The sequence below is a fragment of the Kitasatospora sp. cg17-2 genome, assembly GCF_054031055.1.
The window spans coordinates 8,812,315-9,041,510 of the sequence record NZ_CM132923.1; the positions used below are offsets into that span (position 1 = coordinate 8,812,315).

The 229,196-nt window shown below is 74.1% G+C and carries 190 protein-coding genes, 1 tRNA gene and 7 pseudogenes (2 of these 198 only partly in view); 118 read left to right on the plus strand and 80 right to left on the minus strand.

The features are described from left to right. Both ACW14Y_RS37020 and ACW14Y_RS37025 read right to left on the minus strand, forming a co-directional pair. Positions 1-1,679, minus strand: the 5' portion of a protein-coding gene (locus tag ACW14Y_RS37020) for a SpoIIE family protein phosphatase (protein WP_456984947.1). 124 nt of this gene lie to the left of the window's left edge; 1,679 of the gene's 1,803 nt are visible here — the first part of the coding sequence; it begins with the start codon at positions 1,677-1,679; its stop codon lies off the left edge, out of view. Between the two features lie 118 nt (positions 1,680-1,797). Then, positions 1,798-2,262, minus strand: a complete 465-nt coding sequence (locus ACW14Y_RS37025; protein ID WP_380443456.1) for a MarR family winged helix-turn-helix transcriptional regulator — start codon at positions 2,260-2,262, stop codon at positions 1,798-1,800. 96 nt (positions 2,263-2,358) lie between these two features. Here ACW14Y_RS37025 and ACW14Y_RS37030 point away from each other — a divergent pair, with 96 nt between their 5' ends. After that, complete coding sequence (locus ACW14Y_RS37030; protein ID WP_380304571.1) at positions 2,359-3,207, plus strand: SDR family NAD(P)-dependent oxidoreductase; 849 nt, start codon at positions 2,359-2,361, stop codon at positions 3,205-3,207. A 73-nt stretch (positions 3,208-3,280) separates the two neighbouring features. Here the strand turns inward: ACW14Y_RS37030 and helR are convergent, their stop codons facing one another. Beyond that, on the minus strand, positions 3,281-5,470 hold the full coding sequence (gene helR, locus ACW14Y_RS37035) for an RNA polymerase recycling motor ATPase HelR (RefSeq protein WP_456984948.1): 2,190 nt from the start codon (positions 5,468-5,470) through the stop codon (positions 3,281-3,283). Between the two features lie 353 nt (positions 5,471-5,823). Between helR and ACW14Y_RS37040 the strand changes: the two genes are divergently transcribed. From ACW14Y_RS37040 to ACW14Y_RS37060, 5 genes are all read left to right on the plus strand, one after another. Continuing rightward, positions 5,824-7,041: an ROK family transcriptional regulator gene (locus ACW14Y_RS37040; protein WP_380394729.1), complete on the plus strand. Its 1,218-nt coding sequence runs from the start codon at positions 5,824-5,826 to the stop codon at positions 7,039-7,041. 154 nt (positions 7,042-7,195) lie between these two features. Next, positions 7,196-8,263 carry a right-handed parallel beta-helix repeat-containing protein gene (locus ACW14Y_RS37045; RefSeq protein WP_456984949.1) on the plus strand — a complete coding sequence of 356 codons (1,068 nt, stop codon included), beginning with the start codon at positions 7,196-7,198 and terminating at the stop codon, positions 8,261-8,263. A gap of 166 nt (positions 8,264-8,429) precedes the next feature. Next, complete coding sequence (locus ACW14Y_RS37050) at positions 8,430-9,017, plus strand: hypothetical protein (protein WP_456984950.1); 588 nt, start codon at positions 8,430-8,432, stop codon at positions 9,015-9,017. 311 nt (positions 9,018-9,328) lie between these two features. After that, positions 9,329-9,532: a hypothetical protein gene (locus ACW14Y_RS37055; protein WP_380304581.1), complete on the plus strand. Its 204-nt coding sequence runs from the start codon at positions 9,329-9,331 to the stop codon at positions 9,530-9,532. Between the two features lie 157 nt (positions 9,533-9,689). Continuing rightward, positions 9,690-10,532, plus strand: a complete 843-nt coding sequence (locus ACW14Y_RS37060) for a protein kinase domain-containing protein (protein WP_456984951.1) — start codon at positions 9,690-9,692, stop codon at positions 10,530-10,532. Between the two features lie 31 nt (positions 10,533-10,563). Here the strand turns inward: ACW14Y_RS37060 and ACW14Y_RS37065 are convergent, their stop codons facing one another. Both ACW14Y_RS37065 and ACW14Y_RS37070 read right to left on the minus strand, forming a co-directional pair. Beyond that, positions 10,564-11,208: a transcriptional regulator gene (locus tag ACW14Y_RS37065; RefSeq protein ID WP_456984952.1), complete on the minus strand. Its 645-nt coding sequence runs from the start codon at positions 11,206-11,208 to the stop codon at positions 10,564-10,566. Positions 11,209-11,261: 53 nt separating this feature from the next. Further along, positions 11,262-12,065: an AraC family transcriptional regulator gene (locus ACW14Y_RS37070; RefSeq protein WP_456984953.1), complete on the minus strand. Its 804-nt coding sequence runs from the start codon at positions 12,063-12,065 to the stop codon at positions 11,262-11,264. A 73-nt stretch (positions 12,066-12,138) separates the two neighbouring features. Between ACW14Y_RS37070 and ACW14Y_RS37075 the strand changes: the two genes are divergently transcribed. After that, positions 12,139-13,521, plus strand: a complete 1,383-nt coding sequence (locus ACW14Y_RS37075) for an MFS transporter (RefSeq protein ID WP_456984954.1) — start codon at positions 12,139-12,141, stop codon at positions 13,519-13,521. Here the strand turns inward: ACW14Y_RS37075 and ACW14Y_RS37080 are convergent. Beyond that, entirely contained in the window at positions 13,421-14,227 is an 807-nt protein-coding gene (locus ACW14Y_RS37080; RefSeq protein WP_456984955.1) for a response regulator, read from the minus strand. The two genes, ACW14Y_RS37075 and ACW14Y_RS37080, sit on opposite strands and share 101 nt — an antisense overlap. After that, the gene (locus ACW14Y_RS37085; RefSeq protein WP_456984956.1) at positions 14,224-15,516 is read right to left on the minus strand and encodes a sensor histidine kinase; all 1,293 of its coding nucleotides are present in this window, start codon (positions 15,514-15,516) and stop codon (positions 14,224-14,226) included. The genes ACW14Y_RS37080 and ACW14Y_RS37085 overlap by 4 nt, the downstream gene beginning before the upstream one ends. A gap of 135 nt (positions 15,517-15,651) precedes the next feature. On the opposite strand from ACW14Y_RS37085, the gene ACW14Y_RS37090 reads away from it, so the two are divergent. Continuing rightward, positions 15,652-16,581, plus strand: coding sequence for an ABC transporter ATP-binding protein (locus tag ACW14Y_RS37090; RefSeq protein WP_456984957.1), 930 nt, complete (start codon positions 15,652-15,654; stop codon positions 16,579-16,581). Continuing rightward, entirely contained in the window at positions 16,578-17,447 is an 870-nt protein-coding gene (locus ACW14Y_RS37095) for an ABC transporter permease (RefSeq protein ID WP_456984958.1), read from the plus strand. Before ACW14Y_RS37090 ends, ACW14Y_RS37095 begins: the two co-directional genes overlap by 4 nt. 110 nt (positions 17,448-17,557) lie before the next feature. On the opposite strand, the gene ACW14Y_RS37100 is transcribed toward ACW14Y_RS37095, so the two are convergent. Continuing rightward, the gene (locus tag ACW14Y_RS37100; RefSeq protein ID WP_456984959.1) at positions 17,558-18,598 is read right to left on the minus strand and encodes a tellurite resistance/C4-dicarboxylate transporter family protein; all 1,041 of its coding nucleotides are present in this window, start codon (positions 18,596-18,598) and stop codon (positions 17,558-17,560) included. Between the two features lie 324 nt (positions 18,599-18,922). Here ACW14Y_RS37100 and ACW14Y_RS37105 point away from each other — a divergent pair, with 324 nt between their 5' ends. Genes ACW14Y_RS37105 through narI form a run of 4 tightly spaced genes read left to right on the plus strand, consistent with a single transcriptional unit; the run spans position 18,923 to position 25,624 of the window. Further along, complete coding sequence (locus ACW14Y_RS37105) at positions 18,923-22,579, plus strand: nitrate reductase subunit alpha (RefSeq protein WP_456988357.1); 3,657 nt, start codon at positions 18,923-18,925, stop codon at positions 22,577-22,579. Further along, complete coding sequence (gene narH, locus ACW14Y_RS37110) at positions 22,579-24,207, plus strand: nitrate reductase subunit beta (protein WP_380442412.1); 1,629 nt, start codon at positions 22,579-22,581, stop codon at positions 24,205-24,207. Before ACW14Y_RS37105 ends, narH begins: the two co-directional genes overlap by 1 nt. Beyond that, entirely contained in the window at positions 24,204-24,863 is a 660-nt protein-coding gene (gene narJ, locus ACW14Y_RS37115) for a nitrate reductase molybdenum cofactor assembly chaperone (RefSeq protein WP_456984960.1), read from the plus strand. Before narH ends, narJ begins: the two co-directional genes overlap by 4 nt. 35 nt (positions 24,864-24,898) lie before the next feature. Next, positions 24,899-25,624, plus strand: a complete 726-nt coding sequence (narI, locus tag ACW14Y_RS37120) for a respiratory nitrate reductase subunit gamma (protein ID WP_380304605.1) — start codon at positions 24,899-24,901, stop codon at positions 25,622-25,624. Positions 25,625-25,729: 105 nt separating this feature from the next. Here narI and ACW14Y_RS37125 read toward each other — a convergent pair whose 3' ends face one another. Further along, on the minus strand, positions 25,730-26,656 hold the full coding sequence (locus ACW14Y_RS37125) for a CAP domain-containing protein (protein ID WP_456984961.1): 927 nt from the start codon (positions 26,654-26,656) through the stop codon (positions 25,730-25,732). Between the two features lie 229 nt (positions 26,657-26,885). Here ACW14Y_RS37125 and ACW14Y_RS37130 point away from each other — a divergent pair, with 229 nt between their 5' ends. The 6 genes from ACW14Y_RS37130 to ACW14Y_RS37155 all read left to right on the plus strand — a co-directional run bounded on the left by ACW14Y_RS37130 (position 26,886) and on the right by ACW14Y_RS37155 (position 35,110). Beyond that, the gene (locus ACW14Y_RS37130; protein WP_380304609.1) at positions 26,886-27,974 is read left to right on the plus strand and encodes an RICIN domain-containing protein; all 1,089 of its coding nucleotides are present in this window, start codon (positions 26,886-26,888) and stop codon (positions 27,972-27,974) included. A gap of 135 nt (positions 27,975-28,109) precedes the next feature. After that, positions 28,110-29,291 carry an AAA family ATPase gene (locus tag ACW14Y_RS37135; RefSeq protein WP_456984962.1) on the plus strand — a complete coding sequence of 394 codons (1,182 nt, stop codon included), beginning with the start codon at positions 28,110-28,112 and terminating at the stop codon, positions 29,289-29,291. Next, positions 29,288-29,719: a bpX5 domain-containing protein gene (locus ACW14Y_RS37140; RefSeq protein WP_456984963.1), complete on the plus strand. Its 432-nt coding sequence runs from the start codon at positions 29,288-29,290 to the stop codon at positions 29,717-29,719. The genes ACW14Y_RS37135 and ACW14Y_RS37140 overlap by 4 nt, the downstream gene beginning before the upstream one ends. After that, positions 29,716-31,449, plus strand: coding sequence for a hypothetical protein (locus ACW14Y_RS37145; protein ID WP_456984964.1), 1,734 nt, complete (start codon positions 29,716-29,718; stop codon positions 31,447-31,449). Before ACW14Y_RS37140 ends, ACW14Y_RS37145 begins: the two co-directional genes overlap by 4 nt. Next, positions 31,446-34,475: a bpX6 domain-containing protein gene (locus ACW14Y_RS37150; RefSeq protein WP_456984965.1), complete on the plus strand. Its 3,030-nt coding sequence runs from the start codon at positions 31,446-31,448 to the stop codon at positions 34,473-34,475. The genes ACW14Y_RS37145 and ACW14Y_RS37150 overlap by 4 nt, the downstream gene beginning before the upstream one ends. A gap of 95 nt (positions 34,476-34,570) precedes the next feature. Then, entirely contained in the window at positions 34,571-35,110 is a 540-nt protein-coding gene (locus tag ACW14Y_RS37155) for a hypothetical protein (protein ID WP_380304619.1), read from the plus strand. Between the two features lie 147 nt (positions 35,111-35,257). Here the strand turns inward: ACW14Y_RS37155 and ACW14Y_RS37160 are convergent, their stop codons facing one another. Beyond that, complete coding sequence (locus ACW14Y_RS37160) at positions 35,258-36,004, minus strand: GntR family transcriptional regulator (RefSeq protein ID WP_456984966.1); 747 nt, start codon at positions 36,002-36,004, stop codon at positions 35,258-35,260. A gap of 227 nt (positions 36,005-36,231) precedes the next feature. On the opposite strand from ACW14Y_RS37160, the gene ACW14Y_RS37165 reads away from it, so the two are divergent. From ACW14Y_RS37165 to ACW14Y_RS37195, 7 genes are all read left to right on the plus strand, one after another. Continuing rightward, positions 36,232-36,636 (plus strand): hypothetical protein, encoded by a 405-nt coding sequence (locus ACW14Y_RS37165; protein ID WP_380304623.1) that lies wholly within the window; start codon positions 36,232-36,234, stop codon positions 36,634-36,636. Between the two features lie 190 nt (positions 36,637-36,826). Then, complete coding sequence (locus ACW14Y_RS37170; protein ID WP_456984967.1) at positions 36,827-37,708, plus strand: putative hydro-lyase; 882 nt, start codon at positions 36,827-36,829, stop codon at positions 37,706-37,708. Between the two features lie 9 nt (positions 37,709-37,717). After that, positions 37,718-38,359, plus strand: coding sequence for a 5-oxoprolinase subunit B family protein (locus ACW14Y_RS37175; RefSeq protein ID WP_456984968.1), 642 nt, complete (start codon positions 37,718-37,720; stop codon positions 38,357-38,359). Between the two features lie 97 nt (positions 38,360-38,456). Continuing rightward, entirely contained in the window at positions 38,457-39,335 is an 879-nt protein-coding gene (locus tag ACW14Y_RS37180; RefSeq protein ID WP_456984969.1) for a 5-oxoprolinase subunit C family protein, read from the plus strand. A 272-nt stretch (positions 39,336-39,607) separates the two neighbouring features. Next, positions 39,608-42,307: an MXAN_6230/SCO0854 family RING domain-containing protein gene (locus tag ACW14Y_RS37185; protein ID WP_456984970.1), complete on the plus strand. Its 2,700-nt coding sequence runs from the start codon at positions 39,608-39,610 to the stop codon at positions 42,305-42,307. 161 nt (positions 42,308-42,468) lie between these two features. After that, positions 42,469-42,666, plus strand: coding sequence for a DUF397 domain-containing protein (locus ACW14Y_RS37190; RefSeq protein WP_402722507.1), 198 nt, complete (start codon positions 42,469-42,471; stop codon positions 42,664-42,666). A 75-nt stretch (positions 42,667-42,741) separates the two neighbouring features. Next, a complete protein-coding gene (locus ACW14Y_RS37195) occupies positions 42,742-43,197 on the plus strand; it encodes a carboxymuconolactone decarboxylase family protein (RefSeq protein ID WP_402722506.1) in 456 nt (151 codons plus the stop codon). A gap of 89 nt (positions 43,198-43,286) precedes the next feature. Here ACW14Y_RS37195 and ACW14Y_RS37200 read toward each other — a convergent pair whose 3' ends face one another. The 3 genes from ACW14Y_RS37200 to ACW14Y_RS37210 form a co-directional block, all read right to left on the minus strand. Next, positions 43,287-43,943, minus strand: coding sequence for a peptidase S1 (locus ACW14Y_RS37200; protein ID WP_456984971.1), 657 nt, complete (start codon positions 43,941-43,943; stop codon positions 43,287-43,289). A 212-nt stretch (positions 43,944-44,155) separates the two neighbouring features. After that, the gene (locus ACW14Y_RS37205) at positions 44,156-44,491 is read right to left on the minus strand and encodes an ArsR/SmtB family transcription factor (RefSeq protein WP_380312232.1); all 336 of its coding nucleotides are present in this window, start codon (positions 44,489-44,491) and stop codon (positions 44,156-44,158) included. 89 nt (positions 44,492-44,580) lie between these two features. After that, complete coding sequence (locus ACW14Y_RS37210; RefSeq protein ID WP_380312234.1) at positions 44,581-44,733, minus strand: hypothetical protein; 153 nt, start codon at positions 44,731-44,733, stop codon at positions 44,581-44,583. 111 nt (positions 44,734-44,844) lie between these two features. Between ACW14Y_RS37210 and ACW14Y_RS37215 the strand changes: the two genes are divergently transcribed. Then, on the plus strand, positions 44,845-45,264 hold the full coding sequence (locus ACW14Y_RS37215; RefSeq protein ID WP_456984972.1) for a GNAT family N-acetyltransferase: 420 nt from the start codon (positions 44,845-44,847) through the stop codon (positions 45,262-45,264). Between the two features lie 81 nt (positions 45,265-45,345). Here ACW14Y_RS37215 and ACW14Y_RS37220 read toward each other — a convergent pair whose 3' ends face one another. Then, complete coding sequence (locus tag ACW14Y_RS37220; protein ID WP_456984973.1) at positions 45,346-46,911, minus strand: FAD-binding protein; 1,566 nt, start codon at positions 46,909-46,911, stop codon at positions 45,346-45,348. 351 nt (positions 46,912-47,262) lie between these two features. On the opposite strand from ACW14Y_RS37220, the gene ACW14Y_RS37225 reads away from it, so the two are divergent. The 3 genes from ACW14Y_RS37225 (at position 47,263) to pgm (ending at position 49,680) form a co-directional block, all read left to right on the plus strand. After that, positions 47,263-47,342 (plus strand) — tRNA-Tyr (locus ACW14Y_RS37225). Positions 47,343-47,499: 157 nt separating this feature from the next. After that, positions 47,500-47,799 (plus strand): YciI family protein, encoded by a 300-nt coding sequence (locus ACW14Y_RS37230; RefSeq protein WP_456984974.1) that lies wholly within the window; start codon positions 47,500-47,502, stop codon positions 47,797-47,799. A 228-nt stretch (positions 47,800-48,027) separates the two neighbouring features. Further along, entirely contained in the window at positions 48,028-49,680 is a 1,653-nt protein-coding gene (gene pgm / locus ACW14Y_RS37235; RefSeq protein WP_380516647.1) for a phosphoglucomutase (alpha-D-glucose-1,6-bisphosphate-dependent), read from the plus strand. A 98-nt stretch (positions 49,681-49,778) separates the two neighbouring features. Here the strand turns inward: pgm and ACW14Y_RS37240 are convergent, their stop codons facing one another. Then, complete coding sequence (locus tag ACW14Y_RS37240) at positions 49,779-51,461, minus strand: TlrC/CarA/OleB/SrmB family ABC-F type ribosomal protection protein (RefSeq protein WP_456984975.1); 1,683 nt, start codon at positions 51,459-51,461, stop codon at positions 49,779-49,781. Positions 51,462-51,733: 272 nt separating this feature from the next. After that, positions 51,734-53,185, minus strand: a complete 1,452-nt coding sequence (locus ACW14Y_RS37245) for a PASTA domain-containing protein (RefSeq protein WP_456984976.1) — start codon at positions 53,183-53,185, stop codon at positions 51,734-51,736. A 350-nt stretch (positions 53,186-53,535) separates the two neighbouring features. On the opposite strand from ACW14Y_RS37245, the pseudogene ACW14Y_RS37250 reads away from it, so the two are divergent. The 5 genes and pseudogenes from ACW14Y_RS37250 to ACW14Y_RS37270 all read left to right on the plus strand — a co-directional run. Further along, positions 53,536-54,348 (plus strand): annotated as a pseudogene (locus tag ACW14Y_RS37250) (Tat pathway signal sequence domain protein); the annotation flags it as partial. Continuing rightward, complete coding sequence (locus ACW14Y_RS37255) at positions 54,328-54,738, plus strand: carbohydrate-binding protein (protein ID WP_456988359.1); 411 nt, start codon at positions 54,328-54,330, stop codon at positions 54,736-54,738. The pseudogene ACW14Y_RS37250 and the gene ACW14Y_RS37255, both read left to right, overlap by 21 nt. Before the next feature lie 16 nt (positions 54,739-54,754). Next, complete coding sequence (locus ACW14Y_RS37260) at positions 54,755-56,818, plus strand: PQQ-dependent sugar dehydrogenase (protein WP_456984977.1); 2,064 nt, start codon at positions 54,755-54,757, stop codon at positions 56,816-56,818. Between the two features lie 160 nt (positions 56,819-56,978). Beyond that, positions 56,979-57,542, plus strand: coding sequence for a dihydrofolate reductase family protein (locus ACW14Y_RS37265; protein WP_327075086.1), 564 nt, complete (start codon positions 56,979-56,981; stop codon positions 57,540-57,542). A 159-nt stretch (positions 57,543-57,701) separates the two neighbouring features. Beyond that, positions 57,702-59,306: a hypothetical protein gene (locus tag ACW14Y_RS37270; protein WP_456984978.1), complete on the plus strand. Its 1,605-nt coding sequence runs from the start codon at positions 57,702-57,704 to the stop codon at positions 59,304-59,306. Between the two features lie 46 nt (positions 59,307-59,352). Here the strand turns inward: ACW14Y_RS37270 and ACW14Y_RS37275 are convergent, their stop codons facing one another. Then, positions 59,353-59,952 (minus strand): TetR/AcrR family transcriptional regulator, encoded by a 600-nt coding sequence (locus tag ACW14Y_RS37275; RefSeq protein WP_340632868.1) that lies wholly within the window; start codon positions 59,950-59,952, stop codon positions 59,353-59,355. Positions 59,953-60,068: 116 nt separating this feature from the next. Between ACW14Y_RS37275 and ACW14Y_RS37280 the strand changes: the two genes are divergently transcribed. Further along, positions 60,069-61,121: an alpha/beta hydrolase gene (locus ACW14Y_RS37280; protein ID WP_456984979.1), complete on the plus strand. Its 1,053-nt coding sequence runs from the start codon at positions 60,069-60,071 to the stop codon at positions 61,119-61,121. A 160-nt stretch (positions 61,122-61,281) separates the two neighbouring features. Here ACW14Y_RS37280 and ACW14Y_RS37285 read toward each other — a convergent pair whose 3' ends face one another. Next, positions 61,282-62,469 (minus strand): C40 family peptidase, encoded by a 1,188-nt coding sequence (locus ACW14Y_RS37285; RefSeq protein WP_380440316.1) that lies wholly within the window; start codon positions 62,467-62,469, stop codon positions 61,282-61,284. A gap of 304 nt (positions 62,470-62,773) precedes the next feature. On the opposite strand from ACW14Y_RS37285, the gene ACW14Y_RS37290 reads away from it, so the two are divergent. Then, positions 62,774-63,622, plus strand: coding sequence for an LPXTG cell wall anchor domain-containing protein (locus ACW14Y_RS37290; RefSeq protein ID WP_456984980.1), 849 nt, complete (start codon positions 62,774-62,776; stop codon positions 63,620-63,622). Positions 63,623-63,751: 129 nt separating this feature from the next. Here the strand turns inward: ACW14Y_RS37290 and ACW14Y_RS37295 are convergent, their stop codons facing one another. Continuing rightward, positions 63,752-64,603 (minus strand): hypothetical protein, encoded by an 852-nt coding sequence (locus tag ACW14Y_RS37295; protein WP_380301562.1) that lies wholly within the window; start codon positions 64,601-64,603, stop codon positions 63,752-63,754. A 197-nt stretch (positions 64,604-64,800) separates the two neighbouring features. Here ACW14Y_RS37295 and htpG point away from each other — a divergent pair, with 197 nt between their 5' ends. Continuing rightward, complete coding sequence (htpG, locus tag ACW14Y_RS37300) at positions 64,801-66,750, plus strand: molecular chaperone HtpG (RefSeq protein ID WP_456984981.1); 1,950 nt, start codon at positions 64,801-64,803, stop codon at positions 66,748-66,750. Positions 66,751-66,996: 246 nt separating this feature from the next. On the opposite strand, the gene fabV is transcribed toward htpG, so the two are convergent. Next, the gene (gene fabV / locus ACW14Y_RS37305) at positions 66,997-68,211 is read right to left on the minus strand and encodes an enoyl-[acyl-carrier-protein] reductase FabV (RefSeq protein ID WP_402723420.1); all 1,215 of its coding nucleotides are present in this window, start codon (positions 68,209-68,211) and stop codon (positions 66,997-66,999) included. 370 nt (positions 68,212-68,581) lie between these two features. On the opposite strand from fabV, the gene ACW14Y_RS37310 reads away from it, so the two are divergent. Beyond that, positions 68,582-70,234: a phospholipase D-like domain-containing protein gene (locus ACW14Y_RS37310; RefSeq protein WP_380440324.1), complete on the plus strand. Its 1,653-nt coding sequence runs from the start codon at positions 68,582-68,584 to the stop codon at positions 70,232-70,234. Positions 70,235-70,319: 85 nt separating this feature from the next. Here the strand turns inward: ACW14Y_RS37310 and ACW14Y_RS37315 are convergent, their stop codons facing one another. Both ACW14Y_RS37315 and ACW14Y_RS37320 read right to left on the minus strand, forming a co-directional pair. Continuing rightward, a complete protein-coding gene (locus ACW14Y_RS37315) occupies positions 70,320-70,592 on the minus strand; it encodes a hypothetical protein (RefSeq protein ID WP_456984982.1) in 273 nt (90 codons plus the stop codon). A 144-nt stretch (positions 70,593-70,736) separates the two neighbouring features. Then, positions 70,737-70,928: a hypothetical protein gene (locus ACW14Y_RS37320; protein WP_456984983.1), complete on the minus strand. Its 192-nt coding sequence runs from the start codon at positions 70,926-70,928 to the stop codon at positions 70,737-70,739. 774 nt (positions 70,929-71,702) lie between these two features. Here ACW14Y_RS37320 and ACW14Y_RS37325 point away from each other — a divergent pair. Further along, positions 71,703-73,196, plus strand: a complete 1,494-nt coding sequence (locus tag ACW14Y_RS37325; protein WP_402723416.1) for a matrixin family metalloprotease — start codon at positions 71,703-71,705, stop codon at positions 73,194-73,196. Between the two features lie 68 nt (positions 73,197-73,264). On the opposite strand, the gene ACW14Y_RS37330 is transcribed toward ACW14Y_RS37325, so the two are convergent. Then, positions 73,265-74,194, minus strand: coding sequence for an aminoglycoside phosphotransferase family protein (locus tag ACW14Y_RS37330; protein ID WP_380440331.1), 930 nt, complete (start codon positions 74,192-74,194; stop codon positions 73,265-73,267). 359 nt (positions 74,195-74,553) lie between these two features. On the opposite strand from ACW14Y_RS37330, the gene ACW14Y_RS37335 reads away from it, so the two are divergent. From ACW14Y_RS37335 to ACW14Y_RS37370, 8 genes are all read left to right on the plus strand, one after another. Continuing rightward, positions 74,554-75,828 carry an Hsp70 family protein gene (locus ACW14Y_RS37335; protein WP_456984984.1) on the plus strand — a complete coding sequence of 425 codons (1,275 nt, stop codon included), beginning with the start codon at positions 74,554-74,556 and terminating at the stop codon, positions 75,826-75,828. 206 nt (positions 75,829-76,034) lie between these two features. Beyond that, complete coding sequence (locus ACW14Y_RS37340) at positions 76,035-76,931, plus strand: TRAFAC clade GTPase domain-containing protein (protein WP_380301578.1); 897 nt, start codon at positions 76,035-76,037, stop codon at positions 76,929-76,931. 82 nt (positions 76,932-77,013) lie between these two features. Continuing rightward, positions 77,014-78,069, plus strand: a complete 1,056-nt coding sequence (locus ACW14Y_RS37345; RefSeq protein ID WP_456984985.1) for a hypothetical protein — start codon at positions 77,014-77,016, stop codon at positions 78,067-78,069. Between the two features lie 48 nt (positions 78,070-78,117). Further along, entirely contained in the window at positions 78,118-79,608 is a 1,491-nt protein-coding gene (locus ACW14Y_RS37350; protein WP_456984986.1) for a hypothetical protein, read from the plus strand. Beyond that, positions 79,605-81,659 (plus strand): dynamin family protein, encoded by a 2,055-nt coding sequence (locus tag ACW14Y_RS37355; RefSeq protein WP_456984987.1) that lies wholly within the window; start codon positions 79,605-79,607, stop codon positions 81,657-81,659. The genes ACW14Y_RS37350 and ACW14Y_RS37355 overlap by 4 nt, the downstream gene beginning before the upstream one ends. Before the next feature lie 4 nt (positions 81,660-81,663). Further along, a complete protein-coding gene (locus tag ACW14Y_RS37360) occupies positions 81,664-82,608 on the plus strand; it encodes a TRAFAC clade GTPase domain-containing protein (protein ID WP_456984988.1) in 945 nt (314 codons plus the stop codon). Next, positions 82,605-84,092 (plus strand): dynamin family protein, encoded by a 1,488-nt coding sequence (locus ACW14Y_RS37365; RefSeq protein WP_456984989.1) that lies wholly within the window; start codon positions 82,605-82,607, stop codon positions 84,090-84,092. The genes ACW14Y_RS37360 and ACW14Y_RS37365 overlap by 4 nt, the downstream gene beginning before the upstream one ends. Then, positions 84,089-84,259 (plus strand): hypothetical protein, encoded by a 171-nt coding sequence (locus ACW14Y_RS37370; protein ID WP_380301590.1) that lies wholly within the window; start codon positions 84,089-84,091, stop codon positions 84,257-84,259. The genes ACW14Y_RS37365 and ACW14Y_RS37370 overlap by 4 nt, the downstream gene beginning before the upstream one ends. A gap of 39 nt (positions 84,260-84,298) precedes the next feature. On the opposite strand, the gene ACW14Y_RS37375 is transcribed toward ACW14Y_RS37370, so the two are convergent. Continuing rightward, positions 84,299-85,474 (minus strand): hypothetical protein, encoded by a 1,176-nt coding sequence (locus ACW14Y_RS37375; protein ID WP_456984990.1) that lies wholly within the window; start codon positions 85,472-85,474, stop codon positions 84,299-84,301. Further along, on the minus strand, positions 85,471-86,235 hold the full coding sequence (locus ACW14Y_RS37380; RefSeq protein WP_456984991.1) for a Crp/Fnr family transcriptional regulator: 765 nt from the start codon (positions 86,233-86,235) through the stop codon (positions 85,471-85,473). Before ACW14Y_RS37380 ends, ACW14Y_RS37375 begins: the two co-directional genes overlap by 4 nt. A gap of 240 nt (positions 86,236-86,475) precedes the next feature. On the opposite strand from ACW14Y_RS37380, the gene ACW14Y_RS37385 reads away from it, so the two are divergent. Further along, positions 86,476-88,050, plus strand: coding sequence for a S8 family serine peptidase (locus ACW14Y_RS37385; protein ID WP_456984992.1), 1,575 nt, complete (start codon positions 86,476-86,478; stop codon positions 88,048-88,050). Between the two features lie 51 nt (positions 88,051-88,101). On the opposite strand, the gene ACW14Y_RS37390 is transcribed toward ACW14Y_RS37385, so the two are convergent. Continuing rightward, positions 88,102-89,016 (minus strand): LysR family transcriptional regulator, encoded by a 915-nt coding sequence (locus ACW14Y_RS37390; protein WP_380390691.1) that lies wholly within the window; start codon positions 89,014-89,016, stop codon positions 88,102-88,104. 114 nt (positions 89,017-89,130) lie between these two features. Between ACW14Y_RS37390 and ACW14Y_RS37395 the strand changes: the two genes are divergently transcribed. The 5 genes from ACW14Y_RS37395 to ACW14Y_RS37415 all read left to right on the plus strand — a co-directional run bounded on the left by ACW14Y_RS37395 (position 89,131) and on the right by ACW14Y_RS37415 (position 92,495). Continuing rightward, entirely contained in the window at positions 89,131-90,057 is a 927-nt protein-coding gene (locus ACW14Y_RS37395; protein ID WP_380390693.1) for a pseudouridine-5'-phosphate glycosidase, read from the plus strand. Between the two features lie 3 nt (positions 90,058-90,060). Continuing rightward, positions 90,061-90,966 carry a carbohydrate kinase family protein gene (locus ACW14Y_RS37400; RefSeq protein WP_380440349.1) on the plus strand — a complete coding sequence of 302 codons (906 nt, stop codon included), beginning with the start codon at positions 90,061-90,063 and terminating at the stop codon, positions 90,964-90,966. A 177-nt stretch (positions 90,967-91,143) separates the two neighbouring features. After that, positions 91,144-91,686 carry a DinB family protein gene (locus ACW14Y_RS37405; RefSeq protein ID WP_380390697.1) on the plus strand — a complete coding sequence of 181 codons (543 nt, stop codon included), beginning with the start codon at positions 91,144-91,146 and terminating at the stop codon, positions 91,684-91,686. 146 nt (positions 91,687-91,832) lie between these two features. Continuing rightward, positions 91,833-92,066, plus strand: a complete 234-nt coding sequence (locus tag ACW14Y_RS37410; protein WP_456984993.1) for a hypothetical protein — start codon at positions 91,833-91,835, stop codon at positions 92,064-92,066. A 144-nt stretch (positions 92,067-92,210) separates the two neighbouring features. Next, positions 92,211-92,495: a hypothetical protein gene (locus ACW14Y_RS37415; RefSeq protein ID WP_051742726.1), complete on the plus strand. Its 285-nt coding sequence runs from the start codon at positions 92,211-92,213 to the stop codon at positions 92,493-92,495. Positions 92,496-92,613: 118 nt separating this feature from the next. On the opposite strand, the gene ACW14Y_RS37420 is transcribed toward ACW14Y_RS37415, so the two are convergent. Continuing rightward, entirely contained in the window at positions 92,614-93,231 is a 618-nt protein-coding gene (locus ACW14Y_RS37420) for an HAD family hydrolase (RefSeq protein ID WP_380440351.1), read from the minus strand. A gap of 332 nt (positions 93,232-93,563) precedes the next feature. Here ACW14Y_RS37420 and ACW14Y_RS37425 point away from each other — a divergent pair, with 332 nt between their 5' ends. From ACW14Y_RS37425 to ACW14Y_RS37445, 5 genes and pseudogenes are all read left to right on the plus strand, one after another. Continuing rightward, positions 93,564-94,010: a peptidoglycan-binding domain-containing protein gene (locus ACW14Y_RS37425; RefSeq protein WP_456984994.1), complete on the plus strand. Its 447-nt coding sequence runs from the start codon at positions 93,564-93,566 to the stop codon at positions 94,008-94,010. A gap of 339 nt (positions 94,011-94,349) precedes the next feature. After that, on the plus strand, positions 94,350-95,165 hold the full coding sequence (locus ACW14Y_RS37430) for a putative protein N(5)-glutamine methyltransferase (protein ID WP_456984995.1): 816 nt from the start codon (positions 94,350-94,352) through the stop codon (positions 95,163-95,165). Positions 95,166-95,370: 205 nt separating this feature from the next. After that, positions 95,371-96,273, plus strand: coding sequence for an NmrA family transcriptional regulator (locus tag ACW14Y_RS37435; protein WP_456984996.1), 903 nt, complete (start codon positions 95,371-95,373; stop codon positions 96,271-96,273). A 110-nt stretch (positions 96,274-96,383) separates the two neighbouring features. Continuing rightward, a complete protein-coding gene (locus ACW14Y_RS37440) occupies positions 96,384-96,944 on the plus strand; it encodes an anthrone oxygenase family protein (RefSeq protein WP_380301614.1) in 561 nt (186 codons plus the stop codon). Between the two features lie 155 nt (positions 96,945-97,099). Continuing rightward, positions 97,100-98,032 (plus strand): annotated as a pseudogene (locus ACW14Y_RS37445) (AraC family transcriptional regulator); the annotation flags it as partial. Between the two features lie 293 nt (positions 98,033-98,325). Here ACW14Y_RS37445 and ACW14Y_RS37450 read toward each other — a convergent pair. The 3 genes from ACW14Y_RS37450 to ACW14Y_RS37460 all read right to left on the minus strand — a co-directional run bounded on the left by ACW14Y_RS37450 (position 98,326) and on the right by ACW14Y_RS37460 (position 101,537). Then, positions 98,326-98,889 carry an anthrone oxygenase family protein gene (locus ACW14Y_RS37450; protein ID WP_380301618.1) on the minus strand — a complete coding sequence of 188 codons (564 nt, stop codon included), beginning with the start codon at positions 98,887-98,889 and terminating at the stop codon, positions 98,326-98,328. 110 nt (positions 98,890-98,999) lie between these two features. Next, on the minus strand, positions 99,000-99,758 hold the full coding sequence (locus ACW14Y_RS37455) for a histone deacetylase (RefSeq protein WP_456984997.1): 759 nt from the start codon (positions 99,756-99,758) through the stop codon (positions 99,000-99,002). A 186-nt stretch (positions 99,759-99,944) separates the two neighbouring features. After that, the gene (locus ACW14Y_RS37460; RefSeq protein WP_456984998.1) at positions 99,945-101,537 is read right to left on the minus strand and encodes an MFS transporter; all 1,593 of its coding nucleotides are present in this window, start codon (positions 101,535-101,537) and stop codon (positions 99,945-99,947) included. A 95-nt stretch (positions 101,538-101,632) separates the two neighbouring features. Here ACW14Y_RS37460 and ACW14Y_RS37465 point away from each other — a divergent pair, with 95 nt between their 5' ends. Then, a complete protein-coding gene (locus tag ACW14Y_RS37465) occupies positions 101,633-102,307 on the plus strand; it encodes a TetR/AcrR family transcriptional regulator (protein WP_380390709.1) in 675 nt (224 codons plus the stop codon). Between the two features lie 171 nt (positions 102,308-102,478). Here the strand turns inward: ACW14Y_RS37465 and ACW14Y_RS37470 are convergent, their stop codons facing one another. Further along, the gene (locus ACW14Y_RS37470) at positions 102,479-102,616 is read right to left on the minus strand and encodes a hypothetical protein (protein ID WP_380301623.1); all 138 of its coding nucleotides are present in this window, start codon (positions 102,614-102,616) and stop codon (positions 102,479-102,481) included. 151 nt (positions 102,617-102,767) lie between these two features. Between ACW14Y_RS37470 and ACW14Y_RS37475 the strand changes: the two genes are divergently transcribed. Further along, on the plus strand, positions 102,768-103,991 hold the full coding sequence (locus tag ACW14Y_RS37475; protein WP_380395294.1) for an RNA-guided endonuclease InsQ/TnpB family protein: 1,224 nt from the start codon (positions 102,768-102,770) through the stop codon (positions 103,989-103,991). A 33-nt stretch (positions 103,992-104,024) separates the two neighbouring features. Here the strand turns inward: ACW14Y_RS37475 and ACW14Y_RS37480 are convergent, their stop codons facing one another. From ACW14Y_RS37480 to ACW14Y_RS37490, 3 genes are all read right to left on the minus strand, one after another. Next, complete coding sequence (locus tag ACW14Y_RS37480) at positions 104,025-104,210, minus strand: hypothetical protein (protein ID WP_456984999.1); 186 nt, start codon at positions 104,208-104,210, stop codon at positions 104,025-104,027. 243 nt (positions 104,211-104,453) lie between these two features. After that, a complete protein-coding gene (locus ACW14Y_RS37485; protein ID WP_456985000.1) occupies positions 104,454-105,410 on the minus strand; it encodes an NUDIX hydrolase in 957 nt (318 codons plus the stop codon). A 476-nt stretch (positions 105,411-105,886) separates the two neighbouring features. After that, complete coding sequence (locus tag ACW14Y_RS37490; protein ID WP_380392552.1) at positions 105,887-106,285, minus strand: SH3 domain-containing protein; 399 nt, start codon at positions 106,283-106,285, stop codon at positions 105,887-105,889. A gap of 262 nt (positions 106,286-106,547) precedes the next feature. On the opposite strand from ACW14Y_RS37490, the gene ACW14Y_RS37495 reads away from it, so the two are divergent. Continuing rightward, positions 106,548-108,407: a protein kinase domain-containing protein gene (locus tag ACW14Y_RS37495; protein WP_456985001.1), complete on the plus strand. Its 1,860-nt coding sequence runs from the start codon at positions 106,548-106,550 to the stop codon at positions 108,405-108,407. A gap of 232 nt (positions 108,408-108,639) precedes the next feature. Continuing rightward, the gene (locus ACW14Y_RS37500; RefSeq protein WP_380301633.1) at positions 108,640-109,131 is read left to right on the plus strand and encodes a histidine kinase; all 492 of its coding nucleotides are present in this window, start codon (positions 108,640-108,642) and stop codon (positions 109,129-109,131) included. Between the two features lie 60 nt (positions 109,132-109,191). Here ACW14Y_RS37500 and ACW14Y_RS37505 read toward each other — a convergent pair whose 3' ends face one another. Beyond that, positions 109,192-109,638: an anthrone oxygenase family protein gene (locus tag ACW14Y_RS37505; protein WP_380301634.1), complete on the minus strand. Its 447-nt coding sequence runs from the start codon at positions 109,636-109,638 to the stop codon at positions 109,192-109,194. A 91-nt stretch (positions 109,639-109,729) separates the two neighbouring features. Between ACW14Y_RS37505 and ACW14Y_RS37510 the strand changes: the two genes are divergently transcribed. Both ACW14Y_RS37510 and ACW14Y_RS37515 read left to right on the plus strand, forming a co-directional pair. Then, the gene (locus ACW14Y_RS37510) at positions 109,730-110,314 is read left to right on the plus strand and encodes a TetR/AcrR family transcriptional regulator (protein ID WP_380301635.1); all 585 of its coding nucleotides are present in this window, start codon (positions 109,730-109,732) and stop codon (positions 110,312-110,314) included. Between the two features lie 95 nt (positions 110,315-110,409). Further along, positions 110,410-112,038: a hypothetical protein gene (locus ACW14Y_RS37515; RefSeq protein WP_456985002.1), complete on the plus strand. Its 1,629-nt coding sequence runs from the start codon at positions 110,410-110,412 to the stop codon at positions 112,036-112,038. Here the strand turns inward: ACW14Y_RS37515 and ACW14Y_RS37520 are convergent. Both ACW14Y_RS37520 and ACW14Y_RS37525 read right to left on the minus strand, forming a co-directional pair. Continuing rightward, complete coding sequence (locus ACW14Y_RS37520) at positions 112,032-113,168, minus strand: ArsR/SmtB family transcription factor (RefSeq protein ID WP_456988361.1); 1,137 nt, start codon at positions 113,166-113,168, stop codon at positions 112,032-112,034. The genes ACW14Y_RS37515 and ACW14Y_RS37520 overlap by 7 nt on opposite strands. Before the next feature lie 103 nt (positions 113,169-113,271). Then, positions 113,272-113,763 (minus strand): hypothetical protein, encoded by a 492-nt coding sequence (locus tag ACW14Y_RS37525; protein ID WP_456985003.1) that lies wholly within the window; start codon positions 113,761-113,763, stop codon positions 113,272-113,274. Positions 113,764-113,968: 205 nt separating this feature from the next. Between ACW14Y_RS37525 and ACW14Y_RS37530 the strand changes: the two genes are divergently transcribed. The 5 genes from ACW14Y_RS37530 to ACW14Y_RS37550 all read left to right on the plus strand — a co-directional run bounded on the left by ACW14Y_RS37530 (position 113,969) and on the right by ACW14Y_RS37550 (position 117,882). Then, positions 113,969-115,210 carry an MFS transporter gene (locus ACW14Y_RS37530; RefSeq protein WP_456985004.1) on the plus strand — a complete coding sequence of 414 codons (1,242 nt, stop codon included), beginning with the start codon at positions 113,969-113,971 and terminating at the stop codon, positions 115,208-115,210. Positions 115,211-115,278: 68 nt separating this feature from the next. After that, positions 115,279-115,989, plus strand: a complete 711-nt coding sequence (locus ACW14Y_RS37535; protein WP_456985005.1) for a hypothetical protein — start codon at positions 115,279-115,281, stop codon at positions 115,987-115,989. A gap of 144 nt (positions 115,990-116,133) precedes the next feature. Beyond that, on the plus strand, positions 116,134-116,442 hold the full coding sequence (locus ACW14Y_RS37540; RefSeq protein ID WP_380440385.1) for a GNAT family N-acetyltransferase: 309 nt from the start codon (positions 116,134-116,136) through the stop codon (positions 116,440-116,442). Next, on the plus strand, positions 116,439-116,927 hold the full coding sequence (locus tag ACW14Y_RS37545; RefSeq protein ID WP_380306660.1) for an OsmC family protein: 489 nt from the start codon (positions 116,439-116,441) through the stop codon (positions 116,925-116,927). The genes ACW14Y_RS37540 and ACW14Y_RS37545 overlap by 4 nt, the downstream gene beginning before the upstream one ends. After that, entirely contained in the window at positions 116,920-117,882 is a 963-nt protein-coding gene (locus ACW14Y_RS37550; RefSeq protein ID WP_402723393.1) for a pirin family protein, read from the plus strand. The genes ACW14Y_RS37545 and ACW14Y_RS37550 overlap by 8 nt, the downstream gene beginning before the upstream one ends. A gap of 223 nt (positions 117,883-118,105) precedes the next feature. Here ACW14Y_RS37550 and ACW14Y_RS37555 read toward each other — a convergent pair whose 3' ends face one another. Then, complete coding sequence (locus ACW14Y_RS37555) at positions 118,106-118,405, minus strand: hypothetical protein (protein WP_456985006.1); 300 nt, start codon at positions 118,403-118,405, stop codon at positions 118,106-118,108. Positions 118,406-119,407: 1,002 nt separating this feature from the next. Between ACW14Y_RS37555 and ACW14Y_RS37560 the strand changes: the two genes are divergently transcribed. Genes ACW14Y_RS37560 through ACW14Y_RS37575 form a run of 4 tightly spaced genes read left to right on the plus strand, consistent with a single transcriptional unit; the run spans position 119,408 to position 122,256 of the window. Further along, positions 119,408-119,722 (plus strand): WXG100 family type VII secretion target, encoded by a 315-nt coding sequence (locus ACW14Y_RS37560; protein ID WP_456985007.1) that lies wholly within the window; start codon positions 119,408-119,410, stop codon positions 119,720-119,722. Further along, positions 119,722-120,936 (plus strand): putative T7SS-secreted protein, encoded by a 1,215-nt coding sequence (locus tag ACW14Y_RS37565; protein ID WP_456985008.1) that lies wholly within the window; start codon positions 119,722-119,724, stop codon positions 120,934-120,936. Before ACW14Y_RS37560 ends, ACW14Y_RS37565 begins: the two co-directional genes overlap by 1 nt. Before the next feature lie 10 nt (positions 120,937-120,946). Further along, on the plus strand, positions 120,947-121,591 hold the full coding sequence (locus ACW14Y_RS37570) for a hypothetical protein (RefSeq protein ID WP_456985009.1): 645 nt from the start codon (positions 120,947-120,949) through the stop codon (positions 121,589-121,591). After that, a complete protein-coding gene (locus ACW14Y_RS37575; protein WP_456985010.1) occupies positions 121,588-122,256 on the plus strand; it encodes a hypothetical protein in 669 nt (222 codons plus the stop codon). The genes ACW14Y_RS37570 and ACW14Y_RS37575 overlap by 4 nt, the downstream gene beginning before the upstream one ends. Before the next feature lie 19 nt (positions 122,257-122,275). Here ACW14Y_RS37575 and ACW14Y_RS37580 read toward each other — a convergent pair whose 3' ends face one another. Continuing rightward, the gene (locus ACW14Y_RS37580; RefSeq protein WP_456985011.1) at positions 122,276-122,671 is read right to left on the minus strand and encodes a hypothetical protein; all 396 of its coding nucleotides are present in this window, start codon (positions 122,669-122,671) and stop codon (positions 122,276-122,278) included. Positions 122,672-122,884: 213 nt separating this feature from the next. Here ACW14Y_RS37580 and ACW14Y_RS37585 point away from each other — a divergent pair. After that, a pseudogene (locus ACW14Y_RS37585) lies at positions 122,885-123,421 on the plus strand (transposase); the annotation flags it as partial. Between the two features lie 95 nt (positions 123,422-123,516). Here the strand turns inward: ACW14Y_RS37585 and ACW14Y_RS37590 are convergent. The 3 genes from ACW14Y_RS37590 to ACW14Y_RS37600 form a co-directional block, all read right to left on the minus strand. Further along, the gene (locus tag ACW14Y_RS37590; protein ID WP_380306677.1) at positions 123,517-124,089 is read right to left on the minus strand and encodes a snapalysin family zinc-dependent metalloprotease; all 573 of its coding nucleotides are present in this window, start codon (positions 124,087-124,089) and stop codon (positions 123,517-123,519) included. A gap of 238 nt (positions 124,090-124,327) precedes the next feature. Then, positions 124,328-125,239 (minus strand): LysR family transcriptional regulator, encoded by a 912-nt coding sequence (locus ACW14Y_RS37595; protein WP_380306679.1) that lies wholly within the window; start codon positions 125,237-125,239, stop codon positions 124,328-124,330. A 213-nt stretch (positions 125,240-125,452) separates the two neighbouring features. Continuing rightward, positions 125,453-126,232: a S1 family peptidase gene (locus ACW14Y_RS37600; protein ID WP_380306681.1), complete on the minus strand. Its 780-nt coding sequence runs from the start codon at positions 126,230-126,232 to the stop codon at positions 125,453-125,455. A gap of 852 nt (positions 126,233-127,084) precedes the next feature. Between ACW14Y_RS37600 and ACW14Y_RS37605 the strand changes: the two genes are divergently transcribed. Next, on the plus strand, positions 127,085-127,756 hold the full coding sequence (locus ACW14Y_RS37605) for a hypothetical protein (protein ID WP_380306683.1): 672 nt from the start codon (positions 127,085-127,087) through the stop codon (positions 127,754-127,756). A 29-nt stretch (positions 127,757-127,785) separates the two neighbouring features. On the opposite strand, the pseudogene ACW14Y_RS37610 reads toward ACW14Y_RS37605, so the two are convergent. Continuing rightward, a pseudogene (locus ACW14Y_RS37610) lies at positions 127,786-128,109 on the minus strand (ATP-binding protein); the annotation flags it as partial. Between the two features lie 1,178 nt (positions 128,110-129,287). On the opposite strand from ACW14Y_RS37610, the gene secD reads away from it, so the two are divergent. Beyond that, positions 129,288-131,714, plus strand: a complete 2,427-nt coding sequence (gene secD / locus ACW14Y_RS37615; RefSeq protein WP_456985012.1) for a protein translocase subunit SecD — start codon at positions 129,288-129,290, stop codon at positions 131,712-131,714. Between the two features lie 353 nt (positions 131,715-132,067). Here the strand turns inward: secD and ACW14Y_RS37620 are convergent, their stop codons facing one another. Further along, the gene (locus tag ACW14Y_RS37620) at positions 132,068-134,737 is read right to left on the minus strand and encodes an RICIN domain-containing protein (protein WP_456985013.1); all 2,670 of its coding nucleotides are present in this window, start codon (positions 134,735-134,737) and stop codon (positions 132,068-132,070) included. A gap of 393 nt (positions 134,738-135,130) precedes the next feature. Continuing rightward, a complete protein-coding gene (locus ACW14Y_RS37625; RefSeq protein WP_380388972.1) occupies positions 135,131-136,189 on the minus strand; it encodes a substrate-binding domain-containing protein in 1,059 nt (352 codons plus the stop codon). 355 nt (positions 136,190-136,544) lie between these two features. Here ACW14Y_RS37625 and ACW14Y_RS37630 point away from each other — a divergent pair, with 355 nt between their 5' ends. The 7 genes from ACW14Y_RS37630 (at position 136,545) to ACW14Y_RS37660 (ending at position 142,538) form a co-directional block, all read left to right on the plus strand. Next, positions 136,545-137,312, plus strand: coding sequence for an SDR family NAD(P)-dependent oxidoreductase (locus ACW14Y_RS37630; protein WP_380306697.1), 768 nt, complete (start codon positions 136,545-136,547; stop codon positions 137,310-137,312). Positions 137,313-137,365: 53 nt separating this feature from the next. Further along, the gene (locus ACW14Y_RS37635; protein WP_456985014.1) at positions 137,366-138,082 is read left to right on the plus strand and encodes a FadR/GntR family transcriptional regulator; all 717 of its coding nucleotides are present in this window, start codon (positions 137,366-137,368) and stop codon (positions 138,080-138,082) included. Continuing rightward, positions 138,079-139,224, plus strand: a complete 1,146-nt coding sequence (gene dgoD, locus ACW14Y_RS37640) for a galactonate dehydratase (protein ID WP_456985015.1) — start codon at positions 138,079-138,081, stop codon at positions 139,222-139,224. Before ACW14Y_RS37635 ends, dgoD begins: the two co-directional genes overlap by 4 nt. Further along, complete coding sequence (locus ACW14Y_RS37645; RefSeq protein ID WP_380306703.1) at positions 139,218-140,087, plus strand: hypothetical protein; 870 nt, start codon at positions 139,218-139,220, stop codon at positions 140,085-140,087. Before dgoD ends, ACW14Y_RS37645 begins: the two co-directional genes overlap by 7 nt. Further along, positions 140,084-140,707 (plus strand): bifunctional 4-hydroxy-2-oxoglutarate aldolase/2-dehydro-3-deoxy-phosphogluconate aldolase, encoded by a 624-nt coding sequence (locus ACW14Y_RS37650; RefSeq protein ID WP_380306705.1) that lies wholly within the window; start codon positions 140,084-140,086, stop codon positions 140,705-140,707. The genes ACW14Y_RS37645 and ACW14Y_RS37650 overlap by 4 nt, the downstream gene beginning before the upstream one ends. Next, positions 140,704-141,663 (plus strand): sugar kinase, encoded by a 960-nt coding sequence (locus ACW14Y_RS37655; RefSeq protein ID WP_456985017.1) that lies wholly within the window; start codon positions 140,704-140,706, stop codon positions 141,661-141,663. The genes ACW14Y_RS37650 and ACW14Y_RS37655 overlap by 4 nt, the downstream gene beginning before the upstream one ends. A 485-nt stretch (positions 141,664-142,148) precedes the next feature. Next, positions 142,149-142,538 carry a hypothetical protein gene (locus ACW14Y_RS37660; RefSeq protein ID WP_380306707.1) on the plus strand — a complete coding sequence of 130 codons (390 nt, stop codon included), beginning with the start codon at positions 142,149-142,151 and terminating at the stop codon, positions 142,536-142,538. Between the two features lie 244 nt (positions 142,539-142,782). Here ACW14Y_RS37660 and ACW14Y_RS37665 read toward each other — a convergent pair whose 3' ends face one another. Then, entirely contained in the window at positions 142,783-144,396 is a 1,614-nt protein-coding gene (locus tag ACW14Y_RS37665) for a peptide chain release factor 3 (protein WP_380441076.1), read from the minus strand. Between the two features lie 268 nt (positions 144,397-144,664). Between ACW14Y_RS37665 and ACW14Y_RS37670 the strand changes: the two genes are divergently transcribed. The 4 genes from ACW14Y_RS37670 to ACW14Y_RS37685 all read left to right on the plus strand — a co-directional run bounded on the left by ACW14Y_RS37670 (position 144,665) and on the right by ACW14Y_RS37685 (position 148,732). After that, a complete protein-coding gene (locus tag ACW14Y_RS37670; RefSeq protein ID WP_456985018.1) occupies positions 144,665-145,402 on the plus strand; it encodes a translation initiation factor IF-2 in 738 nt (245 codons plus the stop codon). 273 nt (positions 145,403-145,675) lie between these two features. Further along, positions 145,676-146,860, plus strand: coding sequence for a cytochrome P450 (locus ACW14Y_RS37675; RefSeq protein WP_456985019.1), 1,185 nt, complete (start codon positions 145,676-145,678; stop codon positions 146,858-146,860). A gap of 361 nt (positions 146,861-147,221) precedes the next feature. Next, positions 147,222-147,662 carry a hypothetical protein gene (locus ACW14Y_RS37680; protein ID WP_380388988.1) on the plus strand — a complete coding sequence of 147 codons (441 nt, stop codon included), beginning with the start codon at positions 147,222-147,224 and terminating at the stop codon, positions 147,660-147,662. Positions 147,663-147,685: 23 nt separating this feature from the next. Continuing rightward, complete coding sequence (locus tag ACW14Y_RS37685; RefSeq protein ID WP_456985020.1) at positions 147,686-148,732, plus strand: helix-turn-helix domain-containing protein; 1,047 nt, start codon at positions 147,686-147,688, stop codon at positions 148,730-148,732. A gap of 113 nt (positions 148,733-148,845) precedes the next feature. Here ACW14Y_RS37685 and ACW14Y_RS37690 read toward each other — a convergent pair whose 3' ends face one another. From ACW14Y_RS37690 to ACW14Y_RS37715, 6 genes and pseudogenes are all read right to left on the minus strand, one after another. After that, the gene (locus ACW14Y_RS37690) at positions 148,846-149,442 is read right to left on the minus strand and encodes an NADPH-dependent F420 reductase (RefSeq protein WP_456985021.1); all 597 of its coding nucleotides are present in this window, start codon (positions 149,440-149,442) and stop codon (positions 148,846-148,848) included. A 47-nt stretch (positions 149,443-149,489) separates the two neighbouring features. Continuing rightward, positions 149,490-150,305: an inositol monophosphatase family protein gene (locus tag ACW14Y_RS37695; protein ID WP_402723356.1), complete on the minus strand. Its 816-nt coding sequence runs from the start codon at positions 150,303-150,305 to the stop codon at positions 149,490-149,492. A gap of 608 nt (positions 150,306-150,913) precedes the next feature. Then, positions 150,914-151,108, minus strand: a pseudogene (locus tag ACW14Y_RS37700) (tyrosine-type recombinase/integrase); the annotation flags it as partial. A 1,067-nt stretch (positions 151,109-152,175) separates the two neighbouring features. Then, positions 152,176-152,568, minus strand: coding sequence for a hypothetical protein (locus tag ACW14Y_RS37705; RefSeq protein ID WP_456985022.1), 393 nt, complete (start codon positions 152,566-152,568; stop codon positions 152,176-152,178). An 831-nt stretch (positions 152,569-153,399) separates the two neighbouring features. Beyond that, complete coding sequence (locus tag ACW14Y_RS37710) at positions 153,400-154,257, minus strand: hypothetical protein (protein WP_456988433.1); 858 nt, start codon at positions 154,255-154,257, stop codon at positions 153,400-153,402. 106 nt (positions 154,258-154,363) lie between these two features. Continuing rightward, a pseudogene (locus ACW14Y_RS37715) lies at positions 154,364-154,573 on the minus strand (helix-turn-helix domain-containing protein); the annotation flags it as partial. Between the two features lie 128 nt (positions 154,574-154,701). On the opposite strand from ACW14Y_RS37715, the gene ACW14Y_RS37720 reads away from it, so the two are divergent. Further along, on the plus strand, positions 154,702-154,905 hold the full coding sequence (locus ACW14Y_RS37720; protein ID WP_456985023.1) for a hypothetical protein: 204 nt from the start codon (positions 154,702-154,704) through the stop codon (positions 154,903-154,905). Positions 154,906-155,064: 159 nt separating this feature from the next. Here ACW14Y_RS37720 and ACW14Y_RS37725 read toward each other — a convergent pair whose 3' ends face one another. From ACW14Y_RS37725 to ACW14Y_RS37765, 9 genes are all read right to left on the minus strand, one after another. After that, positions 155,065-159,012 (minus strand): tetratricopeptide repeat protein, encoded by a 3,948-nt coding sequence (locus ACW14Y_RS37725; protein WP_456985024.1) that lies wholly within the window; start codon positions 159,010-159,012, stop codon positions 155,065-155,067. Next, a complete protein-coding gene (locus ACW14Y_RS37730) occupies positions 159,009-160,400 on the minus strand; it encodes a hypothetical protein (RefSeq protein WP_456985025.1) in 1,392 nt (463 codons plus the stop codon). The genes ACW14Y_RS37725 and ACW14Y_RS37730 overlap by 4 nt, the downstream gene beginning before the upstream one ends. Then, positions 160,397-162,490: a hypothetical protein gene (locus ACW14Y_RS37735; RefSeq protein ID WP_456985026.1), complete on the minus strand. Its 2,094-nt coding sequence runs from the start codon at positions 162,488-162,490 to the stop codon at positions 160,397-160,399. The genes ACW14Y_RS37730 and ACW14Y_RS37735 overlap by 4 nt, the downstream gene beginning before the upstream one ends. Then, entirely contained in the window at positions 162,487-163,461 is a 975-nt protein-coding gene (locus ACW14Y_RS37740) for an AAA family ATPase (RefSeq protein ID WP_456985027.1), read from the minus strand. Before ACW14Y_RS37740 ends, ACW14Y_RS37735 begins: the two co-directional genes overlap by 4 nt. After that, positions 163,458-164,435, minus strand: coding sequence for a hypothetical protein (locus tag ACW14Y_RS37745; RefSeq protein WP_456985028.1), 978 nt, complete (start codon positions 164,433-164,435; stop codon positions 163,458-163,460). Before ACW14Y_RS37745 ends, ACW14Y_RS37740 begins: the two co-directional genes overlap by 4 nt. After that, entirely contained in the window at positions 164,432-164,866 is a 435-nt protein-coding gene (locus ACW14Y_RS37750) for a hypothetical protein (RefSeq protein ID WP_456985029.1), read from the minus strand. The genes ACW14Y_RS37745 and ACW14Y_RS37750 overlap by 4 nt, the downstream gene beginning before the upstream one ends. Positions 164,867-165,335: 469 nt before the next feature. Beyond that, positions 165,336-167,102, minus strand: a complete 1,767-nt coding sequence (locus tag ACW14Y_RS37755) for an ABC transporter ATP-binding protein (protein WP_456985030.1) — start codon at positions 167,100-167,102, stop codon at positions 165,336-165,338. Then, complete coding sequence (locus ACW14Y_RS37760) at positions 167,099-168,883, minus strand: ABC transporter transmembrane domain-containing protein (RefSeq protein WP_456985031.1); 1,785 nt, start codon at positions 168,881-168,883, stop codon at positions 167,099-167,101. Before ACW14Y_RS37760 ends, ACW14Y_RS37755 begins: the two co-directional genes overlap by 4 nt. 161 nt (positions 168,884-169,044) lie before the next feature. Continuing rightward, positions 169,045-170,265 (minus strand): alpha/beta hydrolase family protein, encoded by a 1,221-nt coding sequence (locus tag ACW14Y_RS37765; protein WP_456985032.1) that lies wholly within the window; start codon positions 170,263-170,265, stop codon positions 169,045-169,047. Between the two features lie 167 nt (positions 170,266-170,432). Here ACW14Y_RS37765 and ACW14Y_RS37770 point away from each other — a divergent pair, with 167 nt between their 5' ends. The 4 genes from ACW14Y_RS37770 (at position 170,433) to ACW14Y_RS37785 (ending at position 175,822) form a co-directional block, all read left to right on the plus strand. Beyond that, complete coding sequence (locus ACW14Y_RS37770) at positions 170,433-171,620, plus strand: sensor histidine kinase (protein WP_456985033.1); 1,188 nt, start codon at positions 170,433-170,435, stop codon at positions 171,618-171,620. Continuing rightward, positions 171,617-172,306 (plus strand): response regulator, encoded by a 690-nt coding sequence (locus ACW14Y_RS37775; protein ID WP_456985034.1) that lies wholly within the window; start codon positions 171,617-171,619, stop codon positions 172,304-172,306. Before ACW14Y_RS37770 ends, ACW14Y_RS37775 begins: the two co-directional genes overlap by 4 nt. A gap of 156 nt (positions 172,307-172,462) precedes the next feature. Beyond that, positions 172,463-173,998: a hypothetical protein gene (locus tag ACW14Y_RS37780; protein ID WP_456985035.1), complete on the plus strand. Its 1,536-nt coding sequence runs from the start codon at positions 172,463-172,465 to the stop codon at positions 173,996-173,998. Positions 173,999-174,151: 153 nt separating this feature from the next. Next, on the plus strand, positions 174,152-175,822 hold the full coding sequence (locus ACW14Y_RS37785) for a sigma-70 family RNA polymerase sigma factor (protein WP_456985036.1): 1,671 nt from the start codon (positions 174,152-174,154) through the stop codon (positions 175,820-175,822). Between the two features lie 81 nt (positions 175,823-175,903). On the opposite strand, the gene ACW14Y_RS37790 is transcribed toward ACW14Y_RS37785, so the two are convergent. Continuing rightward, on the minus strand, positions 175,904-176,197 hold the full coding sequence (locus ACW14Y_RS37790; protein ID WP_380441105.1) for a DUF1330 domain-containing protein: 294 nt from the start codon (positions 176,195-176,197) through the stop codon (positions 175,904-175,906). 210 nt (positions 176,198-176,407) lie between these two features. Between ACW14Y_RS37790 and ACW14Y_RS37795 the strand changes: the two genes are divergently transcribed. Beyond that, positions 176,408-177,310, plus strand: a complete 903-nt coding sequence (locus ACW14Y_RS37795) for a LysR family transcriptional regulator (protein WP_456985037.1) — start codon at positions 176,408-176,410, stop codon at positions 177,308-177,310. Positions 177,311-177,424: 114 nt separating this feature from the next. On the opposite strand, the gene ACW14Y_RS37800 is transcribed toward ACW14Y_RS37795, so the two are convergent. The 3 genes and pseudogenes from ACW14Y_RS37800 to ACW14Y_RS37810 form a co-directional block, all read right to left on the minus strand. Beyond that, positions 177,425-177,868, minus strand: a complete 444-nt coding sequence (locus ACW14Y_RS37800; RefSeq protein WP_380307900.1) for a hypothetical protein — start codon at positions 177,866-177,868, stop codon at positions 177,425-177,427. A gap of 9 nt (positions 177,869-177,877) precedes the next feature. After that, a pseudogene (locus ACW14Y_RS37805) lies at positions 177,878-178,354 on the minus strand (peptidoglycan-binding domain-containing protein); the annotation flags it as partial. A gap of 102 nt (positions 178,355-178,456) precedes the next feature. Continuing rightward, positions 178,457-178,819: a peptidoglycan-binding domain-containing protein gene (locus tag ACW14Y_RS37810; protein WP_380307892.1), complete on the minus strand. Its 363-nt coding sequence runs from the start codon at positions 178,817-178,819 to the stop codon at positions 178,457-178,459. A 534-nt stretch (positions 178,820-179,353) separates the two neighbouring features. On the opposite strand from ACW14Y_RS37810, the gene ACW14Y_RS37815 reads away from it, so the two are divergent. Beyond that, a complete protein-coding gene (locus ACW14Y_RS37815; protein WP_456985038.1) occupies positions 179,354-179,809 on the plus strand; it encodes a helix-turn-helix domain-containing protein in 456 nt (151 codons plus the stop codon). A gap of 60 nt (positions 179,810-179,869) precedes the next feature. Here ACW14Y_RS37815 and ACW14Y_RS37820 read toward each other — a convergent pair whose 3' ends face one another. The 4 genes from ACW14Y_RS37820 to ACW14Y_RS37835 all read right to left on the minus strand — a co-directional run bounded on the left by ACW14Y_RS37820 (position 179,870) and on the right by ACW14Y_RS37835 (position 183,160). Further along, entirely contained in the window at positions 179,870-180,589 is a 720-nt protein-coding gene (locus ACW14Y_RS37820; RefSeq protein ID WP_380307896.1) for a peptidoglycan-binding domain-containing protein, read from the minus strand. 285 nt (positions 180,590-180,874) lie between these two features. Beyond that, positions 180,875-181,954, minus strand: coding sequence for a peptidoglycan recognition protein family protein (locus ACW14Y_RS37825; protein WP_456985039.1), 1,080 nt, complete (start codon positions 181,952-181,954; stop codon positions 180,875-180,877). Positions 181,955-182,164: 210 nt separating this feature from the next. Next, positions 182,165-182,530, minus strand: a complete 366-nt coding sequence (locus tag ACW14Y_RS37830) for a peptidoglycan-binding domain-containing protein (RefSeq protein ID WP_456985040.1) — start codon at positions 182,528-182,530, stop codon at positions 182,165-182,167. A 381-nt stretch (positions 182,531-182,911) separates the two neighbouring features. Next, positions 182,912-183,160 (minus strand): hypothetical protein, encoded by a 249-nt coding sequence (locus ACW14Y_RS37835; protein ID WP_456985041.1) that lies wholly within the window; start codon positions 183,158-183,160, stop codon positions 182,912-182,914. 533 nt (positions 183,161-183,693) lie between these two features. Between ACW14Y_RS37835 and ACW14Y_RS37840 the strand changes: the two genes are divergently transcribed. From ACW14Y_RS37840 to ACW14Y_RS37910, 15 genes are all read left to right on the plus strand, one after another. Next, on the plus strand, positions 183,694-185,058 hold the full coding sequence (locus ACW14Y_RS37840; RefSeq protein WP_456985042.1) for a tetratricopeptide repeat protein: 1,365 nt from the start codon (positions 183,694-183,696) through the stop codon (positions 185,056-185,058). Positions 185,059-185,477: 419 nt separating this feature from the next. Beyond that, positions 185,478-186,449 (plus strand): mevalonate kinase, encoded by a 972-nt coding sequence (gene mvk, locus ACW14Y_RS37845; RefSeq protein ID WP_456985043.1) that lies wholly within the window; start codon positions 185,478-185,480, stop codon positions 186,447-186,449. Further along, a complete protein-coding gene (mvaD, locus tag ACW14Y_RS37850; RefSeq protein ID WP_456985044.1) occupies positions 186,439-187,482 on the plus strand; it encodes a diphosphomevalonate decarboxylase in 1,044 nt (347 codons plus the stop codon). Before mvk ends, mvaD begins: the two co-directional genes overlap by 11 nt. Then, entirely contained in the window at positions 187,479-188,600 is a 1,122-nt protein-coding gene (locus tag ACW14Y_RS37855) for a phosphomevalonate kinase (protein ID WP_456985045.1), read from the plus strand. The genes mvaD and ACW14Y_RS37855 overlap by 4 nt, the downstream gene beginning before the upstream one ends. A gap of 76 nt (positions 188,601-188,676) precedes the next feature. Next, positions 188,677-189,738 (plus strand): hydroxymethylglutaryl-CoA reductase, encoded by a 1,062-nt coding sequence (locus tag ACW14Y_RS37860; protein ID WP_456985046.1) that lies wholly within the window; start codon positions 188,677-188,679, stop codon positions 189,736-189,738. Between the two features lie 2 nt (positions 189,739-189,740). Further along, entirely contained in the window at positions 189,741-190,952 is a 1,212-nt protein-coding gene (locus tag ACW14Y_RS37865; protein WP_380392473.1) for a hydroxymethylglutaryl-CoA synthase, read from the plus strand. Positions 190,953-191,114: 162 nt separating this feature from the next. Continuing rightward, the gene (locus ACW14Y_RS37870) at positions 191,115-193,619 is read left to right on the plus strand and encodes a penicillin acylase family protein (RefSeq protein WP_456985047.1); all 2,505 of its coding nucleotides are present in this window, start codon (positions 191,115-191,117) and stop codon (positions 193,617-193,619) included. Between the two features lie 361 nt (positions 193,620-193,980). Beyond that, a complete protein-coding gene (locus ACW14Y_RS37875) occupies positions 193,981-199,302 on the plus strand; it encodes an amino acid adenylation domain-containing protein (protein WP_456985048.1) in 5,322 nt (1,773 codons plus the stop codon). Continuing rightward, entirely contained in the window at positions 199,299-204,989 is a 5,691-nt protein-coding gene (locus ACW14Y_RS37880) for a non-ribosomal peptide synthetase/MFS transporter (RefSeq protein ID WP_456985049.1), read from the plus strand. Before ACW14Y_RS37875 ends, ACW14Y_RS37880 begins: the two co-directional genes overlap by 4 nt. Before the next feature lie 146 nt (positions 204,990-205,135). Beyond that, positions 205,136-205,549 (plus strand): VOC family protein, encoded by a 414-nt coding sequence (locus ACW14Y_RS37885; protein WP_380305147.1) that lies wholly within the window; start codon positions 205,136-205,138, stop codon positions 205,547-205,549. A gap of 295 nt (positions 205,550-205,844) precedes the next feature. Further along, positions 205,845-206,498: a GAP family protein gene (locus ACW14Y_RS37890; protein WP_456985050.1), complete on the plus strand. Its 654-nt coding sequence runs from the start codon at positions 205,845-205,847 to the stop codon at positions 206,496-206,498. Between the two features lie 141 nt (positions 206,499-206,639). Next, complete coding sequence (locus ACW14Y_RS37895; protein ID WP_380392461.1) at positions 206,640-207,302, plus strand: hypothetical protein; 663 nt, start codon at positions 206,640-206,642, stop codon at positions 207,300-207,302. A 301-nt stretch (positions 207,303-207,603) separates the two neighbouring features. Beyond that, complete coding sequence (locus ACW14Y_RS37900; RefSeq protein ID WP_030918248.1) at positions 207,604-207,807, plus strand: cold-shock protein; 204 nt, start codon at positions 207,604-207,606, stop codon at positions 207,805-207,807. A gap of 368 nt (positions 207,808-208,175) precedes the next feature. Continuing rightward, entirely contained in the window at positions 208,176-209,744 is a 1,569-nt protein-coding gene (locus ACW14Y_RS37905; protein ID WP_380385012.1) for a DEAD/DEAH box helicase, read from the plus strand. Between the two features lie 100 nt (positions 209,745-209,844). Then, a complete protein-coding gene (locus ACW14Y_RS37910; protein ID WP_380305155.1) occupies positions 209,845-210,240 on the plus strand; it encodes a CBS domain-containing protein in 396 nt (131 codons plus the stop codon). 62 nt (positions 210,241-210,302) lie between these two features. On the opposite strand, the gene ACW14Y_RS37915 is transcribed toward ACW14Y_RS37910, so the two are convergent. Beyond that, positions 210,303-210,602, minus strand: coding sequence for a hypothetical protein (locus ACW14Y_RS37915; RefSeq protein WP_380305157.1), 300 nt, complete (start codon positions 210,600-210,602; stop codon positions 210,303-210,305). A gap of 201 nt (positions 210,603-210,803) precedes the next feature. Between ACW14Y_RS37915 and ACW14Y_RS37920 the strand changes: the two genes are divergently transcribed. Both ACW14Y_RS37920 and ACW14Y_RS37925 read left to right on the plus strand, forming a co-directional pair. Beyond that, positions 210,804-211,610 carry a ferritin-like domain-containing protein gene (locus tag ACW14Y_RS37920; protein ID WP_380441451.1) on the plus strand — a complete coding sequence of 269 codons (807 nt, stop codon included), beginning with the start codon at positions 210,804-210,806 and terminating at the stop codon, positions 211,608-211,610. Continuing rightward, positions 211,607-212,425 carry a ferritin-like domain-containing protein gene (locus tag ACW14Y_RS37925; protein WP_456985051.1) on the plus strand — a complete coding sequence of 273 codons (819 nt, stop codon included), beginning with the start codon at positions 211,607-211,609 and terminating at the stop codon, positions 212,423-212,425. Before ACW14Y_RS37920 ends, ACW14Y_RS37925 begins: the two co-directional genes overlap by 4 nt. 89 nt (positions 212,426-212,514) lie before the next feature. Here ACW14Y_RS37925 and ACW14Y_RS37930 read toward each other — a convergent pair whose 3' ends face one another. The 3 genes from ACW14Y_RS37930 to ACW14Y_RS37940 form a co-directional block, all read right to left on the minus strand. Beyond that, entirely contained in the window at positions 212,515-213,168 is a 654-nt protein-coding gene (locus ACW14Y_RS37930; protein ID WP_456985052.1) for a carbonic anhydrase, read from the minus strand. Between the two features lie 191 nt (positions 213,169-213,359). Then, positions 213,360-214,103 (minus strand): anti-sigma factor, encoded by a 744-nt coding sequence (locus ACW14Y_RS37935; protein WP_380305165.1) that lies wholly within the window; start codon positions 214,101-214,103, stop codon positions 213,360-213,362. After that, on the minus strand, positions 214,100-214,684 hold the full coding sequence (locus tag ACW14Y_RS37940; RefSeq protein WP_456985053.1) for a sigma-70 family RNA polymerase sigma factor: 585 nt from the start codon (positions 214,682-214,684) through the stop codon (positions 214,100-214,102). Before ACW14Y_RS37940 ends, ACW14Y_RS37935 begins: the two co-directional genes overlap by 4 nt. A 529-nt stretch (positions 214,685-215,213) precedes the next feature. Between ACW14Y_RS37940 and ACW14Y_RS37945 the strand changes: the two genes are divergently transcribed. Then, entirely contained in the window at positions 215,214-216,659 is a 1,446-nt protein-coding gene (locus ACW14Y_RS37945) for a hypothetical protein (protein ID WP_456985054.1), read from the plus strand. 132 nt (positions 216,660-216,791) lie between these two features. Here ACW14Y_RS37945 and ACW14Y_RS37950 read toward each other — a convergent pair whose 3' ends face one another. Further along, the gene (locus tag ACW14Y_RS37950; protein WP_456985055.1) at positions 216,792-217,490 is read right to left on the minus strand and encodes a DUF1062 domain-containing protein; all 699 of its coding nucleotides are present in this window, start codon (positions 217,488-217,490) and stop codon (positions 216,792-216,794) included. Between the two features lie 223 nt (positions 217,491-217,713). Between ACW14Y_RS37950 and ACW14Y_RS37955 the strand changes: the two genes are divergently transcribed. Together ACW14Y_RS37955 and ACW14Y_RS37960 are read left to right on the plus strand one after the other, a co-directional pair. Next, complete coding sequence (locus ACW14Y_RS37955) at positions 217,714-217,848, plus strand: hypothetical protein (protein ID WP_456985056.1); 135 nt, start codon at positions 217,714-217,716, stop codon at positions 217,846-217,848. A 145-nt stretch (positions 217,849-217,993) separates the two neighbouring features. Then, positions 217,994-218,536, plus strand: a complete 543-nt coding sequence (locus ACW14Y_RS37960) for an EF-hand domain-containing protein (RefSeq protein ID WP_456985057.1) — start codon at positions 217,994-217,996, stop codon at positions 218,534-218,536. A gap of 260 nt (positions 218,537-218,796) precedes the next feature. Here ACW14Y_RS37960 and ACW14Y_RS37965 read toward each other — a convergent pair whose 3' ends face one another. After that, positions 218,797-219,654 (minus strand): hypothetical protein, encoded by an 858-nt coding sequence (locus tag ACW14Y_RS37965; RefSeq protein ID WP_456985058.1) that lies wholly within the window; start codon positions 219,652-219,654, stop codon positions 218,797-218,799. Positions 219,655-219,859: 205 nt separating this feature from the next. On the opposite strand from ACW14Y_RS37965, the gene ACW14Y_RS37970 reads away from it, so the two are divergent. Further along, a complete protein-coding gene (locus tag ACW14Y_RS37970) occupies positions 219,860-220,513 on the plus strand; it encodes a TetR/AcrR family transcriptional regulator (protein ID WP_456985059.1) in 654 nt (217 codons plus the stop codon). A gap of 76 nt (positions 220,514-220,589) precedes the next feature. Here ACW14Y_RS37970 and ACW14Y_RS37975 read toward each other — a convergent pair whose 3' ends face one another. The 3 genes from ACW14Y_RS37975 to ACW14Y_RS37985 form a co-directional block, all read right to left on the minus strand. Further along, complete coding sequence (locus ACW14Y_RS37975; protein WP_456985060.1) at positions 220,590-221,621, minus strand: hemolysin family protein; 1,032 nt, start codon at positions 221,619-221,621, stop codon at positions 220,590-220,592. After that, positions 221,618-222,973, minus strand: coding sequence for a hemolysin family protein (locus tag ACW14Y_RS37980; protein WP_456985061.1), 1,356 nt, complete (start codon positions 222,971-222,973; stop codon positions 221,618-221,620). The genes ACW14Y_RS37975 and ACW14Y_RS37980 overlap by 4 nt, the downstream gene beginning before the upstream one ends. Before the next feature lie 281 nt (positions 222,974-223,254). Then, on the minus strand, positions 223,255-223,620 hold the full coding sequence (locus tag ACW14Y_RS37985) for a hypothetical protein (protein ID WP_456985062.1): 366 nt from the start codon (positions 223,618-223,620) through the stop codon (positions 223,255-223,257). A 265-nt stretch (positions 223,621-223,885) separates the two neighbouring features. Here ACW14Y_RS37985 and ACW14Y_RS37990 point away from each other — a divergent pair, with 265 nt between their 5' ends. Further along, a complete protein-coding gene (locus ACW14Y_RS37990) occupies positions 223,886-224,899 on the plus strand; it encodes a phospholipase (protein WP_456985063.1) in 1,014 nt (337 codons plus the stop codon). Between the two features lie 154 nt (positions 224,900-225,053). After that, positions 225,054-225,581 carry a GtrA family protein gene (locus ACW14Y_RS37995; protein WP_456985064.1) on the plus strand — a complete coding sequence of 176 codons (528 nt, stop codon included), beginning with the start codon at positions 225,054-225,056 and terminating at the stop codon, positions 225,579-225,581. Positions 225,582-225,642: 61 nt separating this feature from the next. Here ACW14Y_RS37995 and ACW14Y_RS38000 read toward each other — a convergent pair whose 3' ends face one another. Together ACW14Y_RS38000 and dnaE are read right to left on the minus strand one after the other, a co-directional pair. After that, positions 225,643-226,245 carry a LysE family translocator gene (locus ACW14Y_RS38000; protein ID WP_266272344.1) on the minus strand — a complete coding sequence of 201 codons (603 nt, stop codon included), beginning with the start codon at positions 226,243-226,245 and terminating at the stop codon, positions 225,643-225,645. A gap of 193 nt (positions 226,246-226,438) precedes the next feature. Then, on the minus strand, positions 226,439-229,196 hold the 3' portion of the coding sequence (gene dnaE, locus ACW14Y_RS38005; protein ID WP_380301107.1) for a DNA polymerase III subunit alpha. Its footprint extends 800 nt past the window's final position; the window shows 2,758 of its 3,558 coding nt (coding positions 801-3,558); its start codon lies beyond the right edge, outside the window; the stop codon is at positions 226,439-226,441.

Sequence of the window (229,196 nt, forward strand, 5' to 3'; positions counted from 1 at the left end):
AGCTCGTCCAGCGGGCCGGTGACCGGCAGCCGCAGGGCGGCCAGCCGGGCCAGCGAGACATCGATGTCCTCGCCGCGCCGCTCCACCAGCCCGTCCGTGTACAGCAGCAGGGTCTCGCCGGGCAGCAGGGTCCGGGTGGTCTGTTCGTAGCCGCCGACCCCGGTACCGAGCGGCGGGCCGGTCGGCACCCGCAGCAGTTCGGTGGGCCGGCCGGGCGCGATCAGGGCGGGCGGGAGGTGTCCGGCGCAGGAGAAGGTCCACCGGCCCCGGCCGGGGTCGGCGAGCGCGAGCAGGCAGGTCGCGGGTCGGGCGGACTCGTTGGCGGCGATGACGGTGTCCAGCTGGCGCAGGATCCGGTGCGGCGGCAGGTCCATGCCCGCGACGTCGCGCAGGGTGGAGCGGTAGTTGCTCATGTCGACGGCGGCCTCGACGCCGTGGCCCATCACGTCGCCCATGACCAGCAGGGTCCGGCCGAACGGCAGCCGGACGGTCTCGTACCAGTCGCCGCCGACCACCGAACTGCTGCCGGACGGCAGGTAGCGGGAGGCGAGTTCGAGGTTCTGGTGCGGGTTGCCCGGTTCGCTGAGCAGGGCGCGCTGGAGGTCGAGCGCGATGCCCTGGGAGCGGCTGTAGCGGCGGGCGTTGTCGATGCCGGTCGCGGCCCGGGCGGCGAGGTCCCCGACCAGCACCGCGTCGTCCGGTCCGAAGCCGGGCGAGGCGGCGGTGCGGGCGAGGGTCAGCAGACCGACCATCTCACCGCGCGCGGTGAGCGGCAGCACCAGCAGCGAGGTGACCCCGGCGGCGCGGAAGGCGGCCGCGGTGTGCGGATCGGGCGCCGCCGCGGCGAGTTCCTCGGCGCCCTGCGGGGCGAGCAGCACGGCGACCCCGGAGGCCAGGGCGCGCGCCGCCACCGACCCCTCCCGGTGGCGCACCGACTCGCCCGGGCGGGCCAGTGCTCCGACGTCCGGGCGCAGCGCGGGCGCGGCGGCCAGTCCGGCCCGGTGGAACCGCAGACCCGGTGCTCCGCCGGGCCGGGCGGCGGTGTCCGGCGGCAGGACGTCGACGGTGGCGAGTTCGGCCAGCCGCGGCACGGCGAACACGGCGAGTTCGGCGCCGGTGGTGTCGATGTCGAGGGTGGTGCCGATCCGCTCGGCGGAAGCCTCCAGGAGGGCGAGCCTGGTCCGGGCCCGGGTGAGTTCGCGGTGCAGCTCCTGGGCCGGATCGGGGTCGTCCAGGACGGCGACGATCACGCCGACGACGCGGCCGCCGGCGGTGAGCGGTCGGTAGCGGACCCGCAGGCCGACCGGGACGGGCGCGCCCGGGCCGTCCGGGCCCCCGGTGGCGCGCTCGCGGTCGCGGCCGTCGTCCAGGACCCGGCGCAGCGTGCCGACGGCCTCGGCGAAGGCGGTGTCCTGGGCCGGGCGACCCAGCAGATCGGCCGGGCGCAGACCGGTGACGGTGGCGAAGGCGGCGTTCAGGTACAGCCAGCGCAGTTCGGTGTCGAGCAGGGCGACGCCGGTCGGCAGGGCGGCGAGCAGTTCACGCAGGAGGTCGGGGTTGTCGCTGTCGGTAGTGTCCGGGCCGCTCCCGGAGAGCGCCGCGGCCGCCGCCGTGAGCGCGGTGGTGTCCGCGTTCGTGGGGGTGCCGCCGTCTCCTCCGTCGTCGTGCCGGAACCGCATAGGTCCATGATCACGCTCTGCGGCGCGGCTCGCCCAGGGAGTCGCGCATCCTTGACCGGCCGGCGGGGTTCCGGTATCGGGGCGCGGGACGGCGGGGTGACGGCCCGCGCCCGGCCGCTCAGGCCCCGGCGGGTCGCTTGAGCTTGGCCCAGACGGCCTCCAGCGCGGCGATGTCGCCGTCGTCGAGGCGGTCGTCGAAGACCTCGGCGAGCGCCGCCCGGCGGGTGGCGTCGGCCTCGGCGAACAGTCGCCGTCCCTCCGCGGTGAGCGCGATCCGCACCGAGCGGGCGTCGGTGGGGGAGGGGGCGCGCTCGACCAGGCCGCGGGCCTGCAGGGCGTCGACGACCCGGGAGACCTGGCTGCGGCTGAGCAGGGTCTTGGCGCCCAGGTCGGAGGCGGCGACCGGTTCGGTCTGGCCGCGCAGCCAGAGCATCACCTCGAACCAGGAGAGCGGCAGGTCGTGGGCCCGGGCGAGGGCCTGGTCGACCCGGGCGCTCAGGGTCGTGCCCGCCCAGACCAGGCCGTAGAAGGCGTGGTCGCGGGCGGTGAGGTCCCCCAGGGTGAGGTCGGTGCGCTGCGACATACCGGGAAGCCTACCTTTTTGCGTGTGCGCGCACGCATCCTGCTATGGTGTGTGTGCACGCACACAAATGACGTCTGCAGATCCCAAGGAGTCCCCGTGACCACCAGCGACCGGATCGTTCTCATCACCGGCACCTCCAGCGGCATCGGCCTGGCCGCCGCCGTCGCCGCGGCCGGTGCGGGCTTCCGGGTCGTCGCCACCATGCGCGACACCGGCCGCTCCGGCCCGCTGACGAAGGCCGCCGAGGCGGCCGGCGTCGCGGACCGGATCGAGATCGCCCGGCTCGACGTCACCGACACCGACTCCGTGGCCGGGTGCCTGGCGGACGTCGTCGCCCGGCACGGCCGCCTCGACGCCGTGGTCAACAACGCGGGCGCCGGCCGGGTCGGCACCGTCGAACAGGACGGGCTCGCCCCCGTCCGCGAGGTGATGGAGGTCAACTTCTTCGGCGTGGTCGACGTGACCCGGGCCGCGCTGCCGCACCTGCGGGCGAGCGGCGGCCGGGTCGTCACCGTCACCAGCGTCGGCGGCGTGGTCGGCCAGCCCTTCAACGAGGCGTACTGCGCGGCCAAGTTCGCCGTCGAGGGCTTCATGGAGTCGCTGGCCCCGGTCGCCGCGACCGTCGGCGTCACCGTCACGGTCGTCGAACCGGGCGCGGTGGCCAGCGAGTTCGTCGCCAGCCAGGGCATCGACCTGCCGGCCCTGCTGGCCGCCGCCGGTCCGTACGCGCCCGCGCTGGACGCCTACGCGGCCCGCACCCGGACGGCCTTCGACCAGGCGCAGAGCGCGGAGGGGGCCGCGGCGGGCATCGTCGCCGCGCTCACCGCCGAGCGGCCGCCGTTCCGCGCCCAGACCTCGGACCGGGCCCGCGCCTTCGTCGGGGCCAAGCTCGCGGACCTGGACGGGTCCGCGGTCCAGGGGATCACGGCCGGCTGGGTGGCCTGAGACCGGGCCCGGCCGGGGCGGCCCCGGTCCCCGGCGGCGATGGTCATGGGACGCCGCCGGGGACGCGCACCGGTCAGGCCCCGGTGAGCACGACCAGCTGCCGGGTCGCCCGGGTCATCGCGACATAGCGGTCCACGGCGCCGCCGACGCCCTCGCCGAAGCCCGCCGGGTCGACCAGCACGACCAGGTCGAACTCCAGCCCCTTCGCCAGCCGCGGCGTGAGCGCCCGGATCCGGCCGCTCGCCCGGAACTCCTCGCGGCAGGTCGCGCCGAACTCCGCCGCGAAGGCCGCGTCGCCGATGACGCAGGCCGTGCCCTCGGCGTGCGCCGCCAGCCAGTCGGCCAGCATGCCGTCCAGATCGGTGAGCGGGCCGTGGGTGACCGGCACCCCGCTGCGGCGCACCGAGGTGGGGACGTTGGCGTCCGGCAGGGCGGCCCGGATCACCGGCTCGGCCTCCGCCATGACCTCCTCCGGCGTGCGGTAGTTGACGCTCAGCGAGGCCACCTGGGCGCGGTCGATACCGATCCGGGCCAGCCGCTCCTGCCAGGACTCGGTGAAGCCCTCCCGGGCCTGGGCCCGGTCGCCGACGATGGTGAAGCTCCGGGACGGGCAGCGCGACAGCAGCATCTGCCACTCGGCGTCGGTCAGTTCCTGCGCCTCGTCGACCACGATGTGCGCGAACGGCCCGGCCAGCCGGTCCGGGTCGACGGCGGGCAGCGAGCTGCCGTCGACCAGGGTGTCCTTGAGGTCCTGGCCGCGCAGCATGGCGACGGCCCCCTCGCCGTCGTGGTCCGAGTCGAGGATCGAGGTGATGACATCGGCCATCCGGTCGCGCTCGGCGGCCAGGGCGACCTGCTCCCGGCGCTTGCGGCGGGCGTCCGCCGGGTCGCCGAGCCGCTGCCGGGCCGCGTCCAGGATCGGCAGGTCCGACACCGTCCACGCCTGCGGCTCGGCGCGCTGCAGCAGGCGGACCTCCTCGGGGGCGAGCCAGGGGGCGCACAGCCGCAGGTAGGCGGGCACCGTCCACAGGTCGCCGACCACGTCGGCGGCCTCCAGCAGCGGCCAGGCCCGGTTCAGGGTCGCGACCAGCTCCCGGTCCCGTCGCAGCGAGCGCTGGAACAGCTCGACCGGGATGTCCTCGCCGCCCTTCAGCTTGGTCAGCAGGATCTCCGCGAGCTCCGCCCACACCTCCTCGCGCGCCTCGTTGTGCGGGGTGCCCGGGTCGGCGGCCGAGAAGGCCTCGGCCCAGTCGTCGGGGTCCAGCCGGACGTCCTCCCAGTCGGTCGTGACCGTCATGCCCTCGGTGGGCGGCTCCTCGTAGATCCGCACGGCCTGGTCCACCGCCCGCACCATGCCCGCCGAGGACTTCAGCCGGGCCACCTCCGGGTCGGGCTCGGCCGCCGCGCCCGCGCCCTCGGCGACCAGGTCCCGCACGGTGCAGGTCCGCACCCCCTCCTCGCCGAGGCTGGGCAGCACATCGGCGACGTAGTCCAGGTAGGGCTGGTGCGGGCCGACGAACAGCAGGCCGCCGCGGCGGTGCCCGAGGCGCGGGTCGGAGTAGAGCAGGTAGGCGGAGCGGTGCAGGGCGACCACGGTCTTGCCCGTGCCGGGACCGCCGTCGACGACCAGCGCGCCGCGCGAGCCGGCCCGGACGATGGCGTCCTGGTCGGCCTGGATGGTGGCCAGCACGTCCCGCATCTTCGACGAACGGCTGCTGCCCAGCGTGGCGATGAACGCCGACTGGTCGTCCAGCGCGGCGTGCCCGTCGAGGCCCTCGGCGGCGAACACCTCGTCCCAGTAGTCGGTGATCCGACCCCTGGTCCAGCGGTAGCGGCGGCGGCTGGCCAGGCCCATCGGGCCGGCGTGGGTCGCGGCGAAGAACGGTTCGGCGGCGGGCGAGCGCCAGTCGATCAGCAGCCGGCGGCCCTCGGGGTCGGTCAGGCCGAGGCGCCCGATGTACACCGGCTCGGCGCCGTCCGCCGGGACGATCCGCCCCAGGCACAGGTCCAGCCCGAAGCGGCGCAGGGCGCGCAGCCGGCCGGTCAGCCGGTGGACCTCCAGGTCCCGGTCCATCGAGGCCCGGCCGGCGCCGCCGGGAGCGCGGAGGGCGGCGTCGAGGCCGTCGGAGGCCTCGGCGATCGTCCGCTCGAGGCTCTCCGCGACGGCCGCGAAGTGCCGCTCGTCCGGGCCGACCAGGGCCGGGTCCGCCTTGGCGGAGAGACGGTCGGGAAGGTCGAACACGCTGGTGGCGGGGGTGGTCATGGCAGCGGTTCCGATCCGTTGTACCGACTGGGGCTGATGCACTGAGCAAAACTCCAAGGGGGGTTCGTTCCGGGCACAGACCGTTGATTGTGCGGCAGGACGGGGGCCTTGCGGCAAGGCCCCCCTTGCGGTATAGGTTATTAGTGGCAAGAGGAGTGTGACGACCGACCGCTCCCGCCGCGCTTCCTCCCCCCTTCCGTCCCTCCCGGGGCGTCCCGTCCTCCCGATCGCCGCGTCCCGGCGGTGCCGGTCCCGGGCGGGAACCCCGCCGGTGGGCGGTGTGACAACGGGTCATACTGGCTGGTGCCCAGGGCGTGTCGTGCCCGGGAGAAGCAACCGGACCGGAGGACTTGATGAGCCGCGACCTGCCGACCACCGTTCCGCCGGGCCCCACGCCGGCGCAGCCGTGGAACCGGCAGCGGCTGCGCAGCAACAACGAGTGGCTGCTGCTCGAACGGCTGCGCCTCGGCGGCCCGTCCTCGCGCGCCCAACTCGCCCGTGACACCGGGCTGTCCAAGCCCACCGTCTCCGCCGCGCTGGCGGCCCTGGAACAGGCCGGGCTGGCCCGCGAGGCCGGGCGCTTCGTCCCCGAGCGCGGGCGGACCGCCGTGCTGTACGAGCCCGACCCGCTCGCCGGGCACGTGCTCGGCGTCGACATCGGCCGGGCCCGGCTGCGGGTCGCCGTCGCGGACCTCGCCGGGGACATCGTGGCCCGCCGCGACATCCCGAACAAGGGGCGGACGGCGAACGCGGTGGCCGACGCCGTGGTGGCCGCGGCCCGGGAGACCACCGCCGAGGCCGGGGTCGCGGCGGCCGACATCGTGCACGCCGTGATCGGCACCCCGGGCGTCTGGGACGAGGAGCGGCGCGGCGTCCGGTACGCCACCAGCCTGCCGGGCTGGGGCAGACCCGGGCTGTTCGACCGGATCGCGGCCGGGCTGGAGACCACGATCACCGTCGGCAACGACGCCAACCTGGCCGCGCTCGGCGAGTACACCCTCGGCGCCGGGCGGGGGAGCGGCAGCCGCATGTTCGTCTACCTGGTGGCCGGGACGGGCCTCGGCGTCGGTGTGGTCAGGGACGGCGAGCCGCTGCTCGGCGCCCACGGCGCGCTCGGCGAGGTGGGCATGGTCCCGCTCCCGCCGCACCCCGACGGCACCCCGGGCGGCACCGTCGAGCAGGTCGCCGCCGCGGAGGCGGTCGTCCGGACGGCGCTGGACCTCGGGATGACGGGCCCGTTGACGGCCAAGCGGGTCTTCGACGAGGCCCGCGCCGGCGACCCGCTCGCCGCCGCCGCCGTGCATCGCGCGGCCGGGCAGCTCGCCTACGCGCTCGCCGTGGTGTCGGCCGTCCTCGACCCGGACCTGATCGTGCTGGGCGGCGGCATAGGCGGCAGCGCGGACCTCCTGCTCGAACCCCTCGGCCAGGCCCTGCACCGCCTCACGCCGATGCGGCCCACCCTCGCCGCCAGCAGCCTCGGTGAGGAGGCGGTGCTGCTCGGGGCCGTCGCCACGGCGCTCGACCTCGCCCGCCCCGAGGTCTTCGAACGCCGCTCGTCGCCGACGGACTGAGGTGCTGCCGGGGTGGGGTCGGCCGTCCGTCCCGGCCGTCCCGGCCAGCCGACCAGCCGGACGGCTGGGGCGCAGGCGTGGCGGCGGGCGGACCGGGGAAGAAAGTAAGGGACCTTAACTTGATCGACTCCGTCACCGTCGCCCCGGAGGTCCCGTGTCCCCGAATCCCGCCGTCCTGGCCGCCGCCACCGCCGCGGCCCTGCTGCTCGCTGCCGCCGCCCCCGCAGCCGCGGCCGTCCGGCCCGTCGCGCAGACCGTGGACGTGTCCACCGCCGCCCAGTTGCGGGCCGCGCTGGCGGCGGCCGCGCCCGGGCAGACGATCAGGCTCGCACCCGGCGAGTACCACGGCTCGTTCGTCGCCCAGCGGGCCGGGACGGCCGCCCAGCCGGTGACGCTCACCGGGCCGCGCACCGCCGTCCTCGTGAACGACGGCCCGTCGGGCTCCGCCCCCTCCTGCCCCGTCCCGACCGCCGGCTGGGACTCCGGCTACGGCCTGTGGCTGTACGGCGCGCCCTACTGGAACCTCACCGGATTCACCGTGAAGGACTCCAAGAAGGGCGTCGTGCTGGACAGTTCGCCGCACGTGGTGGCCGACGGGCTGTACGTGCACCATGTCGAGGACGAGGGTGTGCACTTCCGCCGCTCCTCCGCCGACGGGGTGCTGCGCAACTCGGTCGTCGAGTACACCGGGCAGGCCCAGCCCGGATACGGCGAGGGCGTCTACTTGGGCTCGGCGAACTCCAACTGGGGCTGCCACGGCAACACCGGCGGCGCCGACCGTTCGGACCGCGTCCTGGTCGAGAACAACCGGATCGGCCCGTACGTCGCCGCCGAGGGCATCGACGTGAAGGAGGGCACCTCGGGCGGCACGATCCGGGGCAACACCTTCGACGGGCGGGGCATCAGCGGGGAGAACTCCGCCGATTCCTGGGTGGACGTCAAGGGCAGCGGCTACCTGATCGAGGGCAACCGCGGCACCTTCGCCGCGCCCGGCACCTTCGCGAACGGTTACGAGACGCACAATCCGGTCACCTCCCCGTCCTTCCCGAACGGCTGCGGGAACACCTGGCGCGGCAACACCTCGGACCTCGGCGGCGCCGGCGCCTACGCGATCCGGATCACCTCGGTCTCGGCCTGCGGGGGGCGGCCCAACGTGGTGTACGCGTCCAACACCGTCACCGGTGCGACGGCAGGACTGACCAATATCGCCGTGACGCAGTAGCGGCAGTAGCGGCAGTGGGCGGTGCGTGATCGTACTGGCGAGTCCGGACACTCTCCGTGATGGCTGGATCTCGATCTGCTTACAAGTGCTTGAACGATGGACAGATGGTGTGAACGGTCTGGTTGACTCACGATCCTCTTTCAAGTGGAACGGAGCGTTCACGTCCATGCCTTCACGGATGCGCGGCGGTCGTCGCGGCCTGGCCGCTGTCGCCGGACTCGTCTTCACGGTCGGTCTCGCCCTCACGGGCTGTGACCCGACGGCGGCCGACACCGCCACCGTCGCGGTCACCACCCCGGCGGCCCCGACCACCCCGGTCGCGGTCACCACCCCGCCCCCGGCCGCCCCGGCCGTCACCACCCCCGCGGCCGCACCGGTCCAGACGCCGCCCCCGGCGCCCGCGCCGACCGCCGTCGTGCCCGAGCCGACCAAGCCGGCGGCCGAGCCCGCCCCGGTCGCCCCGGTCGCCCCGGTCGTGCCGAGCACCGCCCCGACCAAGGCCGCCCAGCCGACCCCCACCAAGGCCGCACCCCAGCCCAAGGCGACCACCGCCCAGCCGCCCACCGACCCCACGCCGGCCGAGACCAAGCCCGCGGCCGCCGCCGGTGACTGCGAGATCAAGTCCAACGCGGGCAACTGCTACAAGGCCGGCCAGTTCTGCCGCGACGCCGACCTCGGCAGGACCACCCACGAGGCCGGCGGCCGCGTGATCACCTGCCGCATGGTCAGCGGCAAGCCCCACTGGCAGGCCTGACCGCGCCGGTCAGCACGTCGAGGCCCGGCCCGGTGATCCCACCGGGCCGGGCCTCGCCGCCGTCCGCCCCCGGACAGCGTTGCTCCTTCATTGCTGAACGCTCCGGGCGCGCAGGCCGGGAGGCGGCGAGTGCGAACCGCTGCGTCGAGATGCTCGGAAGCTCCACGGAGGTTGTCCACCGCGCGGTGCTGCTGAAGCGCGCCGTTCGCCAGGCGTTGCCGCACCAGGCCGTGGTGCGGTCCGAACCGCCGGACGGCGCGAATCTCAGGGGCTGCCGCCGTATCACTTCACCCGGGGCTACCCTGCGAACCATGGCAGAGACCAACCCCAAGAAGAGTCCCACTCCCGCAGTGGCCGGAGCTGTGGCCGGAGCCGCAGTCCTGGCCGCAGCTGCGGCCTCGGTGATGTTCAAACACCGGGCTGAGCCAGTAGAAGCCGACTTCGAAGGCGAAGGTGGCCCGGACACGCCGGAGGGCGAAGCTCAAGTCTCGCTCTCCGAGGAGGACTTCGCCTGACCGGACGCCTCGCGGAGGGTTCGCTCCTCCGGGTGGCGGGCGAGCCCTGCCCGAGACATGAAGGCCCGCTCCGAAAGGCGGGCCCGTGCAGTGGAGGTCGAGTCGGTCCGTCGCACGTCTTCGAGCGCGTTCCTTGTGAGTGGAAGGCAGTGGCAGCATGGGCGAGTTCCCTCCCGAGGCCGCAGCGGCGTTGAAAGCCGCGGAGGCGCTCTGCGGGCCGCTGGCGCTGGAGGGGATCAGCGACCGGCGGGGCTCGGCGGTGTGGAAGGCCAGGGGTCCGCAAGGTGCGGTGGGCATCAAGCTCGGCACCGGCGAGGCCGCCGAGGTCACCGCCCGCGAAGCCGCTGTCCTGGAGCAACTCCCCGAGTACGCCGTCACGGTCGGTCGCGTCGACGACGGCGTCTGGTACGTCACCCCGTGGCTGGCCGGGCCGTCCACCTGGGACGTGTTCCGGCCGGTGCGCAAGGGTGCCGGTGGGCGCGGCGAAGCCCTGGCCGCTGCGGTCGGGTTGTGCCGCGCGGTGGCCGACCTGCACGGGGCCGGGTGGGTGCACGGGGACCTCCAGCCCCAGCACGGGATCCACACCGAGGACGGTGTACGGCTGCTGGACTTCGCCTGGTCGCGGCAGGTCGGCAGCACGCCGTGGCGGCGGTTCGACGGCACGATGATCCACCTCACCGCCCCCGAGCTGGCCGCCCGGATCATCGACGGCCCGCAGCCCGTCTGCACAACGCAGAGCGCCGACGTCCACGCACTCGCCGGCACGCTGTGGACCTGCGTCACCGGGAGGTGGCCGCTGGACTACGAAGCTGTCGGAATCGGGAGGGGTGCGTCGGTGGAGGCGATGCGAGCGGCCATCGCCGAACGCGCGGTCCCGATGTCGACCTCGACGCCCTGGCCGGCCCTTCAGGCCCGCCTTCGGCATGTTCTGTTGGCGGATTCCGAGGACCGGCCGACCGCCGCCGAGCTGACGGAATTCGTGGAAGCGGTCGACGGGTGATCGGGCTGCGGCACCAGCAGGGCTGGTCGTCTCAGGGGAGATCGGCGAGGGTGCTCCAGAACGACCCCTCATAGGCCTGGAGCAGGCGGCCGTACTCGCGGGCGGCGTCAAGATCCGGGTCGGTGAGGCCTGCCGGGCCGATGGCCTCGGTGGCTGCCTGCTCCAGGGCGGTCGGGGGCTGGGCGAAGAAGTCGAAGAAGGCGCAGGCCTCCTCGTCGAAGCCGTGGAAGCGGCGCAGCGCCCCGGCCAGTGCGGCGCAATAGCCGCCCCAGGCCGTGAAGTTGGCCACCAGGGCGGCTGCGACGGCGGGTGGGTGGCCGTTCAGGGCGAGCCAGGCGAGGTAGGAGGGGTAGGCCTGGCAGCCGGGGAGGGGAGTGTCGGTGGTGCCGGTCGGGCCGCAGGCGGTGGCGAGGGCGGGCAGGGTGCGCAGGGCCGCGCTCTCGCCGTCGGCGAGGCCGGCGAACCAGGCGCCCAGGGGCCCGTCCGCGCAGCGGGTGGCGAGCAGGAGGAGGCTGCGGCGGTCGGAGGTGATGATCCGTTGCTGCTGGGCGGCGAGGACGGCCAGGGTGCCGAGCCGTCCGCGTCCGGTGACGAACTCCGTCACCAGGGTGGGCGGTTCTTCGCCGGTGGGGGTCAACTCGGAGCGAAGGTCTTGCAGTTGCTGGCTGGTGGGCATGTGCCATTAGTACCGGTTCGGCTGCGTGCGGTCCCGGGGCGCGCCGAGCGCGGTCAGGTGGAGCGCCGGGGGACGTTCTCGGGCGCCTCGGCGAACCAGCTGCTCGGGGGGACGCCCAGGGTGCGGTGGAACATGGCGGTGAAGGCGCTGGGGGTGGCGTAGCCGAGCGCGGTGGCGACGGTGGTGACCGGGGTGTCGGCGGCGAGCAGGGTGACGGCGTGGATCAGGCGGGCCTGCTGGATCCAGTGGGTCAGGGTCATGCCGGTGGCGGCGGGGAACCGGCGTTGGAGGCTGCGCGGGCTGAGATGGGCGTGGGCGGCGGCCGTCGTGGTGGTCCAGCGCTCGCCCGGGGCGGCGCGGACCGCCGCGCACAGGCCCTCCAGGGCGGGATCGGTCGGCATCGGGAGGTGCAGGGCGGGGACGGGTTGTGGCGCGAGTTCGAGGAGCAGCAGGTCGACGAGGCGGCCGTCGCGGCCGTCGGTCCGGTAGTCGAGCGGGATCCGGGTGGCGGCGTCGATGAGTTCGCGCAGCAGTGGCGGCACCGCGACGACCGTCGGGGCGACGGGCAGGCCGGGGGCGGCGCCGGGTTCGAGGTACAAGGTCCGCATCTGGACCGGCCCGGTGCAGGTCATCGCGTGCACGACGCCGGCCGGGACCCAGACGCCCCGGGTGGCCGGCACCACCCACGTCCCCCGGTCGGTGACGACGGTGATCGCCCCGCTGGTGCCGTAGATCAGCTGGGCCCGGCGGTGGTGGTGCGGGGGGATGTGGTGGCCGTCGGGCAGGTCGCGGGCCATCGCGGCCAGCGGGCGCGGCACGTGCTGGTAGTCGTCGCGGTTCTCGCTCTTGCCATGCATGTGGCGCACTCTCGACAGTGGACGGCGGATCGACGAAAGCCTGCCACAGGTGGCGCTCCGTAGCGTCTCTTCCGTGATCGAGAACGACCGTGAGGTCCGTGGGCCGCGACGGGTCACCGCGCTGCTCGCCGCGACCAGCGCCCTGACCGCCGCCAACATCTACCTCGGCCAACCGCTGCTCGGCAGCGCCGCCGCCGCACTGCACGTCCCGCCCGCGACGCTCGGCGCCGTGCCCACCGCCACCCAGATCGGGTACGCCGCGGGCATCGCGCTCATCGTGCCGCTCGGGGACAGTCGGGACCGGCGCCGACTGGTCCTCGGCCTGTGCGCGGCCTCGGCCGGTGCCCTGGCCGCCTGTGCACTCGCGCCGACGGCGGGACTGCTGGTGGTCGCGGCCTTCGTCCTGGGTGTGCTCTCGCCGGTCCCGCAGCTGGTGGCGCCGCTGGCCGTCGCGCTGGCGGGCGACCGCAGCCCCGCGCGGACCGTCGGCACCGTCCAGGCCGGTCTGCTGGTCGGGGTGCTGGCCTCCCGGACGTACGCCGGGGCGCTCGCCGAACTGGCTGGCTGGCGCGCCGTGTTCGGGTGCTCGTGCGCGTCGACCCTGCTGCTGGCGCTGGTCCTGCGGCGGGCCCTGCCCACGGTCCCGGCCGCCCGGGCGGTGCCCTACCGCGAGCTGCTGGCCTCGGTGCCGCGGCTGTTCGCGACCCACCCGGCGGTGCGTCGGACCACCGTCTCCGGGGCTCTGGTCGGCGTCTCCTTCGGCGCCTTCTGGACCGCCCTGACGTTCCTCCTCGAACAGCGCTACCACTACGGCCCCACCGTCGTCGGCTTGTTCGGCCTGGTCGCCGTGGCCGGGGCCCTCGCCTCCACCGCCGCCGGGCGGCAGGCGGAGCGCTTCGGCCGCCGCCGCGCCGTGCTCGCCTCGATCGCGGTCACCGCCGCGGCCTGGGCCGTGCTGCTGCCGGGCGGGAGCGGGATCCTCTGGCTGACGGTCGGGGTGGTCGTCCTCGATGTCGGGACCTGGGGCAACCAGGTCGTCTGTCAGGGCGCCCTGTTCACCCTCGACCCGTCGCTCCACAGCCGCCTGAACACGTGCTGGTTCACGCTCCGGTTCCTGGGCATCGCGCTGGGCTCCCTGGGGGGATCGTTCGCCTGGGCGCACGGCGGCTGGCCGGTGGTGGCCGCGGTCGGGGCGGCGGCGAGCCTGGCGGCGCTGCTCGTCGCGGGCCTGCCGGAACGGGCGGCTCGGACGGGCCGGGCGGCCCGGACGGAGCGGACGGAGCGGACGGAGGGGCTTGAACGGGCGGACGGGAACGGAGCCTGCGCGGCCCCCGGCGTGGGGATTCGACCCGCTGTCACCGCCGGTCCGGCGAGGGACCGGCGGTCAGCGGCACCAGGCCGGACTCGTAGGCGAGGATCACGAGTTGGACGCGGTCGCGGGCGGCGAGCTTGGTGAGCAGGCGGGTGATGTAGGTCTTCACTGTGGCGGGGCTGAGGACGAGTTCGGTGGCGATCTCGGGATTGGCGAGGCCCCGGCCGACGAGGGTGAGGATCTCGCGTTCCCGCTCGGTGATGGCGGCGAGGCGGTCGGCCGCCGAGGGCGAGGGCGAGGGCGAGGACGAGGGCGAGGGCGACGGTGCGGGCACGGACGCCGGTACGGCGGCCGGGGCCGGGACCGGGCGGGCGGTGAACTCGGCGATGAGGCGGCGGGTGACGCTCGGCGAGAGCAGGGCCTCGCCGGCGGCGACCACCCGGATCGCGTCGAGGATGTCGTCCAGGGCCATGTCCTTGACGAGGAAGCCGGAGGCGCCCGCGTGCAGGGCGGCGTAGACGTTCTCGTCCTCGTCGAAGGTGGTGAGGACGACGACGCGGGCCGCGGAGGGACCGGCGGTGACCCGGCGGGTGGCCTCGATGCCGTCGAGCACGGGCATCCGGATGTCCATCACCACGACGTCCGGGCGCAGTTCCTCGGCGAGCCGGACGGCCTCGGCGCCGTTCCCGGCCTCGCCGACCACCTCCAGGTCCTCGGCCTCGGTGATGACCATCTCCAGGGCGGCCCGGACGAGGGGCTGGTCGTCGGCCAGGAGGACGCGGACGGACGGGACGGCGGGGACGGACGGGACGGCGGGGACGCCGGGGGCGGCGGGCGGTGCGGGTGTCATCGGGCGGACCCCTTCAGCGGCAGGCGGGCGGTGACCCGGAAGCCACCGTCGGGGCGGGGCGCGGCGGTGAAGTCGCCGTGCAGCAGGGCGACCCGCTCCCGGAGGCCCACCAGCCCGTAGCCGGCGGGGGCGGTGCCCCGGCCCCGGCCCCGGTCGCTGATGTCGAGGGCGAGTTCGGCGGGACTCCGGTGGTCGACGGTGACCCGGCAGGAGGGGGTGCCGGCGTGGCGGACCACATTGGCCAGCGACTCCTGGACGATCCGGAAGGCCGCCAGGTCGACCTCGGGCGGCAGCCGGTGCCGTTCGCCCTGCCAGCGGAGGTCGACCCGCACCCCGGCGGCGGTGGTCGCGGCGGCCAGCCGGTCGAGGTCGGCCAGACCGGGCGGGCCCTGGGCCGGGACGGACGAGCCGCCGCTACCGGGGTTGCCGGGGCCGCCGAGGTTGCCAGGGCCGTCGGGGTCGTCGGCGTCGTCGGCCCGGCGGAGCGCGCCGAGCATCCGGCGCAGCCCGGCCAGGGTCTCCCGGCCGGCGGTCTCGATCTCGGCGAGGGCCTCGCGGGCCCGCTCCGGCCGGGAATCGAGGACCCGGCGGGCCGCGCCCGCCTGGAGGGCGACGATGCCGATGCTGTGCGCCACGGTGTCGTGCATCTCGCGGGCGATCCGCAGCCGTTCGGCGGTGACCGCCTGCGCCGCCGCCCGGGCGCTCAACGCCTCGGCGTGCGCCCGGGACTGGTGGACCGAACGGCCCACCAGCCAGGCGATGACGGCGATCAGCACGCCCGCGTCATTGGCGCCGATCCGGGTGCCGGTGAGCAGCAGGCCCCCGCCGAGCGCGGGCGCGAGCAGCAGATGCAGTGTCAGCGCGCCCAGCACCATGGCCAGGGCCGCGCGCGAGGTCCGGCGCGGTTCGGCGGCGGTGACCAGGCAGAGGGCGGTGACCAGCGCGAGCAGCGCGGTGGGCGGCAGCTGGAGCTCCCAGCGCCAGGCCTTGGTCTGCGCCGCGGTGGCGGCGAGCAGCAGCGCGACGGCCGTGCGGGGCCGACGGCGCAGCAGGGCGGCGGCGAGCAGGGCGACCGGGGTGGTGAACGCCGCCGTCAGCCAGTCCTGGTGGACGGTCGGCAGGTGGTTCGGGTCGGTCGCCCCGACGGCGGTCCCTCGGGACGGACGGCCGCCGTCCGCGGCGGCGGGCCAGAGCAGTGAGAGGCACCACGCGAGCGCGGTCCACGCACCGGGCGGTACCCGCCGGAGCCGGGGCGGGAGGGTCGGCGGGGGCGCGAGCGTCTCGGACATGTGGTGATCGTACGAGGCGGGGGCGGGGCGCGGCATCGGACCGGGGCTTTACGACCAGGGGTGACACCGGGCGGCGCCCAGGTGTCCTCCCCGGTCGGATGTGCCGGTGGGCGGCCCGGCGGCAGTGTGGAGCACATGATCGAAGTCCACCGACTGACGAAGCGTTACGGCCGCACCACCGCCGTCGACGAGCTCACCTTCACCGTCCGCCCGGGTCTGGTCACCGGGTTCCTCGGCCCGAACGGCGCTGGCAAGAGCACCACCCTGCGCATGGTCCTCGGCCTGGACGCGCCGACCGCCGGCACCGCCACCGTGGGCGGGCGCCCGTTCCGGGAGCTGACGCGCGGCCTGCGGCACGTCGGCGCGCTGCTCGACGCCGGCCACGTGCACGGCGGCCGCAGCGGCCGGGCCCATCTGCGGGCGCTCGCCCGGAGCAACGCGGTGCCGGGCGCACGGGTGGAGGAGGTGCTGGCGGAGGTCGGGCTCGCCGGGGCGGCCGGGCGGCGGATCGGCGGGTACTCGCTCGGGATGAAGCAGCGGCTGGGCATCGCGGCCGCGCTGCTGGGGGACCCGCCGGTGCTGCTGTTCGACGAGCCGCTGAACGGGCTGGACCCCGAGGGCGTGCGCTGGGTGCGCGAACTCTTCCGGAGGCTGGCCGCCGAGGGCCGGACGGTCTTCGTCTCCAGTCATCTGATGAGCGAGATGGAGCACACCGCGGACCGCCTGGTCGTCATCGGCCGGGGCCGGCTGATCGCGGACGAGAGCGTCGCGGACTTCGCCGCCCGCGGCGCCGGGAAGGGCGCGGCCGCGCCGGGCGTCACCGTCCGGACCGCCGGGCCCGGGCCGCTGGCGGACGCCCTGCGCGCGGCCGGTGGCGAGGTGCGGCCGGGCGACGACGCCGGGACGCTCCTGGTGACCGGCCTGGACCCGGCCCGGATCGGCGCGCTCGCCCTCGACCACCGCGTCCCGCTGCTCGAACTGACCGCCCGTACGGCCTCCCTGGAGGAGGCGTTCATGGCCCTCACCGCCGACCACGCCGACCACTCCGCCGGAGGACCGCGATGACCACCACCGTTCCGAACACCGCCCTTCGCGCCGTCGACGCCGTCGACGCCGTCGCGCCCGACCCCCGGCCCCGCTTCCGGGACCTGTACGCCGCCGAGTGGATCAGGTTCTGGTCCCTGCGCTCGATGCCCTGGGTGTTGGGGACCGGGCTGCTGGTCCTCGTCGCCGTCAACCTCAACGCCGCGCGCCACACCTACCTGAACACCGAGCCCGGCGGCCCGCCGCCCGGGTCCGGGAGGGTCGGCCAGGCGCTGAACGTCTCGTTCACCATGGCGGCGGTGGACCTCCTGATGCTCCTCGCGGTCGGGGTCGGCGCCGCGGTGGTCGTCGCCGAGTACAGCAGCGGCATGATCCGCACCACCTTCTCCGCCGTCCCGGACCGCCGGGCGGTCCTGCTGGCCAAGGCCGGGGTGCTGGCGACGGCGATGCTCGGCCTCGGCACGCTCGCCGCGGGGGCCTCCTTCTGGGCGGCGCAGGCCCTGCTCGACCGCCGCCACGCGGGGGTGTCGATCACCGAGCCGGGCGCGCTGCGCGTCGTCGCGGCCGCCGCGCTGCTGGCGCCGGTCTGCGCGCTGGCCGGCTTCGGCCTGGGGGTGCTGATCCGGCACGCGGCGGCGACCGTGGTCGCCGGTGTCCTGGTGCTCTTCCTGCTGCCCGCCTCGTTCAACGAGAACCACGCCTGGTCGGCGGCGATCGTGCACGCCCTGCCGCTCACCGCCTGGCGGCGGCTGTCCTGGGTCGACCTGACGAACGTGCTGCTCCCGCCGCACCCGGCGACGGTGGCGGGCTCGTGGCTCGCCTACGCGGGGTGGGCGGTGGGGTCCGTGCTGCTCGCGGTGACGGTCGTCCGGCGGCGGGACGTCTGAGCGGGGACGGTCGTCCGGCGCCGGGACGTCCGAGCGGGGCCGGCCGGCTGGGCGGGCACGGGCCGCGGCGGTCGGTGCGGCCGCGGCGCTCGGCGGGTGCGCTCGGGGCGTCAGTCGTCCGGGACGCGGACGGGCGCGGGGGCGGGCCGCCCGCGCCGCAGTGCGCGCAGCGCGCCGACCGCGACCACCAGCCACACCGCCGCCGCGACCCAGAGCAGCGCCCGGCCGAGCGTGTCCAGCCACCCCACGCGGGCGGCGGCGGAGGTCGACAGCGAGGCCACCGAGGTCATGCCCAGCGGGAAGACCGTCGACCAGCGGCGCAGGTCGTAGCGGAAGCGGGGGTGCGTCAGCTCGGCGACGGCCAGCACGGCGTACCAGAGCAGCGCGAGACCCAGCAGGACCAGGGTGACCACCCGCAGCGCCGTGTGCGCGCCGCCGCTCCAGACGCCGGAGGCGAGCAGCTTGGACCCGGCCAGGGCCGAGATCGCCAGGGCGCCGCCGGCCACCCAGTGGTCACCGGCGCCCTCGGTCACCTGGCGGAGGTCGAAGCGGAACAGCGCGTCCAGGTAGAGCAGCAGCCCCAGGACGAACAGTGCCAGGGCCGCCCGGGCGAGCCAGTCGGCGGTGTGCGGGGCGAGGGTGGCGGCCAGTACGGCCAGACCCTGGGTGGCGACGCAGATCAGGAAGGCCCCGCCGGGCAGCCGGCGCCCGAGGTGGCGCAGCACCGAGGTCAGCAGCACCGGCCAGGCCGCGGCGGCCAGGGCGAGCAGCACCTCCGCGACCGTGGTCCGGCCGAGCTGGTCGAGCCGGACGCCCAGCACGGTGGTCGCGGCGACGGCGGTGAGCGCGGGCGGGGTCTGCGCCCGGGCGGTCCAGCCGCGCCGGTCGCCGACGAGCAGCGCGGCGAAGGCGGCGGCGAGCAGCAGCCAGAGCAGCGCGGCGATCCAGAGGGCGGCGGCCGACAGCGCGTCGAAGCCGGTGAGGTGGAAGCCGATCGAGACGATGCCGCTCGCCATCACCGCCGCGCCGGTCGCCGGGGGGACCGCCGCCGGGTCCGGTCCCCGGCGGTGGTGCGCGGCCCCGCCGCTTCCGGTCGTGGCGGTGCCCGTCGTCCCGCTGTGCGCCGAACTCCTCGCCGTTCCGTCGTCCATGACTCCATGGCACCGTCCGCGCCGCCGTCCTGCCAGCCGGGTCGCCGGACCGGGCCGCCGGCGCGCGTCCGGTCACCCGGGGGGACGCCTCCCGGGTGCGGCGCCGGGACCGCGCGGTTTCGATGGGCACACGCGGGTTTCGACGGGCTGCTCCGGGCTTCGGCCGGCACCGAGGCCGGCCCGGAACGGGAGGGGTGCCACGTGCGGGAGCCGAGCAGCGGTGCCAGTGGTACGAGCGGCAGCGGCGGTACCAGCGGTACCAGCGGTACCGGAAGCACCGGAAGGACCGGCCGCCCGGCGCCGGGCGAGCCGGGGGCCGCGTTCCTGAAGGCGGGCCGGTTCTTCCGCCCGGGAACGCCCGCGCCGGACCTGCACAGCGTCCGGCTCACCGGCGGGCGGGAGGCCGACGTCTTCTACCGGGACCGCTGGAGCCACGACAAGGTCGTGTACTCCACCCACGGCGTCAACTGCACCGGCTCCTGCCGCTGGAAGGTCTTCGTCAAGGACGACATCATCACCTGGGAGACCCAGGCCACCGACTACCCGTCCGTCGGCCCCGACCGCCCCGAGTACGAGCCGCGCGGCTGCCCGCGCGGCGCCGCCTTCTCCTGGTACACCTACTCGCCCACCCGGGTCCGCTACCCCTATGTGCGCGGGGTGCTGCTGGAGCTGTACCGGGAGGCGCTCGCCCGGCTGGGGGACCCGGTCCTCGCCTGGGCCGACGTCCAGGACGATCCGGAGCGCCGCCGCTCCTACCAGCGGGCCCGGGGCAAGGGCGGCCTGGTGCGGACGAGTTGGGACGAGGCGGTGGAGATCGTCGCCGCCGCGCACGTGCACACCGTGAAGCGGTACGGGCCGGACCGGATCGCCGGATTCTCGCCGATCCCGGCGATGTCGATGGTCTCGCACGCGGCCGGCGCCCGCTTCCACTCGCTGATCGGCGCGCCGATGCTCTCCTTCTACGACTGGTACGCGGACCTGCCGGTCGCCTCCCCGCAGGTGTTCGGCGACCAGACCGACGTCCCCGAGTCGGGCGACTGGTGGGACGCCGCCTATCTGATGATGTGGGGCTCCAACGTGCCGGTGACCCGGACGCCGGACGCGCACTGGATGGCCGAGGCCCGCTACCGGGGCCAGAAGGTGGTGGCGGTCTCCCCGGACTACGCCGACAACACCAAGTTCGCCGACGAGTGGATCCACCCCCACCCCGGCACCGACGGCGCGCTGGCCCTCGCGATGGGCCATGTGATCCTGCGGGAGTTCTTCGTCGACCGGACGACGCCCTTCTTCGACGACTACGTCCGCCGCTTCACCGACCTGCCGTTCCTGGTCACCCTCACCGAACGGGACGGCGGCTACGTCCCCGCCAAGTTCCTGCGCGCGAGCGACCTCGGCGACGAGGGCGAGGGCGCCGACTGGAAGCTCGCCGTGCTCGACGAGGCGACCGGCCGCCCGGCCGTGCCGAACGGCTCGCTCGGCTTCCGCTGGACCGCCTCCGGCGAGGGCCGCTGGAACCTCGACCTCCAGGACGTGCGCCCGCGGCTGACCCTGTACGGGGACGCGGCGGCCACCCCGGTCGAGCTGCTGCTGCCGCGCTTCGACACCGACGGCGGCGAGCACGGCCAGGGCCTCGGCGGGATCGTCCGCCGCGGGGTGCCGGCCCTGCGGCTCGACGGCGGCGCGCTGGTCACCACCGTCCACGACCTGCTGCTGGCCCAGTACGGCGTGGGCCGCCCCGGCCTGCCGGGCCGCTGGCCGGACTCCTACCAGGACGCGGACACCCCCGGCACCCCCGCCTGGCAGGAACGGCTCACCTCGGTGCCGGCCGCCCAGGCGGTCCGGGTGGCCAGGGAGTTCGCCCGCACCGCCGAGGAGTCCGGCGGCCGCTGCATGATCCTGATGGGCGCCGGGACCAACCACTGGTTCCACTCCGAGACCATCTACCGGGCCTTCCTCGCCCTGCTCACCCTGACCGGCTGCCAGGGCCGCAACGGCGGCGGCTGGGCGCACTACGTCGGCCAGGAGAAGTGCCGCCCGCTCACCGGCTGGGCCACCCTCGCCGGGGCCACCGACTGGTCGCGGCCGCCCCGGCAGATGATCGGCACCGGCTGGTTCTTCCTGCACACCGACCAGTGGCGCTACGACACCTACCCGGCCGACGTGCTCGCCTCCCCGCTCGGCACCGGCCGCTTCCGCGGCCTGGCCACTGTCGACCTGCTGGCCCGCTCGGCCAGGGTCGGCTGGATGCCCTCCTACCCCACCTTCGACCGCAACCCGCTCGACCTGGCCGACGAGGCCCGCGCCCTCGGCCGCGACCCCGGCGAGCACGTCACCGCCGAACTGCGCTCCGGGCGGCTGGGGTTCGCCTGCGAGGACCCGGACGACCCCGCCAACTGGCCCCGGGTGATGACCCTCTGGCGGGCCAACCTGCTCGGCTCCTCCGCCAAGGGCGCCGAGTACTTCAGCAAGCACCTGCTGGGCACCCACTCCTCGCTGCGCGCCCGCGAGGCCGGACCGGAGCAGCGCCCGCGCGACGTCCGCTGGCACCAGGAGGCGCCCGAGGGCAAGCTCGACCTGCTGCTCTCGCTGGACTTCCGGATGACCTCCTCCACCCTGCTGTCCGACGTCGTCCTGCCCGCCGCCACCTGGTACGAGAAGCACGACCTGTCCTCCACCGACATGCACCCCTTCGTGCACTCCTTCGCCCCGGCCGTCGACCCGCCCTGGCAGGCCCGCACCGACTTCGACGCCTTCCACGCGATCGCCGGGCGGTTCTCCGAACTCGCCGCCGAGCACCTCGGGGTGCGGCACGACCTGGTCGCCACCCCGCTCCAGCACGACACCCCCGGCGAGACGGCGCAGCCCGGCGGCACCGACCCGGACTGGCGCGACGGCGGCTGCGAGCCCGTCCCCGGCGTCACCCTGCCGAACCTGACGGTCGTCGAACGCGACTACACCGCGGTGGCGGCGAAGATGGCCGCGCTCGGCCCGCTGGTCGAGCGGCTCGGCCTGCCCGCCAAGGGCGTGGTGCTGCGGCCCGACGAGGAGGTCGAGCAGCTCAAGGCCCGCAACGGGGTCGCCCGCGGCGGCCCGGCCGACGGCCGTCCGCTGCTGGACACCGCCGTCAAGGCCGCGGACACCGTGCTCGCGCTCTCCGGCACCACCAACGGGCGGCTCGCCACCCAGGGCTTCCGGGACCTGGAACGGCGCACCGGACGGGAGTTGGCACACCTCGCGGCCGACCACGAGGGCCGCCGGGTCACCTACGCCGACACCCAGGCCGCCCCCGCCCCGGTGATCACCTCACCGGAGTGGTCCGGCAGCGAGTCCGGCGGGCGCCGCTACAGCCCCTTCACCGTCAACACCGAGCACCTCAAGCCCTGGCACACGCTCAGCGGCCGCCAGCACTTCTTCGTCGACCACGACTGGATGCACGAACTCGGCGAGGCCCTGCCGGTCTACCGGCCGCCGCTCGACCTGCGCCGGCTCTTCGGCGAACCGGCCCTCGGTGCGGACGGACGACGGGAAGTGACGGTCCGTTACCTCACTCCGCACAACAAGTGGTCCATCCACTCCGAGTACCAGGACAACCTGTTCATGCTGGCGCTCTCCCGCGGCGGGCAGGTGATCTGGATGTCCGTCGAGGACGCCGCCGCCATCGGCGTCGCCGACAACGACTGGATCGAGGCCGTCAACCGCAACGGCGTCGTCGTCGCCCGCGCCGTCGTCTCGCACCGGATGCCGCCCGGCACGGTCTACATGCACCACGCCCAGGAGCGCACCGTCAACGTCCCCCGGGCCGAGACCGGCGGCCGGCGCGGCGGCATCCACAACTCGCTGACCAGGGTGCTGCTCAAGCCCACCCACCTGATCGGCGGCTACGCCCAGCTCTCCTGGGCGTTCAACTACCTCGGCCCGACCGGGAACCAGCGCGACGAGGTGACGGTGGTCCGCCGACGGAGCCAGGAGGTGCGGTACTGATGCGCGTGATGGCCCAGCTCGCCATGGTGATGAACCTCGACAAGTGCATCGGCTGCCACACCTGTTCCGTCACCTGCAAACAGACCTGGACGAACCGCCGGGGCACCGAGTACGTGTGGTTCAACAACGTCGAGACCCGCCCCGGGCTCGGCTACCCGCGCCGCTACGAGGACCAGGAGAAGTGGCGCGGCGGCTGGCGGCTGGACCGCCACGGGCGGCTGAAGCTCCGCCAGGGCGGCCGGCTCTACAAGCTCGCCACCATCTTCGCCAACCCGGTGCTGCCCACCCTCCAGGACTACTACGAGCCCTGGACGTACGACTACCGCGCCCTCACCGACGCCCCGCTCGGCGAGGACTACCCCGTCGCCCGGCCGCACTCGCTGATCACCGGCCGGCCGATGGCCGTCGAATGGTCCCCCAACTGGGACGACGACCTCGGCGGCGCCCCCGAGCACGGACCCGCCGACCCCAATGTGGAGCGGATGCGCGAGGAGGTCGGGAAGCGGATCCGGTTCGAGTACGAGCAGAGCTTCATGTTCTACCTGCCCCGGATCTGTGAGCACTGCCTCAACCCCGCCTGCGTCGCCGCCTGCCCGTCCGGCGCGATCTACAAGCGGGCGGAGGACGGCATCGTCCTGGTCGACCAGGACGGCTGCCGGGGCTGGCGCCAGTGCGTCACCGGCTGCCCCTACAAGAAGATCTACTTCAACCACCGCACCGGCAAGGCCGAGAAGTGCACCTTCTGCTACCCGCGCACCGAGGTCGGTCTGCCCACCGTCTGCGCCGAGACCTGCGTCGGGCGGCTGCGCTACCTCGGCGTGGTGCTCTACGACGCCGACCGGGTTACCGCCGCCGCCTCCGTCGAGGACGAACACCAGCTCTACGAAGCCCAGTTGGGCGTCTTCCTGGACCCCGCCGACCCCGAGGTGCGGCGGGCCGCCGAACGCGACGGCGTCCCGCACGACTGGATCGAGGCCGCCCGCCGTTCGCCCGTGCACGCGCTCATCAGCACCTACCGGGTCGCGCTGCCGCTCCACCCCGAGTACCGCACCCTGCCGATGGTCTGGTACATCCCGCCGCTCTCCCCGGTCGTCGAGGAGGTCGCCGCCAGCGGCCACGACGGCGAGGACGCCGGCAACCTCTTCGGCGCGATCGACGCCCTGCGGATCCCGGTCGAGTACCTCGCCCAACTCTTCACCGCCGGGGACCCGGTACCGGTGCGGGCCGCCCTCGACCGGCTGGCCGCGATGCGTTCCCACATGCGCTCCGTCAACCTCGGCCGGACCCCCGACAGCGCTGCCGCCGAGGCGGTCGGACTCGACGCCCGGCAGGTCGAGGACCTCTTCCGGCTGCTCGCGATCGCCAAGTACGAGGACCGGTACGTCATCCCGACCGCCGCCCGCGCCGACGCCGAACGGCTGGAGGAGGCCGCCGTGCCCACCGGCTGCGGCCTCGACCACACCGATGCGACGAACGCCGACGGGGTCACCGGGGCCGCCGGGGCGGACGGGCCGTTCGGCGAGGGCTCGGGGCGCCGGTCGCTGCCGCTGATCACGGTCGAGAGCTTCCACGCGCTGCGCCGGCGCCAGACCGGCGACCGGCAGGACCCGCCGGAGGCGGACCGGTGACCGGCGGCGCGCGGGGGAGCGGAGCGGGGGCCACCGAAGAGCTGGCGCTGGTGCGCCGGGTCGCCGCCGAATGCCTCTGCTACCCCGACCGGCCCGAACCGCTGCCGGCGGAGCCGGCCGCGCTGCTCGGCCCGGTCCGGCACGCCGCCGCCGTACCGCTGCGGTCCTTCCTCGACCGGGCCGCCGACCTCCCGCCCGGCGAACTCGCCCGCCACTACGTCGAGGTGTTCGACTTCCGGCAGCGGCACAGCCTCCACCTGAGCTGGTGGACCGACGGCGACACCCGACGGCGGGGCGAGGCGCTGCTGCGCTTCAAGGCCGCCTACCGGGCCCACGCCCTGGAGTTCACCGGCGAGGACCTGCCCGACTTCCTGCCCGCCGTACTGGAGTTCACCGCCGTCACCGGCGACGACACCCTGCTGCGCGAGCACCGGCCCGCACTGGAACTGCTGCGGCTCGCCCTCACCGAGCACGGCACGCCGTACGCGGACGTGCTCGCCGCCGTCTGCGCCACCCTGCCGGGGCCTTCGCCGAAGGACCGGGCCGCCGCCCTGGCACTCGCCCGCAGCGGGCCGCCCCGGGAACAGGTCGGCCTGGACACGCTCACGCCGTACGGGCACCTCGGGCTGCTGCCGGTGCTGACCGAACCGTCCTGACCACGCCACTCGACCAGCCGACCGGAGACCCGCCGATGGACACCTTCCTCTGGGGCGCGCTGCCGTACATCGCGCTCGCGCTGCTCGTCTCCGGCCTCGTCTGGCGGTACCGCTACGACAAGTTCGGCTGGACCACCCGCTCCTCCGAGCTCTACGAGTCCCGGCTGCTGAACATCGCCTCGCCGGTGTTCCACTACGGCATCCTGTTCGTCCTGGTCGGCCACCTGATGGGCCTGTTCGTGCCCGCCTCCTGGACCGACGCGGTCGGCCTGGACGAGCACGCCTACCACCTGCTCTCGCTGTTCGGCGGCTGCGCGGCCGGCCTGCTCGCCGTCGCCGGGATCCTGGCCCTGCTCTACCGCCGCCGCAGCAACCCGGCCGTGCTGCGCGCCACCACCCGCAACGACAAGCTGATGTACGTGGTGCTGCTCGCGGCGATCGTGCTCGGCCTGGTCGCCAAGCTGATGCACTCCTCGATCGACTCCGGCTACGACTACCGGACCACCATCGCCCCCTGGGTCCGCAGCCTGTTCACCCTGAGCCCGGACGTGTACCGGATGGCGGACGTGCCGGTCGCGTTCAAGGCGCACGCGGTGGTCGGCCTGCTGCTGTTCGCGCTGCTGCCCTTCACCCGGCTGGTGCACATGTTCAGCGCGCCCGTGCAGTACCTCTTCCGCCCGTACATCGTCTACCGCTCCCGCGACCCGAAGCAGCCCGTCGGCGCCCCGCCCCGGCGCGGTTGGGAGGGGATCGAGGACTGACGGCCGCCCGGTTGTCGGTGGTCCGTGCCAGGATCCGTTCCGAGCCACCCGAGTACGGAACGGAGCCGCACCACCGTGAGCACCACCCGGAGCACGGGTCAGGTGTCAGCGGGTGGCGAAGTCGGCGTTCCAGGAGGCGGTGCCCACGCGGGAGAGGCCGACCTCGGTGTAGTCGCCGACCATGATCCCGAGGTGCAGGGGGGACCTGACCCAGCCGTCGAAGGCGGCGTCGACGGTGGTGGGGCCGTAGAAGGCGATCTCGCCCCAGTTCCGCACGCTGTACCCGAGGCTCCTGGCGATGGCGTCCGAGGCGCAGAAGTGGCCCGAGACGCGGCGCTGGTCCATCTGGCCCGCGTTGCACTGGGCGGCCTGGGCGAGTGTCGGGTTCGAGCGGACCGGCGCCTTGCCGTACTGGGCGCGCAGTTCGTTGAGGCGCTGGAGGAAGCGCTGCTCGGGCGCGGGCGTCGTCGGCGGCTGCTCGGTGCCGGACACCAGGTCGAACCGCTGGGACATGCTGCCGTCGCAGGACTCGACGGTGACCTCGCGGTCCTGGCCGTGGTAGGTCAGACAGCGGTTGTCCCGGGCGTTGTGCAGATAGGTGCCGCCCTCCGCGGCGTTCTCCAGGGTCCACTGCTGGTTGTCGCCCGCCCACCAGTGGATGAACTGGGTGGTCCGGCCGTCGTTGAGGTCCATCTCGACCACGCGCTCGGTGCCGTTGACGTCGCGGCTGAGGGCGACCCGGCCGTTGGACCGGTCGGTGAGCCGGAAGCCGGTGGAGCCGTCCCGGTAGGTGCGGGCGACGATCCGGGAGCCCTCGCCGTCCGCGCTGGCCAGGGCGTTGTGGTTCTGGCGGTCCTGGATCGTGATCAGCTGGTCGGTGGCGGCGGATACGGCCGGTGCGGATACGGCCGGTGCGGCGTTCGCCGGCACGGCGGACAGCGCGAGGCCGCCCACCGACAGCGCGCAGGCGGCGAGCACCGCCCCCGCCGAACGGGCGCGGACACGGGCGGTGCGGGTGAAGGTGGTGCTCACGGGGTTCTCCTCCGGCTCGACGGCCCCGCCCCCGGTTGCGGGGCGGGCGTCGAGCAGCACACCAGCGGCGCGTCCACAGGACGTCGGTGATCCGTGGACGCCGGAGGCGGGGGCGGTGTACCGCTCGTGTACGGCGTGTCTACGCGGGCGGGCCAGAGTCGTCCCCGTTCCGCTCGACCCGGCCGGCCGGATGCCGTCCGGGCAGCGACTCACGGAGAGACAGACACACATGCTTCGCAAGTTCCTCGGAACGGCGCTCGCCGCCGTGACCGCGACCGCCGGTATCGCTCTCGTCGCGCCGACCCAGGCCTCCGCCGACATCAGCATGGGCGTCGAATGCCGGCAGTACGTCGGCGGGATCAGCACCCCGGTCGTCCGGACCTCGCCCATCACGCCGAGGAGCTCGGCCGGGGGCATCGACCCGGGCGCGGTGATCGGCGGTGTCTTCGCGGGGGCCGACTTCGTGAAGTCGCTGATCGACGAGGCCCGGAAGAGCGCCGAACTCCGCGAGAACCAGGCCGGGTTCCTCGAAAGCCTCTCCAAGAAGCTGCAGTACCTCACCCGCGGTGAGTACAACATCAGCATCTTCCGGTCGGGCAAGGGCTTCCAGGAGAACATCCTGCAGAAGTCCAACTGCTTCGGCACCGTCCAGTACGAGGGCTCCGACGACAAGGCGCTCTACGACGTGTACGTCTTCGACTCCGACGGCCAGGTCTGGAGCAACGACGGCAACTACGGCTACCAGAACTGGCGGCACTACGGGCACACCCACTCCACCGGCACGGCGGGCAGCACCAGCGACAAGTACACCTACTGGTTCCCGACCACGTCGCAGAAGTCCGCGCACGAGGCGGCCGACGCCCGGGCCCGGGGCGAGAACGGTCGACCCGCCCACGGGAAGGTGACCTCGCTGGTCTCGGACAACGGCCTCGCGGTGGACCTCCAGAACGCCAACACGGGTGCCGGGACGTGGATCCAGGCCCAGTACCCGAACGGCAACCAGGCCCAGAAGTGGGCGCTGTGGGACGTGGGCAACGGCAACTGGCAGATCGAGACGGACTACCGCGGCGCCATGGTGCTCGACGTCATCCCCAACGACTGGAGGACCCACCTGGTGAAGGCGCACGGCGGCACCAACCAGCAGTGGCGGTTCGAGGAGTACGGCAACGGCTGGTACCGGATCCGGGCCGTCTACAACATGCAGAACGGCTACCCGAACGGCGGCTGCCTGACCGTCGACGGAGCCGGCAACCCCCTGCGTACCTGGAACTGCGACCGGGGCCTGGGCGGCGGCCAGCTCTGGAAGCTGGCGGGCTGACACCCTTCACCGCCCAGGGGTCCGCGGCGGCCGCCCGGAGTGATCCGGCCAGCCGCCGCAGGCCCTGACCGGGGGCGGGGACCGGCGGAAACCCGCTGGTGGTGGCCGGTTCGGCCGCCGTAGAATCCCGTGCTTGTGACCGACACCAGCACCCCCGCCGATGCCCCTCCCGCCGCGCTCCGCCAGGACGCCGAGCTGATCGCGGGCGTCGTGGCCGCCGCCGGGCGCGGCATGGTCGACCGGGAGACGGTCGCCGAGGTGGTGGCGCTCTGCGCGGTCGCCGGGGAGCACCTGCTCGTCGTCGGACCGCCCGGTACCGCCAAGTCGGAGGCCGTGCGACGGGTGGCCGGGCAGCTCGGCGGCCGCTACTTCGAGTACCTGCTCGGCCGGTTCACCGAACCCAACGAGCTGTTCGGCCCGGTCGACCTGCGCAGCCTGCGCGAGGGCCGGGTGGAGTTCGAGACCGCCGGCATGCTGCCCGAGGCGGACGTCGCCTTCCTCGACGAGGTGTTCCTCGGCTCCACGGCCGTCCTCAACACCCTGCTGGGCCTGCTCAACGAGCGGGTGTTCCGGCGCGGCGGCACCGTCCTGGCCAGCCCGCTGCGGGTCTGTGTCGGCGCCGCCAACCACCTGCCGGAGGACCCGGCGCTGGCCGCGTTCGCCGACCGGTTCCTCGCCCGGGTCTTCGTGGACCCGGTGGCGGACGCCCGGCTGGAGGAACTGCTGGAGGCCGGCCGCCGTCCGGCTCCGGTCGCGCTTCATGGGGGCAGCCCGGACGGCCCGGACGACCGGCTCGGCGCGCTCGACCGGCTCGCCGCCGCCGCGCGGGACTGCGAACTCGACGGCGTCACCCCGCTGCTCGCCTCCGCGCTGCGCCGGCTGCGCGCCGCCGGGGTGCCCGTCGGTGACCGGCGGGCCGTCCGCTCCCAGCGCCTGGTCGCGGCCGCCGCCGTCCTGGACGGCCGGACCGTCGCCACCGCGCGCGACCTGTGGGTGCTCCCGCTGGTCGCGTCCACCGCCGACACCCAGGCACTGGCCCGCGACACCCTCGGCGACCTGATCGGGAAGGCCTCCAACCAGAGCCTCACCCACGCCGCCGAGGAGCTCTCGCGCAGCTCGGCCGCCCGCGCCGAACGACTCGCCCGCACCGGTGCCGCCCTGCTCGCCGACCACCGCGGCCTGCCCGAGGGCCGCGACTCCCGGCTGCGGCTGGAGGCCGCGCTGCGCGAGATCGACGCCGGCTTCGCCCCGGCCGACCTGCCCGCCGCTCTGGCCGGCATACGCGCCGAGCTCGTCACGGCGGTCGCACCCTCGTGACCGGCGGCGCACCGACCCCACCACCCGCCGTCGCGCTCACCTGGGAGCGTCGTGAGCCCCCGCTGACCGCCGCCGCCGTGCTCGCCGTCGGCGACGCCGTCCCGGCGCTGGCCGCCGCCACCCGGGACCGCCTCACCGACGGTGCCCGGCTCGGCGTGCTCGCCGACGACACCACCCTGCTCGTGATTGGCGCCGAGACCGACCTCCCGTGGGCGGACGGCACCCACTACCTGGGCCACGACGAGGAGTTGCTCGTCCCGACCACCGCCCGCCCCCGGCCCGCCGCCGCCCTCTGGCGGGCCGCCCTCGGCGCCCGGCCCGGCGAACTCTGCCTGCTCGTCCCCGGCCACGCCCTGGTGGCCGCACCGCCGGCCGCCGCCACCGACCCGGAGGCCCTCACGCCCCTGACCCGGCGGGCCGGACGATGAGCGCCGCCCGACTGCCCGCCGCCCTCGCCCCCTGGGCCGGGGCGCTGTCCGCGCTGAGCCCCGAACTCGCCGTCGCCCTGGGGCCGTTGCTGCGGCGCCTGGACCAACTGGTCGGCGCCCGCGAGCCGGTGACCGACGGACCGGGGGAGCCCGACGGGACGGGCGGGATCGGCCGCTCCGGCCGGCCGGAGCAACTGCTGCCCGCCGAATGGCTGCTCGCCGAGGAACACCCCGACGAGTTCCTGCGCCGCTTCGTCGACCGCGAACTCCTCTATCTCGCCCCCGAGTTCCGCAGCACCGTCACGCGCGGCCGGACGGTCGTGCTGGTCGACGCCGGCCCGTCCCAGGCCGGGGCCGGCCGACTGGTCCAACTGGCCGCGCTGCTGGTGCTGCACCGCCGGGCCGCCGCCCGCGGCAGCGAGCTGCTGGTGGGCGTGCTCGGCGACCCGCCCGGCCGGTGGCTCGCCGGCGAACCCGCCGACCTGCTGCCCTCCTGGCTCGCGGCCCGCCGCCCCGCCGAACCGACCGCCGAGCAGGTGCGGGAGGCCACCGCCGGTCTGGACGCCGCCGACCGCGTCTGGCTGCTCACCTCGCCCCGGCTCGCCGCCGGGCTGCCTGGCCTGCCGGCCGGTCCCGCTCCGGATCCGGCCGGACCCTCCGGCACGCCTCGGGTCCTCGCCACCGAGGTGGCCCGCTGGGGGTCGGCGGGCGCCACCCACGTCACCGTCCGCCTCGACCGCACCGAGGTCGAACTGCCGCTGCCCGCAGCCGACATCGCCGTCCGGGCGCTGCGCGGCGCGGAGTTCCGGCGGAACGGGCCGGTGCTCGTCCCGGCGCCCGCCGACGCGGCCGGCCCGCCCGGCCGGGCCCTGCCCGCCTTCACCACCGATGCCACCCTCCTGCTCACCCGGGGCCGGCGCGAGGGGACCCTGCTCGCCACGGACGTGCGCCTGACCGAACACAAGCACGACGCCGTCACCCGGACCAAGGCGCACCGCCTGAACGGCCAGGTGATCGCCGCCGGCCGGACCGGCCGCAGGCTGTTCGCCCTGCATCTGCACCGGGACCGGGTGCTCCGGTACGTCAGCGGACGGAAGGTCGGCGGGGCCGCGGAGTTCGTCGTCGACCCGGCCTTCCTCGGCCTCGACGCCACGGTCGCGGAGGCGCTGGCGAGCCGCCCCGTGCTGCCGCTGCTGTGCTCCGGGGACGACCTGCTCGTCCCGGTCGCCGGCCGCTGGCGCCGGATCGCGCCCGACGGCGCCGTCACCGACGACGGCCCGGTCGACCAGCGCGCGGAGGGCCCGCACGGCTTCGAACGGTTCCGCGAGCCAAGGCTGTTGGAGCGGGTGCCGCAGCCCGGCGAGCGGCTGGCCCGGCACCTGGTGCACGCGGGCGGCACGGCCGCCTGGTCCGAGGACGGCAGGCTCTGGTACCTCCGGACCCGGCTCGGCGACGAGCGGCGGCTGTCGTTCCGGGAGAAGGCCCTGGTGGCCGGTCTGGTCCACGACGGGCGCGAACCGGTGCTGATCACCTGGGCCCCCGACAGCCGGATGGTGCGGGCGATCCGGTACAACGGCGTCCGCACCCTGAGCCGGTTCTCCGGCGGCACCGCCCCACCGGCCGTGCACCCCACCGAACCGCTGATCGCGAGCGAGTTCTCGCCCGGCCGGGTCGTGGTCGGCGACGCCACCACCGGCCGGATCCACCACGTGATCGGAAGCTACGAGTGAACGCCCCCACCGGGAGTGCCACCGGGACCGTCCTCGCCGTCGGCTTCGTGCTCGACGTGCCGCTGATCGGTGTGCCGGAGGCCGCCGAGCGTGTCCTCGACCTGTGGCGCGCGGACGCGCGGCTGTGCGAACTGCCCGACGGCCGCTGGCTCCTGCTGCTGCCCGAGCCGGTCCGCATCCGGGCGGACCGGGCGCCCGGGCTTCCGCTGGAGCGCACCGGTGCCGGTGCTCCGTCGGTCGCGAACACTCCTGGTTCCGGCCCTGCCGCGGTCACCGTCGACGGCCGGCTCGTGCTGACGGAGGGCGGAGCGACGGTCACCCGGGTCGTCGCCGAGCTGCCCGCGCTGGACCCCGCCGACTGGCTCGACCCGACCGGCCTCGCCCTGCACCGGCCGCGTCCGGTCGGTGCGGCCCCGGCGCCCGAAGCACCGCCCGTCGAGGACTCGGTGCCGACCGCCGCCCGGCCGGACCTGAGGGCGGCGGCGGGTATCGGGCCGAGCTCCGAGCGCGCCCGCCGGCTGACCGCCGAGGCGCCGTCCGCCCGCGGCCGCCGGGGCCGGCGGCAGCCCGACCGGCCGTCCGGCGGGCGTACCGGCAGCGGCGCCGCCTGGTGGCAGACCACCCGGCCGATCGCCCTCGCGCCCCGCAACGCGGCGGTCGTGGTCGTCCTGCTGATGGTGGTGCCCCTGCTCTTCGTGGTGCTCTTCGGCCTCGGTCTGCTCAAGAACGTGGATGTCGACCCGGGCGGCGTCGTCTTCGCCTCGATCGCCGGGGGCCTCGCCTACGGGGCGCTCTTCGGCCGGCGCGCCACCCGGGGCGGGGGCGGAGCGACAACCGGTCATGCCGCCACGGCCGCCCCCGCCCCCGCCGGTGGCACCCGGGCCCCGCGCCGGGCCCGTCGCCCCTGGCTCGGCGACCTGCTGGCCCGGCTCACCCTGCGCACCCCCGCCGCCCACCTGCTCCACCGGCGCCACGCGCGCTACCTGCGCGACCTCACCCACGCCTTCGAACAGCACCGCTGGGACGACGCCCTGCGCGACGCCCTCCCGCTGGCCGACCGGGAGCGCGGCGACACGGCGGCCGGGCGTCCCTGGTTCTCCCTCGCCCTGCCCAAGCGCTTCGCCGGGCAACTGCGCCCCACCCCGCACCCCGTCGGCCCGGCCGCGGCGAACGCGTTCTCCGGCACTACCGTGCACCAGCACCTCACCGAGCTCTACCGCTCCGCCGCCGAGCGGCTGGAGCGGCAGGGCCGGCTCGACGAGGCGGCCTTCGTGCTCGCCGACCTGCTGGCGGCGCCCGCCGAGGCCGTCGCCCTGCTCGAACGGAACGGCCGCCTCAGCCAGGCCGCCGAACTCGCCGAGGGCCGCGCGATGGTCGCCGACCTGGTGGTCCGCCTGTGGTGGCGGTCCGGCGACCGCGCGCGGGCCGTGCGGATCGCCCACCGCCGGGGCGCCTTCGCCACCGCCGTCGCGCGGCTGGCCGCCACCGATCCGCAGGCCGCCCGCGAACTGCGCCTGGCCTGGGCCGAGCACTGCCGCGCGGCGGGCGACCGGCTCGGCGCGGTCGAGGCGGTCTGGCCGGACGAGGCGCTGCGGCCTTCGGTCGCCGCCGACCTGCGGGACGCGGTCGCCCTCGGCGGCCCCGCCCGGGGCCGGGCGCTGCCGCACCTGCTCGCCCTGCCCGATCTGATGGCCCTGGGCTCCGGGACCGCCACCCGGGCGCTCGCCCGCGCCGTCCTCGACGGCGACGGCGACCCGAACACCACCGGCCGTTCGGTGCTGGCCGCCACCCTGGCCGTCCTCCCCGCGGCCGACCCGGCCACCGACCGCGAACTCGCTACCGCGGCCGCCCGGGCGGCCGTCCGCGACGGCGGCCTCGGCGGCGAGTCCGGCGGCCCCGGCGTCACGGCCGAGCACCGCCTGTTCGACCGACTGCTCACCCGCGCCGACCCGTTGACCGCCGCCGACCTGCCCCGCCCCCGCCCGCGACCGCTGCCCCGGCCCGTCGGCGCCGCGCCCGTGTACACGGCGGCCGACCGGCCGGGCACCCTGCCGGTCCTGGACGCGGTGCTGCTCGCCTCGGGCTCCCTGCTGGTGGCCTGCGGCCAGGCGGGCGCCCGGCTGCTCGCCCCCGACGGTCGCACCCGGGCCCACTGGGACACCCCCACCGACCGTCTGGTCCTGGCCGACCACGGCGGCGGCGCGCTGCTGGTGACCGAGCACGGCCCCGACCTGCTCGGACTCGCCCACCTCGACCTCGCCACCCGCACCGTCCGGCCCTGGACCACCCTGCGGGCGCGGCACCTGGCCCCCTCCTACGACGGCCACCGGCTGATCGCCGCGGCGGACGGCGGCATCGTCGTCCTCGACACCACGGCTCCGCGCCCGGTCGCCGTCTGGCGCGAACTCGGGGGCGAGGAAAGGCTGCTGGGTGGCATCACCCGGACCGCGGGCGGCTGCGCGGCACTCGTCCGCAGCCCCTCGACCGCCCGTTCGCCGCTCACCGAGGTGTGGCGCTGGGACCTGCCCGGCTGGGAACTGCGGGCCCGGCAACGGGTGGACGACGCCCTGACGGACCTGCTGTCCCGCACGGACCCGGCCGACACCCCCGACCCGGTCGCGCTCGCCGCCGGCGGCCTGCTCACCGTCGAGCCGTTGCCCGCCGGACTGCTGGACCCCGACGGGGGCATCGCCTCCGGGGACCGGACCGTGCTGCGCTGGACCTCCGACCTCCCGGAGGCCGAACTGACCGTGGACGGACGGGCGTTGATCGGCCCGGCCGCCGACGGGGACCACTGGGCGCTCACCGTGCCGACCCCCGAGGGCACCGGCCTGCGCGCGTACACCGGGACCGGCCCGTGCTCGGAGCCCGGGCCCACCGTCCTGGTGCCGAACGCGGCCGGCGACCGGATCGGGGTGCGCCACCACGCCGGCGCCGTCACCTACTGGCACCGCTCCGGCCGCGTCCTCGCCACCTCCGCCGACGGCACCGCCCTGCTCGCCAACCTCAGGGTCACCGTCCGCTGACCGGACATCGGACGGCCCCGGATTCCGGTTTTCCTCGACGCGCCACCCTGCGAACATGCGACGCTACTCACTGCGTCCGCCCGAGGAGGAATCCTGTGTCATCGCCCTGTGACCCCGCCAACGCGCCCGTCGGTGATGTGAGCACCGCGCTCATGGTGATCGACTCGCGGCTCAAGGCCATCTACGACGGCCGGACCGGCACCGACCCCGAACAGCAGCGCATGGTCGACCAGTTCGCCGCCTCCCTGGGCCCCGCGGAGGCCGACGCCCTGCTCGAAGGCGTGTGCACGCTCATCTACATGTACATGGACTGGCTGCGGGCGGTCTGCGAACGGCACGACAAGGAGGTGGTCGAGCATGTGGTGCCCACCCTGGTGGCCACCATGCGGATGATGCCCAACACCTTCCGCCCCGAGGTCATCCCCACCATGGCCGGTCTCCTGATCGCCGCCGGCACCGGCCTGAGCCCCAACCTGTGGCGCGCCCAGTACGGCGACTGGACCGGCGCCGAGATGAACCCCCTGGAGGCCACCTCCGTCCTCCTCGCCGAGCACATCAACCGGATCGTCGGCGACGACCAGGACTTCGCCACCCGGCTGATCGCCGAGGCCCTGGCGGTGACCGACGACCACTGACCGCCGCCCGGACCGCACGCCGCCCGCCCGGCCTCCGGCCAGCCCCGGACCGGCCGCGAAGCCCCCGCGGCCGTCCGGCCGTTCGTCCGGCTGTTCGTCCGGCCGCCCGCCGGGGGCCGGTGTGCGCGGCGCTCGGGGGGACGGGTGTCAGAGGGCCGTGGAGTAGCGCTGGACGAGGTCGCGTTCGGCGTCCCGGAGGTAGGAGTTCATCTCGTTGGCGGCTTTCGCGAACGCCCCGGCGTCGATCAGTTCGAGGATCCTCCTGTTGCGCGCGCTGTAGGTCATGTGGAACGCCCGGAGGTCGGTCGCCACGTAGAAGACCAGGCGCAGTTCGGCCAGGACCCGGTTCATCAGGTCGTCCAGGCGACGGCTGCCGGCCAGTTCGGTGAGCGCGAGGTGGAAGCGGAAGTTGGCGGTGCCGAGGGCCCTCCAGTCGGCCTCCGGCCCGACTGCCGCGAGCCCGGCGGCCTCGGACGCCTCGACGGCTGCCCGGACCCGTCCGAGGTCGACGGTGCGGCCCTTCAGGTCCCGGATGACGGCCGGTTGCACCACTCGGCGCAGCCGGTAGAGGTCGACCACGTCGGCGACCGTCAGCCGGCGGACGAACACGCCCTGGCCGTGGCGGTGTTCGACGGCCCCCTCGTGGGCCAGCAGGCGGAAGGCCTCGCGCAGGGTGTTGCGGGAGACCTTCAGCCCCTTGCTGATCCTGTCCTCGGGCAGCCTGAGGTCGGGCCGGTGCTTGCCCTCGGCGATCCGCCGGCGCAGGATCGCCGCGACGTGTTCGGCCTTGCTGCTCCAGCCCGCCCGGGCGAGCTCCTCGGCCCAGTCCTCGGTGTCGCCGCCCGTTCCGCCGCCCGCGCTGCTGTCCGCGCTGTTGTCCGTCCCGCTGTGCACGGCACCCCTCCCCGGCTCGTCACTGATGCCGCACCTTCGTACCACCTCGGGCTCCGTTCCGTCAGGCAGTCCGGGCCACAATGCAATTGTTGAACAATCCTCCTGGTGGATCGTCGATTTTCCAGCAATGCGCGTCACCTGCCCGTGGCGCCTTGCGGGCCGGCCCGGGGCGCTGTCACTGTCGGTGGCGAAAGGGCGTTCGCCACACCGCAGTTGGGGGAATGACCATGTCTCGACCGTCCAATCGCCTGCCGGGCCGAAGCCGTGCCCGCCGACCTCCGCGGGCTTTCCGGAACGACCACTCGCCGATCGCCGCCGCGCTGTCGGCGGTACTGATCGACGCGGGGCTGGACCTCCACCCCGTCCTGCGCCTGATCGTCGGCGCCGGTGCCCTGGCGCTGACGCTGGGAGCGCGGCTGATCGTCACGGGCCCCCTGTCGCTGTTCGCCGGCCGTTACCGCGCCGCCGGTGCCCGCGGCCTGAGCCTGTCGGTCAACCGGGGGCAGGGGCCGGCCCGCCACCTGGCGGTGGGGGTGCGGCTCGGCGACCACGGCTTCGGCCTGGCGGCGGCCCTCGGGCCCCTGGCGCCGATGACCACGCTGTCGGCCCTGCTGGACTCCTCTCCGCGCTGACCGCACTGAGCGCAATGACCGGCCGTCCGTCCGCCTCGTGGTGATCCACCCGCGCGGGCATCGGTCCTTCCCCCGCCGATCCACCACCGCGCCGATCCACCCCGGCCGGTCGGCCGCCCTCCGCCGACCGGCCCCTCCCCGGCATCCCCCTGCCGCGACACCCACGCCCACCGACGAAGGAGACCTTCCGATGACCGAGATCATCCCGACGACCGAGACCCTCCGGACGGCCGAGACCCTCCCGACGACCGAGAGCCTCCCGACGGCCGAGACCCACGCCGCCCTCACGCCGGCCCGCGCCCGGGGACTGTTCCGGGCCGGCACCGTGTCGCCCACGGCCGGATGGTGCCTCGGCCGCACCCAGGCGAACATGATCAGCGTGCCGGCGGACTGGGCCGCCGACGTCGCCCGCTTCGCCGAACTCAACCCCGCGCCCTGCCCCGTCCTCGAACAGACCGCTCCCGGCGCCCGTACCAGCGTCCTGGCCCCCGGGGCTGACCTGGCCACCGATCTGCCCCGGTACAGGGTCTGGCACGACGGGCAGTGGGAGGAGCACACCGACGTCACCGCCCACTGGCGCGAGGACCTCGTCACCTTCCTGATCGGCTGCTCGTTCACGTTTGAGGGGGCCTTGCTGGAGGCGGGCATACCGCTGCGCCACGTCGCGGAGGGCCGCAACGTCGCGATGTACCGCACGACCCGGCCGTGCACCCCGGCCGGGAGGCTGCACGGCCCGATGGTGGTCTCCATGCGCCCCGTTCCCCGGGAACTGGTCGCCACCGCCCGCGCGATCACCGCCCGGATGCCGGCCGTGCACGGGGCGCCGGTGGCCGTCGGCAGGCCGGGCGAGCGCTCCAACGCGGAGCTCGGCATCCCCGACCTGGACCGGCCCGACTTCGGCGACGCACCGGTGATCGGCCCCGACGACGTCCCGGTGTACTGGGCGTGCGGCGTCACACCGCAGTCGGCGTTGATGGCCTCCCGCCCGCCCTTCGCGATCACCCACGCGCCGGGGCACATGTTCGTGACCGACCGCCACGACCGCGACTACCTGCTCCCCGAGAAGGGCTGACCCACCGCCGTGAACATCCTCCGGTACGGCAGCCGGGCGCTGCTGGTCGAGGTCGCCGACCTCGACCGGGCGGCCCGTCTGCACACCGCGCTCCTGCGCGACCTCCCGCCCGGGGCGCTGGAACTCGTTCCCGCCGCCCGCACCGTCCTGGTCCGCTACGACCCGAGAACCACCGACCCGGCCCGCCTCACCGCCGCCCTCCGGGCCGTCGACCTGCGGCCCTCGGACAGCACCGCGGCCGCCGGGGCGGGGACGGTCGAGATCCCGGTCCGCTACGACGGCGCGGACCTGGCGGAGGTGGCCCGCCTGTGCGGCCTGACGGTTCCCGGGGTCGTCGCCCGGCACTGCGCCGCCGTCTACCGGGTGGCGTTCTGCGGGTTCGCTCCGGGATTCGCCTATCTCACCGGGGGCGACCCCGTTCTGCGGGTCCCGCGCCGCGCCGTTCCGCGCACTCGCGTGCCCGCCGGTGCGGTCGCCGTCGCCGACGAGTTCACCGGCGTCTACCCCCGTGAGTCGCCCGGTGGCTGGCAGCTGCTCGGCACCACCGGCATGTCCCTCTGGGACCCCGAGGCCGACCCGCCGACGCCTCTGGTGCCCGGCACGGCCGTGCGCTTCACGCAGGTCGGCCCGCCGCACCCCCGGCTCCCGTGAAGGTGCCGCCCGGCGCGGGACACCAGCGGCGTCCCGCGCCGGGCGGCACCCCGGACCGTCCGCTTTCCGATCCCGACCGCCACCCCACGGAGGAGCCATGACCGGCCGCCCCGCGATCCCCGCCCGCCGCGTACGAGTGATCCACCCGGGCTTCGGGGCCACCGTCCAGGACCTCGGCCGGCCCGGCCACGCCGCGCTGGGAGTCGGCCGCTCCGGCGCCGCCGACCGCCGCAGTCTGTGCCTGGCCAACCGCCTCGTCGGCAACCGGGAGGAAGCCGCGGCCGTCGAGGCGCCCCTGGGCGGCCTGGTCGTGGAGTTCGACCACCACGCCACCGTCGCCCTCACCGGCGCGCCCTGCGACGCCCGCGCGGACGGCCGCGCCGTCGACGTGAACGCCCCCGTCCGGCTGGCGCCCGGCAGTCGGCTGACCGTCGGCATCCCGTACGAGGGCCTGCGGGTCTACCTCGCCGTGCGCGGCGGCCTGGACCTGCCACCGGTCCTCGGCTCCCGATCGACCGACACGCTCTCCGGAGTCGGACCCGCCCGGCTCGCGGCGGGTGACGTCCTGCCGGTCGGCGACCTGACGGCCGGCTGGCCCGCCGCGGACTTCGCCCCCCAACGCGACCTGCCCGCCGAGCCCGTCCTGCGGATCCTGCCCGGGCCCCGCGGCGACTGGTTCACGCCCGAGTCCCTGGCCGTGCTCGGCGGCCGGCCCTACCGCGTCACCGACCAGAGCGACCGGGTGGGCATGCGGCTGGCCGGGCCCGAGCTGCGCCGTGCCCGTACCGGCGAACTGCCCTCCGAGGCCGCGGTGCCCGGTGCGTTGCAGGTGCCGCCGGACGGGCAGCCGATCCTCTTCCTCGCCGACCACCCGGTCACCGGCGGCTACCCGGTGATCGCGACCGTCCACGAGGACGACCTCCCGCTCGCCGCCCAGGCCCGCCCCGGTCAAGCCCTGCGCTTCCGACCGCTGTGAGGGCCCTTAACGGGTCCGGGCGGACGGTGGGACAACCGCCCGCCCGGACCGCTCGCCAAGGACACCTCCGAAGCCTCGGGCCGCTCCCTGGACTTCGGCCGGTTCCGCAAGCGCGGAAATAATCGGTGGCGCCCTGCGGAAGGGCTCCACTACGTTGGTCCCGCGGGCGGCTCCGCGGCGTGCTTCCTTCTCCTTCCTTCCGAAACCTGTAGTGCGCCCCCTCTCCGCCCGCTTCTTCAACCTCTCTGCCTCGTTCGTGGGGGTCCTTCCGCATGCCCCGAGCCATCACGGCTCCCTTCGACAGCGATGTCGACCTCGATCTCGGTTCCTTCCTCCTCCGCCGGCGCGGTGCCGTCTGTGTGGCCCCCGGTGATGTTCTCCCCGATGCCGACCCGTGGAGCACCCGCGGCCTGGTGGCGCTGGACGCCGACCTGGTCCGGCGCGGGTATCTGCTCACCAGTGAACTCCGCTCCGCGCTGGCCAGGTTGTCGCCCTCCGGGCTGGCCGAGACCGGCGACGGGCTGCTCGCCCGGATCGACCACCTGCTCGGCGCGGACCGCGAGCACGTGCCGTTGTTCCGCCGCTTCCCCGACGCCGTGCCCGACCACGCGCAGCTGTTCTTCACCCGGCAGATCCGGGCGTTCCTGCTCAACCAGCCCCGGCAGCCGTGCGCCCACTGCGGCCGACGCGGCGCCGAGGCCGGGATCGGCGCGCTCGCGCCGTGCGCGCACCTGCTCTGCGCAGGCTGCCTCGACGGGCTGACGGCACAGGGCCGGGGCGAGCGCTGCCCCACCTGCGGGACGCCGCTGGGCGCGGGCACCTACCTGCCCGAGGACAACCGGATCGGCCGCAAGGCCGCCGAGGAGTTCGGCGGCGAACGGGCCCTCCGGCCGCTGCGACTGATCACGGCCGACCAGGTCACCGCCGCGATGGGCGAGTTCGACCGGCTGCTCGCCCGCCGCACCCCGCTCTCCCCGCAGGACCGCGAGGACCTGACCGCGCTGCTCGCCCACGCGCCGCAGGACCTGCCGCGGCGGTTGCCCGCGCAGATCCCGGTCCGGGAGACCAAGGCCATCGTCCTCGCCGCCCTGCTGCGCCGCGGCGGCGTGGACGCGCTGCCGATCCTCGCCGAACGGGTCGACACCGCGACCGACGTGCTCCGGCTGCTCTGGGCGTGGTCCGGTGCGGAGCCCGACCTGCTGCCCGCGACCGCCCGCCGGCTGCGGCTGAAGGGCCTGCCCCGGCCGGTGCGCCGGGGCCTGCTCGACATCCTGGAGGGCCTGGACCCGACGGCACTCGTCGAGGACCTGCGCCGCCACCGGTCGGCCTGGCTGCGCGCGGGCGAACTGCTGCACCCGTACGAGTTCCGGCGGCGCCTCCCCAAGGTCACCACGGCGTTCGTGGTGCTGCGGGAGACGGACCTGCGCACCCACGAGGTGGGCCGGGAACACGCCGAACCGCCGGCCGGGCCGCTGCGCGTGGTGAGCAGCGGTGAGCACACCCGGCTGGGGTTCACCGGATTCGCCGGGCGGGTCGAGACCCTGCTCGCCGCCGGGGACACCGAGGGCGCCCTGCGGGTGCTGGCCGGGCGGCCGGGCGAACTGGTGCGCAGGCTGCACCACGTCCTGCGGACGCACGCCACCGCCGCGCCCGGGACACCGCTCTCCCCGTCCGCGCTGAACACCGTCGCCGCCGCGCTGACCCGCGTCGCCCCCGGGCCGCTGCTCGGCGCGTACGGCGCGCTGCGCGGCACCCGGACGGCGGGGGAGCGGCGGCTGTACTTCCCGCGCGGCACGGTCTCACTGGCCCACGCCCGGGAGGACCGCGGCACCGTGGTGCCCGCCGAACTCGCCCTCCCGGTCGTGGAGTCGATCGAGGCCGAGCTGCTGCGCCGGGGCGGCGCCGACGGTGAGCGGTACGAGCTGGCGCTGCTCGACGAGGGGCTGGGCGAACTGGTCGCGCCGTTCGCCGAGCGCGCCGCCGCCAAGACCCTGGTGTGCGTACCGCGTGGCAGTCGCCAGCGGCTGCCGGCGGGGGAGCGGCTGCGGCTTTTCCTGCACTGGATGCAGCCGGAGGAGCTGAGGGTGGACCGGGACCTGTCGGTGGCGCTCTACGACGACCAGTGGCGGTTCACCGGCCTGTGCGACTACACCAGCCTGGTGCACGGCGACCGGGCCGCCGTGCACTCGGGCGACTACGTGTCCGCGCCGCCGCCGAACGGGGCGACGGAGTTCGTCGACCTGGATCTCGCGCGGCTGGTCGCGGGCGGTTCGCGGTACGCGGTGATGATCGTGTTCAGCTACAACGACGTCTCCTTCGAGCAACTGACCGACGCCTTCACCGGGTTCATGGACCTGGGCGGCGCCGGGTCCGCGGGGAGCCCGCACTTCCACCCCAGGGCCGTGCGGCAGCGCTTGGACCTGGTCGGCGACGCCAAGGTGTGCGTGCCGATGATCGTCGACCTGGCCGACCGCCGCTACACCTGGACCGACCTCAACACCGGGGCGGACGGCGGCTTCCACAGCGTCTACCGGCACCAGGCCGAGGTGGGCGCCCTCAGCCGCGATGTGCTGGCGCACTTCTCCCCGGAGAACCGGGCCACGCTGTGGGACCTCGCGGTCGCGCGGGCGGCCGCGTGTACGGACGAGGTGGTCGTGCGGGGGCTCGACGGCGGACTGCGGTGGTGGCGGCGCGGGGCGGGGGAGAGTGTCGGTGCCTTCGCGGCGCGCCTGGTCGCGCTCCGCGACGAGGACCGGGGTTCCAGTCCTGATCTTCCCCAACTCCTCTCCGGACGGCGAGCGTTCGTCGCACTCGTGGACGGCGACGTCCCCGCGCCGGAGAAGCTGTCGGGAACGCTGTACCGCCTCTACCCGGGCCCCGTCGACGCCGCACCGGAGAGCCTGGAGCGTCTGACGGCGGGCGATCTGGTCGCGGGTCTGGCGCCTCGCCCGTCCGGGGTCGCCGCGCGGTGACCCCGGCCGGGCTGGGGACAGATTCGAGTTCATTGACACCGAGCCGCAGCTGATCAAGTATCGAGATGTGCTGGATGGCTTGGAAGCGAGTGCGCTCGGGCCTGGCGCTTCCCGCGACCTCATCCGCCGTGTGGCCCAGAGCATTTGAGACGGGAAGAACCATGACCGCGTACGACTGGCAGAAGTCCTCCTTCAGTGGTGACACCGCCAACTGCCTCTACCTAGCGGCTGCGCCCGACGGTGCCCTCAAGCTCCGGGAGAGCGACGAGCCCGACACCGTCCTCACCACCACACCTGGGCGGCTGCGGGCGCTCCTGCTGGGCGTCAAGGCGGGGGAGTTCGACCACCTCGCGCAGTAGCTGTCACATTCCTCCGTCGGCGCGCGTCAGTGCAGTGACCGAGCAGAACGCGAACGGACGGAAGAGGGCAGATCGATGACCGAAGCGCGGATGGCGAACCCGGCTGTGGTGATCCCGGAGGCGATGCCGGCGATCCTCGGGGTCGTGAAGGCGGCGAAGAAGGGCGGCGTGCCGGAGAGCGTGCTGGAGCTGGTGCACCTGCGGGCGAGCCAGATCAACGGTTGCAGCTACTGCGTGGTGGGCGGCGTCGCGAGTGCGAAGAAGAACGGCGAGACCGACGAGCGGCTGCACGCGGTGGCGGCGTGGCGGGAGGCGCCGTTCTTCACGGAGGCCGAGCGGGCCGCGCTGGAGCTGTCGGAGCACGTGACGCGGCTCGCGGACCGGGCCGTGGTGCCGGACGAGGTGTGGAACGCGGCGGCCGAGCACTTCGACGAGAAGCAATTGGCCTCGCTGGTGCTGTGGATCAGCCTGACCAACTTCTTCAACCGGATCAACGCCACCACCCGCCAGCCCGCCGGCGACACCTGGTAGCGAGGGAGGGGCCGGACGGTGCTTCCGCCGTCCGGCCCCCCGCCGTTCGTCGTCACCGGGCGCGACTGTGCCCGGGCCCGGGGAGCGGGTCAGGAGAGGGCGAGCTCCGTGACGCCGTTCGCCTCGACCGTCCACTGGGCGCCGAGGGCGCCTTCCTTGACGTAGGCGTCGCCGTTGGTCTTGAGGATGCCGATGCGGCTGCCGGACAGGGCGAGCTGGATGATGTTGTCGCCCTCGACGGTCCACCCGGCCCAGAGCGGACCTTCCTTGACCAGGGCCGAGCCGTCGCCCTTCAGTACGCCGATGCGGTCGCGGGACAGCTCCAGTTGGACGGCGCCGTTCGCCTCGACCGTCCACTGGGCGCCGAGGGCGCCTTCCTTGACGTAGGCGTCGCCGTTGGCCTTGAGGATGCCGATGCGGGAACCGGACAGGGCGAGCTGGATGACGTTGTCGCCCTCCAGGGTCCACTGGGCGCCGAGGCCACCCTCCTTCACGAGCGCCGACCCGTCGCCCTTGAGAATGCCGATGCGGTCGCCCGCGACCACTATCTGCTTCACGCTGTCGCCCTCGACGGTCCACGGGGCGGAGAGGGGGCCTTCCTTGACCAGGGCCGAGCCGTCTCCCCTGATCACGGCGATACGGTTGCCACCGTCGCCGGAGACGGTGCCGGAAACCGCGGTGGCAGTGGTTGCGAGGGTGGTAGCGGTGAGCACCGCGAGCGCGGCGGTTGTCAACGACTTCTTCACGGGGACCTCCACACGGAAGCACGGGGAAAGAGGACGACGCCGGGCATGCCGTTCCCGCGCGGGGCGCCCGGTGCCGAGCAACAGGAGATCAGCGGAACCCCGGGCACAGTGCGGCGCACCACGAGCGCACGGGCGCACTTGTTCGCGTGGGGAAACATTCGCCGCCTGTGCGGATCAGCGCCGGGGGAGATCCCGTGATCACCCGTTCGCGGTCACTCCGCCGGGGCGCGCCGCTCGTCGTCGTGGGCGCCGGAGAGGACGGCGTCGAGGAGGCCCGGGTAGCGGGCGTCGAGGTCCTCGCGGCGCAGCAGGAGGAGGTTCTCCCGGCCGGACGGCAGCTGGTGGATGACGCCGCTGTCGCGCAGCACCCGCCAGTGGTGGGTCATCGTCGACTTCGCGGTGATGCCGATCGCGGTGAGCACGCTCCCGCAGTTGTGCGCGCCGCCGCCGTTCAGGACCCGGACGGCGGAGAGGCGGACGGGGTTGCCGAGGGCGGTCAGGACGTGTTCGATCCGGATCTGCTCGCGGTCGGGGTGGCGGTAGCTCATGGCCCCACCGTAACGCGGGGTGTGCGTCGGCCGGCCCGCACCGTCGTCCCAAGTGGACGCGGGGAAAGCCGGGTTGCGAGGATGCGGGGTTACGGTGCCGCGGCCCTGGTCGGCGCGCCGGTCCGGGCGGTCCGGAGCGGTCGGCCGGCGGCGGCCGCGCCGGGTGCTGCGAGCAGCGCGGCCAGGGCGCGCCGGACCGGGGTGGGGCCGATCTTCGTGCGGAGGTTCTCGCGAGGGCTCATACCCGAGAACGACCGGCCGGAGCGCCCGTGCGGTTGCGCCGCCGCCGTCTCCTTGCCCGATGGGGAACCCGTGCGGCGGGGCCGGAGTGGCCGACAGGTATGCTGTAATACATGAATAGCGATAATGACCCTTACGAGGTGCGGGTCGGCGTGCCCGACGTGGCGACCTTCCGACGGCTGCGGACGGCGTCCGGGATGAGCGACCGCCCGGCCGCGGCGGTGGCCGCCGGGCTGCCGAACACCTGGTTCGGGGTGACTGTCGAGTTCGGGGGCGCGCCGGTCGGGATGGGGCGGATCATCGGCGACGGCGGTGTGATCTATCAGATCGTCGATGTGTGCGTGCTCCCCGCGCACCAGGGACGCGGGCTGGGGAAGCGGATCATGGCGCGGCTCACCGCCGAGCTGGAGCGGCGTGCGGAGAAGGGCGCGTACGTGTCGCTGATCGCCGACGGGGAGGCGCACCGGCTGTACGCCCAGTACGGGTTCGTGGGCACGGCTCCGGCCTCGGTGGGGATGCACCGGCTGGTGTGAGCCGCTGCGGCGCGACCCGATGAGGCGGGACCCGGAGCGGCGCGACCCGATGCGGCGCGCGCGCCGCATCGGGTCGCGGTGTCAGGAGTGGATGCCCTGGCCCGGGGTGAGGATCCCGGCCGGGTCGAAGCGGCGCTTGGCCGCCACCACGCGCCCCCACCGGGAGCCGTAGTGGCGGCGCCAGTCGGCGTGGGTGACGTCCGGGATCGCGCCGATCAGGTACCGCTTGCCGCCCAGCTGCACCGCCCGGTCGTACAGCCGGCGGTTGCGCCGCAGCGCGGCGGCGTGGTCGGCGCCCGGGAACGGGAACGACAGCAGGTCGAAGTGGAAGCCGACCGGCTCGTCCGGCATCACCGTCATCGGACGCGTGAACACATCGGTCCGGAACGGGTAGAAGAGCAGCAGACCGGCGCCCAGGTCCTCCGGCGTGAGCAGCGCGGTGGCCTCGCGCATGAACGTCTCGGTGGCCGAGGCGGGCAGGAACAGGCTCATCCAGGGCTTGGGCTGCGACCAGAGCCCGGCCCCCTTCAGGAACCCGGCGAAGGCGTCCACCCGGTACGCGTACTCGCGGGCCGTCTGGTCGGTGAAGGTCGTGTCGGCCGCGACGCAGCGCAGGCCGCGCACCAGCTTCGCCCGGTCCGGCGCGGCGGTGCCGTCGTAGTGGACGATGCCCTCCACCTTGTAGCGCCAGCCGGTCCCGGCCGCGTTGCGCGACACGTCGCCGACCTGGAGGTCGAAGCGCCGCTCCAGCATCACCTTCTTCTGGTCCGCGAGGTAGGCGCCCAGGTCGTCGTAGAACAGGTTGAGCACGAGCGCCCGCTCCCGGGCCCGCACCAGGCGCAGGGTGGCGCGGACGATGAGCCCGGCCTGCCCGCCGCCGCCGAGCACGGCCTCGAACAGCTCGCGGTTGGCGCTCGCGGAGGCGGTCACCAGCTCGCCGGTGCCGGTGACGACGTCCACCGACTCGACCGTGTCCACCTGGAAGCCGTAGCGCTGCACCCCGCCGCCGATACCGCCGACGCTCAGCGTGCCGCCCACCGACAGGTGCAGGTAGTCCGTCAGGTTGGGCGGCATCCAGCCCTTCGCGAGTGCGGCGTCCGTCAGCTGCGCCCAGGTGACGCCCGCCTCCACGACGGCGCGGCCGGGGGTGATCCGGATGATCCGGTCCAGGCCGCGGGAGTCGATCGCCACGCCGCCGCGAACGCCGGCCTGGCCGTAGCTGGAGTGCGACTCCAGCTCCGCCGCGTCGCCGGTGCCGCTCTGGCCGTTCATCGCGACCGGGATGCGGTGGCGGCGGGCGAAGCCGACCAGGGTGGCGACGTCGCGTACCGAGCCGGGCCGCAGCACGGCGCGCGGGGCGGCGGTCACCAGGTGCCCGAAGTCCCCGCCGAACCGGGTCAGGGTGGCGGAGTCGGCCACCAGGGTGCCGTCCAGGTGCGGCACCCGCGCGAGTGCGTCGGCGCCGGAAGCGGCGTCGGAGGTGGCGCCGGAAGCGGAGTCGGAGGTGGTTCCGGCGGCCTCGGCGCCGGGGGAGGCCTCCGGGTCGGTGGTCCCCACGGCCCAGGAACGGCCCACCGTGTTCCACCCGACGACGGTGGCCGCCGCACCGACGATCACGCTGCGGCGGGGCAGAGCTGACTTGCTCATTTCAGATTTCTCCGATCAATCGTCATATGAGCAGTGTTGTATCGCAGTCCGGACGTGCACGGGCACCCGCCGGGAGCGGACCGGTTCGGCGGCGGGCGGTCCGGCGGTGCGATCCGTCCGGAGTACGGAGAGTGGTCTACACCACATTGAGGGCCGAGGGTGGGGATCCGGACACCCGTCGGGCCCGCCCGCCGAGCCCGCGACCAGGGCGGACGGTCGTGCGGGGCAGTTCGGGGGCGGACGGCCGGTGGCCGGAAACCCGGTTGTCCGGCACGGGTGCCCCGGGGGAGAGTGGAGCTGTCGGGATCAAGGAACAACAGGGAACGGCAAGGTACGGATCCCGACGACCGAGGGCGAGCTGGGCCTGGGAGAGCCCAAGGGCCCGTAAAGCCCCCGCTTCGGCTGTGATGGTTCGAATCCATCCTCGCCCACCCTTGGACCGCGGCGACACACCGTGCCGCCGCCTGTTCGCCCGGGTCCGTCCCACCCGGGCGGACAGGCGCCCCGGGCAGCAAGCACGCCGGGCGATGCGCGATCCGGGCGAACACGCGATCCGGGTGAGCAGGCGCCCCGGATAGGCTCGGGCCCATGTTTGTCCTGGAACTGACGTACACCGTGCCGCTCGACCGGATCGACGCCCGCCTGCCCGACCACGTGGCCTGGCTCGACCGCTACTACGCGGACGGGACCTTCCTCGCCTCCGGGCGCAAGGTGCCGCGGGACGGCGGCATCATCCTCGCCGCGGGCGAGGACCGGGCGGCGATCGAGGCGGTCGTCCGCACCGATCCGTTCTCCGTCGAGGGCCTGGCGACCTACCGCGTCACGGAGTTCCTCGCCACCGTCGTCGCCCCCGTCCTGGAGTCCCACCGGCAGCGGCTGCCCGGCTGAGACCCCTTCGGCCCGCGGGCGCACCCTCCACGAGGCGCCGTTCCGTCCGTGAGGCGTCCGTCGGATGACGGCAGGGCGCCGACGCGGTGTCGGCGGGGAAACGGCGGGGCGCCTCCCCGCTCCGGTTCGGCGACCGGTCGTGCACTGGCTACGATCGGTGAGCACGGGGCAAGGAAGCGCCGGGCCGCAGGCCGGGCGCACGGCGAGACATTCCAGTGGGAGAAGACGATGGCACACGCACGGGCCGGACAGCCGGCGCAGCCGGGCGACCTGGTGGACGTGGCGCGGCTGGTGACGGCCTACTACACGCTGCACCCGGACCCGGAGGAGCCGGGCCAGCGGGTCGCGTTCGGCACCTCGGGCCACCGCGGCTCCTCCCTGGACGCGGCCTTCAACGAGGACCACATCGCCGCCACCACCCAGGCGATCTGCGAGTACCGGGCCGTCGAGGGCATCACCGGGCCGCTGTACCTCGGCGCCGACACCCACGCGCTGTCCGAGCCGGCCAGCGCCACCGCCGTCGAGGTGCTGGCGGCCAACGGCGTGACGGTCCTGCTGGACAGCGCCGACGGCTACACCCCGACCCCCGCCGTCTCGCACGCGATCCTCGCCCACAATCGCCGCAGCCCGCAGTCGCTCGCGGACGGCATCGTCGTCACCCCGTCCCACAACCCGCCCCGCGACGGCGGCTTCAAGTACAACCCGCCGAGCGGCGGGCCGGCCGGCTCGGCGGCCACCGGGTGGATCCAGGACCGCGCCAATGCCCTGATCCGCGAGGGCCTGCGCGGCGTCAAGCGGGTCCCGTACGCGCGCGCCCTGGCCGCCGCGACCACCGGCCGCCACGACTACCTCACCTCCTACACCGAGGACCTCCCCTCCGTCCTCGACCTGGACGCGATCCGCTCGGCCGGCCTGCGGATCGGCGCCGACCCGCTCGGCGGCGCCTCCGTCGCCTACTGGGGCCGGATCGCCGAGACCCACCGCCTCGACCTGACCGTGGTCAACCCGGTCACCGACCCGACCTGGCGCTTCATGACGCTGGACTGGGACGGCAAGATCCGGATGGACTGCTCCTCGCCCGCCGCGATGGCCTCGCTGATCGCCCGCCGCGACGAGTACGCCATCGCCACCGGCAACGACGCCGACGCCGACCGGCACGGCATCGTCACCCCGGACGGCGGCCTGATGAACCCGAACCACTACCTCGCGGTCGCCGTCGACTACCTCTACCGCCACCGCGCCGACTGGCCGGCCGACGCCTCCGTGGGCAAGACGCTGGTGTCCTCCTCGATGCTCGACCGGGTCGCCGCCGACCTGAAGCGCGGGCTGGTGGAGGTCCCGGTGGGCTTCAAGTGGTTCGTCGAGGGCCTGCTGGAGGGCTCGATCGCGTTCGGCGGCGAGGAGTCCGCCGGCGCGTCCTTCCTGCGCCGCGACGGCGGGGTGTGGACGACGGACAAGGACGGCATCCTGCTCGCCCTGCTGGCCGCCGAGATCACCGCGGTCACCGGCCGCACCCCCAGCCAGTACTACGGCGACCTGACGGACCGCTTCGGCGCCCCCGCCTACGCCCGCGTGGACGCCCCGGCGGACCGCGACCAGAAGGCGCTGCTCTCCCGGCTGTCGCCGGAGCAGGTCAAGGCCGGCGACCTCGCGGGCGAGCCGGTCACCGCCGTGCTCACCGAGGCCCCGGGCAACGGCGCGGCCATCGGCGGCATCAAGGTGTGCACCGAGAACGCCTGGTTCGCCGCCCGCCCGTCCGGCACCGAGGACGTGTACAAGATCTACGCGGAGTCCTTCCAGGGGCCCGAGCACCTCGCCCGGGTCCAGGAGGAGGCGCGGGAGCTGGTCAACGAGGTGCTCGCGGGGTCGGCTCCGGCCTGACGGTCCACGACCCGGCGTCCGATGTGTTGAGCTGAGCTGAGCCCAGCTGTCGTGCCGCGGCCCGGTGGGGTGCACCCCACCGGGCCGCGGCACGTCGTTCAGCCGGTCGGGACGAGCACGGCCCCGCCCGACCGCCGGGTGACGCGTCCGGCTTCCAGCTCCAGGTGCCTGCCGGAGAACCGCTCGCGCAGCCGGCGGTCGTGGCTGACGACCACGACCGTGCCCCGGAACTCCGTCAGCGCCGCCTCCAACTCCTCCACCAGGGCGGGGGAGAGGTGGTTGGTGGGCTCGTCCAGCAGCACCAGGTCCACCGGCTCGGCCACCAGCCGGGCCAGCTCGATCCGGCGCCGCTGACCGTAGGACAGCTCGCCCACCCGCAGTCGCAGGTCGGCCGGGCCGAACAGGCCGAGCGACAGCAGGTGCTCGGCGTGCTCGTCCGCGTCGCCCCCGCGCCCGGCAGCGAACGCCTCCAGGAGCGTCAGGCCCGGTGGCCACGGCGTCTCCTCCTGCCGCAGGTACCCGATCCGGTCCCGGGTGCGGACCGACCCCTCGTCGGGAGCCAGCTCGCCCGCCAGCACCCGCATCAGGGTCGTCTTCCCCGCCCCGTTCGGCCCGGTGACCAGCAGTCGTTCCCCGGCGCCGAGCCGCAGCGACGGCACGGCCAGCCGGTCCCCGACCCGGACGTCGGCCAGCTCCGCCACCGGCCGGGGGTCCGGGCGGTCGGCGGTCGTCAGGCGCGCGGCGAACACCAGCGGCTCCGGCGGCGGAGCGACCGGACTCCCCGTCAGCCGCTCCACCCGCTCCTTGGCGTTGCGGATCCGGACCATCGCGCCGTGGCCGCGACCGCGCGCCCGGAAGCCGCCGTGGCCGAAGACGGCGAACGGCAGCCGGCGCGGGATCCCCTCCAACCGGGCCGTGTTGACGGTGGCCAGCCGGCGGTTGCGGTCGAGTTCGGCGCGCCAGTCCTCGTACTCCTGGAGCCGGCGGCGCCGCTCGGCGGCCTTGGCGGCGAGGTAGCCGGCGTAGCCGTTCCCGTGACGGGTCACCCGCCCCTCGCCGACCTCCAGGACCGTGGTGGCGACGCGCTGCAGGAACACCCGGTCGTGGGTGACCGCGAGTACGGTGCCCCGGTGGGAGCGCAGCCGTGCCTCCAGCCAGGCCACCGCCCGGTCGTCGAGGTCGTTGGTCGGCTCGTCCAGCAGCAGCAGCTCCGGCCGGGACGCCAGGGTCGCGGCCAGGGCCAGCCGCGACCGCTCGCCGCCCGACAGCGTGCCGAGTTCCCGGCCCCTGGCGAGGTCCGGCAGGCCGAGTCCGTGCAGGGCGAGTTCCACCCGGGCGTCGGCCCGGTGGCCGCCGCGCGCCTCGTAGCGGGCGAGCAGCCCGGCGTACGCGTCCAGCGCGGCGGACAGTCCCGGGCCCGACCGGTCCCCGAGCGCGGCCTCGGAGGCGCGGATCCGTGCTTCCAGCGCCCGGAGGTCCGCGAGCGCCAGGTCCACCGCGTCCTGGACGGTGGCCCGGCCGGGCAGTTCCAGGGACTGGGCGAGATGGCCGACGCCGCCCGGCGCGACCACGGTCGACTCGCCGTTGTCCGGCCGGTCCTGTCCCGCGATCAGCCGCAGCAGCGTGGACTTCCCGGCGCCGTTGTCGCCGATGACACCGGCCCGCTCGCCCGGCCGGACGCTGAACGACACGCCGTCCAGGACGACGCGGTCGCCGTAACGGCGGGTGACGTTGCGGAGGGTGAGCTGCGAGGCGGCGCGGGTGGGTGATGAGGTGGTCATGGTGAGGTCCCCTGTTCTCGGCCGGGCCGATCGGAACGGACGGGCGGACGCATCCGCGCACGTCGGGGCAACCCCGTCGGGACGCTGCCGGACGCCGTGGGGCGCGCGGCAGCACAGGGGGAGGACCGGAAGCACGGATGGAGACGGCGCGACGGGCGGAGCGGAGCTCAACGCCGGTGCGCGGGGGATGTCACAGAGAACCCATGGGCAGGACCGTAGACCCGGGGCGCGGGGGAGTGCAAACGATTTTCCGGCGGGCGGTGGGTCGCGGCTCAGCGGATGACGGGTTTGATGGCGAACCAGAGCGTGACCGGCGCGTCCAGGGCCACCACCGTGCCGGCGGGCGGGTCGGTGCGGAGCGCCTGGTTCAGGGGCTTGGTGCCGTCCTGTTCGCTGAAGACCGTGACCTTGGTGAAGTGGAGGTCCCGGAGCAACTGTTCGGCGTCGGCGCGGGTGAGGCCCGCGACGGCGGGAACGGGCGCCCGCCCGTCCGAGACCCGCAGCACGACGGTCGCCCCCGCCGGGACCTCGGTGCCGGCGGCCGGGTCGGTGGCGAGGACCTGGAGCGCGGGCAGCCGGCCGACGGCGACGGTGGCGGCGGTGGAGCGCAGGCCGAGGTCCTTGAGCTTCGCCTCGGCGGTGGCCTCGTCGAGCCCGGCCAGGGGCGGGAGCACGACGGTCCGGGGGGTGGGCGAACGGGTGGGCGAGACGGGGGGCGAGGTGCTGGGCGAGGTGCTGGGCGAGGTGGACCGGGGCGAGACGGGGGGCGAGGGCTTCACCTTCCCTCCTCCGCCGCCCCCGTTCCCGCCCCCGTTCCCGCCGCCGCTCCCGTTCCCGGGGCGCCCGATCGCCGAGGTGGGCGGGGTGGCCGGGGCCGCCGAGGTGACCGGTGGCGGGGCGGGCTGCGCGGAGACGGCGCTCCCGCCCGGTCCCGCCGCGGAGGTGCCGTCGTCCCGGCCGCGGCCGAGCACCACGAAGACCGCCACCAGCACCGCCACGACCGCCACCAGTACGGCGATCACCAGGGGTCCGCAGCCACCGCCGGTCCGACCGCCGGCCCGATCGCCGGTCCCACCGTCCGGCCGCCCGGGTCGCTGCGGCCGCCCCGGTGCCGCGGGTCGCCCGGGCGAGGGCCGCCCGCCGCCGCGCCCGCCGTCACGGCCCCGGTCGCCGTCACGGTGCGGGTCGTCGTCACGATGCGGGTCGATGTCGAGCTGCCCGGCCACGTCCACCGCGAACGCCGCGCAGGCCGCTCCCTGGTGGGCCGAGGTCGCCGCCACCCGCAGCGCGACACCGAACCGGGAGGGCAGCGCACCCTGTGCTCGGCCCACCACGTCGGCCGCCGGTACGCCGAACCGGGAGGCGATGTCCAGGGCCGGTCCGACCAGGTCCAACGGCACGGTGTACCGCAGCTCGATCCGCCGGGTCGCCCCGGAGGCGAGCGGCGCCTCGGCCGACCGCCGGTCGAAGTCCAGCCGCCCCCGGACGGGTTCGACCGGTTCGAGGTGGAAGCCCGTGGTGCGGGGCCCGGAGTTGCACACGAGCAGGTCCACCAGCACCGTGCCGCCGGCCACCCCGAACCGGCGCTCCGGCTCGCACCAGGCCCGTACCCCGGCGTCGGCCCCGGCCCGCAGATCGGTGCCGCAGTACTCGCCCGGGCAGTAGACGTCGAGCCGTTCGACCCCGTCCGTCCGGGTGCCGCACAGTTCGCAGTACAGCGCCATGGTCCCCCCACGGTCCCCGCTCGTCCCCGGCCCGCCCCGGAGGTACCCGGCCGCCCGCTCCGGGAACCGTCACCGTCCGGACCGGGACCGGCCCGTGACCGGTCGAGTGCTGACCCGTCATCACCCGTTCGAGGGCGGCGTCGCGGTGGCCCGGTGCGGCGCCGGTGGCAATAATTGGGAAAGTTTCCTAACCAAATACCTTGACCGTGCACCCTCACGCCGGGATTCTGTACGTCACCTGCCCTGACGGCCCGTCCGTCCCAGCGGCCCCCACCCCCGCCGCCCTCCCCTGCCACTGCCTACCCCTTCCACTGCTCTCCGGCGTTCTCCCCCCGACCGCGAGGAGTCACGTGAACAGGCCCACCCGTCGAACCGTCCTCGGTGCCGCGCTCTCCGCCGCCGCCACCGCCGGACTTCCCCGAACCACCGCCGCCGCTGCCACCACGTCCGCCACCGCGCTCAGCGTCTCCAGCTGGCAGCAGCGCTGGGCGCCGTCGGCCGCCGCCGACGGGCTCGCCGCCTTCGAGACGATCGAGGACGACCGCGCCGACTCGCACCCCGCCGGGCACCCGCACATCCGGGCCGAGGGCGACACCTACCGCTGGACCATGCACACCGTGGACCGGGACTCCGCCACCGACCGGCAGCGGCAGGAGGTCACCGGCATGCGCAGCCCGGCGGGCGGCGCCTTCCTGGAGTGGAGGTCCGGCCAGACCTGGCGGACCACCTACGCGATGTACATCCCGTCCGTGCTGAAGGCCACCACCAGCTTCACCCACATCATGCAGATGAAGCAGCCCGGCAACGGCACCTCGCCGATCGTGGTCCAGTCGCTGCGCCGGGTCGGCGGCGCGCAGACCATCGAACTCCAACTCCCCGTCAGCGACGTCCTGGTGGGCCGCACCGGCCTGGATCCGCTGCACGACCGCTGGGTGGACGTGGACTTCCGGATCACGGTGGGGGACGGTTCCTCCGGGGCGGTCCGGTGGATCCTGCGCAGCGCCGGTGCCACCGTCGTCGACATCGAGCGGACCGGCGTCGACACCTTCCTCGCCGACCGGGTGCGGCCCAAGTGGGGCATCTACCGCTCGCTCGGCGACACCTCCGGCTCGCTCCAGGACTGCTACCTGCTCACCAGGGCGATGCGCGGCTACCAGCTGGTCGACGGCCCCTCCGGGGTCTACCGGGCGGACGAGGCGCGGGTGTCGCGGGGCACCGTCGACACCGACCACACCGGTCACAGCGGTGCCGGCTTCGTCAACCTGGAGAACGTGCAAGGGAGTTACGCCGAGTGGACGGTCCGGGCGGCGGCCGCCTCGACGGCCTCGCTGGAGCTGCGCTACGCCAACGGCACCGCCGCCGACCGGCCGATGGACGTCTCCGTCAACGGCACCCGGATCGCCGCCGGGCGGGCCTTCCCCCCGACCGCGAACTGGGACACCTGGGCCACCGCCGCCCTGCCGGTGTCGCTGAAGGCCGGGGTCAACACCGTCCGCTTCACCTCGACCACCGCCGAGGGCGGCCCCAACCTCGACCGGATCACCGTCCGCTGACCCCTTGGAGGAGCGCATGCGTCCGACATCCGCAGGCGGCGCGGGTCTTGCCGTCGCCGCACTGATCATCGCCACCGCGGCCGTCCCCCCGGCCCAGGCCCAACCCCAACCCCGACCCCGGCTCGCCGCCACCGACTACCAGGCCGAGGACGCCACCGTGGTCCAGGGCGCGGTGGCCACCAACCACACCGGGTACACCGGTACGGGCTTCGTCGACTACACCAACGTCGCCGGTTCCTACGTCGAGTTCGGCGTCACCGTCGCCTCGGCCGGGACCGCCCCGCTGACCCTCCGCTACGCCAACGGCACCGCCGTCGACCGCCCGATGGACATCTCCGTCAACGGCACCCTGGTCGCCGCCGGCGTCTCCTTCCCGGCCACCGCGGACTGGAACACCTGGGCCGGCCGGACGCTGAACGCGCCGCTCCGGGCCGGGACCAACACCGTGCGCGCCACCGCGACCACCGCCAACGGCGGCCCCAACCTGGACCGGCTCACCGTCGGCGCCACCGCCGCCGACACCACCGCGCCGAGCCGCCCGGGGCAGCCGTCCTGCACCGCCGTCGGCCCCAACGGCCTGACCCTCGGCTGGCCGGCCGCCACCGACAACGTCGGCGTCACCGCGTACGACGTGTACGAGCACGGCAACAAGCTCGCCGAGACGCCCGGCGACACCACCACCAAGGTGCTCACCGGCCTCACCCCCGGTACCACCTACAACCTCAGCGTGATCGCGCGGGACGCGGCCGGCAACGCCTCCCCGGCGAGCGTCGCCGTCGACTGCACCACCGGCGCCGGGGACGACCCGCCGCCGAGCGCGCCCGGCGCCCCCACCGTCTCCGCCGTCACCGCCACCTCCGCCGCGCTCGCCTGGGGGGCCGCCACCGACGACAAGGGCGTGGTGGCGTACGAGGTCCGCAGCGGCGGCGCCGTGCTGGCCACCGTCACCGGTACCCCGCCGGCGACCACGACCACCGTCACCGGCCTGGCCTGCGACGCGCCGTTCGCCCTGACCGTGGTGGCCAAGGACGCCGCGGGCGGCGTCTCCCCGGCCTCCGCCCCGGTCTCCTTCACCACCGCCGCCTGTCCGGCCGACGGCGGGGTCCCGGGCTCGCCGACCACCCTCAGCAGCGGCTGGACCGTGCCCTGGGGCATCTCCTGGATGCCGGACGGCTCCAGCGCGCTGGTCACCGAACGGGACAGCTTCAAGGTCTTCAAGCAGACCAAGAGCGGTACCAGGACGGAGATCGGCGCCGTGCCGAACACCGTCACCACCGACGGCGAGGGCGGCCTGCTCGGCGTGGCCGTCGACCCCAACTGGTCCACCAACCACTACGTGTACGTCATGCACACCGCCGCCGAGGGCAACCGGATCGTCCGGATGACCTACAACGGCAGCGCCCTGTCCGGCTACACGGTCCTGCTCCAGGGCATCAAGAAGAACCGGTACCACAACGGCGGCCGGCTGGCGTTCGGTCCGGACGGCTACCTCTACGCGACCACCGGCGACGGCCAGACGCCCGACCTCGCGCAGGACAAGAACTCCCTCAACGGGAAGATCCTGCGGATGACCACCGCGGGCAAGCCCGCCCCGGGCAACCCGTTCGGCAACTACGTCTACAGCCTCGGCCACCGCAATCCGCAGGGCCTCGCCTTCGACCGCAACGGCCGGCTCTGGGAGGCCGAGTTCGGCGACTCCAAGTACGACGAGCTCAACCTGATCAAGCCGGGCGCCAACTACGGCTGGCCGACCTGCGAGGGCACCTGCGGCAAGTCCGGCCTGACCGACCCCAAGGCCAGCTGGCCGGTGAACCTGGCCTCCCCGAGCGGCATCGCCATCGTCCGCAACGTGGTCTACCTGGCGGCGCTGCGCGGCACCCGGATGTACCGGATCCCGATCAACGGAGACACCGAGTCGGTCGGCACCCCGACCTCCTACTACGTCGGCACCTACGGCCGCCTGCGCACCGTCACCAAGGTCCCCGGCGCGGACCAGCTCTGGCTGACCACCACCAACGCGGACAACAACGGCAACCAGCCGGACGGCTCGGACAAGATCTTCAGGATCACCATCGGCTGAGCCGGGCCGGGCCGACCGAATATTCTGCCGCGCGGCGGTCGGTCCGGGGGCGGCCGTTCCGGCGGGGTGACTCCGTCCGGGGGATCCCGCCGGACATGACCGCCCCCGCCGCGTCCCCGGGCCCTAGTGTCGGAGCCCGGTGACGAGGAGGAGAGCCGGTATGCGCAAGGTGACGTACTCGATGGGCATGTCGCTCGACGGCTACATCGTCGGGCCCGACGGCGGTTTCGACTGGTCGGGTCCGGACGAGGAGGTGTTCCGGCTCGCGCTCGACGAGCTCCGGGGGGTGGACGTCCATCTGATGGGGCGCCGGCTGTACGAGACGATGCTGTACTGGGAGAACGCCGAGCAGGAGCAGTCGCTCGACGAGGTCGAGCGGGAGTGGACGGCGCTCTGGAACCCGCTCCCGAAGGTGGTGTTCTCCACCACGCTGTCGGAGGTGCGGGGCAACGCCCGGCTGGCCACCGGCACGGTCGCGGAGGAGATCGCCCGGCTGCGGGCCGAGCCGGGGGAGGGGGAGATCGCCATCGGCGGTGCGACCCTCGCCGCCGCGGTGGCCGCCGCGGGCCTGATCGACGAGTACCGCCCCCGGGTGCACCCGGTGCTGGTCGGCGGCGGCATCCCGTACTTCCCCCGGCACGAGCGCCGGGAGGACCTCGAACTCCTGGAGACCCGCACCTTCACCTCCCGGGTGGTCCACCTCCGCTACCGCGTGGTGCGGTAGGGCTCCTGGGTCCAGGGCGTCGTTCGAGCCGTTCCCCGGTCGTGGTGTGGCCGGTTCGGGCCACTGGCCGCGCGGGGGTGGGCGGCGGGCTACGTTCCGGGCAGGGAGGCCCGCCCGTCCAGGGGGCGGCGCCGGTGGAGCGAGCGGGGAGCACGGCTGATGGCCGATCAGACGGTGGACGACCGGAACCTGTGGCGGTCGGTGTACCGCCGGGAGGGTGGTTGGGGGCCGGACTCGCGGTTCCCGGGGCACCGGAGCGCGGCCGAACCGGTCCTGGTGGCGCTCGACGACGAACTGCTGTGCCTGCACCTCGGTGAGCCGTACGGGAAGGGCGAGCACGACGTCCTCGACCTGCGGTGGACCGGGCTCGATCCGGCCGACGCCCGGCGGCGGGCGGCGGAGCTGGACGCGTGGAAGGAGCGGGCGGCCGAGCAGGACGACCCGGACGCCGTGATCGCGGCCGCCGAGGCGGCGGTGGCGGAGGCGGTCACCTGGGCCCCGGACGCCGTCGTCGGCACGGCGGTCCACTACGAGGGCGGGACCGGCGTCCGGTACGAGAACGCGGTGAGCACCGGCAGGCCGGCCGCGGCCGTGCACGACGGCGCCGTCCACGTCCTGCTGACGGTGCGGGACGCCGAGGAGCCGGACTCGCCGGAGCGGCTCGTGGAGCTCACCTACGACCGGCCGCAGGGGGCCGGGGCGGACGCGGCCCGGGTGTGGCGGGAGGGTCGCGCGCTTCCCGTCCCGGGCGCCGCGGGGGCGGCCCTGGTCGCGTTCCGGGGCGCGCTGCACGCCTTCGTCCCGGACCTCGGCGGCGGCGTCCACTGCGTCCGTGACGACGGGTCGGGTGCATGGCGGCGTGTGGAGGGGCGGGTCGAGACGCTGGCGGGAGCGTCCTCCCTGGCCGCCGCCGCGCACGCGGACGGCGTCCACGTCCTCGCCGCGGACGGCGCCGGCCGCCTCGTGCACACGGTGTTCGACGGCGCGGCCTGGACAGCGCCGGTCGAGGTCGCGGACGCGGTTCCCGCGGGCGTCGCACTGGCCTCGTTCGACGGCGCCCTGCACGCCGTCCTCCCCGGCCGGGGCGGACGGCAGCTGCTCCACACCGTGTTCGACGGCACGGCCTGGACGCCGCCGGTCGCGGTCGTGGGGCACGACTCCCGGCACACCCCGGGCCTGCTCGCCCTCACCGACGGGCCGGAGGGGGACCGGCGGAGCGCGCTGCTGATGGTCCACCGGGGCGTGGAGGACTTCGTGCCGCCCCCGCGCCCGGCCCCGCCGGCCGAACCGTCGGTGACCGGCACCGGCGCCTGGGTCGTCGGCGCCACGGTGGAGGGCTACGGCAACGGCGGCTGGTCGCGGGCCCGCTCCCACGTCGAGGCCGGTCCGGCGGAGTTCGACGGGAACGGCCGGGCCACCAGGGGCGTCCTGGCCGAGGCCCTGGTCCGGGCCGAGTACTACTGGGGCTTCTGCTACCAGGCCGACACCGCCGCGATCGCGGGCCGTGCGGCCCTCTACGAGGTCGTCGCCGCGCCGGACGGCGGAGAGCGCCTGGAGCACCGGAGCGACCAGGACCGGTTCTTCTCCGCCACCGCGGGCGCCGTCTCCCGTTCGACCGTGTCCTGGCCCGACCTGGCCCCCGGGACGTACGAGGTCCGCTTCACCGGGCGGCGCAGCGGCGGCCACTGGTCCGCCCCCGGCACCCCGGGCGTCGACCTCGGGGACGCGGACCTGGCCGTTTCCACCGTCCGGGTCACCGTCTGACCCACCGGAGCCGGGGTCCGGGCGGCATCCGCCCGGACCCCGGCTCTCAGGCCCGGCCCCGCAGGCCGTCCAGGACGGTGTCTGCGAGGCGCTCCGGCAGGTCCGGCTCGATCGGGCGGTGGCCGAGCAGGGCCCTGGTCTGGATCGGGGCGCAGAGCAGTTCCAGTGCCAGCGCCGCCTCCGTCCCGGCCGGGAGTTCGCCGCGTTCGACGGCGCGGTCGACGATGACGCCGGCCTGGTCGAGACGGGACCGCCAGAACGCGTGCCAGGCCTCGGCGAGCTCGGCGTCCTCCGAACTCAGTGCCGCCGCCCGGGCGACGCCGCGGCCGGTCGGGGTGGCCAGGTAGTCGGCCAGCGCGCGGGCGAAGGCGGCCAGGTCGGTGCGGACGTCACCGGTGTCGGGGACGGGGATGCCCTCGGTGCTGCCGGTGATCATCGCGTCCAGGACGAGTTTCTCCCGGCTTCCCCAACGCCGGTACACCGTCGTCTCGTTGACCCCGGCCCTGGCCGCGACCGCGGCGATGCTCAGCCCGGCGACGCCCTCCTCCGCCAGTACGTCCAGGGCTGCGGTCAGGACGGCTTCCCGTACGCGCGCGGCCCGGCCGCCCGGACGGCGGCGGATCGGGTCCGCGTTCTCCTCGGTCATGGGTCGACCACCTCCGACGCCCACCTTAACGCAAGGCCACTTGCCTTAAGTGATGTTCCGGGCGCATAGTCCTTAAGGCAAGAGTTCCGGCTTTAAGTGCTGCAGGAGGCACCACCATGTCCTTCACCTGGCCCGTCGACCCGCAGGACCTGTTCGTCGAGCGGTACCCCCAGATGACCCTCGGTCTGCCCGTCGAGGAGGTGGACGCGGTCCGCGCCGCCGTCACCGAGATGTGGCCGGACCGGCCGGGCGGCTGGGCGTACGAGTGGTCCGCCCTCGCCGCCCGCCACGCCGCGGCGGGCCGCCACCGACTGGCCGCGCAGGCGTACGGCTGGGCCAAGTTCCCCTCGCTCGCCGACGACACCAAGCGCACCGCGCTCGCCCGCCAGGTCGAGCAGTACGTGCTCGCCGCCCCGGACTTCCCGGTGGAGTTCGAGCGCCGCACGCTCACCGTCCCGTACCGCGGCGGCGAGGCCGACCTGCCGGTCCACCTGATGGCCGCCCCCGGCCTGCCCGCCGACGCGCCGGTGGTCCTGGCCAGCGGCGGGGTGGACTCCTGGAAGACCGACCTGCACGGCATGTGGGAGCAGCTCGCGCTCACCCTGCCCGCCCGGCTGATGCTGTTCGACCTCGCCGGCACCGGGGAGACCGCCCACCTGCCGATGACCCCGGACGGAGGGGCCGAGGTGATCGCCGGGCTGGTCGCCTTCGCCCGCACGATCGGCAACGGGAAGGTCGGTCACTTCGGTATCTCGATGGGCGGCTACTACTCCGCCCGGACCGGACTGACCGGCGCGGTGGACGCCGCCGTGGTGCTCGGCGGCCCGGTGGAGCGGTCCTTCGCCCCGGGGCGCGGCTTCGCCTTCGGCATGGACGGCATCGTCGGCAACGCCCTGGGCTTCGACGCGCTGCCGGGCACGGCCGAGCGCGAGGCGGCCTTCGCCGCCTTCGACCTGCGCGCCCTGCTGGACCAGGACGCCAACGGGCCGATGCTGGTGGTCAACGGCACCGAGGACGTCCATGTGCCGGTGGAGGACACCCTGGTGTTCGAGGGCCGCCGGGACACCGCGGTCGTGCTGATCCCGGACACCGGCCACTGCGCCATCTCGCGCTTCGGCGAGGCGATGGCCGTGATCACCCCCTGGCTGGCGGACACCCTGGCCCGCTGATCCGCCCGGCCCGCTGATCCGTCGGCCCGACCGGTCGGGCGCCCGCCCGACCCGGTCCGCCCGGCCGCCCGGCCGGTCGGGCGGGTGAGCGTGGGTGAGCACGGGGGTACCGGACCTCAGGGAGGCCGCCACGGCATCGCGGCGGCCTCCCGAACCGCCGCTACGGCCGGACGGCGCCCATGTAGGGCATGACGCCGATCGGGAGGACCTCGATGTTCTTGCCGGTCCGGGGAGCGTGGATCATCTTGCCGTCGCCGATGTAGACGCCCACGTGGTGCAGGTCGGGGTAGAAGAAGACCAGGTCGCCGGGCTGGAGGTCGCCGCGGCCGATCCGGGTGCCGACCTTCCACTGCTCCTGGGACGTGCGGGGGAGGCTGACGTCGGCCGCGCGGTAGGCGGCGCCGGTGAGGCCGGAGCAGTCGAAGCTGCTGGGGCCGGTCCTGCTCCAGCCGTAGGGCTTGCCGAGCTGGGCGTAGGCGAACTGCACGATGGCGGCGGCGCGTCCACCGGCGGCCGGCGGCGCCGGGGTGTTCGCGGCCGGCGCGGGGGTGCTCGCGGCGGGGGCCGGAGTGTTCGCGGCGGGGGTCTGCGGGGCGGGGGTGCCGCCCTTGCCGGCGGTCTCCTTCCCGGCGGCGGCCTTGGCCTTGTCCGCGGCCTCCTTCTCGGCGGCCTTGGCCCGCTCGGCGGCAGCGGCCTGCTGGGCGGCGGCCTTCGCCTTGTCGGCGGCCTCCTGGGCGTTGATCTTGGCGCGCTCCTCGGCACTGAGCTTGTTGAGCAGGGCCTCGGACTGGGCGAGCTTGCTCTGGATCTGGTTCTTCTGGGCGTTGAGCGAGGCGCCGACGGCGTCGAGGTCGGCGAGGGTGGCGGCGGCCTCGGTGCGCTCCTGGTCGAGCTTGCGCTGCTCGTCCTGGGCCCGCTTGAGCAGGTCCGTCCAGGAGCCGGCGACCTGGTCCTGCACCGAGGCGCGTCCCAGGTAGCTGGCCGGGTCGGAGTCGAGCATGAGCTGGATGCCCGGGTCGATGCCGTTGTTGCGGTACTGCTCGGCGCCCACCACACCGAGCTGGGTGCGCAGTTCGTTCATGGCTTCCTGGCCCCGGGCGACCTTCTCCTGGATCCGGTTGGCCTCGCCCTGGAGCTTCTGCTGCTTCTCCTGGAAGCCGTTGAAGCGCTCGATCGCCTGCTCGGCCTCCTCGTTCAGCCGGTCCACCTGCTCCTTGACGGAGGCGAGGGTGGGAGCGGGCTCGGCATGGGCCGTGCCGGAGGCGAGCACCGCACCGCCGGCCACGGCCGTGGTGAGGACCGCCAGGCGGGCCCGACTGGGAGGGCTGGGCTTGCGACGCTTTCCCATGGCGGTGGGTGCTCCTTCGGGTGGCCTGAATGGACACTGAAGAAACGTTCCGGGGATCTTCGCGGGTTCAGCCCGGGGCACGGAGAGGCCCGAAAGGGCACCGCGGAGGCACGTCGGAAGCCCTCCCCGCGCCGCCGCGCGGGGAGGGCGACGGGGGTGTCGGTCAGCATCTTCGGCCGCGAATCCGACCGTTCCTGTCGGAGGTGTGACACCGGAGGCGCGGGCGGCGCTGATGGACACGAGGGGTCCGACCGGCCGGTCCGGACGGTCCCGTCGCTCCCACCACCCATGACGAACGGTGATCATGCACGCCACCCGTACGACCCGCGCCATACTCACGGCCGCGGCCGCCGGCCTCCTGACCCTCTCCGCACCGCTCTCGGCGTTCGCCAGTGCCGGCATCTACACCGTCCCGGTCCACCAGGACCTCCCTGTCACCGCGACCGGCTTCGGCGAGCACGAGGCGAAGTGCGGCTCGATCGGTCCGGGCCAGGACGGCTGGCACTTCGTCCTCCCGGGCAACTCGACGGACTTCGTCAAGCTCACGGTCGCCTTCGACAACGGCACCCCGCAGGTGGTCACCGCCTTCGGACCGCCCACCACGAAGCACGCCTACGTCGCCTCCGCGCCCGGTGCCAAGCTGACCTCGGCCACCGCCGACGTCAAGGGCGGCGAGGTGAAGTGGTTCAACCTCTCGCACACCTGCCCGGCGACGAACACCACGCCGTCCACACCGCCGGTCACCCCGCCCGTGACGCCGCCGGTGACGCCGCCGGTCACCCCGTCCGCCACCCCGTCGGACACACCGAAGCCGTCGACGCCCGCGCCCTCGGGCTCGACCACCCCGGCCGGCACCACCTCGCCGAGCGCCACGGTGTCGCCGAGCGCCACCTCGTCCGTGTCGGCGTCGGCCTCCACCAAGCCCGGCACGAGCGGCACCGCGTCGGCCTCCCCCTCGGCCGGCTCGACCGTCCCGGGCGGTTCGACGGCCGCCGCGGGTCCGCCCTCGCCGTCCGCCTCCGCCGCAGCGGCCGGCGCGGACAGCCTGGCCTCCACCGGTGCGAACATCGGCCTGACCCTGACGGCCGCCCTCGGCCTGGTCGGGGCGGGCACCTTCCTGGTCGTGCGCCGCCGCAAGGCCGGCCAGCACTGACCCGGGCGCTGTCCGAGCCCCTGAGAGGCCGATGACGTCGGGGCGGGGCCGGGTGGCCCCGCCCCGACGTCGTTCGCCGCCCCGCTCCGTCGCCGCCCCACCCGGTCGCCGCCCCGCTCCGTCGCCGTCTCAGGCCGTCGTTCCCGACGCGGCGGGCTGTTCGGCGTCGCCGAAGCGGGCCAGGGTGAGGGCGCCGAGCACGGCGGCGGCGAAGCCCAGGACGGCGAGCGGGGTGAGGTCGTGGCGGGTGTGGTCGCCGAGGAGGAGGACGCCGACGACGGCGGGGCCCAGCGTCTCCCCGAGCACCATGGCGGCCGTCGCGGCCGTGACCGACCCGGTCTGCATGGCCCAGGTGAGGGCGGCGAAACCGCCGAGGCCGGCCAGGGCGATCGCGTAGGCGGAAGGCTCGGTGAGCAGGTCCGGCAGCCTGGGGTCGGGCAGGACCCGGACGGCGACGCCGACCACGCCGAACTGCAGACCGGCCACCAGGCCCAGCAGCGGCGCCCGGCGGTGGTCGGTGAAGCGGACCACCGCCCAGCCCGCGCCGATCAGCAGCAGCGAGGCGAGCAGCACGCCGAGCCGCAACGCCGTGCTGCCCCGGCCGGGGCCGTCCCGCCCGGCGCTCACGGCGAGCACGCACAGCCCCGCGCAGACCGCCACCACCCCGGCCCACTCGCTGCGCCGCAGCCGCACGTTCAGCACCCGGGCGGCGCCGACGGCGGTCACGGCGAGGGCGGAGGCCAGCACCGCCTCCACCTCGTACAGCGGAAGCCGGTCCAGGGCGAGGAGTTCGGCGCCGAAGCCGAGCATGTCCATCCCGACGCCCACCAGGAACGGCCACTGCCGGAACGCCCCGGCGAGCGCCGCCGCCCCGCCGGGCGGCAGCCCGGCCGAGGCGCGACGGGCCCCGACCGCCTGGAGCACGGTGGCGGAGCCGGTGAGCAGGGCGGCGGCCAGGGCCGCGAGCAGGCCGAAGGACATGCGCCGACGGTACGGTCCGCCGTCGCCCGTGATCCGCTCCGGCACGCCGGGGGGAGGGCCTACGATTCCGGTGGCCGGTACGTCTCCCTGCGGAGCCGTACCGTGTCCGTCCGTCATCACCGTCAATGCCGTCCTGGCCGTCGACACGGTCAGCACGGCCAATACCGTCATGCTGTCGTGCTGAAAGGGGCCCCAGAGTGGCCAGTAGCGTCGAGACGCTGGAATTCCAGGCCGAGACCCGGCAGTTGCTCCGGCTGGTGATCCACTCGATCTACTCGAACAAGGACATCTTCCTGCGCGAGCTGATCTCCAACGCCTCCGACGCGTTGGACAAGCTGCGGCTGGAGTCGCTGACCGGCTCCACCGTCGGGGCCGACACCTCGGACCTGCACATCGCCCTGGAGGTCGACCGCGACGCCCGCACGCTGACCGTCCGTGACAACGGGATCGGCATGAGCCGGGACGAGCTGGTCGACCTGATCGGCACCATCGCCAAGTCGGGGACCGCCGGACTGCTGGAGAAGATCAAGGAGTCCCAGGACGCCGCCGCCGCGCAGAGCCTGATCGGACAGTTCGGCGTCGGCTTCTACTCGGCGTTCATGGTCGCCGACAAGGTCACCCTGCGCACCCGGCGGGCCGGCACCGACGCCGGGACCCAGTGGGAGTCCGACGGCGAGGGCACCTACGAGCTCCAGGCCGTCGACGGCCTGCCGGTCGGCACCTCGGTCACGCTGCACCTCAAGCCGGTGGACGGCGAGGACGGCGTGGCCGACTACCTGGCCGGGTGGAAGATCCGCCAGATCGTCAAGCAGTACTCGGACTTCATCCGCTGGCCGATCCGGATGGTCGCCGAGGGCGTCCAGGGCGTCCAGGCCGTCGAGGAGGGCGGGAGCGACGAGGAGGCCGCGGCCGAGCCCGCCGTCGAGACGCTCAACTCGATGAAGGCGCTCTGGGCCCGGCCGCGCAGCGAGGTCACCGAGGCCGAGTACACCGAGTTCTACCAGCAGATCAGCCACGACTGGCTCGCCCCCGCCGAGACCATCCACATGCGCGCCGAGGGGACCTTCGAGTACGAGGCGCTGCTCTTCGTCCCCGCGCAGGCGCCGTTCGACCTGTTCTCGCGCGAGACCAAGCGCGGCGTGCAGCTGTACGTCAAGCGGGTGTTCATCATGGACGACTGCGAAGCGCTGATGCCGAACTACCTGCGCTTCGTCAAGGGAGTGGTGGACGCCCACGACCTGTCGCTGAACATCTCGCGGGAGATCCTGCAGCACGACCGCCAGATCCAGGCCGTGCGGCGGCGCCTGGTCAAGAAGGTCCTCGGCGCCCTCAAGTCCCTCCAGGCCAAGGACGCCGAGCGCTACGCCAAGCTGTGGGACCAGTTCGGCCGGGCGCTGAAGGAGGGCCTCGTCGAGGACGCCGACAACTCCCAGGCCCTGCTGGAGCTGCTGTCGCTCCCCTCCACCCACGACACCGAGCGGCCCACCACGCTGCGCGAGTACGTGGAGCGGATGAAGGAGGGCCAGGACGCGATCTACTACCTGACCGGCGAGACCCGCGCCACGGTGGAGAACTCCCCGCACATGGAGGCGTTCACCGCCAAGGGCTACGAGGTGCTGGTCCTCAGCGACCCGATCGACGAGATCTGGGCCGACCGGATCCCCGCCTTCGACGGCCACCGCTTCCAGTCCATCGCCAAGGGCCAGGTCGACCTGGACGAGGCGGCCGACGAGGACGAGGGGGCCGAGGCCGAGCGGACCCGGCGCGAGCAGGACTTCGCCGAGCTGCTGCCCTGGCTGACCTCGGCGCTGTCCGAGCAGGTGAAGCAGGTCCGGCTGTCCTCGCGGCTGACCACCTCCGCGGCCTGCATCGTCGGTGACGCCGACGACATCTCGCCGACCCTGGAGAAGATGTTCCGGGCGACCGGGCAGGAGATGCCCCCGGTCCGGCGCACCCTGGAGCTCAACCCCGGCCACCCGCTGATCACCGCGCTGCGGACCTCGCACGCGACCGACCCGGGGAACCCGGCACTGACCGAGATCGCCGAGCTGGTGTACGGCGGCGCGCTGCTCGCCGAGGGCGGGGACCTGCCCGACCCGGCCCGCTTCACCCGGCTGCTCACCACCCACCTGACGCGGGGTCTGTAGCGCCCGCACCGGGCGCCCCGGCGCCTCGCGCGTAGGTGCCCCGGTGCCTCCCGCCGCCCGTCCCGTCACCCCGGGGCGGGCGGTGCCGTCCCCGGCCGGGGCGGACCGTCGGGCGGTGGCGCGAGCGGGTGCCGTCCCCGGCCGGTGCGGACGGTCAGGCGGTGGCGCGGGCGGGTGCCGTCCCCGGCCGGGGCGGACCGTCGGGCGGTGGCGCGAGCGGGTGCCGTCCCCGGCCGGGGCGGACCGTCAGGCGGTGGGGGCGGGCCAGGCGACGTCGGTGGCGACCGGAGCGGTGTAGTCGACGCCCGGCACGGCGAAGCCGTAGAGGCGCCGGACCTCGGCGCGGAACCAGTCGAGGTCGGCCAGCCCGGCGACGGTGTCCGTGGTGGCGGCCCGCCAGCGTTCGGCCACGGCGGCCTGGACGGCGTCGGCGAGTTCCCAGTCGTCCAGGCGGACCCGGCCCTCCTCGTCGAGGGCGAACGGGGCGGCTCCGGTGAGCTGGTCCCACAGGGTGGCGAGCTGGTGGACCGGCGGCACCATGCCCTCGCCGAGGACGCCGCGCAGCAGGCCGGTGTAGAGGGCGATGCCGGGGACCGCGGTGGAGGACTGGGTGACGGCGGCGCCGTTGACGGAGGTCACGGCCCGCCCGCCGACCGAGGCGCCGAGCCGCTCGTCCAGGACCCGGGCGGTGGCCTCCAGGTGCACCTTGGCCGCCCCGATGGTGCCCCGACGGTAGATCGCGGCCGTCAGCGGCGAGCCGATGTACGACAGCGCGGCGGTGGTGAACCCCTCGGCGAGCAGGCCCCGTCCGGCCAGGTGGTCGATCCAGCGCTCCCAGTCGGCGCCGCCCATGACGGCCACCGTCTGCTCGATGTCGTCGCCCTCGGCCGGCGCGGTCTCGACCTCGCGGACCTCCGCGGCGCCCTCGTCGTCGAAGACCAGGGTGCTGGTGCGGCTCGCCGCGCCGATCGGCTTGAGCACGGAGGCGTAGGTGGTGCCGGTGCCGGGGTCGGTGCGGCGGGGCGCGGCGACGGAGTACACGAGGTGGTCCAGCCGGCCGCCGAAGCGCTCCTGGAGGAGCTCGGCGACCTGGTCCTTCATCGCGTCGGAGAAGGCGTCGCCGTTCAGGAACACCAGGTCCCGTCCGGCCGCGCGGGCGAGCTCGGCGGTGGCGGCGGTGCGGTACCAGCCGGCCGTGGCGGTGCGCCGCTCGGTCGGGGCCTTCTCGAAGGACACCGCGATCCCTCGGACCCCGGCCCGCTTGAGCCCGGCGACGGTGGCGGCGAGGCCGTAGCCGGCCGAGGAGCCGATGACCAGGGCGACCGGCCCGTCCCCGTCGGGCACCCGGGCCGGGGCGGGGCAGGCTTCCCACATGTCGGTCACCAGCTGCCGGCAGCCCGCCGGATGGGAGTCGAGGAAGAGGAAGCCCCGGTTGCGGGGAGTGAGAACGCGCGGGGTCATGGTGGTACGTCCTGGGGTCGGCGGTGCTCGGCGGGAACGGGCCGCGGCGTCCGGTGGGGCCGCCGCGTGCTGCCAGTCTGCGGCGGCGGGGGCACGGACACGGGCGGTGTCCGGGGACAACGATCATGAGCGGATCTTGGAGGGGTTGCACCGTGCGCCGGACCGGGCGGACCCGGCCGGTGCCGTTCTGACGTGCGGTGATGTCCCCGACGAACGGCGGGGGTCGGGTGGCGGGGGTCGAACGGCGGGTGGCATTCCGGCCGGTGGCTCATTGTCATGTGCAAATTGGATTAGATGTTACTTCTGGGTAATCTTGCGGCGTCCGACGGGTGAACCACGAACCGCCCGCCATGCTCTGAAGGAACATCACGTGTCCCGACCCGGCTCCCGCCGCTCCGGTCGCGCGCTGCGCACCGCCCTCGCCGCCGCCGCTGCCACCACCCTGCTCGCCGTCGTGCCCACCGCGCCCGCCCACGCGGCGTCCGGAGCACCGGCGGCCTCGGACGCCACCCACCTCGACGCCGTCGAGCGCGTCCTGCGGGAGGTGTCCCCCGGACTGGAGGGCACCGTGTGGCAGCGCACCGGGGGCAACAGCCTGCCCGGCGCCGGGAACGCCGCCGACCCGGCCGACTGGCTGCTCCAGACGCCCGGCTGCTGGGGCGACCCCGCCTGCGCCGACCGGCCCGGCACCCGCGCCCTGCTGGCGAGGACGACCGCCGACATCGCCGCCGCGACCCGCACCGTCGACATCTCCACCCTCGCGCCGTTCCCCGAGGGCGGCTTCCAGGACGCGATCGTGGCGGGCCTGAAGGCCGCCGTCGCGGCCGGCCACCGCCCCGTCGTGCGGATCCTGGTCGGCGCCGCCCCGGTCTACCACGCCAATGTGCTGCCCTCCCGCTACCGGGACGAGCTGGTCGCCAAGCTCGGCCCGGCGGCCTCGTCGGTCAGCCTCAACATCGCCTCGATGACCGCCTCGCGCACCGCCTTCTCCTGGAACCACTCCAAGATCCTGGTCGTCGACGGACGCACCGTCGTCTCCGGCGGCATCAACGGCTGGAAGAACGACTACCTCGACACCGCCCACCCGGTGTCGGACGTCGACCTCGCGCTGAACGGCCCCGCCGCCACCTCCGCCGCCCGCTACCTGGACACCCTCTGGGAGTGGACCTGCGGGCGCACCGGGGTGTTCGACAACGCCTGGTTCGCCTCCTCGGACGGCGGCGAGTGCCGCCCGTCGATCGAGCGCGAGCTCAACCCGCCGGCCGCCGCCACCGGCGGCACCTCGGTGATCGCCGTCGGCGGCCTCGGCGTCGGCATCAAGGACGTCGACGCCAAGTCCGCGTACCGGCCCGGGCCCGTGGCGGGCGCGGCGGACGCCAAGTGCAGCATGTTCTCCCTGCACGACAACACCAACGCCGACCGCGACTACGAGACGGTCAACCCCGAGGAGAACGCCCTGCGCGCCCTCGTCGGCAGCGCGCGCAAGCACATCGAGATCTCCCAGCAGGACCTCAACGCCACCTGCCCGCCGCTGGCCCGCTACGACGCCCGTCTCTACGACACCCTCGCGGCCAAGCTCGCCGACGGCGTCAAGGTGCGGATCGTGGTCAGCGACCCGGCCAACCGGGGCGCGGTCGGCAGCGGCGGCTACTCGCAGATCAAGTCCCTCGCCGAGATCAGCGACCTGCTCAAGGCCCGGCTGACCGCGCTCACCGGCGACAAGGGGAAGGCCGCCGCCGCGCTGTGCGGCAACCTGCAGCTCGCCACCTTCCGCGCCGCGCCCACCGCCACCTGGGCCGACGGCCACCCGTACGCGCTGCACCACAAGCTGGTCGCGGTGGACGACTCGGCCTTCTACATCGGGTCGAAGAACCTCTACCCGGCCTGGCTGCAGGACTTCGGCTACATCGTCGAGGACGGCAACGCCGCCGCCCAGCTCGACCGTGAGCTGCTGGCGCCGGAGTGGAAGTACTCGCAGGCGACGGCGACCGTCGACTGGGCCACCGGGACCTGCCGCGCCTGACCGGCTCCTGCCCTGCCTCCGCGCTGATCGACCGACCGGCCCCGGTGGACCGTCCTCCAGGACGTCCGCCGGGGCCGGCGGTGCGTCAGTCGTCGAGCGCGGAGCGCTTCCGACGGCGGGTGCGCCCGTTGTTGCGCCCGTTGTTGCGGTCGCGGGCGCGGCAGGGGAGGTGGCGGGCGAGCGCGTCGCCGCAGTTGGCCTCGGCCATCCGTCGCACCAGGGCGGCCAGCCGGGTGACGAACGGGCGCAGCCGCGCCCGCAGGGCCGCGTCGGCGCGGGTGTCGAGGTGCTCGACGGCGGTGCAGAGCCGGGTGACGAGGTGTGCGGTACCGCGAAGTGCGCGGCGGAGGTGGTTCACGCGAGTGCAACCGGCGAGTCACTCGACCGGTTCCGGCCGGGGGCCGGGTGGCCGATGCCAGCCACCCGCACGTGCGCCCCGTGTGCCCCGTACGCGCCCGCGCGAACGGAACGGGCGGGGCGCGGACGGGGCGTCGAGTGCTGGTCAGCCGGTCGGTGCGTCCGACGGTGTGCCCGTCGGTGCTGACCGCTGCCGCGCCCGCCACCGCTCGACCAGGGCCGCCACGCCGAAGCCCGCGGTGGCGTAGGCGGCGGCGACGACCACCTCGACCGCGAACACCCCCATTCCGCTGAAACGCCGGAGGACGCCGGTGGAGTTCAGCCAGATCGCAGCCATCGGGTACAGGCCGAGGACGCTGAGCCCGAGCCGTTCGTCCAGCCCGAAGACCTGCGTCAGCGGCGGCAGGCGGAGGGGTGTTGTCGGTGCACCGGTGTTGCAACGAGGGGGTCGAGCTGGACACCTGTCCGAGAAGTCATGGAAGGAAATCGCGTCCCTCACCCCGTGCGAAGGTGCGGCCACCGTGCGGTGGGCGGAGCCTGGAAGGTAGGCGGTCGCGCCTCGATCTGACCGCCCTGCAACCTCAGGCGGCGACCCGGGTCAGGAATCCAACGGACTGTAAATGGCTCTCGCCGGGAGTGTATTTCCAAAATCTCGGACATATGGAAGGGGATTCCGATGGGTGACGTTATTCTCGATGGAGACCGAATGGCGGTTGTCGGAGCATCGATAAATCTTCAGGTGGAGCATCAGCAGAACGGCATAAAACTTCCGAGCTCCGGAGCGGCCGGAGATCTGCTCATGATTCATGAGACAACAAGGCTCGGTCGGGAGATAATTGCGGAGGAAACCTCGCTCTGGCTATGCATAGGAACATCGATCGGACTAATTCTCGACCCGCCGTCGCAGTGGTGCCGGATCCCTCTGGGTGATCCTGTCGACGGTACCGCATAGGCTGTTCGGCCATCAGTCGAACGGCTGGCTGTGTCACGTGACACGTGATTTCTTGGGGCTCGAATTTACTGCGCTAATTCAAGTATTGGCTAAGTCATGAACTTACGACAGATCGCTTCTCGACTCGGTCGTACGGAGAATCCGATAAGTCTTCGCGCGATGTGCGAAGCAGAGGGGGTATCTTCCCTCAAGGCGCTCGGCGAAGTAGCTGGTTTCGAATTCCCATTCGGCGTCTGTGGTGTTCCGGACGATATAGAATCGGAAATTGAGATCCAGACATTCGGCTCGCCGGGCGGCCGCTGGGAGCGGCGGGCGCTTTCATTCTCGGTCAATCCCGCAGGAGCGAATCTTTCGCCTTCGGTGGTAACCTCCACTGTTGCGAAGGCTTTCAGCGCCTGGCAGGGCTCGCTCGGCGGCCTGTTCACCTTTTCGCCGGTCGGCGCCGGAGGCGATGTTCACGGATCCTTCGGGCTGGCTGATTTGGATCCCGCTTTCGGGACCATCGGGGGTGTGCTGGCCTCGAGTGCGTACCCGCCGGAGGGATCACTCAACTTCGATCGCAGTGAACCCTGGACTGCAGTTTCTCTGCTCAACGCCGCTGTGCATGAAATCGGACATATTCTGGGCCTGGCGCACTCGAATAACCCGGCCTCAGTGATGTATCCGACGATACGTAAAACTGCGGTGGTGGACGCAGAAAGTATCGATGCAGTCCGCAGCCTCTACGGCTGGGCCCCTCAGGCCTCTATCGGCGACCGGGCGACCTCGGACCGTCCCGCCCTCGCCGTCACCAGAGCGGTAGGGATGGCCGGCGTGGCAAGTATCGTACGCATGGCCTGGAAAGGGGCTCCTGGTGACTCGGGCCTCTATGAATCGGAGCTGGGTCCGGACGGCTGGACCCCGCAGGCGGCAATCCACGGAGAATTTGGCTCGTCCCACAGCCCGGCGCTTTCCGAGTTCCTGAAGAGCGACGGCATTTCGACGGGGGTGATGATGGCATGGAAGGGGGTCGGCGATGACCAGGGAATCTATACGGCAAACGATGTCGGATTCGGCTGGTCGGATCCCGAGAATATCTCGGGTATCGGATCGAGCAACCGCCCCGCAATAGCACTGTACAACGGAATTCCATACATGGCCTGGAAGGGGGATGAAGGCGACAGCTCCATATGGTGGTCAAGATTTGTTTCAGGGCACTGGGCTTCGCAGCGAAGCGTGAATGGCGTCGGCACATCAAATTCACCTGCACTGGCCCCGTTTCAGGGCAAGCTCTACATGTTCTGGAAGGGGCTGAAAGGTGACTCCAGAATCTACTACTCCTCGATCAGTGACAGTGATCCGATCTGGCAGCCCCAGCGCAATCTCATGTATGCGGACACGGAAGCGGGCGGCGGGCAATTCGTTCCTGTTGGGACCAGTGAAGGTCCGTCTGTTGCGGCCGATGGAGGCCGACTCGCCGTGGCATGGAAAGGCGCCGGTACGGATCCGGGGCTGTATTTCTCTTTCTTTGACGGAAGTGAGTTCACAGGGCAAATCCGGATGGATCACGCCGGCACTTCCCAAGGTCCTGCTGTAGCTGAAGCGGACGGTATCCTGTTCGCGGCGTGGAAGGGCATTGAAGGAGACGACAGCATGTGGTGGTCCAAACTCTGACGGTGTACTGACCCGGTGCGGGTCCAGGGTGTGCCGACGGGTGCCCCGGTGCGGTGGGAGCGGCCCGGTCAGCCGCGGCGGTGGTGCAGCAGTGCCGTGGCGATGGCGGTCTGGGTCGGTTCCAGGGCGGTCCGGCCGTCCTCGATGTCCCAGAGGGCGTTCTGCAGGACCCGGGCGAGGGTCCAGCCGGCGGCACGGGGGCGGTCCAGGCCGAGTGCCTCGGTGAGCAGGTCGAAGCGGCGCAGCACGGTGCGGCCCGCGTCGGCGCCGGCCAGGACGGTGTCCCAGCGCTGGTCGATGGCGGGGAGCAGCTCGAATCCCGGGTCGCCGGACAGCGGTTCGGGGTCGATGACGAGCCAGGGCTCGCGCTCGCCGGCCAGCACGTTGCCGTCGTGCAGGTCCCAGTGCAGCAGCCGGTCGCCGGGCTCGTCGAGCAGTGGGGCGACCGCCGCCGCGCAGTCCCGCAGCAGTCGGCGCTCGTCCGGGTCGCGCAGGGCCGGGGTGGCGCGGGGTGCCTCGTCCAGCATCGCGGCGGCGATCCCGTCGAGCCGGCGCAGGCCGGGTGGGGCGGGGGTGGCGGTCAGTCGGGCCATCAGGGCGGCGAGCAGCCGCAGCGCGGTGTCGTCGTCGGCCACCGTGCCGAGCGGGCGGCTCGCGTCGAGGCGTTCGAGCAACTGGGTTCCGCTGTCGGGGTCGTGGTCGAGCAGCAGGACGGCGCCGTCGCCGCGCCAGGCACGCAGTCCGGCCGCCACTCCGGCGGTCTCGGGGCGGACCTGCTGCAGTCGCAGCACGGCGGGGGAGCCGTCCTGCCGGTGGACCGGCAGGACCAGGGAGGCCATGCCGTGGGCGGCGGGACCGTCCGGGCGCAGGCTCCAGCGGTCGAGGAAATCGGCTGCCAGGGTCGGCAGTTCGCGGATCCATCGGCGTTCGGCGGCGCCGTGGGCGCGGTAGGAGGCGGCGAAGGCCTCGGGGACGTCGACCGGGCCGGGTGTGTTCATCGGAACCTCCCTCGGCGGGGCGGCGGTGTACCCCGACTCGTCCGTGCCGACTCTCGCACGGACCGGGCGTGCGGTCGAATCGACGGGAGTGGGCCCGGATTCGGTCAGCTGACGGTGTCTCGGTCGAACGGCGTGCCGAGACTGGTGGCGGCACCCCGGCCCGGGGGAGCGGGGTGCCACCCGAACCGGCTGTCGGCGCCCGGCTCCGACCGGCAATGCCCATGCCATTGTTACAAGATGTCCCGAACTTCTCCACAAATGCCTCCGGGGCCCTAGCATCCTGCGCGGGGTTGCCGGAGGATCGCCCTCCGGCTCCGTCCGTGCGCCCTGGTGCGACCGCAACTCCCTTGCGAGGAAACGTGTCTGACTGGTCGTTGGCCATCGACTTCGGTACCTGCTTCACCACTGCGGCCGTCCGCGCCGAGCAGTCCGGCGCGTCCGGCACGTCGGGCACGTCCGCCAATGCGGGCACGTCGGGCACGTCCGGCGCGTCGGGCACGGAGTCCGGTGGCGCGGCGGGCGGAGCCGCGGCGGTCGAGATCGAGAACAGCCGCTACCTGCCGTCCCTGGTCTGCCTTGGCGACGACGGGCGGCTGCTCACCGGCCGGGCCGCCGTCCAACTCGCCGCCCAGCGGCCGGAACGCGCCGAGCACCACCCCAAGCGGGCGCTGCTGCGGCAACCGGCCGTGCTGCTGGACGACCGGGAGGTCGACACCCTCGACCTGGTCGCCGCCGTACTCGCCCGGGTGGCCGCCGAGGCGCGGGCCCGGTGCGGTGGGACGGGCCCGGTGCGCACGGTGCTCACCCATCCCGCCGACTGGTCGCCCGCCGACCTGGACCGGCTGGTCGAGGCCGCCGGCCGGGCCGGGCTGGACGCGCCGGAGCTGCTGCCCGAACCGGTCGCGGCGGCCCGCTTCCACGCGGCGATCGCCACCGCCGGCGACGGCGCGCCGATCGCCGTCTACGACCTCGGCGGCGGCACCGTGGACACCGCCGTCCTCCGCCGGGAGGGGGACGGCTTCCGCGCCGTCGCGGTGGCCGGGGACCCGGACTTCGGCGGCCGCGACCTGGACCAGGCCCTGTTCGAACTGCTCCGGGACCGGGCCCTGGATCTCGACCCGGCGCCGTGGCAGCGGCTCCAGGCCGACCGGACCTCCGCCGGGGCCCATCAACGGTCGCAGCTGTCACGTGAGTTGACCCTCGCCAAGGAGTCGCTGTCGAGCACCGGCACGGTGTACCTCGCGGTGCCGGGCTACCCGGAACCGTTCGTGGTGCAGGGCGGTGAGTACCGGGCCGCCGTCACCCCGGCGCTCACCGCCTCGGTCGGGCTGCTGGAACGGACCGTCGCCCGCGCCGGTCTGACCCCGGCCGAACTCGGGGCCGTCGTGCTCTGCGGGGCGGCGAGCCGGACGCCGCCGGTGGCCGACCTGGTCGCCGCCCGGTTCGGCCGGATCCCCGAACTGGCCCCCGACCCCAAGGCCGCCGTCGCCCTCGGCGCCCTCACCGACCCGCCCGCCGCACCGCCCCCCGACGGCGCCGCGGCCGGGGAGGCGGGATCCGGCGCCGCCGACCCGGACCGCTGGGCCGTCGCCCACTACCCGGACGAGGTCGACCCCTGGTTCGACTACGACTGAGCCCGGCCGGGTGCTCCGCGGGGTGGGCGCCGCCGCAGCGCCGCACCGTGCTCCACCCTGCCCGGAAGCAGGCCCGGGAGCAGGTCCGGAAGCGGGGTCGACCGGGCTCCGCACACCCCGCAGCCGCACCTCACCACCGCCGGGTCCCACCCGGTCGGACCCGAACCGAGGGCCCGCGACAACCACGAGGAACCACGAGGAACCGCATGGACATCGTGATGCTCGGCCACAGCGCGGCCGGGAAGACCAGCTACCTCTCCCTCATGTACGCCGCCATGTGCGACGGCGTCGAGGGCATGACCCTGCGCACCGCGGACCGCGACGCCCACCGCTCGCTGCTCGCCGACGCCCGCGCCATCCTGCGCGGACGCTACCCGCGCGCCAGCGACCGGCCCCAGTGCTACGAGTTCGTGCTCTGCCACGACGGCGACGAGATCTTCCCGTTCCGCTGGACGGACCACCGCGGCGGCGCGCTGACCGAGCACCGCCGCTCCAGCTCGCAGGCCGCCCGGCTGCACGACGACCTGGTCCGGGCCGACGGGATCGTGCTGTTCGTCGACGCCCTCCGGCTGGACACCGACCCGGAGGCGGCGGAGGACGTCCGCCGGCTCGTCGTCCGCGTCCACCAGGCGGTCGCCGACCGGGAGGAGAGCCTCACCCCGCTGGTGATCGCCCTCACCAAGACCGACCTGGTCGACCTCGGCGCCGACGACGCCGAGGAGCGCTTCCTCGTCCCGTTCCTGCCGCTGATCGAGGCGGTGCGGGAGACCCGGCACATCCAGGGGGCGTTCGTCCCGCTGGTCTGCGGTCCCGAGCCGGAGGGAGTGGTGCTCCCGGTGCTGTGGACGCTCCGGTTCGGCATCGTCGGCCGGGCCATGGAGCTGTCCGCCTCGTTCGAGAGCCTGATGGACTCGGCCCGCCGGGCCGACCAGCGGGACACCCTGTGGGACCGGATCAGCAGCTGGTGGGAGGACGAGCCGTCCTGGGCCTCGATCCGGGACCGCGACCGGGCCCGCGCCGCCGCCGAACTCTCGCGCCTGGAACCACTGGTGGCCCCGGCCGACCGGCTGGGCGAACTGCTGGAGGACGTCCTCTCGTTCTGAGCGGACACCCCGCCTCCCGTCCCGGACCGCCCCTGTCCAGACCTGCCCCGCCCCAACCCGCTCACGGAGAGGACCCCGCACCATGGCCGTCCCCAGGCTCACCCTGACCATGCTCGGCGCCAGCGGCTCCGGCAAGACCGCCTACCTGCACGGCATGTACAACCGTCTCTCGATGGGCGTGCAGGGCTACTACCTCTACGCCACCGATCCCGACCTCGACCTCGACCTCGCCGAGCACTGGGCCACGCTGCGCCGCAACGGCACGATGCCCAAGGCGACTTCGGAGGATCCGATCGCCTACGACTTCGTGTTCCGGCGCGGCATGCGCGACCTGATGACCATCGACTGCGTGGACTTCCGCGGCAACGCCGCCGTGGACCGCCGCGGCACGGCCAAGGACGTCGTCATGCTGCAGGACCGGATCGCGGTGTCCGACAGCATCATCGTGGCGCTCGACTCCGAGCACGTCGCCGAATGGATCCGGCACGGCACCCCCGGGAACCTCGAGCGGTTCGGGGAGCCGATGGAGATCTCCCGCTTCGGCCGGGCGATCTCCGAGGTCTTCAGCAGCCGGCTGGACGCCGGGGATCCGGTGCCCGGCGTGACCGTCCTGCTCACCAAGGCCGACCTGCTCGCCGAGCGCACCGGCATGCGGACCTCCGAGGCCCTGCAGGCCGCGGCCCGCAACCTCGGCAACCTGCTGCCGTGGCTGGCCGGTGACGAGGCCGAGGGCGTCACGATGGCGCTCTGCGCCGTCCAGCTCGGCAACTTCGGCGGGGCGGTCCAGACGACCGTGGACGCCAGCCGGATCGCCCCGAAGAACCTGCACCTGCCGATCATCTTCAGCCTCCGCCACTACCTCAGCGAGGGCATCGTGCGGAACCGGCAGGAGATGGCCAGGCTCTCCGAGAGCCTGGGCGCCTCGCGCGGCGAACTGGCCGCGCTCAGCCAGGGGTTCTTCGGCGGGCTGTTCAAGGGCACCCAGAAGGACAGCACCCGTCAGCCGATCGACCGGCTGGTCGCCAGCAGCTCCGCGACCGCCGCCGACCTCCAGAAGGCCCAGGACCGCTGCCGCGATCTGGACGACGAGCTGAAGGGGATCCCGATCTTCCGCGACGGCCGGCTGCTGACGGACTGAGCGATGGACGGACCGACTCACGGACCGACTCACGGACGGACTGACGAGATGACGACGAACACGCAGCAGGGGCCCGAGCCCGAGCCCGCCTCCGCCCCGCCGGACCCGGAGGCGGCCCGGGACCCGGCCCCGGACGCGGCCCCGGCCCCGGACCCGGTCGTGCCGGGCGGCTGGTCGGCGCTGGTCTACGGCCGCACCCTCCAGGTCGACCAGTGGTGGCGGGCGCTCCCCGCCGGGATCGACCGGCAGGGCCCGGTGGCGGACGCCGTGCGCGCCGCCGTCGCGGGCGGGATCCGGTTGGAGGCGGGCCCGCGCTTCCTGCTCCACCGCGACCCCCGCGGCGTTCTGGTCGGTGCCGCCTGCGAGTTGGGCCGGATCAGCCGGACCATGGTGCACGACCGGTTCGGCCGGCCGCTGTACGGGTTCGTGGGCTGGTACCGGGCGGCGACGCCCGGCGCGGCCGTCGGTCGGATCCCCGAACTCGCCGAACTGGAAGGTCACTTGGCCGAATGGGCCGGGCCGGTCTACGCCGAGTGGATCGCGCCGACCTGGGAGGCGGTCGGACGGGAGGAGGCCGAGCCCAGGACCACCCGCCCGGTCGCCGCCCCGTGGCCGGGGGAGGCCGCCTCGGCGCCCGCGGCGGCCGTCTGGCTGCCCGCGCACTCGGTGGGGACCCATCTGCTGCCCGGATCGGACGCGGCCGCGCTCTGGTCGGCGGCCGCCGGGGGCCGGGACCGGTGCCTCCTGGCCACCGGCTGGATGCGGCGCTCCGACGCCGACGTGCACCGGTTCACCCATCTGACCAGCGCGGACTGCCGGGTGTACGAGCTGCTGCGGCCCCCACCGCCTCCGCCTCCGCCCGTGCCGCCCGCGCCGCCGCGAACCGTGCCGGGGCCCGACCGTGCGGGAGGAGCGACCGGGCTCGGCGGGACGACCGGGGGGACCGGGACGAGCGGCGGGAGCGGCGACCCGGAGTCGTTGCTGGGGGACACCTTCCGGGCCGGTCGCCGGGTGTTCCGGAGGGTCGCGCGCGGCCTCTTCGGGTCCGAGGAGGCCGGGGCGGCCCAGCCATCGGCCTCGCCGGGCCCGTCGGAGCCCCCCGGGGCCGGGGGGCGGCGCCACGGCGACGAGCCGGGCACCGGCCGCCGTTACTACGGGGACCTGGACCAGCCGTCGACCGGCCCGACGCGGCCGCCCGCCCGCCCGGCGCAGTCCGACGGCGTGCACCCCGCGTCCACCGGCCCCGCATACACCGGCTCCGTGCCCACCGGCCCCGCGTCGACCGATCCCGCGTCCGCCGATCCGAGGCCTACCGGTCCCGCCGGACCGGGCCGTCGGGCGGAGGCCCCGTCGTACCGGCGGACCCGCGCGGTCGATCCCCAACAGGCCGATCTCTCCGGCATGTTCGGAGAGTTCGACGACCCCGAACCCCCGCCGCCCACTGCCCCGCGTGCCACCGCCCCGGACCCGCGGAAGAGCGGGTCCGAGGCCCCCGGCCCCCGATCCACCGACGACTCCACCACGGGAGAACCCTCATGACCCCGCCCCGCCCCGAAGCCCCCTCCCGGGCCCGCGTGCTGGACTTCGCGGCCCGCACCGCCGAGCTCCTCGAACGTGCCGCCCGCGCCCGGGCCGCCGAGGCCGCCGACACCGACCCGACGGCCGATCGGCCGGCCGGCCGAGCCGCCGGGGCACCGTCCGACGGCGACGGCGACGGCGACGGCGACGGCGACGGCGTCCGGCGCCTTCGCGACGAGGCCGCCCGGGCCGTCGACGGCGCCGCCACCCTGGTGGTGGTCGGCGAGAAGAAGCGCGGCAAGAGCTCCACCATCAACAGCCTGGTCGGCGTCCCGGACCTCCTCCCGGTCGACGCCGACGTCGCCACCGGCGTTCACATCGTCGTCCGGTACGGCGAGCACCCGCGCGCCGTCGCCCACCTGCGCTCCGAGGGCGACGCCCCGGAGGCCCCGCCGCGCGCCGAGCCGATCCCTCTGGAAGGGATCGCCGAGTGCGCCGCCGTCGATCCGCGCACCGGCCGTCCGCGCCGCCTCGACGTCCACCACGTCGAGGTCGAACTGCCCGTCCCGCTGCTGGACTCGGGACTCGAACTCGTCGACACCCCCGGCGTCGGCGGCCTGGTCGGCGGGCACGCCGAACTCGCCCTGGCCGCCCTGGAGAACGCCGACGCGCTGGTCTTCGTGGTCGACGGTTCCAGTGAACTCACCCGCTCCGAGCTGGAGTTCCTCGGCCGGGCGACCGAGCGCACCGCCGAGACGGTGTTCGTGCTCACCAAGACCGACAGCTACGACGCCTGGCCCACCGTCGTCGAGCGCAACCGCGAACTGCTCGCCCGGCACGCGCCCCGGCACGCCGAGGCGCCCTGGTTCCCGGTCAGCAACCGGGCCCGCCGGGACGCCGTCGCGGCCGCCGACGCGGGTGAGCTCCAGGAGGCGGCCGAACTCCTTGAGGAGAGCGGCTTCGAACCGCTGGAGGCGCTGCTGCGCCGCCGGATCGCCGCCCGCGCCGCCGAACTGCGGCTCGCCAACGTGGTGCACGTCGCACTCGCCGCGCTCGGGGTGCCGCTGGCCGAGCAGGAGCTGCGGCTCCGGTCGCTCCAGCAGGAACCGGGTCTGGCCGCCGAGGTCGAGCGGGCCGAGGAGGCGCTGCGGCTGCTCCAGCCGGAGAGCGCGCAGTGGCGGCGGGCCCTGACCACCGGCTCCCGCGACCTCAAGAACACCCTCCAACTGGGCTTCCGGCGCAGCCTCAACGACGTCCGCCGGGTCGCCGAGGAGAAGATCGCCACCTCCGAACCCGCCGCGCTGGCCGAGGAGTTCCCGGCCGAGCTGGAGGCGCAGGTGGAGGCGGTCTGGCTGCAACTCGACAACGCGGCCCGCCGCGGCCTGGCCGTCCTGGAGGAGCGGGTCCGCCGCGAGTGCTCCACCGTGCTCGACGCCGGGAAGGCCGACGGGAAGGCCGACGGGAGCGCCGACGGTTCCGGGCCCGGTACGGAGCTGGCGCTCGTCGAGGACGGCGCCGTCATCCGCGCCGAACGCGGCACCCTGCTGCCGGAGATGGTGCACTCCACCCACCGCGACGGCGGCCCGCTGGGGATGCTGGAGAACGTGATGCCCTCCGTCGGCACCGCCGCCACCTTCGGCACCGTGATCGGCCTGCTCACCAGCAGTGTCCTGCTGCCCGCGGTGGCCAGCTACGCGATGCTCGCGGTCCTCACCCGCCGCCGGCGCCAGCGCGCCGAACTCGGCCGGGTCCGCGGCGACGCCACCCGCCACCTCAACCGGGTGCTGACCGAGCTGACCACCGAGATCCCCGCGCAGATCACCGACCAAGTCGACGGGTTGGCCGACCGGCTCGGCCTCGCGCTGGACCGGGCGATCGCGGACGAGCGGCTCCGGCTGGAACGCCGGCTGGCCGAGCACCGGCGCAACCTGGCCGCCTCCGCCGCCGAACTCGCCGCCGCCCGGGACCGCACCAGGCGGCGGATCGGCGCTCTCACCACCCTGCGCGACGAGGCCCTCGCCCTCGCGCACGGCCTGGCCGCCACCGGCCGCCCCGACCCGGACCGGAGCTGACCGGATGGACCTCACCCAACTGCGACTGGTCGCCCTCGGCCACAGCAGCGCGGGCAAGAGCAGCTACCTCGCCGCGATGTACACCCGCCTCGCGGCCGGCCGCAAGGGCTTCCGGCTGGTCGCCTCCGACACCGCCCTCGCCGGTCGACTCTCCACCTCCGGAAAGCTGCTGGCACGCGGGATCTATCCGCCGCCGTCCTCCCGCCGGACGGAGCTGTCGGCCGGTCTGGAGTTCGGCCGCCGCACGGTCCTCGGTTTCGACTGGACGGACTACCGGGGCGGCGCGCTCACCGGCTCGGCCGCCGACGACCCGGAGACCGCGCAACTGCTGGAGCGGCTCACCCACGCGGACGCGGTGGTCGTCTTCGCCGACACCCAGCGCCTCGCCACCGACCCCGAGGCCCAGGACGAGGTGCGCCGCACCGTGGTGCTGCTGCACCGCGCCGTCGACGAGCAGTCGACACCGCTCCCCGTCGTGCTCGTCTACACCAAGGCCGACCTCGTCACCGACCCCGCCGACTGGGCCCGGGCCCGGGCCGCGGCGGCCCCCTTGGAGGAACTGCTGGTCAGCGGCGGCCGGGTGCGCGGGACGGCGGTCGCGGTCTCCTGCGGGACGTCGACCCGAGGCGTCGCCGTGCCCGTCCTGTGGTGCCTGTCCACCCTGCTCACCCACCGGGCGGACGAGGTCGCGCGCAGCCTGGGGACGACCAAGGCGCTCATCAAGGACCTGCGCAAGGAGGCCAACGGGATCGACAGCATGGTCTCCTGGTTCAAGGGGGTGGAGAGCGCCGCCAAGCGGCTCAAGTACTGGGAGGGCGTCGCCCGGGAGGAGAAGGCCGAACTGGCCGGGCTCGGTCGTCCGGCGCGACGCCTGGCCCGGTTGCTGGACAGCGAGCAGCGCGGCACCGTGCCTCCGGCGGACGCACCCGCCCGGTCGGCCGCCCGATGACGGCCGCCCCGCCGCAGAGCGGTGGACTCGCCCCACTGGTGGCCGGGTTCACCGCCGAACTGGAGCGCCTGCTGCCCCCGGGCCCGCCCGTCGCGGCGGTGCGGGCGGCCCGCGAGCGGCTGGCCGGGCACACCCTGCGGATCGCCGTCGGCGGCCGGATGAACGCGGGCAAGTCCACCCTGGTGAACGCCCTGCTCGGCCGTCGGCTCGCCGCCTCCGCCGCCACCGAGTGCACCACCGTGGTGGCCTGGTTCCGGCCCGGACCGCTCAACCGGATCCAGGTCCGCCACCGGGACGGAACCGCGCACTGGCGGCCCGGCGGCCTGCCGCGCGACCCCCGGGACCTCGGTCTCCCCACCGAGCAGATCGCCGAGGTGGTGGTCGAGGCCGCCGGACTGCGCCCCGTCGGCGGCTGCGAACTCGTCGACACCCCCGGCCTGGACTCGCTCAGCGGCCTCGACGGGCCCGCGCTGGACGCCCTCGCCCGCGCGGACGCGATGATCTACGTCATGCCGCACCCCGGCGCCGGCGACGCCGAGGCCCTCGGCGCCCTGCGCGCCCAGGCCGACGGCCGGATGACCGCGCTCAACGCCGTCGGCGTACTCAGCCGGATCGACCTGCTCGGCGAGGGCCACGGCGACCCCTGGCCGCGCGCCCGCCAGGTCGCCGCGACCAACGCCGGACGGCTCGCCGGCCTCGTCGACGAGGTCCTCCCGGTGGTCGGGCTGCTCGCGCAGACCGCCCTCGGGGAGGACTTCACCGAACCGGACGCCGCCCTCGTCCGCCGGCTCGTCGACGCCCCGGCCGGTGAGCTGCGCCGCGCCCGCTACTCCGGCCGGCGCTTCCTCGACTGGGACACCGGGCCGCTCACCCGGGCCGAACGCGGCCGGCTGCTCGGCCTGTTGGGCGTCTACGGCATCGACACCGCCCTCGCGGCCGCCCGCCGGTACCGCGCCGAGGGGCGGCCGATCGGGGCGGCGGCGCTGCTGACGGAGTTCCGCGCGGCCTCCGGCATCGCCGCCGTGGTCGAGCAGGTGCGCCGCCGCTTCGTCGACAGCGCCGACGTGCTGCGCGCGGCCGCCGCCCTCGGCGCCGTCGAGGCGGCCCTGGGCGCGGGCGAGGACCTCCCCGCCGACCTGCTCCGGCAGGCCCGCGCGCGGATCGGCGAGCTGCGCCGGCACCCGGAGCTCCGCCGCCACGAACTCGCCCGCGCCCTGGCCGCCGTGGCCGGTCGGCGGCTCGAACTCGACCAGGACACCGCCGAGGCCCTGATCGCCCTCGCCACCGGTCGCACCCCCGCCGCCCGGCTCCGGCTGCCCGAGGACACCGCCCCCGCCGAACTGCGCCGGGCGGCCGCCCGGGCCGCCCGCGACTGGCGCCGCCTGGAGGACGGCCCGCTGCGCGACGTCGGCCGGTACGCGCGGATCGCCCGAGAACTGTGCGAAGGCCTCTACTTCGCCACTCCACCGGAAGGAACCCCATGACCGACCCCGACCAGACCTGGGACGACGGCCGCCTCCACCCCGAGGACGTCATCGAGGCCGCCGACCACACCGCCTACGAGTCCCCGTCCGACTACTACCAGGGCAACAACGGCCACGAGCCCGACCCGGCCCCGCAGCACGACCAGTCGGCGGAGGACGGCTGGTGAGCCCGGCCCGGACGCCCTTACCGGGGCCCTGACCGGTGGTCAGTGGTGCGGGCCGTGCCACCAGTGGCCGCCGCCGGGGTCGTGGTCGGGGTGGTCCGGGGAGGCGAAGGGGTCGTGGTGGTCGCCGTGCTGCCCGTCGTGGCCGCCGTGGTCGTCGCCGTAGGCGGTGCCGGTGTCCTCGTGGTGGGGGTCGTGGTGGTGCGGGTCGCCGGACCAGGCGTCGTCGCCCCAGACGTCGTGGTGCGGGTCGTCCTGGTGGTGCGGGGGCTCGTCGTGGTGGGGGGAGTGCGGGGCGTCGTACCCGCCGTGCTGCCCGTGCTGCTCGTCCCCGAAGCCGTCGTGGCCCCCGTGATCCCCGTGGTCCCCGTGCTGCCCGTCGTGGCCGGGCTGCCCGTGGTCCTGGTGGTCGTGGGGGTCGTGCTGCCCGTGCTGCCCGTGGTGGTCCTGGTGATCGTCGGCCCGGTCCCCGTCGTGGTGCGGCGGCGGGTCGTCGTGGTGGTGGGTCGGCGGGGTCACGCCGAGGCCGATCCCGGCGATGACGTCGCCGAGGCCGCGCAGCAGCGCCGAGCGCCGGTTCCGGCGCCGGGTGCCGGGCGCGGCCGGCGGGGCGAGTACCACCAGCGCACCGCGCCGGGGTGTGCCGAGCCAGGCCGTGGTCTTGAAGCCCTTGGCCGGGACGGCCACCGTGATGCTGGTGAACTCGTCCACCGGGAGGCCGCCGCCGCCCGCCGCGAAGGCGTCCGTGAACAGGTCGTCGGCGACCACCAGCGCCAGATCGGTGTCCGGTGTGTCCTTGAGCGCGGACCGGGCGTAATCGCAGTCGAGCAGCCGGCAGGCCGTCTCCACCGCTCGCGCCACGTACCCGAGGGCGGCCCGCTGCACCCCGCCCTGGGCGAGGGCCGCCCGGATCCGCAGCCGCCCCGCCGTCCCCGGCGCCCGGTTGAGGGTGTGCAGGGCGTCGCGCAGGCCGAGCACGAGTCCGGGCAGCGCCTTGGCCTCGTCGACGTCGGGCGGCAGCAGGAGCAACTGCCCGTCGCCCCGGTCCTGGGCCTCGCAGCGCGCCCGGTCCACGCCGGCCCGCCCGCAGGCATGGTCCAGGGCGCGGTCCAGCCGCTCCTGGACGGCCTGCTGCACCCAGTACGGCCGGCCGCTGTACGCCTCGATGTCGACGACCAGGACGACCCGGCGCAGTCTGGGGGCGGGGGCGCCGCTCACGCCCGGCCGCCCCGGTCGGCGGGGAGGGCGAGCCCGGCCGCCGCGGCGAGCGGGGCGCGGTCACGGACGACCAGCCCTCGGTATTCGGTGCGGACGGCGCCCTGGTCGCGGAGGGTGCGCAGGGAGCGTTCGACGCTGGCGGCGGAGAGCCGGGCGAGTGCCGCCAGGTCGGCGTGGCTGAGCGGGATGTCGATCCGCAGGCCCTGCTCGGCGGGCACGCCGCAGGAGTCGAGCAGGATGAGCAGGGTGCGGGCGAGCCGGGCGAGGCCGGTGCCGTGGCCGACGTCGATCCGGTAGCGGGTGGCCAGGCGGAGTTTGCGGGTGACGGAGCGCTGGAGCGCGAGCGCGGCGGCGGGCCGGTCGGCGAGGTAGTCGAGGAAGGCCGCGGCGCCGATCTCCCGGGTGGTGCTGGTGCGGACGGCGAGGACGCTGGCGGAGCGCGGTTCGCCGTCCAGGACGGCCAGTTCGCCGACGAGTTCGCCGGGCTGGCGGACGGCGAGCAGGGCCTCGCCGCCGTCCTCGGTGGCGGCCACGACCTTGACCCAGCCGGTCAGCAGGACGACGACCCGGTCGCCGGGCTCGCCCTCGATCATCAGGGCCTCGTTGTGCGAGTAGACCCGCCTGGTGCCCAGGCCGTGCAGGGTCCGCAGGTCGTCGGCGCCGAGTCCGGCGAACGGGCCTCGCTCGAAGGGAACGACCTTGGCGGTGCCGGGTCTTGCCCGTCCTCCGGCCGCCTCGGTCCGGTCGCGTGAGTCGTCCATGCTGCTGCCTGCCCCCACCCGGTCGGCAACCCGCCCCGACCGGGGCGATTCCGTACGGAACATAGCGCACCGCCCGGCGCGGCGGCAGTCCCGGAGCACCGTGCGCCCGAGCTCCGGCCGGGCCCGGGTTCGGTCGCCGACGAAGCACAACCATGGCCCATTGTCCGTCAGTTGACGATGCGTCAGGATTCGGGGTAGCGAGGTGCCGGTTCCGGGCCTCGGACCGGAGGGGGTCGGACGGTGGTTTCAGGAACACGCCTGCGCAGGATCTGCGCGGTGCTCGGCGCGGCCGTCGCGCTGTCGATCGGCGTCGGCGGGGTGCTCCCCGCCTCGGCGGCGGTGCCGGAGGGGATCGTGCAGGGCGAGGGCTCGTCCGCGGCAGTCCCCGGCACCTATCTGGTGGTGCTCAAGCCGGCTGCCGCGCAGCGGAGTTCGGTCGCGGACGGCGCCGCGGCGCTGGCCCGCTCGTACGGCGGTACGGTGCGCCGCAGCTTCGACGCGGCCCTGCCCGGCTTCTCGGCCGCGCTGACGCCCCGGCAGGCGCGCCGACTGGCCGCCGACCCGTCGGTGGCGGTCGTCTCGCAGAACCGCCGGGTACGGGTGGACGGCGTGCAGACCTCGCCGGGCTCCTGGGGGCTGGACCGGGTCGACCAGCGGCGGTTCCCCTACGACGACCGCTTCACCTACCCGGACACTGCGGGCGCCGGGGTGACGGCGTACATCATCGACACCGGGGTGCGGATCACCTCGGAGGAGTTCGAGGGGCGGGCCTCGTACGGCTACGACGCGATCGACGGCGACGACGTCGCGGACGACGGCCACGGCCACGGCACGCATGTCGCGGGGACGGTGGCGAGCAGTTCGTTCGGTGTCGCCAAGGCCGCGAAGATCGTCTCGGTCCGGGTGCTGAACGACGACGGCGAGGGCACCACCGAGCAGGTGGTGGCCGGGATCGACTGGGTGACCAGGCACGCCGTCCGTCCGGCGGTGGTCAACATGAGCCTCGGCAGCGAGCCGGACCCGGTGATGGACGCGGCGGTGGCGGGATCGATCGCCTCGGGTCTGACCTACACCGTCGCGGCCGGTAACCAGAGCGTCGACGCGAACGAGCACTCGCCGGCCCGGGTGCCCGGCGCGATCACCGTCGGGGCGACCGACCGGGACGACACCCAGGCGTACTTCTCCAACTACGGCCCGCTGGTGGACCTCTACGCGCCCGGCGTGTCCATCACCTCGGCCTGGTACGTGAGCGACCTCGGCGGCTTCGGGGTCGAGATGTCGGGCACCTCGATGGCGGCGCCGCACGCGGCGGGGGCCGCCGCGCTGTACCTGTCGTCCCATCCGGCCGCCACGCCCGCCCAGGTGTCCGCGGCCCTGGTCTCGGCGGCGACCGTCGGCTCGCTGCGCGAGCTCGGCCAGGGCTCCCCGGACCGGCTGCTGTACACCGGCACGGTGCCGAACCGCCCGCGCGGCCCGCTGTTCGCCCAGCCGGCGCCGGTGACCTTCGACGGGAAGGGCACGGTCGAGTCACCGGTCACCGTCACCGGGGTCGCCGGGAAGGCGCCGCGCGACCTGGACGTGGCCGTGGACATCGACTACTGGTGGCGCGGCGACCTCAAGGTGGAGCTCGTCGCCCCGGACGGCGCTGTGTTCCTGCTGCACGACACCGACATCGGCGAGGCCTACACGAACTTCGTCGGCCTCTTCGGTGTGGACGCCTCCGCCCACACCGCGGCCGGGGTCTGGCGGCTGCGGGTGACCGACGTCGGCGGCTACTTCCCCGGCACGATCAACAGCTGGTCGCTCCGGTTCTGAGTACCGCCCGGTCGGGCGCTCAGCGGTTCCGGCCACCGCCCGGCCGGGCGCTCAGCAGGTTTCCAGGGCGGCCGCCTCCTCCCGGACCAGCTCGCGCAGCGCGGCGAGCCCGGGACGGCGGTCGTCCAGGCGCCACTGGAGTTCCAGCGGGAGCGTGGCCCGGCCCGCCAGCCGCACCGTGACCACGTCCTCGGTGAGGTGCCCGGTCATCGAGGCGGGGACGAGGGAGAAGGCCCGGCTCTGCGACAGCAGGTAGAGCCGGGAACCGACGATCCGGGCCGGGCCGACCAGCACCGGTGGCTCCACCCCGCGTTCGGCGCACAGCCCCAGCACATGGTCGTAGTAGCGCGGACTCTGCTCGCGCGGCCACAGCAGCAGCGGCAGGTCGCCGAGCTCGTCCAGCCGGACGGCGTCCCGCCCGGCCAGCGGATGGTCCCGGCTGAGGGCGACGTGCACCGGCTCGTCGGCGATCCGCTCGCGCCGGTAGCCGGGGACGTCGTCGAGGAAGCGGCCGAGGCCGAGGTCGGCGAGTTCGCCCGCCAGGGTGGCGGACACCCGGCCGGTGTCCACCGAGAGCTCGGCCAGGACGAGTTCGGGCAGTTCGCGCTCGGCCCGGCTCACCACGGCCGGCAGCAGCCGGTTGACCACGGTCGGGGAGGCGACGATCCGCGCCGTGCCGAGCCTGGTCTCCTCGTGCAGCCGCACCCGGGCGAGCAGGGTGCCGGCCTGGTCGAGCAGCCGGGCGGACTCGGCGGCCATCACCTCCCCGGCCGAGGTCAGCCGCACCGACCGGCGGCTCCGGTCGAAGAGCTCCACCCCGACGGTCCGCTCCAGCCGGGCGACCTCCTGGCTGACCGTCGGCTGGGAGATGTGCAGGCGCTCGGCCGCCCGGCCGAAGTGCAGGGTGTCGGCCACCGCGAGGAAGACCTCCAGCTGGCGCAGGGTGAGACTCGTAACCCGACTCATAGGCCGGAGTCTATGAGAAGGGCCGGTATTCATTCTGGATCCCGATGTGATCGCTCCCTAGGCTGAGCCCACCGCTGCCACACCGTGGTGGCAGCCTCACAGGGAGCACACGCCATGACCGGACTGCCCATCCGCATCTCCCAGGAAGTCGCCGAGGCCGTCGCCGCCGGCGCCCCCGTCGTCGCCCTGGAGTCGACGATCTTCACCCACGGGCTCCCGCGGCCGCGCAACCTGGAGGTCGCGCTGGAGGCGGAGGAGCGGCTGCGCGCCGCCGGTGTGGTGCCGGCCACCATCGGCGTCCACGCGGGCGTGCCGACGGTCGGCCTGACCACGGCGCAGATCGAGGAGCTGTCGGCGGCCGACGGCCTCGACAAGGCGAGCCTGCGCGACCTCCCCGTGGTGGCGGCGCTCGGCCGGCACGGCGGCACCACCGTCGCCGCGACCGCCTTCCTCGCCCACCGGGCCGGCGTCCGGGTCTTCTCCACCGGCGGCCTCGGCGGCGTCCACTTCGGGGCCTCCGAGAGCTTCGACGAGTCCGCCGACCTGACCACCCTGGCCGCCACCCCGGTCACCGTGATCAGCGCCGGGGTGAAGTCGATCCTCGACATCCGGGCCACCCTGGAGCGCTTCGAGACCCTCAACATCCCCGTCATCGGCTACCGCACCCGCCACTACCCCGGCTTCTACATCACCGACTCCGGCCACGAGATCGCCTACCGGGTCGACACCCCGGAGGAGGCGGCGCGGGTGATCGAGGCCCGCGACGGCCTCGACCTGCCGCAGGCGGTCCTGATCGCCAACCCGGTCGACCCGGACAAGCAGCTCCCGCCGCGGGAGCTCGACGCCCTGCTGACCCGCGCCTGGGCCGAGGCCGACGCCCGCGGCATCAAGGGCAACGCCTCCACCCCGTTCCTGCTCGACTTCATCCAGCGCGACACCCAGGGGCGCAGCCTGGACGTGAACATCGAGGTCTACCGGGGCAACGTCCGGCTCGGCGGGGAGATCGCCACCGCGCTGGCCGCCGCCCGGAACGAGGCCTGACCGGTGCTGGGAGTGCTCGGCGACCTCGTCGAGGACGTCGTCGTCTGGGTGACCGGACCGCTGCGGCACGGCACCGACTCGACCGCCCGGGTCTTCCGGCAGCGCGGCGGCAGCGCCGCGAACGTCGCGGCCTTCGCCGCCGGCCAGTGCCCGGTCCGCTTCCTCGGCTGCGTCGGCGACGACCCGGCCGGGGGCGGCCTGGCCGCCGAACTGGCCGGCCACGGCGTGGACGTCCGGGTCGCGCACCGGGGCCGGACCGGCAGCATCGTGGTGCTGATCGACGACGCGGGCGAGCGCACCATGCTGCCCGACCGGGGCGCGGCCACCCTGCTGGAGACCGTGCCGGACGCCTGGCTGGACGGTCTGACCCATCTGCACGTGCCCGCCTACTCCTTCGACGGCGAACCGGTCGGCACGACGGCCGTCGACGCGCTGCGCCGGGTCCGCTCGGCCGGCGGGACCACCTCGCTGGACGCCTCCTCCACCGGGATGCTGGAGGGCTTCGGCCGGGAGCGCTTCCTGGCTCTCGCCGAGGAGCTGGCGCCGACCCTGCTGTTCGCCAACCGCTCGGAGTCCGCCTACCTGGGGCTGCTCGTCGACGGGCGGCCCGGCCCGGAGCGGGCCCGGCTGGCGGCCACCACGGTGGTCACCAAGTCGGGGTCGGAGGCGACCACGATCGACGTGCCGGGGGAGGCGCCGTTCACCGTGCCGGTGCCGCCGGTGGGGGAGGTTCGCGACCTGACCGGCGCGGGCGACGCCTTCGCGGCCGGGTTCCTCGCGGCCTTCCTGGACGCGCGGCTGACGGGGGCGGAGCCGGCCGCGGCGGGTCTGCGCGAGGCGGCGGCGCGCGGGCACCGCTGCGCGGCGCGGGTGCTGGCCTCGCCGGGGGCCTCCTGCGCGGAGGACTGAACCGGGGCGCCGTCCGCGGCCCGCCGCGGCCCGTTCCTGGTGCCACTCGCACCGGGAGCGGGCCGGGCCGCTCCCGGGCGGCGGTCTAGGACAGGATCTGACCTACACGGCTCCTACTGTGGTCCACGTCGGACGGAACGGCCCGACGCACCACGGCAACCACGAAGGCGGAGCACCATGAACGGCACCACGACCACCACCACCGTCGCGGCCACCGGCGAGCGCGCCGACCTGCTGGCCCAGCTCGCCGGGCAGCGCCACTTCCTGCGCTTCACCACCCGCGACCTGACCGACGAGCAGGCCGCGCTCCGGACCACCGTCGGCGAACTGTGCCTGGGCGGTCTCATCAAGCACGTGACGAACTGTGAGCGCGTCTGGGTGGACTTCATCCTCGAAGGGCCCTCCGCGATGCCCGACTTCGCGAACATGACCCAGGAGGACCTCGACCGCCGCACGGACGAGTTCAAGCTGCTGCCCGGCGAGACGCTCGCGGGTGTGCTCGCGGACTACGCCGAGACGGCCCGCCGCACGGACGAGCTGGTCGCCGCCCTGCCCGACCTCGACGTCTCGCACCCGCTGCCGAAGGCCCCGTGGTTCGAGGCCGACGTCCGCTGGTCCGCCCGCCGGGTGCTGCTCCACGTGATCGCCGAGACCGCGCAGCACGCGGGCCACGCCGACATCCTGCGCGAGTCGCTGGACGGCGCCAAGTCGATGGGCTGAGGCCGTCCGGTCCCCCCGCGTCGTTGGTGAACGGCGGACCCCCTGTTGTCCGGGACACGCTCACCAACGGCGCAGGGTCCGACGCCCCGGGCGAACGGTCCGGTAGTCAATGGCTCGTCCCGTTTTCCACCCGAAAGGGGTTCGCCATGACCTTCGCCAAGTCCGCCGCCCGGGCCGTCGGCTCCGTCCTGCTGTTCGCCGCGCCGCTGCTGGCGCTGCCGCTCGCCACCGCGCAGCCGGCCGCCGCCGAGGGCCCGCACAACGCCAAGGAGGCCGCCGTCTGCCGCCAGATGCTCGGCAGCTTCCTCGGCTTCGCGGGCTCGACCGCGAGCGCGGTCTGTGCCGTCCGGCCGGAGGACGGTGCGCCCACGACCCGCTGAGGCGGGGCCTGTTGCTGGTCCCGCCGCGGAAGTGTCGGCGTACGGGCCGGGTGCGAGCGAGGGTCAAGATCGTGCAATGATGTTACTGACGGGTTATCGCATGATGTCTCGTCAGTGAACCTCGCACGACCGTAAGGAAGCACCATGCGTCGACGCATTCCCGCCCTCGTTCTGACCGCCGTCCTGGCCGGTGGCGGCCTGGCCACCGTGGCCCAGGTCGCCACCGCCCAGCCCGCGGCGGCCGGTTCGATCACGGTGAACATCAACCAGCTGCGCCAGCAGGTCTCCGACCTGCGCCAGAAGGCCGCCACCCTGGACCACTACGGCGCGCACGCCGAGGCCGCCAAGGCTCGGGCCGAGGCCAACGCCATCCAGCGCCGGATCGACCAGCTGGAGAAGGCCGAGCGCGAGTCCGGCCGCCGTTTCTGACGGTCGCCCACCTTCGTCGGTCGCGTACCCGTGGCCGGTCGCGCACCGACAGCCGCACACCGACGGCGCCGTCCGTCCCGCCCGCAAGGGCCGGGGCGGACGGCGCCGCCGTGTGCGGTCAGCCCCACAGGGGCGCGAGCGCCCGCGCGAGGTCGGCCGGCTCCCGGAAGTGCACGGCCGCCATACCGAGCCGCCCGGCCGCCGTCACGTTGGTCGCGCTGTCGTCCACGAACAGGCACTGCCGTTCGGTGACCCCGGCCCGCTCCGCCGCGACCCGGTAGATCGCCGGATCCGGCTTGGCCGCCCCGACCCGGGCGCTGTTGACGACACCCTCCGCCAGATCGGCCAGCCCGAGCGCAGCCAGGTCCTCCTCCAGCCAGAGTGTCGCGTTGGTCACCAGCAGCACCGGCACCCGCCGCTTCGCCCGCCGCAGCAACTCCACCACCTCGCCGTCGGCGCGCACCGGGGCGCCGGTGAACGCGGCCGCCAGCGCCTCCGCCGGCCCGTCCGGCAGGCCGGGTGCCAGTGCGCCGGCGATCTCCGCCGTCCACTCCGGCCGGCTCAACTCCCCGCGCACCAGCCGCCGCCCCAGCTCCTCGGCGAACGCCAGCCCGAAGGTCGTGCCCGCGGCCAGTCCGGCGGCCGCCTCCAGGCGGTCCACCTCGCGGTGGTCGAAGAACCGGATCACACCGTCGATGTCGCAGAGCACGGCGCCGGGTGCTCGGGAGGTCGTCATCGGATCGGTGTACCACGAAGGGCGCGTGCCCCGTCCGCGCCCCGTTCGCGCGCCGGTGGTGCTCCGGGTGCGAACCGGCCATCCCTGGGCGAAGGCCGGGATCCTTCGGCGGCCGGGCCTCCGGGGGTGCGCGGCGGGCGGCGGAGGCCGTCGGGGCCGCGTGTCGCCCGTTGCCGGGTGGCCGGATATCCGCTCGACCCCGTGGGGCGGCGATGGTTAGTGTCGGATCGACACTGTCGGTGACTGATTCGTCACTTACGGCATGTGTGCCCGTGCGCGTCCGACGGCGCGACCGGGCGTCGGCCGTCCCACCGCTCGAAGGGGAGCACCACATGCGATCCACCACGAAGACCAGGCCGCTCGTCGCCCTCGGCCTGGCCCTCGGCCTCGCCGTCGGCGGCGTGGCCGCCGCGGGCGCGGCCACCACCGCCACGGCGGCCACCACCACGGCGGCGGCCGTCCCGGCCGTGCGCGCGGTCCAGAACTTCGGGCTCAGCTCCGCGCAGGCCAAGAACGTGCAGAACTGGCTGAAGCAGAACTGGGGTTACGGCGGCGCCATCGACGGGCAGCTCGGCCCCGAGAGCTGGAAGGCGTTCCAGCGCAACCTCAAGGAGTTCTGGGGCTACGGCGGCGCCATCGACGGCATCCCCGGCACCGAGACGGTCAAGGCGCTGCAGCGCCTGCTGAAGGACGGCGGCTGGGGCTACGGCGGCGCGATCGACGGCATCGCGGGCGAGGGCACCCGGGCGGCGTTCCGGAGCTTCGCCGACGGCATCTGACCACCGGGCCCCCGGGCCCCGGAGACCCCGAGCCCCTCGGAGCCCGGACGCCCCGGGGTGCGCCCGCCGCCGACCGTCGGCGGACCGCACCCCGGGGCCGGACCCGTTGCGGTAGGGTGACGGACGCCGCAGAGGAAACGCGAAGAACGGGGAGGTGAGAACCCATGACCGCTGTGCCGGATCGGGTGCTCCCCGGCCGTGACCACGGCGCCCTCACGCAGGTGCACGCCCGGCTCTGACGCCGGCGTAGCGCGTGGGAGTGTCCGCCGTCCGGCGAGATGTGCGCGGAGAGCCCCCGGGTCGGACGATGTCCTCCCACCTGTGCTCCGAGGGGTTCCCTTGCCTGTCCACCCGTCCGCCTCGCTCCGCTCGTCCGTGACCGCCAGGCTGCGTGCCGCCGGCTGCGTCTTCGCCGAGGACGAGGCCCGCATCCTGCTCTCCGCCGCCGACACCCCCGCCCGGCTGGCCGCGATGATCCGTGACCGCGCCGCCGGCCGTCCGCTCGAACACGTCGTCGGTTGGGCCGAGTTCGCCGGTCTGCGGATCGCCGTCGACCCCGGGGTGTTCGTGCCCCGCCGGCGCAGCGAGTTCCTGGTCCGCACCGCCGCCGCACTCGCGCGCGAGCACGCGCAGGTCGTCGATCTGTGCTGCGGCAGCGGCGCCCTCGGCGCGGCGCTGGCCGCCGAGGTCGGCCACCCCGTCCGGCTGTGCGCGGCCGACCTCGACCCGGCCGCCGTCCGCTGCGCGCGCCGCAACCTGGCCGGGTCCGCCGTTCCGGGCGCCGAGGTGTTCGAGGGCGACCTCTTCGACGCACTGCCGACCGGCCTGCGCGGCCGGGTGGACGTGCTGCTCGCCAACGTCCCCTACGTGCCCACCGCCGACATCGAGTTCCTCCCGGCCGAGGCCCGGGTGCACGAGGCCAGGCCGGCCCTGGACGGCGGCGCCGACGGTCTCGACGTGCTGCGCCGGGTCGCCGCCGACGCCCCGCGGTGGCTGGCCCCGGGCGGGGCGCTGCTGTTCGAGACCAGCGACCAGCAGGCCGAGGCGGCCCTCGGGGTGGTCGCGGCGGCCGGGCTCACCGCTTCCCTCGGCTACGACGAGGACCTCGAGGCCACCGTGGTGACGGCCGTCCGGCCACCGCTCGGGACGCCGTAGCCGCGCGGGTCGGACCGCTTCGGGCGGGTCGGACCGCTGTGGGCCGCTGCGGCCCGGTGGTGGCCCGGTGGTGGCCCGGTGGTGGCCCGGTGGTGGCCCGGTGGTGGAACGGCGCCGGGGCGGCTCCGGCGCCGTAGACGCGTACACATGCGGCTGAGCGCGACGACCATGTCGGCGCGGTGGCGCGCGGAGTTGACTGATGCCCATGAACGAGAACACGAAGAGCAACCAGCAGCCCGCCGCCACCGCCGCCCCTGCCACCGCCGCCCCTGACACTGCCGTCACCGCCGCTACCACCGCCGTCCGGACCGTGCTGGTCACGGGCGGGACCGGCAAGACCGGCAGCCGGGTCGCCGAGCGCCTCGCCGCACTCGGCCACACCGCCCGGATCGGCTCGCGCACCGCACCGGTCCCGTTCGACTGGGCGGACGACACCACCTGGGACGCCGCCCTGGAGGGCGTCGACGCCGCCTACCTCGCCTACTACCCCGACCTGGCCTTCCCCGGCGCCGTGGAGACCGTCGGCGCCTTCGCCCGGCGGGCCGCCAAGGCGGGCGTCGGCCGCCTGGTCCTGCTCTCGGGGCGCGGCGAGGAGGCGGCGCAGGCCGCCGAGGCGGCGGTCGCCGAAGCCGGCACCGGCTGGACCGTGGTCCGCTGCGCCTGGTTCGACCAGAACTTCTCCGAGAGCTTCTTCCTGGACCCGGTGCTCGCGGGCGAACTGGCGCTGCCCACCGGGGTCGCCGTCGAGCCGTTCGTCGACGTCGACGACATCGCGGACGTCGCCGCGGCGGCGCTCACCGAGGACGGCCACGACGGTGAGGTGTACGAGCTGACCGGCCCGCGCCTGCTCTCCTTCGCCGACGTCGCCGCCGAACTGTCGGCGGCGACCGGGCGCGAGATCCGGTTCACGGCGGTCTCCCTGGAGGAGTACCGAGCGGTGCTGGCCACCGTCGGCCTGCCGGGAGAGTTCGCCGACCTGTTCTCGATGGTCCTGGACGGCCGCAACGCCCACCTGGCGGACGGCGTTCAGCGCGCGCTCGGCCGTCCGCCGCGCGACTTCGCGGACTACGCGCGGACCGCCGCGGCGTCCGGTGTCTGGAACGTCTGAACCCACCGCTTCCCTCCCGCCTCCACCGGTCCGGGGATCCGCCCGCCGCGCCGTGATCCCCGGACCGCCCTCCACCTCCCGCCCCTTCCCGCCGCCCTCCGGAGTCCGCCATGTCCGCCGCCCTCGGCACCGCCCCCGTCCGCGACCTCGCCGCCGCGACCACCACCGCCTCCCGCGCCGTCGGCCCGGTGCTGGCCACCGCCACCGCCGCGACCGGCCTGATGGCGGGCCTCTTCTTCGCCTTCGACGTCGCCGTCATGCCCGGCCTCGCCGCCGGCGACGACCGCACCTTCGTGACCGCGATGCAGCACATCAACGCGTCGATCCTCAACCCGGTCTTCGGGGCCGTCTTCGTCGGCGCCCTCGCCGTGCCGGCCGTCGGCACCTGGCTGCTGCACCGTTCCGGGCAGCGCGCCGCCACCCTGTGGACGGCGGTGGCAACCCTGCTCTACCTCGCCGCGCTCGTCCTCACCTCCGCCGTCAACGTGCCGCTCAACGACCGGCTCGCCGCCGCCGGCGACCCCGCCGCCGTCACCGACCTCGCCGCCGTGCGCGCCGCCTTCGAGCCGACCTGGACGACGGCCAACATCGCCCGCACGGTGCTCTGCACGGCCGCCGCCGTCGCCCTCACCCGCGCGCTGCTGCTGCACCGCCGCCCGGGCGCCCGTTGACCGCGGGGCTGTCGGGGGTCGGCCGGTGGGCCGGTCCCCGGGCGTCGGGCGACCGGGTGCCGGCCTCCCGCCGTCCGCTGACCGCCCGTCACCCGTGCCAGGCCCGGCCGATATCACCGGCACCGGCGTCACCACCGCGTCTAGGCTGTCCCCTCATGGACACCCTGACCGGGCTGCTCGACGGCCCCAAGGCCCGCGGCGCGTTCGTGCTGCGCTCCGTCCTCAGCACGCCCTGGGCCCTGCGGATCGAGGACCGCGCGCCGCTGTCGCTGATCACCATGCTGGACGGCGCGGCGTGGATCCTGCCCGACGGGGCGGAGCCGGTCCTGGTGCGGCCGGGGGACCTCGCCCTGCTGCGCGGACCGGAGTCGTACACGGTCGCCGACCACCCGCGGAGCGAGCCGGACATCCTGATCGGCCCCGGGCAGATCTGCTCCCGGGACGGCGCCAGCGTCGCCACCTCGATGGCCATGGGCGTGCGGACCTGGGGCGAGACCCGGCCGGACGACGAGCGCCCCTCGGTCATGCTGTCCGGCACCTACCTGGCGGAGCACGAGATCGGCCGCCGGCTGCTGGGCCACCTGCCGACCCTGCTGGTGCGGCCCGCCGGGGTGGACACCACCGAGGACACCCTGGTCCGGCTGCTCGCCACCGAGGTCACCCGCGCCGAGCCGGGCCAGGAAGTGGTGCTGGACCGGCTGCTGGACCTGCTGGTGGTCGGGGTGCTGCGGAGCTGGCTCGCCGCCCCTGACGGCGCGGCGCCCGGCTGGCTGCGCGCCCAGGCCGACGAGGTGGTGGGCCCGGCGCTGCGGCTGCTGCACGACGATCCGGCCCGGCCGTGGACGGTGGCGGCGCTCGCCACCGAGGTCGGGGTCTCCCGGGCGGGACTGGCCCGGCGGTTCACCGCGCTGGTCGGCGAGCCGCCGATGGCGTACCTGGCGAACTGGCGGCTGGCGGTGGCGGCGGACCTGCTGCGCGACCCGGGGCTGACCGTCGCGGCGGTGGCCCGCCGGGTCGGGTACGGCGACGCGTTCGCGCTCAGCACCGCGTTCAAGCGGGTGCGCGGGCTGACCCCGCAGGAGCACCGCCGGCTGGCGGCCTCCGCCGAGGCGGACGGCGCGACGGGCGAATCGGTGGGCGGAGTGGCTGACGGAGCGCTGGGCGGAGCGACGGGCGGAGCAGCGGGCGACGTCCCGGCCGGGACGTCGTCGTCGGCGGCGCGGTCGGCCGTGCCCCCGACCACGGTGGTGCTGGCGGCCGGTTGAACGAGCGGCGGCGGGCGCGGTCGGCGGTCGGCGTGGTCGGCGTGGCCGACGCTTCGCGGTCCGTGCGGTCGGCCGCCGGCAGGGTCCGCGGTGCCGCGACCCCGTCGGCCCGGCTGTCAGCTCGGCCGCATGTGGCAGTGCAGCACCAGCGCCCAGCAGAGGAACCCGAGGGCCGCCGTGGACAGCAACGCCCGCGCCGCGTTCCACCGCGCCCACCTGGCGCGGAACGGCCCGCCCATCCGCACCGGCTGACCGGCCCGGCCCAGCTCCGCGGTCAGGCTCAGCTTCCGGGCCCGGCCCAGCTCGTCGGCCTGCTGCGCCAGCGCCTGGTTCAGCGGGAGGTTCACCATCCTGGTCACCACCAGGGAAGCGGTGTAGCAGACCAGCGCGCCGACCGCCGCCGGCAGCACCCGGCGGCCGTCGCTCGGCAGGTGCAGCACGACGGCCACGCTCGTGAACACCAGCGCCCCGACGAATCCCACCAGGAACCACCCGTTGAGGATCGCCACGTTGAGCCGCTGCATCACCTGCGCGACCATGAAGTCCCCGGTGCTGCCGAGCCCCGGCGTCACCGAGCAGGCGTAGGTGTAGAACAGTCCGGCGGTCAGTCCGGTGGTGACCGTCGCCGCCACCAGTGCGAAGACCCGCATCGCCTCCATGTCGTCCCTGCCCCCGTTCATTCGCCCGGAACCGCCCGGTTGGAGCGGCCCGCGTGCCGATCATCCGTCATCGAACTGCCGTTTGCCCACCGAATTGGCGGATACACACCCGATGATGACGGATGGTCATGTCAACTGCGGCCGGATCCCGTCGTGGAGGCGGATCCTCCGCTGTGCGGGGCGAGCGCGGCGTGCAGGGACCGGACGGTCCAGTGGCCGGCCGCGCCCGGCCGGGTGGTCAGATAGACGCTCGCCCGGCGGGTGGACCAGCCGTGCGCGTCGATGAGTCCGGCGGCGATGGTGCGCAGGTAGCGGGCCCGCGGCGCGTTCAGTTCGGCCTCGGCGAGCGTCCACGGGGCGGTGAAGGTCAGCACCGGGAGGCCGTCCAGGGTGCCGAGGCAGACCAGGGTCCGGTAGCGGCCCGGCCCCTGCCGGTCGAGGCCGGTCCGCAGCACGGTTCCCAGGTCGAGGTCCGTGCCCGGTCCGCCGCCCATCTCCTGGGCGACGATGTCGCTGAACTGCCCGGCCGTCAGCAGATGGGCGCGGGCGGGCGCGGTGCCCGGTCCCTGCGGGTCGTAGAACGCCATGCCGCCGCCCCAGACCCGGGACTCCAGGGCGAAGTAGAGACTTCCGGGCAGTCGAACGGGCACCGACTGCCCCGGCGGCCGACCGTCCCGGCAGCCGGGGTACTCCCGGGCACCGTCGGCCGGCCGCCCGCCGCCCAGGTAGCAGGCGAGCCGCTCGGTGTTCATGTTCGAACCGTAGGCGGCGTACCAGACCGGATCGTCCCGGCCCGGAGCGGTCGGAGCGGTCGGGGCGGTCGGGGCGGTCGTCGGGTCCGCGGGCCGGCGGATCGGCAGGATCGGTCGGATCGGCAGGGAGTCCTCCACGGCCGGTGACGCTACCCGCCCTCGGACGCGTTACTCATGGAGCACACTTTCGAGTGGACCGGGCATGGCGGCCCGAAGCCTCGGGGTAGGTCACCGGCATGACGACCTGTGACCTGACGGTGTGTGACCTGGCGATCGGCTGTGCGAAGGCCCGTGGCACGGCGGCCTGTGGAGTTCGCGACGGCACTACGGTGCGGGTGCCTTCTCCCGCTCGGGCGAGTCCTGCCGCCCGGGTGCCGGGTCCGTGCCTGCGCCAGCGCCAGCACCTGCGGCCGGCTGCTGCCGGTGGAGCCGGGCGAGGGCCGCCGCTGCGCCCAACAGGGCCACCAGGGCGCAGAGTTGCGTGCCGTGGTCGAGTGCGGTGGTGAAGGCCTCGTTCGCGGCGGCGACCAGCCGGTCGGCCGGGCCCGGGGGCAGTCCGGCGGCGACCAGGTGGGCGGAGGGCAGGTCCGCGCCGGCGGGGGCGGGGGCGTCCGGCAGGGCGCTGGCCAACCGCGACCGGTAGGAGGCGGAGACGACGGTACCGACCACCGCGATGCCCAGGGCCCCGCCCAGTTCGCGGACCACGCTGTTCACCGAGCTCGCCATGGGCGCCTTCTCGCGCGGGACGGCGGCCACCGTCGCCGTGCTGGCCGGTGCCATGACCAGGCCCATTCCGGCACCCACCACCCCCATGGCGAGGGCGAGTACGGCGTACGGGGTGGTGACGGTGATCAGGGAGAGGGCGCCGAGCCCGGCGGCCATGACGGTGAGTCCGGCCGCGACGGTGTTCCGGGGGCCGAAGCGGGCGGCGGTGCGGTCGCTGGTGCCGGCGGTGGCCGCCATCGAGAGCGCGAACGGCAGTGCGCCGAGGCCGGCCTCGAACGGGCTGAAGCCATGGACGAGTTGGAGGTACTGGGTGTAGCCGAAGAGCATGCCGAACAGGGCGAAGAAGGTGATCCCGAGGATGCCGCCGGCGACGCTGAAGGTCCGGTCGGCGAACAGCCGGACGTCGACCATCGGGTGGGCCGTGCGCAGCTCCCAGAGGGTGAACGCGGTCAGCAGCACGGCCGCGGCGGCGGCCTCGGCCAGGGTGGTGGCCGTCAGCCAGCCGCGTTCCGGGCCCTGGACGACGGCGTCCACCAGTGCGGCCAGACCGCCGGCCGAGAGCAGCAGGCCGGGGAGGTCGAGCCGGCCGGTCCGGCGGCCGGGCAGGGCCGGGACGAGCAGCAGGACGGAGGTGAGGGCGAGGGTGACCAGCGGCACATTGATCCAGAAGGCGCTGCCCCAGGCGAAGTGGTCGAGCAGCAGTCCGCCGGTGACCGGGCCGACCACGATGCCGATCCCGGCGGTCGCGGACCAGACGGCTATCGCCCGGCCGCGCTCCCGGGGGCCGAACAGCGCCACGATGATCGAGAGGGTGGCGGGCATGACGAACGCGGCGCCCAGGCCCATCAGTGCGCGGAACGCCACGAGTTGCCCGGTCGAGTCGGACAGGGCGGCGGCCGAGGAGGCGAGGGCGAGCACCGTCAGGCCCCCGGTCAGGGTGCGGCGGTGCCCGAACCGGGAGCCGAGGCTGCCCGCGGTGATCAGCATCGCGGCGAACACCAGGGTGTAGGCGTTGTTGATCCACTGAAGGTCGGCGGTGGAGGCGGGCAGTGCCTCGGCCAGCGCGGGCAGGGCCGTGTTGAGCACGGTGTTGTCGATGGTGGTCACGACCAGTGCCAGGCAGAGCGCGGCCAGGGCGGGCCTTCGGCGCGGGTGGCCCGACTCGGGGTCGGGCAGGTCCTCGTTGCGCATGGTCTCCCCATAATCCTCATGCTCGTAAGCTTACGACTGTTAGCTTGCCGGTCGGGACGCTACCGCGATCGGCTAACAGCTGTAAAGTTGCGGCCATGACGAAGGCCCGCGCAGCTACCGACCACCCCGCCGAGCACTCCGCCGACCAGGGCGAGGACGCCTCCCCCCGGTCGCGGAACCGGCGCGGGCAGGGACTGCTCCTGCGCGAGGAGATCCTCCGCGCGGCCACCGCCCTGATCGTGCGCACCGGCTCCGACCAGGCCGTCACCCTGCGCTCCGTCGCCCGGGAGGTCGGCATCGCCGCCCCCTCGATCTACGCGCACTTCCCCGACCGGGACGCGATCGTCGAAGCGGTCGTCCTGGAGGCGATCGCGCAGCTCCACCAGGGGATCGCCGACGCCGTCGCGGAGCACGAGGACCCGGTCGAGTCGCTGCTCGCGGGCTGCGCCGCCTATGTGGACTTCGGCGTCCGCGAACCGGCGCGCTACCGCGTCCTCTTCGGCTGGGCCCACCCCAAACCTGACTCCCCGGGCACCGAGGTCCCCGGTCGTCGGCAGGGACTGGACGCCTTCCAGACCCTCGTCGACGGCCTCCGCGCCTGCGTGAGCGCCGGCCGCTCGTCCAGCACCGACCCCTTCGCCGACGCCGTGGCCGTCTGGACCGCCCTGCACGGCCAGGTCACCCTCCGCGCCGACCTCCCCGACTTCCCCTGGCCGCCCACCGACACCGTCGAGCGGATGACCCGGAGCCTCGGCCGCATCGACTCCTGAGCCGCCCCGCCCGCGGGGCGGGGCCCCGGCGCGGCCCCGGGGCGCCGCGCCCGTGCCGGGAGCCCATGCCGGGCGCCCATGCCGGACGCCCCGGCCGGCGCGCTGGGTGCGCGCCGACCGGGGCGTCCGGACGGGAAGGCGGCGGGGCGGTCTCGTGGGGCGTGCCCCGCGTCAGCGGCCGCTGGAGACGGTGGCGGCCGATCGGGCGGAGGCCGCGCCGACCGGAGCGGCCGCACCCTCGGTGCCGGGTTCGGCCGTGACGAAGGCGGCCCGGCCCTTGCACTGGGCGTTCTTCTCGGCGGTGGTCATCGGAAACCTCCAAGTGAACCTCGGCCTTTAGCCGGGGAGGAATTGGATCTCCGGCGTTGCGGGGTAGGGAGCCTCGATTGCCATCGAGGCGGGCCGCGGTGCTCTGACCGGATGATTTGGTCCTAAGTTGTGGTCACGCTAGTTTGCGAGTGTGACCACGTGCCATGTGAAGCGGGCGTTCAAGTACCGCTTCTACCCGACCGATACGCAGGCGGCCGCGCTGTCGCGCACGTTCGGGTGTGTTCGTAAGGTCTACAACATGGCGCTCGCGGCCCGCACCGAGGCGTGGACGCTGCGTCGGGAACGGGTCAGCTACATCGCGACCAGCGCGATGCTGACCGGGTGGAAGAAGACCGAGGAGCTGGCCTACCTCAACGAGGTGTCGTCGGTGCCGTTGCAGCAGACGCTCCGGCATCTGCAGGGGGCGTTCACCAACTTCTGGCAGAAGCGGGCGAAGTACCCGAGGTTCAAGTCCCGGAAGAAGTCCCGCCGTTCCGCCGAGTACACCACCAGCGGCTTCCGCTTCCGGGACGGCCGGCTGACCCTGGCGAAGATGACCGATCCGCTGGACATCGTGTGGTCGCGACCGATTCCGCAGGGCGCTTCCCCGTCCACGGTGACCGTGTCCCAGGACGCGGCCGGACGCTGGTTCGTCTCCATGCTGTGCGACGACCGACCGACCATGCCGACGCCGGTCAACGCCGCCGTGGGTATCGACGCCGGTGTCACCAGCCTCGTGACGCTCTCCACCGGGGAGAAAATCACCAACCCGAGGCACGAGCACAAGGACCGGGAACGCCTCGCCAGGGCCCAGCGGGACCTCTCCCGCAAGGCCGAGGGCGACGGTTCGAATCGGGCGAAGGCCCGACTCAGGGTCGGGCGGGCTTACGCGAGGATCGCCGACCGGCGCAGGGACTTCCTGCACAAGCTCACCACTCGACTCGTTCGTGAGAACCAAACGATCGTGATCGAGGATCTGACCGTCCGGAACATGCTCAGGAACCGGCGGCTGTCGCGTGCTATCAGTGACGCGTCCTGGACCGAGCTGCGGTCCATGCTGGAGTACAAGGCCGACTGGTACGGACGCGAGCTCGTGGTCGTGGACCGCTGGTTCCCCTCGTCCAAGCTGTGCTCGGCCTGCGGCACCCTGCAGAGCGGGATGCCGCTCAACGTCCGCGAGTGGACGTGCGGCTGCGGGACGACCCACGACCGGGACGTCAACGCGGCACGAAACATCCTGGCCGCCGGACTGGCGGTTGCAGCCTGTGGAGACGGTGTCAGACCTCAACGGAGCACTCCGGGCGGGCAGTCGTCGGTGAAGCAGGAAGTAGTCCCACCGCCGCGCTCACGCGCAGCGGCTCAGCCGCGAGGCTGAGGGGAATCCCCGTCCTTCAGGGCGGGGAGGATGTCAACTTGCGGGTGCTCCAGGTGACACCACGCCGGCCTCCTGCGGGACCGGTCCGGTGCCCGAGAAGTTCTTGACGTACCAGACGTAGTGGCCCCAGTGCTTCGACTTGTGGTGCAGCTCGTAGGTGCCGGAGGCGGACTGGAGGTGGGTGTTGCGGTCGACCCAGCCGACCTGGCCGGCCGGCACCTGGAGCGTGGTCCGTTCGGACGGGCAGCGCCCCCGGTGCGGGGCGGGGTCGGAACCGTGCTGGTGACGGAGCCAAATGCGCTGCTCCGGAGGGGAGTTGACGGCTTTTGGCACGTGTACGACAGGCCGGCCCCGGGCTGCCCCGGCGACTGCCCGCTCGGGCACGCCGCCGTCGCCGTGCTCGGCCGGGCGGTGGGTCGGCGGGGCCTGCCGGGACCTTCGGGGGCGGTCGACGCGGTCAGCTCAGTCGGCGGTGGGCTCCGGGCTCGTGGCCGGCTCCGGGCCCACCGTCGGCGCCGGGCCGGGCGAGGTGCCGGCGACGGCGCGGCCGGAGGCGCGGGCGGCCAGCGCCTGCCGGGCCCGGTCCGCGCGGTCGGCGCCGGCCGCGGCGTCCAACTCCCCGCCGTCGGGGCGGAACCACGCCCAGTCGGTGATCTCCCCGTCGGGGCAGCCGAGCCGGACGGCCTCGGGGTCGACGGTGCCGAAGTCGTGGAAGAACTGGACGATCGGGTGGTCCGCCCCCGGCTCGGGGTGCCGCCAGAACACCGCCAGCAGCGGCCCGGCCGGCCGGTCGAGGCCGGTCTCCTCGCGCAGCTCGCGGGCCGCCCCGGTCGGCGAGTCCTCATGGGTGTCGAGCACACCCCCGGGGAAGTTCCAGGCACCGGCCCGAGGCCGCCGGTCCGGTTCCCGGACCCGGGGCTTGACCATCAGCAGCCGCCCGTCCGGGGCGGTTACCACGGCGGCCGTGCACAGCCACGAGCGCGGGGTGGTGGCCAGCCACTGGGGTCGCGGCAGATGCGGCCGCGCGGGGCCGTGCGCCCGCAGGAACCGCACCGTCCCGGGGGTGACGCCCGGCAGGTTGTCCGTGAAGAACCAGGCATGCGTGCTGTGCCGGGGGAGGGCGAGCCGGTCCAGCGCGCCGGGCGTGTGCGCCGACAGCCCGTACACGTGTCGCAGCGCCGGTTCCGTGGCGTCCTCGAACACCCCGACCCGGCCTTCCGCCACCCCGGCCACCCCACAGCTCTCGGCCAGCGCCCGGACGGCGCCCCGCGCCGGGTCCTCGCCCGGCCGTACGGCGGCGGACGGCAGCTCCCAGCGGCCGTCCGGGCGGCGCAGCAGCAGGACCCGGCCGAGCGTGTCGGCCACCAGCGCGGCAGCCACGGTGACGGTGACGGGGGCAGGGGCAGGCGCGTCGGGCACGGGCGCGTCGGGCAAGGATCCGCGGCCGACGGACGGATCCGCGCCGGTAGTCCCGGTCGGCGGCAGGGGAGAGGAGGAACGGTGCACCTGGAGGTCTCCTTGGGCGAGGGGGCTCAACGGGGCGGGGAGGAGGGCGGACCGGGCCGGGGCCTCAGGGGGCGCCCTCCGGCCGCCGCCCGGGACCGAGGGCCGGCCGCGGGAATCCGTCCACGGGACAGCCGGCTCCTCCCGGCCCGTCCGCTCCGCTTCCGCCCACGTCGATGCGGGTCGCCTCCGTCCGTCCGCGGTGCCTGCCCGGCCGCGCCGGGCGCTCCCGGCTGCCCCTACCCGCAGAGCTCCGCCGCGGAACGCCCGCCGCCGGTCCGCCCCGGAGGGCCGGGAGCGCGGCGGCGCGGCGCACCCGCGTCCGTCCGCCTCCCGCGCGCCGCGCCCCGTAGCCCGCCCCCGGACCCCGGGGGCCGCCCCCTTCCCCCCGTTCACCGTTGCTCGCCCGGCGGGGGAGTCGGGCACACCGCGGCGGGGTGCCCGGGCGGGGCCGGGTGGCCCAGCAGCGACCAGAGCACCCACCCCGTCAGTCCGCTGCGCACCACGACGACCCGGCTCCAGCGCGTCCCGAGCGGGGAGATCCAGGTGTCGACGATCTCCACCCGCTCCCCGCAGTGGGCGAGGCCCAGCACCGCGTCGTCGACCGAGTGCTCGCGCCGCACATTGGCGGCGTTCACGGTGACCACCCAGCCGCGCGGGGCGTTCTGCGGCGGCGGTCCGGCGTGCCGCTCCGGCGGCGGGGGGTGGTCGGTCCCGGCGGCCGTCGCCGGGAGGACGAGGATCAGAAGGGAGAGCGCGGTCCAGCTGACCCTTCCGAGGTGTGCAGGCATACCGGGCACAACGAGCCGATCCGGCGGCAGCCGACCGCGCGCGCCCACGGCCACCCGTAAGGCCGCTCCGGCTCGCTCGGGCGGGTGCACATCACCCTGCGGCCCGTGCCCTCCGGGGGCCCGCCCCGTCCTCCTCGCCCGCCGCGTCCACCTCCGCGCTCCCGGCCCGGCCCCGGACCGGACAAGGACCGGGCGTCCACGGACCGTTCGGCCACCCCGGCCGGTCGGCCCGTTGTGGTCGGCGGCCCCTACGATGGCGGCCATGAACACTGGGGGGCCGGAGACACGGCTCATCGACAACCGCTTCGAACTGCTGGAACGCCTCGGTGGCGGCGGCATGGGCCTGGTCTGGCGCGCCCGTGACACCATGCTGCACCGCGAGGTCGCACTCAAGGAGGTCCGGCCGCCGGACCCGGCGATGGCCGCGGCCAACCCCGAGGCCGCCCACGAACTGCGCGAGCGGGTCCTGCGCGAGGCCCGCTCGCTCGCCCGCCTCCAGCACCCGAACGTCGCGGTGATCCACCACATCGTCGACACCCCCGACCACCCCCACCCCTGGTTGGTCATGGAGCTGGTGAGCGGCGGCAGCCTCGCCGACCGGATCGCCCGCGGCCCGCTCACCGTCCCGGAGGCCGCCCGGATCGGCCGAGGGGTGCTCTCCGCGCTGTGCGCCGCCCACGCGGCCGGCATCCAGCACCGCGACGTCAAGCCCGGCAACGTCCTGCTGCGCGCCGACGGCACGCCCGTCCTCACCGACTTCGGCATCGCCGCGATGCAGGACGCCAACACCGCGCTCACCGCCACCGGCGCGCTGATCGGCTCGCCCGAGTACATCGCCCCGGAGCGGATACGCGGCGAGGAGGGCAACCCGTCCTCCGACCTGTGGTCGCTCGGCATGCTGCTGTACGTCGCCGTCGAGGGCCACCACCCGCTGCGCCGCGGCACCACACTGGCCACCCTCGCGGCCGTCCTGGACGAGCCGCTGCCGCCGCCGACCCGTTCCGGTTCGCTGGGACCGGTGCTGGCCGCCGTGCTGGCCCGCAACCCGGCGGTGCGGCCGGACGCCGCGCAGCTCGACCAGGTCCTCGCCGCCGCCGAGGCGGGCGCCGGTCCGGTCGGGGCGGGGCAGCCGTCCTGGCAGCCCACCTTCCTGGACTCCGCCCGTCCGCCGGTCGGCCCGGAGCCCACGGCGGCCTTCGGTACGCCGAACCCCGCTTTCGGTACGCCGAATCCTGGTTACGGCACCCCGAACCCCGCCTTCGGTACGCCGAACCCCGTCTTCGGCTCCCCGCAGACCGGCTTCCCCACCCCGAACCCCGCCTACGGTGGTGAACCCGCCACCGGCGGAGGGCACTTCGGCGGCACCGGCACCCAGTACCTGGGCGCCACCGGACCCACCGCGCCCCCGCCGCCGCCCACCCGCCGCCGCACCGGCGCCACCGTGACCCTTGCCGTCGCGGGCATGGCCCTGACGAGCGTGCTGGTCTGGAACCTCCGGCCGGACGGTTCGAGCGGCACCGGCGGCAACACCGGAGCGGGCTCCGCCCCCAAGGGGACGAACGCGCCCGCCGACCCGGGCGGCCCCCCGGCCTCGACCGGAACCGCCGCGCCCACCGACCCGGACACGACCGCCTCCGCCGCCCCCACGGCGAAGCCCTCGCCGAGCGCGCCGAAGACCACCGCACCGGCCAAGGACCTGCTCACCCCGGACGGCGTGCGCACCGTCGTCGCCGCGATCACCGCGCAGAGCGGCACCACCAAGGTCAAGCAGCTCGCCGTCTACCCGGAGTACGCGAGCGCCCAGGTCCCCACGGCCGACGGCCGCGGATACGACTGGTACGACTACCGCAACGGCAATATCGCCAAGCGCCCCGGTGGGTCGATGGCCAAGGAGAAGACGGTCGACCTGGCGCAGTACGACTGGGACACTGTCCCGGCCCTGCTGAAGAAGGCCAACGAGACCCTCAACGTCCCCAACCCGACCAGTCGTTACCTGCTGATCGACATGTGGTCCGACGGCTATCAGTGCATCCGGGTCTACCTGTCCAACGAGTACCACAACAGCGGCTACCTGCTGGCGGACAGCAAGGGGACCGTGCGCCGCACCCTCCCCGCCGACTGACCCGGCCGCTCTCCGGGTGCGCCCCGGACGGCCCCGGCGGGCCCGGTAGGCCCACGGACGGTGGCGGGCGGCCCCGCCCCGGACGATGCTGGACTGGTCCCGGGGCGTCCCGGCAGGCCTCCTCGACGGGTGCCCCCGGCGGTCGTTCCCAGCGGTCGTTCCCGGTGGTCGCCCCGACGGGCGCCTCCGGCCGCCCCGGTGCCCCACCCCCGAGCGAGGAGCCGTCGCGACCATGAGCGAGAACCACCACGTCCTGCTGCTCGACTTCACCGACAGCGCCGCCTGCCGCGCCGCCTTCGACGAGGCCGCGCACCTGCCGGGCCTGCGGCAGTCCGCGATCGTCGAGCGCGAGGCGGACGGCACCCTGGACTTCCCGGCCAGCCAGGTCCGCGGCGCCGGCGCGCCGACGGTCGGCGCGGGCGTGGTCGGCGGACTCGCCGGGGTGCTCGGCGGCCCGATCGGCGTCCTGCTGGGCTGGATGGCCGGGACGGCGCTCGGCAACGCCGCCGAGACCTGGCGCGACAAGGAGGGCGGCGCCGGGCTGATCGTCCTGAGCGAGGAGGTGGAGGACGGCCACTGCATGCTGGTGCTGGACGTGGTCGAGTCCTCCCCGGACCCGGCCGACGCCCTGGCGGCCCGCCACGGCACCACCCTGCGCCGCCTCCCCGCCGCCGACCTGGCCGCCCGGGTCAGGGAGGCCCGCCGCGCGGCCGAGGAGGCGTAGGAGGGTCCGGCGCCGTCGCCCGCGCTGCGGCCCGCAGACCGCAGACCGCAGACCGCGGGCTCAGGCGAGGGCCGTGGCCAGCAGGGCGAAGGCGGCGACGATGACGGCGACCCGGGCGTAGTGGTAGCGGTCCCAGCGGTTCTGCTGCTCCTTCCAGTCCGCGGGCCGGTTCTCGGGCGTCCACGTCTTGCTCCGGTTGTTGATCGGGACGAGCAGCAGGACCGACATCAGCACGCTCAGGACCAGCAGGCCGGCGGCGACCACGACCAGGCCGGCGCCGGGGTGGTGCCGGCCGGCGACGGCCCAGACCGCGCTCAGCGCGACAGAGGTGATGTACCAGACCGGCATCAGCGCGCCGAGCATCCGGCCGCCGTGCGCGCGGCCGAGCTGGCCGGCGTCCTCGGGCAGCCCGCCGAGGATCGGGTTGACGACGAAGGCGACACAGAACTCCACGCCCACCATCACTCCGACGACCACGGTGGTGAAGACCTCAAGTGCGTTGAGCATGATGACCCCTCCTGGGATCTAGCGCTGCTAGCTGTTGAGGCAACGCTAGACCTACTGCCGCTCGATTGTCTAGCAGTGCTAGGATCGACCTATGTCGGTACAGGAACGCAAGCAGCGCGAACGGGCGGACCGGGCGCGGCTCATCGTGGCCACGGCCCGCGAACTCGCCGAGCAGCAGGGTTGGGACGCGGTCACCACCCGCCGGCTCGCCGAGCGCATCGAGTACAGCCAACCCGTCCTCTACAGCCATTTCCGCGGCAAGCGCGAGATCATCGGCGCCGTCGCCCTGGAAGGGGCCGCCGAGATGGCCGCGGCGCTCCGGGCCGCCACCGCCGCCGCTGCCGCGCACGGCCCCCGCGCCCGGGTCACCGCTCTCGCCCTCGCCTACCTCGACTTCGCGGACCGCAACCCGGCGGTCTACGACGCCATGTTCCAGCTCGACGGTGGCCTGGCCTTCGCCCGCGAGGACACCCCCGCGCCGCTGAAGGACGCCTTCGCCGCGCTGCTGGAGACCCTCGGCGAAGTCGCCGGGGACGGCGTCCACCCGGCCCTGTTCACCGAGACGTTCTGGGCGTCCCTGCACGGGCTGGCCACCCTGACCCGCGCGGGGCGGCTGCCGCCGGAGCACACCGGACCCAGGGTGGACCTGCTCGTCGACCGGCTCGCAGTGCTCTGACCCACCTCTCTCCCCTCGGCCGGCGGCGCCCATCGAGCGCGAACCGTTACCCGCCCCCGGCGTACGCGGCCCCCGACGGGGGGAGGCTGCGGGGCATGCGAGGGGCGGGGGAGTGGGGAGCCCTGCGGGCGGTCGTCCGCTGGGCGGGGCATCCGGGGACACTGGCCGCGGTGGCGGTACTGCTGTTCAACGACCATGTGGGCAAACGGCTGTGGCCGGGCGCGGTGACCGGGAAGGTCAGCGACCTGGCGTGGATGCTGGTGTCACCAGTGGTCCTGGCACTGCTGCTGACCCTGGTGCTGTCGCCGATACCGGTGCTGCGGCTGCGCGGGGACCGCCCCGCGCTCGCGGGGCTGGCGGTGACGGGCGCGATGTTCGCCTTCGCGAAGTCCGGACCGTGGGGCGGCGAGGTCGCCTCGGCGGTGTGGTCGTGGAGCGGGGTGCCGAGCCGGATCCAGGGCGACCGGAGCGACCTGGTGGCGCTCCCGGCGCTGTGGGTCTCCTGGTGGCTGTGGCGGCGCTCGCGCGCGGTTCAGGGATTGCGTGTGGCACCGGGACCGCCTGCCGCACGGCGGTGGTGGCGTACGGCGGCGGCTGCCGTCGCGGTCCCGCTGGCTGTCGTCGCGATGGTGGCGACGTCGGCCGAGCCGTCCCCCGACCGGGCGCCCGGGCTGTGGTCCCACGGATCCCAACCGATGCTGGAGACCTTCGAGAGCTGGTGGACGACGCGGGACGGCGGCCGGAACTGGGTCCCGGTGGCACCGGGCTCCTTCAACCGTTTCGAGCGGGCCGACGACCAGGCCGAGGAGCGGACCGGTATCCGGGGCGACGACCGCCTGTGCGTGGCCCCCGAGCGCCTGCGGTGCTTCCGGCTCCGCGACGACGCCTCCCCGATCGAGGCCAGTGAGGACGGTGGTCTGACCTGGCAGCTCGCCTTCGATCCCGGGTGGCGCCGCCGCCGGCCGCTGCCGTCGGAACCGGCTGCGACACCGGGCGGACCTCCGGCGGAGTCCACCTCCGCCGTTCCGCAGCCCCCGTCCGCCGCACCGGTCGTCGGCCGCGCCCAACTGCTCGTAGCCGCCACGCCCAAGAGTTGGGCGGTGATCGCGAACTATCCGGGGGCCGGTCTGGTGCTCGGAACGCCGGACGGGGTGTGGACACTCAGGGACTACCCCGTTCTCGTGGCCCTGCCCGTGTCCGCGCCGCCCCGGCACTGGCCCCTCGGGCTACCGGTGGCAGTGGCCGCCGGGTTCGCCGGTGTACTGGCGGTCGCGGCGGTCTGGCTGTTGCGCACCACTGCCCCGGCCGGGCGGATCTGGGAGCTGTGGTTCCTGTTGCTCCGTCAGGGACTCTGCCTGTACTGGGTGTGGCAGGCGGCCTGGCTCTGCGGCGGAGACCTGCTGTGGCAGGTGCCCGGCGTGCTGGTGGCGGGCGTGGTGACGGTGCCGCTGCTCCCGATGCTCTGGGCCCTCCGGCACGGCCCCGACCGGTCGGGAAGCCGGTTGCTCCCCCTGACGGCGGGCGGGGCGGTCGTCGCGGTGTTGGCACTGGTGCCCTACCTGCGGTGGGCAGCGCACGGACTGTCGGCCTGGTCGCAGGCCTCCGACCAGGCGTTCCTCTGCGCCTTGGCCGCCACGGTGGGCGGAGCCGTTGTCGGAGCCCTCACCCCGCCCCCGGTCGCGCCGACCGCCGCGGCTGAAACGCGGTCGGACAGCCTTCAGTAACCCGCTGAACTCGTTGAAGCGGCCGAGCCGGGAGCCTCAGCCCCGGGCACCGCGTCCAGCAGCACCTGGCCCGCCGCCGTGCGGTGGTAGAGCACCGAACGGCCCGCCCGGCGGCGCAGGACGAGTCCGGCCTCGCGCAGGATCCGCAGATGGCGGCCGACCGACCCCAGCGGGAGGCCGGTCAGCGCCACCAGCTGACTGGTGGTCTTCGGGGTGCCGAGTGCGACGAGCAACTCGGCCCGGCCCCGCCCCAGCAGCGCGGCCAGCGCCTCCGGCACCGGAGGTCCGGCCCCGTCGGCCAGCACGCCCGAGCACGGGTACACCACCGCGTACCGGCGGCCGGGTCGCACCCGCCGCCCGTCGACCGGCGGCATGTCCCAGCAGAGCCAACTCTGCCCCGGCGTGACCGGCACGAACAGCAGCTCGGCGGCGGTGAGTTCACGCGATTCGGCGGCGGGTTCGGCGCCGGTCCGCAGGCCGTCGCCGCCGAGCCAGCGCATCCCCGGCCGCAGGTCGCCCAGCGCCTGCGCCCAGCCGCCCGAGCCGAGGGCGGCGGTGCGGGCCAGGATGTCGGCCTCGATGATCCGCCGACGGCGTGCCCAGTCCGGTTCGACGGTCTCCGTCCACACCCAGGACAGCAGCCCGGCCGCGCTCCCGGCGAGGTCCTCGTGCCGCAGCAGGGGCGGCGGCAGGGCCGAGTCGTCGTGGGCGCCCAGCGTCTCGGCCAGGTCGGCCCGCACGACGGCCGGGGGCGTCGCCCGGACCTCCGCCAGCTCCCGGGCGAACAGCGCCGCCGCGTCCGGCAGCGGCGCGGCCGCCCCGGGCGGGGGTGTCCCCGGTGCCGGGGGCCGCGGTGCCGGCGTCCCTGGTGCCGGCGTCCCCGGTGTCGGCGTGAGGAAGGTCGCGTTCCAGCGCGGACCCAGCGCCGTCCGGACGAGCGCGGCGGCGACCGGGTCGGCGGCCAGCCGCTCCCGGTAGCGGGGGAGCGCGGTCGCCAGCCACCGCCGCTCGCCGGGGTGGGCGCCCGTGCCTCCGTGCAGGGTCTTCAGCGCGGCGACCGTCTCGGCCAGCGGGGACAGCACGAACCGGCTCCCCGCGAGCGTGTCCGCGTCCAGCCGCCACCAGCCCATGCCCGTCGCCTCCCGATCGTCTGCTGTGCCTCGGCGTTCGTTCACCGGGACCGGTCCCGCCGACTGCGTAGCCGTCGGGAGATCCCGGCCGCATCCGTGAGCCTCAGTCGTCGCCGAACGCGAGCAGCACCGAGAAGAACTCGTCGTTCGCGCCGGCGACGACGACGTCGATGCCGTGGCGAGTCACGGGACTCCACTGGCCGCCGGAGGCCCAGAAACCCTCCCGGTTGGTGACCCAGTCGGCCTCTTCGCCGAGGATCTCCGCCACGCGGACGGCAGCCCGGTGCGCGCCGTCCCTGTCCTGGAACCGGGCGGAGCGGACGAGATCGACGGCCGCCATGCCGGCCATCATCTCGATTGCCTCCCAACGGTTCACCCGGTCGAGCACCGCGGCGACCTCCGGCGCGGAGATCGGTCCCGTGCCGTGCTCGACCGACCAGTCGTTGTGGGCCTGCTCGGCCTGCTCGGCCTGCTCGGCCAGCGCGAACACGCGATCGGCGATGGGCACGTTCGCTGCCGGACCGTAGCCGGCACACACGTGCCGACCGACCGCGAGTGAATCGAGCAGCATCGCAAGCTCGTCCTGGGTTTCCACTCCGGCATCCTCGCACCACCCGTGCGGCCGACCGTCACCTGCACGGACGTCGCCGATCCGCGGGCGGCAGCGGCTCGATCACCGTCCACGGGTCGGCATCGACGTCCCACCGTTCTGTCCGCATCACCCCGTACTCCGGGATCCGGCTTTCGCGCGTCGGCGAAAAGCTGACGCGCCGCCGCCCGGGCCGGAAAGACTCCGCCGCATGCGCACCTACCGGGAGTTGTTCCGCCGGCGCGAGTTCACCGCGCTGTTCCTGTTCTCCGCCGCCCAGACGGCGGCCCAGACCGTCGCCGGACTCGCGCTCGGCGTGCTGGTGTTCCGGCGGACGGACTCGCCGCTGCTGGCGGCCCTCGCCATGTTCGGTCCGGCGTTCGCCCAACTGCTCGGCGCGGCCACGGTCCTGTCGGCCGCCGACCGGCTCCCGCCGCGCGCCGCCCTGACCGGCCTCGGCGTGCTGCTGGGCCTCGGCACGGCCGTCCAGGCGGTGCCCGGTCTGCCGCCCTGGGCGCTGGTGCCGGTGCTGCTCGCCCTCGGGGTGGCGGGCGCGGCGGGCGGCGGAGTGCGCTACGGGCTGCTGCACGAACTGCTGGGCCGGGACGGCTATCTGCTGGGCCGCTCCGCGCTGGGCCTGGCGTCCGGCCCGGTCCAGATCGGCGGCTTCGCGATCGGTGGCGCGCTGGTCGCCGCCCTCACGCCGTCCGGCGCGCTGCTCACGGCCGCCGCCCTGCATCTGCTGTCCGCCGGTGCGGCGCGCACCGGGCTGCGTCGGCGCCCGCCCCGGGCCGCCGGGCGGCCGTCGGCCGCCGCGACCCGGCGGGCCAACGCCCGGCTGTGGTCCTCCGCTCCGCGCCGGTCCGTGTACCTCGCGCTGTGGGTGCCGAACGGGCTGGTCGTGGGCGTCGAGGCGCTCTACGTGCCCTACCGGCCGGACGCGGCGGGCCTGCTGTTCGCCGTCGGCGCGCTGGGCATGCTGGTCGGGGACGTCCTGGTCGGCCGGGTGCTGCCCGCGCACCGGCGGGAGCGGCTGGCCGTGCCGCTGTGCGTGCTGCTGGCCGCACCGTACCTGGGGTTCGCGCTGGAGCCGGGCCTGCCGGTGGCGGCGGCGCTGGTCGCGGTGGCCACCGTCGGGTACGGGGCGGGGCTGCTGCTCCAGGAACGGCTGGTCGCGCTGACGCCGCCCGAGCTGAGCGGGCAGGCGCTCGGCCTGCACGGTTCCGGCATGCTGGCGATGCAGGGGGTCGGCGCGGCGGCGGCGGGCGCGTTCGCCGAACTGACCTCGGCCGCCACCGCGATGGCGGGGACGGCCGCCGTCTCGCTGGCCGTCACCGTGCTGCTCGCGCCGGGCCTTCGGCGGGACGGGGTACGGCGGGAGGAAGCGGGGCGGGAGGAGGTGCGGCCGGACGGCGCGTCCCGACGCGGTGTCAGTACGACCCGGTGCCGGTAGGGCTGACGCACACGCACTGCTACCATCCGCGCATTCCGAACAATGATCGAACAGAGTGGGCGGGCGCGGTGCAGGACGAGGTGCGGGAGCAGGGCCAGATTGCGGGGGACGGCGCGGTGCGGCGACGACGGGTCGCCATCGGCATGGCGGCGGGACTGTGCGCCGTCGCGCTGGTCGGCGCGGGGGGCTGGGCGATGAGCGGGTCCGACTCCGCCGATCCGGCCCCGACCGGCTCGCCGACCCAGGCCACCTCGCCGACGGCCGACCCGACCGTCGACCCGACTCCTTCGGCACCGCTCGCCCCGGAGACCCCGTCCGACCCTGCGGCCGCCCCGGAGTCGGCGGACACCCCGATCGCCCCGTCCACCGCCCCGTCCACCGCGTCGTCCACCGCGTCGTCCACTGCTCCCTCCGCGGTTCCGACGGCCGAGCGACCGGCCACCCGGCCCGCGACACCGGCCTCGCCGCGCCCGGCCGCACCGTCGAAGTCCGCTCCCGCCGCACCGCCTGCCGCCCCGTCCGCCCCGGCCGTTCCCGCGCCCCCTGCCGCACCCGCGCCGCCGGTGCCGCCGGCGCCGCCCGCACCCGCACCCCCCAAGGCGCCGCCCACGGCCCCCAAGCCGCCGGCCGACCCCGACGACGGCCCCGACCCGAGCCAGTGGACGGTGCCGCCCCGCCCGGTCCCGACCCTGCCGTCGCGCCCGGTCTCCTGCCCGCCCGGCCAGATGGCGTCCTGGGACGGCTGCCACCCGCTGCCCCCGCCGATCACCCTCTCCTGAGCCCCGCCCCGGGGTCGCCCCGGGCCCACCGCAGGTCCGCCCGGGGCGCCGACCGCCGGATTCCCCTCCGGCGGTCCTTGATCCACCAATAGTTGAATGATAAATTAACTCCGACGCCAGGGACCCGACCCCGAGGAGTACGCCATGACGACGACCACCGTCGCCGACAATCCCGAGAAGTCCCGCTACGAGATCACCGCCGACGGCGAACTCGCCGGCTTCGCCGAGTACTTCCGCCACGACGACGAGATCGCCTTCATCCACACCGAGATCGACCCGGGCTTCGGCGGCCGGGGCCTCGGCGGCATCCTCGCCCGCGCCGTGCTCGACGACGCCCGCGCCCGTGAGCTCGCCGTCCTGCCGTACTGCCCCTTCATCCGCGGTTGGCTGACCAAGCACCCGGAGTACCACGACCTCGTCCCGGCCGCCCAGCACGAGCGGTTCGGCCTGTGACCGCCGAGGCCACCGGGGCGGCCCCGGACGCCGAACCCCTGGACACCGCCGAACCCGTCTTCGTCCGCTCCGCCGCCGCCGTCGCGACCAGCACCGGCGAGGACTACCGCGTCGACATCCGCTCCGGCCGCCACCGGCTCGCCGCCGACGAGCCCGAATCGGCCGGCGGCGCCGACACCGCCACCACCCCGGTCGGCCTGCTGCTCTCCGCCCTCGGCTCCTGCACCGCGATCACCCTGCGGATGTACGCCCAGCGCAAGCAGTGGCCGCTGACCACCGTGCGCGTCCACCTCGGCTACGAGAAGGGCCCCGAGAAGGCCGTCCGGATCACCCGCCGGATCGACCTGGTCGGCGACCTCGACGAGACCCAGCGCGCCCGCCTGCTCGACATCGCCGACCGGACGCCCGTCACCCGGGCCGTCTCCGCCGGTACCCCCATCGTCCCCGCCGCCCCGCGCGCCGCCAACGGAGCCCACCATGACTGACGCCGCCGTCCCCGACCCCGCCCGCCGCGGCGGCCGCGCCGACACCCCGGGCGGCCCGGTCCACGAACTCCTCGCCCCGCGCGAGGCCGCCCTCGGCGGCAGCACGGTGGTCCGCCGCCTGCTCCCCAACCTGGGGCGCCGGATGGTCGGCGCCTGGGCGTTCGTGGACCACTACGGTCCGGACGACATCGCGGACGAGCCGGGCATGCAGGTGCCCCCGCACCCCCACATGGGCCTGCAGACCGTGAGCTGGCTGCACGCGGGCGAGGTGCTGCACCGCGACAGCCTCGGCAGCCTGCGGACCGTGCGCCCCCGCGAACTGGGCCTGATGACCTCCGGCCGGGCGATCTCCCACTCCGAGGAGTCCCCCCGCCCGCACGCCCCCCTCCTGCACGGCGCCCAGCTGTGGGTCGCCCTCCCCGACGCCCACCGCCACCGCGAACCCGCCTTCGAACACCACGCCGACCTGCCCACCGTCACCGCCCCCGGCCTGCACGCCACCGTCATCCTCGGCACCCTCGACGGCGCCACCTCCCCGGGCACCACCCACACCCCCCTCGTCGGCGCCGACCTCACCCTCGCCGCCGCCACCGACCTCCAGCTCCCCCTGGACCCCGACTTCGAGTACGCCGTCCTCACCATGTCCGGCCGCACCACCGTCGACGGCGTCCCCCTCGACCCCGGCGCCATGCTCTACCTCGGCACCGGCCGCCGCACCCTCCCCCTCCACGCCGACACCGACGCCACCCTCCTCCTGCTCGGCGGCGAGCCCTTCGAGGAGAAGATCGTCATGTGGTGGAACTTCATCGGCCGATCCGGTGAGGAGATCCTCCAGGCCCGCAACGACTGGGAGACCGGCACCCGCTTCGGGGAGGTCCACGGCTACGACGGTGCCCGCCTCCACGCCCCGGCCCTCCCCGACATCCCCCTGAAGGCGCGTGGCCGGGTGCGCTGACCTGGGAAGATGCCTCGGATTAAGCACCTGTTCCGGTCGCTGTCCACTGGACTGTTCCGCCATCCGAAGCGCATCGGAAGGGCGGTTGCAGGACGAGTTCCGCGCCCCGTGCCTGCCTCCTCGGGAGGCAAGGCACGGGGCGCGTCGATTCTCAGGTCTACGCGCGTTTCGCAAGGTCTGCCCGTACTGATGCTGACTTTTTGCTGACTTTTCTGACGGATCGTCAGTGGCGAATTGGCCTGGTCGGCCACCGCTTGACCGAACCGGCCTCGCCGTGTGCGGACTGCACCACGGTCATGTTGCTGATTCGAAAGCCTGCGTTGTGTGGCAGAGGCGATGCACGGCGCCCCGATGAGCGCGCGAGATCACCGTGGATCCGGCGGTGCTCGGCGAGTCCTTCGGGTCGGGTGAGATCCGGGAGTGCCGCTTCCTTGCGGACGGCGTACGACCTGAACGCCGATGAGAGCCGGTATCCGACCGATCCGGCCCGTGCGGCGGCGTACGAGCAGAGCTTCTTCGACAAGACCCAGTCCTTCGCCCGCGTGGGCGGCGCGACTCTCGGCAGTTGCAACAGCGAACTCGCCGCTCTGGCGAACACGCACCGCGCCGACCACGCAGCCGTCGGCTTCGGAGGCTTCCTCGGTGACGAGCTGCGGAACATCACCTTCGCCGGTGAGCAGGAGGCGGCCGAGCGGGTGCTGGCGGCGTTCCAGGCCTACCAGCAGGACGACCGGAAGATCCGCCAATTCAACGCGCAGGGGCGGCTCATGAAACGGTCGCCTTCAACACCGGTCTGGCCGCCGGCCAGTCCAACGCCGACTCCGGTCCTCTCGCCACGGCGCTCGACGACGTCCAGGCAGTCAACCAGCGGGCGACGGACCGCGCGGTGGCCGACACCGACGACGACCTCGACGCCTCGGCGGCGGCCCTCGGCGGCGCGCTCCGGGCGGCCGCTCTCGTTCTGGCCGCGTTCGGAGTCCGGCCCAGGCTGCGGGAGTTCGCCTGACGGGTGCGTGCTCCACGACAGGCCGAGGTGGTGTGCCGTTACGGGCAGCTCGGGCGGACCGCCGGATTCGGGAGGGTGGCGGTCACGGGCGGCGCCTTCTCGCCAAGAAGGTGTCAAGGTCATCGACCGGCACGTCAATGACGTGTCAAGGAGGTCCGGGGCGGGCTCCGGCCGGCCGTAACGTCGGTCGTGCAGAAACGGTTCGTTGCTCGGTTGTGGGGGCTTGAGCGGCGGACCGCGCCGGATCCCGGCCCCGGCGGGTTGCGCCGGGGCCGCGTTCGGTCGAAACAGGGGGCGGCGAGTGGCTCGGCCGGCGGCCGTCCCCGGGGGCGGTCCGCCGATGCAGCAGCCCAGGTCGCCGCGTCACTCGCCGTCCCGGTGTCGAGATCCCTGCCGCCGCGGCCCCGCGCGTTCGGAACGCGTTGGGGATCCGTCAGGAACTCGTCAACGGATCGATCATGAACCGGAGTTGGCCGCTAGCGTGCCGGTGATCATTCGTACGGGGCTCATGGGGGAGCAGTGGCGGACAGGTTCAGGGTCGACGCGGGAGAGCTCGGCCAGGTGTCGCAGGAGCTGCGGGAGGCGACCGGCAGCATGGCCGGCGCGATGCACGCGCTCGACAAGGCCTCGCCGCAGGTGGCGGGGCACTTCGCGCTGGACGGCGCGTGCGCACACTTCGGCGGTGAATGGAATTTCGGGCTCAAGCAGTTGAACGAGACGCTGCACGCGATCGGCGCGGGCCTGGACGCCACGGCCAAGGCGTACCGGGACACCGATGCGGTGATCCAGGGCACGCTGACCGGCAAGGTCGCCACCGGCAGGGCGGCCGCCTGATGGCGGGCCCTGGGTTCCCCGGCTGGGGCCCGAAGGTCGAGCGGGACGGCTTCCCCGCCCTGGGCTTCGACCCCGCGCCGGGCAGCTTGAGCGGTGTCGACACGCTGGTGAAGGATCTCCGGCTGGCGGCCAAGGAGTTGAACGACGCGCGCGGCAGCGTCCAGCGGGCCTCGCGGAACGGGCAGGCCTGGCAGGGGGAGGCTGCGGACGCCTTCTCGGCCCGGATCGCCAAGCTCCCCGGGCAGTTGGACACCGCGCACACCTCGTTCTCCTCCGCCGCCGCGACGATGGCCGGGTGGCGGGAACAGCTCGCCGGCATGCAGCTCCGGGCCGACGACCAGGAGGCCCGGGCGAAAGCCGCCAGGGCCGAGCGGCAGAAGGCGGCGGACGACCCGGACCTCGACCTCGGCGGGCTCTGGTTCCAGGACGGGCAGCAGGCGGAGGAGGCGACGGCGAAGCTCCGGTCGGCGCAGGCCCGGCTGAAGACCGCCGACGCCGAACTGGACACGATCCTCGCCCAGGCGGAGGAGCTGCGGGCCGAGCACGACCGGCTGGCGCAGGAGGCGGCGCGGGCGGTCGGCAAGGCCGGCGACGCGGCCCCGGACGGGCCCGGCTGGTTCGCCCGGCTGATGGACGGCGTGAAGCAGCTCGCCGCGGCCCACATCCGGCTCGCCAAGGACGCGGCGCAATGGGTGAAGGACCACGCCAACGCGATCGCCGCCGTCGGTGACCTGCTGTCCAACGCCAGCACGCTGGTCGGCCTCGCCGCGATCGGGGTGGCGGCGGCCGGGGTGTTCTTCCCGCCGCTGGAGGTGGTCGCGGGTGGGCTGGGCGCGGTGTCGATGGGCCTGTCCGGCGCGGCCCTGGGCGCGCACGCGGTCGCCAAGGCCGCCGGCGCGGACGTGCCGCCGCTGAGCCTCGCGGTGGACGTGATGGGCGTCGTCCCGGTGATCGGCACGGTCGGCAAGACCGGAAAGCTGGCCGCCTCCCTGTTCACCCGCGAGGCGGTCGGCAACGGCGTCAGCCTCGGCGGGACGGGCATCACCCTCGACGGGTGGTCGAAGGACGCTGCGGGCCTCAAGCAGTTCCTCCCGCGCGGCGGCCGCCAGTGGGGCGAACTGCTGCTGCCGGGCGGGCCGTTGATCGTCGGGCTGGAGAACGCCTGGGAGGACGGCTCGCAGAAGGACAAGGCGGCGGCAGGCAAGGGAAGTTGAAGGTATGGACATGAACGGGGCGGCCCTGCTGCTCGACGGCGGGCCGCGTGTGGACCGGCCCGTCAACCTCTTCTCCTTCGGCGAGGCCGAGATGCGCTGGCTCTGCTGGCTCTACGGCTACCGGCTGGAGCACTTCAAGCAGTTCTCCGACCGCATGGGGAGCGCTCGGGTGCGGGCGGTGCTCGACCCGGACCCGCGGGCGGTCGCCCGGGCGGCGTGGATGCGCGCCCCCGACCTGCGGCCGGGCGTGCCCACTCCCATGCCGTGGGGGTCGCCGCAGCCCGGTGGGCCGGTGGTGTGGACACCGCCGGGCTGGCCACCGGGCCTGGGTCCGGTGCGGCCGGCACCGGACCGGATGCCGACGGCCTCGGTGGCGGAGATCGAGGCGCGGCCCGGCCCGCGGGCCCTGCTCGGCCTCGGCGTCGCACTCGCCCTCGCGGGGCTGGTGCTGGTGTGGTCGCTGCCCGTGGCCGGAGCCGTCCTGCTGGTGCTCGCGGCGGCCTGTCTGCTCGGCGTGCGTCCGTACGCCCGCCAGCGGGACCGGCTGCTGGAACGGGCCCGCGCGCACCGGCCGGTCCACCCGGAGAGCGGCGGGTCCGTCCCACCGCCGGGACCCCCGCCGGGTGACCCGGACCGTCGGGGGGAGCAGTGGTGAACCCGGACCTCGGCACCGTGGAGTTCGACGTCCCGGAGGTCTTCGAGGAGTTCCGCGCCACCGACGATCCCGAGGAGGCGTACGAACTGGTGCTGGATCGGCTCGGCGCCCGGGCCGCCGAGCTCGGCACCGACCGGCGCCGGGCGCTGACCGACCTCCACCTGATCGGATCGGCGGTGCTGAGCGGACTCGACGCGATCTGGTCGGGTACCTGCGTCGGCACCCTCAACGGCCGGCTGTCCACGGCGACGCTGACCGTCGCCCAGATGGAGACCGCCGACCCCGCACCCCAGGAGGCGGTGGCCGCCGCCCTGGCGGAGATCCTCGCCCCGGCACCGGAGACCGCCGACGGACGCGGGCACCGGAGGCTCGTCCGCCGCTTCGAAGCGCCGGCCGGGCCGGTCGTCGTCGCCCTGGAGCAGACCCCGGGCTGGCAGCTCGGCGGCGGGCAGAGCGTCCCACTGCTCTCCGCCAAGGCCCACCTGCCCCTGCCCCCTCCCCTGGCCGGGGTCCTGCTCGTCGAACTGACCACTCCGGACGTGGACCACTGGGCGGACGACTACGCACCGCTGCTGGTCGCCGTCCTGCGCAGCGTCCGGTTCGGGGTGGCGGACGCGCAGGACGTTCCGACCCGACCGGGACCGTGCTGGTGTGACCCCTGTTGAGGCTCCGGGCGCCGGGGCCTCAACAGGCCGCCGGGGAAAGGGGGAAGGCGATGTCGTAGGCGTGCTCCGTCCCGCCCCGCAGGAAGACCAGCCGGACCGTCAGCACGCCGACGTCCGTACCCACGGCGGGGCGACCGCTGATGCTGCCGTCGGTCCGCAGTCCGTCGGGGCCGAGCCCGTGGGCGCCGCCGTAGTCGAGGTAGTGGCGGCCCCGGTCGTCGACGGCCTCCAGCCAGAGGAAGAGCGCGGGCACGCCGGGCGTGTGGGGGAGGAGGTCGCCGGGCAGGGGCGGGGTGACGGAGTAGGTGACGGTGAACCCCTCGGCCGTCGTGGTCAGGGTGTGGACGGTCAGTTCGTGCAGGCCGTCCAGGATCCGTACCCGGCACCCGCCGCCGGTGGTCCCGTGCGCGCTCACCGTTCCGACCGCCGCTCGGGTCCGCACAGCGGCGGAGCGGTCGCACCCGCCCGCGCGGATCCGGAATGCGCGGCCGGGGAGGGGACGGCCGTCGCGGTGCCGGCCACCACGGCCGACCGGCCGGACCTGATGCGGTGGGTCACGTCATTTCCCTTCGGAACCGAGCTCGTTCGGACCCTCCACCCTGGCAAGTCGCCCGGACCTGGGACAAGGACCGTGATCGACGCGCAGAGCGTCAAGACCTCGACCAGCGTCCACGCCGCCGGCCAGGGCATCGATGCCGGGAAGAAGATCGTCAGCAGGAAGCGGAGCATCGTCACCGACACCCTCGGTCTCCTCCTCGCGGTGCTGGTGACCGCGGCGAGCGTGCAGGACTCCGTCGCCGGAGCCGCGTTGCTCGACCAGGTGGCCGCCGAGCACCCCGCCATCCGCAAGGTCCGGGTCGACGGCGGCTACCGCCAGCACCTCGTCGAGCACGCCGCCACCCTCGGCATCGACATGGAAATCACCGCCCGCAAGCCCGGCACCAGGGGATTCACCCCGATACCGAAGCGGTGGACGGTCGAGCGGACCTATGGCTGGCTCATGCTCCATCGCCGCCTCGCCCGCGACTACGAGACGTTGCCCACCCGTTCGGAAGCTGTCATCCACATCGCCATGACCGACCTCATGGCCCGACGCCTGACCGGGGAGAACACCATCTCCTGGCGCGACCCGAAGAACCTCACCAAACACCCCGTCTCGGGATGAAACATCGGACGAATACGACCTCTTAGGGAACGCCGACGACGGACGACGTGGCCGCCGGGGCGAGTCCGCGGCGGCCACGTCCTATCCTCCGGACGTCAGGACGCGTCGACCAGCAGGCGGTCGTCCGCCGTCGCGGCACGGCTGGCGTAGGCCGTGTCGACCCGGGACCGTTCGGTCGCGTTGGGGGTGGCGTTCTTGCAGGTGGTGCCGGCGCTGGAACCCGACATCAACTGGGAGCAGGGGCCGGGCTTGGTGTCCGGCAGGCCGAGGTTGTGGCCGATCTCGTGGGCGGCGATGCGGGTCTTGTCGTGCCCCTCGGCGACCGCCTGGCTTCCGAGTTCCACCCGGCCCTGGCCGCCCGGACGGACCGGACCCAGGGAGGCCTGCGGCCAGCCGCTGGTGGCGACGATCTGGATCTCGGCGCGGGTGCCGGGCCGGGCCGCCACCAGCCTGACGTTCTTGGTGTTCGCGTTCCAGGAGGCGACTCCGGCGGTGATGGCGTCCTCCCAGCCGCCGGCCCGAGTGGCGTCGTAGTAGAGGGTGGTCACGGTGGAGGCGCTGGTGGGTGCGGCTGCTCCGGACGCGGACGCGGCCTGCGCGGTGGGCGCCAGGATCACGGTGAGGGCCGCGGCGGCGCCGACGGCGGTGAGCCACTTCGAGTGGGGCATGACTGTCCTTACGTGGGGGTCGGTCTCCCCGTGGGGAGGGGAGGGGGTGGTGCGGGCGGTGGGCGTCGCCACCTCCGCGAGGAAGCAGGCACCCTGATTTGGCGGTGACCTGTCAAGCCAATCGGCGGGAGGCGCACGGGTGTTACGTCCGCCCCCGTCGACGGCGCCCGGTCGCGGTTTACGCGGACGGACCCCGGGGTCCGCCGGAGGGTGGTCGGGCACGCCTCCGGACGGAGTGTCAGTCCGGCTTGGCGCAACGGGAGTCGAAGGCGTCCCGGACGAGGGAGAGCAGCAGCGGCCGGGCGCCGATGAGGGGTGATTCGCGATGCAGGGCCAGCAGGTGCCTCCCGAGGAGCGGGTCGCCGACGAGTCTTCGCATGACCACGCCCTCGCGGGACCGGGCCGATCCCTGCAGCAGCGTCAGGCCGGCGCCCTGGGCGATCAGGTCGCACAGGATGCCCACCTGTCCGATGCGGAGCGATGAGACGCACGGTGCGAAACCGGCGGCTCCGCAGGCCTCCACCAGTGCCCCGTAGTCGTCGCAGCCGGGATCGTGGGGCGGCAGGAGCCAGGTCTCGCCGACGAGGCCCGCGAGGTCGACCCGTTCCTGCCGGGCGAGGGGGTGCCCGACAGGGAGGACGACCACCACGGGTTCGAGTCCGATGACGTCGACGACGACACCATCGGGCGGCGTCATGCCGAAGCCGTCCAGCTCGATCATGCAGCCCGCGGCGATGGATCGGTCCGCGGTCCGGCTCATCGCCTCCCCCGTGGTCGCGCACTGCACGAAGCTCACGGGGTTGCTCAGGACGGCCGGCAGGTGGATCGCCAGGTGGCCCAGGAACGGGCCGGAGCTGCCACCCACCGTCACCGGCTCCGGACCGGCCGCCGACCGGAGGCGGCAGCCGCGGATCCGGTCGGCGCTGGCCACCGCGTCGCGGGCGTGCAGGATCACGAGCTCACCGGCCCGGGTGGGGACGACCCCGCGAGCGGAACGCTCGAAGAGGGCCTGGCCCAGTGAGGCTTCGATACGGCGCAGTTGAGTGGTCATCGCCGGCTGGGAGAGCATCAGGGCGGCGGCTGCCCTGCTCAGACTGCCGGCTTCGGCGATCGCCAGCAGAATGCGGAGGTGCCGCAGTTCCAGTTCCATGGCTGAGCGAGGCTAGTTCACGCCTTGGTGTCATGTCCACGGTTCCGGGTGAGGTGGAGGTGCTGGTCCGGACCTTCGGACCGACCGCCTCCGGGGTGACGGACCGCGGCCGGACCGCGGCCGGAGCTGGGGTGGGGCGAGGCCGCGCGCCCCGGTCCGGCCGCGATCCCGTGGCCCGGACCCTTGTGGGGTCCGCGCCGCGGAGGCGACGGCTCAGAGGGCGCCGGTGTACTTCTGGATCCAGGACCGCCAGGACGCCAGGTCCGTGTAGATGGCGCTGCCGCCGGCTCCGCAGGTGTCGTCGTCGATGCCGCTCCGGCTTGTGGCGCCGACCAGTTCACGCCTGCCGTTGCGGTCGATCAGCGCCGGTCCGCCGGAGTCGCCGTAGCAGGCGGTGTCGGTGGTGGTGCCCGCGACGCACAGTTCGCGATCTGCCGCCGTGTTGTCGCAGGAGCTGTCGGGCAGCACCTTGGTGTCGAGCTGCTTGAGGTAGCGGGGCGCGGAGGTGGAGCAGTCGCGCTGCGGGCAGGTCTGCCCCCAGCCGAGCAGCCGGGTGGCGGAACCGTCGGGCGGGGTGGTGGCGGCGATCGGCACGGGCGTGTTGCCGACCCTGCTGCTGAGGTGCAGCAGGGCTATGTCCTGGCCTTCCATGCTCCGGTCGCTGGAGGGGCGGACGATCTGCGAGACGCCGGCCACGGTGCCGCCGCTGAGGCGGTCGTTGGAGCCGATCCGGACGCGCAGGGCCGAGGCCGGGAGCGGGCCGTTGCCGTACGTGCAGTGCAGGGCGGTGACCATCCACTCGGGCGAGATGAGCGAGGCGCCGCAGTAGTGGTCGCCGTTGACCTGGATGGATCCCATGAACGAGTAGGTGGAGGTGGCCTGCTGGCCTCCGACGATGGTCTGGCCGGCCGTGGCGGTGCCGGTGAAGGCCGGGGCGGTGACGACCATGCCGAGGGCGATCCCCGCGGCGGACAGGGGTCGGGAAAGGCGCATGGGGGTTCCTAGGTGTAGGAGGTGTCGGGGACACGGAGGGGAGGGCCGGTGCACTCCCTGTCTCGGGTTGTCCGTGGCCCATCAACCTGCCGTGCACAGAAGTATGTGAGCGGCCGCGCCGCCCCCGCCAATGCCATCGGCCCATAACACTCGTGCCGGGATGGTGACTTGGGCAGGCTTGCCGGTGGTTTGTTGACGAGGTTCGACGATCTGTTTCGCTCGTCGGCCCGGCGGCGTGGGTTTCGGGAGTACCTGACCGGCCTGTTGCTGCCGGGGGACCGGAACAGGACGCTCACGGCCCTCGCTGGGGCCGAGCCGGTCACCGGTGCGCCTACAGGGTCCGTGACCGCTGCTTCGAGCCGGCTTTCGCGCGGCCTCCACCAGTACGCGGTTGTGTATCGACCGTGCATCAAGGGTCAGTCACATGCGTTCGGGGCAGGCAGGCTTCAACCGTGCAGGTTCGTCATCGGGTGGAGCGGGGCGGCCGTCGAGCGCACCGGTCCCGGTTGTTGCAGGCTGAACTCGTTGCCTTGATTGGGATGCGGCTACCTCGGCCCCTCGGAGGGCGTAGCTGTGGGGCGGATGTGGAGCCGGGGTACGGCCAGGGGGAGGTGCCCGTCGGCAGCGAGACTGATGTCAGTTGGCCTGGGCAAAGTCATCGGCCGACGTGGCACCGGCCCGGCCGCGATGGTCGGTCGAGGGCGATGAGGCTGCACGGTCAAGACTGTCCCTGCATTGGGCCGAACGGCATCCCCGGGCGCCGGCGTCGCTCTAGAATCGGGCTCTCGACCTCCCGCGGACGGGACCGGCGCCGGCCCTTCCGCGTCCCAGTGCACGGTGAGTGGAGGCTTCATGATCGTGTCCCGACGGGTCGCCGCCTGGGTGGCCACAGTGTCGGCGGCGGCCGTGCTGGTGGGTTGCTCGGATTCGGGCTCCGGAGACGAGGCGCTTCCCGGGGCCTCCGGGCCCCCGACGAAGGTGCCTGCCTCGACCGCCACGCCGACCGGCCCCACGACGAGCGCCGCGGCGCCGTCCCCCTCCGGCCCGTACTACCCTACTCTCGCGGCCGGTTGTCACGACAACACCGCGTGGCAGGACAAGGACCGTTCCCTTTGGCTGAGACTGCTCGCCAACCGGGACGTGGACAGCGGCGGCGTGAGGCTCGCCGGGGCCGACCCGAGCCACTTCGGAGGCCCGCTCTGCGTGCCTGAACGGGTCCATATTCAGTACTGGTTGGTGCACCGGAGGACCGGTTCCTTGGTTTCCCTTGAGTCCGTCTCCGACAACGACTTCCGCACCACCGGTCTTGAGGTCCAGCAGTTCCCGATCCCCAAAGCGGTCACCGCCCGCAACCGCGCCTGTGATGGCATGCTGCTGGCCGTCTACACCGGCGAGCCACTCAAGGAATCCGAACTGCCCCGGACCTTCTCAGCTGTCGACGCGATCGGTGGGGAGCTCTTCCCCAACAAGCGGGTGTCGCTGGAGGGGTATGTCGGTCCGACCGGCACCGCGACCTGCACCTGACGGATCGGTTCGAGGGCCGGTCCTGGGACACGGTGGAGGACAGCGCGTACCGTCTTTCCCCCCGACGACCGAGGGGCACCGAGGTGGTGCGGGCGAGGCGGTTGACCATGGGCCAGCCGAAGCCTCCGGAGCTGCCGTTCAGATCGGGGGTACGTACGCGCGGGGCCTGCGGGCGTTCGTCGTGGACGGCCCGGGTGCCCGGTGATCTTCAGGGCGTGGATGCCGCCGCCGTGGCGCAGGGCGTTGGTGACGAGCTTCGGGACGACCAGGACCACGACATCGGCGCACTCGGCGGCGACCGGCGGCACAAGAACGAGGGACAGTGCAACCCTCCGTGCCCTGGGCGCAGCCACTTCGTTGAGAGCGGTGAGCGCCTGCTTCCCCAAGGCACTCACCACAGGCCCCACGTACCCGGTCGGCGCTCCAGCCGGGCAGAGTCGGCCAACTGCGAGGCGGGCGGCCCGATTGTCCATCGATCGGGCCGCCCCCCTTCTTCGGGGTACGCCCGCAACCGATGGTCGGCCAGGTGGTGCTGTTCACCGTTCGGCCGGTTGGAGCGGTGCGTGGCAGGGGGCCCGATTCGCTGGCGGGATGCCTGCGGGGACGCCTCGCCGCCCGGCGCGAATGAGTGCCGGGCAGCAAGGCAAAGTTCGGGCGTCACTCGCGCCGGCCGCGTCGCGCGCGGTGCGGCGGAGCCGGCCGCAGTGCGCCCGACGCCGTTCGGCCGCAGGGCTCCGACAGCTGGGGTTCGCCGGGGCGTGATGGCGGGGCAGGGAGCCGTTCGCGGTTCTCCCGGGTTCTCCCGGCCGACGCCGGACCCCGGCCGGGAGTATTCGCCTGCCCGTGTGTCCCCGCACGCGTGCAGGTTCGCCTACAGTGTGTCCCTGGCGGGAGGAGCCGGGTGGGGAACCGAGCGGTGAGTGAGGGTGAGGCGGGCCGTCGTGTCCGCCGGAGCGTGGCAGCGGCGCTGTCGTGCGTGCTCCTCGCTGCCTGGGCCCTCTGCCTGGCCGTGCTGGGTACGGCGCCCGGGGCTCGGTCCGCCCCCGCCGCGATGCCGGTTCCCTCCCTCTCGCCTGTCACCCCCGTCCGTTCGGGCCCCGTGCGGCCCGAGGTCCGGGGAGGGCCGGAGCGCAGCGGATCCGATGCGGTCGTGCAGCGCACGACGGCCACGGAGCCCGCCGCCCGTCCGCCCGTCCTCCTGCCGGCCGTGCTCGCGCCCGCGCCCACGGTCGGTCCGCGGGCCCTGGCGGGTACGTACGCCGCCGGTCCGCGGCAGGAGCGGGCACCGCCGCGTGACGAGTACTCCCCGCGGCACACCCGCGGACCCCCTTCTCCCCGGAGCAGTTGACGCCCCACGCGCCCGCTGTCCCGTAGGCCGCGGCATGCCCGCGGCCCGGAACCGGTGCCTGCGGCCAACCGGTCCCGCAGGCTCCCGGCGGCGCGTCGTCCCCTTGCGTCCGCCCGTCCCCGGGTGAGGCGCGTCCGCCTGCGGGCGGGCGCCCGGATCCCGCGGACCGCCCGTGGAGAAACCATGTCCTCTCGTCGTGCCACACTCTGGCGCGCGCTCCTCGCGCTCGCCGTCGTCGGCGTCTCGCTGTACGTCGCCCTGACCACGCCCGCCCGCCTCGGACTCGATCTGCGCGGCGGGACCCGAATCGTCCTGGAGACCCAGGACTCGCCCGAAGTGCGCGCCGACGCCGCAGCCACCGACCGGGCGCTGGAGGTGCTGCGCCGCCGGGTCGACGGCCTCGGCGTGGCCGAGCCCTCACTGGCCCGGTCCGGGGAGCGGCGCATCGTCGTCGAGCTGCCCGGGGTCCAGGACCCCCGCAAGGCCGCCGAGGTCATCGGCCGCACCGCCCAGCTCACCTTCCACGCCGTCACCGCGACCGCCGACGGACCGACCGCCGAGGGACCGACCGCCGAGGGACCGACCGCTGACGGACCGACCGCGCACGGACCGGCCACCGGAGGGCCGACCGCCTCCGGGGCCACCGGCTCACCGGCCGGTACCCGGGCGGCGGACGGCTCCCGGAGCCTCCCCGATCCCGACGCGCCCGGCAGGCACCTGCGACTCGCCCCGCCGGCCCTGACGGGTGACGGCGTCAAGGGCGCCGAGGCCGTGCTCGACACCCGGACGGGCCGCGGCTGGAGCATCGACCTCTCCTTCCGCGGCTCGGCCGCCGACGCGTGGGCGAAGCTCACCGGGGACGCGGCGTGCGCCGGGCCCGGTGACCCGGCCCGCCGGGTCGCGATCGTGCTCGACGACCGGATCATCTCCGCGCCCGGCATCCAGGACAGCGTGGCCTGCGGTCACGGCATCGCCGGCGGCTCGACGCAGATCACCGGCGGCTTCTCGGCCGACGAGGCCCGCGACCTCGCCGCCCTGGTGGAGGGCGGCGCACTGCCCGTGCCGGTGAAGGCCATCGAGCAGAGCACCGTCGGCCCCTCGCTCGGCGCCGAGGCGATCCGGGCCAGCGCCCTCGCCGCGGTCGCCGGCCTGCTGTGCACTGCGGTCTTCGTCATCGCGGTCTACCGGCTGCTCGGTGTGCTGGCCACCGTCGCGCTCGCCCTCTACGGACTCATCTCGTACGCGGCCGTGGTCGCGCTCGGCGCGACGCTCACACTGCCGGGACTGGCCGGCTTCGTGCTGGCGATCGGCATCGCGGTGGACGCCAACGTCCTGGTGTTCGAACGGGCCCGGGAGGAGTACGCCAAGCCCGGCGCGCGGGTCGCCGGAAGGGAACGCGACCTGCAGCGCCCCCTGCGCACCGGGTTCACGAAGGCGTGGAGCGCCGTGGCCGACTCCAACGTGACGACGCTCCTCGCCGCCGGGCTGCTCTTCGCCTTCGCGACCGGGCCGGTCAAGGGCTTCGGAGTGACGCTCTCGATCGGCGTGCTCGCCTCGATGGTCTCGGCCATGGTCATCACCCGGCTGCTCGCCGAGTGGGCGTTCCGACGGCCTTTCGTCACCCAGCGGCCCGGCCTGACCGGGATCGCCACGACCGGCCGCCTGCGCGCGCGCCTGACCAGGCGCCCGCCGCGGCTGATGCGCCACCGGCGGCGCTGGCTGGGAGTCTGCGCCGGCCTGCTGCTGCTCGCCCTGAGCGGGATCGGTGTGCGCGGCCTGGACTTCGGCGTCGAGTTCACCGGCGGACGGGTCGTCCAGTACACCGCCGCGCAGCACGTCGACGCGGACGCCGCCCGCGCCGCGGTGGTCAGGGCGGGCTTCCCCCAGGCGGTGGTGCAGTCCACGGGCGACGCCGGCGTCTCCGTCCGCACGAAGGAGACCGGCGACGACCGGCAGCAGCAGATCCGCGAGGCGCTCACCACGGTCACCGGAGAGGTGTCCGTGGAACGCGACGACCTGATCGGCCCGAGCCTCGGCAGCGAGCTGCGCACCTACGCCGTGATCGCGCTCGCCCTGGCGGTCGCGGCCCAACTGCTCTACCTCACCATCCGCTTCCGCTGGACGTACGCCGCCGCGGCGGTGACGGCGATGACGCAGGACGTGCTCCTCGTCCTCGGCCTCTTCGCCTGGCTCGGCAAACCCGTGGACAGCGTCTTCCTCGCCGCGCTGCTCACCGTGGTCGGGTACTCGGTCAACGACACGGTGGTGGTCCTGGACCGGCTGCGCGAACTGCGCCGTGCCCACCGGACGGCGGACGGGGCGCACCTCGCGGACCGCGCCGTGGCCCAGACCCTGCCGCGCACGGTGAACACCGGAATGGGCGCGCTTTTCGTCCTCACCGCTCTGGCATGCCTCGGCGGGGACTCGCTCACCGACTTCTCCGTGGCGCTGCTCGCAGGGGTGCTGGTGGGCACGGGGTCGACCGTCTTCACCGCGATGCCGGTGACCCTGCTGCTCCAGGAACGGTTCCCGGACCGGCCGCAGGACACCGCCCCGCCGGGCGTCCGGCGCGCGGCGCGTCCGCGCGAACACAGCGGAGCCGTCGTCTGAGCGACCGCCTGGCGACAGGCACGGGAGCGGCCGGCCGGCACGGGGCCGGGCCGGCCGCTCCGGCCTCGCGTCGCTCCGTGCCGGCGCGATCGGCACGACGGTCTGTCCGTGGTGGCGCAGCGCGGTGACGAGCAGCCCGTTCGCGGCCTCGATGGCGATCGGCACGGTGCGCGGCGGTTGTGGGAGTGGCCGGTGCGCAGCCCGGCCAGAGTTTGGAGGACGGTCTTGATGCCGGCGGCCGGACGACAGTCCGACCGCGGGCAGGGATGGAAGATCAGGTCGGGGTCTTTGCTGCGAGGGGCCGTTGGGCGGCGGACTGCAGGCCGCCGCCGGTGCCCCACTGCGGCGGGAGGTCAGTTGATGGTGAAGGTCTGCAGGTTGCCGGTGCTGTCGTAGGGGCGCTGTTCGAACTGGCTGTTCTGGGTGGTGCCGGCGGTGAGGTAGAGGCCGCTGAGGCGGTTGGCGATGCGCACGCGGCCGTTGCTGGCATCCTCCAGGCGCCATTCGTCGTTGGTGTCGGCGCCGGGTGCGTAGGAGTGCTGGATGATCTTCGCTCCGGCAGTCTTGGACGCGTTCAGCACGGCCAGGTCCTTGCCGCTGTTCTGGTTGACGATGCGCACGTGGCCGTCGGCGAGCGGCCGGAACTCGAAGCGCTGGTTCGCGCCGCCGGTGCCGGGCCGGCGGACGACGGGGCCGCCGTCGGCGAGGGAGCTTCCGCTCACGTCGATCACGTCGCTGGTCCCGGTGACGGCTACCGTGCGGTAGGTCGTGGGGACCGCGCAGCCGACCTGGATCGTGACGGGCCTGCCGGTGGTGTCGCCGAGTTGGCTGGTGGTGACGGGCGTGATGAGGGCGGTTCCGGCGGCCTTGGCGGTCACCTTGCCTCCGGCGTCGACCGTGGCGACGGCCGGGTTGTTGCTGGTGTAGGTGACGTTCGGCAGCAGGGGCAGGACCTTGTCGGTGCCGTTGGTGGTGACTTCGTCGGTGGTGACCTGGGCGGCGTCGGTGGCGTTCAGCTCCGCGCGCAGGTTCAGTCCGTTGTCGAAGTTGTTGTCCTTGACGACGGCGCCGGAGGAGGCGCGGTAGGTGAACAGCGGAGTCTTGTAGGGTGCCGCGGCGGTGACCGTGCGGACGGTGGTGGTGGCGCCCGGCGCGAGGCAGGTGTTGGTGGTGGTCGTCTCGGCCGTGAACGCGGTGTTGCGGTCGAGGCGGCGGACGTCGTTGCGCTCGAAGGTGATGCCGCCGACGCTCTTGGCGTTGAGGAGGCGGACGTCGCCGATCCTGAAGTCGTTGTCCTGGATGCGGATGTTGCGGCTCACCGGGTTGCCGGCGTCCTGGACCTGGTTGGTGGGCTCGATCAGGATCGCCGGGCCCGCCGGGCGCAGGAAGGTGTTGTTGGTGATGAGGACGTCCTGGGCGGGGCCGGACTCGTACCACTCCTTGGCGTCGGAGGAGATGAAGATGCCGGCCATCCCGGTGCCGTCGAAGGTGTTGTTCTTGATGACGACGGGCTTGCGGGTGGTGACCAGGATGCCGCGGGTGGGGATGTTGACGACGGTGTTGTTGCTGATGTCGACGGTGGGGGTGTAGGTGGTGTTCTCCACCACGAAGTTCCCGGGGGTGACGGAGGCGGGGACGGCCTGGTCGAAGGTGACCTTCATGGTGGTCAGCGGCTTGTCGTGGTCGCGGCCCGTCGGGCCGTCCACCGACACGACCTTCACGGTGGTGCCGGGGACCGCTGCCATCGTCCGCTTGTCCACGATCTCCGCGCTGTCGCCGGGGTAGAACTGGGGGAATCCGGCCGTCTGGTGGTGGCGGTAGTCGAGAGTGAGCGTCCTGCCGTCGGCGGAGCGTCCGGTGACCTCGACGTAGGTGCCGTGGATGTTGATCGCGTCGTCGTGCGCGCCGTCGAACACGTTGTTCCTGATGCTGACGGCGCCCTTGATGCCGGACATCTGGACGAAGTCGGCGAACCCCGCCGTGCTGCGTCCGCCGGCGGGGTCGGTGCGGAAGTCGTTGCCGTCGATGGTGATGTTCTCGCTCATCTGCCCGAGGAAGCCGAAGCCGTGCAGGTAGCGGGCCTTCAGTCCCTGCACGGTGACGTCCTTGGACTCCCAGAAGAACGCGGAGGCGGTGTCGCGGGTGTCCTCCCGCATCTGGTAGACCAGCCCGCGGTCGGTCGGAGGAGCCGCGCTCGTGTAATCGATGCGCAGCTTGTTGCCGGCCAGGTGTGTCATCGAGGCGACGTCGGTGAACAGGGGGCTGGCGCCGCGCCAGGTGCTCCTGGCCGCCGGGTCGTGGAGTTGGGTGTACCTCATGCCGTTGACGCCGGACCAGTAGGGCTGTCCGGTGGCGGGGCTCTTCTCGCCGAGCCAGGTGACCTGGTTGTTCGCCACGGTGAAGCCGTTGGTGGGCGGGATGCTGAGCACCCGGTAGGCGCGGCCGTCGGACACGCCGGCCTCGCTGACGGTGGCGTCGACGACCTTCGGGGCGGTGACGTCGAAGCTGAAGCCGCGCACCGTGACGTTCTGGGAGCGGACGGCGGCGAAGGCGGTCATCAGTCCGTGGAACTGCAGGTGCGAGCCGCCGCCGTCGATCGTGACGTCGCGCATGTCCTCCATGAGGATGCCGATGCGCTTGTCCCGGTAGGTCGGGTCGGCGCCTACGGTGTTGGACAGGTACAGCTCCCGGGTCTCGGCCTGCTCCGGGTAGATCTGGTAGGTGCCTCGCGGGAACAGCACCCGCACCGGTCCCTGCACGGTCCTGGCCTGCCGAAGGGCCGCCTTCACCGCTGCGGCGCTGTCCCGCGTGCCGGTGGGGTCGGCGCCGAACGTGGTCACGTCGACGACCGTCTCGGTGGGCGCGGCCTGTGCCGGCAGGGGCGCGGCGAGCGCGACGACGACGGCGGCGGCCAGCACCGCCGCGCAGGCCCGTCCGCGGCCCGCCGCCGGAGTTCTGGCCGATCCGAGGGATGAGGGAGTCGACGGATCCTTACGGTTCCACAGCACAATGGAGGTCTGCATGGGGATCTCCTGGAGAGGGGAAGGCGAGCGATTCTCTGCGGCGAGGCGGATTGCGTACGGTGGCCGGAGGAGGATTTCTCGGCGTGCGCCGGCAGGCCTTTGTGGGGGACGGGCAGGTCGATCGTTCGGTGTCGGGGTGTGCGGCCCGCCGCGAGCGGCTCGGCGCTCGTGTCGTACCGGTACGGCATTTCGGTACGGGCGGTTCGGTGGGCGAGGACGCGTGCGGGTCGCCGGACCGGGGGAGTGTCGGCGCAGGATCCAGGCGGTGCGAGTCGGCGGGGGCAGGGCCCCGGCCGGGACGTTCGACGAGGATGCTCTCCGGGGGTTCTCTGGTGCCCGTAGTGCCCGTAGTGCCCGTAGTGCGCGGGTCGGGGACGGCGTTGGTCGGTGGTGTCAGCTGCAGGTGGCGCCGCTGGTCTTGAAGGTGGTGGCGTCGACCATGGTGGTGGGGGCGAAGGCCTCGGCGGGCATGTCCTTGCCGTTCTTGAGCTTGTCGTAGAGGGTCTGGACGGCGAGGGCCCCGACGTCCTTGCCGTTGATGAAGAGGGCGGCCTTCATGCCGGTGGGCTTGCCGCTGTTCCAGTTCTTGCAGGCGAGGTAGGCGCCGAGGCCGACGCCGATGATGTTGTCGGCCTTGAAGCCGGCGTTCTCCAGGGCGGTGACGCCGCCCTGGACGTTCTCGTCGTTGCAGCCCCAGACGATCCAGTTCTTCACGCCGGGGTTGGCGGTGACGGTGGCGGCGATCCTGTCCTGGGCGCCGGTGGGGGTGTTGTCGGTGGCGACGTCGATCTTCTGGACGCCCGCGCTGCCCGCGGCGGCGAATGCTTCCTTGGCGGCCTTGACCCGGTCGCCGCAGACGGTGACGTCCTGCTTCCAGGCGGCGATGATGCGGGTGTCGGCGGGGTTCCAGCCGGCCTTCACGAACTCTTCGGCGGCGCGCTTGCCGACCTCGCCACCCATCTGGGCGCCGGAGAAGCCGATCCGGGGAACGAGGTCGGTCTTCGCGCACACGGCCGGGTCCGGGCCGCTCGTGCAGATCTGGTCGTCGGAGGTGAGCAGTGCGACCTTGGCGTCCTTGGCCGCCTGCACGACCTGGGGGCCCACCGCCGGATCCGGGACGACGACGATCAGGCCGTTGGTCTTCTGCGCGACGGCCGCCTGGACCTCGCTGACGGTCTTGTTCGCGTCGTTGCCGAGGTTGACCACCTTGAGGTCGACGCCGAGCTCCGCGGCCTTGGCCTTCGCTCCGGCAGCCTCTCCGACGAAGTACTCCTGATCGCCTTGCTTCTGCAGGTAGGTCATCGAGATCTTGCCGCTCACCGGAGCGACCGAGGCACCCGCCCCGGAGGACGAGGGCGACTGCTGACCGGTGGAACACGCCGTCCCAAGGGCGAGCGTGAGCAGGGCGCCCGTGGCGGCGGCCACAGTACGGCGGTGCGTGGTGATGGACATCATCGACTCCAGGGGGACGAGCGGACCTGCTCGGAAGAGAGGAAGGAGAGGCCTGAGGTGGGGCGGGGCGAGGCGCGCCGGCACAGCCGACCGAGTTGCGGGCGGGGTGCTCCGGGCAGGTCCACGGACAGCGGTCTGTGCTGCCACGCGGCCGAGGGATCCGGTTGGGGCCTCGGCCGGCAGGGGCTCGGCCTGGCGTGGAAAGGCTCGACGGCACGTCGCGTGTTCCGGGCTTCGGAAGCGGCGAGGCTGTGTCCAGCCTGTGTCCGGTGCCGTCTTGGTGGCAGAGCCTGCGGCCACGGACATCCCCTGTCAAGGTATTTGCATAATTAATGTCCAGCTGTACCTTCAGGGCATGACAGAGCAGACATGCCACCGCTTCCGTGGCCGGGTCGCCGTGATCACCGGTGCCGCCGCCGGTATCGGCGCAGCGACGGCGCGACGTCTGGCGGCGGAGGGTGCGGCGGTGGTGATCGTCGACATCGCCGACGCCGCGGGGCGGGCGACGGCCGAGGCGATCACGGCGCGGGGCGGGCGGGCCGAGTACCGGCACGGCGACGTGTCGTCCGCGGCGGTGTGGGAAGAGCTGGCGGCCCATGTGCGGAGCAGTTACGGGCGGTTGGACGTGCTGCACAGCAACGCGTACGCGGTGGTGGTCAAACCGGCGCACGAGCTGACCGAGCCGGAGTGGGACGGCCAGTTGGCGGTCACGCTGAAGGCCGCGTGGCTGGGGGTGCGTGCCTTCGCCGGGTTGCTGCGCGACAGTGGCGGCTCGGTGGTGCTGACCTCGTCGGTCCACGCGCTGGTGGGCCTGCCCGGGCATCCCGCCTATGCCGCCGCGAAGGGCGCGCTGTGCTCGCTGGGGCGCCAGCTGGCCGTGGAGTACGGGCCGCAGGTGCGGGTCAACACCGTCGTTCCCGGTCCGATCCTGACGGCGGCGTGGGAGCGGGTGGACGGGGCGGGGCAGGCCGACAGCGTGGCCGGGACGGTCGCCAAGCGGTTCGGCACCCCCGAGGAGGTGGCGGCCACCGTCGCCTTCCTCGCCTCGGCCGACGCCTCCTACGTCACCGGCACCACCCTCGTCGTGGACGGGGGCTGGTCCATCGTCAAAGCCTCCTCATGACCCAGCCGCCTCATCACGACGCACCCCCGAACACCCGCACCGGAAGGCCCCCTATGAACCAGCCGCCCACCCGCAATCTGCACCAGCAGATCATCGACATCATCGGGAAGCGGATCGTCAGCGGTGCCTACGCACCCGGCTCGTTCCTGTCCCCGGACCGGCTGGAGCAGGAGATCGGGGTCAGCAAGACCGTGCTGCGCGAGGCGCTGCGGGTGCTGGCCGCCAAGGGCCTGATCGGATCGCGGCAGAAGCTGGGAACCTTCGTGCGACCCCGCGCGGACTGGAACCTGCTGGACGTCGACCTGCTGCGCTGGCAGGGCGCCGGCATTCCCGACAAAGGCTTCCTGACCGATCTGGGCGAGGTCCGCTCGATCATGGAGCCGGCCGCCGCCCGCCTCGCCGCCGAGCGCCGCGACGAGGCCGACCTCGCCGGTCTCGCCCACGCCCTGGAACGCATGGCCGACGCCGGCCACGACACCGACGCCGCGGTCGAGGCCGACCTGGCGTTCCACCGCGCCCTGCTCGCCGCCACCCACAACGAACTGCTCACCCGCATGGAGGTGGTGATCGAGGCCGGGCTGCGGGTGCGCGACCACCTCGTCCACAGCGCGGAGCACTGGTCCGACCCCGTGCCCGCGCACCGCGCGGTCCTCGACGCCGTCCGCGACCGCGACCCGCACGCGGCCGAGCAGGCCGTCCGGCACCTGCTCGCCCAGGCCACCGCCGATCTCGACCTGGTGCACACGCCGCAGCAGGGGGCATCCGAATGAGGATCACAGCTCTGGAGACCTTCCTCGTCGCCCCCCGCTGGCTGTTCCTGCGCATCGCCACCGACGAGGGGATCACCGGCTGGGGCGAACCCGTCGTCGAGGGCCGCGCGGAGACCGTCCGCGCCGCCGTCGCGGAACTGGCCGACCACCTCGTCGGCGCGGACCCGCTGCGGATCGAGCACCACTGGCAGGTGCTCACCAAGGGCGGCTTCTACCGCGGCGGCCCCGTCCTCTCCAGCGCCGTCGCCGGCATCGACCAGGCCCTGTGGGACATCAAGGGCAAGACCCACGGCGTCCCCGTCCACCAACTGCTCGGCGGACCGGTCCGCGACCGGCTGCGGATGTACGCGTGGATCGGCGGGGACAGCCCCGCCCACGTCGCCGAACTCGCCCGCGAACAGGTCGAGGCCGGGTTCACCGCCGTCAAGATGAACGGCTCCGCGCAGCTGCGGCCGATCGACACCCCCGCCCGGACCCGGGAGATCGTCGACCGGGTGGCCGCCGTCCGCGAGGCCGTCGGCGACGAGAACGACGTCGCGATCGACTTCCACGGCCGGCTGTCGACCGCGATGTCCCGGCGCGTCCTGCCCCTGCTCGAACCGCTCCACCCGCTGTTCGTGGAGGAGCCCGTCCTGCCCGAACACGCCCGCGACCTGCGCCGGCTCGTCGACTCCACCACCGTGCCGCTCGCCTGCGGCGAACGGCTCTACTCCCGCTGGGACTTCCGCGACATCCTCACCACCGGCATTGCCGTCGCCCAACCCGACGTCTCGCACGCGGGCGGCATCTCCGAGGTCCGCCGCATCGCCGCCCTCGCCGAGACCCACGACGTCGCGATGGCCCCGCACTGCCCCCTCGGCCCGATCGCGCTCGCCGCGAGCATCCAACTCGGCTTTGCCGTACCGAACTTCCTCATCCAGGAACAGAGCGTCGGCATCCACTACAACCGGGGCGGGGACGTCCTCGACTACCTCCTCGACACCGCGCCGCTGCGCTTCACCGACGGACACGCCGCCCTCCCGACCGCCCCCGGCCTCGGGATCGAGATCGACGAGGGCGCCGTCCGCCGCGCCGCCGAACGCGGGCACCGCTGGCGCAGCCCCGTCTGGTACCACCAGGACGGCGGGTTCGCGGAATGGTGAACCCGCTCCCGGTCAACCGGATCCCCCTCACCGCCACCACCGACCCCCGCCACGGCGGCCGGTGGACCAGCCTGCGGGGCGGCGGACGCGAGTGGCTCTGGCGCCGCCATTGCCCCGCCCGCGACACCGTCCGGCCCGGCGATGCCTTCGTCGACGCGGGCGGTCTGGAGGAATGCCTCCCCACCGTCCGCGGCACCCCCGACCACGGCGACGCCTGGTCCCGGCCCTGGCGGCACGACGGCGGCACCGACGTGCTCGACCACCCCGATTTCGTCCTGCGCCGCAGCCTGCGGCAGGACCGGTCCGGAGCCCTGAGCGCCACCTACCACCTGTCGGCGGACCCCGGGTACCGCTTCCTCTGGGCGGCCCACGCGCTGCTCGACGTCGGGCCCGGCGCCCGGCTCCTCGCACCCGCGGGAACGGCCACCCGCGTCTTCCCCGAGGCCGCCCACCTGATCGACCGGCCGTGGCCCGCGAACGCCCCGCACCTCACCGGACACTGGCCCACCCCGCTCGGACTGCCCCTGGACCGCCTCGGCCCGGACGACGGCACCGCCGTCGGCGCCGTCCTCACCCACTGCGCGGACGTGTCGGTCACCGACGGACCGGACCTCCTCCACCTCAGCCTCCGGGCCGACACTGGCGTCCCGCTGTCCGTCGCGCTGTGGCGCAACCTCGGCGGCTACCCGGCCACCGGGGCCTACCGCAGCATCGGTGTCGAACCCATGCTGGGCACCGTCTTCGACCTCGCCGAGGCCTGCCGGGGTGACGCGGCCGTCGTCCCCGCCGCCGGCGAACTGCACTGGAACCTGACCCTCACCGCCCACCACACATCCGCCCCGCTCCGTGAAAGCACTCCATGAGACCGAGCGAACTGCCCTACCGCACCCTCGTCGTCGTCCGCGGCACCGACCGCGACGCCGCCCTGCGCACCGTGCTCACCCTCGCCGAGGAGGGCCTCACCGCGAGCGAGGTCTCCCTCACCACCACCGACGCCCTGTGGGTGATCGAACAGGCCCGCCGCGAACTCGGGCCCGACGCCGACCTCGGCGCCGGCACCGTCCTGACCCCCGACGACGCCGCCCGCGCCACCGACGCCGGAGCCGGCTTCCTCGTCACCCCCGGCCTCGTCGCCGGCCTGCCCCACGGCCCCGGGCATCCACCCGTCCTGATGGGCGCCCTGACACCCAGTGAGGTCATGGCGGCCATCCGGCACGGCGCCCTCGCCGTCAAACTCTTCCCCGCGCTGCTGGGCGGCCCCGCCCACCTGGCCGCGCTGCGCGCCCCCTTCCCCGACGTCCCGTTCGTCCCCGTCGGCGGGATCGACGCCACCACCGCCCTCGCCCACCTCGCCGCCGGAGCCGCCGCCGTCGGCGTGGGCTCGCCCCTGGTCGGCGACGCCGCCGACGGCGGCGACCAGCGCGCACTGCGCGACCGCGCCGCGCAGTGGCGCAGGGCCCTCGGCGCGGTGGTGGCCCCGTGAACGCCGTACCCGAGGTCGTGACCGTCGGCGAGGCCATGGCGGCCCTGCGCGCGACCGGACCGATCAGGCTCGCCCCGCCCATGGAACTGTCCGTCGCCGGAGCGGAGGCCAATGTCGCCATCGGCCTCGCCCGACTCGGCCACTCCGCCCGCTGGGTCGGCCGCGTCGGCGCCGACCCCTTCGGCGCCCTGGTCCTGCGCACCCTGCGCGCCGAGGGCGTCGACACCGCCCACACCCATGTCGACACCGACGGCCGGCCGACCGGACTGCTGGTGCGCGAGGACGGCATCGGCGACCTCGCCAGTGTCCACTACTACCGCGAACGCTCCGCCGGATCCGCCCTGCGCCCCGAGGACGTCCTGCCCGCCCTGGAACCGGGCACCCGCGTCCTGCACCTGACCGGCATCACCCCCGCCCTCGGCCCCTCGGCCGCCCGAACCGTCGGGGCGGCCGCCGCCCGCGCCCGCGAACTCGGCATCACCGTCACCCTCGACGTCAACCACCGCGCCCGCCTGTGGACCCAGCGGCAGGCCCGCGAGACCCTCCTGCCACTGGCCCGCACCGCCGACATCCTCATCGCCTCCGCCGACGAACTCCACCTGGTCGCCGACGACCCCACTCTCGACGAGGCCGACATCGTCACCGCCCTCCTCGACCGGGGCACCCGCGAGATCGTCCTCACCCGCGGCGGCTCCGGAGCCGACGTCATCACCACCCGCGGCACCCACCACGCCCCGGCCCGGCACGTCCCCGTCGTGGACGTCGTCGGCGCCGGCGACGCCTTCGTCGCCGGCTACCTCTCCGCCCTCCTCGACGGCCTCACCCCCCGACAACGTCTCCACCGCGCCACCGACACCGCCGCCTTCGCCGTCGCCACCCGCGGCGACTGGGAGGGCCTGCCCACCCGCACCGACCTCACCCTCCTCGACACCCCCACCGGCACCACGCTGCGCTGACTCCGAGGAACCCCATGCAGCACACCCGTCCCTCAGCCACCGTCTGGGCCCACGGGAACCACGAGCCGATTCCTCCGGGGGCGGGAGACGGGGACGGTCGGCACCGATGGACCGGTGCCGACCGGCCGGGCACCGGCTGGATCACCCAGTCCGTCGGTGCCCGGAGTTCTTCGGGGTCGCTCGGGCCTCCGGCCGGGCGGCCGCGGCCTTGAGCGACTGCGGGCGGTAGGGAGGAGAGCCGCGCCCTGGACTCGGATCCGGTTGGTGTGCCGGGCTGCGGGCCGGTCGGGACAGGTGGCACCGACGGTCTTGGAGGCACGCAGGCCGTTTCCGTCGTACCGGGAGAACGCGGTGGTGGAACCGGTGCCGGACGAGGTGAGCCGGCCCTCCTGGTCGTAGCCGACCTGGCTCCCGCCTCGGATACCGTGTTCCTGTACGGGGTGCCACAACGGATGTGACGCCCCCCACCGGAGGTAAGTCAGCGTATGAGTTCAAAGCGCAGCAAGAATCCAGCCCTGCCCGTACTCGACGACGCATTCCGGCTCGCGTCGGTCAAGGAGGCCGAGGAGTCCACTCGTGACCTGGCCGCGCGGCTGGCCACCACAGAGCTGCGCCGCGCTTCCCACCCGGGCCGGGTCACCTGGGAGCCCACCGATCAGGCCGAGCCCGTACCGGTCCCGCCGACTGTGGTCGACGGTGACGGGGACCTGTGGCTGCGGGACCGGGGCACTGGCACCTGGACCATGCCCGAGTTCAACCCGAAGGATTTCCCCGCCCGCTGTGGCGAGGTTCTGACGTGGAACGAGCTTGCCTGCGAGTACGGCCCGCTGACCGCACTGGCCGACGACCGCCGCATCGGCGGCCGTCGGCGCTGACCGCGCAGCCCTCCGGGGCGACCGCACCCCTGAAGCGCCCGTTGCGGGTGGCCGGGAGCTCCCGCTCACCGCCGAGCCCGACGGCGGCGGCGAGCGGGTGAGCGTGGTGGTGGCGTGCGACGGCCTCGAGCAACGCGGGGCGGTCCCGGCGCCACCACCCGACGTCCTCGGTCCGGCCGGCGTCGGTGGCTCGGCCGGGTAGCGGTCGGCCTGTCGACGGCGGCCGGACCGAGGACGTCGGCGATCAGTCCGCCGTGGCGATCAGCGGCTGGAGCAGGATGTCGGGGTGGGTGCGCTGGAAGGCGTTCAGCTGCCACTTGTCGGCGAACAGGGCCAGCAGCACGTCGTCCGAGCGGCGGGTGAGCACCTCGCCGCTGATCAGGCGGGCCTTGGTCAGGGCGGCGGCGCCTTCGGCGTCAGTGATCCGGGCCAAGCGGTAGGAGAGCTGGTCGAGGGCGATCGGGGAAGAGAACTCGTGCTCCATCCGGTGCAGGATCACATCGAACTGCATCGGGCCGACCGCGGCCATGACCGGCGCCTGGTCGCCACGCCGGTCGGAGACCAGCACCTGGATCACGCCTTCCTCGTCGAGTTGGGCGATGCCCTTGCGGAACTGCTTGGACCGGCTGATGTCCTTGGGCCGTGCCACCGCGAAGTACTCGGGGGCGAAGGCGGGCAGCGGGGGGTACTCGGCCTTCTTGCCGGTGAAGAGGGTGTCGCCGACCCGCAGCGCGCTCGCGTTGATCAGGCCGACCACATCGCCGGGGTACGCGGTGTCGACCACGGTGCGCTCGGCTCCGAAGACGGTGTGCGCGTACTTGGTGGCGAACGAGCGGCCGCTGGCCGCCCGGGTGACGTGCATGCCGCGCTCGAAGACGCCGGAGCAGACTCGGACGAAGGCGATCCGGTCGCGATGGGCCGGGTCCATGTTCGCCTGGATCTTGAACACCAGGCCGGAGAACTCCTCGCCGACCTCGCGGCTGCCGCCCTTGGCCAGCCGGCGGGGCCCGGGAGCCGGAGCGAGGTCGACCACGGCGTCCAGCAGGAGCTTCACCCCTATGTTGGTCAGCGCGGCGCCGAAGAAGACCGGGCTGATCCTGCCGGCCTCGAAGTCCTCCTGGTCGTAGCCGGGGCCGGACGAGAGCATCAGCTCCAGCTCCTCCAGCGCGGTCGTCCAGGCTTCGCCCTCCTGCTCGGCGGCCTTCTCGGAGGTGAGCTGCTCCTCGAGGGCGGCGTGCGTGCCGGCCGGCACCTTGGTGTAGCGCAGCATCTGCTCGGTGTTCGACGCTTCGACCAGGCCGCGCAGGTTGCCCGCGTTGCCCACCGGCCAGACGACCGGGACGGGGGTGATCCCGAGGTGCGTCTCGATGTCCTCGAGCAGGGTGAGCGCATCCTGGCCGCGCCGGTCCCACTTGTTGATGAAGGTGATCACGGGGACGCCGCGATGGCGGCAGACCGCGAAAAGCTTGCGGGTCTGCTCCTCCAGGCCCTTGGCCGCGTCGACCAGCATGATCGCGCAGTCGACGGCGGCCAGCACCCGGTAGGTGTCCTCGGAGAAGTCGGCGTGGCCGGGGGTGTCGACCAGGTTCATCACGTGGCCGCGATAGTCGAACTGCAAGGCGGCCGAGGTCACCGAGATACCGCGCTCGCGTTCCAGTTCCATCCAGTCGCTGGTCACGCCGCGTCGGTCACCCTTGGCGTGCACCGCACCGGCGGAAGTGATCGCCCGCGCGTGCAGCGCCAGCGCCTCGGTGAGCGTGGACTTGCCCGCGTCCGGATGGCTGATCACAGCGAAGGTCCGTCGGCGGCCGGCCTCATGAAGGACCTGCGGGGCGGGGATCGACTGTACGGTGCTCACGTGTTTCCTCGGGTACGCATCGGCAGCAGGTCGGGTGACGCCTCTCCGTACCTGGTGAGCCGCGGATCAGGTCCGCAGGCCCAGGAAGCGATAATAGGCCGTCGGGCGGCGTGGACCCGAAATTCCCGTTCTCCGGGGGAGAGGCTGATCCAGGCTCGGCCGGTCTTGTTCTTGCTCTCGGTCTCGGGCCGGCCGAAGGCCGGGTACTCAGGCCGTCCTGAGTATGTGAGCCGTTGACCGCCGGACGAGGTGTCGGAAGGCTGTGCGCATGACGCGCCGACCGCTCCTGCTCGCCCCGCTCCTGCTGCTCACCGCAGCCTGCGGGGTGGTGCCGTCCACCGAGGACACGGCGACGGGCGCCGCGCGGGAGGAGGCCGGGAAGGTGGGCCGGGCGCTCTACGGCCAGCGTCCGCGCACGGCCGAGGAGGTCGGCCGTGCTGCCGCCCGCATCCGTGGGGTGGAAGTACTGCGGTTGACGGGCACCTCGACCCACGACGGGGACGGCATCGACATGATCGTGCGCACGTCCGGGGTGGCGGCCGGCGGGTGGCCCGGGGCCGAGGAGGTCACCGTGCGGCGCTGTTTCACGGTCCGGGTGTCGCCGAAGTCCACGTGGGGCGAGGAGCCCCGCGACGTGGACTGCCCGGACGGACCCGCGCTGGCCTTCGCCGCGCCTCCCGAACCGCCCCGGCTGCCGTACGAGGAACTGCGTGCGAGGCTTCCCCGGGTGCCCGAGGGCGGCCGGGCGGAGGAGGCCGAGGTGCGCCGCGTGCTCGCCGCCCTGGACCTGCCCCCGGCGATCCGGACCGAGGTGAAGGCGGACGGCGCACGGGTCGGAGTCCTTCTGGCGGTGGAGGGCAACGGCTTCGACCCGCAGGACTGCCTCCTCGCCCTCGTCGGCCCGGGGCGCACCGAGGTCTGGGTACCACCCGCGATACAGCGGATGCCCGGAGAGGGCGGCTGCACCGTGCACAACGCACTCGACCCGAAACCGGCACCGCACTGACATTCGGCCGACGGCTGACGGCTGACGGCTGACCGCTGACGGCCGACGGCCGACCGCGGATCGGCACCGGATCGGCACCGGAACGGCGGCGGACGGGCTGGAGCAGCTGCTCGGCGGGGAGTGCTGCCGGCAGGGGGCGGCTCCGGCGGAGCGAGGGCGTGCGGGGGACGGTTCCGTGCCCCTGTGCGCCGCACGGGCACCGGGGCCGATGTGCGCGGCGGGGTGAACGCCTGGGTATCGGGAAGTCGGTATCGGCCGGCCAGGGGAGGGCCCATGAGTGAGCAGGAAGCACCACCGATCTCGATCTTCTACCGCCGGGACGGGCTCGACCCGGGCGCGGCGCTGGGGGCGGCCCAGCGCGAGGAGCCGGTGCGGCGGGTGAGGGACTTCTGGCTGCACCGGGTCGGCGAGTACTGGCTCGTCACCCGGCATGCCGACGTGCGGCGGGTGCTGGCCGACCAGGAGACCTTCGCGATGTACGACGCGCAGCGCGCACCGGTCCTGCCGAACGAGCTCCTCAACATGGACCCGCCGGAGCACACCCGGCTGCGCCACGTCCTGACGCCGGAGTTCACCGGGAAGCGGATCCGCGCGCTGGAGCCGATGATCCGGGCCCGGGTCGGCGGGCTGATCGACGCCATGGAGGCGCGCGGTCCCGCGGCGGACCTGATGGCGGACTTCGCCCTGCCGCTGCCGCTCGGGGTGATCTGCGCCCTGCTCGGCGTTCCCGATCCCGACCAGGGGGAGTTCCACCGCTGGTCGCGGACCACGCTCGATCTCGGGCTGCCGATGGAGGAGCGGCTCGCGGCCGGCCGGGAGTCGCGGGCCTACACGGCCGCGCTGGTGGCGGAGAAGCGGCGCAGCCCGGACGACGGGATGATCGGCATGCTCGTCCGGGAGCACGGCGACGCGGTGTCGGACGCGGAACTGGTCGGTGTCTGCGAACTGTTGCTGCTCGCCGGGCACGTCACGGTGTCCAACACGATCGGCCTGGGCGTGCTCGCCCTGCTGGCGCACCCGGAGCAGGCCGCCCGGTTGCGCGACGCCGACGAGGCGGATCCGGTGATCGACGCCGCCGTGGAGGAGTTGCTGCGGTACTTGTCCGTCTCCAGCACCGCACTGGCCCGGACCGCGCGGCACGACACCGTACTGGGCGGCGTGCCGATCAAGGCCGGTGACCAGGTCGTCTGCCAACTGCCGGTGGCCAACCGCGACCCGGAGCTCGGCGCCGGGATGGACCGCCTCGACGTCGGGCGCAAAGCCGTGTCGCACCTGGCGTTCGGGCACGGCCCGCACCACTGCCTGGGCGCGCCGCTGGCCCGCGCCGAGCTGCGGATCGCGCTGCCCGTGCTGCTGCGGCGGCTGCCCGGTCTCGCGCTCGGGTGTCCCGCCGAGGAGGTGTCCTACCGGGTGAACAACGAGGTCTACGGTCTCCACGCACTGCCGGTCACCTGGTGACCGGCGACGCCGACCGGCTCGTTCGTCGTGGCCGCGAGTCGTCACCGTCGACGGTGTCTCCGGCCCCGGCGCGGCCGGCGGCACCTACAGGCCGCCGCTCCGACGTGATCCGCCTTCCGGCGCCGGGCAGCCGAACCTCGGCCGCCCGGCACCGGAGGGCTGACGGAACGGCAATCGCATCCGGTGCACGAGCCGCGCCGCCACCCGTCGGCGGACGCCCGCGAGGGCACCCGCGAGGGCACCCGCGCGGCCGTCGCGCAGCCGGAGTGACCGGCGGTCGGGCCCTGTGGTGCGCGTCGTCCGTCCCGGCCGCCGGGGCTCCGGTGTGCGGAGTGGTGGCCGGGCAGGCTAGTTTGCTCGGGTGAGTCTCCTTGATGATGTTGCCGTGCGCGACGGCTGGCGCTGCTGGGTGTGCGACGAACCGGTCGATCCGGGCATGTCGGTGAACGACCCCCGGGGGCCGAGCGTCGACAGCAGGACCGCCGATCGGAAGGCCAAGGTCGCCGAGCGGCTCGCGCACCGCGGGTGCAACACGCGCAAGGGCGCGGTGAAGGTCGTCATCGCCTGGCCGGAGCACCTGTACGTGGTCGAACCCGCGCCGCTGATCGCCGTGGCCGCGCGGCTGGAGCGCAAGGGGGGCCGCGAGACGGTGGGGCGGTGTCCGACCGAGCGGGACGCCCGGGAGGCGGCGGACTGGCTGGTGGACCGGTTCTCCCGGCTGGTGCCCGGGCTGCCGGTGACCGCCGCCGTCGAGGCGGGCGGCGGCCAGTTCCTTCTCGTCCTGGCCACCGGCCGCCGCTGACCGGGGACCTGGATCGCCGAGCGATGCGCGGTACCGGAGCGGGGGCCGGCGGCAGGCGCGGGGTGTTCGCGGTGGACTCGACCGCCCAGGACGCCGCACCGCGGGGACTGGACGTCTTCCGGCGCGGATGGGAGACACAGGTCGGCGACGACGTCTTCCAGCTGCCGGACTTCAACGCGGACACGGTCGGTGACTTCCGGGTCAAGGGCAACGTGGCCAAGGTGCACGGTGCGGCGATCGCCGACCTGCACGCCGCGTCGGTGACCCGGACCGCGGACGTCCCGGGCGGCGATCAGGACCTGGTCGCCGTGTACGTCGTGCGGCGCGGCGCGTGGACCCTGGGCGGCCCGTCCGGGGGCGGCGACCGTACCGTGCCGGCCGGGCAGTTCCTGGTCCGGCACGTCGGGCGGCTGACGGCCTTCGAGACGTCGGCGAACCTCACGGCGAAGTTCCTCGTCCTGCCCCCCGGTGAGCTCAAGCCACTGCTCGGGAACCGGGTCGTCACCGGGCCGACCGACGCGGCCGAGATGCGTCTGCTGACGGCCCTCACGGACATGATCCACACAACCGTGGCCGATCTCGCCCCGGCCGGTGTGGCGGCTGCCCAGAACACCCTGGTCGAGTTGGCCAAGGCGGTGGTGAAGGGCCGGTTCGACGATGTGGAGCCCCGGTTGGCTCCCGCGCTCGTCCAGGCCGCCAAGGATCTCGCGGACCGTCTGCTGGCCGATTCCGAACTCTCCCCGGCCCTGCTCGCGCGTGAACTCAGTGTCTCCGTCCGCACGCTGCACCGGGCCTTCGCCGCGGTGGGTGAGCAGGTGACCGCCTACATCCGCCATCGGCGGCTGCACGAGGCGCGACTCGCCCTCGACGAACCGTCAGGACGTCCGAGTGTCACGGAGATCGCCGCGCACTGGCAGTTCGCGGACGGCAGCCACTTCACCCGGGCCTTCAAGAAGCGCTACGGCCGGACGCCCACCGAGTACGCCCGGTCGGTCGCTGCGGCCACCGCGGCCACCGCGGCCGCCGCGGCCTCGCGCCCGCCCGACCGTTGGCCGGTCGAGCAGGTGTGACCGACGGTGCGGCGCCAGTGCGGCGGCAGCGCGGCGCCGTCGACCCGCGTCCCCCCGTGGGCCCTCCGGGCCGGCGCCGACCCGGCCGGCTCCGGCCGGCCCGGCCTCGGCGGTCAGCGGGCGATGGAGATCGCGAACGGGGTGAATCCCTCGGACCGGATGACGTGCGGCACGAAGAGGACGGCGGCCTCCGTGGCGCGGGCGGTCCGGATCCCGCCGAGGTCGGTGATCCATTCGGTGCGCCAGCCGAGGTCGGTGAGGAGTTCGCGGACGGTCTGCTTGGCCTGCGGGTCGTCGCCGGAGAGGAAGGCGGTCGGCGCCTGGGTGAGCATGGCGGGCGCGGTCATCACGGGGAAGAGCATGGTGTTGAGCGTCTTGACGACGCGCGTCCCGGGAAGCGCCTCCTGCAGCTGTTCGGCGAGGCTCGAGCCGGGGTGGAGAAGGTCGGCGGGCAGTCCGTCCGCGCCGTCGGTGGTGGCGTTGGAGACGTCGACGAGGATCTTGCCGTCCAACTCCTCGCGCAGGGCGGAGAGGCGTTCCAGCGAGCCGGCGCCGGGGGTGGCGTTGACGACGACCTCGGCCGCCCGGGCAGCGGCGGCGGCCTCGCCGGGCGAGCGGTCCACCGCGGTCACCTGGTGGCCCGCCCGGGTCAGGGCGGTGGCCAGGTTGCCGCCGACGCGGCCGTTCCCGAGAACTGCGATCGTGGTCATGGTGATGTGCTCCTTGCGTGGGTGCGGTTGTGGTGGAACGGGCGGGTTCAGCGGGAGAGCGCGGCGACGGCCTGGGCGTGCACGCCGGGTGCGGTGGCCAGGAAGCTCGCGCTCTGCGGGGTCCAGGGGCGGCCCTCGGCGTCGGAGATCCGCCCGCCGGCCTCGGTGACGAGCAGCGCTCCGGGCAGCAGGTCCGCGCGGGCGCCGGCGAACTGCCAGAAGACCTCGGTCCGGCCGGCGGCCACGTTCGTCAGGTGCAGGGTCGCGGGCACCGAGGTGCGGACGACGAGGGCGTCGAACAGCATCGCGGTGATCGAGGCGCCGACCCGCCGCACCACCGTCTCGTCCTCGTCCGGCCGGGCCTGACTGGTGGCCACGATGCTCAGGCCGAGGTCCGCGGTCGCGGAGACGTTCAGCGGCCGTCCGTCGAGGTGCGCGCCGCCTCCGGCCGAGGCGGTGTAGGTCTCGCCGGTCAGGGGCAGGTGGACCGCGGTCAGTACCGGCCGGTTGTCGCGCACGAGGGTGGCGGTCACTGCCCACTCGGGCAGGGCGTGCAGGTGGTTGACGTTGCCCTCGGCCGGGTCCACCACCCACCACTCGCCGGCCGGCAGCGCCCCGCCGTCGAGTTCGTCCTCCACCCAACGGGCCTGCGGCCGCAGCCGGGTGAGGGCCGGGCGCAGGATTTCCAGGGCCGCGTCGTCGTTGGCGGCGAGCGCACGCATCAGCTCCTCGCGGCTCTCGTGGCGAACGACTTCGCCGAAGCGCCCGCGCAGCGCCGCGCCGGCCTCGCGCACGGCGACCGCGACCCGGTCCAGCAGCTCGGCGTCGGTGGCGAGGTCGGTGCTCGGAAGTGTTTCGGACATGGTGGTGCTCCTGTCTGGAGGTCTGGAGGTGGGTGACGAGGGTGGTCGATGAGGCTGGTCGGAGCCGAACTGCACGTTGCTTCCCGCGCTTTCGTCTCGAAGGTATCCAGCCCCGTCATTGACTTCAAATGCATGTGAAGCACGGGAAGGATTACTCACGTGCAGGTTTGACCGGAACCTGTACCGAATCCTAGGAACGCCGATCCAGCGCGTACTTGAACCTGCGCGACGTTCGTTCGGTACCTCAGTGCCAGGCGGAGGCATTCGCGCGGCTGTCCGCCGGAGCGGGGCAATCGCTTGCCCACGGCCCCCTCCGACCGGGAGCAGCGGCGGTCGCCCTCCGGGGCGGCTGAGGATCGCGACGCATTCGCCGTCGGCGAGAGCCCCGCACCCTAGGCGGCGGTGGCGGCCCTCGGGGCGAGGGATTGCAATCGATTGTTGGAGCAGTCGATAGCCGCGACAACGGGGCGTCATGAGGATGAGGCATGGATGAGTCGTCGCGGCGGAATGGATGGGTTGAACCTGAGCAGCGTCTCTCGGGCCCGTAGCGCCACCGACTGGGGCGACGAGGAGGGCCTGCTCCGATTGGGCAGGCCCTCCTCGTTCGTTCAGGCGGTGAGGCCGAGGTCGAGGATCTGGGCGGCGCGGCCGATGGAGCCGGGCATGAGGTGGTGGTAGATCTTGAAGGTGACGTCGATACTCCTGCGGCCCATCCACTCGGCGACGTCGGTGATGGGGAGGTTGTGGCCGAGGCAGTTCGAGGCGAAGAAATGGCGGAGGCCGTGGACGACCATGTCCTCGGGGATCTCGACGAGGCCGTTGTTCCGGCGGAGGGGATGGCCGCGCCTTGTCCTGGGTGGCGAACCCTGACTCCTCGGTCTGTCTGGGCCACGATGTTGGTCTGCGCTGGCAGAGGGCGGCGTACTGGTGGGCAGGGCGCGACTTTCTTCGGTCGAGGATGCGGTAGTTGAGGTCGCTGGCCGTGTGTACTGGCTGGCTGCCTGGTTCCGTGGATGGACGGGAGCCGCCAGCCCGGTTCGGTTCGTTTGATCGGCCGGGCCGCCGGCCGCGGCGTGCTCCTGGGCCCGGTCCATCGGGGCCTGGACGGCGAGCGGCCGGTCTGCTGGCGCTTGCGCCGGAAGAGGTGACCGTCGCGGTGACCGCACCCGCTGCGGCCGCGCGAAGCGACGGACCGCTTCCTCGCCGTCATCGCGGCTGTGAGTACCCCGGCGGCGTTCGACGCCGAGGCCGCCACGACGCTGACTGCTGTCGAGTGGTCTGTGGTGGACCGACCGTGATGATCACGCACGGCGGGAGTGCGGAGCAAGGGGGAGCGGCCCGGCGGGTACCCCCCCCCGCCGGGCCGTCGAGTGCGTCCTACTTCCCCCGTGCCCGCCACTTTCGGATCCCAGCGGTGGCGAGCGCCGAGGCGCCAGATGCGAGAAGTGCCGCCGGAAGCTGGCTTACCAGACCTTCTACGGCGAGGACGATCAAGTGATGCATCGAAGCCACCTTCTACCTCCATGACGGATCGCTGCGATCTGCGATGCGTCCAGCCTCGTATGGGGTAGAAGACAGTTGATGCTTTGTGACAGCATCGGACGGCGTCGTACAAACCCGGCCCCTCGTCGCGCCGAGGGCGATACCGTCTTACAGAATCAGACAGATCCTGACGACGGGCTGGAACATGGCAAACCGGCTTCGCCGACCGGACCTCCCGCAGGGGCCGAGGCGTGACCTGAGTGATGCGCTGCACGATCTCCATCAGGCGGCAGGGCGTCCGCCGCTTCGGGAAATTGCCCGATCGCTCGGGGAGGGTGTAGCCAGCCACAGTCGTGTCCATGACGTCTTCTCGAATGCGCGTCTTCCGTCATGGGGCTTGGTCCAGTTGATTGTCGAGGAGCTTGCTGGCCGCGTTCCCGGTGGTGCTGCTGAACAGGAGGACCGCCGCTTTCACCGCCTGTGGATTGCGGCCGACGGCGGGGGCGGTCAGCCAGCCGACGACATTGGAACCGGCCGGCTGAGCCAGTGGGAAGAGGCCATCAACGCGACGGTCCTTGTCCGATCGGGCGATCGTCAAACACACGGTGTCATTGTGGCAAATGGTGCTGTCCTTGCCCCCTCGTACGGCACGTTGGAAGGTGGTGTGAGGATCGGGCAGCCGGGAAGGTGGGGCGATGCTGCGCAGGTGGGCGAAGCGTTCGGCCTTTCCGACGAGGCCGAACCTGCCATAGACGCTCCTGGGCTTCGGGTCCTGATTCACGCCCCTGACACTGATGACCCGCCCGTGCGACTCGTCCCGTCGGGTGTGTCGCTGAGCGAGGCGCCATCACCGCTGGGGGCCGACCTCGTCATCAGCTACTACTACCGACGTCCGGACGGCGAGATGGAGCTGACCTCCAGCCTCATGACCAACTTCGGCCGCTCGGGTGGCATGGTTCGATTGCGAGGGCAAGGGAACCCTGACACGATCGGCGGAGCTCCGGTGATCGATCTCAACACTGGGGCCTTGGCTGGCTTGGTCTACCAGCGTGGGGAGGGGGAGCTTCGCATGTTCCCTGTGTACAACCTCCCAAGACTGCACGCGACTGTCAGGGGAATGCGTTGACCGACTGGCCCGGCCGCCGCGTCGTACGGGCGGGAAGCAGACGTCGTTTCTTCTGGTGTCAGACTCGTTGAGTGGTCGTGGAGATCCTTGTCGAGCGCCTGGTGCCGGGCGAGTTGTGAGAGTTGTTTCGACGGGTGGTGACTCGGACGGTGGTTCAGCGGCCGTAGGGCGGCGGCCGACGGCGGGCTGGAGACCTGAAGTGCTGGCCGCGATCGTCTTCGTCGCGACCTCGGGCTGGACCTTGACGCCAGCTTCCGTCTAGCCCTTGGGGCCCTTGGGGGCGAAGGCCCAATGATCCGCGGAACGAGCCGCCGCCGAATCCTCCAAGAGGTAGCCGAGCGTCTTCCCGGACACAGAATCGTTCCCCCCGAACAGCACGGAGGGAGAGCCGAACTCCGCCGGGCCGCGGTGCTGCTACTTCTGCTGGATGGCCGGCGCTTTGCCAGAGACGTGAATCGCGACAGCGCCGCCCTGGAACGTGGCCGGTCAAGGCCGATCACGGGGATGGGTCAGCAGAACGAAGTCCGGAGTGCCGCCCCACAGCGATGCCTGATTCGAGCTCGAAGGGCGAAGGACTTCCTCGAACCGGACCAGTTGGGCGCGAGGCAAGAGCTCCACGACGTTGTCCAGGAGCGTACGGATTCGCCCGAGCGCCACTCCGGAGGTCAGAGGAGCCAGATCCACGAGAAGAGCGGGTACCTCCGACAACTCGGCCGCTGCTGCTTGCAGGTCTTCCAGCAGCCGGGTGAGGATCACCACGTTCTGCTTCATCACTGCCAAGCGTGGCACCGCTGAGTGGAGGTTGATCGGTGCGAACAGGGGCAGGCTTGGGTCCGCTTTCTCAAATGCCAGGCGCGGCAGCGGAGCGCGAACGTAGTCCTCATCCGTGCTCGTAATGAACCACGGGCCAGGTTGCTCTGGAGAGGTGGTCGCTCTGAACCTCCCAGCACGTAGGCCGCGCTCCAGTCGGAGCTGAGTTCGGGCGCGCATGTTGTTGTGGATGCCGTGGAATACGACCACCAGTCGGTAGCCGGCGTCGAGGGCTCTGGCGACGAGACTCACGCTGAACGTCGTCCTGCCTGACTGGGCAGGAGTGATCACGACCCCGGTTGTCCGGCTGGCGCGTACCGCGGTCGGGTCGGTGAGGCAGGCGAGCGCCTTCGCGCTGAATCGGTCGAGCAGCTCGACCTCGTTCACCCGCCATCCCCCCTTCCGAGCGTGCTCCGCGAAAGCCGACCAGTTGGGGCCCTGCTGGCGAGCCTGCTGGAACGCTTCGAGAGCCTCGGCCTTCGTTTCCGCGTGATGGGCTCGGCGCTCGGCGGCGAACCTGGTCTGCCGTTCCATCTGGGCGAGCGCCCCCCCAGGCGCCGTTCACCTCGGAGGCCTGCTCGTGGAGGACTCGGATCTCGCTTCGCTCCTCATCGCTGACGGGCTCTCCGCGCGCGGTCCCCACGTGGCTCAGCAGCGCATCGATGAACGATTGAGGTGGGAGCCTGCTCCCGGCCAGGTAGCGGCTGACGCCGCTGTGGTTCATGTGCGCGCGTCTGCTGAACTCGCGTTGAGAGTAACGGAGTTCATTGAAGAGCGTGTTGAGGGCCGTCGTGAGGCCGAGATCCGGGCCGGTTGGCGCATCGGCAGACGAGTGCTTGAGAACCGTCACATCCCATTTCTAGCGCAACTCGTCGGCATGGCGGTGGGTGTTGCGCTCTCAGTGTCAACACGTTGCTACAGGCGCAACACGTGTGCTGCCCACAAAGGTGGAGCCTCCGACACACCGAAGGGCCAGCGATGAACAACGACGTGCAGGCGCGTAGCAAGCACGAGAACGATGGGGCGCTTGAAGCGAAGGCCGGGCGCACGGGCTCCAAGCAAATGGATCGGAGGGTGCGGGGTGTTCTGCGGGTGGCCCTCTACGCAGCCATCCGGGGCGCTGCTGGCGGGATCGGTGGTCTGACAGTGGCACTCGCCATGGACTGGCTGAAGAGGCGCTGACGATCCGGTCAAGCGGTGGCTCGGGTGAGGTTCGATACGGCCTCATGAACTCCCACTCGAAATACGGCAGTTGCCCGCGCGTGACGCAGGAAGGTCCACCGGATCCAGCGCCACCGCGGAGATGAGACCAACGGGATGGGCCACAACCCGATACGCGACCTAGCCGGCGCTGCTCCCGCCGTGGTCGTGCCAGACGGTTGCCCGTACGGCCTGCTCACCCCGGACATGGTGTTGCACTGTGACCGAGTGATTTTCGGCGCGGTCGACCTCGGCCGCCACTGCGAGTGTTTCCGAGGCTTCCACGGTGCGGCCTGCGTCCTCCAGCCGCTTTGCCACCGCACGGAGAGCGGTCGACAGGGTCGGCACCCCGGCCTGGGCGTCCGACGAGGCGAGTGCGGACAGGATCCTTACGGCTTCGTGGCTTGCGGTCAGGGCCTCGTCCAAACGGCCCAGATCGCACAGGAACGTAGTGAGGCCGACGAGGCTCGCGCCGAGGCCGGGCAGGAAGACGGCAGGCCTCAACGTGGCGAGCTGCCGGTAGTGGGCAACCGCTTCCTGCGCGGCGTCCAGTGCGGCTGTTGTCTCTCCGGACCGGCCGAGGACCACCGAGAGGCTGTTGAGGCTCATGCCCAGGTCGGGCAGGAAGACTTCGGGATTCGATTCGGCGAGGCTGCGGTGGATGGAGACCGCTTCGACCATGGCGTTGAGCGCGGGCGTCCGCTGACCGGTCTGGTCCAGGCCGAGAGCCAGATTGTGGAGGCTTCTCGCGAGATCCGGCAGGTGGGCGGCGGAGTTGGCCTCGGTCAGGGTGCGACGGATCGAGACGGCTTCGGTGCTGCTGTGCAGTGTCTCCTCGTGACGGCCGACATCAGCGAGCCGGATCGCGAGGCTGTCGAGGCCGTTGGCGAGGTTGGGCAGGAAGGCGTCGGGGTTCGATTCGGCGAGCCGACGGTAGTGGCCGACCGCTTCGGTCGCCGCCTCCAACGCCGCGCCGTGCCTGCCGAGCTGGCCCAGCTCGCCCGCCAGGTTGACGAGGCTCCCGGCGAGGTCGGGAAGGAAGGCAGCGGGATCGCCCTCGGCGAGGTGCCGGTAGATCTGCACGGCTTCTCGGCTCGACGCCAGCGCCTCCTCGTGCCGACCCATCGTTGCCAGCCGGCTGCCCAGATTGCTGAGGGCGGCGGCGAGGTCCGGCCGGTAGGCATCGGGGTCCGTCTCGCCCAGTCGGCGTCGGACGTTGACGGCCTCCGCCGTGACGGAGAGGGCTTCGTCGAAGCGGCCCACGGCCGACAGATTGATGCCCAGGTTGTTGAGCCCCCTCCCGAGACCGGCCAGATGGGGGTCGGGTGTGGTCTCGGCCAGCCTTCGCCAGAGGTCGATCGCCTCGGAGGTGAAGCTCAGGGCCTCCTCGTGCCGCCCCGTCGCGGTGAGGCGCAGGCCGAGGTCGTTGAGGTGTTCGGCGAGTCGGGGCAGGAAGCGGGAGTCGGACTCGGCGAGCGCGCGATACTCGGCGACGAGGCGCCTGGTGAGCCGGACGGCCCAGGAGGCGAGCCGCTCACTCTGCTTGGGTAGGCGCCGGGCCAGCCGCTCCAGTTCGACCAGGGGGAGATCGGGTGCTCCGGTGATCAGCTCCAGGGCTTCGAGCAGTGGTTCGGGCGCCTCGGACCAGGTGACGGCCTCGACGGCCGCGGGCCCCAGGACATGGGCGTGGTGGACGCAGAGGGTGGTGAGCCCGTCATTGAGCAGGTTCCCGAAGACCCGGTGGGTGGCGGCCCGGGCGTAGACGGTCAGGAGCTGGGCGATCTGCGCGGCGGAGGCGCCGGGCACGATGTCATGGGCGAGGGCGGGATCCTCCACGAGCCTTCGGCCGACGAAGCGCTCGGTCAGACGGTCGGGTTGGAGCGGTTCCCACGGGCGGGGAGGGGTGGACGGCGACACGGAGGAGATCCAGGAGCGAACCGCGTCCCGCCGGTTGCGGCTCTGGTCCGCCAGGGCGGGAACCCGGCCGAGGAGTTCGTCGGCCTCCGTGCGGTCCTCGGCCCCGAACAGGAGGGCCACGGCCAGGGCGCTCAGCAGGGTTTCCATGGACAGGGTGTGCCTCAACCGCGACACATCGGCGAGACCGTACCAGTAGTGCCGTTCGTGGGCGAGCAGCCGGTCCTCGAGTTCCTCGGGCCGCGGGTCGGGTTCCTCGTCCACGGAGTCGTGGGCGAGCTGTTCGGCGGTGTCCAGGAGATCGGCCAGCGCGGTCATGTGGAGTGCGAGAAGCGTCCGGTCCGCCCCCGGGACGAAGCGGCCGTCGAGACGCGACGGGTCGACGAGACGGTCCGCGATGGTCGGCCAGTCGCGCTGCTCCCAGGCCGGTACCCGTTTCAGCTCGGCCGCGAAACCGCGTACCGCGCGCACGTACTCCTCCGCGGGCAGGACATCGGACTCCTCCTGCCACGGTGGGAGCGCGACGATCTCGGCGCGGTCGAGGAGAGCGGTGACGGCGGGACCGGTGGTCGCCAGGGCGTGCCACCAGTCGCCCGCGGTCCGGGCGAGTAGGAGGACCCTGAACGGGAGGCCGGACCGCTCACGGTCGGCGACGATCCTCAGGAGCGCCCCGAGCTGGTCGGCACGGGCTTCGGCGTAGTCCACGACGATCAGCGTCGGTGCGGCCGCACGCGTCAGCCGGTCGAGGCTCCCCGCAGCGGCGCGCAGCCAGAGCGGTGCCCAGCCCTCGGCGTTGAGAAGATTGATCAGCTCCTGGGCGAGCCTGGTCTTCCCCTGGCCACCGGTGCCGTGGATCAGCCGCACGCCGGCGCCCGGCTCGCGCGCCCAGTCCCGGAGCCGGGCGAGCTCGGCGGCCCGGCCGCGGAACGGGAGGACCTGGTAGCGGGCCTGGAGCAGTGCGGCGGGCGTGCTCCAGGCCGTCCGGGGGCGTGCCGGGAAGGCATCGGCCAACTCGCGCCATTCGACGGGTTCGAGGACCAGGACGGCCTGCGGCAGGTGCTGGAGCAGCGTGTCGCGGAACGAGGGGTCCGCCAGCAGTTGGGAGCTGGGCACCACCACGAAGTCGGCCCGCTGCCGATGGGACGCTGTCACGACGCCCGTGAGCAGGTCGCCGCAGAACACGGCGCATCCGGCGACCGCCTCCCGGAACGAGTTCCCGGGTGCGAAGCCCAGGGTCATGATGGAACGCTCGCTCCTCGGGCCGGCCGGGCGGAGTGTTCCGACGGCAGAACGGAGGCTGTCCGGCCGTCGGTCGAACGGTGTGTCCGCCCAGGCCACCCGGCATTCCGTCGTGACCGAATCGGTGACGAGTCGCCCCCAGCGGACGGTGGCCGCGGCCGGAGCGAGGGCCGGAGCGCGGTCGTCCAGGCGGATCAACGCGATGCCCTCCAGGGCTTTGCCGGTCCCGGTCCATACGACGTAGCCGCTCAGCCATTGGTCCTCCGCCGTTCGGTACACCTCCACCACGGTGTCGGAGTAGGGCCGGTCGGGCAGTGCGGTCAGCACCAGGCCGGGCGCGATCTCGTGGCCCGACACCTGGTACGCGGCCCCGGACGAACCGGCCACCGGCACCGTGACGCCGACCACCCGTCCCTGCGGCGAACCGTCCGGCCGACCGCTCCGCGTATCGGCCTCCGGTTCCGGTGCCACCGGAGGGACCGTCCGCCTCGCCCGGGGGCGCAACGGCACGGTCGGCGGCTCCTCCGCCGGCCCACCCACGCCCGGAGCCAGGCCGATCGGCAGCTCGACGGTGCGGAACGGGATGCCGCCGGTCGTCACCAGCGTGAGCTGGAGACCCGGCCCCCCGGCTCCGGTAGCAAAGACGCCGTCCGTGAGCCGCAGGTCCTCGGCCACATGGGCCACGAAGCGCGCCGGACCGTACGTCCCGCCGTACCGGTGGAGCACGACGGCCGCCGGACCCAGGGCCTCGATCTCGATCCCGGGACAGCCCGAGAGCACGCAGCCGATCGCGAACTCCTCCTGGTCGTAAGGCCAGTCGGGGAGCGGGCCCTCGCCCGCGATCTCGACGTCGACCGTGACGAGGTAGCTGCGCCCGGGCTCCACCACGTCCGGCCGGCTCACCAGTGGACGCAACGGCACCGACGGCGGTGTCATGATTCCGTCCCCTCGCCGGACCCTGCCGGTCCGGTCCCTGCCGAGCCGGTCCTTCTCGCACCGGCCCCCGCCGTGGCGGTCGCGGCCAGGGCTTCCCCGTTCGCGGCGGCGCCGGGGTGGGTGAGGTGCAGGGTGGTCTCCGGATGCCCGTAGTACACGTACAGGAAACTGGTCAGGAAGAGTTTGAAGTCCTTCTCGATGCTCTGCTCGTTCTTGCCGGAGGAATCCCGGGTGCGCTTCGCGTAGTGCTGCCGGTGCTCCCGGAGCACGGCGGCGAGGTTGACGGGCCGGTCTGCGGCGTCCTCCAGCAGGCGGGCCGCGAAGTCGTGGGAGTGGTCGATGTCGATGTCGCCGATGACCGCTACGACAGCGCTCGCGCCTTTGCGGAGGAAGAGTTCGACGAAGCTGCGCACCGGCCGCCCCGGTAGTTGCTCGTCCTGCATGGCCTGCCCGGAGGCACACGAGTTGAGCAGAACCGGTGGCCCGGACTCCTGGAGCGTGTGCATCGGGTAGCCGGTGAACCGGTTCAGCGACCGGCCGCCGATGGTGAACGCGTTCGCCGACTCCGAGTAGGAACCGTGGGCGCGGATCATGATCAGGCCGAGCGGATCGTCCGGTCGGTTGAGCCGTGCCATGAGGTCGTCGACTGTCCGGTACGGGGGATCGGCGAGGTAGTCCGGGAAGCCGCCGAGGGGCACGTCCAGGTCCCCGTCGAGCAGCATCACCAGTCCGCCCTTGCTGGCGTGCTTCGGCGCCGAGTAGTCCCACACCCGAGGCCCGTCGTGCACGCTGGTCCAGCGGACGACCGGGACCAGCTCACCGAGCCAGGCCCCGTCGCCGCCCGAGGCCGCCGACGGCTCGTGGTAGAAGAGTTCCCAGGGGATGTTGTACGGGGTGTTGTCCCAGACGACCAACTGCGGCTGGGGCGTCGAGGCGATCAGGTCCCGGATCCAGCGGACCAGGGCGTTCTGGTAGAGCCACCAGTTCCGCACCTGGTGGTAGGCGGTGGACCAGGGACCGTCGCATCCGGTGCGCACCGGGGCGTCCGCGGCGTTCGTGGCGTCCTTCATCAGCCGGGCGAGCGACAGTCCGAGCTGCGGCAGCTCGGGCGGGCTGGGCGCGGTCTGCACGGTCCGCGCGTGGTGCCAGGTCATCGAGATCCTGGGCTGCTCGGAGGAGCCGCTGCCGGTGACGCAGAGCATCGCCGTCCCGGGCGGCAGGGCCTCGCCCAGGCCCGCCCAGCCGGGCTCGAACTCGTCGCGCGGGCCGGGTCGTTCGACGTCCTCGGGGACCGGCGCGGTCGGCGGGCGTACGGCGGGGCGCGGGGTGGGAAGGCCGGTGTCGGCGGCGAGCAGGCCGCGCACGGTCGGCGGTTGCGGGGTCGTCATCGTGGCGGACCTGCCTCGGGGCGGTGGCCCGTAGCACCGGGGAGGGCCGGCGCGGTGGGTGGCCCCGCCGGGTCGGTGTTCGGGGCAGTCGGTACCAGCAGTGGCTCGGCGTCCAGCGCCTCGGCGAGGTCGAAGACGAGGTCCGGGTGGAGGCCGGTCTCCGGGGCGACGAGCACGGTGCGAGTGCGGGGGAGGGCGCGTACGGCGGCGGCCGCGGTGAGCGCGTCGACGACGCCCTCCCGTCCGACCCGGGCCGTCACCCGGCCGAGCAGGCTGGCGTCGAGCGGCACGTTGCCGCGGCCGTCGGTCACCACGACCAGGACCGCCTCGTGGTGGTTGCCCCGGGACTTCCGGTGGAACCGGCGCAGCTCCTGGGCCGTCAGGTCCAGGGCGTGCGCGAGCGGGCTGGCCGCGCCCGGGGCGCGTCCGACGGACGCCAGGATCCGCGGATCGAGGAGCGAGGCCGCCCGGTACCGTTCGGCGGCGGTCTCGTTCGGGGCGCCGTGGTGGCCGAACTCGACGATGGTGACGGCGGCGCTCTCCCGGTAGGCCCAGCGGAGGAACGGCGCCAGTGGCGGGCCGAGGTCCCAGCCCGCGCGGCAGGAGTGGTCCAGCAGCAGGAACAGCACCCGGCCGCTGTCCCGGGTGCGCCGGTACTGCCGCAGGTCCGCTGCGTTCACAGCCAGGCCCGGTGGTGCGACGGGCGGATCACCGTGCGGCGCACCGGGTCGGTCCTCCGCGTTCGGGTGGGACGGCGTCCCGGGCCGGCGGACCGCCTGGAACTTCGCGGCCTCCAGCAAGGTGGGAACGAGGGCGAGGTCGTGGAGGTCGCGGGCCGGGCGGACGCCGGCGCGCCGCCCGCCCGTCGGCCTTTCGGCGGCGGAGCGGTGCCGGTCGGAGCGCAGGGACGCGAACGGGGGCAGCGCCGCCGGGTCGTCCTCCGGATAGGGCGGGCCTGGGCTCCCCCCGGCCACTGCGGCCTGCTCGGGGTCCAGCGCGCGGACGGTCGGTGGCACGACCGCGGACCGCTCACCGGCCGGGTCGGCGGTCGGCGGACTCGCGAGGGTGTCGGCCGTCGTCGGTCCGGGCGCGGTCGGGGGCGGCGGCGGAGCCACGGGCGGCGCGGCCGGGAGAGTCGGAGCGGGGGCCTGCGGCGTGGTCAGGCCGAGCAGTCGGGCGGCCTCGCGCACATGCTCCGCGCCGATCTGCTCGGCGTCGGCGGCCAGCACCCGGGCCGTGCGGGCGAGCGCGAGGTCCCGGCGCCGGCCGGGACTTCCAGGCATCAGGGCGACGACCAGGGCAGCTGCTTCGGGGCCGAGCGGGGGGAGGCGGGTGGGGTACGGCCGACTGTGGCGCTCAGGCATCAGTGCGCGGAGCAGCGCCAGGTCGTCGGCCGGCTCGGGTGCCCCGGGCGACGCGGGAGCTCCGGGCGGCGGGGCGCTGGCGCTCGCCGCCGCCGCCGCGTCCGGGACCGGTCGTCGCGGCCCTCCGGTGCGCAGCGCGTGCAGGATTCGCGCGAGGTCGCCCGCGTCGGCCCGCAGCGGGAAACGGTCGAGCAGGTGAGGGGAGAGCCGGGCGGCCGCCGCGCGGGGCAGGGCGGCCAGCCAGCGGGTCCGGGGCTCCCAGTGCAGACTGTGCCCGAGCCGTTCCACGGACGCGGCGTCGGAGTCGAGCAGCGCCAGCGCGGCCTGGACGACGGGGAGCGGGGCGTGTGCGAGGTCGGGCACCAGCGCGACCGGCGGCGGGCCGTCGTCGTCCTGCTCGACGAGGGTGCCGGGCCGCAGGGCGAAGCCGCGGTCGGCGCGCGCGGTCGGCAGCCAGATGCTCTCGGCGGTGGTCCAGGCCCCGAGGACGACGACCGGGCCGAGCGACCGGGCCGCGCCCTCCCCGTTCGGTCCGTCCGGGCCGGTGGCGCGCCCGTCCGGTGCCCCCTCCGCTCCCTCGGCCAGGCGTTCGGCGAGCAGTCGGCCGAGCAGGGGCAGCAGTCCCGGATCCAGGTCGAACAGCAGCAGGCCGCCGAGTCGCCGCTCCGCCGCCACGCAGTCGAGCAGGGTCAGCACCCGGGCGAGCGCGGCGGGTACGGAGGTCACGCCTGCCGTCCGGCCGGGACCGCCAGCACCTCGGCCACCTGCCGGTCCTGCTCCGCCCCCCAGGCCGGCAGTGAGCCAGACTCCCCGGTGGAGCGACGGTGGACCAGTGCCGGTCGGGCCACCCGCCGCAGGTGGTCGGCCGTGACTTCCGGGGCGTTCTCGATCGCGGCCAGGGCCCGTGCGGCCCGGCAGAGGACCAGGTCGCCGCGGTGGCCGACGACCCGGAACTCGGCCGCCAGTCTGCTGCAGTCACGCAGGGTATTTGCTCCGTAGGCGACCGAGCCGAGCCGCTCCCCGGCCGCGTCGAGTTCGGCCCTGCGGGCCGCGTCACTCGCCAGCGCCTCGTTCAGGAAGGCGGACTCCGGGTCGTCGCGTTCGGCCTCGAAGCGCAGCACCGTCTCGATGATCTCCTGCCGCTGCTCGGGTTTTTCCTCCGCCGCGACGTCGGCGACCAGGCCGAACCGGTCGAGGAGTTGGGGCCGGAGCCCGCCCTCGTCCGGGTTCATGGTGCCGACGAGGGTGAAGTCCACCTCCTGGCGCTGTTCGGCCAGGCCCTCGCGCTGGACACTGAGGAGTCCGGTCGAGGTCACGTCCAGGATGATGTTGACGAGGTAGTCGTCGAGCAGGTTGATCTCGTCGATGTAGAGGATCCGCGACGCGGAGCGGGAGGCCTCGACGAGCAGTCCGTCCTCCGGTTCCGCCGCCCCCTGCATCAGCTTCTTGATCTGCCAGCCGCCCAGCACCCGGTCGTCGGTCGCCCCGATCGGCAGGGTGACGGGCAGTTCGCCCGCGACCATGAGGCTGAACGCGCGGATGGTGGTCGTCTTGGCGGTCCCGCGCTGGCCGGTGGCGAGCACCCCGCCGACCGCCGGGTCGACGTGGGCGATCTCCAGAGCTGTGCGGAGGTCCTGCTGACCGACGAGCAGGGAGTACGGCAGGATCCGCCGCCGTCCGGTGGCCGGGGCCGTCATGGGGTTCCTCCAGTGCCGCCTCCGTCGACGGCGTAGGTCCGGGCGGGGTCCACCGGGATGCCCTGGCGCCAGAAGTCGCTCAGTTCGGTGAAGAGGGCGTGCTCGTCGCCCTGCCGGGCGGGAACCGCGAACCGCAGCCCCTTGAGCAGCTCGGTCCGCTGCAGGTCGAAGGCCACGTGGACGCTCTCCCCGTAGCCGAGCGCCGCCTGGACCGCACCGCGGTAGGCCGCCGCCGCCACGAGCAGCGGGACCAGCGCCAGCAGCAGCCACCACCCGGTACGCAGCAGCAGCACACCCGCCGCGACGGCGGTGGCCGTCATGACGGCCGCGATCCGCACGGCGGCGTCCAGGGCGTCGCGCCGGTCGTCGACGAGCGCGCGCACCTCCGCGCCGAGCAGCGGGTGGAGCCGTGGCCAGGCCACCACGGCGTCCAGGCCGTAGGGGCGCCCGGCGCTGTCCTCCAGGGCGGCCAGTACGTTGCCCAGGGCGGTCGGACGCAGCAGGTGGTCGGGGAGCGGGAAGCGCCGCCGCAGCTCCTGCCCGGCCGCCCCGGCCCGCTGGACCGTCTCCGGGCCGAGCGTGGCGCCCGCGCCCTGGGGCAACAGGGCGGCCGTCTCCAGGGCGCGCTTGCGCCGCTCCTGGCGGCGCAGGGCCCGGCCGCCGCCGAGCAGCCGCGGCCAGTCCCCCTCGAAGAGCCGGACGAGGGGGAGCTGGAGAGGGTTGAGCAGGACGCCCAGCAGCGTGACGGCGAGCACCAGCGCCACCAGTTCGCCGGCACCCAGCCCGGCGGCCGTCGTCCAGGCGGCCTTGAAGCTCAGCCCCGACCCCTCGGGCGCCGCCCAGCCGCGGGCGCCCGCCCACACGAGCGTCAGGAGGAACACCAGCGCCGCGTAGGTCGGCAGGTAGCCGAGCAGGAAGAAGCGTCGGCCGGCGCCGAGTTCGGCCGGCGGTTTGAGCGTGCCGGGAAGATTCATCGCCGCAGCTCCATCGTGCCGTGACCGGTGATGTCGCACGCCGGGAGGGTGCGCGGATCGTAGTACGAGAGGACGCTCGCGCGGTCGCAGGCGGGGACGGCGCAGACGAACCGGATCGCCTTGAACTGCTGGGAGAGCCCCGGCAGCGTGGCCCGGTCGGCCGCGCCGAACTCGGGCTGCTCGCCGGCGGTTCCGGCCGTCAGGCCCAGCCGGTGGGGAGTCGCGATCCCGATGTCCCGCCCGTCCAGGCGGATCATCACCGCGCGCAATCCCGGCCGGGTACGGAACAGCGTTTCGAGGCGGGACCGCACCTCGTCGGACCGCTCCTCGGCGGTGACGTCGAGCTCCGTGCCGACCTCCGCCGGGCGGGCGCCGGTGTCGATCAGCCGACCCAGCCGGATCTGCGCCCGCCTGACATCCTCGTTCGTCATGACCCCCCTCAGGCACGAGCGACGGGATCATCCTAGGGTCAACTCCCGTTCCACCGGAACGTCCTGTATATCGATCACCCATCATTTCGGCGCCGCCCCGGCATCGGGCGAGTGTGACTGGGAGCGCTGATCGGCGGAGCATGCTGGTGCTGCCGCAGGTTGTGGACCTCCGGACAGGTGCTGGTGCGACTCAGCCGGCCGACTGTCGTGTCAGTACGGAATCTGTCGTCTGCGGCCGGCGCCGACCAGGTCGTGTATCGGGTTGTGGCGTATTCGTTGGTCTCTCCTCCGCGGTGGCCGCTGGATCCGGTGGACCTTCCTGCATCACGCGCGGGCAACTGGCGTATTTCGAGCTGGAGTTCATGGGGCCGTGTCTGCCGATCGGCAGACACGGCCCCTGCCCGGAGTGGTTGCGTCGGCGGTCGAGGGCGTCATCCGGCGATTCGACGGGTGCCCCGAGCCCGAGGGCTCAGCCCCCGCCGTTCCACGATCGCCACAGGTCCGCGTACGGGCCGTCCGCGGCGATCAGCTCGTCGTGGGTGCCCAGTTCGACGATGCGGCCGGACTCCATGACGGCGATGCGATCGGCGTCGTGTGCGGTCTGCAGTCGGTGGGCGATGGCGATGACGGTGCGGCCCGACCGGACGGCGGCCACCGCCCGCTCCGCCTGGCGGGCCGTCGTCGGGTCGAGCAGTGACGTGGCCTCGTCCAGGATCAGGGTGTGCGGGTCCGCCAGATGCACCCTGGCCAGGGTGAGTTGCTGCGCCTGGGCGGGTTCCGGTTCGACTCCGCCCGGGCCCAGCGGGGTGTCCAGGCCCTCCGGCAGTTCGGCCGCCCAGTCCGCCTCCACCGCCCTCAGGGCCGCCAGGACGGCCTCGTCGTCGGCTTCGGGCGCGGCCATGGTCATGTTGTCGCGAAGGGTGCCCATGAACACGTGGTGCTGCTGCGTGACGAGGACGACGCGGTTTCCCAGCCGGCCCGCCGCGGCCTGGTCGGCGACGGGCACGCCGCCGACCAGGACGTGGCCGGTGTCGGGGGCGTCCGCACCGGACAGCAGCTTGCCGAGGGTGGACTTGCCGGCTCCCGACCGGCCGACCACGGCGAGTCGTTCACCGGGGCGGACCAGCAGCTCCACGTCCTTGAGGATCGCGTGCCCGGGGACGTAGGAGTACCCGACGCCCTTGACCTCGATCAGGTCGTCCACCGGGGTCGGCACCGAGGCGCCGGCTGTGTGCGACACCGGTCCGACACCCTTGATGCGGGCGAACGAGGCGCCGCTGCGCTGCAGTTGTTCGACCCGGACGAGCATCTGGTTGAGCGGGTCGACCAGTTGCCACATGTACAGGCTGCCCGCCACCACGGCTCCCAGCGGGATCGTGCCGTTGAGGTGGCCGAACCCGCCGACGAGCAGGACGAGCGCCATGGGCAGCGTGTGCGCGAACTCGGTGACCGGGAACAGCACCGTGCGCAGTGCGAGGGTGCGCACGGCGGCGCGGTAGGTGGTGTCGATGGCCCGGTCGAGGGCGTTGTCGCGCAGTTCGCGCAGCCCGTAGGCCTCGACGGTGCGGGCCCCGTGCGCGGTGGAGTCGAGGATCTCGGAGACCTCGCCGGCGGCCGCTCCCTCGGCGAGGTAGGCGTCGCGGGAGCGCGCGAGGTACCAGCGGCTCACGCCCCACACGAGTGGCAGTCCCACGACCGAGCAGAGACCGAGCAGCGGGTCGAGGAGGAAGACCGCGGCGAGGACGACCACGACCTGGATGCCGGCGACGAGCAGGTCCGGAGCCGCGTTGCGCAGCGTGGCCGCGACGGTCGAGACGTCCAGGGTGGTGCGGGTGACGAGATCACCGGTGCTCACCGCCTCCGCGACGCGTCCCGGCAGCGCCAGGGTGCGCTCGACGACCTCCTCGCGGAGCCGGGCGAGCGCGCGCTCGCCGAAGCGGTGGGAGAGGTTCCGGGCGTAGCGCGTCAGGACCAGGCGGGCCGCGGAGAAGCCCAGGACCGCCCCGGCCAGCCCGTCGACTCGGGAGACGGACAGGTCACCGGACTCGGCCCCGGTCACGATGCGGCCGAGGAGCCAGGGGCCGGCCGCGCCGGCGAGCGCGGCGAGGCACGTCAGCAGCAGCATCGCGCAGACGGTGCCCGAGTCGTCCCGCAGCAGCTGCCGGCCGGCCCGGCGAACCGTCCTGGCGTCGGCGATCGGCAGCTGGGGCGTGCGGTCGGTGTCGGACCCGCTCATCGGGACTGTCCTTCCGCGGGCCGTGCCGCGGCGGCTCCGCCGGGTGTCCCGGTGCTGCCGCGGAGCACCAGTGCCGCGTATCCCGGCTGGTCGGCGAGGAGCTCTCCGTGCGTACCGGTCGCCCGCACCCTTCCGTTCACGAGGTAGGCGACTTCGTCGGCCCGGCCGAGCACGAGCGGCGAGGTGCTGACGACGAGGGTGGTCCGCCCGCGCCGGTGCGCCGCCACCCGGGCGGCGACGGTCGCCTCCGTGTGCGCGTCCAGTGCCGAGGTCGGTTCCACGAGCAGGAGCACCGCCGGATCCGCGAGCAGGGCCCGCGTCAGCCGCAGCCGCTGGCGCTGACCTCCCGAGACGTTGCGGGCCTGACTCTCCAGGCGGGTGTCGAGCCCGTCGGGGAGCGCGTCGACGATGTCCTCCGCGGCGGCGGCGTGCAGCGCCCGCCGGAGGTCCTCGTCGGAGCGGTCGGCGCCGCCGGACACGACGGAGCGCAGGGGGCCCGGGAACACGTAGGCGTCGTTGTCCGCGGCCAGGACGTGCCGCCGGAGCGCCGTGCGGTCCCAGCCGGACAGCGCGAGGCCGCCCCAGGTGGCCCCGGAGTCCGTGTAGCCGGCCAGCCGGTCCACCACGGCGCGCGGCTCGTCGGGACGGGCACCGACCAGGGCCGTCACCTTCCCCGGGGCCACGACCAGGCCCGACACGGGGTCGTGCAGCGGGCCGGGAGCGGCCGGGGGGTCGAGCCGGGTCCGGTGCTCCTCGGGAGCCGGGGCGAGCGCCAGGATGTCGACCACCCGCCGGGCGGAGACGAGCCCGCGCGGCAGGTCGTCCGCCGCTTCGATCAAGGACGAGACGGGTACCAGCAGGGCGGCGACGTATCCGTAGACCGCCACCAGTTCACCCACGGTGATGGCCCCGCCGGCCGCCATCCGCGCGCTGATCCACGTCACCGCGGCAAGGAAGACCGTGGGCAGGCACGCGGTGAGGGCCTGGACCCAGCTGGTGATCGCGGCGACGCGGTATCCGAGGGGGACCAGGGCCCGGGAGCGTTCCCGGTACCGCCCGGCGAACAGGGCCTTGCCGCCGATCCCGTTGAGGACGCCCAGGCCGGCCACCAGGTCGCCGGCGAGGGCGGTCAGCGCGCCCTGGTCCTGCCGGTAGCGGCTCTCGGCGCCGTGCAGCTTGCCCAGCAGGGGGCCGACGGTCAGGGCCAGGGCCGGGACGCCGAGAAGGACCACCACGGCGATGACGGCCGAGATCCGGACCAGCAGGACGGCGGTCGCGGCGTACGCGACGACCGCACCGACGCCGGGTCCGGTGACGGTCAGTGTCTGGGCGATCCTGCCGATGTCGCCGACGTGGAGGTGGGTGAGCTCACCCGCGGACACCCGGCGGGGCAGTGCCGACCCCAGCCGGGTGACGTGGCGCGAGACGACCTGGACGGTCCGGTAGCCCGCGTCCACCCGGATGCGCGTCATGGTGCGGTGCCGCAGGATGCCGAGGACCGCGGTCCCGGCCCCGGTGACGAGCACGGCTCCGGTCCACAGGAGCAGCATCCCGGTGTTCCGCGCCCTGAGCCCCTCGTCGATCGTCCTCGACAACAGGTACGGCGGAAGCATGAGCGCGCACATCCACGTACTGCCCCACAGGGTGCCGAGCAGGACCCGCCGGTACTGACTCGTCGTCAGCCACCACAGGAACCGCAGCGGGCTCCGGTGGTCCGGCCGGCCCGGGGAATCGTAGGGCACCCGGCGCGCGCCTTCGGGCAGATCTGCTCCGTCTGTCATCTCGGCCGTCCTTGGGTGGGATGGAGGGGTGTCGGCGAGCGATCGGGCCGCGGTACCGCGTGCGTCGTACGCACGAACATGCCACACGGTCGGACGCGCTCCCACTGAATTCCTCATCTGCCCAGCACCGGACGGGTGTTGGCAATCGTGCGCCCAGGCGTTCAGCGGGCGTGGGCGACCTCGGGGAAGGCGGGGGAGGGGCCGTCGAGCAGCCGCCCCCGGCCGCGGAGGTGGAGGTCGAAGAAGGCGCGCGGGTAGGCGCGTTGGAACGCCTGGGCCCGGTGTCCGGGAATCGTCCCGACATCCTCCTCCAGATCGGACGGCGACCTGCCCAGGAGCGGGGCGAGCAGCGGCAGGATCAGCACGTCGTCGCCGAACGACTGGTGCGCGGCTCCCCGTACGGTCAGACGCAGGCGCCAGCCGCGCAGACGCGACCAGAACGCGCGCAGGGCGGGGTTGCTGTCCATGCCGCCCTTTCCCAGGGTGTCCACGACCAGGAACGGACGGCCCAGCCCGGCGTCCACCACCGGGCCCGCCGCGCCCCCGTCCAGGCTCGCTCCCGCGATGATCCGCCCGTCGGTGAGCATCGTCGCGGCGGTGGTGGCGCCGCCCAGGGAGTGGCCGAGCATCCCGACGCGCCGCAGGTCGAGCGCCCCGCGCAGGCCGGTGGGCAGCGGGGTGCGGCAGACGCCGGGGTGGCCGCCCGAGGCGAGGACGGCGAGCCGGTCCAGGACGAAGCGGATGTCGGCGGTACGGACTTCGAGGGCCTTGGCGTAGTCGCCGACCCCGCCCAGCGGGTTCGTCTCGACGCGTCCGCCGGGGAAGGCGACCACCGCCGCGTCGTAGGTGTGGTCGACGGTGACCACCAGGAAGCCGTGGCCGGCGAGGTCTTCCACGATGCCGGTGCCGAACGACCGTGACGCGTCGGAGCCGGGGGAGTAGAGCACGACGGGCAGGGGGCCGGGCGGGCCGCCGACGGGAGCGCCCTCGTGGCCGTGGGTGCCTCCCAGCCGGACCCGGCCGGGAGGCAGGCCGAGCAGGCCCAGGTACCGGTCGGCCGCCGCCGGAGGCATCCAGGGAGCGGTGGGGCGGGCCGCGCCGCCGCGGGCGGGGTACCAGACGCTGACCATCAGCTCACGGCAGGGGCGGGAGGGCACCCAGGGGTCGGGCCGAGCGGTGTCGGCCAGGTGCAGCGCGACCGTGCCCAGTGGGTAGGGCCCGTTCGGGGCGGGCAGTCGGAACCGCACGGGTTCCTCCTGGCCGGGCCGCGCGCCGGTCGGTCGCGGGACGCCCGGTCGCGCGCCGGCCACCGGTGCGAGCGGACCCGTGACCATGGCGGCGGCCAGTGCGGCGGACGAGGACAGCAGTGTTCTCCGATTCATGGCTCCACTGTTCCGTCCGGCGGGCCCGGCGGCCTCGCGCCCGGGGAGGAACCCGGTGTCAGCCCAGGAGGGTACGACGGGCATCGGCCGCGCGGACGACTCTGCCCTCGGGATGACGTCCTCCGGGCTGACAGGGCCAGGGGTCTCGCTCGGATAGCGTGGCCGGCATGGGTGACGGGGAGTCACGGCCGCTGGTGGCCGGACGTCTGCGGGACGGGCAGTGGCACGGCGTGGACACGGTCGCGGCCGTGCTCCTCGCCCTGGCGTTCGGTGCGAGCGAGACGCTGAGCGGTGGCTGGGCCGCGGGCGCCGTGGCGGCGGTGGTCTGGCTGCCGGTCGCGGTGCGGCGCAGACGGCCCGTCCGGGTGCTGTACACGGTCCTGGCCGGAGCGGTCCTCGCCCTGGCGTTCACCGGCTGGGAGGAGTCCTGGGTGCCCGTCGGGGCCGCGCTGTACACGGTGGCGGCGCGGGAACCGCGGCGCCGGTCCGCGACGGCGCTCGGCTGCTCGCTGGGCGCCGTCGCGGCGGCCATGGCCCTCGTACCGCGACCGGTCCCGGTCTCCGGGGTCGCGTCGGGCGTCGTCTTCGCGTCCTCGATGATGACGCTGCCCTGGCTGGTGGCCACCGCGCTGAGGGAGCAGCGGTCGTACGCGGAACTCGCCGCCCGGCAGGCCGTGACGGACGAGCGCCTGCGGATCGCCCGCGAGCTCCACGACGTGGTGGCCCATCATCTGACGGTCATCGCGGTCCGGGCCGAGGTGGCCCGCGCGGTGGCCCCCACCGACCCGCAGGAGGCCGGGCGGACCCTCGCACTGGTCGGGACGGCGGGCCGGACGGCGCTCACCGAGATGCGCCGCATGCTCGGCGTCCTGCGATCACCCGGTGACGGAGCCGAGTGGGGGTCCGCCCCCGGTCTGGCGGACCTGCCCGCGCTCGCGGCCGGCGCGGGCCCGCGCGTGGAACTGTCCGTCGACCCGGATCCGCCGCTCCCCCCGGGAGTGGAACTGGCGGTCTACCGGATCGTCCAGGAAGCCCTCACCAATGTCGTCAGGCACGCGGGATCGGCGGACTGCCGGGTGAGCCTGTCCCGGACGGGGCCCGGCGCGGTCGAGATCGAGATCGTGAACGACGCGCCGTCCCGGCTCCCGTCCTGGCTCCCGCCGCGGCTCCCGCTCCGGCTGCCGTCGCAGCTCCCGTCCCCGCTCCCGTCCCGGCGTCCCGGCGGCGGGCACGGGCTCGTCGGGATGCGGGAGCGGGCGGCCGTGTACGGCGGGACCGTCACCGCCGGCCCCCTGGCGACGGGCGGATTCCGGGTGCACGCGCGGCTGCCCTGCGGATCGGGGACAGCACGGTGAACCGGCCGGTCCGGGTCCTCGTCGCCGACGACCAGGCGCTGTTGCGGACGGGTTTCCGGATGCTCATCGAGAGCGCGCCGGACCTCACCGTCGCGGGCGAGGCCGTCAGCGGCGAGCAGGCCGTCGAACTCGCCCTGCGGCTGCGGCCCGACGTCGTGCTGATGGACATCCGGATGCCGGGCACGGACGGTCTGGAGGCCACCCGGCGCATCTGCGCGGACCCGGACGCCGCCGGCATCCGGGTGCTGGTCCTCACCACGTTCGACCTGGACGAGTACGTGTACGCGGCACTGCGCGGCGGGGCCAGCGGGTTCCTCCTGAAGGACATCCTGCCCGCCGACCTGCTGACAGCCCTGCGGGTGGTCGCCGCCGGCGACGCCCTGCTCGCGCCCGCGGTCACCCGCCGTCTGATCCGCGAGTTCGCCGAACGCCACGAGCCTCGCCCGCGACTCGCCGGGGAGCTGGCGGGCCTGACCCCACGGGAACGGGAGGTGCTCCGGCTGGTGGCCCGGGGACTGCCCAACCACGCGATCGCCGAGCATCTGGGGCTGAGCATCGCGACCGTCAAGACGCACGTCCGGCGGCTGCTGGCCAAACTCCACGCCCATGACCGGGCCCAGCTGGTCGTCATCGCCTACGAGACGGGCCTGGTCACCGCGGGCGGGAACCTCCCGTCCACGGGCTGACGCCGCACCGGCCGGGGGCGGTGGCCCGAAGGGGGCGGCCCGCCGCGGGCCGTGCGCGGCACCGGTGGATAACGAATGCGTCACGGCGCGGGAGGGGGTCGGCGTACCGCCGTCCCACCCGCGCCACATTTCTTCGACGCAGGAGCGCAGAGCACCATGCAGTTCACCATCGCCCGGGCCGCGGCCGGGGCAGCGTCCTTCGCCGTACTGGCCGCCGTCGCCGGGACGGGCGCCGTACCGGCCGCGGCGGACGAGACCCGCAACAACCGCGTCCTGGTGGTCCTGGCGGACTTCGAGGACCAGCACCACGCCGATGCCGGAACCGACAGGGCGGGCATCGCGCAGCGGTACTTCGGGGCGGAGGGCTCGTTGCAGAGCTACTACCGCGCCGTCTCCCGGGGCCGCCTCAGCTACGTCCCCGCCGTCCCGGACAAGGTCCTCGGGCCCCTGACGCTGCCGTGGCACGCGAACTGCGACCCGCGTGCGGCCCGTCAGGAGATCGAACGCCAGCTGCCGCAGCGGGGGCTGACGAAGGGCAAGGACTACGACAGCCTGTCCATCGTCCTGCCCCGGGTGCCCTGCGGCTGGGCCGGGCTGGCGCAGGTCGGCGGCCCGGTCAGCTGGCTGAAGGCCGGCAAGGGCGGTCCGACGCCGGCGGCCCTCGCCCACGAGTTCGGCCACAACCTCGGTCTGCCGCACCAGCCGCGCCGGGTCTGCCCGGGCGGCGACCTGGGTGCCTGCGGCGGCCCCGCGGAGATGGGGCGGAAGTCGCCCATGGGCGGTGGCGGCGCCGGCCCGGGCCTGTCGGCCACCCAGCTCATCCACGCCGGATGGCTCGCGGCCGGGGAGCACCAGCGGGTGACCGCCTCCGGCACCTTCGTCCTGCGTCCCCTGTACGGCGGTCAGAAGGGCGTCCGCGCCCTGGAGGTGCCGCTGGGCCACGACCGGCTGGTCCTGGAGTACCGCCGCCCGGAAGGATCCCTGGACGGCCGGCTGAACGGTGTCTACGCCTACCGGGTGTCCGGCGACTCCTACCGGAGCGCCGACCCGCTCTCGCCGTCCGCGGGTGACCGCGACGGCGCGGTCACCACCCTCCACGACGCGGCCGCGAAGCTGACCGTGACCGTCGGTGCGGTGGACGCGGACAGCGCCACCGTGACCGTCACCGTCAACGGCGTCACCCCGCCCGCCGGGGCCGGCACCGCGCCCGCCGTGGTGGTGTCGCCCGAGAACCCCGCCGCCTCCGCCCCGGCGACCCCCGTGCCGGACCCGGACGGTGCGGACGGTGCGGACGAGCCGGCGGACGGCGACGACCCGACGGGCGCCCCGGCCGATCCGACCGCTTCCGCCCCGGCCGATCCGACCGGTTCCGCCCCGACCGCCTCTGTCCCGCCCGCCTCTGCCCCGGCCCCCCGAGGAGGTGGGGCCACCACTCCCGCGATGCCGTCCCCGCCCACCGCCGGCGGGGGAGGCCGGCCGACCGGCCCCGTCACGCCCCCCGCGGCCACCCGCTCCAACGACCCCGAGGCCGACCCCGGCGCCGACCACGACAAGGACCTCGCCCACACCGGCGGGAACGGCATCGCCCTTGCCCTGACCACCGCGGCCGGGGCCACACTGGTCGCCACCGGGGCGTTGCTCCTCCGACGCCGCAACCGGGGCGGCGGCCGCCGGGCACGCGCGCGGCGCTGACGGACCACCGCCCGGCCGGCCGTCGGCACGACACCGGGAGGCGGCCGGCCGGGCGACCGCGCACCTCGACCTCACGACGAGGACCCCGGTGGGAGACACGACGGTCCGCCGCCGGGGACACCTCCCGGCCCGGCCGCCAACGAACGGAGCAGCATGCAGGCGCACCACGGCCCACAGCCCGGGACCGGCGGCGAGCAGGCGGCTGCCGAACAGCCGTACGGCGGCCGTCCGTCCGCCGGGAGCACCGCGGACGGCGACGCCACCCCGCTCACCGACCTGACCGACCAGGAACTGACCCCCCTGGTCCGCGACGGCAACGAGCGGGCGACCGCCGAACTGTACGACCGTCACCGCGCGGCGGTCCTGGCCCACGCCCGCGCCTGCACGCGGGATCCGCACACCGCGGAGGACATCACCGCCGAGGCGTTCACCCGGACCCTGAGCGCGCTGCTCGCCGGGGCGGGCCCGACCGGTCCGTGGCGCCCCTACCTCGTCACCGTCGTCCGCCACCTGGTCGCCGACTGGGCGGCCGAGCGGCGACGGGCACAGCCCACCGACGACGTCGAACACCTCACCGCCGCTCTTCCGACGGCCGCGAGCGGCGAGCAGACCGTCCTGCGGCGCGAGAACGACGCACTGATCGCGCGGACCTTCCACTCCCTGCCCGAACGCTGGCAGCAAGTGCTGTGGCACACGGTCGTGGAGGGCCGCGACGCCCGCCACGCCGGCTCGGCGCTGGGACTGAGCGCGAGCGGGGTCTGGTCGCTGGCCGAACGCGCCCGCGAAGGCCTCCGCGAGGCCTACCTGACGGCCCACGCGGGCCGCCCGGGCCGGTCCCCGGAATGCGACCACCACAGCGCGCAACTGGCCAGGGCCGTACGCCGCTCGGACCGGCGGACCGACCGGAAGTCCGACCGGGCTCTGGCGAACCACCTGAGCGGCTGCGCCCCGTGCCGGCTCGCCCTCGAGGACATCAAGGACCTCAACAGCCGCCTGCGCGCCGCACTGCCCCTCCTGCTGCCGCTCGCCCCGGGAAGCGGAGCGGCAGCGCTCGCCTGGCAGGCCGTGCCGGCCTCCGTCCCGACCGCCGCCGTCCCGACCGCCGCCGCTCCCGCCGCCGGCGCCCCGGCGGCCGGCCTTCTCGGTGTGCCCCAGTGGATCGCGGTCACCAGTGCCGTCGTTGTGGCCGCCGGGGCCCTCACCACCGCCGTGTACGTGCAGTCGCACGAGGACGGCGGCAGGGCGGCCGCCCGACCCTCCTCGACCGGGACCCCGTCGGGAACCGCCGCCGCGGCACCGGACCCCGTCCCGTCGCCCACCACCGCGCGCCCCACCACCGCGGCCCCCATGACCGCGTCCCCCACCACCTCGACGGCCAGGCCCTCGTCGGCCGTGCCGCCGATCGACCGCACCCGGCTGCGCATCGACTCCACCGGGCTCTGCATGGACATCGACGCCGCCGCGGAGGCCCAGCCCCACGAGGCACCCTGCACGGGAAGGCCCGCGCAGTCCTGGGACCTGATCCCCGTACCGGGGCGGAGCAGGCAGATAGCGGTGCGCAACGCGCGCTCCGGGCTCTGCCTGACCCACACCGGAACGACCGCCGACGGCGCCCCCGTCCGCCAGGCGGTCTGCGACGGGAACGCCCTGCAGGTCTGGACCCTGAACCGGACCGGGGACGGCCGGGCCGGGATCCTCACGGCCGACGGCATGCACCTGGGCCTCAAGGAGTGGGCCCGGGCCGACCGGCAGACCCACGACCCGCTGATCGCGACCTCGCCCTTCTACTACGGCTCGCCCTCGCTGCGCTTCCGCGTCGACTGACGGACGACCGGTGGGACCACGGAGGCCCCCACCCCGCGGGCCGGCCACCGTCCGATGTCCGGCGACGGTCGGGCCCGTCGGTCAGGCGACGCCTTCGACGATGCGGAAGTCGCGCTCGAAGCCGTCGGGGAGGGCCAGCATCGCCCGCTGGTACGCCTCGCTCTCGTAGGCCGCGACGGCCAGTTCGAAGCTGTCGAACTCGATCAGAACGGCGCGTCGCGTGATTCCGGCCTCGTGGGCGACGATCCGACCGCCGCTGGACAGGACCCGCCCGCCCGCGGCCCGGACGGCCGGACCGGCCAGCTCGTCGTAGGCAGCCAGTTCCGCAGGGTCGGGAACGGCGGGGTAGACACTGACCCAGTAGCCCTTGGCCATGGAAACCTCCGTAGTCGGCAGAACACGTCCACCGTCGGATCGACACTTGAACAGACACGTGAACAGACACGTGAATCGATCGATCCCGACGACGGGTACCGCGGTCGACGGAACCGTCGTATGCGCAGGCTAGGGCCCGACACGCAGCCGAGGGAAAGACCGGTTCGGGATAGGGTCAGAACGGATCGCTATCAATCGGCGGGGGGCGACGTGGCGCCGGACACCGTGAGCCTGCGCTACTTCCTGGTGCTGGCCCAGGAGTTGAACTTCACCCGCGCCGCCGCGCGGATCGGTGTCGCACAGCCCGCGCTCAGCGCCCGGATGCGCCGGCTGGAGGCGGAACTCGGTACGGCCCTGCTGGTCCGCAACACGCGCAGCGTCGTACTGACCGCGGCCGGTGCGGCCCTGGCGGAGTCCGCCCCGCCCGCGCTGGCGGCGCTGGACCGGGCCTGGGGCACCGCCCGGAGCGCGGCGAACGGCGAACTGGGCACGCTGCGCATCGGATACAGCCTCAGCACCGGGGCCGGGACGACACCGGCCCTGGTGGACAGGCTGATGCGCGACCACGGCGGACTCGACGTCGGCGCGGTCCCGATGGCGACACCGGAGATCTCCCCCGCGGTCGCCGACGGCCGCATCGATGCCGGGATCACCCGCGGTGAACAACCGGGCCGCGGCGTGCGGCGGTTGTTGCTGCGGCGTACGCGCGTCGGGGTCCAGCTGGCGCGGCACCATCCGCTGGCCGGACACCCGGAGATCGAGATCGCCGACGCGGCCGCGTATCCGCTGCGGCTCCCGGACCGCGCGGCCAATCCCGTGGTCCACGACCAGCTGTCCGCACTGTTCCGGGAGGTCCGGCCGCACCCGCGGTTCCGCACGCCCGCGGTCGCCTTCGACCTGTCGCAGCGCGACCTGCGCGACGGGGTCACCCTCGCCCCGGCCGGAGAAGCCTCGGTGGCGGCACAGCCGACCGGTCTCACCTGGCGACCGCTGCGGGGCGCGCCCGGCCTGACGATCCATCTGGTCCTCCCGCGCGAGCAGTCGCCGCTGCACCGCCGCGTCCGCGCCGTCGCCAGGACCCTGGCGCACGAGCTGCACTGGCTGGCGGACTGAGGCGCCACGGGCTCCGCTTCCGGTCCCTGCCCCGGGCCCGTGAACCGAACGGCCCCGAGGGGCACCGGACGCGTCCGGTGCCCCTCGGGGTGTGTGCTCGTGCCGGGTGGGCCGTCAGCCGGTGAAGGTCACGTCCCAGTGGCTGCCCTCGTTGGCGTAGACGTTGCCCGACGAGGAGGTGTAGAGGGTGGCGCCGTCGCCGCGGATCCCGCTGTAGGTGAAGTTGCCGGTGATGTGGCTGGTGAGGCAGCCGGCCATGGCGAAGTCCAGCTTGTAGCCGTTGGCGTGGCTGTAGGTGCCGGCGGCGTGGCCGGTCTCGGTGCCTCCGGTGATGGTCAGGCCGCAGCCGCCCACGGCGTGCTTGAGCGCGACGGCGCCGTCCGCCGAGGCGCGGCGCAGGCCGTCGAAGGAGGTGCAGCTGCTGCTGTTGCGGTTGGAGCAGTTGCCGGAGGAGGACCAGGTGATGCCCGCGGAGGAGAGCAGCGAGGCTGCCTGGGACTGGCTGAGCAGGTCGCCGCCGTTGCCGCCGCCGGTGCTGCCGCCACTGCCGGAGACCAGGGCGGACCAGGTGGCGGGGCCGACGATGCCGTCCACCGGGCTCAGGCCGGCGGACTGCTGGAAGCCGCGGACGGAGGAGTCGGTGCCGGCTCCGAAGGCGCCGTCGACGGCGAGGCTGGCGCCGCGGGCGTTCAGCTGGACCTGGAGCGCCTTGACGGCGTCGCCGTTGTCGCCCTGGCGGACGGTGACGATCAGCTTCGGCCAGGTGGCGCCGCCGACGATGCCGTCCACCGGGCTGAGGCCGTTGGCGCTCTGGAAGCTCTTGACCTTGGCCTCGGTCGCGGGGCCGAACGCGCCGTCGGCGCCGGTCGCGTAACCACGGGCGTTCAGCAGGTACTGGACGGTGGACACCTTGGCGCCCTGGTCGCCGCTGCGGACGACGGGCCAGCTCGCGGCGTGGGCGGCGGGGACGGACAGCACGGCTGCCAGGAGGGCGGCGAAGACCGCGGCCGCTACGGCCGGGAAGCGCTTCACGGACGTTCTCACTTCTGCTGAGGGGACGAGGAGAGGAGGCGAGGAGGGGAGGGGGAGGAGAGGGCGAAGGGAGGAGGCGGGGCCGTCGGCGGACGGCCCCGGGAACGGGCCGGACTACCAGGTCGGCAGGTTCTCCCAGCAGGTGTTGCCCCAGTCGTGCTCGTGGTGGACGATCACCTCCAGCAGCTGGGAGCCGGTCTGGACGCCGACCACCCCGTCCGCGTCGAGGTGGTTGGCCTTCTGGAACTGGCGCACGGCGCTCTCGGTGCGGGCACCCCAGATGCCGTCGGTCTGGAGGCCGGAGTGCAGGGAGGCGTTCAGCGCGAGCTGCACGCACTTGACGCCGGTGCCGCGGTCGCCGTAGGCGATCTCGCCGGCGGAGGGCCGCGCGCTGGCGGTGCCCGCCAGGACGGTGACGGCGACGGCGGCGGTGGCCGTCACGACGGCGGCGCGCTTGACGAGCGGGAACACGGACATGGCGTGGCTCCTGGAGAGGTGGGTGAGGACGGCCGCAACGACCGTCGGCAGCCGACACTAGGAAGCCCCGGAGCCGTCCCGCGAAGGTTTCGCGTCCCTGGGACGCCCTCCCTCGGGTGCGCGCCGGCCGGGGACGGAGGCGGAGCCGTCGCGCCTGGTCGGACGGGCTGCGCGCCGGCTCCGAAGCGCGGGCGGCGACGGCGTCCCACCGTGCCGGTCCGGGGCCCCGGGCTGTCTCAACCTGCGTGGTCCCGGTGTCTCAAACCGCAGCTCAGGGCGGTGGGGTACGTCGTACCCGTCCCAACATCCGCAAGATCGTGGATCTTCGTCCCGGGGATGTCGGACAGTGGACGGAGCCGCAGCACGCGACCCGGGGTGGGCCGTGCCGCGGGAGGGCGCACCGCGGGGGCGGGGGGCTCGGCCGCCGGGAGACCGGTACGGCCCGTGGGGACCGGCCGGCGGGAGTGCGGCACGGCACCCGGCTCCGTCGCGCGTCCTCGATCGCACAACGGAACGACCAGGGGGAAACACATGATGGACCACGTTCTTCTGTCCGGCGGCGCGTCGAAGGACCCCGCCGACCGGCTCTCCGAGGAGCTCCGGTCACTGAAGTCCGCGTCCGGTCTGACCTACGCCCGGATCAGCGAGCACACCCACTACGCGAAGTCCTCGTGGGAGCGGTGGGTGAACGGCAAGCAGTTCCCGCCGCGTGACGCCGTCGAGCGGATCGCCGCCGTCTGCCAGGCCGACGAACGGCGCCTGCTGGAGCTGTGGACCCGGGCGGAGGCCTGCCGCACGGCGGCCGCCGCGCCGGCCACCACCGGGCACTCCGGTGCGCCCGGCGACGGGGACGCCGCCTCGCAGGACCGCCGGCAGATGGCGCTGTGGTCGCTGACCGTGCTGGCACTGGCCCTGACGGCGGGTCTGGCGCGGTCCGTCGCCCAGGGACGGGAGCTGCGCCGCGGCACCCTTCCCGGCGGCGGCGCGTAGCAGGCACGACGAGGGCAGGGCCCCACCCCCGTCCGGGGTGGGGCCCTGCCCTCGTGCCGATCAGTACCAGTTGTGGGACTGCCAGAAGCTCCACGCCGAGCACGGGTCGCCGTAGCGCGACTTGATGTAGTTCAGGCCCCAGCCGAGCTGGGTGGCCGGGTTGGTCTGCCAGTCGGACCCGGCGGACGCCATCTTGGTGGCGGGCAGCGCCTGCGGTATCCCGTACGCGCCGGAGGAGGGGTTGGTCGCGTAGACCTTCCAGCCGCTCTCGTGGGTGTAGATCTGCTCCAGGCAGCCGAACTGCCCGCTCACGCTCCAGCCGAGGGCGGGGAACTTCCACTGCGCGGTGATCCGCACCGTCCGGGCGACCCCCATCGCGTTCATGGTCGCGGGGCCGGCGATGCCGTCCGAGCCGAGCCCGTGCGCCCGCTGCCAGGCGGCGACGGAGGAGGTCGTGCCCGCGCCGTAGGCCCCGTCGGCGCCGGAGCCGGCCGCGCGCTGGACCTCGGCGACCTTGTTGTGGAGGGCGAGTTCGGTCCTGGGTCCGTACGCGCCGTCCTCGTCGAGCCCGTTGTCGCGCTGGAAGCCGCGGACGGCGGCGGTGGTGGCCGGGCCGTAGTCGCCGTCGACGCCGCCGCTCGCCAGATAGCCGATCCCGACCAGATTGCGCTGGATCCAGGTGGTCGAGTCGACGGCCTGCGCCTGTGCGGGCAACAGGGCGAAGGCCACGAGTGCGAGCACGGCCGCGGCGAGGCCGCGCAGGGCTGCGATGTGTTTCACGGTCATCCCTTCCGGTGCGCCTGTCGGACGATCAGGCGGTGCCGCCCACTCTCGGGCCGGGTACCGGCGTCCCACCACGGTCCCCGGCGATCCGGGGACGTCCCACGACGGCCGGGGCCGACCTTTCGTGGCAGACGCAACGTCATGGCTCCTGCGGTGCGCGCGGCATGACGTGCCGTCCGACAGGGCGCCGCTCCCGGTACGACGCGCGGCGGCGCCGCCCGCGGTGACCTCGACCGCGGGCGGCGCCGGAGCCGTACGGCCTCGGGCCTCGGATGTCCGGGGTCAGGCGACCAGCCGGCTCCAGGTCCGGGCGTCGACCACGCCGTCGGCGGGCAGCGAGGCCGAGCTCTGGAAGGACGCCACCCCGGACTGCGTGCCGGGGCCGAAGGCGCCGTCGACCGCCACCGTGATGCCGTGCGCGACCAGTTGGCTCTGCACGGCGGTCACCGCGCTGCCCGAGGCCCCGCGCGCCAGCGGCGCGACCGCCTGGCTCCACGTCTGGTTGCCCGCGACGCCGTCCGCCGAGGAGTGCACCGTGTTCTGGAAGGCCGTGACGGCGCTGCGGGTGGCGGGACCGAACGAGCCGTCCACGGTCAGCGAGGCGCCCCGCTGCACCAGCAGGTACTGCAGGGTCTTCACCCGCTCGCCCGAGGCGCCGCTGCTCAGTACCGGCCACACCGGGCCGGTCGGGTCCCCGCCGATCCGGGCGGCCACGTCGCGGCGCAGCTGCGGAATCAGCGCGTACAGGCGGTCGCCGGGGCACTCGGTGGTGTTGAAGTCGCGGTGCCCGTAGATCTGGTAGGCCCGCAGCCCGTACTGGCGGCAGATGTGGGTGATGAGGGTGACCAGCGCCGCGTACTGCTCGCTGCGCGGGTCGACGGTGCTGTAGGTGCCCTCGTTCTCGATGCCGATCGCCACCGTGTTCTGCCCCGTGCAGTGGGCGGACTCCACGTGCTGGGTGCCGCCGGTCAGGGTGGACAGGCTGTTGTGCCGGCCCTCCGTGATGTACGCGCCGCGGCTGACGGTGAAGTGCTGGCCGGTGTCGATCCAGCCCTCGCTGTCCATCTGGTAGGTCTGCATCGACCTGGCCAGCGAGAACGCGGCGGACTGCGAGTAGTCGGTGACGTTGGCGGTCGCGGTGTGGTGCACGATCACCTTGTCCGGCGCGCCGGGCAGGATGTTGAGCGGGCCGGACGCGGGGCGGGCGCCCCAGACGGCCGTGGAGGCGATCGCCGGGCCGGTGGCGGCGCGTGCCGCCCCGGCGGGGAGCGCGGCGGAGAGCAGCGCGCCGGTGCCGAGCGCGAAGGCGCCGGTGAGCACCGAGCGGCGCCCGGGGTGGAAGGGGGTGGGGTCGGTGGTCATGTCGAGGGCTACCTGTTCCTTCGGAAGGGGAGCGGGAGGGGTGGGAGGCGCGGGGCCCGGCGGAGCACCGCTGCCCCCGCGCCTGCTGGGACGGCACGAGGGCAGCGGTGCGGCCGACCGGATCCGGTGGACGGGCGGTCGGTCGGTTCGGGCGGGTCGCCCGGAGCGGTCGTCAGAGTGGTCGTCCGGACGACCGGTCCGGGCCGCGGATCAGTAGGTGGTGGGGATGACCGTGGGGCAGAACTCGATCTGGACCAGGTTGCCCGAGGGCTTGAGGTAGCCGTAGTAGAGGGCGTCACCGGTCTTCGGACCGACGACGCCGTCCGCCGAGAGGCCCCGGTTGTGCTGGAAGTCGGTCAGTGCCGCGTAGGTCGCGTTGCCGTACTGGCCGTCGACCTCGATGTTGTACCCCGCGTTGCGCAGGCCCTGCTGCACGCAGGAGACCGCGGAGCTGTGCTGGCCGGGCTTGACGTACGGGACGCCCCGGTCGGCGTGGGCGACGCCGGCGAGCGAGGTGACGGCGACGGCGACGGCGCCGAGGGTGACGGCTCCGCGCCGGAACACGTTCTTGATCATGGAAGGCTCCCCCATCTCGGTAAGCGGTCACGGGCCGCCCCGGCGGGACGCCCCCGGGTCTGCGGTCCGTGACTCGGACACGGCCCATGCTCGGCGCCGCGCCACCCGTCCCACCAGGGACTTCCCGTCCCTGGGACGCCCCGGACCGGCCGGGGGAGAGCGGCGGGGGCGTCCCCCCTCGTCCCGCCCCCGGCCCGCCCTCCCCGTCCCTGTCGCCGCCCCCGTCCCGGCCCGTCCCGACCCCCGGCGTGGGACGCCGCTGCCCCCCGGCGGGGGGCGGGACGCGCGAGCGACCCGTCCGCGGTCCTGTCGTGGGCCGGGGCGGCGGGCCGGACCGGCCGGGGTCCGCACCCGCGGGCCCGGTGCCGGGGCGAGAGCGTCCTACGGGTGGTCGTCCCCGGCGGCCGCCCCGAACTCCGCCGCGCCCGGGGCCTCGACGTCGTCGGGCGGTCCCTGCGGTCCCGGCGTCGACGCCGGGCGGTGGTCGGACTCCTCCGTCAGGTCCTCGTTCGCGACGGGGCTCTGCGGCGGAACCGGCGACACGCTGCCGCAGTGTTCGGCGGACTTGCCGTCGAGGATCTCGTCGTCCTTCGGTGCGGATTCCCGGTCCGGGGGCCAGAATGGATTCATCGGGGGGTCCTGCATGAGCGTCAGGGCTGCCGTGAGCAGCGGAAATATCCAACGAGCCTTCACGGTCCTCCTCCTTCGAGGCATGGTTCGACTACGTACTTCTTCGGCTTTCGTGCGGGCCGGAAGAAGTCAAACCACTCGATCAGGGGGAGCTTGCCGTGAGTTCCGAGTGCTCGCCGGATTTTCCGACCCGCGTCGGTGTCGCGGAGCCTCAAGTGGAGGTTTCCGCGCCCATTGCCTCTCCCGGCCGGAAAAGCCCGGGGTGTCGACGTTTGAAGATCCGTACCCGAACTGATGTGAAATCATCGGCCGGAAACGATTGACTCCCGGGCGGACCCGGAGTCGATACCACGGCCCTCCGACGCCGGCCCGCGGCCCGTACGCCGCGGCCGGGCCGTTCAACACGTTCACACACCCACCGGCGCAGGAGTCTTGCCGAGCCTCCGCGCCAGGTATCTGATGCGGCACAACTCCACAGCCGCCCACGGCCCACCGCTCCGGCGGCCGCCGGCCCCTGCTCTCCTGGAGAGGCAATGGCACGCAACACCCCGAACCGGCATTTGAAGGAGATGCTGCTCGAGGCCGACTGGACCGCCGGCCAACTGGCCGGCTCGATCAACTCCGAAGGACGGACGCAGGGCCTGGACCTGCGCTACGACCGGACCTCGGTCGCCCACTGGCTGAGCGGCTCGCGCCCGCGCCCGCCCGTTCCCCAACTGGCCGCGATCGTGCTCGCCCGCCGCCTGCGGCGCCCGGTCCTGGCCGAGGACACCGGACTCGCCCAGGACGCCGTCGAGCCGGGCCCGGCCGCGGCGGCGGCCGGACCGAGCACGGTGGACGATCCGCTCGTGCGCCTGATCGCGCTGACCCGTGCCGACGTCCTTCCCGGCACGCGCTCCGCACTGACCCGGATGCCCTACGTCCCGCTCGCCGTGACCCGACCCGCGTGGCCGACCCCGACCGACTTCCCCGCCCAGGCGGCCGGCGACGCCGTTCAGCCGCGGAACGCCGGCGTACGGCACCTGAGGGAAATGATCGCGATCTTCGGCCGGCAGATGGACCACCACGGCGGCGGCCACGCGCGTTCCGCCCTCGTCGCCTACCTCGGCGAGGACGCGGCAGTCCTCCTGTCCCGGCCCGCCGGCGAGGCCCTGCGCCGCGACCTCCTCACCCACACCGCCCAACTCACCCACCTGCTCGCCAACATGACCGCCGACACCGACCGCCACGCACTGGCCCAGCGCTACCTGCTGACCGCCCTCGACCTTGCCCACCGCGCCCACGACCGCCGCACCTGCGCCATCACGCTGCGCGCCCTCAGTCTCCAGGCCCTGGAGCGCGGGCACCCGCACGTCGCGGCCGACCTCGCCGACGCCGCGGTCCGCACCGCCCCGCACGTCGCGGGCGCCACCCGCGCCTTCCTGCTCGCCCAGCGCGCCCTCACCCACGCCCACGGCGACCGCCGCCGCGAGGCACTGGGCGACCTCGGCGACGCCGAGCACCACCACACCCCGAGCCCCGAGGGCCAGGGGCCGTTCGCCACCTACCCCCGGGCCGGCTTCCACTACCAGCGGGGCGAGATCCTCCTCGCGCTCAACGAGCTCCCACAGGCGCTGCTGGCCTTCGAGAGCTCCGCGCGGCACCGTCCGTCCCACGACCACAGGCTGACCGCCCTCACCCAGGCGCGAAGGGCGGAGACCCTGCTCCGAATGGGCCACCTCGACGCGGCCGGCACCGCCTGGGACACCTTCCTGCAGCACTACCCGCTGCTGCGCTCCACCCGCGCCGACCACGCGCTGGGCCGGCTCCAGGCCGGCCTGCGCCCCCACGCCCGTCACCGCCGCGCCGCACACCTCCTGGAGGTCGCCCGGGCCGTGAGCCGGGCGAAGGCGCTCTGAGGGTCCGCCCCGGAGGTCCTCCCGGTCGTCCTCCCGGCGGGGCGGACGCGCGGCCCAAGGGCCGTGGCGGGGTGTCGATCGACGAACAATGTCCATGAACGGAAGCGCGAGCGTTCAACACGTTCACGACCGAGGTCGTCGACGCGGCTTCTGTTCCGACCCCGGACGCGGTCGACTGGCAGTGGGGGCGAAACCGCCGGATCCCCCGGGCCGGTGCCGCACCCGAAAACAGCGTGACCGCCCCCCGTGTGTGCCGGTCATGCCATTCCGGGCCTTTCCCCACCCCTCCGTCCCCCTCGGAACGGGTGCGCCTTCCAGGCCCACGCGCACCGGCACCCCGCGGAATTCGGAGAACACCCGAACCTGATGTCCGGAAAGGACACGACATGACACCGACCCTGGCGGAGAGATCATCAGGAATGCACCGGACCCGTCGGGTCGGCGTCGGCCGCGCGCACGCCAAGGTCGTTCTGCTGGGGGAGCACGCCGTCGTGTACGGCGCCCCGGCGCTCGCGCTGCCGGTGCCTCAACTGCCGGTCACGGCAAGCGCCGGACGGTCCTCCCGGGCCGCCGACGACCCCGACGGCGTGACCTTCGCGGCGACCGGATCCGCCCCGCCGCCCGTCGTGGGCTCGGCCTGGGACGGACTGCGTCGACTGGCCGCCGAGTACCGGGCGGCCACGGGCGTGCCCCAGGACCTGCGCCTCGACGTGGTCCTCGACGGATCGATCCCGGCCGGCCGGGGGCTGGGCTCCAGCGCGGCCCACGCCCGCGCGGTGGTCCTCGCCCTGGTCGACCTGTTCGGTGGTGAGGTCACCGAGAACGTGGTGAACGGCCTGGTGCAGGCCGCCGAGACGGCAACGCACGGCCGCTCCAGCGGAGTCGACGCGCAGGCCGTCGGCGCCTCGGCCCCGCTGCGCTTCCGGGACGGCCGGGCGCAGGAGCTGAGCGTCGGCTGCGACGGCCTGGTCGTCGTCGCGGACAGCGGCGTCGTGGGCCGGACCAAGGACGCGGTCGAGCTGCTGGCCGGGGTGTTCCGGCACCGTGCCGGAGCGCGGGAGAGCTTCGTCGACCGCGCGTCGCGGCTCACGGACGAGGCCGGGCGCGCCCTCGCCGCCGGCGTGCCGGAGGAGTTCGGGGCCCGGCTCACCGACTACCACGGACTGCTGAGCTCGGCCGGCCTCAGCACCACGAGGATCGACGCCATGGTCGAGGCGGCGCTCACGGCCGGCAGTCTCGGCGCCAAGCTCACCGGGGGCGGCCTCGGCGGCTGCGTGATCGCCTTCACCCGGCCGGAGCACGCGCGCCGGGTCGTCCGCCGGCTGCACGACTCCGGTGCCGTCCGGACCTGGGCCGTACCACTGAGAGGCTCCGGCGGCCATGCCTGCTGACCGGCCGGACACGGTCACCCCGTCGCCGGAGCGGAGCGCCACCGGGGCCGCCGTCGCCGAAGCGCATCCGAACATCGCACTGATCAAGTACTGGGGCAAGCGCGACGAGCGGCTCGTCCTCCCCTGGACCGACAGCCTGTCGATGACCCTGGACATCTTCCCGACGACCACGAGCGTGCGCCTGGCCGCGGGGGACGGGGACGACACGGTCACGCTCGACGGAGCGCCCGCCGAGGGTGAGGCGCTGCACCGCGTCCGCGCGTTCCTCGCGTTGGTGCGCGACAGGTCGGGGATCCGGCGGCGCGCCGTGGTGGAGAGCGCGAACACCGCCCCCACCGGAGCCGGCCTGGCCTCGTCCGCGAGCGGGTTCGCCGCCCTCGCCCTGGCCGCCGCCGGCGCGTACGGGCTCGACCTCGACGCCACCGCGCTGTCGCGCCTGGCCCGGCGCGGATCCGGGTCGGCGGCGCGCTCGGTCTTCGGCGGCTTCGCGGTCTGGCACGCGGGCCCGGCGACCGGCACGGACGAGAGCTCGTACGCCGCGCCGGTGCCGGTGGGGGAGGGGCTCGACCCCGCGCTGGTAGTCGCGGTGGTCGACGCGGGCCCCAAGGCCGTGTCCAGCCGTGCGGCCATGCGCCGCACCGTCGACACCTCCCCGCTGTACCGGTCCTGGGCCGCCTCCAGCGGGACCGACCTCGTCGACCTGCGCGCGGCGCTGGCCCGGGGCGACCTCGAAGCGGTGGGCGAGATCGCGGAGCGCAACGCCTTCGGCATGCACGCGGCCATGCTGGCCGCGCGGCCCGCGGTGCGGTACCTGTCGCCGGCCACGTTCACCGTGCTCGACAGCGTGCTGCGGCTGCGGCGCGAGGGCACGGCGGCGTTCGCCACCATGGACGCCGGGCCGAACGTCAAGGTGCTCTGCCGTCGCGCCGACGCCGGCCGGGTGGCCGCGGCCGTGCGCGAGGCCGCGGCCGGAGCGCGGGTCCACATCGCCGGGCCCGGACCGGGCGCCCGCCTGCTGGACGAGGACCGATGAGGACCCGTCGGCCACCGGTGGTCCGGCGCGCGCCCGGCAAGCTGTTCGTCGCGGGCGAGTACGCGGTCCTGGAGCCCGCCACCCCGGCGGTCCTGGTGGCCGTGGACCGGTACGTCACCGTGGCCGTCTCCGCCTGCCGCGAGGCCGACGTCGTCGTCTCCTCCGACCTGGGCGCGCGGCGGGTGCGGTGGCGCTGGCAGGACGGCCGGCTGGCGGTCTGCGGCGGCGACGGCGACCGGCGCGCCGGGTCGGGGCTGTCGCACGTGGTGTCGGCGATCGAGGTCGTGGGGCGGCTGCTGGCCGAACGGGGCCTGCGGGTACCCGCGTTGGAGATCTCGGTCAGCAGCCGGCTGCACGACGACGGCACCAAGCTCGGCCTGGGTTCGAGCGGCGCGGTGACGGTGGCCACCGTCGCGGCCGTGACGTCCTTCTGCCGCCTGGAACTGACGCTCGACACCCGCTTCCGGCTGGCCCTGCTCGCCACGGCGGGCATCGACGCCGCGGCCTCGGGAGGCGATCTCGCCGCCAGTACCTGGGGAGGCTGGATCGCCTACCGGGCACCCGACCGGGCCGCGGTGCTCGAACTCGCCCGGCAGCGCGGTGTGGAGAGCGCGCTGTGCGCGCCCTGGCCGGGCTTCGAGGTGCGCCGGCTGCCGCCGCCGGCCGGCCTCGGCCTGGAGGTCGGCTGGACCGGAACACCGGCCTCCACGGCCTCGCTCCTGGCCGGCCCCGACCCGCGGCGACCCTGGCGGGGCGGCCCGGCCCACCGCAGGTTCGTGACGACCACCACCGACTGCGTGCGCGCCTCGATCACCGCACTGGAACGCGGGAACCACCAGGACCTGCTGGACCAGATCCGGCGCGCCCGGCGAGCGCTGGCCCGCCTCGACGAGGAGACCGGACTGGGCGTCTTCACGGCCGGACTGACGGCGCTGTGCGACGCGGCCGAGGCCGTCGGCGCCGCGGCCAAGCCCTCGGGCGCGGGCGGCGGCGACTGCGGCATCGCGCTGCTGGACGCCCAGGCGTCACCGGCCGTCGCCGACCTCCGCCGCCGGTGGGCGGCGGCCGGGGTGCGGCCCCTGGAGATCCGCCCCGCCAAGGAGAGGAACGAGCAGTGACCGGCCGCCCGAGGACGACCGCGACCGCCCGCCGCCGAACGGCGGCACCAGCAGACCAGCCGACAGGAACCACGCCATGACCGAGGCACCGACCGCCGCCGGGATCCCGATGAGATGGGTGGGACCCCTGCGCATCTCGGGGAACGTCGCCACCACCGAGACCCGAGTCCCCATCGCCACCTACGAGTCACCGCTGTGGCCCTCCGTGGGCCGGGGCGCCAAGGTCTCCATGCTGGCCGAGCACGGCATCGTCGCCACCCTGGTCGACGAGCGGATGACCCGCTCCGTGCTGGTCGAGGCGACCGACGCGCAGACCGCGCTGGCCGCCGCCCGGACCATCAACGCCCGGACCGAGGAACTGCGCGAAGTGGTGCGCGCCACCAGCAGGTTCGCCGAACTGATCGGCGTCCGGCACGAGATCACGGCCAACCTGCTGTTCGTCCGGTTCGAGTTCTCCACCGGCGACGCCTCCGGGCACAACATGGCCACCCTCGCCTCCGACGCGCTGCTGCGCCACCTGCTGCGGACCGTGCCCGGCATCTCCTACGGATCGATCTCGGGCAACTACTGCACCGACAAGAAGGCCACCGCGATCAACGGCATCCTCGGCCGGGGCAAGAACGTGGTGACGGAACTCCTCGTCCCCCGCGACGTGGTGGAGGGCGTCCTGCACACCTCGGCCGCCGCGATCGTCGAACTGAACATCCGCAAGAACCTGCTCGGCACCCTGCTCGCCGGCGGCATCCGCTCCGCGAACGCCCACTTCGCGAACATGCTGCTCGGCTTCTACCTGGCCACCGGTCAGGACGCCGCCAACATCGTCGAGGGCTCCCAGGGCGTCACCATGGCCGAGGACCGCGACGGCGACCTCTACTTCTCCTGCACCCTGCCGAACCTGATCGTCGGCACGGTCGGCAACGGCAAGGGACTCGCCTTCGTGGAGACCAACCTGACCCGGCTCGGCTGCCGGGCCGGGCGCGAACCCGGGCAGAACGCCCGCCGGCTCGCCGTGATCGCGGCGGCCACGGTGCTGTGCGGCGAACTCTCGCTGCTCGCGGCGCAGACCAACCCGGGCGAACTCATGCGCGCACACCTACGGATCGAACGCGACAACAGGACCGCCAAGGAGAGTGCCTGACCATGCGCAGCAGCAGAACCACCGTGGGAATCCACGATCTGTCCTTCGCCACCACCGAGTTCGTCCTGCCCCACACGGCGCTCGCCGGTCACCACGGCACCGAGATCGCCAAGTACCACGTGGGCATCGGCCAGCGGGCGATGAGCGTGCCCGCCCTCGACGAGGACATCGTCACCCTGGCCGCCGCGGCCGCCGCCCCCGTCGTCGCCCGGCACGGCGCCGAACGGATCCGGACGGTCCTGCTCGCGACGGAGTCCTCGGTCGACCAGGCGAAGTCGGCCGCCGTGTACGTCCATGCACTGCTCGGACTGCCCGCCGCCGCCCGAGCCGTCGAACTGAAGCAGGCCTGCTACGGCGCGACCGCGGCCCTGCAGCTCGCCGTCGCCCTGGTGCACCGCGACCCCGCGCAGCGCGTCCTGGTGATCGCCAGCGACGTCTCCAAGTACGAGCTGGACAGCCCCGGCGAGGCGACCCAGGGCGCGGCCGCCGCGGCCATGCTGATCGGCCCGGACCCCGCGCTCGTCCGCGTCGAGGAACCCTCGGGCCTGCACACCGCCGACGTCATGGACTTCTGGCGGCCCAACTACCGTGACGCCGCCCTGGTCGACGGGCCGACGTCCGTCACCGCGTACCTCCGGGCGGTCGAGGCCGCCTGGACGGACTACCGCGAGCACGGCGGCCGGAAACTCGACGAGTTCGCGGCCTTCTGCTACCACCAGCCGTTCACCAGAATGGCGTTCAAGGCACACCGGCACCTGCTGAACGTCCTCGGGCACGACCCGGACCCGGACGGGATCGCCCGCGCCGTCGGACCGACCACGGCGTACAACTCCGTCGTCGGCAACAGCTACACCGCGTCCCTCTACCTGGGCCTCGCCTCGCTGCTCGACCAGGCGGACGACCTGACCGGCCGACCCGTCGGCTTCCTCAGCTACGGCTCCGGCAGCGTCGCCGAGTTCTTCGCCGGCACCGTCGCCCCCGGCTACCGGGACCACCTGCGCACCGCCGCGCACCGCGAGGCCGTCGCACGGCGACAGCCGCTCGACTACGCCGGGTACCGCGCGCTGCACGAGCAGACCTTCCCCGTCGACGGTGGCGACCACCCCGTCCCGCCGCAGACCACCGGACCGTTCCGCCTGGCCGCGCTCCGGGGGCACAAGCGCATCTACGAAGCGCGCTCGGAGCAGCGGTCGGTACGGACCGCCGGTCAGTGACCCCGTACCGTCCGCGCCGGGGCCGCCGGCCCGGCCCCGGCGCGCCCCCGGAGGGAGGAATGCCGAGCCGCCGCCGCGAGATCCGGTTCGATGGGGCGGGCGTCGCGGCCGAAGCGCGCCGCGCGGCGGCCACGGCCCGTCACCGCCGATCCGGGAGCCCCGTTGAGCACCACCGCACCGATCACACCCGGACGTAGGGGACTTCGCGGCGCGGCCGTCCGGGCCGCGGCCCTCCTGCTGCTGGCCGCGGCCTGCCCGGCCCCCGGCACCGCCGCGGCGGGACCCGACGGCCGGGGCCTGTCGGCGGTCCTCCGCTACACCGAGTACGGCATCCCGCACATCGTCGCCCGCGACTACGCCGGCCTGGGCTTCGGCAGCGGCTGGGCCCAGGCCCGGGACAACGTCTGCGCCCTCGCCGACGCCTTCCTCACCGTCCGCGGCGAGCGCTCCCGCTGGTTCGGTCCCGACCCCGCCCCCTACCCCCAGGGCTCGTTCGCCACCACCAACCTCGCCAGCGACCTGTACTACCGCGGCGTGCGCGACGCCGGGACCGTCGAGCGCCTCCGCGCCACCCCCGCTCCCGTCGGCCCCAGCCACGCGGTCACCGAACTGGGCCGCGGCTGGGCCGCCGGGTACAACGCCTGGCTGCGCCGCAACCCCGTCACCGACCCGGCCTGCGCCGGCGCGGGCTGGGTCGGGCCGGTCAGCGCCGTCGACGTCTCGGCGCTCGACTACTCCCTCGCGGTCCTCCTCGGGGAGGGCCGGGGCATCGACGGCATCACCGCCGCCCGGCCCCCGGCCCCCGGCAGCACCGCGTCCGCCGACCACGAGGCCCCCGCCACCGGGAAGGCCGCCCGCGGGCCGCTCGCCGCCCTCCCCCCGCCGCGCCCGGGCTCCAACGCCGTGGCGTTCCACGGTTCGACCACCGGCAACGGCCGCGGGCTGCTGCTCGGCAACCCGCACTTCCCCTGGCACGGCACGCAGCGCTTCTGGCAGTCGCAGCAGACCGTCCCCGGCGAACTCGACGTCATGGGCGCCTCCCTGCTCGGCACCGCGACTGTGGCGATCGGCCACAACGCCGACCTGGCCTGGAGCCACACCGTCGCCACCGGCGTCCCGATGAACCTCTACGAACTGGCCCTGGACCCCGCCGACCCCACCGCCTACCTCGTCGACGGCCGCCCCGAGCGGATGACCCGGCGCACCGTCACCGTCCCCGTGAAGGACGGCGAGCCCGTCACCCGGGACCAGTGGTGGACCCGCTACGGGCCCGTCCTCACCGCACTCGACACCACCGGCCCGCTGCCCTGGACCGGCACCACCGCCTACGCCCTCAGCGACCCCAACGCCGCCAACCTCCGCGGCTCCGACACCGCGCTCGCGCTCGCCCGGGCCCGCGGCACCGACGAGGCCCTGGCCGCGCTGAACCGCACCCAGGGCCTGCCCTGGGCCAACACCGTCGCCGCCGACGCGGCCGGACACACTCTCTTCACCCAGTCCCAGGTCCTCCCGCGCATCACCGACGAACTCGCACGACGCTGCTCCACCCCGCTGGGCGCCGCCACCTACCCCGCCACGGGACTCGCCGTCCTCGACGGCTCGCGCTCGCACTGCGCCCCCGGCACGGACCCCCGGGCACTCCAGCCCGGCGTCTTCGGCCCCGGGTCCCTGCCCACGCTCCGGGACGCCCCCTACGTCGAGAACTCCAACGACAGCGCCTGGCTCACCAACGCCGACCACCCGCTCACCGGGTACGAGCGGATCTTCGGCACCATCGGCACACCGCGTTCCCTGCGCACCCGCGGCGCGCTCCAGGACGTCTCCGCCCTGGCCGCCCGGGGCCGGCTGGGCGTCGGGGACCTCCAGCGCCACCAGTCCGCCGACCGCTCGACCGCCGGGGACCTCGCCGCCGCCGGACTCGCGGCGACCTGCCCCGCGGCGGTGAAGGACCCGCACGGCGCGGGCGGCGCGGGCGGTTCGGGGGGTGGGGGCGACGGGGGCGGTGCGGGCGAGGCAGGCGGGTCGGGCGGCGCGGGCGGCGGCACGGCCGACGACCTCGCCGAGGCCTGCCGCGTCCTGGCCCGCTGGGACCGGACCCTGAACACCGACAGCCGCGGCGCGCTGCTCTTCGACCGCTTCTGGCGCGCACTCACCGCCACCACCCCGCCGGAGGACCTCTGGACGGTGCCGTTCTCACCCACCGACCCGCTCCGGACCCCGCACACCCTGAACACCGCCTCACCGGCCGTCCGCCGGGCACTGGAGAGCGCCGTCGCCGAACTGCGGGCCGCCGGGATCCCGGCGGACGCCCCGTGGGGCGACACCCAGTTCGTCGTCCGCGCCGGAGACCGGATCCCGCTCCCCGGCGGCTCGGCCGAACTGGGCGTCTGGAACGTCCTCGACGCACGGTGGGACCCCGCGGCCGGCGGCTACGACGAGGTCGAATCCGGCACCGGCTACCTCCAGGCCGTCGGCTGGAACGGCTCCGGCTGCCCCGAGGCGAAGACCCTCCTCGCCTACGCCCAGTCCGCCGACCCCACCTCCCCCCACCACGCCGACCAGACCGCCCTCTTCTCCACCGGACAGTGGGTCACCTCCCGCTTCTGCGAGAAGGACATCCTGGACTCGCCCGAACTCCGGGTCGTCACCGTCACCGAACGCGACTGACCCTCCCGGACCCGGACCGGACGGGCGGCCGCCCGGAAGCGGTGGGCCGTCAGTGGTGGGCCGTCAGCAGGGAGGCCGTTCGGCCCCGAGGGGCTGACGGCATGTTCCTGACGATCACAACCCTGGACCCCGCCGGAGGCGGGCCAGTACGGTGGGCGCGCCGCTGGGAGCCCGCCCTGAGTGCCTTCGGGCCGGCCCTTCCCGGGTTGCTCGACCGTGCGCGCCACGGCGACGGCGAGAGCTGACCAGCGCTCAGAGTTCGACAACACCGGGACGCTTGACAGGGCCCGCCCCGGTGTCATGGCAGGTTCACGAGGGGGGATCGACAATGGCGTCGGCGGACACGTTCGGGACCGGTCCGGTGCATCGGGCGTTCGAGGAGACGGCGCGACGGGCTCCGGACGGGACCGCCGTGGTGGTGGGGACGGTCCGGACCACCTACGCGGAGCTCGACCGGCGGGCCGGTGCGGTGGCCCGCGAACTGCGCCGACTGGGGGTCGGGCGGGGTGCACTGGTCGGAGTGTGCCTGGACCGGGACGAGTGGCTGCTCCCCGCGCTGCTGGGGGTCTGGAAGGCCGGCGCGGCCTACGTGCCGTTGGACCCGGCCTACCCGGCGAGCCGGTCGGAGTACATCGCCGCGGACGCCGGGATCTCGCAGCTGATCACCTCGGCGGCCGTCCTCCGGCGCCGCGGCGACGTCCTCCCGGCCACCGGTGACGGCCCGCTGCTGGTCGAGACGGTCGGCCCGGGCACCGAGGAGCAGACCGGCCTCGATCCTGCCGACGACAGCGGCCCGACGGACGCCGCCTACGTGATGTACACCTCCGGCTCCACCGGACGACCCAAGGGGGTCGTGGTCGAGCACCGCAACGTGGCCGCCCTGCTGCGGTGGGAGTCGTCCGTCTACTCCGCCGACGAACTCCGCGGGATGCTGGCCGCCACCTCGGTCTGCTTCGACCCGTCCGTGACGCAGCTGTTCCTCCCGCTGCTCCGCGGCGGCACGGTGATCCTGGCCGAGAACCTGCTCGCACTGTCCGCCCTCCCCGCGCGGGACCGGGTCACCACCGTCTACGGGACGCCGTCCGCGCTCGCCGCCCTGGTGCGCGAGCCGCTGCCGCCGGGCGTGCGCACCGTCCGCGCGGGCGGCGAACCCCTCACCCGGGCCCTCGCGGACCGGATCCACGCCAACCCCGGCGTCCGCAGGGTCGTCCAGAGCTACGGCCCGACCGAGTGCACCGTGAGCTGCGTGACGCACGAGGTGCCCGCGGACGGACGGGCGGAGCCGCCGATCGGGTCGCCCTACGCCGGGAGCGGGCTCTCGGTGCGCGACCGCGCCGGGAACCCGCTCGGCGACGGCGAGACCGGGGAACTCTGGGTGTCCGGTCCGCTGGTCGCCCGGGGCTACCTGGCCAGGCCGGAGCTCACGGCCGAACGGTTCGTCACCGACGCCGCCGGAGTCCGGCACTACCGGACCGGCGACCTCGTCCGGCGGGTCGACGGGCTGCACCACTTCGCCGGGCGGATCGACGACCAGGTCAAGGTCCGCGGCTTCCGGATCGAGCTGGGCGAGGTCGAGGCGACGCTCGCGGGGCACCCGGCCGTCCGGCACGCCGTGGCACTGGCACCGGCCGACCAGGACGGCACCCGACTCCTCCTCGCCTACGCCGAGTCGGCCGACCGGACACTCACCGGACCGCGGCTCCGCACCTGGCTGCGGGAGCGGCTGCCGGACCACCTGGTCCCCTCCCGGATCGCGGTCCTCGACCGGCTGCCCCTCGGACCGACCGGCAAGACCGACCGCGCCGCGCTGGCCGAGGTCGGGTTCGGCCGCGCCGTCGACACCGAGTACGCCGCCCCGCGCGCCGGCACCGAGCAGCGGATCGCGGAGACCGTCGCCGGCGCCCTCGGCCTGGAGCCGGCGGAGATCGGCCTCCACGACGACTTCGCGGCGCTCGGCGGACATTCGCTGGCCGCCGCCCGCGTCTGCGCCGTCCTGGGCCGCGACTTCGGCACGGCCGTGTCACTGACGGACTTCCTCGCCGCGCCCACCGTCGCCGGACTCGCCTCGCTGCTGCGGGCCCGGGCCGCCGACCGTTCGGGCCACGCGCCCGAGCCCGCGCTGGTCCGCCACCCCGGCCGGGACCGCTACCCGCTGACGGCCGCGCAGCAGGGCATGTGGCTGCTGCGGCAGATCGGTCCCGGCGGGCGCGCCACCACCATCGCCTTCCGGCTGCGCCTGCGGGGAGTGCCGGGCGCGGCGCGGCTGCGGGCCGCGCTGGACGCGGTGGTCGAGCGGCACGAGGTGCTGCGCAGCGTCGTACTGACCGGTTCCGCGGCGGAGGCCTCCGGTCGGCCGGTCGACGGGGAACCGGCCGACGGGGAACCGGTCGCCGAGGTCCGCCCGCCGGCCCCGGTGCCGTTCGAGGAGCACGATCTCAGGGGAGTGTCCGGGGCGGAGCAGGTGAAGCAGGCGGCCGAGCTGACGCGCGCGGCCGCGAGCCACGTGTTCGACCTCGCCACCGAGACACCGCTGCTGCGGGCCGCACTGCTCCGGCTCGACGAGGACGACGCCGAACTGGTCCTCGTGACCGACCATCTGGCGTTCGACGGCTGGTCGATCGGCGTGCTGATGTCGGAGCTGGCCGCCGACCTGGCGGCCGGGGCGGACGACACGCCGGCGGACGGCCGGTCGGGCCACGACCCCGGTCTCGCGCCACCGCCCGTCCAGGTCGGCGACATCGCGCTGCACGAACGCGCGCTCGCCGCCGGGCCCGAGCGGGCGGAGCGGCTGCGGGCCTTCTGGGCCCGGGAGCTGGCGGACGCCGTCCCGCCGCACGACCTCCTCCCCGCCGCGCGCCCGGGTTCCGGCAGGCCGGGCGGCGAACGGCTGGCCCGTCCCCTCGACGCCGGGACGGCGGCCGTGCTGCGCGAGCTCGCGGCCGACTGCGGATCCACTCCGTTCGCGACGTTCCTGACCGCGCTCGGCGTGCTGGTCGCCGGCCTTACGGGCCGGTCCGACGTCGTCCTCGGCGCAGCCGTGGCGCACCGGGCACACCCCGAGCTGGAGGCGGTGGTCGGGCCCCTGGTCGGGATCAGTCCGATCAGACTGGGGCTGGCGGCGGGGGAGTCCTTCCGGAGCGCCGTCGGCCGTGCCGCCGCCACCACCGCCCGGGTCATGGACCGTCCGGGGTTCACCGTGCAGGAGGCCTTCGAGGCGGCCGGCATCGAGCACCCCCGGGGAACGATGGGGACCCCGGTCGTGCTCTCGCTCCAGCCGGCCGGCCTTCCGGTGGCGGTGGAGCACGACGGCGTCCGGCTGGAACTGCTCGGCGAGACGACCGACGGCGGGACGCAGGCACCGCTGACCGTGTTCGTCAACGAGACGGTGCGGGGGCCCGAGCTCCGGATCGCGTACGACACGGACCGGTTCGGCCCGGCCGACGCGGAGGCGTTCGCCGACCGGCTGCTCCGGATCCTGTGCGCCGCGGCGGCCGATCCGGACCTTCCGCTGTCGGCCCTGGAGCTGGTGAGCCCGGCGGAGCGGGCCGAACTGCTCGCCGTCGGCACCGGAGCCGCGCTGCCGGCCGACGGTCCGCGGACCGTGGTGGCGGCCGTGCTCGACCAGGCCGCCCGGCGGCCGGCCGCGGTGGCCACCTCCGACGCGGCCGGTGAACTCGGCTACGCGGAACTGGCCGAGTGGTCGCGGCGGGTGGCCGAGGCCCTGCTTCCTGCGGCATCGACCGCATCGACCGCATCGACCGCATCGGCGGCATCGGCGACCGCGACCGTGGCGGCGACCTCGACGGCAACGGCGTTCGAGCCCGAGGCGGAACCGACGGGTGCGTTCACCGTCGGGGTCTGCCTTCCCCGCGACCGTTTCCTCCCCGCGGCCCTGCTCGGCGTCCTGCGGGCCGGTGCGGCCTACGTCCCCCTGGAACCGGACCAGCCCGTCGAACGGCTGCGCGCCCAACTCGCCGACTCCGGCGCGACCGTCGTCGTCGCCGCCGGGGAGACCCTCGCGCTCGCCGGTGAACTGGCCGAGGCGGTCGGTGCCGGCCTCCTCGATCTGGGCGGCGCGGGCAGCCCCGGGCCCGTATGGGTGCACTTTGCAAAGTGCGCTGCGCACTTTGCAAAGTCTTCAGGGACTTTGCAAAGTGCACCCACGGGGCCGGTGGCACTGCCCGAGCCGACCCCCGAGGGGCTGGCCTACGTGCTGTACACCTCCGGTTCGACCGGCCTGCCCAAGGGTGTGGAGGTCACCCACGCGAACCTGGCGGCCTTCGTGGCCGCGATGCGGATCGCACCGGGCGTCCGGCCCGGCGACGTCATGCTGGGGCTCACCTCGCCGGCCTTCGACGTGTTCGGGTTCGAACTCTGGGTCGGCCTGTCCTGCGGGCTCCGGCTGGCGATGCTGGACGGCGAGGCCGCGGTGGACGGGCATGCCGTCGCGCGATTCATCGACCGGGCCGGGGTGACGCTGATGACCGCCACCCCGACGACGCTCCGGATGCTGGTCGCCGCCCAGTGGTCGGCACCGGGGGTGCGCGTCGTCAGCATCGGCGAGCCGATGGATCCCGCCCTGGCGGGCGAACTCCTCTCTCGCACAGGCGAGTTGTGGAATGCCTACGGGCCCACCGAGAGCACGGTCTACTCGACCGCGGCACGGGTGGCGGCCCCCGTCGGCGAGGCGGTGCCGATCGGCCGCCCGCTCGCCGGGGAGAGGGCCTATGTGCTGGACGCCATGGGCCGGTTGGTGCCGCCGGGAGTGACCGGGGAGCTGTGGATCGGCGGTGCGGGTGTCGCCAGGGGCTACCGGAACCGGCCCGACGCGACCGCGGCGGCGTTCGAGGCGGACCCGTTCGTCGCGGACCCGCTCGCGGCGGACCCGTTCGCACCCGCCGGCAGGCGCTACCGGACCGGCGACCTGGCCCGCTGGCGGCCGTGGGGGCCGTGGGGGCCCTCCGGAGCAGAGGCCGGGGAAGCCGGGGGAGGCACCCTCGAATTCCGGGGCCGCCGCGACCAGCAGGTGAAGCTGCGCGGCCACCGGGTCGAACTCGGCGAGATCGAGACCGCCCTGCGCGCCGAACCGGCGGTGGTGGACGCGGCCGTCGTGGTGCTCGGCGCCGGAGCGGACGCCCACCTGGTCGGCTACCTCGCGGTGGACCCCTCGGCGGCGGCCGCCTTCAGCGCGCCCGCGGTCGAGGAGCGCCTGCGCGTCCGCGTCCCGGACCACATGGTGCCCCGGCGGTGGGTCGTGCTCGACGCCCTGCCCCTGACGGCCTCGGGCAAGGTCGACCGGACCGCCCTCCCCGCGCCCGGTCCGGAGTCCGGCCGCGAACCCGGCCGCGACCGGATCCCCCCGCGCACCGATGCCGAACTGCTGGCGGCCGAGGTGTGGGAGGCCGTGCTCGGTGTCGTCGAGGTCGGCGCCCACGACGACTTCTTCGCGCTCGGCGGGCATTCGCTGGCGGCCACCCGGGTCACGGGGCGGCTGATGGCGGCGCTGGACCTCGCCGTGCCGGTGCGGCTGCTGTTCGAGCACCCGGTCCTGGCCGACTTCGCCGCCGGGCTGGAGGCGCTGCTGCTGGCCGACATGGTCGCGACGCCCGGTCCCGCGGACCCGCCCGACCTCGCCACCCCCGCCGTCCACTCCGCCTCCCACCCCGCCGGCGGTGCCGCATGACCGAGGTGTCCGCCGAGCGGCGCGGCTCCCAGGACCCCCGGCTCGCCGACGCCCTGCGCGCCCGGCTGGCCTCGGCCCGCCGCACCGCCGCCCGCAGCACGCCCGCGATACCCGCCCGGCCGGACGGGGACGCCCCGGCGCCGCTGTCGGCCGCACAGGCACGGCTGTGGTTCCTCACCCAGCTGGACCCGGAGAGCACCGCCTACCGGATCCCGGTCGCGCTGCACCTGGACGGCCCGCTGGACCGCGCCGCGCTGCTGGGGTCGGTGCGGGACCTCGCCGAACGGCACCACGTCCTGCGGAGCCTGATCGTCGAGACCGACGGCGAACCGGCGACCGTGACCGGTCCGGCGGACGCGGTGCCGCTGGCCGAGGTCGACCTGACCGGGCCGGGCGGCCGGGAGTCGCTCGACCGCCGCCTCCGGGAGGACCTCAGCAGGCCGTTCGACCTGGCCTCGGAACCGCCCCTGCGGGCGATGCTGTTCCGGCTCGGCGCCGAGGAGCACGTACTGGCACTGACGGTCCACCACATCGCCTTCGACGCCTGGTCGAGGACGCTGGCGGTGGCGGAACTGGCGGCACTCTACTCGGCCCGGCTCGGGCCGGCCGAGCCCCCCGCACCGCCGCCGGTCCAGTACGCGGACTACGCGCACTGGCTCTCCCGGCGACCGGCGGAAGGGGACCGCGCGGAGGCCGACCTGGGTTGGTGGGTCCGTGCGCTGTCCGGCCTGGAGCCGGTCCTCGACCTGCCCACCGACCGTCCCCGCCCACCGGTCGCGGACCGGACGGGCGCGGAACTGCCGGTGGTCCTGCCCCCCGCCCTGACCGCCAAGGTGCGCGGGCGGGCCGCCGAGGTCGGCTGCACGCCGTTCATGGTGCTGCTCGCGGTCTGGCAGGAGCTGCTCGCCCGGCTGTCGGGCGTCGACGACGTGCCGGTCGGCGTGCCCGAGGCGGGACGACGGCATCCCGACACCGAGCGCGTGATCGGCTTCTTCGTCAACACCCTGACCATGCGGACCGACCTGTCGGGCGGGCCGAGCGGCCGGGAGCTGCTGCAGCGGGTGCGCGACGTGGCGCTGGAGGCCTTCGCCCGCACCGAAGTCCCGTTCGAACGGATCGTGGACCGGCTGCGCCCCGCGCGCGACCTCTCCACCACGCCGATCTTCCAGGTCCTCCTCAACGTGATCGACACCCCGGCGGTGGCGCCGCGCTTCCCGGGCCTGGTGGCGAGGGTCTTCGCCCCACCGGCGACAACGGCCAAGTTCGACCTGAACCTGGCGTTCGCGGCCACCTCGCCGAGCGGCCCGGGCGACGCTGACAGCAGCAGCGACACCCACGCGGCCGGCGACACCTACCAGGGGTCGCTGATCTACCGCACCGACCTCTTCGACCGGCCCACCGCGCGGCGGATCACCGAGTGGTACACGGCCCTGCTGGACGGCGTGCTGTCCGATCTCGACCGCCCCGTGCGCGAGGTGGCGCTCGAACCGGTGGACGGACCGCTGCTGTCCGGGCCGCGCCGGGAGTTCGACCTCACCCGGCCGCTGCACAGCCTGGTCGAGCGCTGGGCGGCCGAACGGCCCGACGCGACGGCGGTCGTGGGCCCCGACGGCGAACTCACCCACGGACAGCTGGAGCGGCGGGCGAACCGGCTCGCGCGCCGGCTGCTCGCGGCCGGAGTCGAACCGCACGACCCGGTCGCCGTCCTGGCCGACCGCCGCACACCGCTGGTGGTCGCCCTGCTCGCCACCCTCAAGGCCGGTGCGGTCTACCTGCCGCTCGACCCGGCCTACCCGGACGACCGGCTGGCCGACATCCTGACCACGGCGGGCGCGCGGATCGTCCTGGCGGAGCGCGAGTTCGCCGGGCGCGCCCCCGGCCCGGCCGGCGCCGCCCCGGAACTCCTGATCCTCGACGATCCGTCCGCTCCGGACTCACCGCCGGACCACCCCGACGGCACGGCACCGGGCGTGGTCGTCGATCCGGACGCACCGGCCTATCTGATCTTCACCTCGGGCTCGACCGGCCGCCCCAAGGGCGTCACGGTCGAGCACCGCCAGATCACCCACTACCTGCACGCCGTGACGGAGCGACTGGCCGACCGCGACGTCGCCGGGGGCTCGTTCGCCCTGGTGTCGACCCATGCGGCGGACCTCGGCCTGACCAACCTGTTCGGGGCGCTGGCCACCGGCGGCACGGTGCACCTGGTGGACCGCGAGGTGGCGACCGACCCGGAGGCGTACGGGGAGTACCTGGCGGCGCACCCGGTCGACGCGGTCAAGATGGTGCCCAGCCACCTGGAACTGCTCGCCGCCCACGGGGATCTCGGCCGGGTGCTGCCGCGCAGGCTGCTCGTCCTCGCGGGCGAGGCCTGCTCGTGGGACCTGGTGGCCAGAATCCGTTCCGCGCGGCCCGAGTTGGCCGTGCAGGTGCACTACGGCCCGACCGAGACCACGGTGTCCGTGCTCGGCAACGCCGTGGAGGAGACCCCGCCGGGCCGGCGTTCGGGGACGGTCCCGATCGGTCGGCCACTGGCGGACGTGGACTGCTGGGTGGTCGACCCCGACGGCCGGCCGCTGCCCGCCGGGGTGCCGGGCGAGCTGTGGATCGGCGGGCCGAGCGTGGCGCGCGGCTACTTCGGCCGCCCCGATCTGACCGACGAGCGTTTCGTTCCCGACCCGGTGACCGGCACGGCGCGGTGCTACCGCTCCGGGGACCGGGTCCGGCTGAACGGGGCCGGACTGTTCGAGTTCCTCGGGCGGGTCGACGACCAGGTCAAGATCCGCGGCTTCCGGGTGGAGCCGGGCGAGGTGGCCACGGCGCTGCGGGAACTGCCGGAACTCGCCGAGGCGGTCGTCCTCCCGGTCGGCGAGGCCCACGCCGCGCGGCTCACCGCCTGGGTGACTCCCGCCGCACCCGGCTCCGCCGTGGACGTCGCCCGCGTGCGCACGGCCCTGCGCGGGCGACTGCCCGACTACATGGTGCCCTCGGCGATCGTCGTGCTCCCCGCGCTGCCGCTCAACCCGAACGGGAAGGTGGACAGGGCCGCCCTGCCCGCACCCGAACCGGCGGCCAGCACCGAGCACGTCGCCCCGAGCACGCCGACCGAGCTGCGCGTCGCCCGGGCCTGGGCACAGGTCCTCGAACTCGGCACGCCCGACGGCACCGACACCGACACCGGCACCGGACCGGGCACCGGTATCGGCATCGACGACGACTTCTTCGCCCTGGGCGGCGACTCCTTCCGGGCGGTACGCGCCGTCCGGGCCATCGACCCGACCCTGCGGGTGATCGACCTGTTCACCCGGCCGACCGTCCGCGAGCTGGCCGCGTTCCTCGACGCGGCCGGGGCGGACGGACCCGACGGCGAGCGCCGCCTGCTGCACCGGCTGGCGGGCCCGCCGCCCGGCCGCCGGCCGACCGTCACCGTGGTCTGCGTCCCCTACGGCGGCGGCTCGGCGGCCGCCTACGGCCCGCTCGCCACCGAACTGGCCGCGGCGATGCCCGGCGCGGCCGTGCTGGCCGTGGAACTGCCGGGACACGACCCGGCCCGACCGGACGAGCCGCTGCTCCCGCTGACCGTGCTGATCGACCGGGTCGTCGCCGAACTGGCCGGGCCGACCGGAGCGGCCCCGGCGACAGGCCCCGGTCCGGTGGTGGTGTACGGCCACTGCGTCGGCTCGGCCGCGGCCACCGAACTGGCGCTGCGCCTGGAGGCCGAGGGCGTCCCGGTGACCGGACTGCTGGTCGGCGGCAGCTTCCCCGGCGCGCGGCTGCCGGGGCGGCTGTCGACCTGGCTGCGCGCCAGGTTCCCGGCCACCCGCTGGACCTCGGACCGGGCCTACCGGGACTTCCTGCGCACCCTCGGCGGCATCGACGACGACGGTGACGGGACCGGAGACGGGACCGGCGACGGCAGTAGCGGAGGGAACGCCGAAGCGGCCGACGCCGCACAGCGGACCATGCTGCGCGCGCTGCGCCACGACGTGGACCAGGCCCAGGGCTGGTTCACCGGCGAACTGACCGGGCCGGACGCCCGCAGGCTGCGGGCCCCGGTGCTCTGCGTGATCGGCGAACGCGACCGGTCCACCGAGCTCTACCAGGAGCGCTTCGCGGAGTGGGGCGCCTTCGCCGACCGGGTGGAGCTGGCCACTCTCCCCAGAGCGGGCCACTACTTCCTCAAGCACCAGGCCGCCCAGCTCGCCGCGCTCGTCGGCGAGCGGCTCGGCGCCTGGGCCGACGGCCTGCTGCCGGAGCCGGTCGCGGACGTCACGGTCGTCGGCGGGAGGGCGCGCCGGGACCTCAGGGACTTCTACCTCGTCGCCGCGGGCCAGACGGTCTCCCTGATCGGCAGCGCGCTGACGTCGTTCGCCCTCGGTGTCTGGGCCTACCAGCGCAGCGGGCGGGTCGCCGACTACGCGCTGATCAGCATGCTCGCGATGCTCCCGGCGATCGTCGCGGGTCCGCTGGGCGGCGCGGTGGCGGACCGGATCGACCGCCGCCGGGTCATGCTCGCCTGCGACGCCGTCTCCGCGACCGCCACGGTGTCCCTGGTGGCCGCGCTGTGGAGCGGCGGCCCGGGGCTCTGGCAGGTCGGTCTGATCGTGGGCGTCATGTCGCTGGTGACGGCGTTCCGGCGCCCGGCCTATCTGGCGGCCGTCGCCCAACTGGTGCCCAAGCCGTACCTGGTGCAGGCCAACGGGCTGGCCAACCTCGGTGCCGGATTGGGCACGCTGATCGCCCCGCTGGCCGGCGGCGCGCTGATCGGGCTGGTCGGTCTGCCCTGGGTGGTGGCCGTGGACGTCGCGTCGTTCCTGGTCGGCCTGGCCGCGCTGCTGCGGGTGCGCTTCCCCGACCGGCTCTTCCGCCGACAGGAGGAGTCCTTCGCCCGGACCGTGGTCGGCGGCTGGCGGTTCCTGGCCCGGCGTCGCCCGCTGCTGGTCATGATCGTGTTCTTCATGGTGGAGAACTACCTGGGCACGCTCGCGGTGACGCTGACGGTTCCGAGCGTGCTCTCCTTCAGCGGCACCACCGCGGTGGGCGTGGTCACCGCGGTCGGCGGCGCGGGGGCCGTGGCGGGCAGCCTGGTCGTGGCGCTCTGGGGCGGCACCGCCCGGCGGGCGACCGGCATGGTGGGGTTCGTGGGCGGCGTCGGCCTGGGTGTCGTCCTGGTCGGCCTGCGTCCGTCGGTGACGCTGGCGGCCGTGGGCGCACTCGTCTGGTGGGCGTCCATGAGCATCCTCAACGCGCACTGGCTGGCGATCATCCAGCTCAAGGTCGGCCCCGACCTCCAGGGCCGGGTGCTCGCCACCAACCAGATGCTCGCCGTCGCCATGACGCCGCTGGCCTTCCTCAGCGCCCCGCCCCTCGCCGAGCGCTTCTCCGGTCTGCTGGAGCGGGGCGGGGCACTGGCGGGCACCGTGGGCCGGGTCCTCGGTACCGGGCCCGGCCGGGGCACAGGCCTGCTCCTCGTCACCTGCGGGGTGCTGCTGATCGGCTGGGCCGTCCTGGGCCTGTCCTACCGCCCCCTGCGGTACCTGGAGGACGGTCTGCCGGACGCCGTCGCCGGGGCGGAGATCGCCGAGGACCTCGACGCCCTCCAGGCCGCGGCCGACCTGGCCCTGACCGGCCGTGCTCCGGCTGACCGTCTGTCAGGTTCCTCCATCCGCTCCGCTCACGTGGATTGACCGATGGTCAAGCGCGAATCCGACCGCGGCCATGGCCTGGTTATACGGCTCGTACACGTCTAGAGTGCCGATCGCGCGCCGATCGGAAGGCCGGGCTCCGGTCCGGTTGTTCGGCACGTCCACATTCGGAACGCAAGGAGCACGGCATGAAAGCGCACGTCAGCTCGATCCTCCTCGGTGTCCAGGACCTGGACCGGGCCAAGCGGTTCTACATCGAGGGCCTCGGCTGGAAGATCAAGAACGACTTCGGTGTCTCGGTGTTCTTCGAGTCGGACGGCGCCTCGCCGGTCGGCTTCTACGACCGCAAGGGTCTGGCCGACCAGGTGGGCACGGACGCCGAGGGCAGTGGCTTCAGCGGTCTGGTCCTGACCTATGTCGTCCGCAGCCAGGCGCGGGTGGACGAGATCGTCGCGGAGGCGGCGAAGGCCGGCGCCACGATACTCAAGCCCGCCGGCGCCCTGCCGTGGGGCGGGTACGGCGGCAGCTTCGCCGACCTGGACGGCTACATCTGGAGCCTCGGCTACAGCGCCCCGGGGGCGGACCAGCCCTACGCGGAGTAATCGCGGCCTCCCGACTCGCAGTTGCCCGGGACGGCACGGCGCGCGCCGTGCCGTCCCGGGCACGGTGGCACCCGGTGGCTCCGGACGGCGTCCGGCGGCTCGAAGCCGGTGGCGGTCCGACCACGGAGCGCGCGGCGCCCGGCGGGTACGTGCCGGCCGGCCCGGGCCGCTGGAGCTCCGGCCGCGCGGGCGGCGGCGGGGTGGTGGGGCGGGTAGCTTCGTAGCAGGGAAACCGGTGCGGGCGTACCGAGCCGCCCCGCGCTCCCGAGACACCGGGTGCGGAGGAGGGATCCCCGTGGACACCGTGATCGGCGAGGTCGTCCCGCTCGCGCTGGGCATCGCGCTGTCGCCGGTCCCCGTCGTCCCGGCGATCTTCCTGCTCTTCACGCCCCGGCCCAGGGCCGCCGCCGGGATGTTCCTGGCCGGTTGGGTGGCCGGGATCCTCCTGGTCGCGTCCGCCCTCGCCGCGCTCGCGGTGTTCGTCGAGGCCCGCGAGGAGACGCCGACCTGGGCGTCCTGGGCCAGGACCGGTCTCGGCGCGGTGCTCCTCCTGGCCGCCGCGCGGCAGTGGCGCTCCGGCGCGGCGAAGGGGACCCCGGGGTGGATGAGGACGCTCACGGACGCCACGCCCGCCAAGGCCCTGCGGCTGGGGGCGCTGCTGTCGGGGGTCAATCCGAAGGTGGTCCTGCTGTCGGCGGCCGCCGGCCTGACGATCGGCGCGGCCGAGCTGGGGTCCGCGCGGACCGTCGTCGCCGTGGCGGTGTTCACCGCGGTGGCGGCCACGACCGTCGCGCTCCCGCTGCTGCTCAACCTGGTCGCGGGCGAGCGCGTCCTCACCCCGCTGGGCCGGGCGAGGAGCTGGCTGGAGCTCCACAACAGCGCCGTGACGGCCGTGGTCCTGGCGGTGATCGGCGTCCTTCTGGTGCTCGACGGGGTGTCGGGACTGTGACCGCCGGGTCCGGGCCCGGACCGGGCCCGGCCACCTGCGCGTACCAGGCCGGCTGGCGGTCGCGCGCGACCGGGCCGAGGCTGGTGGGCAGCAGGATCGGGCCGCTGGTGGCCCGACCGTGAGGCGGAGGCGGATCCCCCCATGCAGCGTTTCCTCCACGCGCGGGAGCGGGCGTCCGGCGGGTCGAACCGCCGCGCCGGTCTCGTCGCGATCGCACTCGCCGGTTCGGTGCTGGTCGCCGCCGGGTGCTCGTCCTCCTCGTCCACCTCCACCTCGCCGTCCACGGCGTCCTCGCGCCCGTTCTCGCCGGACGCGAGTTCCTTCTCCGGAGAGCTGCCCTCCTCGGTGGCCTCCGCCAAGTCCTCGCTGCTGGAATCGGCCTCGGCGGCCGCGTCCGCGGCGTCGGCCGCCGCTTCCCGGGCCGAGGCCTCGCGGTCGGCGGCGGCCGCCTCGTTCGAGGCGTCCGTCTCGGCCCAGCTGGCCGCCGGCCGGGCCGAGGCGCAGTCGGTGCTGTCCAAGACGGAGGGCACCGGCAACGCCCTGTCGGACATCACGCTCACCGGCCTGCCCAAGGCGCAGACCGCGGGCCTCAACGCCGCGCTGGTGACGGTGGTGAACAGCACCTCCTCGACGGCCTCCTACGCGATCAAGGTCGAGTTCCTGGACGGCGACCAGGTGGTGGACAGCACCGTCCTGGGGATCAAGGACGTCGCCGCGGGGGCGAAGGCCACCGCCACGGCGTTCAGCCCGCTCGACACCGACAAGGCGCTGGTGCCCCGGGTCGCCCAGGCGCAGCGGTACTGAGCACGAAGGGCCGGTGGCGGCGGCGCGAATTTCCGGCCGCCGCCTCGGAAAATATGCGGTCGGTCGGCGGCCCCCGGGAGGGGTGCCGCCGAACCCGGAGCGAAATATCCGTCCGCAGGGGGTCCGGGCCTGCTACAGTCGTCGTAGTTGCAGTAGTGGTTCCCATGAACTTTGTGTGCGCCTGCTGATGATCGGCAGGCGCATTTTTGTTTCCCGGCTCTTCCCCGGGTGGGTGCTCCCGCGGTGATTCGGAGCGTGCACTGTGCACGTTCCGGAAATTCCCCTTGAAGGAGATTTTTTTATGGCTAATGGCACTGTGAAGTGGTTCAACGCGGAAAAGGGCTTCGGCTTCATCGAGCAGGAGGGTGGCGGCCCCGACGTCTTCGCCCACTACTCGAACATCAACGCCAACGGCTTCCGCGAGCTGCTCGAGGGCCAGAAGGTCGAGTTCGACGTCACGCAGGGCCAGAAGGGCCCGCAGGCCGAGAACATTCGTCCGCTGTAGTTTTTCTGCCACGGCACCCGCCTGGTAGCGAGGGGCCCGAACCGCGTACATCATGTCCGGTCCGGGCTCCTCGGCATTGCGCCACGACGCGCATCACGGGCCGTTCCGGCCCCGGCTCCGCCACCGGCTGCCATCCCCCACGCGAGACGCACAGCGCCGCGTCCGGATCGGCGCCCCGCCGTGACAGTTCACGGTTCGAGGTTCCGCGCCCCCGCTTCCCGCGGTGAGCGCCGACTGCAGGTGACGTGCCGCACGGTTTCACCGTCCACGCTCCGCTCTCCACATCTTCGGCCCGTTCCTCGCGGCCTCCTGCCTGCGCCCTGCGCTGCGGAGCCCCCTTGCGACGCGCCGTCCAAGGAAGGTTTCGCATGAACCGTTCCACTCGTTCCCCCTACCGGAACACCGACTCCCGTTCCGGTTCCTCCTCCCGTCGCTCCTCCGGCGGCTCCTACGGGTCCCGCTCCGGCGGCGGTTCCTTCTACGGCGACCGGCCCTCCGGCGGTCGCGGCTCCCGTCAGGGTTCCTCCCTGCAGGGGGAGTTCGCGATGCCGGTGAGCACCACCCCGTCGCTGCCGGCCGTCGAGACGTTCGACGAGCTGGAGATGCCGAAGGCCCTGCTGTCGGTCCTGACCCGCCAGGGCGTCACCGCCCCGTTCCCGATCCAGGCCGCGACGCTGCCGAACTCGCTGGCCGGCCGGGACGTCCTCGGACGGGGCCGGACCGGCTCCGGCAAGACCATCGCGTTCGGCCTCGCCGTGCTGGCCAGGACCGCCGGGCAGCGGGCCGAACCGCGCCGCCCGCTGGCGCTGGTGCTGGTGCCCACCCGGGAGCTGGCGCAGCAGGTGACCGACGCGCTGACGCCGTTCGCCCACGCGGTGCGACTGCGGATGGCCACGGTCGTCGGCGGGATGTCGATCGGTCGGCAGGCGCAGACGCTGAACCGGGGCGCCGAGGTCGTGGTGGCCACCCCCGGCCGCCTCAAGGACCTGATCCAGCGCGGCGACTGCCAGCTGGACGGGGTCGGCATCACGGTGCTCGACGAGGCCGACCAGATGGCCGACATGGGCTTCCTGCCGCAGGTCACCGAGCTGCTGGAGCAGGTGGCCGAGGGCGGGCAGACGATGCTGTTCTCGGCGACCCTGGACCGCAACGTCGACCGGCTGGTCCGGCGCTTCCTCAAGGACCCGGTGACGCACTCGGTGGACCCGTCCGCCGGAGCGGTCAGCACGATGGAGCACCACGTGCTGCAGGTGCAGAGCTTCGACAAGAACGCCACGATCGCGCACATCGCCTCCCGCGAGGGCGGGGTGATCATGTTCATCGACACCAAGGACGGCGCCGACCGCCTGGTGGACAACCTGCTCGCCAACGGCGTGAAGGCCGCCGCCCTGCACGGCGGCAAGTCCCAGCCGCAGCGCAACCGGACCCTGGAGCAGTTCCGCAACGGCCAGGTCACCGCGCTGATCGCCACCAACGTCGCCGCCCGGGGCATCCACATCGACGGCCTCGACCTGGTCGTCAACCTCGACCCGCCGAGCGACCACAAGGACTACCTGCACCGCGGCGGCCGCACCGCCCGGGCCGGGCAGTCCGGCACCGTCGTCACCCTGGTCCTGCCCAACCAGCGCCGCGGCATGGCCCGGATGATGGCCACCGCCGCCATCACTCCGATCACCACCCGCGTCAATGCCGGTGACGAGGAGCTGGCCCGTATCACCGGCGCCCGGGTGCCCACCGGAATCCCCGTCGTGATCGAGGCCCCCGTCGTGGAGCGCTCCCGCCGCGGCCCGTCCACGAGCCGCAACCGGCGCAGCCGCCCCGCCCGCCCCGTGGGCGGTTCCGGTTCCGGTTCCGGGACCGGCGGTGGCACCGGAGCGGGTTCCGCGGGTCGCCGCCGGGCACCCAGGCGCGCCGCCTCCGCCTCCGCCTCCGCGTAGGGCGCCCGGTGAACGGGCGGGGGCGCGCGACCGGCGCGCCCCCGCCCGTTCCTGCTCCCTCGTTCCCGCCCCGCCGACACCGACCCTGTGGAGTCCGCCCATGACGCTCACCCTCGAACGCCCCGCGGCCACCACCGCGGTCGGCGACCTCATGCGCCGCCCCGAGCTCCAGATCAGCGACGACGTCATGGTGGACGTGGCGATCGACATCCTGCGCGGCTCCGGCGCCGACCACGTCCTGGTCCGCGACGACGACGGCTGCTGCGCGGGGCTGCTGTCCCGCGCGCACCTCGCGCAGTTCGAGGTCCGCTCCCGGCAGTCCGAGCGGATCCCGGTCCGCGACATCGCCTTCGACCGGGGCCCGTTCGCCACCGCCGACCTGCCCGCCGCCGCGGCGGCCGCCGCCATGCGCGCCCGGGGACTGGCCGTGTGGCCGGTGGTGGACCACGACGGTCACGCCGTCGGCCTGTTCGAGCCCGCGGGACAGGACATCTAGCTGGTTCCGTGCCGCGAGGTCGGGCGGCCCCGGCCACGCCGCCGGTCTGTTGGGCCAGCGGGTCAGGCGGCCCCGGTCACGCCGGGGGCGATGTAGCGCCGGTGGAGCGGGAGGAACTCGGTCTCCGGTTCGCCGGTGATGCCCGCTTCCCGGACCGCGGCCGCGAGTCGCTCGGCGAAGAACCGCTCGAAGGCGGCGCGCGAGGTCCACACGTCGACCACGCGCAGCGCGCCGGGCTCGAACCAGGCCACATGCATCAGAGCGCCCTCCGGAGCCCGCTCCTCCCAGCCGACCGCCACCCGCGTGGCGTCGTACTGCTCGGGTGTGACCCCGGCCCACCGCATCGACAAGACCTCGGCCATCGCGAACACCCGCTCCCGTCGCGTGCGCCGCCGGCGGCCCGGAGGCGCCTCCCCTCCAGGAGACCGCAGAACCCCGCCGACCGCACCCCGTCACCCGTTCGGGTGAATGCCGGGGTGTCGGGCAAGCCGCGCCGTACGTGACGCCGAAGGCCCCACGTACGAGCCCGCGAGTGGCGGGCTCCCGGCCGGGACAGGAGCACGATGCCTCCAGAGCACATCGACACCCGGCTGCTGGTGGAACTCACCGAGCAGTCGCAGGACCTGAACAGCGACGCGTCGCGGATCACGCGGAGCGCGCTGGCCGACTTCGGGCAGGCGGTCGAGCCGGTCCGGCGCCGGTGGTGGGAGCGCGGCGGGGCGCTCGCCGCGGCGGTCGGGACGGTCGCGCTCCTCGGCGGGCGCCGGGCCTTCGCCGACAGCCCGTCCCCGTCGGCGTCCATGGCCGACGACATCATGGCGCTGCAGACCGCCGCCTCGATCGAGAACCTGGCGGTGAGCGTCTACCGGACCGCCGCGGGCCTGCCGTTCATCAAGGACGGCAACAAGACGGTGGCCGCGTTCGTCGCGAAGACCACGCAGCAGCACGAGGCCCACGCCCAGGCGTTCAACGCCGCCGCGACCCAGGCCGGCGGCCGGGCCCAGAGCGGCCCGGACGCCAAGTACAAGGCCGTGGTGGACCAGATGCTGCCGAGTATCAAGGGCCCGGCGGACGTGGTGAAGCTGGCCATCACCCTGGAGGACGTGGCGGCGCAGACCTACACCAAGAACGTGTCCCAGGTGAGCAACGCCGACCTGCGCAAGCTCTTCGCCTCGGTGGCCCCGGTGGAGGCCCAGCACCGCGCGACCCTGCTCGCGGTGCAGGCGCTGCTGGCGGGCAACGCCGCCGACCTGGTCACCATCCCGGTGGACCCGTCCAAGCTGCCCGCGGCGGCCGGCAGCGTCGGCTTCCCCGACGCCTTCTACCGCACCGACAATGCTTCCCCGATCAGTGAAGGGGCCGTGAAGTGACGACCACCGAGGGCGGCTGGACGCTCCCCGTCAGCGAGGGCGAACTCGCGGGCCTGACGCGCGAGCTGCACGAGGCGCACCAGGACACGCTGCCGGCCATGCGGGCCGGAGCCCGCGACCTGGTCGAGGAGGTCCGGGCCCGCGGGGCCGACGGGCCGCGCGACCTCGGGCGGCGCCGGTTCCTGCTCGGCGCCGGTGGCGCGGCCGCCGCGCTGACCCTGGCCGCCTGCTCCAGCAGCGGGTCCGGGGGCTCGCCGGCGCCGGTCCCCGGTTCGCCCTCCGGTTCGCCGTCCGGCTCGGCCTCCGGGCAGTACACCGGTGACCTCAAGGTGGTCGCGCTGGCCACCGCGCTGGAGAACCAGGCGGTGGGCGCCTACCAGGCCGCCCTGGACGCCGCGAAGGCGGGCCGGCTCGGCACCGTCCCCCCGGCGGTCGCGACCTTCATCACCACCGCGATGGGCCAGCACGCCGACCACGCCAAGGTCTGGAACTCGGTCCTGACCGGTGCCGGGAAGCCCGCCATCTCGGATGTGCCGCTGTCCAACCAGCCGGCCACCCTCAAGGCCCTGGGCGAGGCCACGGACGTCGCCGCGGTCGCGAAGCTGGCCCTGTCGCTGGAGGACCAGGCCGCGCAGACGTATCTGTTCGCGACCTACAACGTCACCAGCCCCGGTGGGATCGCCACCGCCGCCACCATCGCCCCCGTCGAGGCGATGCACGCCGCGATCCTCAACTACGTGCTGGGCCAGTACCCCGTTCCCGACGACTTCCTGCCCGTCGACAAGGCGGCCGGTCCCGGCCTGCTCACCGTCTGAGCGGGGTCGTCCGAAGACCGGTGCGGGTCCGGGCGCGGGATGTCGAGTCCCTCGCGCCCGGGCCCGCACCTCCGTGCCTCACCGGAGTCTCACTCGGGGTCGGCGGCCGCCGCGCCGGCCGTCACGTCCACGTCGCGGCCCGCGACCAGGTGGGCGGTGCCGTCGGCCAGGCGGTAGGTCAGGCCGACCACGGCGGTGGTGCCCTCGGCGACCGCGTCGGAGAGGCAGCGGGAGCGCTCCAGCAGCAGGTCCACGGTGTGCCGGACGTGCTCGGCGATGAAGTCCGCGTCCTCGGTGTGCCCGGCGGCGTTGGCGGCCAGCACACTCGGGGTCACCCGTTCGACGACGTCCCGCACGTAGCCGGGCGCCGAGGTGCCGGCCGCGACGGCGGCCCGGGTGGCGGCGACGGCCCCGCAGGAGTCGTGGCCCAGCACCACCACCAGGGGGCAGCCGAGCACGCTGACCCCGTACTCGATGCTGCCGAGCACCTCCGGCCCGGTGACATGGCCCGCGGTGCGCACCACGAACATGTCGCCGAGGCCCTGGTCGAAGATGATCTCGGCGGCGAGGCGGGAGTCGGAGCAGCCGAACAGCACCGCGAACGGTGCCTGGGCGGGCGCGGTCTCGGTCCGGCGGGCGGCGTCCTGGTTCGGGTGCTCGGGTATGCCCGCGACGAACCGGTGGTTGCCGGCCAGCAGCGTATCGAGGGCTTCCTGGGGGGTCATAGGCTGTGTGTCGGTCATGGCCGCAGACTATGACCTCCCCGTTCGCGCGGCGTGGGCGGTACCGCCCACCGGGTCGTGGACGGCCGTCTCCGTCACGGTCCGGCTGCGCAGGGTGACCGACCGGGCTGCGGCGGGCCGGGCCGGGCCGGGTCGGTTCGGGTCAGGTCGGGTCAGGTCGGGGCGGGGCGGGGCGGGGCGGGGCGGCCGGGTCAGGTCAGCGGCAGCAGCATCAGGGGCCGTCCGGTGGGGAGGGCCGATCCGCCGGAGGGTTCCTCGGTCACACCGACCCCGACGGCGCCGCCGACCCGGCCGGTGAGCAGCAGCTGCCCGTCGCCCGAGGGCAGCAGTCCGGCCGGACGCATCGTGCCGCCGTCGCTGAACCAGAGCTGATAGGTCCGCCCCGGCGGCAGGGCGGGCATGCCGGTGACGAGGAACGCCGCCTGCCCGCGACCGGCCGACCAGACCACCGTGCCGACGGCCGTGCCGGAGGCCGAGGTGGCGGTGCGCGCGTCCGGGGCGGTCAGCAGGCCGGTGACGGCCGCCTGCCGCTCGGCCTCGCGGCCGGCCGCGACCTCGGCCCGCTCGGCCCGGTCGTACTGCTGGACGGCGAGGGCGCCCAGGGCCGCCGCCGCGGCCAGGCACGCGGCCACCGCCGTCAGCGGCCATCGCGGCGCCGGCCGCGACGCGCGCCGGAGCCGGCCGGCGGACGCCGTCGACGGCGGGAGCTGACGGATCTCGCCGATGCCCGCCAGCACCCGCGCCTTGAGCGCGGGAGCCGGCTCCACCGACTCGGCGGCCCCGAGCCGGGCCGCGGTCACCTCGAACTCGGCGACCTCCTGCGCGCAGGCCGGGCACCGGGCGAGGTGCCGCTCGAACGCGGCCCGCTCCTCCTCGGGCAGGGCGTGCACGGCGTACGCGCCGGTGAGGGTGTGCAGGTCGGGTGCCGCGTTCATGAACCAACCCCCAAGCAGTCGCGCAGGCGGATCAGACCGTCCCGCATCCGGGTCTTGACGGTGCCGAGCGGGGTGCCCAGCACTTCGGCGACCTCGGGGTAGGTGTACCCCCGGTAGTACGCCAGGGTGACCGATTCGCGTTGGAGCCGGGTCAAGGATTCGAGGCACCGGCGGACCTGCTCGCGCTCCAGCCGGCCCTCGACCTGCTCGGCGACCTCGTCGAACGCGGGCGCGTGCGAGCGCGCGGCCACCTTCTGCTCCCGGTCGGCGGCCGCCTGCGCGGTCCGCACCCGGTCCACCGCCCGCCGGTGGGCCATCGTCAGCACCCACGCCATCACCTCGCCGCGCTCCGGTTCGTACCGGGCGGCCGTGCGCCACAGCTCGAACATCACCTCCTGGGCGACCTCCTCGGACTGCGCCGGGTCCCGCAGCACCCGCCGGACCAGGCCCAGCATCGGTCCGGACACCGCGTCGTACAGCCGGGAGAACGCCTCCTGGTCGCCGAGCGCCGTCCTGGCGACCAGTTCCTTCAGATCCGGACCCCGGTACCGGGGCCCGGCGAGGTACACGACGGCGCTCACCGGCCCGTCCCCCCGCACCCGGTGGCACTCCTGGCCACGATCGACAGCCGGGGCCCGCCGCCGGGTCGGCAGCTGCGCATGAAGACCTCCTGGTCCGCTGGGAAATCGCTCCGTCGTCATTCGTGGCCGTCGGGTCGGCGGATTGCCCCGGAACCGGGGTTCTCGGCCGTCGATGCGGCCGTCTCGCGGAGTGGCCGCGTACTCGTCCCCCGCCGCGCGCTCGGTTAGAGTCCCTGGCATGACCCTGCTCGTGAGCCGCCGCCATGTCGACCATGGCCGTGCCACCACCACGGGTTGTCGCCACGTCGTCTGACGCGGCCCGCACTCCGCCGACACCTCGTCCGTCGTACGAGGCGGCCGGCCGCTCCGGAACCCGCGCCGATCGGCCCCGTTCCCACCTGCACGCACGCACCCGCACCCCTGCGCACGCACGTCCGCGCGCGTGCGGGGCGCCCGTGTGCCGCGCACGAGCGGGACGGTACGGCCACCGGGTTCCCCCTCCCCCTCGACCACAGGAACGGGATCCTCCATGCGCCCGCGCACCCAACGCGCCGTCCGGACCGCACTGACCCTCGCCGCCGCGGCGGTGCTCTGCACCCCCGCCACCGCCGCCCAGGGCGCCGGCGGCACCTTCGGCCCGCTGCCGCCGCCGAACCCCGCCACCGCCGCGAACGGTACCGCGACGATGCACGGCGACAGTGCCTCCAGCGACACCACCCCCTACGCGGGGCCCGGCAGCGGCGCCGTCGACTGGAGCCGTACGGCGCTCGCTTCGGCCTGCCCGACGGTGGTGATCGGCGGTGACCGCCGCCCGGTGGTCCTCTGCACCACGATCTTCGGGCGGACCCCGACCGTGCACCTGCTCGACCCCGGGACCGGCGCCGACCTCGCCTCGCTGGCTCTGCCCAAGGGGAGCCTGTTCGGCGGGGTCTACGCCTACCTCGACCACACCGACGCCCTGGTCCTCGTGGACGGCGGCAACAACCTGCTGCGGATAGGCCATCACCTCACGGCCGACGGATGGGAGTTGACGGTCGACGAGTCGACCCCGCTCGGGGCGGCCGTCCCGGCCGGGGACAGCATCACCGGCCTCAGCCCCGGCTGGAACGGCCGGGTCTGGTTCGCCACCGGCGGCGGAACCATCGGCACGGTCGACACCACCACCGGTGCGGTCCGGACCATCAGCACCGGCGAGGGAGTGCAGAACAGCATCTCCACCGTCCCCGGTCACACCGCCGTCGCCACCGACCACGCGCTCTACCTGCTCACCGAGACCCCCGACGGCACCCCGACCGTCGAGTGGCGCGCCCCCTACGACCGGGGCCCCGGCCGCAAGCCCGGCCAGCTGAGCTGGGGCACGGGCGCGACGCCCAGCTTCTTCGGCCCCGGGACCGGCACCGAGTACGTCACCATCACCGACAACGCCGCGCCGCACGAGAACCTGCTCGTCTACCGGGTCGCCGGCGGCCCGGACCCCGTCTGCACCACGCCCGTCCTCACCCAGTTCCCCGCGAGCGGGACCGAGGACGCCGTGATCGCCTCCGGCCGCAGCGTCTTCGTCACCAACACCTACGGCTACCCGTACCCGGCCCTCCCGGCCGGGGCGCCCGCCAGTGTCCCGGCCTCGGCCGGGTTCGACGGCGGGCTGAGCCGCGTCGACCTCGACGCCGACGGGAACGGCTGCCACCCGGTCTGGAACAGCAACGTCAAATCGGCCGCACTGCCGCGGCTCTCACTGGGCGACGGGAAGATCTACACCTTCACCGTCAGCGGCCCGACCGGCTCGGCGGGATCCCAGACCTTCGCGTCCTACTCCTACGCCACCGTCGACCCCGGGACCGGCGCCCAGCTCTCCAGTTCCTGGATCGGCCTCGGGCTGCTCTACAACCCGCTCCAGATGACCGGCACCACCGGCCCGGACGGAACGCTCTACCAGGGCACCGAGACCGGCGTGATCAGGGTGACCCGCCGCTGACTTGCCGCTGACCCGCCGCTGACGCGACGGCTGCGCAGCAGGAGCGCGGCCGGAGGACCTGTCCCCGGACTGGGCCGCCCCCCGCGCGAGGGATCGCGTGGAGGGCGGCCACCGGCTGCTACCTCCCGGCTGCTACCTCCCGGCCGCCGCCCGGCGCGGGAGCTCCCGGGCGGGTGCGGACGGCTGCCCGGTCAGGGCCGGGGCGGTGGGTTCGGCGTCGGGCCCGGCGAGGGACTTCGCGTGCTTGGCCGCGTCGACGGAACCCGGTCCGTGGAGGGTGAGTTCGAAGTCCTGGTGCGCCTTGGTGTCCGGCGCGAACGGCAGGCGGATCCGCCCGTCCGCGACCAGCCGGCGCACCTCGGCCCGGCTCAGGCCGAGCCCGAGCTGGAGCAGCCGCTCCACCCGGACCGGTGCGGGCAGTTCGAAGCGCACCCGGACCGGGAGCGGGTTCGGGTCGTCGAGCGCGTACAGCGGCACGCGGGTCTCCAGCTCCCACGTCCCGGTCCAGTCGAGCCGGTACCGGTTCTTCGCCGCGAGCGACGCGCTCGTCACCAACTCCCGGACCGCGGCCGGGTCGTTGGTCTCGTACGCCACCAGCCGGGCCGGTTCCAGCGTCGAGACGTGGGCGCGCTCGTGGACGGGCACCTTGGAAGTCCGGTCGCACGTGGCGCAGCTCAGCAGCAGCCACACGTCGAGCATCTTGCCGTTCGCGTTGACGCGGATCTTCCCCGAGGCGCGGTGCCGCGTGCCGGGGCAGTCCGGGCAGGACCGGACGACGGTGGGCAGGGCGGACTGACGCACGGCCCACAGGGCCTTGCGGTCGGTATTCATATGTCTTGGGTGCTTTCAGGACTCAGCAGGAGGGCACGCCGAACTCGGTCGGCGGCTCCCGCTCTGCGACGGATGCTCACGAGGGGCGCGACCCATCGCCCCGGGGCCGGGTCCTCAGGCTCCGGGGGCGATCGCGCGACAGGTACGTACTACGTGGCAGTCATCAAAAGTCCATGCGGGAGATCATGGGGGAGCCGCCGGCCCGCGGCAACCGAATTTCCCCGTGCCCCGGGCGGCGACCGCCGGGCTGCTGGCCATGGTGAACGGTCTCGGCTCCAGCGTGCTGGGCGGCCAGCGCACCGGCGAGGCCGCGACGGCGATCCTGGCCCGTCATCTGGACGAGCTGTTCTCCCGTTAGCACAGCCGGGGCGGCCCGGGGCGGTTGTGCCGGGAATCCCCGGCTCTTCCGCCGAAGCCCGACGGGCCCGTGCGCCGCGCCTCTACAGTCGCCAGCCTGTCGCCACACGTGGTGGTGCAGCGGCTCGGCACAGGGAGGCCCGTTCATGGCCAACGAGTTCCAGCGGCGCAAGCTGCGCAACGTCTTCGCCGCCTTCGACACCGACGGGGACGGCTGCCTGCGGCAGAACGACTTCCGGGCCCTGGCGGAGCGCTGGGGCCGGCTGCCGGCCGTCCAGCGGGACCCGGCACTCGGCGTCAGGGTCGAGGCACTCATGCTGGGCTGGTGGGACCACCTGCTCACGGTCGCGGACAGCAACCACGACGGCAAGGTCGACATGGAGGAGTTCCTCGTCCTCGTCGACCGGCTCCCCGCCCTGCGCGACGTGGTCACGGCGACCGCCGACACCGTCTTCGACGCGGTGGACGAGAACGGCGACGGCCGGATCTCCCGCACCGAGCACGGCCGGCTCGTCGACATCTGGCACGGCCGGACCGTCCCGACCGACGACGTCTTCGACCTGCTCGACCTGGACGGCGACGGCTTCCTGAGCCGACCCGAGTTCGCCCTCCTGTGGGAGCAGTTCTGGATCAGCGCCGACCCGTCCGACCCCGGCAACGTGATGTGCGGCCGCATTCCGGAGCAGTGACCCGGCGCCCGTCCGGACCGTTCACAGGATGCTCCACCCGTCATCGAGGCCTCCGCGCCGCGGCCCTTCGACCCGGCGTCGTACCTCGGCGCGACCGCATCCGGCGCCCGTGAGGTGCTCGTAGGGTCACGGGACCGGCGGGCGCACCGGGCGGTGCGCCCGCCGGACGTCGGACTCCGCAGGCCGGGGTGGGGGGCCGTTCAGCGCCGGGTGGGCCGACGACGGTGCGGGCAGGAGGATCGGTGGCGTCTGTCGGCGGGTCAGCTGCGGGTGGTGCGGCGGCGGGCGGTGTAGAGGACCGCGCCGCCGGTGGTTGCCAGGGCCACGGCGCCGATCGCCAGGGTGGTGAGGGTCCCGTCGTCGGCTCCCGTGGCGGCCAGGGCGGGGGCGGCCGTCGCCGTGGCCGTGGGGGAGGCGGTGGTGGCGGCGGCCGGGGTGGTGGTGGCGGTCGGCAGGGCGGGTGCCGGGGTTGTCGGGGTCGGTGTGGTGGGCGCGATCGGTGCGGGGGTGGTGGCCGTGGGGGTCGCGGTGGTCGGCCTGGCGGTGGTCGGGGTGCTGGTCGGTGTGGGCGTGACTGTGGGAGTGGTGGTCGGGGTCGGGGTGGGGGAGGTGCACGCGGTGCCGCCGTTCCAGGTGGCGATGGCCAGGCCCGAGTACGGCTCGTCGGGGTAGTGCGGCAGCGGGTTGTCGCTGTCGCTCCCGTCGTAGCTGCCGTCGCCCGAGTAGAGCGCCAACTCGCCGAAGCAGGGAGGAAGATGACCGCTGACGTCGAGGGTGTCGCGGTAGTGCGCGCGGTTCAGGGTGGTAGTGGCCCGGCCGAGCTGGGTGTGGTGGCCCGAGGTGGCCCAGGTGGCTCCCTGGGTCGTGTACGAGGCGAGCGAGACGTGGTAGTCGCAGCCGACGGCGGGTTCGCCGGCCAGTCGGACCTGGACGGTGCCGGTCGGGCCGGGCATGGCGGCGCTGTTCGTCCAGTGGGTGCCGCCGTCGACGGAGTACTGGACCGGGGCGCGTCCGCAGTCGGGTGCGGCCTGCGCGGCCGGCGCGGCGAGGACGGCGGCACTGGCGGTGAGGCCGAGGGCGGTGAGCGCGGGCACGCTGCGGCGGAGGCGGTGGTGCAAGGGGTTCGCTCCTGCTGGAGTGGCTGGGTCGGGTGGGTGTGCCGTGTGCACAGATGCACGGGTGCGGGTTCGGCGGCGCCGCTCTTCGCGCGAGGGCGTGGGCGGCGATCGGCGCGCCCCCGCCAAACTCATTGCACTCACCGTGCAAGGCGTACACTTGCACTCGCAGTGCAAGGATGTCAAAGAGCGGCCGGAGGAGCGCCAAGTGAAGCAGGGCGAAGCCACCGGGCCCGGCCCGGACGGGCGCACCGAACGCGGTCGCCGGACCAGGGAGAAGATCGCCGACGCGATGCTGTCGCTGATCGACGAGAATCAGGCGCACTTCCCCGCCGACAAGGTGGCCGAGCGTGCGGGAGTCTCCCGGCGGCTGGTGTTCCACCACTTCGCGGACATGGCGGAACTCGCGGAGGTTGCCGTCAACCGCCGCCTGGAGCAGCTGGCCACCCAGATCCGGCCGCTGCCCACCGAAGGGCCGCGCGACGTTCGGGTGGCGGCCCTCGCGGAGCAGCGCGCCCGGATCCTGGAAAGTGTCACCCCGGCCCGGCTGGCCATCATGCGGCTGGAGAACCCCTCCCCCCGGATCCAGGAGGCCGTCCAGCAGATGCTGGACTTCGCGCGGCTGCGCCTCTCCCAGATCTTCGCCACCGAACTCGACCGGCTGCCCGAGTCCGAGCGCACGGATCTGCTCGACGGCCTGGACGCGGTGACCACCTGGAGTGCCTGGTACCACTGGCGCGGCTCCGGCCTGAGCGAGGATCGGGCCCGCCGTGCCATGGCCGCCACGGTGCACACCCTCCTCGCCGGGAGTGATCGCGGGGAGGAGGCCGGGAGCTCCGAGGGTCCTGGGCTCCCCGAGTGATCCGCGCCGGGCAACGCGGCGGCCCGTGCCGCCCCTCGCGCGGGGCGGGGGCGGCACGGGCCGAGGGGGCGGAGCGTCAGCGGGCGCCGGCGGTGGGGGCCGGGCCGACGAGTTCCTTGAGGACGTCCTCCATGGTGACCAGGCCGAGCGGCGTCCCGTCGGCCGTGATCGCGGCCGCGAGGTGGGTGCCGGAGCGGCGCATCGCGGTCAGCACGTCGTCCAGGGGCATCGCCGCCGGGACGCGGGCGATCGGGCGGAGCGTACCGGGCGGGAACGGCCGGTCGCGGGTGCCGTCGTGCTCCAGCGCGTCCTTGATGTGCAGATAGCCGTCCACCCGCTGGTCCGGGCCGAGCACCGGGAAGCGCGAGAAGCCGGTGCGGGCGGCGAGCTGTTCCAGCTGCGCCGGCGTGGTGCCGGGGCCGGCGAAGACGATCCGCTCGCGCGGCGTGACGACCTCGGAGACGGGCCGGGAGCCCAGCTCCAGGGCGTCGTGCAGCAGCTCGGTGTCCCGGGCGCTGAGCAGCTCCGCGTCCGAGGAGTCCTTGACCATCCGGGCGAGCTCGTCCTCGGTGAACACCGAGGCCACCTCGTCCTTGGGCTCGACCTTGAGCAGGCGCAGGATCCGGTTGGCGAAGCCGTTGATCGAGAAGACCACCGGGCGCACCGCCCGGCAGGTGGCCACCAGCGGCGGCACCAGCAGCAGGGCGGCCCGCTCGGGCGCGGCGAGCGCGAGGTTCTTCGGGATCATCTCGCCCAGCAGCATGTGCAGATAGGTCGCCGTCCCCAGGGCGATGACGAAGGCGACCGGGTGGATCAGGCCCTCCGGCACGCCGAGGCTGTGGAACGGCGGCTCCAGCAGGTGGGCGATGGCCGGTTCGGCGACCATGCCGAGCACCAGCGAGGAGACGGTGATGCCGAGCTGGGCCGTGGCCAGCATGGCGGAGACGTGCTCCAGGCCCCAGATCACGGTGCGGGCGCGGCGGTCATCGGCCTCGGCGAGGGGTTCGACCTGGCTGCGCCGCACCGAGATGAGGGCGAACTCGCCGCCGACGAAGAAGGCGTTGGCCACGATGGTGAGCAGGCCGACGATCAGCTGGACGGCGGTCATCGGGTCCGCTCCTGGTGCTCGGGGCGGTCGTCGTCGGGGGAGTCGGCGGGTTCGGGGGCGGTGATCCGCACCCGTTCGGCGACGTGGTGGGCGACGGCGCCGACCTCCAGCGTCCAGCCGTCGACCTCGACGGCGTCGCCGACCCGCGGGATCCGGCCGAGCCGTTCGGCGATCAGGCCGGCCAGCGTCTCGTACGGCCCCTCGGGCACCGGCATGCCGATGGCTTCGAGCTCGTCGGTGCGGGTGATGCCGTCGGAGTCCCACCGGTGCCGCCCGTCCTCGGCGGTGCCGAGGTCGACCAGGTCGGGGGTCCCGGTGGGGTCGTGCTCGTCGCGGACCTCGCCGACGACCTCCTCGACGATGTCCTCCAGGGTGACGATGCCGGCGGTGCCGCCGTACTCGTCGATGACCACGGCGAGGGTCTCCTCGCCGCGCATCCGGTCGAGCAGGCGGTCGACGGTGAGGGTCTCGGGGACCAGCATCGGTTCGGTCATCAGGGCCGACACCCGCTGGCTCGCCCGCCGCTCCACGGGCACGCCGAGGGCGTCCTTGATGTGGACGGTGCCGACCACGTGGTCCAGGCTGCCCCGGTAGACCGGGAAGCGGGACAGGCCGGTGGCCCGGGTGAGGTCGGCGACGTCGGCCGCGGTGGCGTGCTCCGCCAGGGCCTGGACGTCCACCCGGGGCTTCATGACGTTCTCCGCCGTCAGCTCGCGCAGGTTGAGCGAGCGGATGAACAGCTCGGCGGTGTCGGGCTCCATCACGCCCTCGCGGGCGGAGTGCCGGGCGAGCGCGACCAGTTCCTGCGGGGTGCGGGCGGAGGCGAGGTGCTCGGCCGGCTCCAGGCCGAACCGCCGGACGACGCGGTTGGCGGTGTTGTTCAGGTGGCCGATGAACGGCGCGAAGGCGGCCGAGAACCAGTACTGCGGGGCGGCCACCACCTTGGCGACGGCCAGCGGGCGGGAGATCGCCCAGTTCTTGGGCACGAGTTCGCCGGCGACCATCAGCACGACGGTCGACAGCAGCACGCCGAGGACGAGCGAGCCGGTCTCGGCGGCGGCCTCGGGCAGGCCGACGGCCTCCAGCGGGCCGCGGAGCAGCGCGGCCACCGAGGGCTGCGCGATCATGCCGATCACCAGGCTGGTGATGGTGATGCCCAGTTGGGCACCGGAGAGCTGGAAGGTGAGCCGCCGGACGGCCTTGAGCGCGGTCGCGGCGCCCCGCTCACCGGCTTCGGCGGCCCGTTCGACGGCGGCGCGCTCCACGGTGGTGAGGGAGAACTCCGCGGCGACGAACAGGGCGCAGGCCGCGGTCAGGAGCAGGGCCAGGATCAGCAGGAGCGCCTCGCTCACCGGGTCACCCCCGCCCCGGTCGGTGCGTACGACGGGCAGCGGGGAACGGCTGGGTGATGACTGGGAGGTTCGTCCATCGCGGGGTCCGCGACTCCTTCGTGCAGAGGTTGATCGGTTCTACAGAAGTGTAAAGGAATGGCAAATCAGTGCGGCGTAAGGCCCGGGTCGCCACGCGCTCCCGCGTGCGCGTCGACCCGGGCCCGATGGTGTCGCACCGTCCGGTGGTGTCACGCCGTCCGGTGGTGTCACGCCGTCCGGCGGTGTCGCACCGGCCGGTGGTGTCACGCGGTCCGGCGGCGCCGGAAGATCGCCCGGACGGCGAACACGATCGCGACGATCAGCCCGATCACGAACAGCACGATCAGCAGGATGACGACGATCACGGCGATGCCGAGCTTCTTGAAGAAGCCGCCCTTCTTCTTCTCGTCCTTCTTGTCGCCCGCCGCGAGGGAAGTGCCGTGGGCGGCGGCCGGCGCTGACGTCAACGCCGCGCCGGCCGCCGTCGAGCCGGCCGGCGCGGCGACGGGGACGGCGACGGGCGCGGTGACGGCGGGGGCGGCCGCGACGGCGGCCGTGGCCGGTGCGCCCAGCAACAGCCCGGCGGCCACGAGGGCGGGGGCGACCTTCGCGAGTATGCGCGACTTCACTGCTTCTCCTGTCGTTCGGTCCTCGGCATGACGGTCCGGCATCGGAACGGCCCCCCGTCAGCCGACTTCTACAGCACTGTAGATGATCTCCGCACGAGGGCCGGACGGGGGAGTCGACAGGTCGACAGGTCGGCGGACCGGCCGTCATGATCGCCGCCGAACCCGCCGTTCACCGCACGTCGACCTGCGGTTGGTGATATCGATTGACGGGGAGCTGACAAATCGAGTACCGACGAACGACGAACGACAAGAAGGGAGCGACCTCGTGACGACGAATCACCTCGACACCCGGCCGCGCGGAACCCGCCCGCGGGGTGGCCGCCTGCGGACGCTGCCCGCCCTGGTGGCGGCGCTGTGCGCGATCCTCGGGACCACCGCGCTCGCCGCCCCCGCGCAGGCCGCCGACACGCGCCGCCCGGTCTACGCCGTCGCGCACCGGGTGGACACCCTGGACGGGGTGGACGCCGCGATCGGCCACGGCGCCAACGCCATCGAGATCGACGTCTGCGCCTGGTGGAACCCGAACGAGTGGCGCGCCTGGCACGACTGTTCCTCGGCCGGTGAGAACCGCCTCGGGCCCAGCTTCGACAGCATGCTCGACCGCATCCTCTCCCACGCCAGTGCGGGCCGCCGGCTGTCGCTGGTCTGGCTGGACATCAAGGACCCGAACTACTGCGGCGAGGAGCCCAACCGCACCTGCAGCGTCGCCGGCCTGCGGGACAAGGCCCAGCGGCTGACGGCCGCCGGGATCCAGGTGCTCTACGGCTTCTTCGAGTACCACGGCGGCAGCACCCCGGACGTCGGCGGCCGGGGCTGGCAGAGCCTGGCGGGCCGGCTCGGCCCGCTGGAGGGCATCACCACGACCGGCACCCGCGACCAGGTGCGCGGCGCCTTCGACCGCTCCGGCTCCGGCTTCCCGGCCGGCCGGCGGGTGATGGACTACGGGGACAGCGACATCACCAAGGGCTTCGGCAACTGCACCGAGGCGACCTGGAACACCTGCGCCGAACTGAAGAAGGGCGCCGCCGACCGGTCCGCCGGCCGGCTCGCGGCCACCTTCTCCTGGACGACCACGTACAACGACCCGTGGTACGTCGACAAGCTCCTCGGCGAGGCCCAGGTGGACGGCATCATCGCCGGTTACGGGGCCTTCACCGGGGTGCGCGAGTACGACAGCGGCTGGCAGTGCGCCAATGCCGTCAACCTCGTCCGCGACTGGGTCAACCGCCACGGCGGCACCCATCGGATGGCGAACAGCGGCGACCGGCTGTTCCGCTAGGGCGCGCCCCCATCACTGATGGCGCCACTGTGGCGCCATGCGGACTGGACATGGCGCCACTGCTTACGCCATGCTGATGCCAAGGGGAAACGCGCGCTCCCGGCCTCGCGGTCGGGGGCGCGCGTTCCGGGGGCGGGAACCGAAGGGGCGGATCATGACGGCAGAGCGGCGCCGGGAGCGGGCGGAGGTCGGGGGCCTGGTCGCCTTCGCCCGCTTCGTGGTCTGCGGCGGCGGCGTGGGCGTGGCCGCGAGCTTCGCCGTGGCGGCCCTGGCCGGGTGGCTCCCGCAGGTGCCCTGGGTCCTGGTCAACGCGCTGGTCACCGCGGCCTCCACGCTGCTCGCGACCGAGCTGCACGCCCGCTTCACCTTCGGCCCGGGCGGCCGGGCGACCTGGCGCCAGCACGTCCAGTCGGCCGGATCGGCGGTGGCCGCCTATGCGGTGACCAGTTCGGCCGTGCTCGTCCTGCACCAGGTGGTGGCACGGCCCGGCGCGGTGGCCGAGCAGGCCGTCTACCTCTCGGCCTCCGCGCTGGCGGGCGTCGCCCGGTTCGCGGTGCTGCGCCTGGTGGTGTTCGCGCGCACCCGCTCGGCGGCCGTTGCCGAGGCCCGCCCCCTGACCGTGGCCGTCGCCCGTGCCCGGATCGCGGCCGCCGACCCCACCGGGCTCTGCCGCGCCGCCTGAGCCGCACCGCGCCCGGCGGTCGGCGCCCGGCGGTCGGCGCCCGGCGGTCGGCGCCCGGCGGTCAGCGCAGGGCGACCGCCGCGCCCGAACGCTCGGTGGCGATCCGGATCGCGAAGCCCGCCAGGGCCGTGCCCACCACGTAGCGGTGCACGCGCTGCCAGAGCGGGTGCCGGGAGAAGAACCCGGCGACCGAGCCGGCCGTGACGATGAAGAAGGCGTTGCCCGCGACCCCGACCACGATCAGGGTCAGCCCCAGCACCACGCCCTGCAGGCCGACGTGACCGCGCGACGGGTCGACGAACTGCGGCAGCAGCGAGATGTAGAGGATCGCCACCTTGGGGTTGAGCAGGCAGGTGAGCAGGCCCATCAGGAAGAGCTTGCGGGGCCCGTCGTGCGGCAGCTCCTGGGCGGCGAACGCGGAGCTCCCGCCCGGCCGGACGGCCTTCCAGGCGAGCCACAGCAGGTAGCCGGCCCCGGCCAGCTTGACCGCCAGGTAGATCTCCGGCACCAGCGCGAAGACGGTGGCGATCCCGGCCGACACCGCGAACAGGTAGACCAGGAAGCCGAGGGCGACCCCGGCCAGCGAGGTCAGCCCGGCCCGGCGGCCCTGGGCGATGGAGCGGGAGACCAGGTAGATCATGTTCGGTCCCGGTGTCATCACCATGCCGAGTTCCACCAGTGCGATTCCCGCGATTGCTCCCGGCCCGACCACAGCGCTACCCCCCGTACGTACGTTCGTCGGGAGGGAACCTAGCAGGTCACGGCGGGGCGGAGCGCGGCGAGGCGGGCCGGTGTCCACCACCGGCCCGCCTCGTAGTACCGCCGCCGCACTGCCGCCGCACCGTCGCCGGGCTCCGTCAGCGGACGCTCGTGCCCATCCAGGAGCGGTTGCCGAGCAGGGTCTTGACGTCGGAGGCGAAGCCGTTGTCGGGGTTCACCTGGAAGCCGAGCTCGTAGAGGGTGTCCTTGTCCCAACCGGTGGTGAGCAGCCGGACGGGGACGTCGCCGGGGTGGGCCTGGAGGGCGAGCTTGAGCTCGGCGACGACCCCGGGGGTGACCCGGGCCGCCGGGACGGTGATCTGGACCGGGGGCTTGGTGCCGAGCTCGGCGGAGGAGACGTCGAGGGTGGTGAGCTCCTGCCCGAAGATGCTCAGCGAGCCGTCGCGCTCGTTGAGGCGGCCCCGGACCGAGACGACGTTGTCCTCGACCATCTGATCGGCCATCAGATTGTAGGTGGCGGGGAAGAAGAGCACCTCGACCGAGCCGTCGCGGTCGGCGACGGTGATGATCGCCCAGGCGTTGCCGGCCTTGTTGATCCGGCGGTCCACGGCGGTGATGAGGCCGGAGAGGCGGACCTCGCCCTCGGTGCGGCCCGAGCCGAGCAGGTCGGCGATCGAGGTGTCGCGGTTCTGGGAGAGGATGTGCTCGGCGCCGTCGAGCGGGTGGCTGGAGACGTAGAGGCCGAGCATCTCCCGCTCCAGGGAGAGCAGTTGGCGGCGCGGCCATTCGCGGTCGGTGAGCTGGAAGTCCAGCCCGATGCCGCCGCCCTCCTCGGCGTCGAGCGCGCCGAAGAGGTCGTCCTGGCCGATCGCCTGCTGCTTCTTCAGCCCGGTGACGGCGTCGATCGCGGTCTCGTGCACGGTGCTGAGCGAGAGCCGGGTGTGCCCGAGCGAGTCGAACGCGCCCGCCTTGACCAGGGAGTCGACGGTGCGCTTGTTGCACACCACCAGCTCGACCTTGTCCAGGAAGTCCGGGAACGAGGTGTACTTGCCCTTCTCGGCCCGGGTGGCCACCAGCGATTCGATGACCGGGACGCCGACGTTGCGCACCGCCTTCAGGCCGAAGCGGACGTCGCTGCCGACGGCGGTGAAGTCGACCACCGACTCGTTGACGTCGGGGGAGAGGATCCGGATGCCCATCTGCCGGCACTCGGCCAGGTAGATCGCCATCTTGTCCTTGTCGTCGGCGACCGAGGTGAGCAGGGCGGCCATGTACTCGGCGGGGTAGTTGGCCTTGAGGTACGCGGTCTGGTACGAGACCAGTCCGTAGGCGGCGGAGTGCGATTTGTTGAAGGCGTAGCCGGCGAACGGGACCAGGACGTCCCAGACGGCCTGGATGGCCTCGTCGGAGTAGCCGCGCTCCTTGCAGCCCGCGTGGAAGGGGACGAACTCCTTCTCCAGCACCTCCTTCTTCTTCTTGCCCATCGCCCGGCGGAGCAGGTCGGCCTGTCCGAGCGAGTAGCCGGCGAGCACCTGGGCCGCTCGCTGGACCTGCTCCTGGTAGACGATGAGGCCGTAGGTGGGGCCGAGGACGTCGGCGAGCGGCGCCTCCAGCTCCGGGTGGATCGGGATGATCTCCTGCTGGGCGTTCTTGCGCAGCGCGTAGTTGGTGTGCGAGTTCATGCCCATCGGGCCGGGCCGGTACAGCGCGGAGACGGCGGAGATGTCGGCGAACTCGGTGGGCTTCATCAGCTTGAGCAGGGCGCGCATGGGGCCGCCGTCGAGCTGGAACACGCCGAGGGTGTCGCCCCGGGCCAGCAGCTGGTAGGTGGTGGGGTCGTCGATCGGGATCTTCTCGATGTCGACGTCCACGCCGCGGTTGGCCTTGACGATCTTGATGCAGTGATCGATGATGCCCAGGTTCCGCAGCCCCAGGAAGTCCATCTTGATCAGGCCCATGGCTTCGCACGACGGGTAGTCGAAGCCGGTGATGATCACGCCGTCCTTGTCCCGCATGTGCAGCGGGATGAGGTCGAGCAGCGGCGTCGAGGAGAGGATGACGGCCGCGGCGTGCACGCCGGTGCCGCGGATCAGGCCCTCGATGCCCAGGCCGGTGTCGATGATCTTCTTGACATCGGACTCGTTCTCGTACAGCGAGCGGATCTCGGTGCCCTCGTTGTACCGCGGGTGCTTGTCGTTGAAGAGGTCCGCCAGCGGGACGCCCTTGCCCATGACGTCCGGCGGCATCGCCTTGGTGATCCGGTCGCCCATCGCGAACGGGTAGCCGAGGATGCGGTTGGCGTCCTTGACGGCGGCCTTGGCCTTGATCGTGCCGAAGGTGTTGACCTGGGCGGTGTAGGCGGAGCCGTACTTGTCGGTGACGTAGCGCACCATCTGGTCGCGCTGGCGGTCGTCGAAGTCGATGTCGACGTCCGGGGGGTTGATGCGCTCGGGGTTCAGGAACCGCTCGAACAGCAGGTCGTGCTCCAGCGGGTCCAGCTCGGTGATCCGGGTCAGGTAGGAGACCATCGAGCCGGCCGCCGAGCCTCGGCCCGGGCCGACGGGGATGCCGTTGTCCCGGGCGTACTGGCAGATGTCGGCGACCACGAGGAAGTAGGCGTCGAAGCCCATCGGGGAGATGACGCCCATCTCCAGCTCGACCCGGTCCAGCACCTCCTGGCTCGGGTTGTCGCCGTAGCGGTGCTGGAGCCCGGCGGCGATCTTCTGGCGCAGGAACGAGGCCTGCGTCTCGCCCTCGGGGACGTCGAACTGCGGCATCCGGTCGACGTAGGTGAACACCTCGTCGTACGACTCGACCCGCTCCGCGATGGCCAGCGTGTTGTCGCAGGCCTCCGGCAGCTCGCGGAAGAGCTCGCGCATCTCCTCGGCGGTCTTG

Bases quoted from the DNA above. Each gene is read 5' to 3' on its own strand.
- ACW14Y_RS37025 (WP_380443456.1), bottom strand. From the start codon at position 2,262: ATGTCGCAGCGCACCGACCTCACCCTGGGGGACCTCACCGCCCGCGAC.
- helR (WP_456984948.1), bottom strand. From the start codon at position 5,470: ATGACCACCCCCGCCACCAGCGTGTTCGACCTTCCCGACCGTCTCTCC.
- ACW14Y_RS37040 (WP_380394729.1), top strand. From the start codon at position 5,824: ATGAGCCGCGACCTGCCGACCACCGTTCCGCCGGGCCCCACGCCGGCG.
- ACW14Y_RS37050 (WP_456984950.1), top strand. From the start codon at position 8,430: ATGCCTTCACGGATGCGCGGCGGTCGTCGCGGCCTGGCCGCTGTCGCC.
- ACW14Y_RS37055 (WP_380304581.1), top strand. From the start codon at position 9,329: ATGGCAGAGACCAACCCCAAGAAGAGTCCCACTCCCGCAGTGGCCGGA.
- ACW14Y_RS37060 (WP_456984951.1), top strand. From the start codon at position 9,690: ATGGGCGAGTTCCCTCCCGAGGCCGCAGCGGCGTTGAAAGCCGCGGAG.
- ACW14Y_RS37065 (WP_456984952.1), bottom strand. From the start codon at position 11,208: ATGCCCACCAGCCAGCAACTGCAAGACCTTCGCTCCGAGTTGACCCCC.
- ACW14Y_RS37070 (WP_456984953.1), bottom strand. From the start codon at position 12,065: ATGCATGGCAAGAGCGAGAACCGCGACGACTACCAGCACGTGCCGCGC.
- ACW14Y_RS37080 (WP_456984955.1), bottom strand. From the start codon at position 14,227: ATGACACCCGCACCGCCCGCCGCCCCCGGCGTCCCCGCCGTCCCGTCC.
- ACW14Y_RS37085 (WP_456984956.1), bottom strand. From the start codon at position 15,516: ATGTCCGAGACGCTCGCGCCCCCGCCGACCCTCCCGCCCCGGCTCCGG.
- ACW14Y_RS37090 (WP_456984957.1), top strand. From the start codon at position 15,652: ATGATCGAAGTCCACCGACTGACGAAGCGTTACGGCCGCACCACCGCC.
- ACW14Y_RS37095 (WP_456984958.1), top strand. From the start codon at position 16,578: ATGACCACCACCGTTCCGAACACCGCCCTTCGCGCCGTCGACGCCGTC.
- ACW14Y_RS37100 (WP_456984959.1), bottom strand. From the start codon at position 18,598: ATGGACGACGGAACGGCGAGGAGTTCGGCGCACAGCGGGACGACGGGC.
- narH (WP_380442412.1), top strand. From the start codon at position 22,579: ATGCGCGTGATGGCCCAGCTCGCCATGGTGATGAACCTCGACAAGTGC.
- narI (WP_380304605.1), top strand. From the start codon at position 24,899: ATGGACACCTTCCTCTGGGGCGCGCTGCCGTACATCGCGCTCGCGCTG.
- ACW14Y_RS37130 (WP_380304609.1), top strand. From the start codon at position 26,886: ATGCTTCGCAAGTTCCTCGGAACGGCGCTCGCCGCCGTGACCGCGACC.
- ACW14Y_RS37145 (WP_456984964.1), top strand. From the start codon at position 29,716: ATGAGCGCCGCCCGACTGCCCGCCGCCCTCGCCCCCTGGGCCGGGGCG.
- ACW14Y_RS37165 (WP_380304623.1), top strand. From the start codon at position 36,232: ATGTCTCGACCGTCCAATCGCCTGCCGGGCCGAAGCCGTGCCCGCCGA.
- ACW14Y_RS37170 (WP_456984967.1), top strand. From the start codon at position 36,827: ATGACCGAGATCATCCCGACGACCGAGACCCTCCGGACGGCCGAGACC.
- ACW14Y_RS37180 (WP_456984969.1), top strand. From the start codon at position 38,457: ATGACCGGCCGCCCCGCGATCCCCGCCCGCCGCGTACGAGTGATCCAC.
- ACW14Y_RS37185 (WP_456984970.1), top strand. From the start codon at position 39,608: ATGCCCCGAGCCATCACGGCTCCCTTCGACAGCGATGTCGACCTCGAT.
- ACW14Y_RS37190 (WP_402722507.1), top strand. From the start codon at position 42,469: ATGACCGCGTACGACTGGCAGAAGTCCTCCTTCAGTGGTGACACCGCC.
- ACW14Y_RS37195 (WP_402722506.1), top strand. From the start codon at position 42,742: ATGACCGAAGCGCGGATGGCGAACCCGGCTGTGGTGATCCCGGAGGCG.
- ACW14Y_RS37205 (WP_380312232.1), bottom strand. From the start codon at position 44,491: ATGAGCTACCGCCACCCCGACCGCGAGCAGATCCGGATCGAACACGTC.
- ACW14Y_RS37210 (WP_380312234.1), bottom strand. From the start codon at position 44,733: ATGAGCCCTCGCGAGAACCTCCGCACGAAGATCGGCCCCACCCCGGTC.
- ACW14Y_RS37215 (WP_456984972.1), top strand. From the start codon at position 44,845: ATGAATAGCGATAATGACCCTTACGAGGTGCGGGTCGGCGTGCCCGAC.
- ACW14Y_RS37220 (WP_456984973.1), bottom strand. From the start codon at position 46,911: ATGAGCAAGTCAGCTCTGCCCCGCCGCAGCGTGATCGTCGGTGCGGCG.
- ACW14Y_RS37230 (WP_456984974.1), top strand. From the start codon at position 47,500: ATGTTTGTCCTGGAACTGACGTACACCGTGCCGCTCGACCGGATCGAC.
- pgm (WP_380516647.1), top strand. From the start codon at position 48,028: ATGGCACACGCACGGGCCGGACAGCCGGCGCAGCCGGGCGACCTGGTG.
- ACW14Y_RS37240 (WP_456984975.1), bottom strand. From the start codon at position 51,461: ATGACCACCTCATCACCCACCCGCGCCGCCTCGCAGCTCACCCTCCGC.
- ACW14Y_RS37245 (WP_456984976.1), bottom strand. From the start codon at position 53,185: ATGGCGCTGTACTGCGAACTGTGCGGCACCCGGACGGACGGGGTCGAA.
- ACW14Y_RS37255 (WP_456988359.1), top strand. From the start codon at position 54,328: ATGCGCGGCTACCAGCTGGTCGACGGCCCCTCCGGGGTCTACCGGGCG.
- ACW14Y_RS37260 (WP_456984977.1), top strand. From the start codon at position 54,755: ATGCGTCCGACATCCGCAGGCGGCGCGGGTCTTGCCGTCGCCGCACTG.
- ACW14Y_RS37265 (WP_327075086.1), top strand. From the start codon at position 56,979: ATGCGCAAGGTGACGTACTCGATGGGCATGTCGCTCGACGGCTACATC.
- ACW14Y_RS37270 (WP_456984978.1), top strand. From the start codon at position 57,702: ATGGCCGATCAGACGGTGGACGACCGGAACCTGTGGCGGTCGGTGTAC.
- ACW14Y_RS37275 (WP_340632868.1), bottom strand. From the start codon at position 59,952: ATGACCGAGGAGAACGCGGACCCGATCCGCCGCCGTCCGGGCGGCCGG.
- ACW14Y_RS37280 (WP_456984979.1), top strand. From the start codon at position 60,069: ATGTCCTTCACCTGGCCCGTCGACCCGCAGGACCTGTTCGTCGAGCGG.
- ACW14Y_RS37285 (WP_380440316.1), bottom strand. From the start codon at position 62,469: ATGGGAAAGCGTCGCAAGCCCAGCCCTCCCAGTCGGGCCCGCCTGGCG.
- ACW14Y_RS37290 (WP_456984980.1), top strand. From the start codon at position 62,774: ATGCACGCCACCCGTACGACCCGCGCCATACTCACGGCCGCGGCCGCC.
- ACW14Y_RS37295 (WP_380301562.1), bottom strand. From the start codon at position 64,603: ATGTCCTTCGGCCTGCTCGCGGCCCTGGCCGCCGCCCTGCTCACCGGC.
- fabV (WP_402723420.1), bottom strand. From the start codon at position 68,211: ATGACCCCGCGCGTTCTCACTCCCCGCAACCGGGGCTTCCTCTTCCTC.
- ACW14Y_RS37320 (WP_456984983.1), bottom strand. From the start codon at position 70,928: ATGGCTGCGATCTGGCTGAACTCCACCGGCGTCCTCCGGCGTTTCAGC.
- ACW14Y_RS37325 (WP_402723416.1), top strand. From the start codon at position 71,703: ATGTGCGAAGCAGAGGGGGTATCTTCCCTCAAGGCGCTCGGCGAAGTA.
- ACW14Y_RS37330 (WP_380440331.1), bottom strand. From the start codon at position 74,194: ATGAACACACCCGGCCCGGTCGACGTCCCCGAGGCCTTCGCCGCCTCC.
- ACW14Y_RS37340 (WP_380301578.1), top strand. From the start codon at position 76,035: ATGGACATCGTGATGCTCGGCCACAGCGCGGCCGGGAAGACCAGCTAC.
- ACW14Y_RS37345 (WP_456984985.1), top strand. From the start codon at position 77,014: ATGGCCGTCCCCAGGCTCACCCTGACCATGCTCGGCGCCAGCGGCTCC.
- ACW14Y_RS37350 (WP_456984986.1), top strand. From the start codon at position 78,118: ATGACGACGAACACGCAGCAGGGGCCCGAGCCCGAGCCCGCCTCCGCC.
- ACW14Y_RS37355 (WP_456984987.1), top strand. From the start codon at position 79,605: ATGACCCCGCCCCGCCCCGAAGCCCCCTCCCGGGCCCGCGTGCTGGAC.
- ACW14Y_RS37360 (WP_456984988.1), top strand. From the start codon at position 81,664: ATGGACCTCACCCAACTGCGACTGGTCGCCCTCGGCCACAGCAGCGCG.
- ACW14Y_RS37365 (WP_456984989.1), top strand. From the start codon at position 82,605: ATGACGGCCGCCCCGCCGCAGAGCGGTGGACTCGCCCCACTGGTGGCC.
- ACW14Y_RS37370 (WP_380301590.1), top strand. From the start codon at position 84,089: ATGACCGACCCCGACCAGACCTGGGACGACGGCCGCCTCCACCCCGAG.
- ACW14Y_RS37380 (WP_456984991.1), bottom strand. From the start codon at position 86,235: ATGGACGACTCACGCGACCGGACCGAGGCGGCCGGAGGACGGGCAAGA.
- ACW14Y_RS37390 (WP_380390691.1), bottom strand. From the start codon at position 89,016: ATGAGTCGGGTTACGAGTCTCACCCTGCGCCAGCTGGAGGTCTTCCTC.
- ACW14Y_RS37395 (WP_380390693.1), top strand. From the start codon at position 89,131: ATGACCGGACTGCCCATCCGCATCTCCCAGGAAGTCGCCGAGGCCGTC.
- ACW14Y_RS37405 (WP_380390697.1), top strand. From the start codon at position 91,144: ATGAACGGCACCACGACCACCACCACCGTCGCGGCCACCGGCGAGCGC.
- ACW14Y_RS37410 (WP_456984993.1), top strand. From the start codon at position 91,833: ATGACCTTCGCCAAGTCCGCCGCCCGGGCCGTCGGCTCCGTCCTGCTG.
- ACW14Y_RS37415 (WP_051742726.1), top strand. From the start codon at position 92,211: ATGCGTCGACGCATTCCCGCCCTCGTTCTGACCGCCGTCCTGGCCGGT.
- ACW14Y_RS37420 (WP_380440351.1), bottom strand. From the start codon at position 93,231: ATGACGACCTCCCGAGCACCCGGCGCCGTGCTCTGCGACATCGACGGT.
- ACW14Y_RS37425 (WP_456984994.1), top strand. From the start codon at position 93,564: ATGCGATCCACCACGAAGACCAGGCCGCTCGTCGCCCTCGGCCTGGCC.
- ACW14Y_RS37435 (WP_456984996.1), top strand. From the start codon at position 95,371: ATGAACGAGAACACGAAGAGCAACCAGCAGCCCGCCGCCACCGCCGCC.
- ACW14Y_RS37440 (WP_380301614.1), top strand. From the start codon at position 96,384: ATGTCCGCCGCCCTCGGCACCGCCCCCGTCCGCGACCTCGCCGCCGCG.
- ACW14Y_RS37450 (WP_380301618.1), bottom strand. From the start codon at position 98,889: ATGAACGGGGGCAGGGACGACATGGAGGCGATGCGGGTCTTCGCACTG.
- ACW14Y_RS37460 (WP_456984998.1), bottom strand. From the start codon at position 101,537: ATGCGCAACGAGGACCTGCCCGACCCCGAGTCGGGCCACCCGCGCCGA.
- ACW14Y_RS37465 (WP_380390709.1), top strand. From the start codon at position 101,633: ATGACGAAGGCCCGCGCAGCTACCGACCACCCCGCCGAGCACTCCGCC.
- ACW14Y_RS37470 (WP_380301623.1), bottom strand. From the start codon at position 102,616: ATGACCACCGCCGAGAAGAACGCCCAGTGCAAGGGCCGGGCCGCCTTC.
- ACW14Y_RS37490 (WP_380392552.1), bottom strand. From the start codon at position 106,285: ATGCCTGCACACCTCGGAAGGGTCAGCTGGACCGCGCTCTCCCTTCTG.
- ACW14Y_RS37495 (WP_456985001.1), top strand. From the start codon at position 106,548: ATGAACACTGGGGGGCCGGAGACACGGCTCATCGACAACCGCTTCGAA.
- ACW14Y_RS37500 (WP_380301633.1), top strand. From the start codon at position 108,640: ATGAGCGAGAACCACCACGTCCTGCTGCTCGACTTCACCGACAGCGCC.
- ACW14Y_RS37505 (WP_380301634.1), bottom strand. From the start codon at position 109,638: ATGCTCAACGCACTTGAGGTCTTCACCACCGTGGTCGTCGGAGTGATG.
- ACW14Y_RS37510 (WP_380301635.1), top strand. From the start codon at position 109,730: ATGTCGGTACAGGAACGCAAGCAGCGCGAACGGGCGGACCGGGCGCGG.
- ACW14Y_RS37515 (WP_456985002.1), top strand. From the start codon at position 110,410: ATGCGAGGGGCGGGGGAGTGGGGAGCCCTGCGGGCGGTCGTCCGCTGG.
- ACW14Y_RS37520 (WP_456988361.1), bottom strand. From the start codon at position 113,168: ATGGGCTGGTGGCGGCTGGACGCGGACACGCTCGCGGGGAGCCGGTTC.
- ACW14Y_RS37530 (WP_456985004.1), top strand. From the start codon at position 113,969: ATGCGCACCTACCGGGAGTTGTTCCGCCGGCGCGAGTTCACCGCGCTG.
- ACW14Y_RS37540 (WP_380440385.1), top strand. From the start codon at position 116,134: ATGACGACGACCACCGTCGCCGACAATCCCGAGAAGTCCCGCTACGAG.
- ACW14Y_RS37550 (WP_402723393.1), top strand. From the start codon at position 116,920: ATGACTGACGCCGCCGTCCCCGACCCCGCCCGCCGCGGCGGCCGCGCC.
- ACW14Y_RS37565 (WP_456985008.1), top strand. From the start codon at position 119,722: ATGGCGGGCCCTGGGTTCCCCGGCTGGGGCCCGAAGGTCGAGCGGGAC.
- ACW14Y_RS37570 (WP_456985009.1), top strand. From the start codon at position 120,947: ATGAACGGGGCGGCCCTGCTGCTCGACGGCGGGCCGCGTGTGGACCGG.
- ACW14Y_RS37590 (WP_380306677.1), bottom strand. From the start codon at position 124,089: ATGCCCCACTCGAAGTGGCTCACCGCCGTCGGCGCCGCCGCGGCCCTC.
- ACW14Y_RS37595 (WP_380306679.1), bottom strand. From the start codon at position 125,239: ATGGAACTGGAACTGCGGCACCTCCGCATTCTGCTGGCGATCGCCGAA.
- ACW14Y_RS37600 (WP_380306681.1), bottom strand. From the start codon at position 126,232: ATGCGCCTTTCCCGACCCCTGTCCGCCGCGGGGATCGCCCTCGGCATG.
- ACW14Y_RS37605 (WP_380306683.1), top strand. From the start codon at position 127,085: ATGATCGTGTCCCGACGGGTCGCCGCCTGGGTGGCCACAGTGTCGGCG.
- secD (WP_456985012.1), top strand. From the start codon at position 129,288: ATGTCCTCTCGTCGTGCCACACTCTGGCGCGCGCTCCTCGCGCTCGCC.
- ACW14Y_RS37620 (WP_456985013.1), bottom strand. From the start codon at position 134,737: ATGCAGACCTCCATTGTGCTGTGGAACCGTAAGGATCCGTCGACTCCC.
- ACW14Y_RS37625 (WP_380388972.1), bottom strand. From the start codon at position 136,189: ATGTCCATCACCACGCACCGCCGTACTGTGGCCGCCGCCACGGGCGCC.
- ACW14Y_RS37630 (WP_380306697.1), top strand. From the start codon at position 136,545: ATGACAGAGCAGACATGCCACCGCTTCCGTGGCCGGGTCGCCGTGATC.
- ACW14Y_RS37635 (WP_456985014.1), top strand. From the start codon at position 137,366: ATGAACCAGCCGCCCACCCGCAATCTGCACCAGCAGATCATCGACATC.
- dgoD (WP_456985015.1), top strand. From the start codon at position 138,079: ATGAGGATCACAGCTCTGGAGACCTTCCTCGTCGCCCCCCGCTGGCTG.
- ACW14Y_RS37645 (WP_380306703.1), top strand. From the start codon at position 139,218: ATGGTGAACCCGCTCCCGGTCAACCGGATCCCCCTCACCGCCACCACC.
- ACW14Y_RS37650 (WP_380306705.1), top strand. From the start codon at position 140,084: ATGAGACCGAGCGAACTGCCCTACCGCACCCTCGTCGTCGTCCGCGGC.
- ACW14Y_RS37660 (WP_380306707.1), top strand. From the start codon at position 142,149: ATGAGTTCAAAGCGCAGCAAGAATCCAGCCCTGCCCGTACTCGACGAC.
- ACW14Y_RS37670 (WP_456985018.1), top strand. From the start codon at position 144,665: ATGACGCGCCGACCGCTCCTGCTCGCCCCGCTCCTGCTGCTCACCGCA.
- ACW14Y_RS37675 (WP_456985019.1), top strand. From the start codon at position 145,676: ATGAGTGAGCAGGAAGCACCACCGATCTCGATCTTCTACCGCCGGGAC.
- ACW14Y_RS37685 (WP_456985020.1), top strand. From the start codon at position 147,686: ATGCGCGGTACCGGAGCGGGGGCCGGCGGCAGGCGCGGGGTGTTCGCG.
- ACW14Y_RS37690 (WP_456985021.1), bottom strand. From the start codon at position 149,442: ATGACCACGATCGCAGTTCTCGGGAACGGCCGCGTCGGCGGCAACCTG.
- ACW14Y_RS37695 (WP_402723356.1), bottom strand. From the start codon at position 150,305: ATGTCCGAAACACTTCCGAGCACCGACCTCGCCACCGACGCCGAGCTG.
- ACW14Y_RS37710 (WP_456988433.1), bottom strand. From the start codon at position 154,257: ATGGAACGGCAGACCAGGTTCGCCGCCGAGCGCCGAGCCCATCACGCG.
- ACW14Y_RS37720 (WP_456985023.1), top strand. From the start codon at position 154,702: ATGAACAACGACGTGCAGGCGCGTAGCAAGCACGAGAACGATGGGGCG.
- ACW14Y_RS37725 (WP_456985024.1), bottom strand. From the start codon at position 159,012: ATGACACCGCCGTCGGTGCCGTTGCGTCCACTGGTGAGCCGGCCGGAC.
- ACW14Y_RS37730 (WP_456985025.1), bottom strand. From the start codon at position 160,400: ATGACGACCCCGCAACCGCCGACCGTGCGCGGCCTGCTCGCCGCCGAC.
- ACW14Y_RS37740 (WP_456985027.1), bottom strand. From the start codon at position 163,461: ATGACGGCCCCGGCCACCGGACGGCGGCGGATCCTGCCGTACTCCCTG.
- ACW14Y_RS37745 (WP_456985028.1), bottom strand. From the start codon at position 164,435: ATGAATCTTCCCGGCACGCTCAAACCGCCGGCCGAACTCGGCGCCGGC.
- ACW14Y_RS37750 (WP_456985029.1), bottom strand. From the start codon at position 164,866: ATGACGAACGAGGATGTCAGGCGGGCGCAGATCCGGCTGGGTCGGCTG.
- ACW14Y_RS37755 (WP_456985030.1), bottom strand. From the start codon at position 167,102: ATGAGCGGGTCCGACACCGACCGCACGCCCCAGCTGCCGATCGCCGAC.
- ACW14Y_RS37760 (WP_456985031.1), bottom strand. From the start codon at position 168,883: ATGACAGACGGAGCAGATCTGCCCGAAGGCGCGCGCCGGGTGCCCTAC.
- ACW14Y_RS37765 (WP_456985032.1), bottom strand. From the start codon at position 170,265: ATGAATCGGAGAACACTGCTGTCCTCGTCCGCCGCACTGGCCGCCGCC.
- ACW14Y_RS37770 (WP_456985033.1), top strand. From the start codon at position 170,433: ATGGGTGACGGGGAGTCACGGCCGCTGGTGGCCGGACGTCTGCGGGAC.
- ACW14Y_RS37780 (WP_456985035.1), top strand. From the start codon at position 172,463: ATGCAGTTCACCATCGCCCGGGCCGCGGCCGGGGCAGCGTCCTTCGCC.
- ACW14Y_RS37785 (WP_456985036.1), top strand. From the start codon at position 174,152: ATGCAGGCGCACCACGGCCCACAGCCCGGGACCGGCGGCGAGCAGGCG.
- ACW14Y_RS37790 (WP_380441105.1), bottom strand. From the start codon at position 176,197: ATGGCCAAGGGCTACTGGGTCAGTGTCTACCCCGCCGTTCCCGACCCT.
- ACW14Y_RS37810 (WP_380307892.1), bottom strand. From the start codon at position 178,819: ATGTCCGTGTTCCCGCTCGTCAAGCGCGCCGCCGTCGTGACGGCCACC.
- ACW14Y_RS37815 (WP_456985038.1), top strand. From the start codon at position 179,354: ATGGACCACGTTCTTCTGTCCGGCGGCGCGTCGAAGGACCCCGCCGAC.
- ACW14Y_RS37825 (WP_456985039.1), bottom strand. From the start codon at position 181,954: ATGACCACCGACCCCACCCCCTTCCACCCCGGGCGCCGCTCGGTGCTC.
- ACW14Y_RS37830 (WP_456985040.1), bottom strand. From the start codon at position 182,530: ATGATCAAGAACGTGTTCCGGCGCGGAGCCGTCACCCTCGGCGCCGTC.
- ACW14Y_RS37835 (WP_456985041.1), bottom strand. From the start codon at position 183,160: ATGAATCCATTCTGGCCCCCGGACCGGGAATCCGCACCGAAGGACGAC.
- ACW14Y_RS37840 (WP_456985042.1), top strand. From the start codon at position 183,694: ATGGCACGCAACACCCCGAACCGGCATTTGAAGGAGATGCTGCTCGAG.
- mvk (WP_456985043.1), top strand. From the start codon at position 185,478: ATGCACCGGACCCGTCGGGTCGGCGTCGGCCGCGCGCACGCCAAGGTC.
- mvaD (WP_456985044.1), top strand. From the start codon at position 186,439: ATGCCTGCTGACCGGCCGGACACGGTCACCCCGTCGCCGGAGCGGAGC.
- ACW14Y_RS37855 (WP_456985045.1), top strand. From the start codon at position 187,479: ATGAGGACCCGTCGGCCACCGGTGGTCCGGCGCGCGCCCGGCAAGCTG.
- ACW14Y_RS37860 (WP_456985046.1), top strand. From the start codon at position 188,677: ATGACCGAGGCACCGACCGCCGCCGGGATCCCGATGAGATGGGTGGGA.
- ACW14Y_RS37865 (WP_380392473.1), top strand. From the start codon at position 189,741: ATGCGCAGCAGCAGAACCACCGTGGGAATCCACGATCTGTCCTTCGCC.
- ACW14Y_RS37880 (WP_456985049.1), top strand. From the start codon at position 199,299: ATGACCGAGGTGTCCGCCGAGCGGCGCGGCTCCCAGGACCCCCGGCTC.
- ACW14Y_RS37885 (WP_380305147.1), top strand. From the start codon at position 205,136: ATGAAAGCGCACGTCAGCTCGATCCTCCTCGGTGTCCAGGACCTGGAC.
- ACW14Y_RS37895 (WP_380392461.1), top strand. From the start codon at position 206,640: ATGCAGCGTTTCCTCCACGCGCGGGAGCGGGCGTCCGGCGGGTCGAAC.
- ACW14Y_RS37900 (WP_030918248.1), top strand. From the start codon at position 207,604: ATGGCTAATGGCACTGTGAAGTGGTTCAACGCGGAAAAGGGCTTCGGC.
- ACW14Y_RS37905 (WP_380385012.1), top strand. From the start codon at position 208,176: ATGAACCGTTCCACTCGTTCCCCCTACCGGAACACCGACTCCCGTTCC.
- ACW14Y_RS37910 (WP_380305155.1), top strand. From the start codon at position 209,845: ATGACGCTCACCCTCGAACGCCCCGCGGCCACCACCGCGGTCGGCGAC.
- ACW14Y_RS37915 (WP_380305157.1), bottom strand. From the start codon at position 210,602: ATGGCCGAGGTCTTGTCGATGCGGTGGGCCGGGGTCACACCCGAGCAG.
- ACW14Y_RS37920 (WP_380441451.1), top strand. From the start codon at position 210,804: ATGCCTCCAGAGCACATCGACACCCGGCTGCTGGTGGAACTCACCGAG.
- ACW14Y_RS37930 (WP_456985052.1), bottom strand. From the start codon at position 213,168: ATGACCGACACACAGCCTATGACCCCCCAGGAAGCCCTCGATACGCTG.
- ACW14Y_RS37935 (WP_380305165.1), bottom strand. From the start codon at position 214,103: ATGAACGCGGCACCCGACCTGCACACCCTCACCGGCGCGTACGCCGTG.
- ACW14Y_RS37945 (WP_456985054.1), top strand. From the start codon at position 215,214: ATGCGCCCGCGCACCCAACGCGCCGTCCGGACCGCACTGACCCTCGCC.
- ACW14Y_RS37950 (WP_456985055.1), bottom strand. From the start codon at position 217,490: ATGAATACCGACCGCAAGGCCCTGTGGGCCGTGCGTCAGTCCGCCCTG.
- ACW14Y_RS37960 (WP_456985057.1), top strand. From the start codon at position 217,994: ATGGCCAACGAGTTCCAGCGGCGCAAGCTGCGCAACGTCTTCGCCGCC.
- ACW14Y_RS37975 (WP_456985060.1), bottom strand. From the start codon at position 221,621: ATGACCGCCGTCCAGCTGATCGTCGGCCTGCTCACCATCGTGGCCAAC.
- ACW14Y_RS37995 (WP_456985064.1), top strand. From the start codon at position 225,054: ATGACGGCAGAGCGGCGCCGGGAGCGGGCGGAGGTCGGGGGCCTGGTC.
- ACW14Y_RS38000 (WP_266272344.1), bottom strand. From the start codon at position 226,245: ATGGTGATGACACCGGGACCGAACATGATCTACCTGGTCTCCCGCTCC.